This window comes from Enterobacter sp. 22466 (assembly GCF_052044775.1).
GTDB classification, from domain to species: domain Bacteria; phylum Pseudomonadota; class Gammaproteobacteria; order Enterobacterales; family Enterobacteriaceae; genus Enterobacter; species Enterobacter dissolvens.
The window spans coordinates 57,672-288,357 of the sequence record NZ_JBQENX010000001.1 but is presented as its reverse complement, the minus strand read 5'-3'; the positions used below and the strand labels follow the sequence as shown (position 1 = coordinate 288,357).

Here is a 230,686-nt window from a genome sequence, read left to right as displayed (position 1 = left end):
TGTCGGTACCGCGCAGCGCGGTGTACAGACGCTCCAGCGCCGAGCGCGCCTGTTTCAGGTTCTCTTCGCTGTAATTCAGCTGGCTGCGGTAGTGACCGGACATCAGGAAGTAACGTACGGTTTCCGCATCGTAATACTTCAGCACGTCACGTACGGTGAAGAAGTTGCCCAGCGATTTAGACATCTTCTCGCGATCAACCATCACCATCCCGGAGTGCATCCAGTAGTTCACATACTCGCCGCCGTGCGCACAGGTGGACTGCGCGATTTCGTTTTCGTGGTGCGGGAACATGAGGTCTGAACCGCCGCCGTGAATATCGAAGTGTTTGCCCAGCTGTTTGCAGTTCATCGCCGAGCACTCAATGTGCCAGCCTGGACGCCCTTCACCCCATGGAGATGGCCAGCTTGGTTCACCCTCTTTGGACATCTTCCACAGCACGAAGTCCATTGGGTTACGCTTCACGTCGACCACGTCAACGCGCGCGCCGGCCTGAAGCTGGTCAAGATCCTGACGGGACAACGAGCCGTAGGTGGGATCGGTTGGCACCGAGAACATCACGTCGCCATTGTCCGCAACGTACGCATGACCGCGTGCGATCAGCTTTTCAGTGATGTCGATAATTTCATGAATATGGTGGGTTGCACGCGGCTCGCTGTCCGGGCGCAAAATGTTTAACGCGTCGAAATCTTTGTGCATCTCAACGATCATACGATCCACCAGCGCGACAAAGCTTTCGCCATTTTCATTAGCGCGCTTGATGATTTTGTCGTCAATATCGGTGATGTTGCGCACGTACTTCAGGTTATACCCGAGGAAACGCAGGTAACGAGACACCACGTCGAACGCGACAAAGGTACGGCCATGGCCGATATGACAGAGATCGTAAACCGTAATACCACACACGTACATGCCGACTTCCCCGGCATGGATAGGTTTAAATTCCTCTTTCTGGCGCGTCATTGTATTAAAGATTTTTAACATCGAAGATTCCATGTAAACACGTGTGTGGACGAAAACCGGGTATTCTACCCGTAATTCAAACCCGAAGCAGCACACAATGCAAGGTGATCGCATCCTGTGGTTATGCTATAACAGGCCCCTATATATGACCCGAACGCGGGTCGACGTACCACAATAACGGAACAGGATGCAAAAATGGTTACTTTCCACACTAATCATGGCGATATCGTAATCAAAACCTTTGATGACAAAGCGCCTGAAACAGTTAAAAACTTCCTGGACTACTGCCGCGAAGGTTTCTACAACAACACCATCTTCCACCGTGTGATCAACGGTTTTATGATCCAGGGCGGCGGTTTTGAACCTGGCATGCGCCAGAAAGAAACCAAAGAAGCGATCAAAAACGAAGCCAACAACGGTCTGAAAAACACCCGTGGCACGCTGGCGATGGCGCGTACTCAGGCACCTCACTCAGCCACCGCGCAGTTCTTCATCAACGTGGCTGACAACGACTTCCTGAACTTCTCCGGCGAAAGCCTGCAGGGTTGGGGCTACTGCGTATTCGCAGAAGTGGTTGAAGGTATGGACGTGGTCGACAAGATCAAAGCCGTTTCCACCGGCCGCAGCGGCATGCATCAGGACGTTCCAAAAGAAGACGTTGTGATTACCAGCGTGACCGTCAGCGAGTAATTCGTGGCGACACTCTTTATTGCAGATTTGCACCTGCAAACAGAAGAACCGGCGATCACCGCCGGTTTTCTGCGTTTTTTAGCGGGTGAAGCCAGAAGCGCCGACGCGCTTTACATCCTTGGCGACCTGTTTGAAGCCTGGATCGGCGACGACGACCCGAACCCTCTGCATCGTGAAATGGCTGCCGCCATTCACGCGCTGGTCACCTCCGGCGTTCCCTGCTACTTCATTCACGGCAACCGCGATTTTCTGGTCGGTCCTCGCTACGCCCGCGAAAGCGGCATGACGCTGCTGCCAGAAGAACAGGTGCTTGATCTCTATGGTCGAAAAGTCCTGATCATGCACGGTGACACGCTCTGTACTGACGATACCGGCTATCAGGCGTTTCGTGCGAAGGTCCACACCCCATGGATCCAAAAGGTATTCCTTGCCCTGCCGCTGTTTATCCGTAACCGTATCGCCGCCAGAATGCGCGCGGGCAGTAAAGCCGCCAACAGCAGCAAGTCGATGACCATCATGGACGTCAACACGCAGGCGGTGGTGAACGTGATGGAGAAACACCACGTCCAGTGGTTGATCCACGGTCATACCCACCGTCCCGACGTGCATACGTTGGTCGCCAACGGCGAAGCGGCTCACCGTGTGGTACTGGGTGCCTGGCACAGCGAAGGATCGATGGTTAAAGTCACGCCTGAAGGCGTGGAACTGATCGCTTTTCCGTTTTAATCTCTCCCGCAAAATTCATTCTATTTTTTTGAACGATATCGGCAAATTGTTTCGATTTTAATCAGCCCGTGGTCGGCCTATCATTTATCACATCAGGGCAACACGCCCTATCCCAAACAAAACACTTAAGGAATACGACCATGAAATCTATCAAAACTTTCGTTGCAGTTGCCGCTCTGTCTCTGATCTCTTTCGGTTCTTTCGCACAAAGCGTCAGCGCGACAGCCTCTACCCTTGACCGTGCAGAAGCGAAAATTGCCGCTCAGGCTGCTGAACAGGGCGCGTCTTACAAAATCACCAGCGCACAGTTCAACAACCGCGTGCACATGACCGCAGAACTGACTAAATAAGACCACTGATTGCCGTGCCGCCAGTCCATCTGCGACAGCGACAAGACGATGAGGAAGGAAAGAGAATGAAAAAAATCAGCATCGTAAGTGCCCTGCTGCTGGCGGCCGGACTGTCCACTGGCGCGATGGCGGCGGAGAAAGGCTTCTCCACACCGGAAGCAGGCTCGAATATCGACACCAGCCTGGTGAATCATATTGATGTCAGCCACGCGTTCGACAAAGAGAACCTGACCGCAGGGGATCTTCAGTAACCTCTCAAAACAGACCGCCTGAACGCGGTCTGTTTTGTTATCCTCAGGGCGCCACAACGGCTCAGTTTTTAACCGCGCAACCGTTTTCCTTGCCCGTATTACATGCTATTCTCTGTGCCCTCGAAAGCAGTGTGTTTCGCACCACAGGAGTTTTAAGACGCATGTCTTCCCGCAATAATCCGGCGCGTGTCGCCATCGTGATGGGGTCCAAAAGCGACTGGGCTACCATGCAGTTCGCCGCCGAAATCTTTGAAATCCTGAATGTTCCTCACCACGTTGAAGTGGTTTCCGCACACCGCACGCCGGATAAACTGTTCAGCTTTGCCGAAAGCGCGCAAGAGAACGGTTACGAGGTGATCATTGCCGGTGCGGGCGGCGCAGCACATCTGCCAGGCATGATTGCCGCCAAAACGCTGGTGCCGGTACTGGGTGTTCCGGTGCAGAGCGCCGCACTGAGCGGTGTCGACAGCCTTTACTCCATCGTGCAGATGCCGCGTGGTATTCCTGTGGGTACGCTGGCCATCGGCAAAGCGGGCGCGGCAAACGCGGCTTTGCTGGCGGCGCAGATTCTGGCGACGCACGATAAAGCCTTACACCAGCGTCTGGCTGACTGGCGTAAAGCCCAGACCGACGAGGTGCTGGACAACCCGGACCCGCGGGGTGCGGCATGAAGCAGGTTTGCGTTCTCGGTAACGGTCAGTTAGGCCGCATGCTGCGCCAGGCCGGCGAACCGCTGGGCATTGCCGTCTGGCCGGTCGGTCTGGATGCCGAACCCGAAGCCGTGCCGTTCCACCAGAGCGTCATAACCGCCGAGATCGAACGCTGGCCGGAAACCGCGCTGACGCGTGAACTGGCGCGCCATAACGCTTTTGTGAACCGCGACGTGTTCCCCATCATTGCTGACCGTCTGACGCAAAAACAGCTGTTCGACAAGCTCGGCCTGGCCACCGCGCCGTGGCAGTTGCTGTCTGATAAAAACGAGTGGAACGATGTCTTCGCGATGCTGGGCGAACTGGCGATTGTGAAGCGTCGCGTCGGCGGGTATGACGGTCGCGGACAGTGGCGTTTACGCGCGCACGACACCGCCGAACTGCCGGATGATTGCTACGGAGAGTGCATTGTTGAGCAGGGCATCAACTTTAGCGGTGAAGTGTCGCTGGTTGGCGCTCGCGGCAACGACGGGCGTACCGTATTTTATCCTCTGACCCATAACCTGCATCAGGACGGGATCTTACGCACTAGCGTCGCCTTCCCGCAGGCCAATGCTGAACAGCAGGCCCAGGCGGAAGAGATGCTCTCAGCCATTATGCATGAACTGGGTTATGTGGGCGTGATGGCGATGGAGTGTTTTGTAACGCCGTCCGGTCTGCTGATCAACGAACTGGCACCGCGCGTTCACAACAGCGGCCACTGGACCCAAAACGGCGCATCAATCAGCCAGTTTGAGCTGCACCTGCGCGCCATAACTGACCTGCCGCTGCCGCAGCCGGTGGTCAACAGCCCGTCGGTGATGATCAACCTGATCGGTACCGATCTGAACTACGACTGGCTGAAGCTGCCGCTGGTGCATCTGCACTGGTACGACAAAGAGGTTCGTCCGGGTCGTAAAGTGGGTCACCTTAACCTGAACGACAGCGACGCAGGCCGCCTGAGCGCTACCCTGGAAGCAATGATCCCTCTCCTGCCGCCGGAATACGCAAGCGGGATTGTCTGGGCGCAGTCAAAGCTCAAATAAGCGATAAATGCCGGGGAGTTGATCTTCCCCTTCCCCGGCCTCTCCCCACGCGCGTAAAATCCCCGTCCATTGCTGTTTTGATTTCTGGAATAACCATGAACGATGGAACGGATTATCGCGCGATCCTCGCGTCCGATACCCCCTTAATCGACGTTCGCGCGCCGATAGAATTTGCGCAGGGTGCGATGCCTGCGGCAATCAATCTGCCTTTAATGAATGACGACGAACGCGCCGCCGTGGGGACCTGCTACAAACGCCAGGGGCCCGACGCTGCGCTGGCGCTCGGCCACAGCCTGGTGAGCGGCGACACGCGTGAGGCCCGAATCAACGCCTGGCGCGAAGCCTGTCTTGCCCGTCCTGAAGGCTATCTCTGCTGCGCGCGCGGTGGACAGCGCTCGCATATCTCACAGGCCTGGCTGAAAGAGGCGGGTGTGGATTACCCGCTGATACGCGGTGGCTATAAAGCCCTGCGTCAGGCGGCGATTCAGGTCACCCTCGAGCAGTCACAAAAACCGATGGTGCTTATCGGCGGCTGTACAGGAAACGGTAAAACGTTGCTGGTGAAGCAGCACGCGCAGGGGATCGATCTGGAAGGGCTGGCTCACCATCGCGGCTCGTCGTTTGGCCGCACGCTCACGCCACAGCTTTCCCAGGCAAGCTTTGAAAATCACCTTGCCGTCGAACTGCTGAAAAAGGATGCTGCACGTTGGGTGCTGGAGGATGAGGGCAGGATGATTGGCTCTAACCATCTGCCGGAATGCCTGCGCGACCGGATGACCGAAGCCCCTATCGTGGTGGTAGAGGATCCGTTTGACATTCGTCTTGAGCGCCTGCGCGAAGAGTATTTCGACCATATGTGGGCCGATTTTTCTGCCGCCTACGGCGAAGAGGCAGGCTGGAAGGAGTATAGCGAGTATCTGCACCACGGCCTGTTCGCCATTCGCCGCCGTCTGGGGCTGCAGCGTTATGCGGAATTCACCGCGCTGTTAGATTCCGCGCTGCTGGAACAACAACGCTCTGGCAGCACTGACGCACACTTTAGCTGGCTTGCGCCGCTGCTCAGAGATTATTACGACCCGATGTACGGCTATCAGCTGGAGAAGAAAGCGGAGAAGATTGTGTATCGCGGGACGTACGAAGAAATTGCTGAGTGGCTTGATCGCTAAAAGAAAGCCGGGTGGCGAGGTAAAAGCAAAACGGCAACCTGGTTGCCGTTTTTAATGTTTGTACCCTCTCCCTGTGGGAGAGGGCCAGGGTGAGGGCATCAGACCGCACCCTGTGTTTCGACCTTAGAAGTCGTAACGCAGACGCACCAGGTTCATATCGCCCAGGTTGTCGGTGCTGGAGGTGAACACGTGTTCGTAATCCACACGGAAACCGTAGTCCAGCTGGAAGCTGATACCCACACCGTTGTCGATGCGCTGGTAGTTACGGCCGTTCACGTACTCGATACGGTCACCCATGAAGTAAGGCTGGATGGATTTAACCGCATACTGATTGATTGGGAATTTGTACCCTGCGAAGTATTCGATACCCCATGCGTCACCGGCAAAGTAGTCGTTCACAGACACTTTTTTGGTGGTCAGGAAGTTCTGGTACCAGCCGCCGCCAGCAGAGAAGGTCCAGTTATCCGGCGTCCAGCTGAGCGCGGTACCGAGGATGTTCTGGTCATAGGTTTTGCTGTCGCCGTTGTCCGGGTTGCGCATGTCCGCACGGGTGTAGTTCCATGCCGCGCCCCAGGTCAGGTCGGTGGTCAGGTGGTAATCAATACCCAGGGAACCGCCGCCTTTACGCTTGTAGCGCAGACCGTTACCCGGCAGGTATTCGCTGTCTTCAAACAGGTAAGAGGCGTAGATATCAGCATCGCCAACGGTTTTCTTATATTTCAGCATATTGCGTGAACGATAAGAGCCATCGTAGTCGCCATTGATGCCGTTACCTGGTGCCTGGGCGATCATGTCGTAGTCCCAGATATCGGTTTTCACACCCACCACATCATAGTACACGCTGTTCTGTTGACCGAAGGTCAGCGTACCCCAGGTGTCGCTCTTCAGGCCGGTGTAGAGCATACGGCGCGTGGTGTCGTGGGCACCGTCAGCATAGTGATGATCCCAGTTGAACTGGGCAGGGATATTCACACCCAGCTCGTAGTAGCTGATCCAGCTGATGTCGTCGAACAGATAGTAATCTGCCGCAAAACGGAAACGGGTGCCGCCGTCGAAGCCGTTGCGTTTGTAGCTGTTTTTACCGTCGTCGCCCGTCATGTTCTGGAACTGAGGACGAATACTGCCGCCAACGGTAAAGTTCAGACGGCTCAGCGGGTTACCCGCCTGCGGATCTTGCTTAAGAACCGTGATTTCCGCCTGAGATGCGAAGGAGGTTAATGCCACTGCTGCGCCAATAGCTGTCGCCAGCGCGGTTGTTTTTATAGTCATTATTTTTCCTTAATAGACACGCTGCTAAATATTTAGCGTGTGAATATTAACTGGAAATAAACGGACTGTGTGGGCGGGTTTTTAATGTTTTGTGCTACTAAATGAGTGGGTATTATCGATTTGTGCTGTTAACAGGCTGCGTACCAGCATTTAAACCGGTACGCAACCATCACGTCCGTGAACTAACTGACAAACTGGCGGAACAGTGCTTTGCCTTTTAACAGCCGCGTTCCGAGCCAGCCGCCGCAAAGTGAAAGCAGAAGCGCACCGCACACCGGCAGCGTCAGCCACAGACGCCAGTCTGGCTCCCACGGGAAGTCGAAGACTTTCGCCTGCAGTACTGCCAGCGCCGCCTCTGCGCCAATGGCTGCCACCAGGCCTGCCACCAGCCCCAGCAGAGCGAACTCGCTCCAGAGCGTGGCGCGCAGCAGTCGCTTGCCTGCGCCCAGCGTGCGGTAGACCACCAGCTCCTGGTGACGCTGACGCATGCCTACCTGTACCTGCGCCAGTAGCAACAGCACGCCGCAGATCGTCACCAGCACCACCATCACCTCCAGCGCGCGGCTGACCTGCTCAAGCACCTGCCCGACCTGTCTGAGGATCGCACCGATGTCCAGCAGGCTCACCGTCGGAAACTCCCGGTTAAGCTGCGTCAGCATGCCGTTGCCGTTTTCCCAGCGGAAGCTGGTCAGCCAGCTCTGCGGCTGCCCGTCCAGGGCGCCCGGCGGGAAGATGAAGAAGAAGTTAGGCCGCAGGCTTTCCCAGTCAACCTTGCGCAGGCTGGTAACCCTGGCGCTGAAGTCCTGCGTGTCGCCGGTAAAGGTCACGCTGTCTCCCAGCTTCACCTTCAGACGCTCCGCCAGCCCCTCTTCCATCGACACTTCCCCGGCCTTCGGCGGCCAGCTTCCGGCGGTGATCGGGTTGTGATCCGGGCGCTTCTCCTGCCAGGTCAGGTTTAGCTCACGATTGAGCGACTCATCTTTATTCCCCTCCGTCGACTGACCGTTGATCTGCGTCAGGCGTGCACGCACGATCGGATAGAACGACTCAGGAATAATGTGATGCCCGGACAGAAAACCCTTCAGTGGCGTCACCTGTTCGGGGGCAATATTGATCAGAAAATAGTTCGGGCTTTCCGGCGGAAGCTGCTGTTGCCAGCGATCCAGCAGATCCCCGCGCAGCACCAGCAGAAGCGCCAGCAGCATAAACGACAGCGAAAACGCCGAAAGCTGGCTCAGCGTTGACCACGGCTGATGCAGCAGACGGTTCACCGCCAGCCGCACGGGAAGGGATTTTATCGTTACCCTTTTCAGAACAGTGAGCAACATCCAGCCCAGCACGCCACACAGCAGCGCCAGAACCACCGCCCCGACCAGCACGGCCCACAGCAGGGTACTCCCGCCCATCAGCCAGGCAAGGAGCCCGACCACCACGGCAATCATCACCGGCAGGTAGTATTTGAGCGGCCAGACGCTGGCCACCACATCGCGGCGCATCACGCGTAGCGGCTGGGTGGCGAGCAGGAGCCGGTACGGGCGCAACCCCACCAGCAATGAAATCACGGTCATCGCGCCAATCGCCCACAGCCACGGCCAGAAGCTTGCTGGCGGCAGCGCGGCAGGCAGTACCGGTTTCAGGAGCATCATCAGCAGCTTTTCAAACAACAGACCTGTCGCCCCACCGGTGACGGCCGACAGCGCCAGCACCATCAGCCACTGGCCGACAATCAGCCTCCGCAATTGCGCCCTGCCCGCGCCAAGGGTTTTGAGGATCGCCACCAGATCGTAGCGACTGCGGCAGTAGTGCCCCATCGCCACGGCTACCGCCGCCACGGCCAGCAGCAGGGTTAACAGCGCCGAGAGCAGCAGAAACTGCTGAGAGCGTTCAAGAGACTTGCCGAGCGCGCCTTCATCCTGCTCAAGCCCGTACCAGCGGTGCTCCGGTTTTAACTGCGGCAGAAGCCATTTTTCATACGCCTCCAGCTGCGCAGGCGTGCCGCCAAACTTATAGCGCCAGGTGACGCGGCTCCCCGGCTGCACGGCGTTGGTTTTCGCCACGTCTGCGGTGTTCATCAGCAAGCGTGGGGCGAGCTGGAACGGGTTAAAGCCGGAATCGGGTTCCTGAACCACCTCCCCGGCAATGGTCAGCGTCGCATCCCCCACGTCGATGCTGTCACCGGTTTTCAGGTTCAGTAGCGCCATCAGTCGCGGTGCCAGCAGCACCGTACCGGGTTTCGGCTTGACGCCTGGCGGGCTGGTCTGCAGTTCACCGTACATCGGGTAGATATCATCCACGGCTTTGACGCTGGCCAGCTGCGGCGTGTCACCGGCGAAGGTCATGGTCTGGAAGCTTATCTGCTCCCCGACCTTCAGCCCCCGCTTGCGCGCTTCGTCTATCCAGCCCGGCGGAACGGCGCGCGAGCTTTGCAGCGCCCTGTCGCCCGCCATAAATTCGCGGCTTTGCTGGCTAAGCCCTTTCTCCATGCGATCGCTGACGCTGCCCAGCGCCAGCACGCAGGCCACCGCCAGGCTCAACGCCAGCCAGACAATCAGCAGCGAAGGCGAGCGCCACTCGCGCCAGAACCAGCGGGCAATCATGCTTCCTCCTGCAATTCACCGTTGACCAGCCGCAGGCGACGATCGCAGCGGGCGGCCAACTGCGGATCGTGCGTGACCAGAATCAGCGTGGTGCCATGTTCCCGGTTGAGCGAGAACAGCAGATCGGCAATCTTATCTCCGGTTTTACGGTCCAGGTTCCCGGTGGGTTCATCGGCAAACAGCACCTCCGGGCGACCATTAAATGCGCGGGCCAGCGCCACGCGCTGCTGCTCTCCACCTGAAAGCTGCGCCGGAAGATGGTCAAGGCGTTTCCCCAGCCCCAGCTGTTCCAGCAATGCCTTCGCATGATCGCGGCTTTCACGGCTGCTTTCACCGCGCAGCAGCGCGGGCAACTCAACATTTTCCAGCGCGTTCAGGGTGGGGATCAGCATGAAGGATTGAAACACAAAGCCGATGTGACGGGCACGTAGCGCGGCACGCGCCTCTTCATCAAGCTGATGCAGCGGCTGTCCGACCAGGTTAACCTCGCCGCTGCTGCCGTCGTCCAGTCCGGCCAGAATAGCCAGCAGCGTGGACTTTCCGGAACCGGATTCGCCAATCAGCGCAATGGTTTCGGCAGGTTTGACAACGAGTTCAACTCCGGTGAGGATGGAAAGCTCGTGTTCCCCCTGACCGACGGACTTCTTAAGACGATGAACTTCAACAATGTTTTCCGCTGGCATTTGCCCTTCCTGTTTTTGATTCTGATGACTTTCCGCGCGGCGGCAGCGGACACGTTACTGGTTCTCGGCGACAGCCTCAGCGCAGGCTATCGTATGGCGGCCAGTGCGGCCTGGCCGGCTCTGCTCAACGAAAAATGGCAGAGCAAAACAGCTGTTATCAACGCCAGCATCAGCGGTGATACCTCGCAGCAAGGCCTGTCGCGTCTGCCAGCCTTGCTCAAACAGCATCAACCGCGATGGGTACTGGTGGAGCTGGGCGGTAACGACGGATTACGTGGCTTCCAGCCTCAGCAAACGGAACAAACCCTGCGCACCATCCTGAAGGACATTAAAGCGGCGAACGCCCAGCCGCTGTTGATGCAAATTCGCCTGCCCGCCAACTACGGTCGTCGGTATAATGAAGCCTTTAGTGCGATCTACCCTAAGCTTGCCAACGAGTTTGATATTCCGCTGCTGCCATTTTTCATGGAAGAGGTCTATCTCAAACCCAACTGGATGCAGGATGACGGGATCCACCCCAATCGCGATGCACAGCCGTTTATTGCCGACTGGATGGCAACGCGGCTGGCTCCTTTAGTTAACCATGACTCCTGATTAAGCGGAGATCCTGACAGGTAAAGTTATGCAAAAATCGGTCTTAATTACAGGATGTTCCAGCGGAATTGGTCTTGAAAGTGCGCTCGAATTAAAGCGTCAGGGATTTCAGGTGCTGGCAGCCTGCCGTAAACCTGACGATGTGGAACGCCTCAACGGGATGGGGTTCACCAGCGTGTTGCTGGATCTGGACTCACCAGAAAGCGTTGAACGCGCCGCCGATGAGGTGCTCGCCCTGACCGGCAACCGTCTGTACGGTCTGTTCAATAATGCCGGTTACGGTCTCTATGGCCCGCTGAATACGATCTCCCGCGAACAGCTTGAACAACAGTTTTCCAGCAACTTTTTCGGTGTGCATCAGCTCACCATGCGCCTGCTTCCGGCGATGCTGCCACACGGTGAAGGGCGTATCGTGATGACCTCCTCGGTGATGGGGCTGATTTCTACCCCCGGCCGCGGCGCGTATGCCGCCAGCAAATATGCGCTTGAAGCATGGTCGGACGCCCTGCGCATGGAGTTGCGTCACAGCGGGATTAAGGTGAGCCTGATTGAACCCGGTCCCATCCGCACCCGGTTTACGGATAACGTTAACCAGACGCAGGCGGACAAACCGGTCGAAAACCCCGGCATTGCCGCACGTTTTACCCTTGGGCCGGAAGCGGTTGTCGCGAAAGTGCGCCATGCTTTTGAGAGCGATAACCCCAAAATGCGCTACCCGGTAACGCTGGTCACCCATGCCGTAGGCTGGTTAAAACGCCTGCTGCCGGGCCGGATGATGGACAAAATTTTACACGGTTGAGTTGAAGCGACGACGCTCATCCCCATGTAAATAACACACCGATAAAAGAGAATGCCGCATGTCCGTACAGAATATCGTCAATATCACTGAAGCAAACCTGCAACAGGTCCTCGAACAGTCGATGGTTAAACCGGTACTGTTCTACTTCTGGTCTGAACGCAGCCAACACTGTCTGCAGCTGACGCCGATCCTCGAAAGCCTTGCCGCGCAATACAACGGCCAGTTCATTCTCGCCAGACTGGACTGTGACGCAGAACCCATGGTGGCCTCTCAGTTTGGCCTGCGCGCCATCCCAACGGTTTACCTTTTCCAGAACGGACAGCCTGTCGATGGCTTCCAGGGGCCGCAACCTGAAGAGGCGATCCGCGCCCTGCTGGATAAAGTGCTGCCGCGTGAGGAGGAGCTAAAAGCGCAGGAAGCCATGGCGCTGATGCAGGAAGGTCAATACGACGACGCGCTGCCGCTGTTGAAAGACGCCTGGCAGCTCTCTAAGCAGAACAGCCAGATTGGCCTGCTGCTGGCTGAAACGCAGATTGCCCTGCACCGCTCAGAAGACGCTGAAGCCGTGCTGAAGACGATCCCGTTGCAGGATCAGGACACCCGCTACCAGGGCCTCGTGGCGCAAATTGAGCTGCTAAAACAGGCGGCGGATACCCCGGAAATCCAGCAACTGCAGCAGCAGGTTGCCGATAACCCGGCCGACGCCGCGCTGGCAAGCCAGCTGGCACTCCAGCTGCACCAGGTGGGCCGAAACGAAGAGGCGCTGGAACTGCTGTTCAGCCATCTGCAAAACGATCTGGCGGCTGCAGACGGTCAGGCGCGGAAAATGTTCCAGGAGATCCTGGCCGCGCTGGGTACCGGCGATGCGCTGGCGTCGAAGTACCGTCGTCAGCTGTACGCGCTGCTGTATTGATAAAAAAGCCCGGTGGCGCTATCGCTTACCGGGCCTGCAAAACATCTTCAGACCTGCAGGCCCGGCATAATCATCGCACCTTTTTCAGCTGCGTCACCACCAGCTGATGCCGGGCGTTATAGAACTTCCGGTAGGTCAGGTAACAGGCAATGATGGTCGACAGGCTCGCCGTGGAGAGCAGCATAAAGGTCACCATGATCTGATATTTGATCGCTTTCACCGGATCAATCCCGGCGAAGATCAGCCCTGACATCATCCCCGGCAGGCTCACCAGCCCGACGGTTTTCGCCGAATCCACCGTGGGGATCAGCGAGGAGCGAATACTCTCGCGAATCAGCCGCGCCGACGCCACTTTCGGGGTTGCCCCAAGGCTTAACTTCTCCTGCAGCTTCTGTTGCTCACTGCTAAAACGCTGGCCAAGGTTGTTGTAGCACAGCCCTACCGCCACCATGGCGTTCCCGGCGATCATCCCGGAGATGGGGATCACTTGCATCGGCGTAAACTCAATAGAGCCAGATAGCACCAGCACCGCCAGCGTCAGTGCGGTCCCGGTCGTAATGGCAATAAACGACGAGACAAACGCCTTATCGATATATTTGCTGCGCTTCTGCGCATTCCACGCCGCGTTGAAGCAGATGAAGAGCACCATCAGCAGCGTCAGCACCGCATGATTAACATTGAAAATGTACTTCAGCACATAGCCAACGATGATGAGCTGGATCACCGCACGGCAGATGCTCCAGAGGATATCTTTCTCCAGCCCCAGCTTTTCCCGGTAGCTCACGACAATCGCCACCAGTACCAGTACCATCGAAAACGCCAGCGATTCGTTGGTGATATTATGCTCACCCATGGTTTGCCTCCTGCCATTTTCCACCCTGCGGCTGCAGCGTGATGACATCATCCGCATGGGCAATTTCGTTTGAGTCGTGTGTCACCCACAGCACGGCGATATTCTGTTCGCTGGCGTAGCGATGGATGATGTCGTTCACGTTGCGCTTATTGGCCTCATCCAGCGCGCTGGTGATTTCGTCGAGTAGCAGCACCTTCGGTAAAAACTGCAGGTTACGAATCAGCGAGACGCGCTGCTTTTCGCCCCCGGACAGCTCATTGATGGATTTGGTCAACGTCTCCTGCGCCAGGCCAAAGCGGGCCAGGTCAGCGATAAATTTTTCAGGATCCGGCGTTTGCTGGCGAATCTGCCACGGGAAGATCAGGTTGTCATAAACCGTTTCGCCGAACAGCGAAGGGGTCTGGACGCAGTACGAGACCTGCTGGCGATAGCGTTCCGGGGAGAGGGTCGCAATATCGTTACCCTCAAACAGAATGGTTCCTTCCGTGGGGCTTAACAGTGAAGCCACAATCTTCAGTAATGTGCTTTTGCCGCAACCTGACGGCCCGGTGATTAATTTAAACTCGCCCGGTGCAAGGCAAAACCCGACGTGCTGAAGGATCGTGTTATTCCCGACACGAAATCCAACATCCCTGAGGTGTAATACGTTTGTTTTATCGCTCATTCCGCTTCCATTAACCGCGTCTTGTAAGAATCGTCTGTAGCATAATCTTTTTCCAGCCTGTTTTCAGAGGCGAATTTCAACCCGATAGCCGATATACTAATGAACAATAAACATGCATTTTCACTCATCAACAGCATGCAAAACAGGAGGTTTTTATGCTTATCGTTGTTCCTGTCCTTATTTTCGTTGCCCTGGTTATCGTGGGGGCTGGGGTCAAAATTGTCCCGCAGGGATATCAGTGGACCGTTGAACGCTTCGGCCGCTACACCAATACACTCCAGCCAGGTTTAAGCCTGATTGTTCCCTTCATGGACAGAATTGGTCGTAAGATCAACATGATGGAACAGGTACTGGATATCCCCTCGCAGGAGGTTATTTCCAAGGATAACGCCAACGTCACCATCGATGCCGTCTGCTTTATTCAGGTTATCGATGCGCCAAAAGCCGCCTATGAGGTGAGCAACCTGGAGCTGGCGATTGTCAACCTGACGATGACCAACATCCGTACGGTACTCGGCTCTATGGAGCTGGACGAAATGCTCTCTCAGCGTGACAGCATCAACACCCGTCTGCTGCATATTGTTGATGAAGCGACAAACCCGTGGGGCATTAAAGTGACCCGTATTGAGATCCGGGACGTTCGTCCTCCTGCCGAGCTCATCGCCTCGATGAACGCCCAGATGAAGGCTGAGCGAACCAAGCGTGCCTATATTCTGGAAGCCGAAGGGGTGCGTCAGGCGGAGATCCTGAAAGCCGAAGGGGAAAAACAGTCGCAGATCCTGAAGGCGGAAGGGGATCGCCAGTCCGCCTTCTTGCAGGCGGAGGCGCGTGAGCGTTCTGCCGAAGCGGAAGCCCGCGCAACCCAGATGGTATCCGAGGCTATTGCCGCCGGTGACATCCAGGCCGTGAACTACTTTGTCGCGCAAAAATATACCGATGCGCTGAAAGAGATCGGCTCGGCAAATAACAGCAAAGTGGTCATGATGCCGCTGGATGCCAGCAGTCTGATGGGCTCTATCGCCGGGATTGCTGAACTGATTAAAGACAGTGGAAACGAGCGCAAAAAATGATTGAGCTGATCGTCGCACATCCTCATGCTTTCTGGCTAAGCCTGGGCGGCTTACTGCTGGCCGCAGAGATGCTTGGTGGCAACGGTTATCTGCTCTGGAGCGGTGTGGCCGCGGTCATTACCGGGCTGCTGGTCTGGCTGCTGCCCCTGGACTGGGCGTGGCAGGGCGCGCTGTTTGCCGTGCTGACGCTGGTGGCCGCCTGGCTGTGGTGGCGCTGGCTCAACCGTCAGGTTAAAGAGCAAAAGCCGGTCGATGCCCACCTCAATCAGCGTGGACAGCAGATTGTCGGCAGACGTTTTACGCTTGAGACCGCGCTGGTGAACGGCCGCGGACACATGCGCGTGGGTGATAGCTCATGGCCGGTGGTGGCCGACGATGACCTCAGCGCCGGGACGCGGGTTGAGGTCATTGCGGTGGAAGGAATTACGCTTCGGGTTAAAGCCTGCTAGGCATGCGCCTTACGATGACAGCAGCCGGCCAGATTATCGATAATCGGGCAGTCGGCGCTGTCATCCCCCGGACAGGACTCCGCCAGCGCCAGCAGCTGCTTGCGCATCGCTTCCAGCTCCGTAATGTGGCGTTCAATCTCCGCCACTTTTTCCAGCGTGCGCTTTTTCACGTCTGCGCTGTGGCGTTTTGGATCGTTGAACAGATTAACCAGCTCACCGCACTCTTCAAGGTTAAAACCCACCTGCCGTGCCTGACGCATTAACGTCAGCTCATCCAGATGCAGTTGCGTATAACTGCGGTAGCCGTTTTCGCTGCGCAGCGGCGGCGTCACCAGCCCCTTCTCTTCATAAAAACGGATCGCTTTGCTGGTCAATCCGGTTTTTTTCGCAACATCGCTGATATTCACATTTCCCCCTTGACCTTCCCCTTGATGGAAGGTTTAACCTTCATAACAGTTAGCGAAAAGCGTTACTCCGGTCAACAACTGACCAGTTCATTATACGGGAGTTTTGTTATGTCTCACACAATTGACCTGACACTGGACGGCCTCTCCTGCGGCCACTGTGTCAAACGCGTTAAAGAAAGTCTGGAACAGCGTCCTGATGTTGAAAGCGCTGACGTTACGATTGATCACGCCGCCGTCACCGGCAGCGCCAGTGCGCAAGCGCTGATTGATACCATCAAACAGGCAGGTTATGGGGCGGAGCTGAGCCACCCAAAGGCTAAACCGCTGGCAGAGTCATCATCCCCGTCGGAAGCACTGACAGCGGCCACTTCTGAGCTTCCGGCAGCTGATGATATCGATGACAGCCAACAGCTGCTGATCAACGGCATGAGCTGCGCCAGCTGCGTCTCCCGGGTGCAAAATGCCTTGCAGGCGGTACCCGGAGTTGCACAGGCACGGGTCAATCTTGCGGAGCGTACTGCGCTGGTGATGGGCAGTGCCTCCGCCGCAGAATTAGTGCAGGCCGTTGAAAAAGCGGGCTATGGCGCAGAGGCCATCGAAGATGATGCCAAACGTCGCGAACGCCAGCAGGAAACAGCTATCGCCACCATGAAACGCTTCCGCTGGCAGGCCATTGTTGCGCTGCTGGTCGGGATCCCGGTAATGGTGTGGGGCATGATCGGTGACAACATGATGGTCACCGACGACAACCGCACGCTGTGGCTGGTCATTGGTATCATTACGCTTGGTGTAATGGTATTTGCAGGCGGGCATTTCTACTCCAGCGCCTGGAAGAGCCTGAAAAACCGCACCGCAACCATGGATACGCTGGTAGCCCTTGGCACCGGTGCAGCATGGCTCTACTCCATGAGCGTGAACGTCTGGCCGCAGTGGTTCCCGATGGAAGCACGCCATCTCTACTATGAAGCGAGCGCGATGATCATCGGCCTGATCAACTTAGGCCATATGCTGGAAGCCCGCGCCCGTCAGCGCTCCTCAAAAGCGCTGGAGCGGCTGCTGGATTTAACCCCGCCGACCGCCCGCGTGGTTACTGACGACGGAGAAAAAAGCGTTCCGCTGGCCGAGGTTCAGCCCGGTATGACGCTGCGTCTGACCACCGGTGACCGCGTTCCCGTGGACGGAGACATCACGCAGGGCGAAGCCTGGTTTGACGAAGCGATGCTCACCGGGGAACCCATTCCGCAGCAGAAATCACAGGGTGATGGCGTGCATGCCGGTACGGTGGTGCAGGACGGCAGTGTGCTGTTCACCGCCAGTGCGGTGGGAAGCCACACCACGCTGTCCCGTATTATCCGCATGGTGCGCCAGGCACAGAGCAGTAAGCCTGAAATAGGTCAGCTGGCCGATAAAATCTCCGCCATTTTTGTGCCGGTAGTAGTGGGCATCGCGCTGCTGAGCGCGGCTATCTGGTATTTCTTCGGCCCGGCGCCGCAAATTGTCTATACCCTGGTGATCGCCACCACGGTACTGATTATCGCCTGTCCTTGCGCGCTCGGCCTTGCGACGCCGATGTCGATTATCTCCGGCGTGGGTCGTGCCGCCGAATTTGGCGTGCTGGTGCGTGATGCCGACGCCCTGCAACGCGCCAGCACTCTCGACACGCTGGTCTTTGATAAAACCGGTACCCTGACCGAAGGTAAACCGCAGGTTGTATCCGTGCATACCTCAGGCTTCGCGGAGGCTGACGCACTGCGTCTCGCCGCGGCCTTAGAACAAGGCTCCAGCCACCCGCTGGCGCGTGCCATCATTGAGAAAGCCGGTGAGGCCAGCCTGCCGCAGGTGAACAACTTCCGCACCCTGCGCGGATTAGGCGTCAGCGGTGAGGCCGAAGGACACACACTGCTGCTGGGTAACCAGGCCCTGATGAATGAAAACGGCATAGCAACTTCAGCGCTGGAAAGTGAACTGAATGCCCAGGCATCACAGGGCGCAACCCCTGTCCTGCTCGCGGTAGACGGTCACATTGCGGCCCTGCTGGCCGTGCGCGATCCGTTACGTCAGGACAGTGTGGATGCCTTACAACGACTGCACCGCACGGGCTACCGTCTGGTGATGTTAACCGGGGATAACCCAACCACGGCTAATGCCATCGCCAAAGAAGCGGGGATCGACGAAGTCATTGCCGGTGTCCTGCCGGACGGCAAAGCGGACGCCATTAAGGCGCTGCAACAGCAGGGGCGCAAGGTCGCGATGGTTGGCGACGGTATTAACGATGCTCCGGCGCTGGCACAGGCAGAGGTGGGGATTGCCATGGGAAGCGGGAGCGACGTGGCCATTGAGACGGCAGCCATCACACTGATGCGACACAGCCTGATGGGTGTTGCCGATGCGCTGGCAATTTCGAAAGCTACGTTGCGCAACATGAAGCAGAACCTGCTGGGGGCGTTTATCTATAACTCGCTCGGTATCCCGATTGCTGCCGGCATTCTGTGGCCCCTGACCGGTACGCTGCTTAACCCGGTGGTCGCAGGTGCAGCGATGGCGCTCTCCTCCATTACCGTGGTGAGCAACGCCAACCGGCTGCTGCGCTTTAAACCGAAAGCGTAATACGTTGCAGGCCGGGTAAGCGCAGCGCCACCCGGTTTTTTTGCCTGATGGCGCTGCGCTTATCAGGCCTACGAAACGTGCCGACGTTCACCTGTTGCACCGCCCTTCCCCACGCGTTAGCATGAACCTTTCCGTTTATGGAGCGCGTATGAGTCTGTTTCGCCGTATAAAAACATCGTTTCGCGCCCTCTTCCCCCGCCGTTATTCCTGGCCCGGAATGGATATCTCGCTCCCCGGCGGTCAGCATCTGCACCTGGTGGGCAGCATACATATGGGCACGCAGGATATGTCTCCGCTGCCCTCTGGTCTGTTATCCCTCCTGAAGCAGGCCGATGCGCTGGTGGTTGAGGCGGATATTTCAGGCCACGAGTCTCCCTTTGCCGGGCTGGAGAGCGATCTCACCCTGGCCGACCGTCTGGACGAGGCTCAGCTCGCCGAACTGACGCGCGTGGCGGATGAAACCGGCGTTTCGCTCTCGATGCTGGACACCCTGCCGCTCTGGCAGATTGCCATGATATTGCAGGCGACGCAGGCGCAGCGTCTGGGGCTGCGCGGTGATTACGGTATTGATTACCAGCTGCTGAATGCGGCCCGGGCACGCCGTCTGCCGATCATTGAGCTGGAAGGTACCGACAGTCAGATTGCCCTCCTTCGCCAGTTGCCTGATGATGGTCTCATCCTGCTTGATGATACGCTGACGCACTGGCATACCAACGCCCGTCTGCTGCAAACCATGATTGGCTGGTGGCTGGATGCCCCGCCTGCGGAGGGGAAATTAACGTTGCCGTCGACGTTCAGTGAATCGCTGTATGATGTGCTGATGAACGCACGCAATGCGGCATGGCGACAGACGCTGCATGCGTTACCTGCCGGGCATTACGTGGTTGCGGTGGGGGCATTACATTTGTACGGAGAAGGGAATTTGCCGTCGCTGCTGAAATAAAAAAATGGCCAATATTTCTATTGGCCCGTCAAAGAGGAATTTCATCGTTTTTATTATGCCGAAGGAGACCTTCGGTTGAGCCGATTGTCGCTCAAAGTGACCATCACTGCCAATACTATTGCGCAAGATGGTGCTATTTTTTAGACAAACGTCAGGCGTATGCTGTCAGCATGAATTGTCTGTCGTAAGAAGGATAGCTATGACTCCCGCCGTTAAATTACTCGAAAAAAACAAAATTTCTTTCCGGATCCACACTTACGATCACGATCCGAACGAAACCAATTTTGGTGATGAAGTGGTGCGCAAACTGGGGCTGAACGCCGACCAGGTCTATAAAACGCTGCTGGTGGCCGTGAATGGCGATATGAAGCACCTTGCCGTCGCAGTCACGCCTGTGGCGGGGCAACTGGATCTGAAGAAAGTGGCCAAAGCGCTGGGAGCGAAAAAGGTAGATATGGCAGACCCAATGGTTGCGCAACGCACCACGGGTTATCTGGTGGGCGGGATCAGCCCGCTCGGGCAGAAAAAACGCCTGCCAACGCTGATTGACGCCCCTTCGCAGGAATTTGAAACCATCTATATTTCCGGCGGCAAGCGCGGGCTGGATATCGAACTGGCCGCAGGCGATCTGGCCAAAATGCTGGAAGCGAAGTTTGCGGATATTGCGCGCCGGGATTAAAAGAAAAAGCCGGGTGGCGGCTGCGAGGTAAAAGCAAAACGGTAACAGGCGTTACCGTTTTTTGTGTTCGCGCCCTCTCCCGGTGGGAGAGGGCATCAGGCCGCACAACGCTACTGCCAGCTCACCTCGCCTTTCGGCTCATACGCATTCACGTCGATCGGTGAATTCTGCTCGATAAACTGCTTCAGAACCTCGGCATCAATAAAGCCGGTATTCACATAGCCCGGTTTGTTATCGATGTGCGGATAACCATCACCGCCGGTGGCATTAAAGCTTAAGGTTGCCAGACGGTAGGTTTTCGCGGGATCAACCGGCTCACCCTTGATTTTGAGATCGTTGAGCTTGCCGTCTTTGGCCACAAAGCTGACGTTAGCGAACTGCGGATAGGCGCCGGAGTCCGGCTTCATCTGCGCCACGGCGGTAAGGTACTCAATCACCTCTTTCCCGCTCATGTCGGCATAAACCACCTCGTTGCCAAACGGCTGCACCTTCAGCACATCTTTATAGGTGATATTCCCGCCTTCGATGGAATCACGGATCCCGCCGCCGCTCATCACACCAAAATCAGCGCCGGTGCGCGCGATTTGTGCCGCCAGCACCAGGTGACCCATATTGGTCTGTACGAAACGGACTCTGCTGCGGTCCCCTTCCAGACGCCCGTTCAGGGTACCGATTTTCACGTCCAGCTGCGCTTTGCCTTTATTCTGGAACGGGGTTAACAGGGAGAGCATCTGTGGGTTCTCAGGGATCTCCGGGGTGTAGAGTACGCGCTCACTTTTCCCGTCCGGGTAGGTCACTTTTTTCTTCAGGTTGACCGGGATGAGCTGATAATGCACCAGTTTCATCTCGCCGTTACGGAACTCAAAGTCGGCACGGCCAACGTATTTACCCCACTCGTGCGCCTGCACAATCCAGATCCCGTTCTGACGGTCTGGTGCACACGGCGTGCCCGGAACATAATCCACCTGTTTTTTATTCTCTGACGCCATGCACACCGGATCTTGTGAGTGACCACCCACAATCATCGCCAGTGAGCCAGCAGGCAGGCTGCGCGCCATTTCAACGTCGCCCGGCGCGTTAGAACCATGCTCACCGTTGTCGTAATGGCCCATATGGGTGGTGGCGATGATCACGTCCGGCTTTTCGTTTTGCTGCAACTCCTGAATCACCAGCTTCGCTTCGTCTGCCGGTTTACGGAATTCGATATCGGTAAAGAACTCCGGGTTGCCAATTTTTGCCGTGTCGTCCGTGGTGAGGCCAATCACCGCGATTTTCAGATCCTGACGCTTAAACAGCGCCAACGGTTTGAACAGGCGCTCGCCGGTGCTTTTCTGATAGATATTGGCGGAGAGGAACGGGAATTTTGACCACTTCTCCTGCTGACGCAGGACGCTCAGTGGGTTATCAAACTCATGGTTTCCGACGGCCATCGCATCGTAACCGATTAAATTCATGCCGCGAAAATCAGGCTCGGCATCCTGTAAATCGGACTCCGGCACACCGGTATTGATATCGCCGCCCGACAGCAGCAGCACGCTGCCCCCTTCGGCGGCAACTTCTTTACGAATGCCATCCACCAGCGTTTTTTGCGCCGACAGGCCATATTCGCCGTACTCACTGCGCCAGAAATGGCCATGATGGTCGTTGGTATGCAGGATAGTAATTTTATACGTTTTGTCTTTTTCATACGCCTGTGCGGGCAGGCTTACCAGACCCCATGCGGCGAGCAGCGCCAGCGCAACGCCATGCTTCATTAACTTCATCTTCTCTCTCCCTGACCAATAGACAAACGCAAAAATTACAGTGAGTAACAAGAATAGACAAATAAGTTTTCATAATTGCGACTTTCTTCAAATGTCGCTGGCAGGTATGTTAGTTGGATAATAATTACACCCTGCATTTTCCATCACTCACGACGTGGTATTTATGGCAATCAGTGAATCAACCCAGTCCGTTTCGGGCGCGCCGGCGTCGCCCCCCTCGCGCACCTCATTTAAAGTCTTAGGCGCTATTAGCCTCTCCCATCTGCTCAACGACATGATCCAGTCGCTGATCCTGGCGATTTACCCGCTGCTGCAGTCCGAGTTTTCGTTAACCTTTGTGCAGATTGGGATGATCACCCTGACCTTCCAGCTGGCCTCTTCGCTACTGCAACCCATTGTCGGGTACTGGACGGACAAATATCCGATGCCCTGGTCACTGCCGATTGGCATGTGCTTCACCCTGAGCGGGCTGGTGCTGCTGGCTATGGCAGGCAGTTTTGAAGCGGTGCTGCTTGCCGCGGCGCTGGTCGGCACCGGCTCGTCGGTCTTCCATCCGGAATCCTCCCGCGTGGCACGCATGGCCTCTGGCGGGCGTCACGGGCTGGCGCAGTCACTCTTCCAGGTGGGCGGTAATTTTGGCAGCTCCCTCGGCCCGCTGCTGGCGGCAGTGATCATTGCGCCATACGGCAAGGGTAACGTCGCCTGGTTTGTGCTGGCCGCCCTGCAGGCGATCGTTGTGCTCGCGCAGATCAGTCGCTGGTATGCCGCGCAGCACCGCGTAAACAAAGGCAAACCTAAAGCAAAAGTTATCAATCCCCTTCCCCGCAATAAGGTTATTCTCGCGGTGTCCGTGCTGCTGGTGCTGATTTTCTCGAAATATTTCTATATGGCGAGCATCAGCAGCTATTACACCTTTTACCTGATGCAAAAATTTGGATTATCGGTCCAAAACGCGCAGTTCCACCTGTTTGCCTTCCTGTTTGCCGTCGCGGCAGGGACGGTGATAGGCGGGCCAGTCGGGGATAAAATTGGCCGTAAATATGTTATTTGGGGCTCTATCCTTGGCGTTGCCCCCTTTACCCTTATTTTGCCTTACGCCAGCCTTGAATGGACGGGCATTTTAACGGTGATCATTGGTTTTATTCTCGCCTCGGCGTTCTCGGCTATTCTGGTGTATGCGCAGGAGTTGTTACCGGGGCGTATTGGTATGGTTTCCGGGCTCTTCTTTGGTTTCGCCTTTGGCATGGGCGGCCTTGGTGCAGCCGTGTTAGGCATGGTTGCCGACCACACCAGTATCTTCCTGGTTTATAAAATCTGCGCTTTCCTGCCACTTCTGGGGATGTTGACCATATTCCTGCCTGATAATCGTCACAAAGCGTAATTTCACGGCTGCCAAAGTTTAACATTGGCAGCCCACCTCCCCGATGGCATAAGGCTTTCTTCTCCTTCCCTCCTGTGAATTTGCCAAAACTTGCTTTTTTACACGCATATTGCTGTTTTATTCAAACTTCAACAATTATTCATAAACATAAGGGTAAAAATTGTCATAAACTATTACCTGGTTTTTGGTTTTCACCAAAATGGAACACCCACAACGAAAGGAGACGGAATGCACCACGCCACACCGCTTATCACCACCATTGTTGGTGGACTTGTGCTCGCTTTTATTCTCGGCATGATTGCCAATAAACTGCGTATTTCCCCTCTCGTGGGCTATTTATTAGCCGGTGTACTGGCAGGGCCGTTTACGCCAGGTTTCGTGGCGGATACCAAACTGGCGCCTGAACTGGCGGAATTAGGCGTGATTCTGCTGATGTTTGGTGTGGGTCTGCATTTCTCACTGAAGGATCTGATGGCGGTAAAGTCTATCGCCATACCGGGAGCGATCGCCCAGATAGGGGTAGCGACGCTGCTGGGGATGGCGCTTTCAGCTGTGCTGGGCTGGTCGTTAATGACCGGTATCGTGTTTGGGCTGTGTCTGTCAACCGCCAGTACCGTGGTCCTGCTGCGCGCGCTTGAAGAGAGACAGCTGATTGACAGCCAGCGTGGACAAATCGCGATAGGCTGGCTGATTGTTGAAGACCTGGTGATGGTGCTGACCCTGGTGCTGCTGCCTGCCGTCGCCGGGATGATGGAAAAGGACAACGTCGGCTTTGCCTCGCTGGCGCTGGATATGAGTATCACCATCGGTAAAGTCGTGGCGTTTATCGCCATCATGATGCTGGTGGGCCGCCGACTGGTGCCGTGGATCATGTCGCGCAGCGCGGCCACCGGCTCGCGCGAGCTGTTTACCCTCTCCGTCCTTGCGCTGGCACTGGGGATTGCCTTTGGTGCGGTGGAGCTGTTTGATGTCTCCTTTGCTCTGGGTGCGTTCTTCGCCGGGATGGTGCTGAATGAATCCGAGCTGAGCCACCGCGCCGCGCACGATACGCTGCCGCTGCGTGATGCGTTTGCGGTGCTGTTCTTTGTCTCCGTCGGGATGCTGTTTGATCCGATGATTCTGGTTCAGCAGCCGCTGGCCGTACTGGGGACGCTGGCGATTATCATCTTTGGTAAGTCAGTCGCTGCCTTCTTCCTGGTGCGAATGTTCGGCCACTCGCCGCGTACGGCACTGACCATCGCCGCCAGCCTGGCACAGATTGGTGAATTCGCCTTTATTCTGGCGGGTCTGGGCATGGCGCTGAACCTGCTGCCGCAGGCCGGACAGAATCTGGTGCTGGCGGGGGCGATCCTCTCCATTATGCTCAACCCGGTGCTGTTCGCGCTGCTGGAAAAATATCTCGATAAAACCGAAACCCTTGAAGAGCAGACGCTCGAAGAGGCCATCGAAGAAGAGAAGCAGATCCCGGTGGATATTTGCAATCATGCCCTGCTGGTCGGCTTTGGCCGCGTGGGTAGCCTGCTTGGCGAGAAGCTGATGGAGCAGGGTATTCCGCTGGTGGTGATTGAAACCTCACGCACCCGCGTTGATGAGCTGCGTGAGCGCGGTATTCGCGCAGTGCTGGGCAATGCAGCGAATGAAGAAATAATGAACCTGGCGCATCTGGACTGCGCCCGCTGGTTGCTGCTGACCATTCCAAACGGCTATGAAGCGGGTGAAATTGTGGCAACCGCACGCGAGAAATGCCCAACGATTGAGATCATAGCCCGCGCGCATTATGACGACGAGGTGGAGTACATCACCGAGCGCGGTGCGGATCGGGTGGTGATGGGTGAGCGTGAAATTGCGAACACGATGCTGACGCTGCTGGCGAAGCCGCCGGTTGAAGAGGCTGTGACGAGGTAAGTTTCGTGCGGCCTGATGCCCTCACCCTGGCCCTCTCCCACCGGGAGAGGGAATAAACACTAAAAACGGCAACATGCGTTGCCGTTTTGCTTTTACCTGTCCCAGTACGCCTCTTCGAGGCTGTCTTCCCTTTCCGGCAGACCACGCGTTAAGCGCGGAGAGTGCTGGTTCAGCACCTGATAACTTACGCGGTTCGCATACTTACATACCTGCGCCAGCGACGAATAGGTCAGCCAGCTGAACTTATGCTTGCTTGAATTCGGCACGTTGGTTTTGTGGTAAGCATTGGCGGTGATATCGTGCAGCAACGCCGCCAGCGCACCGTCGCCCGCGCCGTTGGTGTTCATGATCTTCTCCGGCCCGCCCATATACGGAGCGATGTGCGAGTAGATACGCAGCGGATTAACACAGTCTTTAAAACGCATACCGCGGCTGAACTCATACTGGTTGAACTCGGCGATGGCGCCAGGGAGCAGCGGATGCTGGGTTTTGCGTTTGCTCTCTTCTTCCGTGAAGCCAGCCATATACAGACCGACCGGTCCGGCGGTGCAGAGCACCAGATCCACCCAGTCCAGCGCTTTGTCGGACGCCAGCAGCGGATCGCTCTCGCCGGTGAGGGCCTCAGCCTCTTCTTCGTTCATCGCCAGAATGGAGACATGCTCTTTCAGGAAGGCCTGCCACCACTCCGGGTTGTCGGCAATCACAAATTTCGTTCCCAGCGTCAGGACCACCGGCACATCGTACTTCTTCGCGTACTCAATCGCCTTCATGGTGGCTTCCGGCATCGGCTCGCCCGGCTTGCAGCGCACCAGGTAGGAGGTGAGCACCAGCGCCGACGCGCCCGCAATCACCTCTTCCGGAATACTCTCTGCACGCAGTTTGTTCATGTGGCCAGGGCTGATGGCGAAGGTTCGCTCACCGGATTCCCCGATCAGCGTAAAGCAGCGGCCAATCGGGCCGTCGACGCCCTGGAGATAGTTCAGGTCGGTACGACTGGAGGTGTTGCACAGGTAACGATAGGCGTAGCCACCAATTTCGATGTTACTGCACATCACGCCGAGCAGCACCGAGCGGTCGTCTGCCAGAACGGAGTAGTTGTGCATGGTATTGCCAATGGTGCCGCCGGCAAACTGATGGGAGATCAGATTGTCACGCACCAGCTCCTGATACAGGGCTTCGGCAACGTCATCTTCGATCACCAGCGAGTGCCCGGCGCTCAGACCATAACGGGCGACAAACGCATCATCCACTTTCGCTTCAATGTCCACCAGCGTCTGATCGATACCGACGACCCATGCCGCACTGGTTTCATTTTCTGGCTGAATTTGCTGCAGGAGCGGATCGCGGGCATCAACGGGGAAGTAGTGTTTGGATTTGCGTTTACCGGGAAATTTCATGGTCTGAACTGTGCAAAGAATATGGGCCGGGAATGGTAGCACAAACCCGGCCCGAAGTGCGATCAGCGGCTGTTTTTCACCAGCGAGACCATCATGTCGATATGCTCAGGGGAGTCGTTAAGTGCCGGAATGTACTCGTACTTCTCACCGCCTGCCTCAAGGAAGAACTCCCGGTTTTGCACCGCGATCTCCTCCAGCGTTTCCAGGCAATCGGCCGAGAAGCCCGGGGACATTACCTGAATATGCTTCACGCCTTTCTCGCCGAGCATTTTGAGGGTTTCATCCGTATACGGCGTCAACCACGGCTCGCGACCAAAGCGCGACTGGAAAGTCATCATCACCTTCTCCGGCGGCAGGCCGAGCGCGGAGACCAGCTCACGGGTGGTATCGCGACAGCGCTGCGGATAATCATCCCCTTCGTTGGCGAAACGCTGCGGAATGCCGTGATAGGAGAGCAGCAGCAGATCCGGCTCGCCGTGTTTTTCAAACGACGCGCGCGCGCTGTTGGCAAGCGCTTTGATGTACAGTTCGTTATCGGCGTAGTCGCGAATAAACGTCACGCCCGGAATACGGCGGCGGGTCGCCAGAATGCGGGCCAGCTCGTCCCAGACGGCAGCGACCGTCGAGCAGGAGTACTGCGGGTAGAGTGCCAGCACGACGATGTGGTCCACGCCCTGCGCCAGCAGTGTTTCCACCGCGCTTTCGAGGGACGGTTTTCCGTAGCTCATACCGAGCGCGACGGGCATATCCGGCAGGCGGGCGGCCAGCGCCTTCTCCTGGCGACGGCTGTAGACCATCAGTGGAGAACCCTCTTCCATCCACACGGACTGATAGAGTTTGGCGACGCGCGGAGAACGGATCGGCAGAATGACGCCACGCAGCAGCGGCCACCACAGCAGTCGCGGAAAATCCACGACGCGCGTGTCGCTTAAAAATTGTCGCAGGTAGCGTTTTACCGCGTCTGATGTAGGTGCTTCTGGAGTGCCCAGATTGGCAAGCAGGATGCCGGTTTTCGCCTGACTCATTCACGCCTCTTAACCATTTGAATGGTTGTCAATTGTAGCGGAAATGCGTTTAAACGGAACCCATTGCTGTAATAGGTGAGATGAGAAATATTCTCACCCGGGAGTCCGGGTGAGAGGGGTGCAATTAGCCGAGGATTTTTTCCAGCTCTGCACGCACATCAGCCACGGCTTTGGTGCCGTCAACTTTCGCGTATTTGGTGTTACCCGCCTGCGCTTCTTTGGTGTAGTAGCCGATCAGCGGCGCAGTCATCTGATGGTATTCCACCAGGCGCTTACGCACAGTCTCTTCCTGATCGTCTTTACGGGTGGTCAGCTCTTCGCCGGTCACGTCGTCTTTACCTTCAACCTTAGGTGGGTTGAATTTGATGTGGTAAACGCGGCCAGAAGCAGCGTGTACGCGACGGCCCACGATACGATCAACGATCAGCTCGTCCGGTACATCGAACTCCAGTACGTAATCCACGTTGATGCCCGCTTCTTTCATGGCGTCAGCCTGAGGAATGGTACGTGGGAAGCCGTCCAGCAGGAAACCGTTACGGCAGTCTTCCTGAGCAATGCGCTCTTTGACCAGAGCGATAACCAGCTCGTCAGTCACCAGCTTGCCTGCGTCCATGATGTCTTTCGCTTGTTTACCCAGCTCAGAGCCAGATTTAACAGCAGCGCGCAGCATATCACCGGTGGAGATTTGCGGAATACCGTATTTCTCCATGATGAACTGAGCCTGAGTTCCTTTACCCGCGCCCGGAGCGCCAAGCAGAATAATACGCATTGCGAAAATCCCCTCAAAAGTCGATTCAATTTTTCAAAAGCGCTAAACAATACCACCAGAACGGATGTGGCTCAAGGAAGGCAGGAGGGCTGAAACGGTTAATGAGGGGAGATTATTTGGGGGAGTGCGGTCTGGTGCCCTCACCCCGGCCCTCTCCCACGGGGAGAGGGAGAAGACCAGGGGAGGCGTGGTCAATTACGCCAGCAGCAGCGCATTCACACGTTTAATGAAGAGGTTAGGATCTTCCAGCGTGCCGCGCTCGGCCAGCAGAGACTGATCCAGCAGCAGTTCAACCCACTCGGCAAAACGGGTTTCGTCCTGGGTATCCGCCGCGCGTTTCACCAGCGGGTGATCCGGGTTCAGCTCGAAGATATATTTCACTTCTGGCATCGCCTGACCCGCCGCGGCGAACAGTTTCGCCATCTGGGTACCCATTTCATCCGCATCGGTGGTCACAATCGCCGGGGTATCGGTCAGACGGTGGGTGAAGCGCACCTCTTTCACACGGTCGCCCAGCAGGGTTTTCACGCGCTCAACGAACGGCTCCAGCGCCTTCTCGGCTTCTTTCGCGCTTTCATCCACTTCATCCGCCAGCTTATCGATGGACTCGTCGGCTTTGGCAACAGACTGGAATGGCTTACCGTCGAACTCGGTCAGGTAGTTCATCATCCACTCGTCGATGCGGTCAGAAAGCAGCAGCACTTCGATGCCTTTCTTACGCAGCAGTTCCAGGTGTGGGCTGCTCTTCGCCGCGGCGTAGCTGTCGGCGGTGATGTAGTAGATCTTCTCCTGCCCTTCTTTCATGCGGGAGACGTACTCTTCCAGCGACACGGTCTGCGCGGAGGAGTCGGTGTGCGTAGAGGCAAAGCGCAGCAGTTTAGCGATCGCTTCCACGTTCGCGGTGTCTTCCGCCGGGCCTTCTTTCAGCACCAGGCCGAACTGTTTCCAGAAGGTCTGGTATTTTTCCGCGTCGTCTTTCGCCAGTTTTTCCAGCATCTGCAGCGTACGTTTGGTCAGCGCGTTACGCAGGTTGCGGGTCACGGTGCTGTCCTGCAGAATTTCACGGGAGACGTTCAGCGGCAGATCGTTGGAATCAATCAGACCACGGACAAAGCGCAGGTAGTTCGGCATGAACTGCTCGGCGTCGTCCATGATGAAGACGCGCTGAACGTAAAGCTTCAGGCCGTGCTTGTGATCGCGGTTCCACATATCCCACGGCGCCTGCGACGGGATATACAGCAGGCTGGTGTACTCCTGCTTACCTTCCACACGGTTATGGCTCCAGGTCAGCGGATCGGTAAAGTCGTGGGCGATGTGTTTGTAGAACTCGTTGTATTCGTCGTCCTTGATTTCAGCCTTATTGCGCGTCCACAGGGCCTGCGCCTTGTTGATTTTCTCCCAGGAGACCACAGTTTCACCGTCTTTCTCTTCCTGTTTTTCAATCTCAACCGGTAGGGCAATGTGGTCGGAATATTTGCTGATGATGGAGCGCACGCGCCAGTCGTTCAGGAAATCGTCTTCGCCTTCACGCAGGTGCAGGGTGATTTCGGTGCCGCGATCCGCTTTGGTGATGTCATCAACGGTGTATTCACCTTCACCTTTGGATTCCCAGAACACGCCGTTTTCCGCGCTGTCGCCCGCCGCACGTGTACGCACGGTGACTTTGTCCGCCACGATAAACGCCGAATAGAAGCCCACGCCGAACTGGCCGATCAGCTGGCTGTCTTTCGCCTGGTCAGAGCCCATAGATTCCAGGAACGCTTTAGTCCCGGATTTGGCGATAGTCCCGAGGTGGTCGATCACCTCGTCGCGGTTCATGCCTATGCCGTTATCGGCGATGGTCAGGGTACGGTTCTCTTTATTGAAAGAGACGCGCACGCGCAGCTCGCCGTCGCCTTCATACAGATCCGGGTTAGACAGCGCGCGGAAGCGCAGCTTGTCCGCCGCATCGGAGGCGTTGGAAATCAGCTCACGCAGGAAGATTTCTTTGTTGGAATACAGGGAATGGATCATCAGGTGCAGAAGCTGTTTTACTTCTGACTGGAAACCACGGGTTTCTTGTCCTTTCATCTAAGTCGACCTCAACAATGCCATTTAATGGGGTTGTAAAACGTTGAGTGAGAGATGGGGATAAGCGGGGAAATTTTCAAGCGGAGGCCGCGAACGCCGCCTCCGTTTGGTCAGAAAATAATCTTGTGACGACCGGCCAGAGAGTGCGACAGCGTGGTGCCATCAACCATCTCCAGCTCACCGCCAACCGGCACACCGTGAGCGATACGGCTGGCGTCAACGCCATACTGCGCGCACAGCTCGGCGATGTAGTTAGCGGTTGCCTCCCCTTCCACCGTCGGGTTGGTGGCGAGGATCACCTCTTTGATGGTCTCGGATTCCAGACGCTGTTCAAGGCGATCAAGACCGATATCATCCGGACCGATACCGTCCAGCGGGGAGAGATGCCCCATCAGCACGAAATAGCGGCCAGAGAACTGCCCGGTTTGTTCGATGGCGTAGATGTCCGCCGGACTCTCCACCACGCAAATCTGACCGTTCTCCTGACGACGCGGATTTGAGCAGATATTACAGACGTCCTGCTCGGTAAAGGTACGGCAATCCGCGCAGTGACCAATTTCTGACATGGCGCGGGTCAGAGCCTGCGCCAGGCGCATCCCGCCGCTGCGGTCGCGCTGCAATAGCGTAAACGCCATACGCTGCGCCGACTTCGGGCCAACGCCCGGCAGGCAGCGCAACGCTTCCATTAACTGCGTGAGCAGCGGACTGGTTTGCATCAGAACGGCATCTTGAAGCCCGGCGGCAGTTGCATACCGCTGGAAACAGAGGCCATTTTCTCTTTCTGGGTTTCGTCGATACGGCGCGCGGCATCGTTAAACGCGGCTGCAACCAGATCTTCCAGCATCTCTTTGTCGTCTTCGAGCAGGCTTGGATCGATTTCAACACGGCGGCAGTTATGCGCACCGTTGATGGTCACCTTGACCAGACCGGCACCGGATTCACCCGTGACTTCCAGCTGAGCGATCTCTTCCTGCATCTTCTGCATTTTTTCCTGCATCTGCTGAGCCTGCTTCATCAGGCCACCCAGACCGCCTTTTCCACCAAACATAGGCTTCTCTCTCTTTCACGTTTAACGATGACAACCGTAAGTCAGACTCACGATCAAATGGGGCGAATACTCTCTTCATCCAGATCGGCGTCGAAGAACCGGCGCAGGGTCTGGATATTGTTATCCGCAATAATCGACTCACGCGCCTGCGCGAGTTTCTCTTCATAAATGGCCTGTCGCCACTCCAGTGGCGTTCGCACCGCCGGATTATCATCTTCAATGATAGTCAATTCAACCGGTGCACCCTGTAATGTGGCGAGCGCCTCCGCCAGCGCCTTTTGCGCGCCAGGGGAATTCAGGTGCCGTTGACCCGGACGCAGATGCAAACGCACCTGATTACCGTCCTGCTCTTTCCAGGCATTCAGCGCGACCTGCTCGACCAGCTTCGGCAGCTGCAGTTTACTGACCTCTGCAGCCCAGGCGTCACGCGCGATAGACTCTTCCGCGAGCTTCGCGGAAAGCTCCGGTGTTTTTTCATGCTCCAGCGCTTTTTTCAGCGCTTTTGGCGTGGCGACCTCTTTCTTCACCTCTTCGACGATGGTCGTCGACTTCCAGCGGTAAGCCTCTTCTTTCACCGGGGCTTTTTGCTCGAGCGCGGACGGTGCCGGGCGCGACTGTACGCGCTCCGTTACCGAGGCCAGTCGTTCAAGCGCGGCGTTGTTAACCGGCCGCGCTCTTCCTGGCGCTGCCGGTTCACTCTTTTTTGGTTTGGTTGCTCCCTGCGCCCGCTGCAACTGGCTGCGGGCGGCAAGCACCGAACTGGTGGCATCCGACAGCGGCACATTTTGTGGCGGCGGCGCTGCCGGCTGTGCTGGTACCTGCTGCGGCGACATCACCGCCGTAGGGGCAGCCGGGGCGAAAGACTGCCGCGGCACTTCTGGCTCTGGCAGCGGCATACGCGGATGGAACGCCAGCGCACGCAGCAGCGTCATTTCAACGCCCATTCTAGGATCCGGCGCAAACGGCAGCTCTTTACGGCCAATCAGTAAGGTCTGGTAGTAAAGCTGCACATCAGCAGGCGGTACGGTGCGGGCAAGTTCACGCATCCGCTGTTCAATGGTCGCCATATCCGCGCCAATCGCCGACGGAGAGAGCTGTAGCATCGCCACGCGGTGCAGCAGGCTAAGCATCTCGACCAGCAGGGCTTCCCACTCGACGCCACGGGCCGCGGCCGCGTTCACCAGCGACATGACGCGCTCACCGTTAGCGGCAATCATGGCTTCAATGAGAGACAGCGCCTGGTCGTCATCCAGCGTGCCGAGCATGGTGCTGACCGCGTCCGTCGACAGTTTACCGTCACCGCTGGCAATCGCCTGATCGGTCAGGCTTAGCGCATCACGCAGGCTGCCGTCCGCCGCGCGGGCCAGCAGTTGCAGGGCGCGCGGTTCGTGGACAATGTGCTCTTCATCGAGAATGTGTTCCAGCTGCGCACGGATCTGCTCAACGTCCAGCGCCTTCAGATGGAACTGCAGGCAGCGCGACAGAATGGTGACCGGCAGCTTTTGCGGATCGGTCGTCGCCAGCAGGAATTTCACATGGGCCGGCGGCTCTTCCAGCGTTTTCAGCAGGGCGTTGAAGCTGTGACGCGACAGCATGTGGACTTCATCGATCAGATAGACCTTGAAGCGGCCACGCGCCGGGGCGTACTGCACGTTATCCAGCAGATCGCGGGTATCTTCAACTTTGGTGCGCGAGGCGGCGTCGATCTCGATCAGATCGACAAAGCGCCCCTGCTCGATCTCACGGCAGTTGTCACATACGCCACACGGCGTGGCGGTGATCCCGGTTTCGCAGTTCAGACCTTTTGCCAGTAAACGGGCAATAGAGGTTTTACCGACGCCGCGGGTACCGGAGAAGAGATAGGCGTGATGGATACGACCTAGCGACAAGCCGTTCGCCAGGGCCGTCAGCACATGTTCCTGACCGACAACGTCGGCAAAGGTTTGTGGTCGCCATTTACGGGCTAACACCTGATAACTCATGGGCAGGCTCTGCAACGCTGGAAGGTGAATTTATGGAGGGGAATGCTATCACAACCTCACCCATTGAGCGAGGTTGTGAAAACCGGGATCAGTGACCCGGGAATGGCACCAAGCTGTAGCTGGTAATACCCTGTTTTTCCAGGCGCTGTTCACCGCCCAGATCGAACAGGTTGATGATGAATGCCGCATCGGTCACTTCACCACCCAGACGACGGATCAGCTTCACGGTCGCTTCGATGGTGCCACCGGTTGCCAGCAGATCGTCAACCACCAGCACTTTGTCGCCAGGCTTGATGGCATCAACATGGATTTCCAGCTGATCGGTGCCGTATTCCAGCTCATAGCTCTCCGCGATGGTTTCACGTGGCAGTTTGCGCGGTTTACGCACCGGCACAAAACCCACGCCCATAGCCAGCGCCACTGGTGCGCCGAACAGGAAGCCACGGGCTTCGGTACCTACTACTTTGGTGATCCCGGCGTTTTTATAACGCTCTACCAGCAGTTCAATGCTGAGGGCGTACGCTTTCGGGTCTTCCAGCAAGCTGGTGACATCACGGAAAAGAATGCCAGGTTTTGGATAGTCCTGGATGCTTTTGATGCTGTTTTTCAGATATTCAAGCTGCTGTGCAGTTGCGGTCATCGGTTTGTGCCTAAATGAAACAGTGTTACTCACAGCGCGCAAAGAGTCGGTAAAGGTAACAATTGCTTAACCTTTAACCAGGCGCGCCTGTGCTCGAAAACGGTCGAATTTACTGGCTGCGCGCAATAATTGCAACAGCCATTATAAGGCTTCAGTGCTTTTGTTGCTTTTCATCAACCACGGGGATCCGCCACATGAAGATAAGCAGGCAGGTCAGGATAACCAGCAGCAGGATCCGCACCCACATCATTTTCACCAGCCATAATGAAATGGCGAAGGTGATGAGGATCACTGCAATCGCACGCGGCTTTGCGCCAGGCGGCATGGCCCGGTGTTTTTGCCAGTAGCGCAAGTACCCGCCAAACCACGAGCGATACAGCAGCCAGTGGTGAAAACGCGGAGATGAGCGGGCAAAACACCAGGCTGCCAGCAGAATAAACGGCGTCGTGGGCAAAAGCGGTAAAACCACGCCCAGCGTGCCCAACACTACCGCGAGCCAGCCAATGATGATTAAAATAGTACGCTGCATAATGCGAATCGTTATCAAACTGAACGGCTACTTTACCACTGGAGCGCGCCTTGAAAATAGCCCTGCTTTTAGAGACGCTGCAAAATCAGCTCATTGCCCTGCGCACGCAGGCGTCACCGCTGATGCAGCATGCGACGCTCAAACCGCGCTTTGACCGGCAGTTATTTCATACCCGAAGTACACTGATGAAAGACTATCTTGACGAAGCGCAGACCAACCTCGATGAACTGCGTCAGGCCGTGAATGACGGTAAACATGAGCAGGTGGCCTGGCTTGCGGAGCACCTCACCAGCCAGATCACCGCCCTGCACCGGGAGATCGCAGCCTGGCCCCTGCGCAGCTGGGACAGCGCGTCCCCGGGCCTCGGAAAATGGCAGCGCAAACGGCTGGAGCACCAGGAGTTTGAACGCCGTCTGTTTGAGATGAAGCGCGAGCGGGAAGCGCGTCTGAACAACAGTGAAACGCTGGAAGAACAGCAGATACTAATGCGCGAGATTGACGCGCTGGAAGGACGTCTTGTCCGTTGCCGTCAGGCGCTGGAAGAGATAGAACGCGTGATTGAACGCCTGACCCGTTAAAAGGAGCCACACATGTCGCTGGAAAATGCCCCGGATGAGGTCAAACTGGCCGTCGATTTGATTATGCTGCTGGAGAATCATGAGATCCCGGCGGAAACGGTGCTGAAGGCGCTGGAGATTGTACGGCGGGATTTTGAGGGAAAATTACCCTCACCCCAGCCCTCTCCCTAAGGGAGAGGGAGAAAATCGTTCCCTCAGCCCTGAGGGCTGAGGGAATAGAGATTAGGCTGGTGTCGGATCGTCACCCTTAATCTCACGCTTCACTTCCGTATGCTCGTCACCTTTCTCATTATGCAGGTGAACCTCAAGCTGGTTGAAAGCAATATTGATATTGTTTTCACGGCACAGACGGTCGATGGAGCGGTTCAGTTCATCCACGGTGTAGCTGCGATCGCGAAGCTCACGCACGTATAAACGCAGCTCGTGATCCAGCGTACTCGGCCCGAAGGTGGTGAAGAAGACGTCTGGCGCAGGCTCGTGCATAACCTTTGGATGCTCTTTTGCGGCCTTCAGCAATACCTCTTTCACCTTATCCAGATCCGAACCGTAGGCTACGCCGAGGCGGATCACCACACGCGTAGTCGTATCAGAGAGCGACCAGTTGATCAGACGCTCGGTCACGAACGCTTTGTTCGGGATGATCACCTCTTTGCGATCGAAGTCGGTAATGGTGGTCGCACGAATGCGGATCTTGCTGACGGTACCGGAGAAGGTCCCGATGGTCACCGTATCGCCGATTCGCACCGGACGTTCGAACAGGATGATCAGGCCGGAAACGAAGTTACCGAAAATCTCCTGCAGGCCAAAACCGAGACCCACAGAGAGGGCTGCCGCCAGCCACTGCAGTTTATCCCACGACACGCCGAGCGAGCCAAAGACCGTCATCGCCCCGACAATAATAATGACGTAGTTGAGGATGGTGGTAATGGCATAGGAGGCCCCCTGACGCAGGTTCAGGCGCGACAGCACCAGCACTTCCAGCAGGCCCGGCAGGTTTCGAATTAGCGCCCAGGCCACCATCGACGACACCACCGCAAACAGCAGGCTACCCATGGTGACGCTCTTCATCACCGCAGCACCGGCTTCGGTCCCGCTGTACTGCCAGAGGGTGATACTGTCGAGATAAGCGAAGACGGTAATCAAATCAGACCAGATAGCCCAGAACATCACCGCGAACAGGGCGATCATCACCAGCATGGTGATACGCAGCGTCTGCTGGTTAACCTGCTCCAGCGCGATGGTCGGCTCTTCCTGCGGCTCCGCCCCTTCAGCGCCCTCTTTCACCTGATGCTGACGACGCGCGATGGCGCGACGATAAGCGATACGGCGAGCCGCCACACTCAGGCCACGCAGCACGGTCTGATAGAGCAGATTCCAGACGATCACCAGATAGACCGTTTCGATCCAGCGTCCGGACAGGCGCAGCGTGGTATAGAAGTAGCCCGTCGCCGTGAGCACCATCAGCGCCAGCGGAATGATTGCCAGCACCGTGACGGTGGCCAGACGAAGATTATGGGACTCTTTATCACGCCAGCTATCGCGACACATCGGCCACATCAGAATGGCTATCAGCAGCAGGTTCAGCAGAATGACCAGCTGACCCAGGACGTCATCCATCAGATGCAGCGGAGAAAGCTCCGAGACCACCGACCAGAAGTGCAGCGGCAGGAGCGCCAGGCTGATGCGGACAATCTGACGACGCCAGTGGCTGGTCAGTTGTTCCGGCATGTTGAAGTGACGTACCGCCACGCCGTCTTTTTCCAGCACTTTCCAGCACACGCCAAACACCAGCCAGAACAGCGCCAGTTTTTTACTGAAGGCCCACAGCAAATCGCTGACGTTAAGCTGCATCGTGAGCAGGATCAGGCCAACCGCCAGAATGATCAGACACACCGGCAGCGCACGAATAAGATCGATCAGAATCGCTTTTGGCGTATGGAGTTGGCTATCGTTGCGCAGTTGCCCCACTTCTGACGCCAGCTTCGCCTGATAGTTCTTCAGCCAACCCAGACGCCAGCGGATCAGGCCGGCAATCAGTAACAGCGGTAATCCCGCCAGGAAGGCAATCATCACCGCGGGCCAGGCTTTCTCCCAGTTGACGGTGATTTTCATGCCCTTAATCTGCGTTTTCAGCGTCTCCGGGAAGGATTTAACCCAGTCCCAGTCCATCGGTTTGTTGCTGTTAACCCAGAAAATCTGCTGGGTCAAAATCTCCTGCAGACTTTTAGACACGCTTACCAATTGCTGCTGGTTGATCTGCAGGTTAATCGCCATCATCAGCTGGTTACCCAGCTGTTTATTGAGCTGGTCGAGGAGCTCGCGGCGCATATCGATTACCTGCAACAGCGCGTCGTGCACTTCCGGGTTCACTTCGCTGGAGTGGCCCTCTTCTATTTTGGCGACAAAGGTATCGCTCTGGAAAAGGGCGTCGCGCTGCTGGTTGACATCAAACTGTTCCAGACGCAAATCGGCAATGCGGTTGGTCATGTCCTCCAGCTCGTCGGCGGACGGCAGCGTCTGCTGTTGCTGGTAGAGAATGCGTGACAGCAGAAGACTGCCTTTCAGGACCGCAATCTGCTCTTTGATGTTGCGTTCAGACTGCAGCGCACGGTCCAGCCAGTTTTTGACTTTGATATTCTGTTGAACCAGCGAGTTGCCGCTTTCGGTCGCCTGAATCAGACGCTCACTCAACTGATGGTTCGCGTCGAGCTCCTGCTTCACCAGCGAATTGGCCTGAATACGGGCGGTTTCGTCCGGCGATACCGCCTCCTGGGCGGTTTTTTCCGTCAGCGTCAGACGCTTGCTGTTCACCGCCTCCTGCAGCAGCTGAAGCTGGTGTTCCAGGCGGTTAATGTTGGCAGTCACGTAGTCACGCTGTTTTTGCAGCGTGTCCTGCAGCACCGTATTCCCTTCCAGGCTTTTACGCTGCTGTTCGATTTGCGCATTGAGTAACGCCTGCTGAACCAGCAGCAGCGTTTGCTGCGTCGGGCGCAGCGTGCCTTCACCCACCGTGGTGCCGTTCAGCCGATTGCGGATTTGCTGCAGCTGCTGAGACGCGGCGTACATCGCGTTTTGCACGCGTTCGGGCTGAGTCTGCAGTGAGACAAGCTGGCTGTTGTAGGTCGCGAGATCCGACTGTGCAGTTTGCAGATCGTCGAGCAGTTGCGCGACACGCGACTCCAGCTGACGCAGCGACAGCGTTGCCAGCGTTTTGCGCGTTTCATCGTCATTATCCACATCGCTCAGGGCACTCAGCGAATCCGTTGCCTTGCGCATGTTTTCAGGCGCCTGCGCCACCTTCTGGCGAAGCTGGGTGGTTTCCGCCTTGACGCGCTCAATTTTATCCAGCGATTCCAGCGTTTCCGTCAGGTCCTGCTGGATGAGTTTTTCCTGAGGCGTGAGATCTTTTTGTTTATTCAGGGTGTCGAGTTGCGACTGAACATCAGCACGTGATGGGATGTCATTGCCGTTATCGGCGCGGGCCCAGGAAAGCGGGGCCGTAGCGAAGAAAAACAGCGTCGCAAAGAGCAATGCAAATACAGGATGTTGCGAGCGATTGGTGTGCAGCATAGTTGTGAGTGATGTCAGAAGATGACCGAAAATAGTCCGGCGTGCAGGATATCACGCTCGCCTGAAGCAGAATAGCGCGAACGTGAGCCTCTGAGATAAATCCTGGAAAGCGTCAGGCGGGCAGTGAAGATTCGCCGCTGCGCAGCGTCGGGCAGAGCTGCAACATTTCCAGTAAAATCGCCACGTAGCTGCGGGCTTCCGCTTTAAGGTCAAAGGATTGCGGGGCAAAAAGCCAGTTTTCCATCAGGCCCGAAATGTAGCTGCGCATCAGAATAGCCGCCCGGCGGGTCAGGAGATTGGCCGGTAACAGTTTAGCCTGCATGCACTGGTTCAGGTTCTGTTCAATACGGTCATAGCTTTCCAGACTAAGGCTGCGTTGCGCCTGCTGCACGACAGCCATCTCTCCCACGAACTCACATTTGTGGAAAATAATTTCCATCATTAACCGACGACGCTCTTCAACTACCGTCGCTTCAAGGATATATACTAATATTTCTCTTAATACTGAGAGTGGATCGTCAGGGAATTTTGCCCGATACTCACTCTCGAGATCGCTAATGCTGGACTCTGAAAGCTCCCAGATTTCACTGAACAGATCTGACTTGTCTTTAAAATGCCAGTAAATCGCTCCCCGCGTAACACCTGCGGCCTGAGCAATCTGAGCCAGCGAGGTTGACGAAACACCCTGCTGAGAAAACAAACGGATTGCCACATCCAGAATGTGTTGTCGGGTTTCAAGTGCTTGTTGTTTGGTTTTTCGTGCCATAAGTGGGTGAATTTACAGGCGTCAGATTTACATACATTTGTGAATGTATGTACCATAGCATGACGATAATATAAACGCAGCAATGGGTTTTTGGACTCAGGACCATTGATCAATTTGAAATCGGACACTCGAGGTTTACATATGAACAAAAACAGAGGGTTAACGCCTCTGGCGGTCGTTCTGATGCTCTCAGGCAGCTTAGCGCTTACAGGATGTGACGACAAACAGGCTCAACAAGGAGCGCAGCAGATGCCGGAAGTTGGCGTTGTGACGCTCAAATCCGAACCTCTCCAGATCACCACCGAATTACCTGGCCGTACAAATGCGTATCGTATTGCGGAAGTTCGTCCTCAGGTAAGCGGCATTATCCTGAAACGTAACTTCACCGAAGGCGGCGATGTGCAAGCCGGTGAGTCTCTGTATCAGATTGATCCTGCAACCTATCAGGCGTCTTATGAAAGTGCGAAAGGCGACCTGGCGAAAGCGGAAGCGGCGGCCAAAATCTCTCAGTTGACGTTGAATCGTTACAAAAAACTGCTCGGTACGCAGTACATCAGCCAACAGGATTACGACACTGCTCTGGCGGATGCACAGCAGGCTAACGCGGCCGTCGTGGCAGCGAAAGCGGCTGTCGAAACCGCGCGCATCAACCTGGCCTATACCAAAGTGACCTCCCCTATCAGCGGTCGTATTGGTAAATCCTCCGTCACGGAAGGGGCTCTGGTGCAGAACGGTCAGGCCACGGCACTGGCTACCGTGCAGCAGCTTGATCCGATCTACGTAGACGTGACGCAGTCCAGCAACGATTTCCTGCGCCTGAAACAGGAGCTGGCAAACGGCACCCTGAAGCAGGAAAACGGCAAAGCCAAAGTGGAGCTGGTGACCAACGACGGCATCAAATACCCGCAGGCAGGTACGCTGGAATTCTCTGATGTGACGGTCGACCAGACCACCGGTTCCATTACCTTACGTGCGATTTTCCCGAACCCTGACCACACCCTGTTGCCAGGTATGTTCGTTCGCGCCCGTCTGGAAGAAGGAACGAATCCAACCGCACTTCTGGTTCCACAGCAGGGTGTGACCCGTACGCCACGCGGCGATGCGAGCGCACTGGTTGTGGGTGCCGGTGACAAAGTCGAAACGCGCAATATCACTGCAACGCAGGCGATTGGCGATAAATGGCTGGTGACGGAAGGTCTGAAAGATGGCGATCGCGTGATTGTTACTGGTTTGCAAAAAGTTCGTCCTGGCGCTCAGGTAAAAGCACAGGAAGTGAAGTCTGACGATAAACAACAAGCTTCGGCCGCTGGCCAGTCAGAACAAACCAAGTCTTAACTTAAACAGGAGCCGTTAAGACATGCCTAATTTCTTTATCGATCGCCCCATATTCGCATGGGTGATCGCCATTATTATCATGCTGGCCGGGGGACTTGCGATCCTGAAGCTGCCTGTTGCGCAATATCCGACCATTGCGCCACCGGCGGTGACGATCTCCGCAACCTACCCGGGGGCTGATGCGAAAACGGTGCAGGATACCGTTACGCAGGTTATCGAACAGAACATGAACGGTATCGATAACCTGATGTACATGTCCTCAAACAGTGACTCCACCGGTACGGTCCAGATCACCCTGACCTTCGAGTCAGGTACCGATGCGGACATCGCGCAGGTGCAGGTGCAGAACAAACTGCAGCTGGCGATGCCACTGCTGCCGCAGGAAGTACAACAGCAGGGTGTGAGCGTCGAGAAATCGTCCAGTAGCTTCCTGATGGTTGTTGGCGTTATCAATACCAACGGCACCATGACGCAGGAGGATATTTCCGACTACGTGGGCGCCAACATGAAGGACGCCATCAGCCGTACTTCCGGTGTGGGTGACGTTCAGCTGTTCGGTTCCCAGTACGCGATGCGTATCTGGATGGATCCGAACAAACTGAACAACTTCCAGCTGACGCCGGTTGACGTCATCAACGCCATTAAAGCGCAGAACGCCCAGGTGGCAGCCGGTCAGTTAGGCGGTACACCGCCGGTGAAAGGCCAGCAGCTTAACGCGTCTATCATCGCGCAGACCCGTCTGACCTCCGCCGATGAGTTCAGCAAAATTCTGCTGAAAGTGAATCAGGACGGTTCGCAGGTTCGCCTGCGTGACGTGGCTAAAGTGGAACTGGGTGGCGAAAACTACGACATCATTGCGAAGTTTAACGGCAAACCGGCTTCCGGTCTGGGTATCAAACTGGCGACCGGTGCTAACGCCCTGGACACCGCAACGGCTATCCGTGCAGAGCTGAAGAAGATGGAACCGTTCTTCCCGTCAGGTCTGAAGATCGTTTATCCCTATGACACCACGCCGTTCGTTAAAATTTCGATTCACGAAGTGGTTAAAACCCTGGTAGAAGCGATCATCCTCGTCTTCCTGGTGATGTATCTGTTCCTGCAGAACTTCCGCGCGACGTTGATCCCAACCATCGCCGTACCGGTCGTCCTGCTCGGAACCTTCGCCATACTGGCGATATTTGGCTACTCGATAAATACCCTGACGATGTTCGGGATGGTGCTCGCCATCGGCTTGCTCGTGGATGACGCCATCGTGGTCGTAGAAAACGTCGAGCGTGTTATGGCGGAAGAAGGTCTGCCGCCGAAGGAAGCAACCCGTAAATCCATGGGTCAGATCCAGGGCGCGCTGGTCGGTATCGCGATGGTGCTGTCCGCGGTATTTATTCCGATGGCCTTCTTCGGGGGCTCTACCGGTGCGATTTACCGTCAGTTCTCCATCACCATTGTTTCTGCAATGGCGCTGTCGGTACTGGTGGCGTTGATCCTGACGCCAGCGCTGTGTGCCACCATGCTGAAACCGGTTCAGAAAGGCGGTCACGGCGAGCATAAAGGGTTCTTCGGCTGGTTTAACCGCATGTTTGATAAGAGCACGCACCACTACACCGACAGCGTAGGCAACATTCTGCGCAGCAACGGTCGTTATCTGCTGCTCTATATCATCATCGTGGTCGGCATGGCCTATCTGTTCGTGCGTCTGCCAAGTTCGTTCCTGCCTGATGAAGACCAGGGCGTGTTCCTGACAATGGCGCAGCTTCCGGCGGGTGCATCGCAAGAGCGTACCCAGAAAGTGCTGGATGAAGTGACGGACTACTACCTCACCAAAGAAAAAGCGAACGTTGAATCGGTGTTTGCGGTTAACGGCTTTGGCTTTGCGGGTCGCGGTCAGAACACCGGTATTGCCTTCGTCTCTCTGAAAGACTGGTCTGAACGTCCGGGCGAAGAGAATAAGGTGGAGGCTATCACCGGCCGTGCAATGGGCACCTTCTCGCAGATAAAAGATGCGATGGTCTTCGCCTTTAACCTGCCAGCGATTGTTGAACTGGGTACGGCGACCGGTTTCGACTTCCAGCTGATCGACCAGGGCGGTCTGGGCCACGAAAAACTGACTCAGGCGCGTAACCAGCTGTTTGGTGAAGTGGCTAAACACCCTGACCTGCTGGTCGGCGTGCGTCCTAACGGTCTGGAAGATACGCCGCAGTACAAGATCGACATCGATCAGGAGAAAGCGCAGGCGCTGGGTGTGTCCATCAGCGACATCAACACCACTCTGGGCGCAGCCTGGGGCGGTAGCTACGTTAACGACTTCATCGACCGCGGTCGTGTGAAGAAAGTGTACGTGATGTCAGAGGCGCAATACCGTATGTTGCCGAACGATATCAACAACTGGTACGTTCGCGGCAGCAATGGTCAGATGGTGCCATTCTCGGCCTTCTCTACCTCGCGCTGGGAATACGGTTCACCGCGTCTGGAACGTTATAACGGGCTTCCATCCATGGAAATTCTGGGTCAGGCCGCACCGGGTCGAAGCACCGGTGAAGCCATGAACCTGATGGAAGAATTAGCCAGCAAACTGCCTGCGGGTATTGGCTATGACTGGACCGGTATGTCCTATCAGGAACGTCTGTCCGGTAACCAGGCCCCTGCCCTGTACGCCATTTCACTGATTGTGGTGTTCCTGTGTCTGGCGGCACTGTATGAGAGCTGGTCAATTCCGTTCTCCGTTATGCTGGTGGTGCCATTGGGGGTGATCGGTGCGCTGCTGGCCGCAACGTTCCGTGGACTGACCAACGACGTGTACTTCCAGGTAGGCCTGCTGACAACCATTGGCTTGTCGGCGAAGAACGCGATACTTATCGTTGAATTCGCCAAAGATCTGATGGAGAAAGAAGGCAAAGGCCTGATCGAGGCCACGCTTGAAGCCGTTCGCATGCGTCTGCGCCCTATTCTGATGACGTCACTGGCATTTATCCTCGGGGTACTGCCGCTGGTTATCAGCTCTGGTGCGGGTTCCGGTGCACAGAACGCGGTAGGTACAGGTGTAATGGGCGGTATGATCACCGCGACCGTACTGGCTATCTTCTTCGTACCGGTATTCTTCGTGGTGGTTCGCCGCCGCTTCAGCCGGAAGAATGAAGATATTGAGCACAGTCATTCGGTAGAACCTCACTGATACCGGTTTCATAGGATAAAAAGGCCGCATTCGCGGCCTTTTTCATTTCAGAAAAAAATCATAAAATACGCTTATTGTCGTTCTATTTATTTTCTGCCATCTTAATAAGACATATCATAATTAGCTGATAACTTAATGGGTGAACTCAGGATTGTTTTAATTCCATTTCACCGCTTAAGTTATTAGGAATATTCCTAATAACAAGTCCATATCCAGAGAACTCTGAATCCGGACTTCATCCAGGTGTTTAAGCTAAATCAATGAAACGTAAGGAAGCGAAAAAAAGCCAGCGTTAATTTGGATAAATGTGTTCATTTGAGGATGCGCTATTGCGTGAACGCTCGCAGGATCTGGTTTTAATTGTAATTTTTCGTAATAGCGCGGTGAAATCCTGATCAGAGTGGCTTATAGTTAGAGTTAACAGGAGCACAGCACCCGTAGGGCTTAGTAAGTAGTATCCATCCCGACAATGATGTTCGGTGAGTAAGAAATCACTCAGAAGGGGATGCGCTATGGACGAGTACTCGCCAAAAAGGCATGATATCGCGCAGTTGAAATTTCTCTGCGAATCCTTGTACCATGACTGCCTTGCCAATCTTGATGAAAGTAATCATGGCTGGGTGAACGATCCAACGTCTGCCATCAATTTACAATTGAATGAGTTGATAGAGCATATCGCGACCTTCGCACTTAATTATAAAATTAAGTACAATGAAGATAATAAGCTGATTGAGCAAATTGACGAATACCTGGATGACACCTTTATGTTGTTCAGCAGCTACGGCATTAACGCACAGGATTTGCAGAAATGGCGTAAATCTGGAAACCGGCTATTCCGTTGTTTCGTCAACGTGAGCAGAGCTAACCCGGTTAGCCTTTCCTGTTAAAATTATTACAATGACTAAGGTGATTTTATGTCTGATAAACCACTCACAAAAACCGATTATTTGATGCGCTTACGACGCTGTCAATCAATTGACACGCTCGAACGTGTTATTGAAAAAAATAAATACGAGCTTTCTGATAATGAACTGACTGTATTTTATTCTGCGGCGGACCACCGCCTTGCTGAGCTGACCATGAATAAACTGTATGACAAAATCCCCCCTTCCGTGTGGAAATTTGTCCGTTAACCTTTGAAGTGTGTCTGTAGAGGTTCTACGCCACATTCTGAGTTGTCTACACCTTTCGAATTACGATCCCGGTATAAAAGCCAGGTCTCCGTGTAAAACGCGATCATTAGCAACTATGTTGTGACGTTAGTCACATGCGCCCTTCGGGAACGTTCCCTTCCTGGCTTATCCCGATTACCCTGCTGTAATCGATTACAGAGAGGTAACCTATGAGCGCAGAAAAACAGAAAATGATTGCGGGTGAACATTACCGTCCTGGCGATGAAACATTACGGGCCGATCGACTGCGTGCCCGCCATCTGGTTCACCGCTATAACCATACCGCCCCCGATGAGAAAACAGAACGCCAGAACATTCTGGCGGAACTGCTGGGTCAAAGCGCAGGCGCGTACATTGAGCCAAGCTTTCGCTGTGACTATGGTTATAACATTTACCTGGGCAAAGAATTTTACGCTAACTTTGACTGCGTGATGCTGGATGTCTGCCCTATCCATATTGGCGATAACTGTATGCTCGCGCCCGGCGTGCATATCTATACGGCCACCCATCCACTGGATGCGGACGAACGCAACAGCGGGATTGAGTATGGCAAACCCGTACGCATTGGCAATAATGTCTGGATCGGCGGACGGGCGGTCATTAACCCGGGCGTCATTGTGGGTGATAATGTGGTGATCGCCTCCGGTGCTGTGGTCACCAAAGATGTCCCGGCCAATGCCGTCGTCGGGGGTAACCCGGCGAAAATTATCAAAATGCTGTGAAGGTGTGGGGGGTCAACTGTTATGGTCTTTCAGCGCGTAACTGTTACTTTTTTCAGTCAAATGGCTCCCCTAAAATAGGCAGATACCCTGTATTCAATAATCATGAAGGCTAAAAATGACCGAAATACAGCGCCTGCTTACCGCCACCATCGACGATCTCAACATCCGCGAAAAGCGCGACAACCGCCCGCGCTTTAGCATTAGTTTTATCCGCAAACACCCAGGCCTGTTTTTGGCAATGTATGCGGCCTGGCTGGCAACGCTGATTGTCATGCTGAAGTCCGAAACGCTGGTGGACTCCGTCTGGCTGCTTGTGGTGCTGTTTGTAGTGTTTAACGCGTTTTTCTTTTTTGACGTGCATCCGCGTTATCGTTATGAAGATATCGACGTGCTCGATTTCCGGGTCTGCTACAACGGCGAATGGTACAACACCCGTTTTGTCCCCCCGGAGCTTATCGACAGCATTCTGCACTCTCCTGCGGTAGAAACCGAACAAAAAGAGAAACTGCAGAAAATGGTCTCAACCAAAGGCCAGCTCTCCTTCTATGATGTCTTTACCCTTTCCCGCCCTGCTGTTGCCTGATGAGTGTCTGTATGCGTCGGATAGCCGACGCATACAGTGAAGCCGACGTATTCCCGTAGCCTAATACCAGACCGCTCTGCCCCTGTTTCGTATCAAGGTAATACCCGCTCAATGCTGCGGGAGCCAGCTGAAACACCCTGGCCTGTTCCACCAGTTGCCTGTCGTCAATTCCGTCAATCGCCACCGTCAGGTGCATTCCCCCTTCCCCCGCCAGAACCCGGTGTGGCACATGAAGTTCCGCATTCAGGGCCTCACGCAGCTGCCGGTAGCGTTTACGATAGAGACGACGCATCGCCGCAAGGTGGCGGGCGTAGTGACCCTCTTCAATGAACAGGGCCAGGGTACGCTGCTCAGCACGATGTCCGCCGCGCAATAACGAACCGATGGCCGGGCGTGCCGCTTTCGCCAGCGCCGGGGGGAACACCATAAACCCCATTCTGAGCGACGGGAATAACGTTTTGCTGAATGTTCCCAGATAAACAACGGGCGCATGGTTTGTCATTCCCAGCATCGCCGGGATCGGCTCACCGCTATAGCGAAACTCGCTGTCATAATCATCCTCGATAATCCAGGCGTTATGTTGTCGCGCCACATCCAGTAAGGCCAGACGCCGCCGTGCACTGAGGACGCTTCCATACGGGAACTGATGCGAAGGAGACGTAAAAATAAGCGAAGGAGATGGCGCCTCTGCGCCTTCCCAGCACATGCCCTCTCCATCAACCGGTATTCCCGTCATGGCTAAACCCGCTTTCACAAAGGCGCTTTTTGCCCCGGCATAGCCGGGATCTTCCACCCAGGCTACATCGCCGGGCTCACTCAACAGCAGGGTGCAGAGATTCACGCCTTCCAGCGCCCCTTCGGTGATCACTATCTGGCTTGCGTCGCAGTCAATCCCGCGGGAAAGCGCAAGGTGACGGGCAATGGCCGCCCGCAAAGCAGGTTCCCCGGCGGGATCGCCGTAACCCAACAGGGCGCTTCCCTCCTCCCGTAACACGCGATCGTACAAGCGCCGCCAGAGCGGTAAGGGAAAATAGTTGATGGCCGGTGTCCCCGGCGTAAAGGCCAGAACCGGCGTGGTACGCGGAACAGGGGCAGGCAGTGTGCTAACCCGCCCGGCAAGCGCAACCGCGGGCGCCGGTAAATCCTGCGCGAGCTGACGGGCCGCCAGCGGAGCCACCCGCGTTCCCTGGCGGCTACGCAACAGATACCCTTCGAGCGTGAGCTGTTCCAGCGCCGCGTTAACGGTGTTTCGGGAAAGGGAGAGTTGCCGGGCCAGCGTCCGGGAACCCGACAGGCGACTACCGGACTGTAATCTGCCGAACAATATATACTCCCGCAGAGAAAGATAAAGCGCGCGCTGTAGCGTCTCTTGTCCGCGTTTTTTCAGCGCCGCATTCAGCAAGGTATACAATTCATCACCGGGAATATTCATCGCCCCTCCTCGTGGTACCACCAAAACATAGCCTGTTGGTTCTTTTTAAGGAACCACTTCTTCACTAGTCTGGAACTCTTTACAACGTCACGGAGATGAAGATGAATAATTTCAATCAGTTTGGGCAGCCTGTGGGCGAAGCGCTTGTTGACTGGCAACCCCGTCAGCATCCTTCCCGGGTGGTCCTTCAGGGCCGCTACTGTCGTCTTGAACCGCTGCGGGTGGAGCATGCTGATGCGTTGTTTGCCGCTTATTCCCAGGCCGAAGATACCCGAAGCTGGACATGGCTACTGCGTGAACCTGATGCCACGGCCGGTGAGTTTGCCGCATGGGTGGAAAGCGTGAGTGAATTATCTGATCCGATACACTTTACCGTCTTCGATAATCAGACCCAGTCACCGGTGGGCACTCTGGCCCTGATGCGTATCGACCCCAAAAATGGCGTTGTGGAGGTGGGACACGTTCATTTCTCGCCGCTGTTAAGCCGCACACCGATGTCAACGGAAGCGCAGTACCTGCTGATGCAATACGTGTTTGATACCCTGGGCTACCGGCGTTATGAATGGAAGTGCAACAGCCTGAATGAGCCTTCCCGCAAAGCTGCGCTGCGTCTGGGCTTTTTGTTTGAGGGGCGTTTTCGTCAGGCGCTGGTCACAAAAGGCCATAACCGGGATACGGACTGGTTTTCGATCATCGACAAAGAGTGGCCAGCGCTGGCGATCGCCTTTGAGAACTGGCTTGCCACCGACAATTTTACTGCCGATGGCAAACAGAAAAGATCCCTGGAAAGCTGGCGTGAAGCGGGCGTCTAGCGTCTTTTTTTACGTCCCTGAACCGCTTTAAAGCGCGGGTTTGATTTGCAAATCACATACAGGCGTCCCTTACGTTTGACTATCTGGCAATCCGGGTGACGCTGTTTCGCACTCCGCAACGAGTTAAGTACCTGCATGATCACCCCCGCTTCGCATTAAGAAAGCCGCCAAAACGTTTACGGAAGCGCGCGGCGCTGCCATCCGTCGAGAAGGTTTTCTGCTTACCGGTGTAAAACGGATGGGATTTTGAAGAGACCTCGATGGTGATGTAGGGATACGTTTCACCGTCGAGTTCAATTTCGCGGTCAGTCTTGATGGTTGAGCCAACTTTAAAATATTCATTAGCGCTGGTGTCGTGAAACACCACAGTGCGATAGGCTGGATGGATATCTGGTTTCATCGTGAATCACTCGTGTTTTGTTATAACATAACAAAATAATATCCAGGCTCTGCGGTAAAAACAAGCCCCGATCGTGCCCTGCCTTTTCCGATGATATTTTCTGATTTCGCCGCTGCGAAACGAAAACCATGACGCTCACGTGCTATAACTATATCATTTCGCGGTAAAAACTTTCTCTTCAGGCAAGCGTCTCAGTGCCCTGGAGCGGGCATTTGAGGAAGGACACGGCAGCATGAAAACCCGACATCTGGTCAGCCTGGTGACTGGCATTCTGATCTTTTCTGTGCTGATACCGATTTGCCTCAGTATCTGGCTGGCGCATCGCCAGGCGGAAGAAAAATTTGTCGATGCGCTGGACAGCTATGCGTCACGCGTGCTGTTGCGTACAGACAGGGTCGTTGAACAGGCAAAAGAAGCGCTCACGCAGCTACAGACGTTCAAAGGCCCCCCGTGTAGTCATCTGCATTTACGGGAAATGCGCCGGGTCGCATTCTCCTGGCGCTATGTCCAGGAAGTGATCTATGTCGATAACCTGAGACCGCTGTGCTCGTCGCTGGAACAAGTCAGTAAAGTGGCCTCATTCCCACCCCCTATGCGGATTACGGAAGATGGATATAGCGCGTGGCTTACAACGCAAAACGATCTTGGTTTTAACCGCTACATGGCGGTACTGGGGCAAGAGCATTACCTGGTATTGGTCGATCCCGCCTCGCTGGTAGATGTGATCCCGTTTGGCGATATCGCTATCGATGCCGCGCTGGTGGGGAGTACAACACATCTCGTTTTCGCCAGCAGCAATAAACTGGATCCGCATATCCGCGACATGATCAAAGATCGGGAGAAGGTCAGCATCCAGTACAACGGCTCCATGTATGTCATTAAACCCGTTCCGGAGCTGGGAATGAATGTTGTCGCCTGGGCCGCGCTTAAACCGCTGGCGGAAACCTGGCACAAACAGCTTCTTTTCTGGCTGCCGTTTGGCATGCTGATAAGCCTGCTTGCCGCGCTCTTTGTTCTGCGGATACTGCGTCGCATTCAGTCGCCACGTAACCGGCTGCTGGATGCGATTAACAACCGCGAGTTTGAGGTTCACTACCAGCCTATTGTTGCGCTCTGCAGCGGGAAAATGGTGGGCGCGGAGGCGCTAACGCGCTGGCCTCAGCCTGACGGGAGCAGCCTGTCGCCTGATATTTTCGTCCCGCTGGCGGAACAAACGGGGCTTATCTCGCGCCTCACGCATCTGGTGATCGAAAAAGTGTTCGAGGATATGGGCAACTGGCTGCACCTTCATGGCGATCAGCACATTTCCATCAACCTCGCGCCTGCGGATTTAACCTCGGGCAAGCTGCCGCCGCTGCTGAGCCAGCTGTTAAATAAATGGCAAGTTCGCCCCGAACAGATCGCGCTTGAATTAACCGAACGCGGCTTTGCCGATCCCAAAATCAGCGCACCGGCCATTGCCGCCTTCCGCCGCTCGGGCCATGCGATTTATATCGATGATTTTGGTACGGGCTATTCCAGCCTGAGCTATCTGCAGGATCTGGACGTCGACACGCTAAAAATTGACAAGTCGTTCGTGGATGCGCTGGAGTACAAAAACGTGACGCCACACATCATTGAAATGGCGAAATCACTGAAGCTGGCGATGGTTGCAGAGGGCGTAGAGACTGCAGGGCAGCTCGCCTGGCTGCACCGTCACGGCGTGCAATATGGGCAAGGCTGGTACTACAGTAAGGCGCTGCCAAAAGCGGAATTTATGGCATGGGCAGAAAATAATCTCAACGCCTCTCCTACTTCAGATAGGATTTGATCACCTGTAAAACCACGCCAAGATCGGCTTCGCGCTGATCTTCTTCAGGCTCTTTGACGACGTGATCGGTTAAATGGCCTTCGATCACCTGCAGCATCATGCCATTCACCGCACCACGGATCGCGGCCAGCTGCTGTAATACCTCGGCACACTCGTGCTCGTCGTTGCTGAGCATTTTTTCCAGTGCGGTGCTCTGTCCCTGAATTTTCTTCAGGCGAGTCAATAACATCTTCTTGTGACGAACGGTATGTGACATCTCTGCATCCTTCTTCTGGCGGGTAAAGCATAACACGCCCTACTCCCCCTGAGTATTTTTCTACTGGGGGGTAGTATTGATCTACTGGGGGGGAGTACTATCTCGGCACCTTTTCCAGTGCGGATTTTGTAATGAACGATTTTGCTTCTCTCCTGCAACAGGGCAACGCATGGCTATTCATTCCCAGCGCGATCCTGCTAGGTGCCCTGCATGGTCTTGAGCCGGGCCACTCTAAAACGATGATGGCGGCCTTTATTGTGGCGATCCGCGGCACGCTGAAACAAGCGGTATTGTTGGGGCTGGCGGCCACGCTTTCCCATACCGCGGTGGTCTGGATCATTGCCATGGCGGGATTATGGTTTGGTCGCGGCTGGGATGCGCAAACCTCTGAACCCTGGTTCCAGCTTATCTCTGGGGTATTGATCGTTTTGATCGCGCTGTGGATGGCGTGGCGTACCTGGAAGGAGAATCAGCCGCACGATCATCATCACCACCACCATGACCATGACCATGACCATGACCATGACCATGACCATGACCATGACCACCATCATGATCATCACCACCATGAACATCAACTGGTTGCAGAGGAGTGGCAAGACGCCCACCAGCGCGCCCATGCGCAGGATATCAATCGTCGTTTTAACGGACAAAACGTCACCACCGGGCAAATTGCGATGTTTGGCCTCACCGGCGGGTTGATCCCCTGCCCGGCGTCAATCACCGTCCTGCTGATCTGCCTGCAACTGAAGCACTTTGCCCTGGGCGCCACGCTGGTGTTTAGCTTCAGTATTGGTCTGGCGTTAACGCTGGTGGCGTCGGGCGCGATTGCCGCGTTAAGCCTTAAACATGCGACAAAACGCTGGCCGGGGTTCAGCGAGTTTTCCCGCAAAGCACCGTGGTTCTCTGCAGCACTGATTATCCTTGTGGGGGGGTACATGATCCTGCACGGGTTAGGCGGTATCCTGGCCTGAACCAGGCGGCCACAGCGCGTGGCCGCCACGCAGAGGTCAGTTGAGGTTCTGACGCCAGCTAAAGCGATAGCGAAGCTGGCGATGTTGCAGGATGAACTCCGGTGAAACGCTGGGGCTCCAGGAGTCATCTCCGCCCACGCCCATATGGAACGCATCAAGATTGAGCCAACACCCCGGCTCATCATGTAGCAGATGATGATGGGTTGTCTCGTGCAGTTGCTGCTGGCTGTAGCGGCTCACAGAAAAATGGAACTGGCCGTTGAACTGATGCTCACCCAGCACCAGCTCGCGGGTATCGCAGCGCAAACCGTTTTCCGTCGGGAAGATGTACGGCGTATGCATTGCCTGCAGCGGCAACGTCCAGCGCCCTTGCTGTGCCGCCAGCTTTCTGTCCGGGTAGTTTTCATGCGGCCCCAGCCCCAGCCAGTGCACAGCTTCCGGCGGCCGGGCAAGATGCATGCTCAGACCAATACGCGCAGGCTCGGGGATATCAGACGCAATCTCAACCTCAACGTCTCCGTGCAACACACCCTGATCGTCTACCCGCCAGACTTTACGGCTCAGGAACAGCGCTTTGCCACGATGTTCCCAGGCATGCAGCGTCGTGACTATCGCTTCACCGGTATGCTGCTCCCCGTCACAACGCAGCACCCGCGGGATCAACGCGTACATCCCTGCCGCCTTCCAGCGCTCAACCCAGGCATTCGGATCAATTCGGGTGGCTTCGCTCACGCCGATATCATTATCCAGCGGCGCGCGGGTAAAGTTATCCGTCAGCGGCGAGAGCAGCGTTTCAACGCCATTGTTCAACCATTGCGTCAGGTTTCCTGAGGCACGATCAAAAATCCATCTCTGCTGCTGATGTGTCAGCGTCAGCACGTCATCGGTCTGTGACAGTACCGGCGGTACACCCACCGGTGCGGGCGGGGCGATAAACAACGGCACCGGGAGTTGCCACTGATCCCACGCACAGCGATGGTTCGCCGGTGACCACGGTGTCGCCTTCAACTGGTAAACCTCAACATTCAGCCAGACCTCGCCGGGCTCTGCCGTCAGCGCCGGCAGGGTGATCTCCTGACGCTGAGTCTCCTGAGGCGCGATGGAGAGCGTAACCTCCCCGTTCGCCAGCACCGTGCCGTCACGGGTCACCGACCATTTGAGCAACTCGTTATCCGTACGACGGAACAGGTAGTCGCTTTGCACGTCCACCACCAGCGGAGACGTGCTTACCCGCGTAAAGGTGAAGAACTGCTGCGCACGCTGAGCCTCATACAGCGCCGGATGCGGCGTACGATCGGGGAACACCAGCCCGTTAAGGCAGAACTGCCGGTCATTGGGTTTATCCCCAAAATCGCCGCCATAGGCCCAGAACGGGGTGCCATGTTCATCTTTCTTCGTCAGCGCCTGGTCAACCCAGTCCCAGACAAATCCCCCCTGCAGACGCGGGTGGCTGCGAAATGCCTGCCAGTATCTGGCGAAACCACCTAAGCTGTTACCCATCGCGTGGGCGTATTCGCAGAGGATCAGCGGTCGGGTTTCATCTGGCATACCGATCCATTTTTTGATGGACCATTTCGGGACCGCCGGGAACGGCTGATCCTGATCGACGCGGGCATACATCGGGCAGACGATATCGGTCGCCGCCGTGTTCGCCCCACCGCCTTCATATTGAACCGGGCGCGTCGGATCGGCGGTTTTTAGCCAGCGATACAGCGCGTCGTGGTTTGCACCGTGACCAGATTCATTGCCCAGCGACCAGATAATAATTGAAGGATGATTACGATCGCGTTGCACCATGCGGGTCACGCGCTCGCTCATGGCGGGCAGCCAGCGGGGATCGTCAGCGAGACGACTCATCGGCACCATGCCGTGGGTTTCGATATTGGCCTCGTCAACCACATACAGGCCGTAGCGATCGCAAAGCCGGTACCACAGAGGATGGTTTGGATAGTGCGAGCAGCGCACGGCGTTGAAGTTATGCTGCTTCATGATTTCGATATCGCGACGCATCGTCGCTTCGTCCATCACCTGGCCATTTTCCGGGTGATGTTCATGCCGGTTGACCCCGCGGATCAGCAGTGGCTTGCCGTTGAGCTTCAGCAGGCCATTGCTGATTTCAACGCGGCGGAAGCCCACGTCACAGGCTTCAATCTCCAGCACGTCGCCCTGCGGGTCCACCAGCGCGATCGTCAGACGATAAAGCTCGGGTGTCTCAGCGCTCCATAACGCGGGGGACGTAACCGGGATCGCCACCGTTAACCGCTCGGCCCAGTTACCGCGTTCATCCACAATGGCAGACCCTGGCCGCCGGGTGGCGCTGGCAAAGCGTTCACCGTTGCGCCACAGCGTTATTGCCACATCGCACTCCGTATAGCGAGCCCCTGCCAGGGCGACATCCACCTTCAGCACGGCGCGATCCAGCTCCGCATTCAGATCGGTGACAACGTGATAATCCGCGATGTGCGTCTCCGGCTTATGCAGCAGCGACACATCGCGAAAAATACCGCTCATGCGCCACATGTCCTGATCTTCCAGATAGCTTCCATCGCACCAGCGCAGAACCATCACCGCCAGCCGGTTCTGCCCTGCACGCAACACGGACGAGAGATCAAATTCAGCAGGCAGTCGACTGTCCTGGGAATACCCCACCCACTGGCCGTTGCACCAGAGATGAAAGGCCGAGTTCACCCCATCAAAGATAATGCGGGTTTGGCCGCACTCAAGCCAGGCGTCCTCCATCTCAAATGTGAGCGAGTAACAACCAACCGGATTCTCTGCCGGGACAAAGGGCGGATTGACGGGAATGGGATAGGTGACGTTGGTATAGATGGGGGTATCAAATCCCTGCATCTGCCAGTTTGACGGCACCGGCATCGCAACCGCATCCGGGCAATCTTCACCTGTCCATGCCTGCGGAACCTGTTCAGGCGCAGAAAAGAAGCTAAATCGCCACTCCCCGTTCAGGGAACGTCGGCTGACGGATGCGGCATCCTCTCTGGCTGCGTCTTCTTTACGCCAGCTGTGAAATGGCGCATGCGCCGCCAGCCTGTTCCATTGCGTGACGCCGGGATTTTCCCAGTCCCGACGGGCCAGAAGTGCGCTGAGCGACAGCGATACGGTATTGGACATGTTTTCCTCTTTGCGAAGCGCTCACAATTTAAGTCAACATGCCCTGACAAACTGCTGCGGTAAAGCGTGGGATCGCCGCATAGCGAGGCAGATCACAAAAGCGTTATTCGCGGGCAAGCTTCTCGGCCAGCAGGGCCAGGGTTCGGAGCTGCTGCGCCAGATCCTCACGATCGGCCTGCTGCGGCGCGCGACGGGCACTGGATTGTCGGCTGATCAACGTAACGGGCAACTGAACCTGCCAGCATGCTTCACTACGGGTGGGCGCCAGCAGCCACTCCACACTTTGTTCGCCCGCCTCGCGAAACGCCTGACGGATGGTGGTGAGCGGAGGCGAAAACCAGGCGCTGTCGGCAGTATCGTCAAAGCCCACGATCGCTATCTGGCCCGGGATCGCCACCCCTTTTTCCGCGCAGGCCCGCATCACGCCCAGCGCCATTTGATCGTTAGCCACCAGAATGGCATCCGGTAACGCTGCAGCAGACAACAGGGCATGGCCCTTCTCATATCCGCTCGCCGCACTCCAGTCGCCGTATGCCACCGCCGCAGCCTCAAGCCCGGCCTGCGCCAGCGTCGCTTTCCATCCCGCCAGACGGGCGCGGGCGGAAACAGAACTTTCTGGCCCGCTTAACAACGCAATACGCTGGTGCCCCAGAGAGAGCACATGTTCAACCCCCAGTCGGGCGCCCTGTTCGGCATTGAACACCAGACTGTTGACCGCTGCCGACGAAGAGACATCCAGAAACAGCACCGGCACGGGAGATGCCAGTACCTTGAGTTGTTCAGCGTCAGGATCGTCAAGCGGCACGTTCACCAGCAGGGCTTCCACGCGCTGTGCCAGCAACTCCTGAAGCGCGCCCTGGCACTGTTGTGGATGTTCCACCATCGAGATCAGCACGCTCGCCCCCTTTTCTACCGCCCGGGATTTTACCGCAGAGACAATTTGCGAAGGGGCGTGCAGCGCCAGATCGGTAGTGATAAGCCCCAGCGTACGAGTGCGCTTACCCGCCAGCTGCTGCGCGCCACGGTTAGGGACGTAGTGCAGCTCCGCCATGGCCTGCTGCACCTTTTCCCGTGTGCGGGCAGAAACATGCTCCGCGTCGTTAATCACACGAGAAACGGTCTGATAAGACACCCCCGCAAGGAGGGCAACATCATAGAGGGTAATGGCTTTCATGCGTTCCGGCTTCGTGTTAACAGAGCCGTCTATTGTGGCACAGCGCGGCCATTAATACCTGTGAGCGCTTCGCAAAATTAAACAACCCGCTCTGGCTGAGGAACATTATCCGTACGCGGCTTCTGACGGAACCACGGCAAACAGAGCTGGATAAGCGGGCCGATGGTCAGGGCATACAGTACCGTCCCGACGCCAAACGTTCCGCCAAGAACGCAGCCAATCAGCAGGACGCTCACTTCAATTGAGGTCCGAACGCTGCGGATTGACCACCCCAGCCGGGCGTGAATGCCGGTCATCAGTCCATCGCGTGGGCCCGCCCCGAACCCGGCACCGATATACATACCGGTTGCTACCGCGTTCAACACAATGCCCCCAAGCAGCAGAGCAATCCGAATGGGGAGAAGATCCAGCTCGGGGATAAGGGCCATCGAGGCATCTGCCGCCAGGCCAATACAGACAACGTTACTGAGCGTTCCCAGCCCTGGCATCTGACGCAGCGGGATCCACAGCAGCAGCAGCGCAGCGCCGGTCAAAATAATCACCGTACCGATGGTCATCCCCAGCTGTAATCCCACCCCAAGGTGAAACACATCCCACGGGTCAACCCCCAGATCCGAACGAATAAACATCGCGGTTGAAAGCCCATACAGGCCTAAACCAACGTACAGTTGCAGCAGACGACGTACCATTTTTAGCTTCTCCAGTGAACCAGGCTTTCATCTTGTTCGAAAATGGCACTATGATTAATGTCCAGTTTTCAAATAGTGGACTGCATATGTCATCACGCCGTTTCGGAAGTCAGTCGCTGGTTCGCCTTTTGGGCCACTGGCAACAAACCCCGTACCGAACGCCACTCTGGCGACAGCTGGCTGACGCCTTGCGCCTGCTGATCCTCGACGGCAGGCTGGCGTTGAGTACGCGCCTGCCCGGTGAACGCGAACTGGCCACGGCGTTAGATGTAAGCCGGACGACAATCAGTAGCGCGCTGGCCCATCTGCGAGAGGAAGGGTATCTGGAGAGCCGACACGGCAGCGGTTCACGGGTGATCCTGCCCGATACCCGTGCCGTACCGACGCTTTCAGCGGCAAGTGCGGCGCTGGATCTCTCCACTGCCGCCCTGAATGCCGGGCCAGAGATCCACCAGGCTTACACCTGGGCGCTCACCGCAATCACCCAGCACCTTGCGCTGACCGGTTACGACCAGCTCGGTCTGGCGGCTCTGCGTGAAGCCATTGCCGCCCGCTATACCGCGCGCGGGCTGCCGACCCGGGCTGACGAAGTGATGGTGGTCAATGGCGCCGTCAGTGGTTTTGCGCTGGTATTGCGGATGATGACTGGTCCGGGCGATCGCGTGGTGGTCGATCACCCTACCTATCCGCTGGCGATTGCGGCTATTGAGGGGGCGCTGTGTCGGCCGGTGGGCGTGTCATTACCGGAAACCGGCTGGGACACGGATGGCTTTGCGGCCACGCTGGCTCAGACTGCACCGCACCTGGCGTACCTGATGCCGGATTTTCATAACCCGACAGGTCGGTGTATGGATATCGCCACCCGCCAGGCGATAACCGACATTGCGGCAAACACCCGCACCACGCTGGTGGTCGACGAAACGATGGTCGATCTCTGGTTTGAGGCACCGCCGCCACCGCCTCTGGCGTCGTTTAACCCGCAGGCAACGGTGATCACGCTGGGTTCGGCCGGAAAAAGCTTCTGGGGCGGGCTGCGTCTCGGCTGGATCCGCGCCTCTTCACGCACCATTGCTACGCTTGCCCAGACGCGTGACACGCTGGATTTAGGCTCGCCGCTGCTGGAACAACTGGCGACACTGTGGCTTATCAACAACAGCGAGACATTTCTGCCTGCGCGCCGGAAGATGCTGACAGAGCGACGCGACCGCTGCGGTGAGTTGCTGCGCGAACATTTCCCGCAGTGGCGGTTTCAGGAGGCCGAAGGTGGGCTTTCCTACTGGATCGAACTGCCGGGCATGCAGGCGACGCAGCTTGCCGCACGTGCAGAGATGTTGGGGATTAATCTGGGAACCGGCACGCGGTTTGGTTTATCGGGGGCGTTTGACCGCTATCTACGTATGCCCTTCTCGCTTGAGCCGGCAGAGCTTGAGCAGGCGCTACTGAGAATCAAGCCGTTGTGGCTTGCATTAAATAAAACAGCGCCATCGATAAAACGCAGCCTGGTTTGATATTAAAAAATTTGAAGTGGATCATAAAATAAAAACTGCTGACTGTCATACAGGCAGTCAGCAGTTTTCACCAGTCACGAATCAGTGCTGAGGAGGAATGGGGAAACCTTTCAATGAAATAACGAAGCTTTCACCGTCTTTCTTTATTTTCGCGCCGGTATCACACCAGTCAGACGCAATACGAAAGAACTCATCACTTCCTACATTCCAGCCAAGACGTACATGCTTCACGTAGCCCGAACGCAACAGATCGCAGGCCTCTTTGTAGTCACTGGCGGTTGACAGTTGTTGTTTCATTTTCTCTTCTTCAGAAGTTTACGTAGAGCTTTGATTTCTTTAGGAGTAAAAGGAGAAACACTCTCTTCTTCCGTATGCTGATTATCAATATCCTCTTCCGATACTCCCGCCTCTTCTGCTGCTTCAAACGCCAGCAGCAGCAATTTCTCTGTGGTCACGCTTAAGTTCTCGTTATTCACTTCCGCATAGTGGCGAAGTCTTTCTTTTAGCGCTTCATCAATCTTAACATTTAATACCGCAGTAGCCATGATTGTCACTTCCCTTCGGAATAAGTGCTTTATTTAATACACGATGTTAACAATGTAATCCAGATATATATTTTTGACTTATGACAGAAAAAAGACGCCCAGAAATAAAATGACAGTCTATTATTACAGGTTTATGACATTAATATTTCATCGAAATGAAATATATATTACATCACAAATTAAAACCCTTTTAATTCTGTGGGATAGTCATGCAGGGAGGCGTAAAAACGGGAGGCATGTTGCCGGAGGCACAAATGGGTGGGGGCCCTGCCAGCTACATCCCGGCACACACGTCGTCTGCCCTGGCTGCTTCCTTCCGGACCTGACCTGGTGAACAGAGTAGCGTTGCGGGAGAACCAACAGAGCCCCCATTGAGAGCGTTGTTACCCAACGCGCTGGCGCATTATCCCTGTGCTAACGGTCAATTGCAAGCCGCCAGCAACTGGATGGTGGTTTCTTGCGCAAACAGGCGCAGCAATCGGCGCGATCTTCGTTTAACATGGCATTTCACTCATCCCCACAGGTGTATTGATGGACGAACACGACGCCTTTCCACAACGAGTGTGGCAAATTGTGGCCTCCATTCCGGAAGGCTACGTGACAACCTATGGTGACGTCGCGCGTCTTGCCGGTTCCCCCCGTGCGGCGCGTCAGGTGGGTGGCGTGCTAAAACGCCTTCCTGAAGGAAGTACATTGCCCTGGCATAGGGTTGTGAATCGTCATGGCGCCATCTCGCTGACCGGGCCGGATTTGCAGCGCCAGCGTCAGGCATTACTTTCGGAAGGGATTCAGGTGTCCGGGTCAGGACAGATCGATTTGCAGAAATATCGCTGGGTGTACTGACCCCTCTCCCGAAGGAGAGGGGAAATCATTACAGCTGCGTCGGCGGTGTTGGGACAGACGGTTGGTTCGCCTGTGGTGCAACAGGTACTTCGGTTTGCTGCACCGGCACCAGGTTCAGGTCGATTTTCGTCCCACCGTTGTTGATGGCTTCCTGGACCGTATCGGTAATAAACACCAGCTTACCGTTGATGGTTACCGCGGCGCTCAGAAGGATACGGGCGTTAGGCTGTACGTCTGCCGGGTTATACGGCAGCACGAAGCTAAACGGTGCCTGCTTACCTTCGGTACGCACAGCACGCTGGGCCACCACTTTCGACGGCGCGTCTGCCAGAGAAGCATCAGACAGCGTGACCGTTAATACCGCATCCGGTGGTAAAGCGACTCGCTGTTTGATCCAGATAGTACCGGAAACGTTAGGTTGCTGAATGGATTGCTGTGAAAGTGTATTAATCCCGTTTGGATCTGCTGCTGGCACCGGCACCTGGGCGCTCTTACCTGCACAGGCGGACAACGCCACCGCAATAGCTACACCACTTAGCATGGGCACGAGTTTCATTGAAGTCTCCTTATCATCAATGCACCAGCGGGATCGATCCCATCCGATGTCGTTTCAAACACATATCGTATTCAAGTGTGGCACAGATCACTGATTAATGCCTGAATTCGCCCCGATATTCAGATAATTCTACCCATCGGACCACTTTCATTTCTGCGTTATACTCTGCCTATCTTTCGCCACGGCGTTTATTGAGGACAACTATGAGTCAGGCACTGAACAATCTGCTGACATTACTGAATCTGGAAAAAATTGAGGAAGGACTCTTTCGCGGACAGAGCGAAGATTTGGGCTTGCGTCAGGTCTTCGGCGGGCAGGTCGTCGGACAGGCACTGTACGCTGCCAAGGAGACCGTCCCGGCAGACCGTCTGGTGCACTCCTTTCACAGCTATTTTCTGCGTCCTGGCGATAGCGCAAAACCCATTGTGTACGATGTGGAAGTACTGCGTGACGGCAACAGTTTTAGCGCGCGCCGCGTGGCGGCCATTCAGAATGGCAAGCCCATCTTTTACATGACCGCCTCTTTCCAGGCACCGGAACCGGGTTATGAGCACCAGAAAGCGATGCCTGCGGCCCCGTCGCCGGACGAACTCAAATCGGAGACCGACATCGCCCGCGCGCTGGCCCACTTGCTGCCACCGCAGGTCAAAGAAAAGTTCCTCTGTGATAAACCGCTTGAGATCCGCCCGGTTGAATTCCATAACCCGATGAAAGGCCACACTGCCGAGCCAACACGTCAGGTCTGGATCCGTGCTAATGGCACCGTACCAGAAGATTTCCGTGTGCATCAGTATCTTCTGGGCTATGCGTCAGATTTTAACTTCCTGCCAGTTGCACTGCAGCCGCACGGCGTCGGATTCCTTGAAAAAGGGATGCAGGTTGCAACGATCGATCACTCGATGTGGTTCCATCGTCCATTCAATATGAACGACTGGCTGCTCTACAGCGTGGAGAGTACTTCGGCGTCAAGCGCACGCGGATTTGTACGCGGGGAGTTTTATACCCAGGATGGCGTGCTGGTCGCCTCTACGGTGCAGGAAGGGGTGATGCGTAATCGCGGGTGATGTTTGCGGCCTGATGCCCTCACCCCAGCCCTCTCCCACGGGGAGAGGGAATAAACACTAAAAACGGCAATCAGAGATTGCCGTTTTGCTGTTTATTATGCGTTATACGCATTCTCGCCGTGGCTGTTGACGTCGAGACCTTCGCGTTCCTGTTCTTCCGGTACACGCAGACCCACAGTCATATCCGCCAGTTTATAGCCAACGAAGGCCACCACAGCAGACCAGACGACGGTGATGGCGATACTTTCCAGCTGCACCAGCACCTGGTGAACCATGGTGACACCTTCTGCGTAACCCACGCCACCCAGCGATTTGGCGGCGAAGATACCGGTCATGATACAACCGACAATACCGCACACGCCGTGCACACCAAACACATCACACGGGTCATCCACACGCAGAAGACGTTTCAGCGCCGTCACACCCCACAGACCGGCCAGACCTGACACCAGGCCAACAAGCAGCGCACCACCGACACCGACGTAACCACATGCAGGCGTGATACCGACCAGACCTGCAATCGCACCAGAGCATGCGCCCAGCAGGGAAGGTTTACCGCGAACTGCCCACTCACCAAACACCCAGGAGAGGATCGCACCCGCCGTGGCCACAACCGTGTTCACGAAGGCCAGTGCGGCGATTTCGTTAGCGGCGCTTGCAGAACCGGCGTTGAAGCCGAACCAGCCAAAATAGAGGATCGCCGTACCGGTAAAGACCATCGGCAGGTTGTGTGGTTTGAACGCTTCTTTACCGAAGCCCACGCGTTTACCAATCAGGTATGCCCCTACCAGACCCGCAACCGCGGCGTTGATGTGGACAACAGTACCGCCCGCGAAATCCAGCGCGCCGTGCGACGCCAGCAGACCGCCACCCCAGACCATGTGAGCAATCGGCACATAGGAGAGCGTCAGCCAGACCACCACGAAGATCAGGACCGCGGAGAAGCGAATACGCTCAGCCAGCGCCCCGACAATCAGCCCCACGGTGATACAGGCGAACGACCCCTGGAACGCGACGTGGATGTACTGATAGAAACTGCCCATTACCGCGGTCAGTTCAATGTTTTTCAACATCGCCCAGTTGAAGTTGCCGAAGAAGGCGTTACCTTCACCGAAGGCCAGAGAGTAGCCGTAGACCACCCACAGCACGCAAACCAGCGCGAACGTCACGGCAACTTGCGTCAGCATGGAGAGAACGTTTTTGCCACGGATCAGACCGCCGTAAAACAGCGCAATGCCCGGAATAGACATGAACAGCACCAGCGCGGTGCTGATCATCATAAAGGCGTTGTCGGCTTTGTCTGCCACCGCAGGAGCAGCCATTGCCAGGCCCGGCAGCAGTGCCAGCGAACCCAGACCCGTTTTGATTGTTGCTATCTTCATTTTCTCGATCCCTATCACTGTGTGCCAGGAGTTACTTACAGTGCCGCTTCGTCAGATTCGCCGGTACGGATGCGAATGACGCGCTGCAGTTCGGCAACGAAAATTTTGCCGTCGCCAATTTTGCCGGTGTAGGCCGCTTTGCTGATCACATCGATGACTTCATCAAGCTGATCATCAGCAATCGCGACATCAATTTTTACTTTTGGCAGGAAGTTAACGCTGTATTCCGCCCCGCGATAAAGCTCGGCATGACCCTTCTGACGACCGAAGCCTTTCACTTCGGTGACAGTCAGTCCCTGAATACCCATTGAAGACAACGCTTCACGCACGTCTTCGAGTTTGAATGGTTTGATTACCACCGTAACCAGCTTCATAGATCCCCTCCAGTCAGAATTCGGTAATGGCCGCAGCTAACACGCAGGAGACATTGCAAGGGATGTGCCAGAAATGAAAACGGAAGAGAAAAGCGGCGCAATGCGCGTTAAAAGACCATGAATAATCGACAGGTGAAAAAAAACGCACCATGGCAGTGCATGGCGCGTTTCGGTTTTGCACCAACAGTGGTGACTGTTAGCACGTTGCCTGTTTTTGGTGCATCAGGCGCTAAGCGACTCTTCCTCACGGACGCTGGCCGCCAGCTCTTCCCCCGCCAACTGCAGCTGATACATCTGCCAGTAGCGCCCCTTCGCTTCCAGTAGCGCCCGGTGCGTACCGCGTTCAACGGCCTGCCCGCGGTGCAGCACCAGAATGGTATCTGCGTCGACAATCGTTGAAAGACGGTGCGCGATAACCACCAGCGTCGTGTGGTCACGCACGGCAGCCAGCGCCTGCTGGATCGCCTGTTCGGTACCGGAGTCGATGCTGGCCGTCGCTTCATCCAGAATCAGCACCTGTGGCGTTTCAATCAGCACACGCGCCAGCGCCAGGAGCTGTTTTTGTCCAACAGAGAGGTTATTCCCCTGCTCACCCAGCCGGGTGTTGATTCCGTCGCTAAAACCACGGGCCAGTTCCGCCAGCTGCACTTTTTCCAGCACCGCCCACACCTGCTCCTGGGTATAATCCCGTCCCAGCGTCACGTTGGCGTAAAACGTATCGGCCAGCACAACCGGATCTTGCTGCACCATCGCCACGCCTTTACGCAATACGCTGTGGCTGAGCGACGCCAGCGGACGTCCGTCCAGGCGAATCTCACCTTTCGTTAACGGGTAGTACCCCATCAACAGGCTTGCGAGCGTGCTCTTGCCGCTGCCGGTATGACCCACCAGCGCCACAAAACCACGCGACGGCACATCAAGAGTGATGTCCTGCAACACCAGCCTGTCTTCCCGGTAGGCAAACGAGACATGGTCAAACGTGATCGCCCCGCTTTGCAGAGGCGTTGTATCCTCGCCATAGGTCTGACGCGGTCTGTCCATTAGCTCAAAGACGCGTTCTCCGGCAACGACTGCCTGCTGCAACATGGATTGCTGGGTCGTGAGCTCAATCAACGGCTCGTTCAGGCGTCCCAGATAGCTAATGAAAGCATACAGAACCCCCACCTCAATCGTACCGCCTGCACTGAGGCCAAAGAGCATCAGCAGGCCGCAAAGCACCAGCGCCGAGAAAAGACTCAGCAGCGGACGCAGCAGGAAACCGTCAAGGCGCAACGTCTGCATACGCGCCATATAGTGCGAACGGCTGGCTTCGCCCATGCGTTCGCCAAAGCGAGCCTGCTGACGGAACTGCTGGATGACGCTCATGCCGTTGATCACTTCGTTGAAGCCATCGTTTATATCGGCCAGGTAGGTCCGCACCCGACGCACAATGGGCGTGCTGTAGCGCTGATAGATAACCATCACAATCAGCACCGCCGGGAAAATCGTGATCGCCACCAGCGCCATGCGCCAGTCGAGACTGAACATTGCCACCAGCATGGCGCCAATCAGCGCGGCACTGCGCAATACGGTCGCCACGACGGTCACGTACAGATCGCGGATCACCTCGGTATCGTTGGTCACCCGCGAAATCACCTGCCCGACCGGCTGGATATCAAATTCGCTCAGCGGCTGGCGCAGTGCGGCATCCATAACATCGGTACGCAACTTCTGCACCACGCCCACCGCCGCCCGGTTAAAGAGCAGCGACTGCGCATAGTGCAGCCCGGCCGCCGCCAGCTGTAGCCCCACATAAGCCACGCCTAACCCCGCAACCAGCCCCAGCGGCAAATAGCTTTTCGCGACCATATTGTCGATGAAATAACTGATCAGCAGCGGACCACTCACTTCCGCAATCGCCGCAATCCACAGCAACACGACGGCAAGGGCAAGGGGTTTTCGCCATGGCGAACCGTAGGCCAGCAGGCGTTTTAGCGTCGGCCACTGCGTTTTTGATTTACGCATGAGCGTCCTCCTCTTCCTGTTCCGGAGCATCGTCGAGTGCCGCTTCAAGCTGCTGATAGCGATACATATCGCGATACCAGCCCGGTTGCTCCGCAAGCTGGTCATGCTGCCCACGCTGGGCAATGTGCCCGTGCTGCAACACCAGAATTTCACTGGCTTCCGTCAGCGCCGACAAACGGTGAGCACTGATAATCACGGTCCGCCCCTCGCCCCACTGGCGCAGGTTATGCAGGATCTGGTGTTCGGTACGGCCATCCACGGCAGAAAGCGCATCATCCAGAATCAGGATTTCGGCATTCAGCAGTAGCGCACGGGCAATGGAAATTCGCTGTTTTTGCCCGCCGGACAGCATCACGCCACGTTCACCCACCTCGGTTTCATAACCCTGCGGCAGACGCAAAATATCGTCATGGACGCTGGCTAAGCGTGCCACGTGCTCAATCTCTTCCTGCGTGGCCGACGGACAGCCAAGGGCAATGTTATTCGCCACGGTGTCGGAAAAGAGGAACGGCGTCTGGCTGACCACCGCCAGACGGCGACGCCAGTCATCCAGTTGCAGGGTCGTCAGGGGAAGATCGTGGAAACGAATATCCCCCTGCGTAACATCAAAGTGACGCTGGAGCAGCGAAAGGACCGTGCTTTTACCGGATCCGGTCGGGCCACAGATCCCCAGCATTTGACCCGGTTGCAGCGTAAAGCTGACGTTTTCAAGCACCGGGTGTTCTGTCTGCGGATAAACAAACGTACGGATATCGACGTTCATCACACCCCGTCCTTCCGGTACCGGCTCGGTACCGTCGTTGACCACTGGCGCTTCAGACAGCATGGCGCGAATGCGGCTGTAGGCGGCACTGCCGCGCTCCACGATGTTAAACATCCAGGCCAGCGCCAGCATCGGCCAAATCATCAGCCCCAGGTACATCGCAAAACTGGTCAACTGCCCCAGGGTCAAGGTGCCCTGTACAACCATCCAGCTCCCGCCGCCAATCGCCAGCAGATTAGCCATGCCAATGGCGATATAGATCGTCGGGTCAAAGCGCGCATCGATACGCGCAACGCGCATGTTTTTTGCGCCAGTGTCTGCAGCATCGGCCGCAAACAGAGCTGATTGCCGATCCTCCAGACCAAAGGCTTTGATCATGCGGATACTGGTCATACTCTCCTGCGTGCGATCGTTCAGCGACGAAAACGCCGCCTGCGCCAGCTTGAAGCGCTCGTGCAGCTGTTCGCCATAGCGGTTGATCGCCAGCGCCATCAGCGGCATCGGCAGCAATGCCAGCAGGGTGAGCTGCCAGCTGATCTGAGTCGACATCACAATCAGAACCGCACAGCCCATCACCAGCGAATCCACCAGCGTTAATACCCCTTCCCCGGCGGCGAACACCACGCGATCGACGTCGTTGGTGGCGCGGGCGATAAGATCCCCGGTGCGATGGCGCAGGTAAAATTCTGGATGCTGGCGGCTCAGCTGACGGTAAAAATCCTCGCGTAATTCAACGGCCAGCTGATAGGACGCGCCAAACAGCAGCACGCGCCAGACATAGCGCAGCAGATAGACAATGATGGCCGTCAACACCAGCGTGCCGACCCACATCAACACCCGTGCGGTGGTGTAATGCTGTTCCGTGACGCCATCCACGACGTATCCCACCACTTTCGGCGGGATCAGCTGCAAGATGGCAATGATGATAAGCAGGAGAACTGCGCCGAGGTAGCGCTGCCACTCCCGACGAAAGTACCAGCTTAGTTGGGCAAATAATCGCACGCGGTTTGTTCCTGAAGGTATTTTACGAAGTTATTCAATGGGTAATGCTGTGGTGTATTTAATCTGTTCCATGGCAAAGCTTGAGGTGACGTCCGACAACCCCGGTACGCTGTTCACCAGCCGCTTGTAGAAATCATCATAGCGCTTCATGTCTGCCACCTGGACACGCATCAGATAATCGTACTCCCCGGCCATACGCCAGAAGCCGAGGACCTCCGGCATCTCTGACACCTGGGTCACGAAGCGGCAATACCATTCGCTGCTGTGGTGCTGCGTTTTTATCAGGACAAAAGCCGTCAGGCCCAGCCCCAGTTTTTCGGGATCTAATAACGCGACACGCCCCAGCAGAATACCGTCATCTTCCAGCTTCTTGAGGCGCTTCCAGCACGGTGTGGTGGTCAGATTAACGGCATCTGCCAGTGCCTGCAAAGAGAGGGTGCAGTCACTTTGCAGCAATGAAAGCAGCTTGCGGTCAATTTTATCTAGCATACCCACCTCACAGAGAAAATTTTTCTCCCTTCATTCTATTTTAAAGGCCAGATAGCAACAATTTTTTCTGTGCTTTTCGCTATGCTGGGCACAAAATGACAAACGGATAATTACGATGAATAGCAACTGGGTTAAACATGCCATCAGCGAAATCAATGCCGACTACCAGCGCTCGGCCGACACCCATTTAATCCGCCTCACCCTGCCAGGATTTGCGGGTATTCAGCTGTATCTGAAAGATGAAAGCACCCATCCTACAGGCAGCCTGAAGCATCGGCTGGCGCGTTCTCTGTTCCTGTACGGGTTATGCAACGGCTGGATTAAGGAAGGCACGACCATCATTGAATCCTCATCCGGTTCAACCGCCGTATCCGAAGCCTATTTCGCCCGCCTGCTCGGTCTGCCGTTTATCGCCGTCATGCCCTCCTGCACCGCGAAACGCAAAATCGAACAGATCGAATTTTATGGCGGACGCTGCCACTTTGTGGAAAGCGCCTGCGAAATTTACGCCGCCTCGGAAATGCTGGCCCGTGAGCTGAACGGCCACTATATGGACCAGTTCACCTTCGCCGAACGCGCGACCGACTGGCGTGGCAACAACAACATTGCCGACAGTATTTTCCGCCAGATGACTCATGAGCCTCATCCGGTTCCGTCATACATCGTCATGAGCGCCGGTACGGGCGGTACTTCGGCCACCATTGGCCGCTATATCCGCTGTCAGGGCTACGATACGCAACTGATGGTGGTTGATCCGCAAAACTCGGTTTTCCTCGACTACTGGCAACGCCGCGATGCCAATCTGCGCAGTCCGGTGGGCAGTAAAATTGAAGGAATTGGCCGCCCGCGCGTTGAGCCGTCGTTCATTCCTGATGTGGTGGATGAAATGCTTCGCGTGCCGGATGCCGCAAGCGTCGCAACGGCGCACTGGCTGGAGACGCAGTTGGGCCGCAAAGTGGGTGCCTCGACCGGGACCAATATGTGGGGCGCGCTGCAGCTGGCGGCACGCATGCGTGAAGAGGGCCGCACGGGCTCCATCGTCACGCTGCTGTGCGACAGCGGAGAGCGCTACCTGGAGACCTATTACAACGCGGAATGGGTGCAGGCAAACATCGGTGATATTGCGCCGTGGAAAGCGCAAATTGCACAGCTGGTGAAATAAAAAAAGCCAGACCGAAGTCTGGCTTGCTGGAAGGGTCTCACTATTCGGGGGAATATGGGAGGGTGTTGTTGTCCAGCCAATGTGTTAAAAAATGGGACACCGCTTCATTTCGGCAGTGCCCGATAACCGGCAGATGAGGAAGCGCTGAAATCAGCTGGGGCATTGCATTCCCCATGATCAAACCGCGCCCGACGCTGCCCAGCATCTCGCGGTCGTTCATGGCGTCACCAAACGCCATGCACTCCTGCAGCGTTAAGCCCAGGTGGTCGCTCAGGACCGCCAGGGCAGAACCTTTGTTACACCCCACCGGCAGCACTTCCAGACAATCCACCGCCGAAAAGGTCAGATGTGCCCGGTCGCCTAACGCCTCATTCAACTGAATACGCAGGCGACAGAGATCGTCATGATCGCCGCAGAAACAGATCTTGGTCACCGCATGGGCAGGGATACGGCGCAAATCGATCAGCTGATAGCGAAAACCGCTGTAGACATGCGCATGGAGAAGCTGAGGGATCTCGCGCCCGGTAAACCAGCCGTTATCGTTAAAGACATGAACGCTGGCTTGGGTATCCCAGGTACTATGCAACACAATATCCGCCACTTCCGGGTTGAGATCCTGACGGTGCAGAACCTCCCCTTCGACCGAATGAATACGTGTCCCGTTACCGGTGATCAGAAATGCATCCAGGGAGAATGCCCCCAGCAAATGACGCATCTCCAGCACATGGCGGCCAGTGGCAAACGTCAGGGTCACATCGCGCTCGCGCAGACGCTTCAGGGTGTTCAGGGTTTTCTCCCCTAAACGGTGATCCGGCATTAACAACGTACCGTCCATATCAAATGCTGCGAGCCGAGCCATGATTACTCCCGAAATGTGATGCGGTTAACTTGTGCATCAGTATTGCGTGAGATATACGGAAGTAATAGTGAATAGATGACAATTATTGTTCCGGGTTTTTTATGCGACAGCTCAACCGCCTCAAACAGTATCAACGCCTGTGGCAGCCCTCCGAAGGTGCACCGCAGCAGGTCACCATTGCGGAGCTTGCCAGCCGCTGTTTTTGCAGCGAGCGGCATGTGCGCACCCTGCTGCGTCAGGCGCAGGAGGCTGGCTGGTTACGCTGGCATGCGCAGTCCGGTCGCGGCAAGCGCGGCGAGCTCACGTTTCATGTCACCCCGGAATCGCTGCGTAATGCGATGATGGAAGAGGCGCTGAAGCAGGGGCAGCAGCATAACGCGCTGGAGCTTGCCCAGCTTGCGCCGGAAGAGTTGCGGGAGTTGCTACATCCCTTTTTGGGCGGACAGTGGCAAAACGATACGCCGACGCTGCGCATTCCCTATTATCGCTCGCTGGATGCGCTGCAGCCTGGCTTTTTACCCGGCCGGGCGGAGCAGCACCTGGCAGGCCAGGTTTTCTCCGGGCTGACGCGCTTTAACGGCAACAGCAGCGAACCAACGGGCGATCTTGCCCACCACTGGGAGGTGTCGGATGGCGGCCTGCGCTGGCATTTTTACATCCGCTCCACCCTGCACTGGCATAACGGCGACAAAATTGAGACGGCACAGCTGCAGCGGAGCCTGAAAGCCCTGCTGACGCTGCCTGCTCTGCGCAAACTGTTCCAGAGCGTGTCAGACATTGAGGTCACTCACCCACAGTGCCTGACGTTTACCCTGCATCAGCCGGACTACTGGCTGCCGCATCGTCTGGCGACCTACTGCAGCCGTCTGGCCCATCCTGACCTGCCTGTGACGGGCAGTGGCCCCTTCAGGCTGAGCGTGTTTGATCCCGATCTGGTGCGTCTGGAAAGCCATGAGCAGTACCATCTTAGCCACCCGCTGATCAAGGCGATTGAATACTGGATCACCCCGACGCTCTTTGATTACGGGCTGGGGACCAGCTGTCGTCATCCAGTGCAGATCGCCATTGGCGAGCCTGATGAACTGGAGAGCCTGAGGCTGGTGAGTAACAGCACCAGCCTGGGGTTCTGTTACCTCACGCTGAAACAGAGCGAGCGGATGAGTGAAATGCAGGCACGACGGCTGATCAATATCATCCATCTCTCAACGCTGCTGCATACGCTCCCGCTGAACGAGGGGTTGATTACACCGACAGAAGAGCTGCTTCCAGGCCTGCGTATTCCCCAGTGGCCAGATTTAACCCATGTTCCTTTACCGGAAACGTTGACCCTCGTTTACCATTTGCCCGTTGAGTTACACACCATGGCAAACCAGTTAAAACAGTACCTTGCGCAGCAAGGGTGTGAACTCACCGTTATCTTTTACGATGCCAAAACGTGGGATGGGTGTCAGCAGCTTGCCGATGCGGACATGATGATGGGAGACAGACTGATTGGCGAAGCGCCGGAGTACACGCTTGAACAGTGGCTTAGGTGCGATCCCCTCTGGCCGCATCTGCTGAGCGCGCCGCACTTTGCTCATCTGCAGGCCACGCTGGATGCCGTACAGACTCAGGCCGATGAACAGGCAAGACACGCTGGCCTGAGGGCCATCTTCACCCGGCTGATGGAAGAGGCGGTACTGACACCACTGTTTAACTACCAGTATCAAATCAGCGCGCCGCCGGGGGTAAACGGAATACGACTGAATACCCGTGGCTGGTTTGATTTCACTGAAGCCTGGCTTCCGGCACCCAGGTCGTGAAGAAGCTGGTCGCCGCCGAAGTCAGACGGTAACATAATGTTTTTACCGTAACTGTCGAGATGATTTATGAAACGTGCCGTCGTCGTGTTCAGCGGAGGACAAGATTCCACTACCTGCCTGGTTCAGGCCCTTCATCAGTACGATGAAGTTCATTGTGTGACTTTCGATTATGGTCAGCGTCATCGCGCAGAAATCGACGTAGCCCGCGAACTGGCGCTGAAACTGGGCGCGCGCGCGCATAAGGTGCTGGACGTCACGCTGTTAAACGAACTGGCCGTCAGTAGCCTCACCCGCGACAGCATTCCTGTTCCTGACTACAAACCTGACGCCAGCGGTATTCCCAATACCTTTGTGCCGGGCCGTAATATTCTTTTTCTGACCCTGACGGCCATCTACGCCTACCAGGTGCAAGCCGAAGCGGTGATCACCGGCGTTTGCGAAACCGATTTCTCCGGTTATCCGGACTGCCGCGACGAGTTTGTGAAAGCGCTCAATCACGCGGTAAATCTGGGGATGGCCAAGGAGACGCGCTTTGAAACGCCGCTAATGTGGCTTGATAAAGCGGAAACCTGGGCGCTGGCGGACTACTGGGGCAAACTGGATCTGGTTCGCAGCGAAACCCTGACCTGCTACAACGGCATTAAAGGCGACGGATGTGGCCAGTGCGCCGCCTGTAACCTGCGTGCCAATGGCTTGAATCACTACCTGGCAGATAAAGCCGGTGTGATGGCCGCGATGCAGAAAAAAACCGGGCTGAAATAAGGTTATTTGACCGTGCTGTCGAACAGTTTTACACCGGCAGCACGCGTGACTTTCATTAGCGTCGTCAGTGTTGGGTTGCCATTGTCAGACAAGGTTCGGTATAGCTGCTGACGGGAAAGACCTGCTTTGGCAGCAATTTCACCTATGCCGCCGCGGGATTCGATGACCTGGCGGAGTGCAATGAGATAGGCAGGGATCCCCTGATCCTCATAAATTTCTTCCAGTGCTATTTGCAGGTAAAGTTGAGCATAGGAAGGGTTCTCACGAAGCATTTTTACAACCGCATCGTGATGGCTGACAGAACTTGAATAGTGTCGTTTAGAAGTGCTCATCTGTTTTTCCTTGAGATAGATGATCTTTCAAGAAATCTACCGCCTGTTTAACATCTTGTCTTTGACTCTTCTTGTCACCACCGATGAGTAACAACAAGACCCTCTGATGCTCTACGGCAAAATAGATTCTGTAACCGGGACCACTATCAATTCGCATCTCCCAAACACCTTCTCTAAGGTATTTGTAATCACCAAAATTATGTTTTATTGCACGGTTAATACGCATAAGGATCCGTAAAACAGTCTCCGGATCCTTTCTACGCATCCTGGTTATCCACTCCTCAAACGGCACTTTGCCGTCACGGGTCCGATAACGCTCAACAACATAGTCCCTGTCCATTATTCTATCCCTGGAAAAACACTTTGTCTTTTATAAAAGACAAAAAATCACACGATCATCAACTCCAGCTTTTCCCGCAACTCCCCTTCCAGCGGCAATGCCTTCTGCGTTTTCAGATCGATACATACGAAGGTGATCAGCGCATCGGCCACCACCTGCCCTTCAGGATCCAGCGTCACGACCTGACTGAGTACACCACTCTTCCCGTTTAGCTGTTGAACCTGGCTGGTAACGGTAAGCACATCTCCCAGCACGGCCGGGCGACGGTAGTTGATATTAATATTGACGACCACGAACGCGATGTTGTGCGCAGTCAGCCATTGAAAACTTTCGCTGTTTTCCAGCCCATCCCAGCGCGCCTCTTCAAGAAATTCGAGATAGCGGGCGTTATTCACGTGCTGGTAAACATCAAGATGGAAACCGCGTACTTTGATTTTTGTCTGCATAGCGCAATAGCCTTTACTGTTGTTATAGGATAAGAGGTCAAGACTGGTATGACCTCTTTATCCTGGCAAACTTTTGCTGCTGTGCAAGTAAAACTGAGATTACAACGTCAGGTGTGAGAGGTTGCGCTCAACCAATGAACTGCCCATCCCCGGAACCTGCCTGAGGTCGTCAACCGTTTTAAACGGGCCGTACTCTTCACGGTAGCTGACGATAGCCTGCGCTTTTTTGAGCCCTACGCCGTTCATCACCCGGGCGAGATCTTCAGCCGAGGCCGTATTGATGCTGACGCGTGTACCGTCGTCCTCTGTGCTTTTGCCAGGTTCAGCGGCTTTAGTTTGGGCGGGAGCCTGTGCAGTGGGGTCAGTTTTGCTCTGTACAGACTGCGTTTTTGCTGCGGGGGCCGCCAGTGCGCCTGCGCTCATCCCGGCGGTGGCAATAGCCAGTGTAATTAACAGTGCTTTGATTCCACATTTCATGCTGTTATCTCCTTGTTTGTTGACAGCCACGTCACGATAGCCGTCAGCAAAAACAGTCTCAAACATGAGATTGCAGAAATGGAAAAGGCCGCGAAAGCGGCCTTCAGGTTTTGCAGAGCGTTACGAAAATCTGCGAGCAGATACGTAATTACTGCTGCTGAGTCATCACATCGCCCAGCTTGATTTTGGCTTCTTTACGCAGGTTGCTCATCATCGCTTCGAAAGCAATCTGGGCATTGTTCTGGGTGATACCCTGAACCATCGCTTTCTTCTGCTCTTCTGGCATGGTGCCGGCTTTCACTTCGTCCAGCGCCAGCAGAACGACGTTACCCTGCATGTCGGTTGTCGTGCCGAAGCTTGGCTTGTCCTTCGCAGGCAGGCTCAGACCAAACACAGCCTGGCTGATTGGGTCCTGACCGGTACGGCTCAGCGTTTTCGCGTCACCGAAACTCAGACCCGCCGCTTTCAGGGCGTCTTCTTTACCGGCTTTCAGATCAGCCAGGATCTTCTCAGCATCCAGTTTTGCCTGCTGTTCCGCTTTGTTATGTTTAACCTGCGCAACAACCTGATCTTTCACTTCCGCCAGCGGTTTTACCGCTTCAGGCTTGTGCTCGCTCACGCGCAGAACAAACGCGCGGTCACCGTCAACGGTAATGATATCTGAGTTGCTGCCCGGCGTACCGTTCTCACCCACCAGACCACCGTTGAAGATGGCATCCGAAACCGGTTTGAAGTTCAGCTCTTCCGGCAGGTTGTCACGGCCAAACCAGCCGGTCTCAACCGCTTTCACGCCTGCGGCCTGCTCTGCACCCGCCAGAGACTCATTGTCGTTGCTCGCTGCATCGCTCACTTTCTGCTGCAGAGCATAGTAAGCATCCAGCGCTTTTTCCTGTTTCACTTTGGCGGCGATATCATCACGCACTTCAGCCAGAGGCTTGGTTTTAGCGGGTTCGATATCATCCAGACGCGCAACCAGGAAACCAACGGATGATTTAATCACACCCGACAGCTGGCCTTTGTCTTTCAGACCAGCATTTTTCAGCTCATCCGGTGTAGTCGCCGCTTCCAGCCAGCCCATATCACCGCCATTTTTCGCAGAGATGATGTCGGTGGATTTTGCTTTCGCGACGGTCGCGAAATCTGCGCCTTTGTTCAGCTCATCCAGAACGGCTTTGGCATCGGCTTCTGTTTTGGTCTGAATCACGCTGTAGCGGTTACGCTGAGGCTGAGTGAACTGATCCTGATGCTGATCGTAGTAAGACTGGATTTCCGCATCAGTGGCGGTTTCCTGCAACGCAGCAGCATCCAGCTTGATGTAGCTCACGCGGAACTGTTCAGGTGCAACAAAGCTATTTTTGTTCTGCTCGTAGTACGCGTTAATCTCTGCATCACTCACCTGCTGCTTCGCCGCAAGCGCATTCACATCGATGGTCGCCTGGCGCACAACACGCTGCTGCGCCACCAGGGCTGCCAGTTCGTCAGTTTCACCTTTGAGCATAAAATCAGTGCCAACCACCGCATTGATCAGCTGTTGCGTCGTCAGCTGGTTACGCAGCGCCTGAGCGTATTGATCGGCCGTCATGCCCATCTGATTCACAATGCTGTTATAGCGGGCGTTGTCGAATTTGCCGTTAGACTGGAATGCCTGAGTTGAGAAAATAGCTTTTTTAACCTGCTCATCGCTGATACCCAGACCCAGTTTTTTGGCATATTGATCCAGGAGCGCTTCGTCAATAAGGCGGTTCAGTGTCTGTTGGCGCAGGGTTTTCATGTATCCTTCGTTCGCTGCCAGTTCAGAGAACTGGTCGCCCAGCTGTTGCTGCATACGGTTACGTTCACCGGCAAACGCATTCTCGAACTGCCCACGGCTGATTTCCTGGCCATTCACTTTTGCGGCATAGTTCGCGCCACCGCCGATAAGGTAACTGCTCACGCCGGTCAATATGAACGACACGATAATGATACCGAAAATAATCTTGAGCACGAGACTGTTAGCAGCCGTGCGTAAGCTGTCCATCATGGTGTAACAACACTCCGCTGTAGGTGACTGGTTACCTGACGCTAACGGAAAATCCTGACCGTCGCGCGTAAAGACGTATTGTGACAAGAAAACGGGGCGATTGTCAGCCCACAACTCGCATAAACTCGCACAAATCAGGTCTGGACAAACAAAAAAGGCACATCAAATGATGCGCCCTTGTACTTTTCGGCTTCCCTGAAACGGGAAAGCAATCAGTTTACTGCGTCTTTCAGCGCTTTACCTGCACGGAAACCCGGCACTTTAGCGGCAGCAATGGTGATCTCTTTACCGGTCTGAGGGTTGCGGCCAGTACGGGCAGCACGCTCTTTAACAGCAAAAGTACCGAAGCCTACCAGTGCAACGTCGTCCCCAGCCTGCAGAGATTCAGTAACAGAAGCAATTAATGCATCTAACGCACGTCCAGCTGCAGCTTTAGAAATATCAGCACCAGCAGCAATTTTGTCAATCAGTTGAGATTTATTCACTGTTCTCTTCCTCTCTTTATAATTTATATCGCGCCTGAATCCTTCACAACGCGACCGCGCAGCAGTTATATCAGGCCTGCCATGACCTTACAACACCCGTTGTTGATGGCTGACCTAATCAGCAATCTAAATTAGCTATACAAAAAAAGGCTGGCAAGTGCGAAATGACTTACCAGCCTTGTTTTTATTGACGCTCTTTGCGCGAGGTCACTATTTTGCGGTTACAACCTGCATTCCGGACGGTTCATTCTGCAATGCGAGAGTAAGAACTTCCTCAATTCGCTTAACAGGATGGATCTGCAGATCGGCAATCACGTTGTCCGGAATCTCTTCCAGATCGCGTTTGTTCTCGTAAGGAATCAATACGGTTTTGATCCCACCACGATGTGCCGCCAGCAGTTTTTCTTTTAAACCACCGATTGGCAGAACCTGACCGCGCAGGGTGATTTCACCGGTCATTGCCACATCAGCGCGGACCGGGTTGCCTGTCAGACAGGAGACCAGCGCGGTACACATCGCGATACCTGCGCTTGGGCCATCTTTCGGCGTTGCCCCTTCCGGGACGTGAACGTGGATGTCGCGTTTTTCGTAGAAATCCGGGTTAATGCCCAGTTTCTCCGCGCGCGCGCGTACCACGGTCAAGGCCGCCTGGATGGACTCCTGCATGACTTCGCCCAGAGAACCGGTATAAGTCAGTTTACCTTTACCTGGCACACAGGCGGTTTCGATGGTCAGCAGATCGCCACCCACTTCCGTCCATGCCAGACCGGTGACCTGACCCACGCGGTTTTCGTTGTCCGCACGACCATAGTCGAAACGCTGAACGCCCAGATAGGCATGCAGGTTATCGCCGTTAATGGTGATGTGTTTCAGGCTCTTATCCAGCAGCAGCTGTTTCACCGCTTTACGGCACAGTTTCGAGATTTCACGCTCAAGACTACGCACACCCGCTTCACGCGTGTAGTAGCGAATGATGCCGATGATCGCGCTGTCCTCTACGGTCAGCTCGTTGGTTTTCAGTGCGTTACGCTCAATCTGTTTCGGCAGCAAATGCTGTTTCGCAATGTTCAGCTTCTCGTCTTCGGTATAACCAGACAGACGGATCACCTCCATACGATCCAGCAGCGGAGCCGGAATGTTCATGGAGTTGGAGGTCGCCACGAACATCACATCGCTCAGATCGTAGTCCACTTCCAGATAGTGATCGCTGAACGCCACGTTCTGTTCTGGATCAAGCACTTCCAGCAAAGCCGAGGCCGGATCGCCACGCATGTCCGACGACATTTTGTCGATCTCATCGAGCAGGAACAATGGGTTTTTAACCCCCACTTTCGCCATCTTCTGGATCAATTTACCCGGCATAGAACCGATATAGGTACGACGGTGACCGCGGATTTCCGCTTCGTCGCGTACGCCACCCAGCGCCATACGGATATATTTACGTCCGGTCGCTTTCGCAATCGACTGACCCAGAGAGGTTTTACCTACCCCTGGCGGTCCAACCAGACAGAGGATTGGGCCTTTCAGTTTGTTTACACGGCTTTGTACCGCGAGGTACTCAAGGATGCGGTCTTTCACACGCTCCAGGCCGTAGTGGTCGGTATCCAGGATCTCCTGCGCCTGACGCAGGTCTTTTTTGACCTTGCTTCGGGCGTTCCACGGCACCTGAACCATCCACTCGATGTAGCCACGCACCACTGTCGCTTCAGCCGACATCGGAGACATCATTTTCAGCTTCTGCAGTTCAGCTTCCGCTTTCTCTTTGGCCTCTTTCGGCATTTTTGCCGCGTCGATCTTACGCTTCAGCGCTTCGTTTTCGTCCGGCGCGTCGTCCATCTCGCCGAGCTCTTTCTGAATGGCTTTCATTTGCTCATTCAGATAGTACTCACGCTGTGATTTTTCCATCTGCTTTTTCACGCGGTTGCGAATACGCTTCTCAACCTGCAGCAGATCGATTTCAGACTCCATCATCGCCATCAGGTATTCCAGACGTTCGTTAACGTCGGACATCTCCAGCACGGACTGTTTGTCAGCCAGCTTCAGCGGCATATGCGCTGCGATGGTGTCCGCCAGACGCGCAGGATCGTCGATGCTGTTCAGCGACGTCAGCACTTCTGGTGGGATTTTCTTGTTCAGCTTGATATAGCCTTCAAACTGGCTAATCGCGGTGCGCACCAGCACTTCCTGCTCGCGCTCATCAAGCTGAGGCGAGTCAAGGTACTCTGCCTTGGCAGAGAAATGTTCGCCATTGTCAGACAGGGTGGTAATACGCGCACGCTGCAGACCTTCTACCAGCACCTTAACGGTGCCGTCAGGCAGCTTCAGCATCTGCAAAATAGAGGCCACGGTCCCGACGGTGAAAAGATCGTTTACACCCGGCTCATCCGTTGAAGCTTCCTTCTGCGCAACCAACATGATTTTTTTATCATGATCCATGGCGGCTTCGAGGCAACGGATAGATTTTTCCCGCCCTACAAATAAGGGTATGACCATGTGCGGATAAACCACCACATCGCGCAACGGCAATACGGGGATTTCAATGCGTTCAGAACGCTCAGGATTCATAGAGCTCTCTCTTAGTTTAGTGTCCGCCAGGTAAACTGGTCATGTAACTGTGCTTCACACAACCATTAACATGTAATCCAGTATATGGGGATGTTTCCCACACATTCAACGCCATGAATACGGAAAAAGTAAAGGGGAGATAAAATCCCCCCTTTTTGATTAACTGCTTGTATGATTTGGTGAATTATTCGCCAGATGCCTGCTGTGCTTCCGGTTTACCGTAAATCAGCAGTGGCTTGGTCTGACCGCCGATAACAGATTCGTCGATAACCACTTTTTCGACATCTTCCATAGAAGGCAGGTCGTACATGGTATCAAGCAGCGCCGCTTCAACGATGGAACGCAGACCACGTGCACCGGTTTTACGGATCATCGCTTTCTTCGCAATCGCATCCAGCGCTTCATCGCGGAATTCCAGCTCTACGCCTTCCAGATTGAACAGTGCCTGATACTGCTTGGTCAGCGCGTTTTTCGGCTCTTTCAGGATCTGGATCAGCGCTTCTTCACTCAGCTCATTCAGCGTGGCGACAACCGGCAGACGACCAATGAATTCAGGGATCAGACCAAATTTAATCAGATCTTCTGGTTCAACCTGGGACAGCAGTTCGCCTTCGTTCGCTTTCTCTGATTTCGCTTTCACCGTTGCGCCAAAACCAATGCCGGAGCCGGTTTCAACACGGTGGGAAATAACTTTATCCAGACCGGCGAAAGCACCACCACAGATGAACAGGATCTTGGAGGTATCAACCTGCAGGAACTCCTGCTGCGGATGTTTACGGCCACCCTGCGGCGGCACTGCGGCAACGGTCCCTTCGATCAGCTTCAGTAATGCCTGCTGTACACCTTCACCTGATACGTCACGGGTGATAGACGGGTTGTCTGATTTACGGGAGATCTTGTCGATCTCATCGATATAGACGATCCCGCGCTGGGCTTTCTGTACGTCGTAATCGCACTTCTGCAGCAGTTTCTGGATGATGTTTTCCACATCTTCACCCACATAACCGGCTTCGGTCAGGGTGGTGGCATCCGCCATGGTGAACGGCACATCCAGCAGGCGTGCGAGCGTTTCAGCCAGCAGCGTTTTACCGGAACCGGTTGGGCCGATCAGCAGAATGTTACTTTTACCCAGTTCCACGCCATTGCTGGTATCACCGTTACGCAGGCGTTTGTAGTGGTTATACACCGCCACCGCCAGCACTTTCTTCGCCTGCTCCTGACCGATGACATAGTCGTCAAGGTGATGACGAATTTCATGCGGTGTCGGCAGCGCGCTACGCTCACGGTGAGGGGCTACTTCTTTAATCTCTTCGCGAATGATGTCATTACATAAATCAACACATTCGTCGCAGATATACACGGACGGCCCGGCAATCAGTTTACGCACTTCATGCTGGCTTTTGCCGCAAAAAGAGCAGTACAGCAGTTTGCCCGAACCATCTTTGCGTTTATCTGTCATGAGTCCAAACCTCTTTTTAAGTTCTTTGTGCCGCACATGACGACGCAAATGCCATTCTCAGACGCAAGCTGCTCTCAAGCAGAGTGCCGCTTTACCTTAGTATAGCGGCACACTCGCGTCGCGGGCATCAATTACGATGGGTCAAAACGGAGTCGACTAAGCCGTACTCTACTGCCTCTGGAGCTGAGAGGAAGCGATCGCGCTCGGTATCGCGCTCGATCTGCTCAAGAGATTGACCCGTATGCTGCGCCATAAGTTCATTCATGCGCGCTTTTACTTTCAGGATTTCGCGGGCGTGGATTTCGATATCCGTCGCCTGCCCCTGGTAACCACCCAGCGGCTGGTGAATCATCACGCGGGAATTCGGCAGGCAGAAACGTTTGCCTTTTGCCCCTGCGGTTAACAGGAAAGCGCCCATAGATGCTGCCTGACCCATACAGATAGTGCTCACATCAGGCTTGATGAATTGCATGGTGTCATAAATGGACATACCCGCCGTAATCACGCCGCCTGGGGAGTTAATGTACAGGTAAATGTCTTTTTCCGGGTTTTCCGCTTCCAGAAACAGCATCTGCGCCACGATCAGGTTCGCCATGTGGTCTTCCACCTGGCCGGTCAGAAAGATAACGCGTTCCTTGAGCAGACGGGAATAGATATCAAAAGAACGCTCACCACGTGAGGTCTGTTCAATAACCATTGGCACCAGAGCCATATGGGGTGCAAAGTTATCTCGTTCGCCACTGTATGACATTTCCGTCTCCTGGATCAAAATTGAAAACACCTGCTGTACTGATTGTAACCTTACGGACGGATTATCAGCCAGTCTCATTCATCTGATTACACACTTATGGGGTTTACATTGCCCTATTTCAAGCATAACAACCTTTTGTTGTTACGCTAACACCGAAAGGGCGTTTTAGCACCCTTCCTGGGCTATTGGTGCGATAAAAAAAACCCGTTGCCGGAAGGCAACGGGTTTTTGTTCAAACTTTAAACCTTCGGGGCGAAATTACGCCTGCTGGTTCATCAGTTCGTTGAAAGAGGTCGCTTTTTCGGTCACTTTCGCTTTCGCCAGTACCGCTTCAACCGCCTGCTCTTCCAGGGCAACGTTACGCATGTTGTCCATCAGCTCTTTGTTCTTACCGTAGAACTCGATAACTTCTGATGGATCTTCGTATGCGGAAGCCATCTCTTCGATCAAGCCTTTCACACGCTCTTCGTCAGCTTTCAGCTCGTGGGTACGAATCACTTCGCCCAGCAGCAGGCCAACTACAACGCGGCGTTTTGCTTGCTCTTCGAACAGCTCGCGTGGCAGTTCCATCGCTTGCTGCTGGTTGCCACCGAAACGCTGAGCAGCCTGACGGCGCAGTACGTCGATTTCGCTGTCGATCAGGGCTGCTGGAACGTCGATTTCGTTCGCTTTCACCAGACCTTCGATCGCCTGAGATTTCACACGGTTACGCACAGCACCGTTCAGCTCGCGTTCCATGTTTTTACGTACTTCAGTACGCAGACCGGCAACAGAACCATCTTCCACGCCGAAACGCTTGATGAACTCTTCAGTCAGTTCTGGCAGCTCGCGCTCTTCAACTTTCTTCAGGTTGATGACGAACTTCGCCGCTTTACCTTTCAGGTTTTCAGCGTGGTACTCTTCCGGGAAGGTCACGTCGATGGTGAACTCTTCGCCCGCTTTGTGGCCTTTAATACCGTCTTCGAAGCCTGGGATCATACGACCCTGGCCCATAGCCAGTACGAAGTCAGTCGCTTTGCCGCCTTCGAACTCTTCGCCGTCTACAGAACCGGTGAAGTCGATGGTGACACGGTCTTCAGCGTCAACAGCGCCTTCTTTTTCTTTCCAGTTAGCCTGCTGCTTACGCAGGGTATCCAGCATGCCGTCGACATCTTCGTCAGTTACGGAAACAATCGGTTTTTCAACTTCGATAGATTCCAGACCTTTCAGTTCAACTTCCGGATACACTTCGAACTCTACAGAGTAGGTGAAGTCTTCGCCCTGTTTGTATTCGCCTGGCACGTAGTTCGGCGCACCGGCCGGATTGATTTTTTCTTTGATGATCGCATCGATAAAGTTGCGGCTCATCAGTTCACCCAGCACATCCTGACGCACGGAAGCGCCATAACGCTGAGCAACAACATTCATTGGTACTTTGCCCTTACGGAAGCCGTCAATACGTACTTTTTTTGCTACGTTGACCAGCTCGCTTTTCACAGCAGTTTCGATGCTGTCAGCAGCGATAGTAATCGTTACACGGCGGCCAAGGCCTTGAGTGGTTTCAACTGAAACTTGCATCTTGTTACCTCAAAAAAATCACAGTGCTCGGTCAACTCTGAATCTGTCTGTTTTACCGGGATGCTCTCTTAGTGCAGATTCACATTCCCTGTCGCCAGAATCATCCCGAAGACATTCAATAAGACGCGGCATTATAGCGGCATCACTTAGGTGAGTCGAGAACGGTTGGGGCATGTTGCTGCGGCTTTTTTCACACTTTAAGGCTATTTTTAGCCTTAAAATCGCACCATCCGCTCAAAACTCAGACAAAACAAAACGGCCCGGAGGCCGTTTTGAGGAAATCTGTAAGCAACATACTGGAAAAACTCCAGCGGTTGCAAATCCGATTTATCAGGCGATGGTGCCTGCACCGCGACAAGGCGGGGATGCAAATACCGTATCCTGCAAGCCTTCCCACTCCTTAATGGTGTAGGTATGCAACGCCAGGGCATGTACGGTTGTGGAGAGTTCATCCGTCAAGGTGCTGTAGATCATGCGATGTCGGTTCAGGAAACGTTCTCCCGTGAAGCGATCGCTAACCAGAACCACTTTGAAGTGGCTTTCAGAACCTGCCGGCACGTTATGACGATAGCTTTCGTCGACGACTTCGAGGAACACAGGGTTGAACGCTGCCCTTAATTTATCTTCTATCTGCTCACGTATCATCATGAAATTACTCCTCCGACAACGCCAGGATGTCACCCATCCCTTTAAATGTTAGCCGCTTTTACCGGTTCCATTACAACAAGACAACAAATATTTAGCTTTCGTCTTATTTTCTCATTCAAACGAATAAAGTTCACTGTGAGACTCATACGTTTTGTCATTCCAAGGTTGAGAAAACGGGTGAGCTGGTCAGTTTTCAGACAAGGCGATGAATTTACATGCGTTGACCACTTCCCCTGGCCGTTAGCGATGTTATGATGGCGGCAATTTTTCTCTCTATATGCTTACGATTCGTTGAGAACCCGAAAATGTTAAAAAAACTCTTCTTTCCGTTGGTAGCCCTTTTTATGCTGGCCGGCTGCGCTACCCCACCAACCACCATTGATGTCTCACCAAAAATCACACTGCCTCAGCAGGATCCAAGCCTGATGGGCGTGACCGTGAGCATTAACGGTGCCGATCAGCGTCAGGATCAGGCCCTGGCGAAAGTGACCCGCGAAAACCAACTGGTGACGTTGACCGCTTCCCGTGACCTGCGCTTCCTGCTGCAGGAAGTGCTCGAGAAACAGATGACCTCCCGTGGTTACATGATTGGCCCAAGCGGCGCGGTTGATCTGCAGATTATCGTTAACAACCTGTACGCTGACGTTTCCCAGGGTAACGTTCGCTACAACATCGCTACCAAAGCGGACATTGCCATCATAGCAACCGCGAAGAACGGCAATAAGATGACCAAAAACTATCGCGCCAGCTACTCCGTAGAAGGGGCATTCCAGGCATCTAACCAGAACATCGCTAACGCCGTAAACAGCGTGCTGACCGATACCATCGCCGATATGGCGCAGGACACGAGCATTCACGACTTTATCAAGCAAAACGCGCGTTAATCCTGCTGACTGACCCGGTTGTGTGCCGGGTCAGTTTTTAAGAACATGTCCAGACATTACTTACGCATTTTCCAGCAACCCAAATCAGCCATTTTGCTGATCCTTGGCTTTGCCTCCGGTTTACCCCTCGCGCTCACGTCCGGCACACTGCAGGCCTGGATGACGGTTGAGAATATCGATCTCAAAACCATTGGCTTCTTCTCGCTCGTCGGCCAGGCGTATGTCTTTAAGTTCCTCTGGTCGCCGGTGATGGATCGCTATACCCCACCGTTCCTGGGCCGTCGTCGCGGCTGGCTGGTGATGACGCAGGTCCTGCTGCTGCTGGCCATTGCCGGCATGGGCTTTCTGGAGCCGTCAACACAGCTTCGCTGGATGGCCGCCCTTGCGGTGGTGATTGCCTTCTGTTCCGCTTCACAGGATATCGTGTTTGATGCCTGGAAAACGGACGTGTTGCCCGCGGAAGAACGTGGAGCCGGTGCGGCCATCAGCGTGCTGGGCTATCGTCTGGGCATGCTGGTATCCGGCGGTCTGGCGTTATGGCTGGCGGACCGCTATCTGGGCTGGCAGGGCATGTACTGGCTGATGGCCGCCCTGCTGATCCCGTGCATTATTGCCACCCTGCTCGCCCCCGAGCCGAGCGACGTAATCCCGGTTCCCCGTTCGCTGGAGCAGGCCGTTGCCGAACCGTTGCGTGATTTCTTTGGCCGTAACAATGCCTGGCTGATCCTGCTGCTTATCGTCCTTTATAAGCTGGGTGATGCCTTCGCGATGAGTCTGACCACCACGTTTCTGATCCGCGGTGTCGGGTTTGATGCCGGTGAAGTGGGAGTAGTGAATAAAACCCTCGGACTGTTTGCCACCATCGTCGGCGCACTGTACGGCGGCGTGTTGATGCAGCGCCTGACGCTGTTCCGCGCATTGCTAATCTTCGGCATTCTTCAGGGCGCGTCTAACGCAGGTTACTGGCTGTTGTCGATTACCGATAAACACATGGTCAGCATGGCGGCGGCGGTGTTCTTTGAAAACCTCTGTGGCGGAATGGGTACTGCGGCGTTTGTCGCCCTGCTGATGACGCTCTGCAACAAATCGTTTTCGGCAACGCAGTTCGCTCTGCTGTCGGCGCTTTCTGCCGTGGGTCGGGTGTATGTTGGGCCGATTGCGGGCTGGTTTGTTGAGGCGCACGGTTGGCCGACGTTTTATCTCTTCTCCGTGGTGGCGGCCGTACCCGGCATTTTATTGTTGCTGGTCTGCCGCCAGACGCTGGAATATACCCAGAGGACAGAACACTTTATGCCGCGAACGGAATATCAGCGCGCCTACCGCTTTGCGCTACGCCTGTTAATGGTGGGATGTCTGGCGCTGGGGTTATGGCTCGTAGTGCTCATTATCAATGCCAGTACCGCCCTGACTCTTCCTCTCGAAGCCCTTCTCCTGGATGTCGGCGCCCTGCTGGCGGTCGCCGGGATCCTCCTCGGCGGGCTGCTCGATTTTCTGGCGTTGCGTAAAACGCAGATGTCCTGAAGATAAAAACGAAAGGTTATTTCCCGTTGTAATCACTAACCGAAATTATAACGGTGAAATAACCGACAGACGCTAAAAAAAATATTTGTTGTTTTGTGCGGGATAGGATTTGGAAATTATTGGAGCCGTTTCCATCTGGCTATTTTTCATTAAACGATTCAGCATGAGAAAGATTGAATTTTCGTTTTTTAGTTGTCTTTTTATTGATAATTAATTGTTAATTTTTTGTTTATTTTTAACAATGGTTATACCAATTGCCCCTTTTAGGGTATGCTTGGGGGTCCTTTCGTTATAAAGCCCATACCATGCGGCTTCGGTCATAAAAACCGACATAATTTGCAACACTTGTGACACGTGCGGCAGAACCCGGTAACACCTTCCTGACACAGGCCTAATGATGTTTACAGTAATGTAACCTTCCCGTAAAATGCCCCCACACTTTAAACGCCACCAGACTCCCGTGGAATTGAGGTCGTTAAATGAGACTCAGGAAATACAATAAAAGTTTGGGATGGTTGTCATTATTTGCAGGCACTGTATTACTCAGTGGCTGTGATTCTGCACTACTAGACCCCAAAGGACAGATTGGACTGGAACAACGTTCACTGATACTGACGGCATTTGGCCTGATGTTGATTGTGGTTATTCCAGCCATTTTGATGGCTGTTGGTTTCGCCTGGAAGTATCGTGCGAGCAATAAAGATGCGAAGTATAGCCCTAACTGGTCACACTCCAATAAAGTGGAAGCTGTGGTCTGGACGGTTCCTATTCTGATCATCCTGTTCCTCGCTGTACTGACCTGGAAAACCACTCACGCACTTGAGCCAAGCAAACCGCTGGTTCACGATGAAAAACCTATTACCATCGAAGTGGTCTCCATGGACTGGAAATGGTTCTTCATCTATCCAGAGCAGGGCATTGCTACCGTGAATGAAATCGCCTTCCCGGCGAACACTCCGGTTCAGTTCAAAGTGACCTCCAACTCCGTAATGAACTCCTTCTTCATCCCACGTCTGGGTAGCCAGATTTACGCGATGGCCGGTATGCAGACCAACCTGCACCTGATCGCGAATGAAGCAGGCACCTATGATGGTATCTCCGCCAGCTATAGCGGCCCGGGCTTCTCAGGTATGAAGTTCAAAGCTATTGCGACGCCGGACCGTGCCGCTTTCGACCAGTGGGTTGCAAAAGCGAAGCAGTCTCCAAACACCATGTCTGACATGGCGGCGTTCGAAAAAGTGGCTGCACCTAGCGAATACAACAAGGTGGAGTACTTCTCTAACGTGAAACCTGATTTGTTCAAAGACGTTATTGGCAAATTTATGGATCACGGCAAGAGCATGGACATGACCCAGCCTGAAGGCGAGCACAGCGCGCACGAAGGTATGGAAGGCATGGACATGAGCCACGCGGAAACCGCTCACTAAGGGGCCGAGGAAGAAAATGTTCGGAAAATTGACACTGGATGCAGTGCCCTACCATGAACCGATTATCATGGTTACGGTGGCTGCCATTATCATCGGTGGCGCGGCCTTACTGGCCTTGATCACTTACTTCGGTAAGTGGAGCTACCTGTGGAACGAGTGGCTGACTTCGGTTGACCACAAAAAACTCGGTATCATGTACTGCATCGTCGGTATCGTCATGTTAATTCGTGGCTTTGCGGATGCGATCATGATGCGTAGCCAGCAGGCACTCGCGTCTGCGGGTGAAGCCGGCTTCCTGCCGCCGCATCACTACGACCAGATCTTTACCGCCCACGGCGTTATCATGATCTTCTTCGTGGCGATGCCGCTGGTTATCGGTCTGATGAACGTGGTCGTTCCGCTGCAAATCGGCGCGCGCGACGTTGCGTTCCCGTTCCTGAACAACCTGAGCTTCTGGTTCACGGTTGTCGGCGTTATCCTGGTTAACCTGTCACTGGGTGTGGGCGAATTCGCACAGACCGGCTGGCTGGCTTACCCGCCGTTGTCAGGAATTGAATACAGTCCGGGCGTAGGTGTCGACTACTGGATTTGGGCGCTTCAGCTCTCCGGTGTTGGTACAACCCTGACCGGTATTAACTTCTTCGTGACCATTATCAAGATGCGTGCCCCTGGCATGACCATGTTCAAGATGCCGGTATTTACCTGGGCATCTCTGTGCGCCAACATCCTGATTATTGCGTCCTTCCCAATTCTGACTGTCACCATCGCGCTGCTGACCCTGGACCGCTACCTGGGCACCCATTTCTTTACCAACGATATGGGTGGCAACATGATGATGTACATCAACCTGATTTGGGCGTGGGGTCACCCGGAAGTGTACATCCTGGTTCTGCCGGTGTTCGGTGTATTCTCCGAAATCGCAGCAACCTTCTCGCGTAAACGTCTGTTTGGTTACACCTCTCTGGTGTGGGCAACCGTGTGTATTACCGTTCTGTCGTTCATCGTTTGGCTGCACCACTTCTTCACCATGGGTGCGGGCGCGAACGTAAACGCCTTCTTCGGTATTACCACCATGATTATCGCCATCCCTACCGGGGTTAAGATCTTCAACTGGCTGTTCACCATGTACCAGGGCCGTATCGTGTTCCACTCAGCAATGCTGTGGACCATCGGCTTCATCGTGACCTTCTCCGTAGGTGGGATGACCGGCGTACTGCTGGCGGTACCGGGTGCTGACTTCGTTCTGCACAACAGTCTGTTCCTGATTGCGCACTTCCATAACGTTATCATCGGTGGCGTGGTCTTCGGCTGCTTCGCCGGCGTAACCTACTGGTGGCCAAAAGCGTTCGGCTTCACGCTGAACGAAAAATGGGGTAAACGCGCGTTCTGGTTCTGGATCATCGGCTTCTTCGTGGCGTTTATGCCGCTGTACGTGCTGGGCTTCATGGGTATGACCCGTCGTCTGAGCCAGCAGATTGATCCACAGTTCCACCCAATGCTGATGGTTGCAGCGGGCGGTGCGGTGCTGATTGCTTGTGGTATCGCGTCTCAGCTGATTCAGTTCTACGTGTCTATTCGCGACCGCGACCAGAACCGTGATCTGACCGGTGACCCATGGGGTGGCCGTACGCTGGAGTGGGCGACCTCTTCTCCACCTCCGTTCTATAACTTTGCCGTTGTGCCGCAGGTCCATGAACGCGACGCATTCTGGGAAATGAAAGAAAAAGGTGAAGCGTACAAGCAACCTGCTCATTACGAAGAGATCCACATGCCGAAAAACAGCGGCGCGGGCATTGTGATTGCCGCTTTCGCAACGGTATTTGGTTTCGCAATGATCTGGCACATCTGGTGGATGGCGATTGTTGGCTTTGCTGGCATCGTAATCAGCTGGATTGTGAAGAGCTTTGACGAGGACGTGGACTACTACGTACCAGTCCGTGAAGTTGAAAAGCTGGAAAATCAGCATTTCGACGAGATTTCTAAAGCGGGGCTGAAAAATGGCAACTGATACTCTGGCGCACTCGACTGCCCACGCGCATGAACATGCGCACCACGATACAGGACCGACCAAAGTCTTCGGTTTCTGGATCTACCTGATGAGCGACTGCATTCTGTTCTGCTGTCTGTTCGCGACCTATGCCGTTCTGGTGAACGGCACAGCGGGCGGCCCGACCGGCAAGGACATTTTTGAACTGCCGTTCGTTCTGGTTGAAACCGCACTGCTGTTATTCAGCTCCATTACCTACGGCATGGCGGCTATCGCCATGTACAAAAACAACAAGAGCCAGGTTGTCTCCTGGCTGGCGTTGACCTGGTTGTTTGGTGCTGGATTTATCGGGATGGAAATCTATGAATTCCATCACCTGATTATGGAAGGCTTCGGGCCAGATCGCAGTGGCTTCCTGTCCGCGTTCTTCGCGCTGGTCGGTACCCACGGTCTGCACGTGACCTCGGGTCTGATCTGGATGGCGGTACTGATGTTCCAGATTTCCCGTCGCGGCCTGACCAGTACTAACCGTACCCGTATCCTGTGCCTGAGCCTGTTCTGGCACTTCCTGGACGTGGTATGGATCTGTGTGTTCTCTGTAGTGTATCTGATGGGGGCGATGTAATGAGTCATTCAAACGATCATGGCGCTTCCCACGGTAGCGTAAAAACCTACATGACAGGTTTTATCCTGTCGATCATCCTGACAGTGATCCCGTTCTGGATGGTGATGAGCGGTTCTGCGTCTAAGCCGGTTATTCTGGGTGCAATCCTGGTGACCGCGGTGATTCAGATTCTGGTGCATCTGGTTTGCTTCCTGCACATGAACACCAAGTCCGATGAAGGCTGGAACATGACGGCATTCATCTTTACCGTGATTATCATCGCTATCCTGGTAGTCGGTTCCATCTGGATTATGTGGAACCTTAACTACAACATGATGGTTCACTAAGAGCGGCGAGTATGTTTAAGCAATACCTGCAAGTAACGAAACCAGGCATCATCTTTGGCAACCTGATCTCCGTGATCGGAGGGTTCCTGCTGGCCTCTAAAGGCAGCATTGATTACACCCTCTTTATCTACACGCTGGTCGGTGTGTCGCTGGTTGTTGCGTCCGGTTGTGTATTTAACAACTACATCGACATGGATATCGACAAGAAGATGGAAAGGACCAAAAATCGGGTGCTGGTGAAAGGCCTGATCGCCCCTTCCGTCTCGCTGGTGTACGCCACCTTGCTGGGTATTGCTGGCTTTATGCTGCTGTGGTTTGGTGCTAACCCACTGGCCTGCTGGCTGGGGGTGATGGGGTTCGTGGTCTATGTGGGCGTTTACAGCCTGTATATGAAACGTCACTCCGTCTACGGCACGCTGATTGGTTCTCTCTCCGGCGCTGCGCCGCCGGTGATTGGCTACTGCGCGGTCACGAACGAGTTCGACAGCGGTGCGCTGATCCTGCTGGCTATCTTTAGCCTGTGGCAGATGCCGCACTCCTATGCCATCGCGATTTTCCGCTTTAAGGATTATCAGGCAGCGAACATTCCGGTTCTGCCGGTCGTGAAGGGCATTTCCGTTGCCAAGAACCACATCACGCTGTACATCATCGCCTTTGCCGTGGCAACGCTGATGCTCTCGCTGGGGGGGTACGCCGGGTATAAATATCTGGTCGTGGCCGCCGCGGTGAGCGTCTGGTGGCTTGGTATGGCCCTGCGCGGTTACAAAGTGGAAGATGACAAAGTCTGGGCGCGCAAACTGTTTGTGTTCTCGATTGTCGCCATCACCTCGTTGTCGGTGATGATGTCCGTGGACTTTATGGTGCCGGATTCACACAACCTGCTGACTTACGTCTGGTAAGTGTGCAGAATTGAAAAAGCCAGGTTAATCACCTGGCTTTTTTTTTGCCCGACGCTGTTTTGCACGATGGTAATATCTCTTAAACAAACACCTGTTTACCGCAATTAACACCCCGCCTAAACTAATGCCTGCTTTTGAATTGAGGTGGCAATGAACGATTATAAAATGACACCGGGCGAGCTACGCGCGACCTGGGGTTTAGGGACTGTTTTCTCGCTACGGATGCTCGGCATGTTTATGGTCCTGCCTGTTCTGACCACGTACGGCATGGCATTACAGGGCGCCAGCGAAGCATTGATTGGCCTGGCGATTGGTATTTATGGTCTGGCTCAGGCGGTATTCCAGATCCCGTTTGGTCTGCTCTCTGACCGTGTAGGCCGCAAACCCCTGATTGTTGGTGGTCTGTTGGTTTTCGTGCTGGGTAGCGTCATCGCTGCCCTCTCCCACTCCATCTGGGGCATTATTCTTGGCCGCGCCCTGCAGGGTTCCGGCGCAATTGCCGCCGCCGTGATGGCGCTACTGTCGGATTTAACCCGCGAACAAAACCGTACCAAAGCGATGGCATTTATCGGCGTGAGCTTTGGCGTCACGTTTGCGATTGCGATGGTGCTCGGCCCGATTATTACCCATACGCTTGGCCTGCACGCCCTGTTCTGGATGATTGCCGTGCTGGCGACCCTCGGTATTGCCTTAACGCTGTGGGTGGTACCGGACAGCAAAAACCACGTCCTGAACCGTGAATCCGGGATGGTAAAAGGCTGCTTTAGCAAAGTGCTGGTTGAGCCGCGCCTGCTGAAGCTGAACTTCGGCATTATGTGTCTGCACATTCTGCTGATGTCGACCTTTGTCGCCCTGCCCGGCCAACTGGCTGCCGCAGGTTTCCCGGCGGCAGAGCACTGGAAAATCTATCTGGTGACGATGGTGATTTCGTTCGTCTCGGTGGTACCGTTTATTATCTATGCCGAAGTGAAGCGCAAGATGAAGCGCGTCTTTATCGGCTGCGTGGCGGTATTGCTGATTGCCGAGATCGTACTCTGGGGCGCCGGTCCGCACTTCTGGGAGCTGGTTGCCGGTGTGCAGATCTTCTTCCTGGCGTTTAACCTGATGGAAGCCCTGCTGCCGTCGCTGATCAGTAAGGAATCCCCTGCCGGTTATAAAGGCACGGCGATGGGTATCTACTCCACCAGCCAGTTTATCGGCGTGGCGATTGGCGGCGCACTCGGTGGCTGGGTAGACGGCCTGTTTGATTCACAAACCGTCTTCCTCGCGGGCGCACTGCTGGCGACGGTCTGGCTGCTGGTCGCCGGTACCATGAAAGAGCCGCGCTACGTCAGTAGTCTGCGGGTAGAAATTCCGGACGACGTTGAGATCGATGATGCGCTGAAACAGCGTCTTGCATCGACAGAGGGCGTGAGTGAAGTGCTGATCGCGGCAGAAGAGCGCAGCGCGTATGTCAAAATAGACAGTAAAGTAACAAACCGCTTTGAAGTCGAACAGGCCCTGAAAGCCTGAAAAAAAGCCCGGTCTGGCCGGGCTTTTTCGTTTTAATCGCGGAAGTTTTTGAACTGGAACGGTTGCCCCAGATCGCCGCCGCGCACCAGCGCCATGACGGACTGCAGGTCATCACGGGATTTACCGGTTACACGAATTTCTTCGCCCTGGATCTGCGCCTGAACCTTCAGCTTGCTGTCTTTGATGAGCTTAACGATTTTCTTCTGAACCGCGCTCTCAATGCCCTGCTTCAGTTTGGCTTCAACAAACCAGGTTTTACCGCTGTGCACGAACTCTTCCGGTACGTCCAGCGAGGTCCCTTCAATGCCGCGTTTTAACAGCTTGGCGCGCAGAATATCGAGCAGCTGATTAACCTGGAAATCAGATTCGCTCAGCACCTTGATGGTCTTATTGGCATCGTTCAGCTCAAACGAGGCTTCAACGCCACGAAAATCGAAACGTGACTCAACTTCGCGGGTTGCGTTTTCTACGCCGTTGCGAACTTCCTGGATATCAACTTCGGAAACAATATCGAAAGATGGCATCTTTTCTTCTCCCTTCATTTTTGTTGCGTTGCATAATACCCGCTACGAGGCATAACTCAACAGAAGCTTAGCTGACGGCGCTATACTTAGGCCGTAACACCTGGTGCAGTTGCAGGTGAGGAGGAACAATGAAAATCACAGTGCTCGGATGCGGAGCCCTTGGTCAGCTATGGCTGGCCGCGCTATGCAAGCACGGACACGAGGTTCAGGGCTGGCTGCGCGTACCTCAGCCCTATTGCAGTGTAAACCTGATTGGTGAAGACGGTAGTATCTTTAACGAATCCCTCACCGCGAACGATCCTGATTTCCTGGCGCAAAGCGACCTGCTGTTGGTCACGCTCAAAGCGTGGCAAGTTTCAGATGCGGTAAAAGCGCTGGCAGCCCAACTCCCCCCAACATCGCCCATTTTACTGCTGCATAACGGTATGGGGACGATTGATGAGTTGAAAAGCATTGCCCAGCCGCTGCTGATGGCCACCACCACGCACGCTGCGCGCCGCGATGGCAATATCATTGTGCATGTCGCCAACGGCGTCACGCATATTGGGCCTGCCCGCGACCAGGATGGCGACTACAGTTATCTGGCAGACACGCTGCAGAACGTACTGCCAGATGTGGCCTGGCATGACAACATCCGCCCACAGCTGTGGCGCAAGCTGGCCGTTAACTGTGTGATCAATCCGCTGACCGCACTGTGGAACTGCCCGAACGGGGAACTGAAGAACCATCCCCAGGACGTTGCCACCCTCTGTGCCGAAGTCGCCTCGGTAATCGAGCGTGAAGGCTTACACACATCGGCGGATGATTTACGCTATTATGTCGAGCAGGTTATTGATAGTACGGCAGAAAATATCTCATCCATGCTGCAGGATGTTCGGGCGCTTCGCCACACCGAAATCGACTACATCACTGGCTATCTGCTAAAACGCGCCCGGGCACACGGCATTGCTGTGCCGGAAAACGCCCGCCTGTATGACCTGGTAAAACGTAAGGAGAGTGAATATGAGCGCGTCGGCACTGGTTTGCCTCGCCCCTGGTAGCGAAGAGACTGAAGCGGTCACCACCATCGATATCATGGTGCGTGGCGGCATTAAGGTCACCACCGCCAGCGTCGCCAGCGATGGCAACCTGGCTATTACCTGTTCCCGTGGAGTGAAACTCCTTGCAGATGCCCCACTGGTACAGGTGGCCGACGGGGATTACGACATCATCGTGCTGCCCGGAGGCCTGAAAGGTGCGGAGTGTTTTCGCGACAGCCCTTTGTTAGTCGAAACCGTCAGACAGTTTCATCTGTCGGGACGTATCGTTGCCGCCATTTGTGCCGCCGCCGGGACGGTACTGGTTCCACATAATATCTTCCCCATTGGTAACATGACCGGTTTCCCGGGGCTGAAAGAGACTATACCGGAAGAGCAGTGGGTGGATAAACGCGTCGTCTGGGATCCGCGCGTCAACCTGCTCACCAGCCAGGGGCCAGGAACCGCGATAGACTTTGGCTTAAAGATTGTTGACCTGCTGGTCGGGCGTGAGAAAGCCTACGACGTCGCCTCAACGCTGGTGATGGCGGCGGGGATTTATAACTACTACGAGTAAAAGCAAAACGGCAACCTGAGGTTGCCGTTTTTAATGTTTGCACCCTCTACCCGTGGGAGAGGGTCGGGGTGAGGGCATCAGGCCGCACTCCCTGAAAATGAACTACGGACGATACACCTTCACATTCGCAAAGCCCTGCTCACGCAGGTACAGCGCCTGCAGGCGACTCATCACTCCACGTTCACACCACAGCAGGTATGTTTTGCTCTGGTCGAGGTCGCCAAATTTGGTGCTCAGCTTATAGAACGGCAGAGAAACCACTTCCACCCCTTCCACCTGCAGCGGCTTGTCGTCCTGCTCATCAACGGAGCGGATATCCAGAATCGCGTCGTTGGCACCGAAACCGCTCACGGTTTCAACTTCAACCACTTCCTGCTCGGTCTGCTGGGCAATCTCACGGATGTCGATGTTGGACGCTTCTTCCACCACTTTATCCAGAATGCTGAAATCGAAGTGCTCTTCTTCCGCTTCGATCTTCGCCTTCACCGCTTTGACCGTCGGGCTCTTCGAGATCACGCCGCAGTACTCTGGCATGGTACGGGCAAAATCTTCAGTGCCAATTTCGCGCGCCAGATCGATGATGTGCTCTTTATCATGGGAGATCAGCGGACGCAGGATCAAGGTATCAGAAACATTGTCGATGAGACGCAGGTTGGTCAGCGTCTGGCTGGAAACCTGCCCCAGCGCTTCACCGGTGACCAGCGCCTGCACGCCGTAGCGTTCCGCTACTTTAGAGGCCGCACGCACCATCATACGCTTGAGGACCACGCCCATCTGACCGTCGTCCACTTTCTCCAGGATTTCGCCAACCACTGGCTCGAAGTTGATCGCCACAAAGCGCACGCGGTGCGAGCTGCCAAAGCGATTCCACAGATAGTGTGCCACCTGACGCACGCCGATTTCATGCGCCGCGCCGCCCAGATTAAAGAAGCAGTAATGCACACGGCAGCCGCGACGCATCAGCATGTAGCTGGAGACGCCAGAGTCGAAACCACCGGAAATCAGGGACAGCACATCTTCCTGGGTACCGATTGGGAAACCGCCGATACATTCGTAACGCCCTTTCACCAGCAGCAGGCGATCGTTTTCGATCTCCAGGTTCACGGTGACATCCGGGTTGGTCAGACGCACGCGCGCCGTTTCAACATGCTGGTTCAGACCGCCACCAACGTAACGTTCCACCTCGATAGAGCTGAATTCGTGCTTGCCGCGACGCTTCACGCGCACGCAGAAGGTTTTGCCTTCGATCTGGTCGCGATACTGTACCAGCGCTTTTTCGAAGATGTCATGCAGGGAAGTGAACGGAACATCTTCCACTTCCAGAATATGGTGAATACCCGGAATACGGGTCAGCGCGTCGCGAATGTCCTGACGTTTGTTTTCATCTTTCGCGCGAACTTCAACGTGATCCCAGTGGCGCACCACGGCGAGCGTTTCGTCGTAGTGCTTTAAAACGTTACGAATGTTCCCGGTGAGAATTTTAATAAAGCGCAAACGCACAGATTGGCTTTTGATGGTGATTTCAGGGAACAATTTAATGATAAACTTCATGGCGGCAATGTTTCTTAGGCAAGCGTATTAAGGCTTGTAATGGAAAATAATATTACAGCCCACACCCGTGGCTGCATCCAGGCGCGCAAGTATACCACCATCGCGCCGTTCCTGTGCACATTGCGCGTTATTTGATAATTACCCCGAGTCCGTTACCATGTCGGGGCTGAGAATATAAGAGTCAATTCACTATGCCGAAGAAGAACGACGCACCGGCCAGTTTTGAAACTGCGCTGAGTGAACTGGAGCAGATCGTCACCCGCCTTGAGAGCGGTGATTTACCGCTGGAAGAGGCGCTCAACGAATTCGAGCGTGGCGTGCAGCTGGCGCGCCAGGGGCAGGTTAAACTGCAGCAGGCCGAGCAGCGTGTGCAGATCCTGCTTTCCGATAGCGAAGACGCTAAGACAACGCCTTTCACACCGGACGCCGAGTAAATGGATTTTGCTAACGAGCTTCAGGCGCGAGTCATCCGCGCCAACGACGCCCTGCGCCGTTTTATTGCGCCACAACCTTTTCAGAACACTCCACTGGTTGAGGCCATGCACTATGGCGCACTCTTGGGTGGAAAGCGCCTGCGCCCGTTCCTCGTCTACGCCACAGGCAATATGTTTGGTATCAGCGATACCACGCTGGACGCCCCGGCTGCCGCCGTTGAGTGCATCCATGCCTACTCGCTGATCCACGATGATTTACCGGCGATGGATGATGACGATCTGCGTCGCGGTCAGCCAACCTGCCATATTAAGTTTGGCGAAGCGAATGCCATCCTGGCGGGGGATGCCCTGCAGACGCTGGCATTCTCCATTCTGAGCGATGCGCCGATGGCCGAAGTGACCGATCGCGACCGTCTGGCCATGGTTTCCGAACTGGCGATGGCTAGCGGCGTTGCCGGAATGTGCGGCGGGCAAGCGCTGGATCTGGAGGCAGAAGGACGTCAGGTTAATCTGGAACAGCTGGAGCGTATTCACCGGCATAAAACGGGCGCACTCATTCGTGCCGCCGTTCGCCTGGGCGCACTGAGCGCGGGTGAACAGGGGCGCAAAGCCCTGCCGATTCTGGACAGATACGCAGAAAGTATCGGTCTGGCGTTCCAGGTTCAGGATGACATTCTGGATGTGGTGGGCGATACTGCAACATTGGGTAAACGTCAGGGTGCGGATCAGCAGCTTGGCAAAAGTACCTACCCCGCCCTGCTGGGTCTCGAGCAAGCCCAGCGTAAAGCCCGGGATCTGATAGAGGAAGCCCGCCAGTCGCTGAATGAACTGGCCGCGCAGTCTCTCGATACCTCGGCACTGGAAGCGCTAGCGGACTATATAATCCAGCGTGATAAATAAACACACTATCTCGATGAGCCTTTGATGAGTTTTGATATTGCCAAATACCCGACACTGGCGTTAGTTGACTCCACCCAGGAGTTGCGTCTGTTGCCGAAAGAGAACCTGCCGAAGCTGTGCGACGAACTGCGTCGCTATCTGCTCGACAGCGTAAGCCGTTCCAGCGGACATTTCGCCTCCGGGCTTGGCACGGTCGAGCTGACCGTTGCGCTGCACTACGTCTACAACACCCCGTTCGATCAGCTCATCTGGGACGTGGGCCACCAGGCCTATCCACACAAAATTCTGACGGGTCGTCGCGATCAAATTGGCACCATCCGCCAGAAAGGCGGCCTGCATCCGTTCCCGTGGCGCGGTGAGAGCGAGTATGACGTCTTAAGCGTCGGCCACTCCTCCACCTCCATCTCTGCGGGTATCGGTATTGCCGTGGCCGCCGAAAAAGAGAACAAGCAGCGCCGCACCGTCTGCGTGATTGGCGACGGCGCTATCACCGCCGGGATGGCCTTTGAGGCCATGAACCACGCGGGCGATATCAAGCCGGATATGCTGGTTATCCTGAACGATAACGAAATGTCGATTTCCGAGAACGTCGGCGCGCTGAATAACCATCTGGCACAACTGCTCTCCGGCAAGCTCTACTCCTCGCTGCGCGAAGGCGGCAAGAAAGTGTTCTCCGGCGTACCGCCAATCAAAGAGCTGCTCAAGCGCACCGAAGAACACATCAAGGGTATGGTCGTGCCAGGCACGCTGTTTGAAGAGCTGGGCTTTAACTACATTGGCCCGGTTGATGGTCACGACGTGCTGGGGCTGGTCACCACGCTCAAGAACATGCGCGACCTGAAAGGCCCGCAGTTCCTGCACATCATGACGAAAAAAGGCCGTGGTTACGAACCGGCGGAAAAAGATCCAATCACTTTCCACGCGGTACCTAAATTCGATCCGACCAGCGGTTGTCTGCCAAAAAGCAGCGGCGGCATGCCGAGCTATTCCAAAATCTTCGGCGACTGGTTATGTGAAACCGCGGCGAAAGACAACAAGCTGATGGCGATCACCCCGGCCATGCGTGAAGGTTCCGGCATGGTCGAGTTCTCCAAAAAATACCCTGACCAGTATTTTGACGTGGCGATTGCCGAGCAGCACGCAGTCACCTTCGCGGCGGGTCTGGCGATTGGTGGATACAAACCGGTGGTGGCGATCTACTCCACCTTCCTGCAACGCGCCTACGATCAGGTGATCCATGACGTTGCCATCCAGAAGCTGCCGGTGCTGTTTGCTATCGACCGCGCAGGCATCGTGGGTGCTGACGGCCAGACGCACCAGGGCGCATTCGATCTTTCGTTCCTGCGCTGCATCCCGGATATGGTCATCATGACGCCAAGCGACGAAAACGAGTGTCGTCAGATGCTGTTTACCGGTTACCACTATCAGGATGGCCCAAGCGCGGTTCGCTATCCACGCGGAAATGCGGTGGGCGTTGAGCTGCAACCGCTGGAGAAGCTGGCGATAGGTAAAGGTCTGGTGAAGCGTCGCGGTGAGAAAGTGGCAATTCTGAACTTCGGTACCCTGATGCCAGAAGCCGCTAAGGTCGCTGAGTCGCTGAATGCCACTCTGGTGGATATGCGCTTTGTGAAACCGCTCGATGAATCCCTGATCCTGAACATGGCAGAAACCCATGACGTGCTGGTGACGCTGGAAGAAAACGCCATCATGGGCGGCGCGGGCAGCGGCGTGAACGAGGTGCTGATGGCGAACCGTAAAGCCGTTCCGGTACTGAACCTCGGTCTGCCGGATCACTTCATTCCGCAAGGTACTCAGGACGAAGCCCGCGCGGCAATTGGCCTGGACGCCGCTGGTATTGAAGCCAAAATTCGTAGCTGGCTTGCCTGATCCCTCCCCTTTTCCGCTCCTGCTATGCTTAAACGTATTGTTTAAAAAGCAGGAGTGGAACCATGCAATACACGACATTAGGAAAAACGGATCTTAACGTTTCCCGACTTTGCCTGGGATGTATGACCTTTGGCGAGCCTGACCGGGGTAATCACGCCTGGACGCTGCCGGAAGAGAGCAGCCGCCCCATCATCAAACGCGCCATCGAAGGTGGCATTAACTTCTTTGACACCGCCAACAGCTACTCCGACGGCAGCAGTGAAGAGATCGTTGGCCGTGCCCTGCGCGATTTTGCGCGACGTGATGAAATCGTCGTCGCCACCAAGGTCTATTACCCGGTGGGCGATCTGGCTGAGGGCCTTTCTCGCGCCCAGATCCTGCGTTCCATTGATGACAGCCTTCGACGCCTGAACATGGACTATGTCGACCTGCTGCAAATTCACCGCTGGGATTACAACACTCCCATTGAAGAGACGCTTGAAGCGCTCAACGATGTGGTGAAAGCCGGTAAGGCGCGCTACATCGGCGCATCGTCTATGCACGCGTCGCAGTTCGCCGAAGCGCTGGCCCTGCAGGCGCAACATGGCTGGGCGCGCTTCGTCACCATGCAGGATCACTACAACCTGATCTATCGCGAAGAAGAACGCGAGATGCTACCGCTGTGCGATCAGGAAGGCGTGGCGGTGATCCCATGGAGCCCACTGGCACGCGGTCGCCTGACCCGTCCGTGGGGGGAAACCACGGCCCGCCTGGTATCGGATGAAGTGGGAAAAAACCTTTATTCCAGTACAGAAGCCAGCGATGCGTTAATTGCCGAGCGTTTAGCCGGGATCGCCGACGATACCGGAGCAACCCGCGCCCAGGTCGCGCTGGCATGGCTGCTGGGTAAACGCGGCGTCGCGGCACCGATTATTGGCACTTCGCGGGAAGAACAGCTTGATGAACTGCTGAATGCGGTGGATATCACGCTGACGCCGGAGCAGGTTGCCGAACTGGAGACACCGTATCAGCAGCATCCGGTGGTGGGGTTTAAGTAATCCCTCTCCCTAACCCTCTAATACAGGCCGGGTAAGGCGAAGCCGCCACCCGGCAGTACAGATCGCACAACATCACCCGAAGTGATCGTACCCTTTCCAGTCCAGCGTCACAGGCGCACCGTCTTTCACAAACTTCAGCCCTTCGCTCTCCGGCATGATCTGCCCGATGCAGGTAAACTTCGCGCCAAGATGGGCTAACGCCACGTCCAGCGTCCCACGGTTGAGCTCAGGCACGGTAAAGCACAGCTCATAATCTTCGCCACCGGAGAGCCCCCAGCGCAGAGCCTGCTCAGGCTCGACATGTCGAAGCAGCTGTTCTGATAGCGGGAACAGATCCAGATCAACGCGCGCGCCGACACCGCTGGCCTTCAGTATATGACCGAGGTCTGAGATTAACCCGTCCGAGAGATCGATAGCCGAGCTTGCCCGTTCGCGTAGCGCCTGGCCGTGAAGAATACGCGGCGTGGGCCGCAGATGGCGCTTGACCAGGTACGCCGCGTCATCCGTATCGCTCACGGTTAAGCGATCCTGGAGGATCGCCAGCCCCGCCGCGCTGTCACCCGGCGTGCCGGTGACGTAGATCCAGTCGCCAGGTTTCGCCCCCGAGCGTTTCAGCGCGCGTCCAGCCGGCACATAGCCGTGGATCGCGAGCGTCATCGATAGCGGCCCCGCCGTGGTATCGCCGCCAATCAACTGCATGTCGTAGTAGTTAAGCTGCTCAAACAGGGCGTCACTAAAGGCTTCAAGCCAGGGTTCATCAACCTCTGGCAGCGTCAGGGCCAGCGTTAACCACGCCGGATCGGCGCCCATCGCGGCCAAATCGCTCACGTTGACCGCCAGCGCTTTATATGCCAGATCGGCAGGATCGATATCCGGTAAAAAATGGCGCCCGCACACTAAGGTGTCGGTGCTGATTGCCAGCGTCTGTTTTTCGGGAATATTGAGAAGTGCACAGTCATCGCCAATGCCGGTTTCAACATCAAGACGAGAGGTTCTGACACGGTCGAAATAACGGGCAATCAGGGAGAATTCGCCGCATGCCATACGTTATGCCTCAGCAAATAAAAGAAAAAACCGGAGCCGCACTGCCCGTCAGGCAATGCAGAACTCCGGTTTGCGGATCACTTTTTGTGGGGACGGATCGCAGGTGCTGCTTTATCAAGAACGCCGTTTACAAACTTGTGGCTGTCTTCAGCGCCGAAGGTTTTCGCCAGTTCGATCGCTTCGTTGATGGCCACTTTATACGGCACATCATCACGTTTAGACAGCTCAAACAGCGCAATGCGCAACACTGCTTTTTCAACCTGACCCAGCTCTTCGAGCAGACGGGACAGGTAGGGTTTCATCAGACCATCGAGATACGCGCTATTAGTCGCCACTCCCGACAGCAGTTCACGGAAGTACAGAACGTCAACGTCTTTCACGTCCTGTTCTGACAGGAACTGGTATTCAACATCAGCGATGTCGTTCTGGGACAACTGCCAGGAGTAAAGTGCCTGAACGGCACATTCACGGGCGCGGCGACGAGCAGCAGGTTTCACGGAATTCCCCTTACAAAAAAATCAGGCCTTGATGGCTTTCAATACATTGATCATTTCAAGCGCGGTCAGTGCAGCTTCTGCACCTTTGTTACCGGCTTTGGTACCAGCGCGTTCGATGGCTTGTTCAATACTTTCAGTGGTCAGTACGCCAAACGCGACAGGAATTTCAGCATCCTGTGCAACGTGCGCCAGACCATTGCTTGCACCGCCCGCAACGTATTCGAAGTGCGCAGTGCCGCCACGAATAACGGTACCCAGCGCAATCACCGCGTCGTATTTACCGGTTTTCGCCAACGCGCCCGCTGCCAGTGGCAGTTCGTAAGCACCTGGAACCCACACAACGGTAATGTTGTCATCTTTAACCTGGCCGATACGTTTCAGGGCGTCAATAGCACCTTCCAGCAGGCTGTCGTTGATGAAGTTGTTGAAACGCGCAATGGTGATGGCGACGCGAGCGTCCGGGGTAGCTACAGCAGCTTCAATAATGTTCATACTCTTCCTTTACGGGTTCATTTGGCCCCGCAGGGGGGCGGATTTTATCATAATACTTTGCGCACTGCTTCCCTATTTCAGGAGCAATTACGCTGTCGTTAAATGGAGGCAAACATCCGGACCCACCGGACGAATCTCGCTGAATTTGAGTTGTGGTGCATCGGCCAATTTTTCAAGGCCGGGCAGCACAAACAGGCCACGCGCGTCGCTACCCAACAGTTTAGGCGCAACGTAGACAATCAGTTCATCGACCAGACCCGCCTGGAGCAGTGCGCCTGCCAGCGTCGGTCCCGCTTCCACCCAGATGCTGTTCACCTGCTGCTTACCCAGCAGCATCATCAGCACCACTAAATCCAGATGTCCATTGTGCTCAGGCACCATAATGCTGCGCACACCTTCCGGCCAGTCACGTGAATCGTCTTTAGTACGGGCAATCCAGGTTTCACCGGGCTGCTGCACAATGCGGTGTTCAGGCGTCACGCGGTTATGGCTATCAACGATAATACGCAGCGGCTGGCGCAGGTTTTCCTGCGGATACAGCGCCTGGGTATCGGCATTCAGTTCATTCCAGCGCACGGTCATCGCCGGATCGTCCGCGAGAACCGTTTCACTGCTGGTGAGGATAGCATGGCTTTGGGCACGCAGACGTTGCACATCGCGCCTTGCCTGTGGCGAAGTGATCCACTGACTTTCGCCGTTCGCCATCGCCGTACGGCCATCCAGTGAGGCCCCCAGCTTAAGCTGAATATAGGGGAACCCGGTACGCATACGTTTTAGAAAGCCTTTATTGATGGCTTCCGCATCCTGCATCATCAGGCCGTGGCTGACATCGATCCCTTCCTGCTGCAGACGGTACAGGCCACGTCCGGCCACCTGCGGATTGGGATCCTGCATCGCAGCGACAACACGCGACACTCCCGCCGCAATCAGCGCTTCACAGCATGGCGGCGTACGTCCATGATGGCTGCACGGCTCAAGCGTCACGTAGGCCGTAGCCCCGCGTGCCTTTTCGCCCGCCATACGCAGGGCATGCACCTCGGCATGAGGCTCGCCCGCGCGGTAGTGGAAACCTTCGCCCACGATCTCGCCATCTTTCACAATGACGCACCCGACATTGGGGTTGGGATGGGTGGTAAATCGGCCGCGCTGCGCCAGCTTCATGGCGCGCGCCATGTACATCTCATCCTGCATGGACTCAATCCTGTAAGCGGGCGATCTCTTCGCCAAACTCTTTGATATCTTCGAAACTGCGGTAAACAGAGGCGAAGCGGATATAGGCGACCTTATCGAGCTTTTTCAACTGCTCCATCACCAGATTGCCGATCATCTTGCTGGGCACTTCACGTTCGCCCAGACCACGAAGGTAAGATTTAATGTGGTTTAACGCCATTTCAACGTCATCCGCGCTGACGGGGCGTTTTTCCAGCGCCTTGAGCATTCCGCTGCGCAGTTTCTCTTCGTTAAACGGCTCGCGCACGTCGTTACTTTTTACCACGCGCGGCATGACCAGCTCTGCCACCTCAAAGGTCGTAAAACGCTCGTTGCATACCAGACACTGCCGACGGCGGCGTACGGAAGACCCTTCGCCCACAAGACGAGAATCGATGACTTTGGTATCCACAGCGGAGCAGAATGGGCAATGCATACGGTATCCCTGTTATCTGGTTAACTGACTTTCATTTTACCCTGATCTGGCCTGACAACAAAGGAAGAGCTTTTTGAGACAAAGGATCTATGTCTGTCGGGATGATGCTGGCTACCATTACGGTGATCCGTTATTTCAAGGAATTAAACGCAATGACAAGACGTTACCTGAAAATTCTGCTGGTGGGGAGCCTCTTCACCCTTAGCGCCTGTGCACAGCAAACCGAAGTCCGCCAGATGAAACAGAGCGTGAATACGCTGAATACGGCGATGGACAAACTGAACAAAGAGACCGTGAAGATCACCCAGCAAAACGCGCTGAATGCAAAATCCACCAGCGGGGTATATTTGCTGCCGGGGGCCAACACCCCTGCCCGTCTCAACAGCCAGGTTGGCACGTTAAAAATGTCGCTGGTGAATGTGGCGGCAAATGCGGATGGTACTCGCGCAACATTACGCATTCAGGGTGAGTCCAACGATCCGCTGCCAGCCTTTAGCGGCACCGTCGAGTGGGGCCAGATCCAGGGCACCACCGAGAATTACCAGGAGGTGAACGTGAAGAATCAGCTCTTCACCGCCCCGGCCAGTGTTTTAGCACCCAGTGATGTGGATATACCGCTTCAGTTAAACGGCCTTACGCCCGATCAGTTAGGCTTTATCCGCATTCACGACATTCAACCCGCCGCGCAGTAATCCCCTCCTTTTGAGCGGAGTGAAATGTCACTCCGCTAACATTTACATTTCGTATGGATTGGCAACATAAATGATTGCCGCTACAATCCCGGCCGTTTAAAGTACGCAAACGTGAACGCAATCGATTACGCGTGTGAGAGATATGTGAAACAACACATATTTTTGTGAGCAAGGATTCCTATAATAGGCTCCGCAGAAACACGAAATATTTAGAAACGCAATTCGCGCATTTTTCACTCCCGGAAGGGAATTTCAATCAGTGGCATGATTATGAAAAAAACATTACTCGCAGCCGGCGCCGTGCTGGCACTTTCCTCCTCTTTCACTGTTAACGCAGCGGAAAACGATAAACCACAATACCTCTCCGACTGGTGGCACCAGAGCGTTAACGTGGTCGGCAGCTACCACACCCGTTTCGGACCACAGATCCGCAACGATACCTACCTGGAGTACGAAGCGTTCGCCAAGAAAGACTGGTTTGATTTCTACGGTTATATGGATGCACCGGTCTTCTTCGGCGGTAACACCCAGGCGAAAGGTATCTGGAACCACGGTTCCCCACTGTTCATGGAGATCGAACCGCGCTTCTCTATTGATAAACTGACTGGTACCAGCCTGGCGTTTGGTCCGTTCAAAGAGTGGTATTTCGCGAACAACTATATCTACGACATGGGCCGCAACAAGTCCGGTCGCCAGAGCACCTGGTATATGGGTCTGGGTACCGACATCGACACGGGCCTGCCAATGAGCCTGTCTCTGAACGTGTACGCTAAGTATCAATGGCAGAACTACGGCGCTGAAAACGAGAACGAATGGGATGGCTACCGTTTCAAAGTGAAATACTTTGTGCCAATCACCCAGCTGTGGGGCGGTAACCTGAGCTATATCGGCTTCACCAACTTTGACTGGGGTTCAGATCTGGGCGATAAGAGCGGTTACGCTGAGAACGGTATTAAGCAGCGTACCAACGACTCCATTGCATCCAGCCACATTCTGGCGCTGAACTACGATCACTGGCATTACTCTGTTGTTGCGCGTTACTGGCACAACGGCGGCCAGTGGAACGACGACGCTAAACTGGTATGGATGAACGAACACGTCCGTTCTACCGGTTGGGGTGGTTACCTGGTTGTGGGTTACAACTTCTAATCGTGTGGTTGTTGCCGGGTGGCGCTGACGCTTACCCGGCCTACAAAACCTGTGCGGGCTGATGCCCTCACCCTATCCCTCTCCCACGGGGAGAGGGAACAAACACAAAAAACGGCAACAGACGTTGCCGTTTTGCTTTTACCTCGCCACCTGGCTTTTTACTGCTTCACCTTGCGCAAAAAATCCGCCAGCGATCGGTCCGCACTCTCACTAAAGCGCCGTTCCGTGAGCACAATTTTGAGACATCTGTCGAGACGGAAGCAGCGATAGTCATCGCGCAGTTCACACCACGCCGCCAGTAGCCAGCGCTCTCCCCAGAAAAACAGCCCCAGCGGCTGAACCTCACGCGTTGAAAATTGCCCCGCTTCGTCACGATAATGCAGCACCAGCACGCGCTGGGCCGATATCGCCTGGTGAATGACATCAAAATCACTGCGGGAGTGGCTTTTCATGCCAAAATCCGGGGCGTAGATCCGCGTCTGCTCTGCCTTTCGGCGACTCTCTTCGGGCAGGATCGCGAGCACTTTCTCCTGTGCCGACTCCAGTTCGCGCGACAGGGATTCCCCGCCCCAGGTGGTAAGCAGGCGAATCGCCACGATCAGCGCCTCAGACTCCTTGTTTGTCAGCATCAGCGGTGGCAGGTCAAATCCCGACATCAGCCGGTACCCACTTCCCGCCTCGCCCTCTACCGGCACGCCGGAAAGCGACAGGTCGCGGATATCGCGGTATACCGTACGCTCAGAAACGCCCAGCCGGTCCGCCAGATGCGCTGCCGTTGTCAGACGTCTGCCCCGCAGGATCTGTACTATCTGAAACAAACGGTCAGCGCGTCGGGTCATTTTTACTTATGCTCTCAGGCGGGTTGATGAAGGCCGACGCGATTACCTTCGCTGTCGGTAAACAAAGCAATAGTACCAATACCGCGTGGTAACTCCAGCGGGCCAAACACGCACTCACCGCCCGCAGAAGCAATGCGATCGAGCGTGGCGGTCAGATTGTCAGTATGCAGGTAGATGATGGCCCCCTGCACTGAGGGAATAATCCCCTCAAATTTTGCCAGCGCGCCGCCGGTGGCTGGATCTTCATGCGGGAATACCGCCAGCTCGGCGCAGTCCATTTTCTCGCGCTTCAGTGAAACCTGCATCACCGGCTCATAAAATTTGATGGCGCGATCCATATCCGCGACCGGAATTTCAAACCAGTTAATCACACTTTTCATACATCCTCCTGACTCTTGTTTGGGTTCAACAGGAGTCTACGACAGGGCTCCTGACAGCATACTGTCAGGAGTGTTTTGTCAGGAGCAGATAAAAAAAATCCCGGTCAACAGACCGGGATTTCGATAACGCGCAAAACGTCTTACGGCAGAATGGACGGCTGATCCGCCCCTTCTTTCTCGACTTTCTGCTGGAGCAAGTGCTCGCGCTTCATGCCGAGTTTCAGTGCCAGAGCGGACGCAACGTAGATTGACGACGCGGTACCGATAGAGACACCGATCAGCATGGTCAGCGAGAAGCCTTCCAGCACCGGACCACCAAAGAGATACAGCATCAGGATCACCATCAAGGTGGTACCGGATGTGATCAAGGTACGGTGCAGCGTCTGGGTCAACGACACGTTAAAGATTTCGTACGGCGTACCGCGACGGATCTTACGGAAGTTTTCACGAATACGGTCAGATACCACGATACTGTCGTTCAGTGAGTAACCGATAACGGACATCAGGGATGCCACAATCGTCAGGTCAATCTCAATGTGGAACAGAGACAGTACGCCCATGGTGATCACCACGTCGTGGGCCAGTGCGATAACCACACCCGCCGCCAGTCGCCACTCAAAGCGGAAACCGACGTACACCAGGATGGAGATCAGCGCCACCAGCAGCGCCATCGCACCGGTTTGCGCCAGGTCCGCACCCACGCTCGGGCCGACGAACTCAATACGCTTAACCGTGGCGTTCTGGCTGGTTGTTTCGTTAATCACGCTAACAACCTTGCTGCCCAGCTCCTGGCTGCCGTTGGCATCGTGTACCGGCGGCATACGCACCATGATGTCGCGGCTGCTGCCGAAGTTCTGCAGCAGCGGCTCTTCAAAGCCCGCTTTCTGCAGTGATTGACGCATCTGGTCCATATCGACCGGTTTTTCCAGGGTGATTTCAATCACCGTACCACCGGTGAAATCCAGACCCCAGTTAAAGCCTTTTACGCCCATAACGACGATGGACAGAATCAGCAGTAAACCTGAAATGCCGAAGGCCCAGTAGTCCCAGCGCATAAAGTCCCAGACTTTACGGCCGTGGTTCAATTGTTCAACAGTATATTCCTGTGCCACAACGCACTCCTCAGATAGACAGCTTTTTGACGCGCTTGCCGCCGTACAGCAGGTTCACGATGGCACGGGTGCCGACAATAGCAGTAAACATTGACGTTGCAACACCGATACCGGTGGTAATCGCAAAGCCTTTGATTGCGCCAGTCCCCACTGCATACAGGATAAGAACCTTGATCAGTGTTGTTACGTTCGCATCGAAGATGGAGCTGAACGCGCCTTTATAGCCTTCGTCAATCGCCTGCTGAACAGAGCGACCGTTGCTCAACTCTTCTTTGATACGCTCGTTTATCAGTACGTTGGCGTCGACCGCCACCGCAAGGGTCAGAACGATACCGGCAATCCCCGGCATGGTCAGCGTCGCCCCCGGCAGCAGGGACATGATGCCGATAATTAGCACCAGGTTCGCAATCAACGCACTGGTCGCAATCAGACCAAACTTCTTATAGAAGAAGATCATGAAGATGATAGAGACCACCAGACCGGCCAGACACGCTTCCAGACCCTGTTTGATGTTCTGCATACCCAGAGTTGGACCAATGGTACGTTCTTCAACAATCTGAATTGGCGCAATCAGCGCACCGGCACGCAGCAGCAGAGAGAGCTGACGCGCTTCGTTCGGGTTGTTGATACCGGTAATACGGAAGCTGTTACCCAGACGAGACTGGATATTGGCGATGTTAATCACCTCTTCCTCTTTCACCAGCACCGCACGGCCGTTAGCGTCTTTCTTACCGCTGTCTTTGTACTCCACGAACAGGGTCGCCATCGGTTTGCCGATGTTGTCCTTAGTGAAGTTAGACATGATGTTACCACCCGCGCTGTCCAGCGAGATGTTAACCTGCGGCTGGTTGTACTCGTCCTGGCTGGAGGTGGAGTCGGTGATATGGTCACCGGTCAGGATCACGCGTTTGTACAGCACAACAGGCTGACCTTCGCGGGTCTCTTTCACTTCCGAGTCACCCGGAATACGGCCAGACGCGGCAGCAGACTGGTCAACGTTGGTATTCACCAGACGGAATTCCAGCGTTGCAGTGGCACCCAGAATCTCTTTCGCACGTGCGGTGTCCTGAATACCCGGCAGTTCCACAACGATACGGTCAGCACCCTGACGCTGCACCAGCGGCTCAGCCACGCCCAGTTGGTTTACACGGTTGCGCAGAATGTTGATGTTCTGCTGAACGGCATATTCACGCGCTTCTTTGAGACGGGCATCGGTCATCACCGCACGCAGCTGGTTGCTGCCCTGAGCGGTGATCACCAGGTCACGGTGACGTTGGGTCAGGTAATCTACAGCCTGATCGCGCGCCGCACTGTCACGGAACGTGATGCTCATACCGTAGTTATCTTCTTTACGAACAGTGGTATACGCGATGCCTTTTTCACGCAAATCGCTGCGCAGGCTATCGATATTCTGTTCCTGCAGTTTGCCCAGCGCGGTATCCATATCCACTTCCATCAGGAAGTGAACGCCGCCACGGAGGTCAAGACCGAGTTTCATTGGCTCTGCGTTCAGCGCAGCCAGCCAACGCGGGGTTGCAGGAGCAAGGTTAAGCGCCACGACGTATTTATCACCCAGCACGCCCATCAGCGCTTCGCGAGCGCGGAGCTGCGTGTCGGTGGTGTCGAAGCGAGCAAGAATTGCGCCCTCTTCCAGAGCCACAGACTTAGCGGTAATTTTTTCTTCTTGTAACGTTTTCTGGACCTGGATCAGCGTTTGCTCACTGGCGGCGACACCGCGCGCGCCAGTGATTTGAACAGCCGGATCCTCACCATACAGGTTGGGAAGCGCGTACAGCAGGCCGACGAGAATCACGACGACCAGCATGATGTACTTCCACAAAGGATAACGGTTTAACACGGCAGTTCCCTTTGGGAAAAGTTGGGATTACAGCGCCTTCATGGTGCCTTTCGGCAGAACGGCAGCTACGAAGTCACGTTTGATAACCACTTCAGTGGTGTCGTTCAGGGCGATAGCAATGTAGCCACTTTCAGCCACTTTGGTTACGCGACCGACCAGACCACCGTTAGTCAGGACTTCATCACCTTTCGCGATGGAGTCCATCAGCTTTTTGTGCTCTTTGGTACGCTTCTGCTGTGGGCGCAGGATCATGAAGTAGAAGATCAGACCGAACACAACCAGCATCAGAATCAGAGACATTGGGCTGCCCTGCGCTGGAGCACCTGTTGCCGCTACCGCATCAGAAATAAAAAAGCTCATTCAAATTCCCTCATTATTAATATTAATCAACGTTCAAAGGTGGAACGGTTCGACCCTGACGTTGGTAAAAATCGGTCACGAAGCTCTCTAATTTACCCTCTTCGATAGCCTTGCGTAAACCAGCCATTAAGCGCTGATAATAGCGAAGGTTATGAATGGTATTGAGACGCGCGCCCAAAATCTCATTGCAACGATCGAGATGATGCAGATACGCACGAGAATAATTGCGACAGGTGTAGCAATCGCACTCGGCATCGAGCGGACTGGTGTCACTCTTATGCTTCGCGTTACGGATTTTCACCACGCCATCGGTAACAAACAGATGACCGTTACGTGCGTTACGGGTTGGCATGACGCAGTCGAACATATCGATACCGCGGCGCACACCTTCAACCAGATCTTCTGGCTTACCCACACCCATCAGGTAACGGGGTTTATCTGCCGGGATTTGCGGACAAACATGTTCCAGAATACGGTGCATGTCTTCCTTCGGTTCACCCACAGCTAAACCGCCGACAGCGTAGCCATCAAAACCTATCTCTACCAGACCTTTAACAGAGATATCGCGTAAATCTTCGTAAACACTGCCCTGGATAATGCCGAACAGCGCATTTTTGTTCTGAAGGGAGTCAAAACGGTCGCGGCTACGCTTCGCCCAGCGCAGCGACATCTCCATGGAACGTTTAGCGTAATCCCAGTCCGCCGGGTATGGCGTACATTCGTCGAAGATCATCACGATGTCGGAGCCGAGATCGTACTGAATCTCCATCGACTTTTCAGGATCGAGGAAAATCGGATCGCCGTTGATCGGGTTACGGAAGTGGACGCCCTCTTCGGTGATCTTGCGAATGTCGCCCAGGCTGAAGACCTGGAAACCGCCAGAATCGGTCAGGATCGGGCCTTTCCACTGCATGAAGTCATGCAGATCGCCGTGAAGCTTCATGATCTCCTGACCAGGACGCAGCCACAGGTGGAAGGTATTACCAAGGATAATTTGCGCGCCAGTGGCTTCCACTTCTTCCGGCGTCATCCCTTTGACGGTACCGTAAGTCCCCACAGGCATAAACGCGGGGGTTTCCACCACGCCGCGATCAAACACCAGGCGACCGCGACGTGCGCGGCCATCGGTGGTATCGAGTTCAAATTTCATTTTCATTCCTCTGTGCCAGAAAAACAGTCCAACACATTATTCCGGTGCCGCGGACTTATTCCCCGACACGCTCATTCAAAGCCAGCGGATTGTACGTGATAAACATCGCGTCCCCGTAGCTAAAAAAGCGATATTTTTGTTCTACCGCAGACTTGTAGGCCGCCATGGTGTGCTGATACCCCGCAAAGGCGGAGACCAGCATAATCAGCGTTGATTCAGGCAGATGGAAATTGGTCACCAGTGCATCGATGACTTTGTACTGATAGCCCGGGTAGATAAAGATCTGCGTATCGCCAAAAAACGGTTCGATCAGATCTTGTTGAGCCGCCTGAGCAGCGCTCTCCAGTGAACGTACGGAGGTGGTGCCCACCGCAACCACGCGGCTGCCGCGCGCTTTTGCCGCCAGAACCGCATCAACAACCTCCTGGGGCACTTCAGCATACTCAGAGTGCATGATGTGATCTTCGATGCTGTCTACCCGCACCGGCTGGAAGGTGCCCGCGCCGACGTGCAGGGTCACAAATGCCATCTCCACGCCTTTTGCGCGCAATTTTTCCAGCAGCGGTTCGTCAAAGTGCAGACCCGCCGTTGGCGCCGCGACCGCGCCAGGCTTCTGACTGTAGACGGTCTGGTACAGCTCGCGGTCGGCCTCTTCGTCCGGACGCTCAATGTATGGCGGCAGCGGCATATGGCCGATAGCGTTGAGAATGTCGAGCACCGTGCGCTCATCATTAAATTCCACTTCAAACAGCGCATCGTGGCGCGCCGTCATGGTCGCTTTGATGCTCTCGTCGTCACCCAGCAGCAGCTCAGCGCCCGGCTTCGGCGCCTTAGAAGCGCGAATATGTGCCAGAATACGTTTATCATCGAGCATACGTTCGACCAGCACTTCAATCTTGCCGCCGCTGGCTTTACGGCCAAACAAGCGCGCCGGGATCACGCGGGTATTGTTAAAGACCAGCAGATCGCCAGGGTTGAGCTTGTCGAGCAGATCGGTGAAAGTACCGTGCGTCAGCTCGCCCGTTGGCCCGTCCAGTGACAGTAAGCGACAGCTACTGCGCTCAGGCATGGGATAGTGAGCAATCAAGGATTCAGGTAGTTCAAAGGAGAAATCGGCGACGCGCATGACGTATACTCGTGACTTAAAAACAGGCGGCATAGTCTAGTGCTCACACCCTTTTGCTGCAACAACTAGCCGCCCCCGGACAAATAAAACGCATGAATTTTCTCGCTCACCTGCATCTCGCTCACCTCGCTGACAGCTCCCTTTCCGGCAATTTGCTGGCCGATTTCGTCCGCGGCAACCCCGCCGAGACCTGGTCCCCTGAAGTTGTCGACGGGATCTTTATGCATCGTCGTATCGATGTCATGACGGATAACCTGCCGGAAGTGACCGAGGCCAAAGCGTGGTTTCGCCCCGAAACGCGCCGCGTCGCGCCGATCTCGCTTGATGTGATGTGGGACCATTTCCTGTCGCGCCACTGGGCACAACTCTCTCCGGAGATGCCCCTGCCCGAATTTGTGCGCTATGCCCATCAGCAGGTGTCGATCATTCTGCCCGACTCGCCGCCGCGCTTTGTCAATCTGAATAACTACCTGTGGTCAGAGCGCTGGCTTGAGCGGTATCGCGAGATGGACTTCATCCAGAATGTGTTGAATGGGATGGCGAGTCGTCGCCCGCGGCTGGATGCCCTGCGCGACTCCTGGTACGACCTGGATGAACATTACGCTGCGCTGGAAACGCGATTCTGGCAGTTTTACCCGCGCATGATGGCGCAGGCGAAAAATAAACAACTTTAATAGAACAATGATTGATAGGTAAAAGCTGGCGGAACGATTGTCACCACCTCTTTGTCTTATCCATGAACACTCTCTATACTGGCTCGCGTTGCGTTCCAAATAACCTTAGTATCTACAGGAGAATCATATGGTTCTGGTAACTCGTCCGGCTCCGGATTTTACAGCTGCAGCAGTTCTGGGCAACGGTGAAATCGTTGAAAACTTCAACTTCAAACAGCACACCAACGGTAAAGCAACCGTTCTGTTCTTCTGGCCAATGGACTTCACTTTCGTTTGCCCGTCTGAGCTGATCGCGTTCGACAAACGTTATGAAGAATTCCAGAAGCGTGGCGTAGAAGTGGTTGGCGTCTCCTTCGACTCTGAATTTGTACACAACGCATGGCGTAACACCCCTGTCGATAAAGGCGGCATCGGTGCGGTGAAATACGCAATGGTTGCGGACATCAAACGCGAAATCCAGCAGGCTTACGGTATCGAACATCCGGACGCTGGCGTTGCACTGCGTGGTTCCTTCCTGATCGACGCGAACGGTATCGTGCGTCACCAGGTTGTGAACGATCTGCCACTGGGTCGTAACATCGACGAAATGCTGCGCATGGTTGACGCGCTGCAGTTCCACGAAGAGCACGGTGAAGTGTGCCCGGCTCAGTGGGAAAAAGGCAAAGAAGGTATGGCAGCGTCCCCAGACGGCGTTGCGAAATACCTGTCCGAGAACGTATCCAGCCTGTAATCGGCACGGTTTACGAAAAAGGCCCGCTTATGCGGGCCTTTTTGTTTTAAAACGCCAGGATCTTACCTTTGGATAAGATCGGTATCACAACTTTCATCTGCCCCTTTCGCCACATCAGGCTTTTTTCAGCCATCCGGCAAACAGACGGGTCACGATGGGCATCCACAGCCAGACGACCAGCGCGACCACACAGGCATCGTTAATCAAATGCAGCAGCAATGAGCCTTTAAGGCCAGGCAGCAGCGCACCGGTCACCTGCGGCACCAGATTGGTGCTGGGGAAGATCACCAGCAGGGTAATAAGAAACTGTTTCCACTGTTTTGGCTTACGCACATGCGGTTCCGGCGGGGTAAACCAGAAAGCGGCCTCAGTACGCACTTCGGTTTTATCGCCTTCTGCCAGCAAAGGTTCAATCTCTTTCACCAGCACATTGCGGGTATCAGACTGGGTCCAGGCATAGAGATGTTCAAGGGTGTCGAAGCGGATAATGACCGTCCACAGGTTTTGTCCTTCGGACGGGCGGATCACGTTCGCGCCCAGATGGCCGGGAAATTCCGCCGCGATGGGCATGATCTTGCCAAGCCATTGTTCATAACGCTCAGCCTGTCCCGGTAGCAAGGTATGGGTGATCACCAGCGTCACATGTGTTTTTTGCGCCATAAAAGTTCCCTGATCGGTAATGGACGAGAGATCCCGCCAGTGATTCTGGCCAGAGATATCCACTAATATATTTAAAGCCGACGTTTTGGAGTGCTACAGAAGAAAGGGCCCTGACGAATAAAGCAATTTGAGTATAGCGAGATTTAATCTGGGGAATAGCAAAGATATCTGTCCCCTCTGTTGAAATAATCAGAACAACTGAGGGATAAAGTCTGCAACCGGCATAAGAACCGGTTGCAGTGAGGGATTAATGACCGAACCAGATGGATGCAGAAATAGCAGGTAGCGAGAGTATCCCTTCCTGGATAGCCCCTTTCCCCTCTTTCACGTGCCACGCCTTTACGTGCAGCAGCGGCGAGTCATCCAGCACCACTTCACAGGCCTCCCCCCGGTTGATGGCGATCAGCACGCGCTGCTGATTATAGACGCGGACAAACACCACCACGTTGTCGTGGGCATAAACCACCTGACAACCGCCATAGCGCAGCGCCTGGCTCTGTTTACGCAGCTTCGCCAGACGCTGGTACAGGCTGAACAGCGCCTTGTCCTGCTTCGCCGAATCCCATGGGAAGGTTTTGCGACAGAACGGATCGTTGTTCCCGTCCAGCCCCACCTCATCGCCATAGTAGATGCACGGCACGCCCGGCCAGGTAAAGAGCCAGGTCACCGCCAGCGGCAGACGCGCGACATCCTTACCGAGCAAGGATTTAAAACGCGCAGTATCGTGGCTGTCCAGTTGGTTAAACATCCGTAACTGCTGCTGATGCGACAGGCTGGCGCGGTAGTTATCCATCCACGCCATGCAGGTTTCCGCATCAATATGCTGCGGATCGTAGGAAATATCGGTGTTAGCAAGGAATCCCCACAGCGGGAAGGTAAAGCCGCGATAGTTCATCGCCGCATCTTCCGCGTCCGTCTGCAACCACTGGCGCGCGTCACCAAAATGTTCGCCAAACACGAACGCCTCCGGCTGCGCGGCTTTTGCTGCACGGGTGATCCCGGCGACGTGCTGAAGGTTATTACGCGCCCCGCCCGCTTCACCGAGCATATGCACCACGTCAAGACGCCAGCCATCCATATTCCATGGCTCACTCAACCAGTGGCGCACGATGCTGTTTTCACCGCCATAAATCTCATCCACCAGCGTTGGCGACTGGAAATCCAGCTTCGGCAGGCTCGGATAGCCCAGCCAGTCCAGCGCGCGGCCCTCCTCGTTGAAGCTGTACCAGTCGCGCTGGGGTGAATCCGGGTTATGGCACGCCCCGCCCATCGACTGATTATGTCGATCAAACCACGCGTGCGAGTCACCGCTGTGGTTAAACACGCCATCCAGAATCAGACGCATGCCCTCTTTTTGCGTGTTTTTACGCAGGCGCAACAGCGCCTCATCGCCGCCAAACTGAACGTCAACGTGGCGATAGTCTGCGGTATCGTACTTATGCACGCTTGGCGCTTTAAACACCGGATTAAGGTACAGCGCCGTCACGCCCAGTTTCTTCAGATACGGCAGCTTTTCGCTGATGCCGTCCAGATCGCCGCCGTAGAACGTGGACCCCCCCGCCTGCGCGGTCAGCGGTTCATCCCATTCTTTCAGAATAATGTCGTGTCCTGCGGCGTGGTGGTAATAGACCTTATCCTGCTCTGCGGTGCGCGTTTCGCTACGCGCAAAGCGGTCCGGGAAAATCTGGTAAAAGACCTGATCGTTAACCCACTGCGGGCCAGCGTCCGGGCAATCGACGGCAAACTGCTCCAGCCGCGCCGGAGGAAAACGGCTAAATCCCTGCGGGGTAAACCACAGCTGGCGGTTGTTCCACAGCAGCTTAAAGCTATAGCGGCGACGCGGCTGGCCGCTGCGCAAGTCGATATTCGCCCGCCACGCCGTCACACCCGGCTGCGGCTGACTACGCTGCTTGTGCATTTTTAACGTGGTCTCTTCATTATCGACTTCAGCGCGTAGCGTTACGCGTTCGGGCTGATTTTCCCCCGCCAGCCAGAGCGTAATCACAAGGTTGTCTTTGTTTTGCTTAACAAATGGAGCAACCGGAAGGTGCCAGGCGTTTAACATCACGAATCCCCTTTGATGAAATTGACGTCACCTTGCCACAGGGTAGTTAAGGTTAGCTCACCATGACGTGATTTATTGGGGGAGGAGGACGGGGGAGGAGGCATCAGTACAACCTGATGCCCTCACCCTCTCCCGTTGGGAGAGGGCATAAAATATTACTGCGCTTGCGCCAGCTGACGGTCGCGGCGGCATTTAAACACCCAACCCACCAGCAGCAGCACGATCCACGCACAGCCCACGTAGAGAGAAATACGGGTATCGGGATGGTAGCCAATCAGGCCAATGATAAACACCAGGAAGATCAGCCCGACGACGGTCGTTGCAACACCGCCTGGAACTTTAAACTTCAGCGCTTTTGCCTCCTCCGGCGACAGACGACGGCGGAACGCAATCTGCGACAGCAGGATCATGATCCACACCCACACGGTGGCGAAGGTCGCCAGGGACGCAATCACCAGGAAGACGTTTTCCGGCATGATGTAGTTCAGGTAGACCGACAGCAGCAGTGCGACGGTCATGACCATAACCGTCACCCACGGCGTGCCGCGGCGGGAGGTTTTGGCAAAGACCTTTGGCGCACTGCCCTGCTCGGCCATGCCGTGCAACATGCGGCCCACGCCAAAGACGTCACTGTTGATCGCCGAAAGCGACGCAGTCAGGACCACGAAGTTCAGGATGCTGGCCGCAAAGGCGATGCCCATATGCTGGAAAGTCAGCACAAACGGACTGCCGTTCGTCCCCACCTGGTTCCAGGGATAGATAGACATAATGACGAACAGCGTACCCACATAGAACACCAGAATACGCATCGGCACCGAGTTGATGGCGCGCGGAATGGACTTCTCCGGGTCTTTGGCTTCCCCGGCGGTAATCCCGATAATCTCAATCCCGCCGTAGGCGAACATCACCATCTGGAGCGACATCACCATGCCGAGCCAGCCGTTGCTGAAGAAGCCACCGTTGCTCCAGAGGTTATGAATACCGGTTGGCTGGCCGCCGTTACCGATCCCCCAGATGATGATGCCGAAACCGGCAATAATCATGATGATGATGGTGGCAACCTTGAAGAAGGAGAACCAGAACTCCAGTTCACCAAAGACCTTCACGCTCATCAGGTTGACGGCGCAGATAATCAGCACCACGCTCAACACCCAAATCCAGTGCGGAACCGCCGGGAACCAGACGCCCATGTAGATGCCAAAGGCGGTGACGTCGGCAATGGCCACAATCAGAATTTCGAAGCAGTAGGTCCAGCCGGTGATAAACCCGGCCAGCGGGCCTAAATTCTCCTGCGCATAGCGCGAGAATGAACTGGCTGACGGGTTATGAACCGACATCTCTCCCAGCGCACGCATGATGATATACGCCGCCACGCCACCGATGATGTAGGCCAGCAGAACGCTTGGACCGGCCATTTTGATGGCATCTGCCGAGCCATAAAAAAGACCGGTACCGATAGCGGAGCCGAGCGCCATAAAGCGAATGTGGCGCGTGCTCAGCCCACGTTTGAGTTTGTTAGTGCTTTCCATTTAAATCTTGCCATTCAACACGAAAAAAACAAAAAACCACGGGGCCTTAAGCCCCGTGGTTAAACAGTTTGTTGCCGTTGATTAATGGGCGTTCGATGCGACCTGACGCCCTGCAGCACGATCCCAGATAATGGCCAGAACCAGTGCAACAACGGTAGGCATCAGCCAGGCCAGACCTTGCTCAGACAGCGGCAGACGCTGTGTCCAGGCTGGCAGTATTTGAGCAAACGCTGATGCTTTAATCCCGTCAAGGATACCAAAAATCAGGCTGATAAACATGGCTGGCGCAATAATTCGCGAGGAGTTATTCCACCACGGGCGCGTAAAGCTCAACACCACCAGCACGATACACGGCGGATAGATGGCCGTCAGCACCGGAATGGAAACCTGAATCAGGTGGCTCAGACCAAGGTTAGACACCGCCATGGAAAAGAGGCCAAGGATAAACACCAGCGTGCGGTAAGAGAGCGGCAGGTACTGGGCAAAGAACTCCGCACAGGCGCAGGTCAGGCCAACCGCCGTCACCAGGCAGGCCAGGAAGATCAGGGCAGCCAGCAGCATACTGCCTGCGCCACCAAAGGTGTGCTGGACGTAAGCATGGAGGATTGCCGCACCATTCGCGTTCTGATCCACCAGCGTCGCGCTATCGGAACCCAGGCGGAACAGCGCCAGATAGAGCAGCGTCAGGCCCACACCGGCCATCAGACCAGCCCAGATGGTGTAGCGGGTCAGCAGACGTGCTTCGGCCACACCGCGGGAACGCGCGGCGTTCACGATAACGATACCAAACACCATCGCGCCCAGCGTATCCATTGTCAGATAGCCGTTCACAAATCCGTTAGAGAAGGCCGCGTTTTGGTACGCGTCCATTGCACTGCTGATCGGACCCGCAGGCCAGATAATGGCCGCCACCGCCAGCACGATCAGCGCGATAATTTTGAGAGGGGCCAGGAAGTTACCCACGGTATCCAGCAGTTTGCCTGGATAGAGGGAGACCAGAATGACAATCGCGAAATAGACCAGGCTGTAGATGAACAGCGGCATCGCGCCGTCACCGGTCAGCGGCGCAATCCCCACTTCGAAGGAGACGGTAGCGGTACGCGGAGTCGCAAACAGCGGGCCAACGGCCAGATAGCACACCGTAGCCAGCAGAACGCCAGCCACTTTACCAATCGGGGTGCTGAGGCTATCCACGCCACCGCCAACTTTCGCCAGCGCAACCACGGTCAATACCGGCAGGCCCACGGCAGTAATCAGGAAACCAAACGCTGCTGTCCAGACGTGTTCACCCGCCTGTAAGCCAACCATTGGAGGAAAAATGATGTTACCTGCGCCAACGAACAGCGCAAATGTCATAAAGCCCAGCGCGATGATGTCACGCGATTTTAAGTGATGGGTCATAAAACCTTACTGCCTGTGGATGTGGTGTTGAATATATTGAGATTTTCGCCATCCGTGACGGGACGATACAGCGGAAATTTTGCTCAATTTCAGCGGGATATGCTCCCGTCCTGGCGTGGAGAAGAATAGTTTTTCGATTTACCACGCAAATACAGTCGGTCTGACAGTATCTGGGGGGCAATTTAAACGCTTATAACGTTTAAAGGCAAGGTGGGATCGCAAAACCAGAACAATATACCAGCATGAAAATACCAACCAGAATAATTCGCTAATATCATGAAAAACCCATGGCTAATCATGCGAACAAAAAAGCATCAGCCGTATAAAATTCATTCACGTTTCGCTTTACTGCAAAGCAAACGGGCCAGCAAAGGCTGACCCGTGGAAAGGTAAAATGACACACCTGCTGTCAGGCGATTTTTTTGGCAATTAATCGTTCCGGAATGACGAAACTAAAACGGGTTCCTTTGCCCAGCGTGCTTTGAATATCGAGACGGCTTTCATGGTGATTTACCGCGTGCTTCACAATCGCCAGCCCCAGCCCGCTTCCCCCGGTTTGCCGGGAGCGTGCTTTATCCACCCGGTAAAACCGCTCGGTCAGGCGTGGAAGATGCTCAGGCGCAATGCCCGGCCCGTTGTCCTCGACGCTAAACTCAGCACCCACTGGCGTCTGCTGCCAGCGCACCACAATATCCGTTCCTTCAGGAGTATGATTAACCGCGTTATAGACCAGGTTAGAGATAGCGCTCCGCAGTTCATCCTCGCTTCCGAGCACCTTCAGACTGTTATCGACGTCAAAGGTCAGATGATGCTTTTTATGGCTTAAGGTTTGCGCTTCGCGTTCCACCACCCGCAGCATCATCGGTACGTCGATGGTGTCATTTAAGGCAAGCGTCGGGGCCGCCTCAATCTTCGACAGCGTAAGCAGCTGCTTCACCAGCCCTTCCATACGGTGCGTCTGCTCGCGCATGGTATGCAGCGCTTTCTCACGCGGCGCACCTTCAAGCGTCTGCTCCTGCATCATTTCCAGATAGCCCTGCAGTACCGTCAGCGGCGTGCGCAGCTCGTGGCTCACGTTCGCAAAGAAGTTGCGTCTTGCCCCTTCCAGCTGGTGCATCTGGGTGACGTCACGCGCCACCATCAGCCACTGCTGATCGCTGTAGGGCATCACCCGAATTTCAAGATGGCGACCATTGTTGAGCTTCAGATTGTGCGGACGAGAGAAATCACGTTTTTTCAGATACTGCGTGAACTCCGGGTAACGCAGAAGGTTGAGGATGTTCTGGCCATTATCGTCCGGCCAGCGCAGGCCCAGCAGCTGTTGGGCGAGACCGTTACACCAGAAGATCGTCCCCTCTTCCGTGGTCAGAATGACCGCATCCGGCAGCGATTCCGCACCGCTGCGAAAGCGTTTGATCAGGCTTCCCAGCTCGCGACGGCGCTTTTTATTACGCATCTGCATCTGATGCAGACCGTAAAGCAGCGGCTCCCAGCTCCCGCTTCCCGGGGGAGGCGTCATACTTCTGTCAACCCATAGCCACCAGGAGAGGCGCAGCAGGTTCCAGAAATGCCATATCAGCAGCCCGGTCACGGACGCCAGCAGAAACCACGGCAGGTATCCAAGAAAGGCCCCCAAAATGAAGGCCGGAATACAACATAAGATCAGTTCAAAGACGAGCCTTTTCCATGACAGACGTTCCAGCACGCGTCACACTCCTGTCATTGTTCAGAAACGGGTAGAAAAACGATAACCCGTGCCGCGGACCGTCTGTACCATGCGATCGTGGCCGCTCAGTTCCAGCGCTTTACGCAGGCGGCGGATATGTACGTCAACCGTCCGGTCTTCGACATACACGTTAGTTCCCCAGACGTTATTCAGCAACTGCTCGCGGCTGTAAACACGCTCCGGGTGAGTCATAAAGAAATGCAGGAGTTTGAATTCGGTAGGCCCCATGTCGAGGGGATTTTCGCCCGTCATAACGCGGTGCGAGGTCGGATCAAGGCTCAGGCCCTGCATCTCAATGACCTCTTCCACCGCCATCGGTGAAATACGGCGCATCACAGCTTTAATGCGGGCAACCAGCTCTTTCGGTGAGAAGGGTTTGGTAATGTAATCATCTGCGCCAGTCTCCAGGCCGCGCACGCGATCTTCCTCTTCACCGCGCGCGGTAAGCATGACAACGGGGATATCGCGGGTCATCGCTTCACGCTTGATGTGTTTGATAAACTGCAGTCCGGAGCCGCCAGGCAACATCCAGTCAAGCAGGATCAGATCGGGCCAGGGTTCATTCAGCTGGTTCACCGCGCTGTCATAATCTTCCGCTTCAACTGGCTGGAAGCCATTTTGTTCGAGCACGAAGCACACCATTTCACGAATTGGAGCTTCATCTTCTACGACCAGAATACGTCTCGCCATACTTTGCCCTGTCTTATCTTATTTAAGTTACAAGTTTGTAATGCGGCGTCATTATGCGTCAGATTTATGACAGATTTATGAAAAACAGTACCACGTAAAATGGCAAACTGTTGTTTTATTACAGCGGTTATTTTCCAGCTTCTGAAAGTTTATAATCCCCATTCCCTTTTTTTGCCACGGATTCGCTATGCGCATATTACACACCTCGGACTGGCATCTGGGTCAAAACTTTTACAGCAAGAGCCGGGCAGCGGAGCATGAAGCGTTCCTGAACTGGCTGCTGGACACGGCCCGATCGCACGAGGTGGATGCGATTATTGTTGCGGGTGACATTTTCGACACCGGTTCGCCGCCAAGCTATGCGCGTGAGCTCTACAACCGCTTCGTGGTAAATCTGCAACAAACCGGCTGTCATCTGGTGATTGTCGCCGGTAACCATGACTCCGTCGCAACGCTGAATGAATCCCGCGACATCCTGGCCTTCCTTAACACTACCGTGGTGGCCAGTGCCGGACATGCGCCGCAGATCCTGAAAAAACGTGACGGTACACCGGGGGCGGTGCTGTGCCCGGTTCCCTTCCTGCGGCCACGCGATATCGTGCAGAGTCAGGCGGGGATGTCAGGCGGGGAAAAACAGCAGCATCTGCTGCAGAGCATCACTGACTATTATCACCAACAATATACCGATGCCTGCGCCCTGCGCGGTGAGCAGGCCATTCCGGTGATTGCCACCGGGCACCTCACCACCGTCGGTGCAAGTAAAAGTGACGCGGTACGTGACATCTATATTGGCACGCTGGACGCCTTCCCGGCACAACATTTCCCGCCAGCGGATTATATCGCGCTCGGACATATTCACCGGGCACAGGTCATTGGCGGTTGCGAGCACATTCGCTACTGCGGCTCACCCATTGCGCTCAGTTTTGATGAGACCGGCAAAGCCAAATGTGTTCATCTGGTGAGCTTTAACGAGGGCAAACTCAGCGCCGTGGAGTCGCTGGAGGTGCCCGTCACCCAACCGCTGGCGGTGCTGAAGGGCGATCTGGCGGCCATTACCGCCCAGCTGGAGCAATGGCGCGGTGTCGAGCTAAATCCCCCCATCTGGCTGGATATCGAAATCACAACCGACGACTATCTGCATGATATGCAGCGTAAAATCCAGGCACTGACGGAAGATCTGCCCGTCGAGGTCTTACTGGTACGCCGCAGCCGCGAACAGCGCGAGAAAATTCTGCTGGGTGCGCAACGTGAAACGCTCAGCGAACTGAAGGTGGAAGAGGTATTTGAACGCCGACTGTCGCAGGAAGAGATTGACGACACAACGCGCGCAAGGCTTAACGAGCTGTTCCGCCATACTCTGCACGCGCTTACTGATGAGGAAGAGAACGCATGAAAATTCTGAGCCTGCGTCTGAAAAACCTCAACTCCCTGAAGGGCGAGTGGAAAATTGATTTTACCGCTGAGCCGTTTGCCAGCAACGGACTGTTCGCCATTACCGGCGCGACCGGTGCCGGAAAAACCACCCTGCTCGACGCCATCTGTCTGGCCCTTTACCACGAAACGCCCCGTCTGCAAAAAGTCTCCCAGGCACAAAACGACCTGATGACCCGCGATACCGCCGAGTGCCTGGCCGAGGTGGAGTTTGAGGTAAAAGGCATCGCATACCGCGCGTTCTGGAGCCAGAACCGCGCGCGAAATCAGCCAGACGGGAACCTGCAGGCACCGCGCGTCGAACTGGCGCGCTGTGAAGACGGTAAAATTCTGGCCGACAAAGTGACGGACAAACTGGAGCAAACCGCCGCGCTCACCGGGCTGGATTATGGCCGTTTTACCCGCTCAATGTTGCTCTCTCAGGGGCAATTTGCCGCCTTCCTCAATGCGAAACCGGGCGATCGCGCCGAACTGCTGGAGGAGCTGACCGGTACGGAGATCTACGGCCAGATTTCAGCAATGGTGTTCGAGAAACATAAAGCCGCCCGTACCGCGCTTGAGAAGTGCGAAGCGCAGGCCGCAGGCGTGGTGCTACTGAGCGAAGCGCAACAACAGCAGTTACAGCAGAGTTTGCAGGCACTTACTGACGAAGAGAAAACCCTGCTGACTCAGCAGCAGAACCAACAGCGAGATTTTCAGTGGCTGACGCGCAACGACGAGCTTATTCGCGAGCAACAGCGCGTCATGCTCATGCAACAGCAGGCGCAGCAGGCCCTGACGGAGGCCGCGCCTGAGCTGGCAAAGCTCCAGCTTGCGCAGCCCGCCGCCCAGCTTCGCCCCCTGTGGGATAGCCAGCAAGAGCAGACCACGCGCCTCGGGCAGACAAAACAGCGCATTGTCGAAGTAAATACTCGCTTACAGGCCAAAACTGCGCAGCGCTCGCGCATCCGACTTACGGCACTGCGTACCCATCAACAACTGCAGATCGATCTGACAACCCAGGCAACATGGCTTGCGGCGCATGAGCGTTACCGCGTGTGGGGCCAGGAGATTGCCGGCTGGCGCGCCCATTTCGCGCAGTTGAACCGCGATAAACATCAGATTGCCACACTTGCAGCACGTGTTGCGGAATTACGTCAGAAGCTCGCCGACATGCCGGAAAACGCCCTGACGCTGACGGCGGATGACGTCGCGGCGGCAATGGAGCAACAGTCCCGGTCACGCCCTTTCCGTCAGCGTCTGACGTCACTTCATGCCCGCTATCAGCCACTGCAAAAACGGCTGCAGCAGAACGCGGATACCCGGCAAAAGGCGCAGGCCGAGCAGGTAAAACTCAATGAAACGCTGACGCTGCGCCGCCAGCAGTACAAAGAAAAAAACCAGCACTATGTCGATCTGAAAGCATTGTGCGAAAGCGAAGCGACGATCAAAAAGCTGGAAAACTACCGTTCGCAGCTTGAGGCGGGTAAACCCTGCCCACTGTGCGGTTCCAGTGAACATCCTGCCGTTGAGACGTATCAGGCGCTTGAACTCACCGATAACCAGCGACGCCGGGATGCGCTGGAAAAAGAGGTCGCCGCGCTGAAAGACGAAGGCCTGTTGGTGCTGGGACAGGTCAATGCCCTGACGCAGCAGATCCAGCGAGAAACAGACGAAGCACAGACGCTCTCTCAGGAAGAGCAAGCGCTCACTAAAGAGTGGCAGGAGGTCTGCGCCACCCTGAATATCTCATTGAATATTCAGGAAGATATTGCCCCGTGGATGAACGAGCAGGAACAGTACGAACGTCAGCTCTATCAGCTCAGCCAGCGCCTGACCCTGCAACATCAGCTTAACGAACAGCAAGTGCAGGAGCGCCAGTATCAGCAGCAGCTGTCGGCTACGCGGCAGGCGCTGGAAAACGCCCTGCTCGCACTGTCACTGAACGTTCCTGAAGAGGGATCAGAAGCCGCCTGGCTGCAGGCCCGGGAAGCGGAATTCAACCTGTGGCAGGAAAAACAGACGCAGCATGCGGCGATTCAGGAACGCATTAATATCCTGAAACCGCTACTCGACACGCTTCCGGCAGGCGATGACACCGAGGCGGAACCGGCCATTCCTGAGAACTGGCGCGAGATCCACGACGAATGCCTGTCCCTGCAAAGCCAGCTTGCCACCCTGCAGCAGCAGGAGGGTCTGGAAAGCGAGCGGCTACAGCACGCCACAACGCAGTTTGCCACCGCCCTGGCAGCCAGCTGCTTCGCCGATCGTGAGGCCTTTCTCGCCGCGCTGCTGGATGAAGAGACCATCCGCCGTCTTGAGCAACGCAAGCAGACGCTGGAGAGCCAGCTTCAGCAGGCAATCGCGCTCTGCGGGCAGGCTGAACAGCAGTTGCAGGCCCACCAGAGCCAGCGACCGGAAGGGCTGGACGCGAACGCGCAAATCCTGCAGGCACAGCTACAGCAGTTGGCGCAGCTGCTTCGTGACAACACCACCCATCAGGGGGAGATCCGCCAGCAGCTTAAGCAGGACAGCGATAACCGTCAGCATCAGCTGGCGCTGATGCAGCAAATTAACGAGGCCTCACGTCAGGCCGAAGACTGGGGTTATCTGAATGCGCTGATAGGCTCCAGCACCGGGGATAAGTTCCGCAAATTCGCCCAGGGTCTGACGCTGGATAATCTGGTCTGGCTCGCCAACCAACAGCTTAATCGCCTGCACGGGCGCTATCTGCTGCAGCGTAAAGTCAGCGACGCACTGGAGCTGGAGGTGGTTGATACCTGGCAGGCCGATGCCGTACGCGATACCCGCACGCTCTCTGGCGGCGAAAGCTTCCTCGTCAGTCTTGCGCTGGCGCTGGCGCTTTCTGACCTGGTGAGTCACAAAACGCGAATCGATTCGCTGTTCCTGGATGAAGGTTTTGGCACGCTCGACAGCGAAACGCTGGACACCGCGCTGGATGCGCTCGACGCGCTAAACGCCACCGGGAAAACCATCGGCGTGATAAGCCACGTCGAGGCCATGAAGGAGCGTATTCCGGTGCAGATCAAAGTGAAGAAGATTAATGGACTGGGGTATAGCAGGCTGGATAAGGAGTATGCGGTGCAGTGAAAGGCGGATCGGTGCGGTCTGGTGCCCTCACCCTGGCCCTCTCCCACAGGGAGAGGGTACAAACATTAAAAACCGCAACGTGCGTTGCTGTTTTGCTTTTATTCCGGCCATAACCACGCTGCGCCGCGCACGCCGCTGGAGTCACCGTGGACGGCTTTGCGGATCGGGGTTTCGCATTCGCCACCGAAGACCCACTGTTTGACGAGAGCAGGCACCGTTGCGTACAGCCGGTCGACATTGCTCATCCCACCGCCCAGCACAATCACATCAGGATCGAGAATGTTCACCACATGCGCCAGCGATTTCGCCAGCCGCATTTCGTAGCGGCTCAACGCCAGTTCCGCCACGGGATCCTGCTCCTCAACCAGGCGCATAATCTCGTTCCCCTTAAGCGGCTGACCGCTCAGGCGGTGGTAATCCGTGGCAAAACCGGTGCCGGAAATAAACGTCTCTATGCAGCCCTGTTTTCCACAGTAGCACGGCACTTCGACACGGTATTTGAGCTCATCTTCATCCATCCACGGCAAAGGGTTATGTCCCCACTCCCCCGCCGTACCGTTACCGCCGATATGCGCACGCCCGCCGAACGCCACACCGGCCCCGCAGCCGGTACCGATGATGACAGCAAATACGGTCTGAGCCCCTGCCGCCGCACCGTCGATGGCCTCTGATACCGCCAGACAATTCGCGTCATTCGCCAGACGCACCTCGCGCTGCAGACGCGCGCTCAAATCTTTATCAAAGGGCTGGCCGTTGAGCCAGGTAGAGTTGGCGTTTTTCACCACCCCGGTATAAGGCGAAATGGACCCGGGAATGCCCATCCCGACGCTGCCGGCCTGTCCTGTCGCCTGCTCTGCCATCTCAACCAGCCGGGCAATCGTCTCGATAGTCTGGTGATAATCGTCGCGCGGCGTGGGCAGACGGTGACGGAAAAGTTGTTCCCCCTGCTCGCTCAGTGCGATGACTTCTGTTTTGGTGCCGCCCAAATCAATCCCAATACGCACAAGACTCTCCTCATTATTTTGATTATCAACAGAGTAGAAGCACGCTTCCCGATTAGCAATGCAAGCGATGCGACAATTCGTTATCATGCCCGCTGATTTAACGACAAGGCCGTGGAAATTATCATGCTGTGGTTCAAAAATTTGATGGTTTACCGTCTCAGCCGCGACGTTTCGCTGCGTGCAGAAGAGATGGAAAAACAGTTAGCCGCTTATACCTTTTCCCCTTGCGGAAGCCAGGATATGGCAAAAACCGGTTGGGTTCCGCCAATGGGTTCACAAAGCGATGCCCTGACCCACGCCAGCAGCACGGGTCAAATCATTGTTTGCGCCCGTAAAGAAGAGAAAATCCTGCCCACGCCGGTGGTGAAGCAGGCGCTTGAAGCGAAAATTTTCAAGCTTGAAGCCGAACAGGGCCGTAAGCTGAAAAAGACTGAAAAAGATTCTCTGAAAGACGAAGTGTTGCACTCCCTGCTGCCGCGCGCGTTTAGCCGCTTCAGCCAGACCATGATGTGGATCGATACCGTCAACGGGCTGATCATGGTGGACTGCGCCAGCGCCAAAAAAGCGGAAGATACGCTGGCCCTGCTGCGTAAGAGCATCGGCTCTTTACCGGTGGTGCCCCTGGCGCTGGAAACGCCAATTGAGTTAACCCTGACCGAATGGGTGCGCAGCGGCACGGCGGCACAAGGCTTCCAGATCCTTGATGAGGCCGAGCTGAAGGCCCTGCTTGAAGATGGCGGCGTCATCCGCGCGAAAAAGCAGGATCTGGTGAGCGACGAGATCGCCGTGCACATTGAAGCAGGCAAAGTGGTCACCAAACTGGCTCTCGACTGGCAGCAGCGTATTCAGTTCGTGATGTGTGATGATGGCTCTGTTAAGCGTCTGAAGTTCTGCGATGAACTGCGCGATCAGAACGAAGATATCGATCGTGAAGATTACGCCCAGCGCTTTGATGCGGACTTTATCCTGATGACCGGCGAGCTGGCCGCGTTAATTCAGAATCTGGTGGAAGGCCTCGGCGGAGAAGCGCAGAGATAATTTTCCCTCCCCCTGACCCTCTCCCCAAAGGGGAGAGGGAAGAGGATTATTTCAGATAGCGGCACAGATAAGAGGTCGGTTCAGCAACCTGCAGATGGAATTCACTGTGGCCAGGGACGTTGAAAACTTCGCCAGCAGAGTAAACTTTCCATTCCGTTTCACCCGGCAGTAAGACGTTAAGCGCACCGCTCACCACCGTCATCTCTTCAGCTTCGGCTGTACCAAAGGTGTATTCCCCTTCAGCCATCACGCCGACACTGGCGCGGCCAGTGCTGCTACTGGTAAAACCAATGGATTTCACTTTACCGGAAAAGTATTCGTTACTTTGAAGCATGAACTGGCCCTTATATTTTTTAGAGAAAAATCCACTATAGGGGCCATGCTCATGACCTGTCACGCAAAATCATCAGGCCAGCAATTCTGAGGCCAGACGCGCCATCAGAACATTCGACAACAGTACCGGTACATCAAGCGCTTTTTGCAGTAAATCGCGATGATGCTGATGAAACCCCAGGCAGTCGAGAATTAACACATCTGCCCCGCGTTCCAGTAGCTCCTTCCCGGCCGCAATGAGTTTGGCCTCACTGTCCCAGAACGGATTTGCCAGGGCATACAGAGGCGTTTTTTCAAGCACCTGCCATTTTGCCTCCTGGTTATCCATCAGTTCTTCAATGGGCACAATCACCCCGACCTGGTGCCCGTCAACAATCGAGGCCACCAGCGGCGGAATGATCCGCATCGGCTCCAGCAAAATCGCATTACGTGCGACGAGTCCTTTGATGGGTGCGGTACTCATGAGCAAAATAACGTCATAGCCTTGATTATCGAGCACTTCTATCACTCCCTGAAGCGCGCGCTCGACTTTCTGACGGGATACATGTGCCAGTTTACCGTCACTTAATAACGTCGCCAGGGGATCCTCCCCCGCCTCGACAGCGTAGTCTTCCATGACCTCTTCCCGGCTTATCTTACCCAGCAGGCTAAGATGCGTGATCTGTTGTTCAGATACATGCTCGGTTAAGAGCGGTAATACTTCGCTTACAGGCACCACACCAATGGTGAGGATCGCCAACGTCGCCTTCATCTTCATCGCCTTCCGTTACTACCAAAACTTTCACACAGGCACAGGCTCACTACGCTGTGCCGTTCATTTTTTCAACAAAACAGCACCAAGCGTAGCAGGTGATCCGCACACCGAAATGTAAAGATCGCCAGCCCATTTCGAAGCTACCTGTAATAACTAAATATTAACTCTTGCTTAACATTAACGATGAGTAAAAAGTGTGATGTGCGCACGGTATTAGGCCATTCAGGAATTGACTCACGACTTATCGGGATCTTCGTAGCGCCGTTTGGCGTCCAGCGCTTCCTGCTCGGTTTCGTGTTCGCTGATCAGCGAGTCGGGTTTGGGGTGATCGGCACGCAGTTGATACCAGGTCACGGTGCGGTCGCCCTGGCCTTTTTCTACGGTAACGATACGTGCTTCACGCGGATAGGGAGGTCTGGTTGGCATAGCTCATCCTTTTATTATGTCAGAGCTATAAGTATAGACGGCGGTTAGCTGGCACAAGCCAAACGCAGGGCGGTAATAATCTGAATAACAACCTCTTCGGGTGGCGCTGACGCATCCACCACGTGATGTGCCGCTTCGCGGTATAATGCATCGCGCTCCGCCAGCACTTCGCTCACTTCTTCGCTGAGCGGTCTGGAGGTCAGCGCAGGGCGTTGCCCCTCTTCCGGAAACGCTTCCAGACGCCCCACCAGGGCAGCCACCGGCGCACAGAGGTAAATCACAATCCCTTTGTCGCGCATAAAGTGGCGGTTATATTCCGCCAGAATAATGCCACCGCCCGTGGCAATCACGGCATCGGGTGCCGTCACCGCTTCCAGCGCGGCCTTTTCACGGCTGCGAAAGCTTTCCCAGCCCTCTTTTTCAACGATTTCCGCAATGGTTTGTCCGGCCTGTTTCTGCAGCCAGTGGTCAGTATCAATAAAATGGCGTTGACAGGCGCGCGCCAGTTCCAGGCCAACGGTGGTTTTCCCACAGCCGCGGGGGCCAACTAAAAAGATGGGTTGGGTCATAACCAGGTGTTTCCCCTTGATGCCGGATGGCCGAAGAGTGTAAAGAAATAATTGCAGAAGATGTTGCGTTTACTTTACTGCAAAGCGGTACGGGATGACAACCCTGTCACCGCCATACTGTACCATATTTGACAATGATTATCATTACGCTGTGCGGCGCTTCACTTCCAGCAACCACTTATCCAGCTCTGCGGCAAACTGCTGGCGGTCACGCTGAGATAGACTGTCTGGCCCACCGGTCTGCACGCCGCTGGCGCGAAGCGTATCCATAAAATCGCGCATGGTCAGTTTTTCCCGAATGGTTGCTGGCGAGTAGCGCTCACCGCGCGGGTTCAGAGCTGCGGCCCCCTTCTCCAGTACCTCTGCGGCCAAAGGAATGTCCGCCGTGATCACCAGATCCTCAGCGCTGCACAGCCGTACAATCTCGTTATCCGCCACGTCAAACCCGGCAGGCACCCGCAACGCACGAATGAATCGGGAAGGGGGTACGCGGATATTCTGGTTCGCCACCAGCGTAAGCGGCATCTGAACGCGCTCGGCAGCACGGAACAAAATCTCTTTAATCACATTCGGACACGCGTCCGCATCAACCCAAATCGCCATAATGTCTCCCCATATTGATACTGGCGACTATTGTCGCCTGCATTTCGTTGTTAAGCTATCAATCAGAGAAAACAACGCATAACGACGGAGAAACGTGATGGAGAAGAAAATCGGGTTTATTGGCTGCGGTAACATGGGCAAAGCCATCCTGGGTGGCCTGATCGCCAGCGGGCAGGTCCTGCCGGGTCAGATTTGGGTCTATACACCATCACCGGATAAAGTTGCGGCGTTGCGTGATGAGTATGGTATCAACGCAGCCGAAAGCGCGCAGGAAGTGGCTCAGGTCGCCGATATCGTCTTTGGGGCGGTTAAACCGAACATCATGATCAAAGTGCTGAGCGAGATCACCTCCAGCCTGAATAAAGACACGCTGGTGGTATCGATTGCCGCAGGCGTGACGCTCGATCAGCTGGCTCGTGCCCTGGGCCATGACCGCAAAATTGTACGCGCAATGCCCAATACCCCTTCACTGGTCAATGCCGGGATGACCTCCATCACCCCTAACGCGCTGGTGACGCCGGAAGATGTGGCCGATGTGCTGAACATTTTCCGCTGCTTCGGTGAAGCGGAAGTGATTGCCGAGTCGATGATCCATCCGGTGGTGGGCGTGAGTGGTTCTGCTCCCGCGTATGTCTTTATGTTCCTGGAAGCGATGGCGGATGCTGCGGTGCTTGGCGGTATGCCACGCGCGCAGGCCTACAAATTTGCCGCACAGGCGGTGATGGGGTCAGCAAAAATGGTGCTGGAAACCGGCAAGCATCCAGGGGAACTGAAAGATATGGTCTGCTCGCCTGGCGGCACCACCATCGAAGCGGTGCGGGTGCTGGAAGAGCGCGGATTCCGTGCGGCGGTCATTGAAGCGATGGCAAAATGCATGGAAAAGTCAGAGAAGCTGAGTAAGTCCTGACCGTCTGAGCCGGATGTCAGGCGGCTACCTCGGTCCGTCCGCGTCCGGCATTTTTGGCTTTATACAGCGCGATATCTGCCGCTTTTAGCCACTCCCGATAGTGACCAAACTGAGTCCCCCACGGGGCGATGCCAACGCTGATGCGAAGTCGTTCGTTCGGAGCACAGGGCAACGACAGTTTTTGCAGCCGCTCGTGTACGCGCGACATCGCCGCGATGGCACTTTCTGCCGGGGTGCCGGACATAATTATCGCGAACTCATCGCCTCCGAAACGGCCAATATAATCCCCTGTCCGCAGCGTCATCTGTAGCTGCCGGGTAATGGCAATAATCGCTTCATCACCCACGTCATGCCCCCAGGTATCGTTAATGCTCTTGAAGTGATCGATATCGATAAGCAGGATAGTTGTCTGGCAGTGACCCCGGCGGCACTTCTCATATTCATTTCGCAGCAGCGTTTCCCAGTAGCGCCGGTTGTAGACGCCAGTCATACCATCCCGGGTGCTCATCACTTCCAGTCTTCGTTTATTTTCCGCCAGACGGATTGCCGTCTGGTGGCTCACCCAGGCAAAGAGCATGGGGTAGAGCATAAAGACCGGCAACGTCAGCCACCACTCCAGCGGTCCGGGAGAGAGCACCACAACGTTTCCGGTGAGCTGGAGGGTCATGACGGCGGATAAGGCGATCATGGCCATGCCCGCGAGAAATAAACGACAACCGCCGGATCCCATCATGTTCATGCCGATCATCATGACCAGCGCTGCCGATGGCAGGGCATTGACGCCCATCAGGCCAATCCATATTCCGGCAATAAGGGCATCGATCTTCAGGTTGATGATTTCACGGTGAAAAGGCTCGGATGAGCGGCAGGCGAACTGCCAGGCAAGATGTGGCCAGATAAAAGCCCAGCTAACCAGTAATAACCACCAACCGCCGGGCAAAAAATGGGTCACCAGCACACCGGCAATGGCAAAAAACATCGCCGCCAGGCCAACGATTCGCGCCAGACGGACTCGCCGGGCAAAGCGTATGCCGGTACGGTGTGAGTCATCCTGAGAAAGGTTTTGAAGCCAGTCTTCCCCAATACGCTCTTTATTGTAAAAGTTTTCGTCGTTCATCATATTTTGGGAATATTCTGAAACATTTTCCCAAATTATAGAGAGGGGGGATGCGGGGAAAGTATGAAATTTCGGGTGAGCCGGCGTCAGGACTCACCCGATAGGACTATGCCTGTTTCTTGAGGCAAGCGCTCATGAACTTGCTGCGATCGTCGCCTTTAAGCATCTGTTCGGTCGCTTTCGCATTACATTCGCGCATTTTTTGCTGCTGCGGTGTCAGGCTTTTCTCATCCGGTTTGGATGCACCATTTTTGAGGCAATCGCTTATGTAGGTCTTACGGGCATCCCCTTTCAGCGCTTTCGCTGTCGCCTGCTGATTACAGGTCGTCATACGCTGTTGTTGCGGTGTTAAGGTCTTTTCTGCCGCGTTCGCTGAAGCCATCATGAACACGCCTGAGAGCAGACCCACCAGTATTGTTGTTTTCATTGCACCATCCTTTTGTGAAGTTCCACTGTAAGTCTGGTACCTGGCGGCGGAAATGGCCGCCAGGCATTCACTTATTTCAGACCCAGTGCCGCACGCATAGTGTAGAACAGATCCGTTTGATCGGTCAGTCCCACCACGTTTGCGGCATGCGGGCCGTATGCCGCAATGCGCAACTGCGTACCGGTATGTTCCATCGACTCCTCTTCCGAGTTGCCATAGCTCATCACCATCACCGCACCATCTTTGGTATTCAACGCCTGAGTCAGACCGGGCGCTTTGGAATCTGCCGGGATGATCTGGCTGGCGTGCGCATGGTCAGCAGTCACCACGACCAGGGTGTTACCATCTTGCTTCGCGAACGCCAGCGCCTTCTGTACCGCTTCATCCAGATCAACCGTTTCGCCTATCTGGCCGCACGGGTTAGCCGCATGATCCTGCTTATCGATTGACGCCCCTTCAACCTGCAGGAAGAACCCTTTATCGCTCTTGCTGAGCAGTGAAATGGCTTTCTCCGTCATCGCCGCCAGTGTCGGTACGCTGTCAGTACGTTTCGGATTCGCTGTACAGGTCACCGCCGGTTTATCGATGTTGCCGTGGTAAGACGCTTTCGGTCCCTCCCAGCGCACGGGCATGTTGCCGTCAGCAAACAATCCCAGCAGCGGTTTGTCCTGATTCGCTTCGGTAATCCCGGCAAGAGAAGCGGCATCACTCACCAGTTGATAACCGCGAGCCTGTGCCTGTTCGCGCAGCGTTTTCCCCTGCCACTCACCCGCCGTGGCGGTTTCTGCGAAGGTTTTCGCCCCGCCGCCCAGCGTTACGTCAGAACGCGCGTTCAGCAGCTGTTCGGTGATCGATCCTTTCCCGCCTTTTTCCAGCGCGTTGCCGGGACATTTTTCACTGGTCACAGACGGGCCGTAACATTTACGCGAGGTCACATGCGCGACCAGCGCCGCAGGCGTCGCATCCTGGATCTCAGCGGTGGAGACGTTGCCGGTTGCCAGCCCCGCCGCTTTCGCCATCTCCAGAATGGTTTGATGATCTTTTTCGTGAATATCCACGCCCAGCGCACCATTATAGGTTTTTACCCCTGTTGTCCAGGCGGTGGCAGAGGCGGCGGAATCCGTTACGTAGTCTGGTTTACCGGTTTTTTTATCCAGCGAGTAATGCGTATATTGTCCGGTCAGGGGCAATGCGTCGATACCTTTAAAAAATCCGCCAGCGCCCTCGGCATAATTTCGCGCCGCCGTTATTTCGGAATCCCCCATTCCATCGCCAATCAGCAGAATAATGTTTTTAGCCGGTTTATCATTCAGCGAAGCGCGAATGGCTGCGGTTTGATCGTCTGACAGTCGACGTGCGCCGCCTGGCTGGGTGATATCTCCGGTTGCCGCACGATTATCCAGCACGTGAGTATTGGTCGTTTCGGCATAAATGGCAGGGGTAATAAACAAAGGAAGTAATGCAATGAAAAGTGCGCTCTGCTTCAATTTATTTTCTCCATGTAAAAATACATAAAAAATAAAACAGAGCGACTATAGGCATCCAGCATGACAATTCTATGACGGGCCGTCAGGAACTGTGACGGTTTAGCTGCGCGGATGCCTTAACAGCTTCTTTACGTACTGGTGGAGCATTTCAGCATCCTGAACCGGTACCTGGGAATCAGGCCTGGCGCTGTCCAGCGCACCTTCAACGCTTTCAATCAGTGCCTGTTGATCAGTTTTGGCCATCTGCCGGAGCAGTGCCGTAACCACTATTTCCAGTGCTTCGACCTGGGCGACCAGTTCTTTTGACTCTTCTTCCTTTTGTGCAAGCTTGACCAACAACTCAGCAATGAGATTTTTCATCGTGCTATTTCCTTATGAGTTTTTCCAGAACTTAGCATTCTGAATGAATAATGCAAAGAGGAGAAAAGTATTATCTTATGCAAAAGTGACGTCGCTGCCAGAATAGAGATTGCTGGCCGTCAGCGAAACGTTTTTCTCAAAAGAAAAAGCCGCATTTGGTTATAAAAAAATGCGGCGGTCATAAGAATATATAATGCATTACCGAAGACAATTATCGCGCCGATTTCGTCTCCGCTATTTGCCGACGGCGTCGCAGGGCAATCGCCAGCTGGATAATATTGATCAACACCACCATCGCCGTGGCTGCAAATACCCAACGAAAACCCGCGATCGCCGAAACCGATGCACCAATAAGCGGACCGGCAACATTGCCCAAATACATAAATGACTGGTTATAGCCAAAAATACGGCCTGTCACCTGGTCGCTTGAATATTTCACCAGCAAGGTCTGCACCGCAGGTAACATGGCACCATCGGCAAAGCCAAGCAGAAATCGCAGCACGCCGAGCTGAAGCGGAGAGGTGACGAACGACATCGCAAAGAAGAGCACCACGGCAAAAATCAGCGTAGCCATCAGGATGCGTGCCGTGCCGATCCTGTCACCCAGTTTTCCCAGCCGCGGTGCAGAAATTAACGCAGACACACCCGGTACGGCAGCGATCATCCCGCTGAGAAACGCAATATTATTACTGTCTGGCTCCATCGATTTAATAAACAGCGCCAGAATGGGGCCCACTGAACCGTTACAGAGCTGGATCACCATGGTGGTCACGAACAGGCTTATCATCAGCCCGGGATAAGGCAGTGAGGCAAAGACCGCTTTGCCGCTCAGCCGTTCAGATTTGCTGACGACCGGACGTCCGCCCTCTTTGATCAGAAACAGCGTTACCAGAAAACTGACCACCAGCAGGATGGCGGTAATGAAAAACACGGCGCGCAGACCCACATGGTCGGCCAGAAAGCCCCCCAGCAGCGGGCCGCCGATCACGCCACTTATCTGTGCGGTGGAGAGCGTACTCAGCGCCCAGCCGCTACGCTCACGCGGCACCTGTGAGGCGACCAGCGCCATGGCGTTAGGAATATAGCCGGATGTCAGCCCCATGATCGCCCGCAGGATAAACAGCTGCCAGACGTTGGTGGCAAAGGCCTGCAGCAGAATGGCTATCGCCATCCCTAACGAAGCGCGCAGCAGCATCAGTTTGCGCCCTTTTCGATCCGCCAGGCTACCCCACATCGGTGACACAATGGCCGAAACCAGAAACGTCACGCTGAACGTCAGACCCGACCACATGGAGAGGGCTTCATGAGAGGTCACGCCCAACTGCGAGACGTACAGCGGCAGAAAGGGCAAAATCTGGCTAATGGCCAGTCCGGTGAAGAAACACCCGAACCAGACCGAGATGAGATTAACTTTCCAGGATTCCATAAAAGAAATAGTCTTCATTTTTAGGCGAATTCGCTGACAGATTAGCAAGTTACCTGCTTCCGCGCCGTGCCAGAGATGCGGCCTTGCTGACTTTGGTGTTTTATCTTCCCAGTCATCATATTTGTGAAAGATGTCACAAATTATCCAATTTCTGGCGGAAGATTATGCTTCAACGGCAGAGTCCAAACCCACGCATCCCCAGGTGAAAATGGTTGGCATGCGCCGCGTTATAGTCCGGCCCCAGGCCGTTACCGTAATAGCCACAGCTCGCCGTCAGCAATGCCTGTAGCCACGGCTGCGTTTTTGTCGATCTCCAGCCGCGCAGGATGGTGACCCGTTCACCGTTCGCCAGCTGAAACGCGCTGATATCCAGCGCCTCTGCCGAGGCATGTTCACTGCGTCTTGCGTCAGGGCGGTGGTAAATATTGCGACAGGCATAGCTGCCCAGATGCTCAATACGCGTCAGCTCGCTTCCGGTCCAGGTTTTGGTGAGTGGCCGGGCCTGCTGGCTGACAAACAGTGCTGAACTCAGTGCGAGCGGACAGCTGGCCAGAAAACTGCTGTTCAGACTGACCGGCCCGAAGTCACGCACACGTACCACGTTGTGAAGGGGGCATGCTCCGCCGCTGTCAGCTACCGGCTGTGTGCGGATAAGCGCTTTCTGATTGGCTTGCGATAACAGGCTGGCGCAGGCCTCGGGGGTTAAACGCCGGAGTTTATACTGGGTGATTTTACCTGGCGGGTCATCAAGCGTGAGCGGCGTAAAAGGGTTGTAGTAAGACGGCAACCAGCGGTAACCCACCGTTGCGACAGCCACCAGGATGATCACGATCAGCAGCGTTTTACCTTTCACACTCCCCCCTTTTTACTCCCCAAAACATTATGGCAGAAGGCCGCGAAACCCGCCGGGCATCGTGGTATGTTATTGGCTTTTCGTCAGACTGGAAGAGAGTGAGATGGCAAAGCAGCGCGTAGGTATTGTCTTTGGGGGAAAATCAGCGGAGCACGAGGTTTCGTTGCAGTCGGCAAAAAATATTGTCGATGCGATTGATAAAAACCGTTTCGACGTAGTGCTGCTGGGCATTGATAAACAGGGCCAGTGGCATGTGAACGATGCGAGCCAGTATCTGTTAAACGCCAACGATCCGGCACATATCGCCCTTAATCCTTCTGAAATCAGCGTCGCCACCGTCCCTGGCGTAGTGAAGGGGCAACTTATCGACGCCGGTAATGCGCAGGCGCTTGCTCAGATTGACGTCGTGTTCCCAATCGTCCACGGCACGCTGGGCGAAGATGGTTCGCTGCAGGGTATGCTGCGCATGGCTAACCTGCCGTTTGTCGGTTCCGATGTACTGGGCTCTGCTGCCTGCATGGATAAAGATGTCACCAAACGCCTGCTGCGTGATGCCGGGCTCAACATTGCCCCGTTCGTGACGCTCACCCGTGCTAACCGCGACAAGTACAGCTTCAGCCAGATTTCCGCCCAGCTGGGTCTGCCGCTGTTCGTGAAGCCTGCGAACCAGGGCTCCTCCGTTGGCGTCAGCAAAGTGACAAGCGAAGCGCAGTTCACCGAAGCCGTTCGTCTGGCTTTTGAGTTTGACCACAAAGTCGTGGTTGAGCAGGGTATCAAAGGGCGTGAAATTGAGTGCGCGGTGCTGGGCAATGATTTCCCACAGGCAAGCACCTGCGGTGAAGTGGTGTTAAACAGCGATTTCTACTCTTACGACACCAAATATATTGATGATAAAGGCGCTCAGGTCGTCGTGCCGGCGAATATCGATCCGGCCGTCAACGATAAGATCCGGGCGATCGCCATCAACGCCTATCAGGCCCTTGGCTGCTGCGGCATGGCGCGTGTGGATGTGTTCCTGACGCCAGAAAATGAGGTGGTGATTAATGAAATCAACACCCTGCCGGGCTTTACCAACATCAGTATGTATCCGAAACTGTGGCAGGCCAGCGGGTTGAGTTACCCGGAGCTGATCACCCGTCTGATCGAACTGGCGCTGGAGCGTCATGCTGCTGACAGCGCCCTGAAAAGTTCCGTAAACGGTTAATCGGTTCTCTTCACCGTCTCCGTCTCATCCGCTGTCGTCTCTTCAGGACGGCGGCGGATAATCAACCCGGCCAGCCAGAAACTGATCACCCAGGTCACCAGCCCAACGGCATAGGTTTGCCACCCTTTGGCTTCAAACCCCAGCAGCCCCACGACACCGTTAAGAACAAAGATCAGCCCGATAGCAAAGGCGTAGTAATGCCAGTCACGGCGTAGTTTGGACGTGAGTTTCATAACAACTCCGGCAGAAAAAAAGACATCCTCTCACAGTTTTACCATCAGGTCTGTGGCAGATGCGGAAATTCTGAAACGCGACGCAATTTCACTTAAGTGATGAAATTGTGATGTGCTGCAGAAATCGACAATCCAGGAGAATTCCGCAGGGAAAATTACCACGATTCTGATATTGACAAATGCTATGACCTGTCAAACTCACCCTGTACGAAGCGTATTAACAGAGTGATATATCCGGAGGTCTTTATGGCTGACTTTACCTTGTCGAAACCGATTTTTGGCGGCACCCCACCAAAAACCTCCACAGCGGGTAATATCGCTTATGCCCTGTTTGTCCTGTTCTGCTTCTGGGCTGGCTCACAGCTTCTCAACATGCTGGTTCATGCGCCTGGCGTATATGAACATTTAATGCAGGTGCAGGATAATGGACGCCCGCGGGTTGAGATCGGTTTTGGCGTGAGCACCCTGTTCGGCCTCGTCCCCTTCCTCGCGGGTTGTCTGATTTTGGGTGTGGTCGCGCTAGTCCTGCGCTTGCGTCGTCGTCACTAAAGCCCCATACAGCGAGCCCGGCGATCGTCCACGCGTTTTGCGAACCATGCCGTAGTCAGGTTACGGGTGATTTTCGGGCTTTCCAGTTGAATACCCGGCAGGATTGCCCGCGGTAACGCTTTTCCACTCTTCTTCTCTGCCAGCGCGAAGACCTGCCTGTAGAGATCCGTTTTCTCAAACGCCAGGCTATCGCCCTTCTCCAGCTGACGGCGAATGTCGCTATCACTCATGCCAAGCGTTGACGATAATTTCCGTACCGCCAGTTCCGTGGTGCCCGCCTTGCTGCTGCCGTAAGCGATGAGATCGCCGTCCAGCGCCAGTTTTACCCCGCTTGCACGGCTGACCGCACTCTGGAACGCTGCGTTTCGGCTGGCATACCAGCCCGCGTTAAAGTCGGCAAAGCGGTACAACGGCTCGTTATAGCTCGCCGGATAGTTCAGCAGATGATACGTACCAAACCACAGTCCGCCACGCAGGGAGAAGACCTCCTGACGCACCGTCCCGTCGATTTTCCACGGATAACCGTCCGTATGTTGCTCAGCAAAGGCAATGCTGACCTGCATCGGGCCACCGGTATGCACCGGATTGAGCGAGCCAAACAGCTTCTGCCCCATCGGCACCATATTAATGAAATCATCAAAAATGGCGCTCAGCTGTTTCTCGGTTTTCACCGTATCCAGCCGATCGCTGTAGCTTTTGCCGTTTGGCGAGGTGATTTTAAGGGCGGTATGCACCAGGAAAACCGGGATATGCATCGATTCCGCGCGACGGTCGATCTCTTTCCAGGCAATTTTGTTCAGCCCAGGCACCACCGGGTCTGACTGGTACATCGACTCCTGCTGCGCCACGGCCAGCACCGAGCAGATATTCTCCTCGGTGGGGGCAATTTTCTGGCTTTCAAAGGTCTTTGCTAAGGCCTCAGCCCACGCATTGCGGTCTTTGACCGTTGAGGGCATTTTTTGCCGCACAACGCTCGCCACATCCACAGGTTTCTCACCTTTTTTAAGCGGGGCGGCCCCTTTTTCGGCACAACCCGCCAGTACAAGTGCGGCGAGTAAGGACAGCGATAACGTGCGCGGTACGGCAAAGGACATAGCAACTCCCTGTTTTAGCTAAATGTATTGGTGACTTCCTGCAGGTCCCGATCGTCCAGTTCGCGTTCAAAGCTGCGAAGACGTTTGTAGATGGACATCAGTTCCACCAGCGTGGTCCAGGAACTGATCAGATACTGGAACGACCCGCGAACCTGACCAAACACGTTGGTGATCTGTGTCATCAGACCCAATGTTATCGTACCCGCAACAATGGACGGGAACAGCAGGAACAAACCGAAAACGTTATCCACCTGCAGATACAAAATGCGCGCAATGTTGAAGTACATATAGTGGAAGTAAAGACGGAAATAGTTGCGACGCACGGCGCCAAACAGTTCACGTACGGTTGGCGGCGAGGCGCGGTTGGCATCATCTTCGCCATAAACCAGCTCTTTACGATACGCTGCCTCGACGCGCTGATTTTTAAACTCCAGCCCAGGCAGTTTGATCCCCACGACCGCCAGCAGGCCCGTTCCCATCAATGACCAGACAATCGCGGCAATCACCAGACCATACGGCAGATGGCCAACGATCGGCAGATCCGGCACGTGCGCCGAGAGGGTCACCAGCACCGGCAGGAAGGCAATCAGCGTCATAATGGCATTGATAAAGCTTACGCCCATGTCTTCAAGGGTGGAGGCAAAACGCATGGTGTCTTCCTGCACACGCTGCGCGGCGCCTTCGATATGTCGCAGGTGTTGCCAGTGCGCCATATAATGTTCGTTCATCGCGGTACGCCAGCGGAAAACGTAGTGGCTGACAAAGAAATTGTTCATGACGCCAATCACTACCGCAATCAGGGCGATGCCAAGGAAGATGCCCACTTCGTGGTAGAACTGATTGATGGTCACCTTATGCGGTGAACTCAGCGCGCTCTGGATCAAATCATAGAACGGGGCATACCAGGCGTTAACCGCCACCCCCACTTCCACCAGAAACCAGGTGACAAAGATAATTAGCGACGTACCAAGAATGGACCAGTATTGCCAGCGATGTGGCGCATAGACAAACCAGAACAGCGCAAACAGCCCAACACAAACCATGTAGTACGCATAAAACAGCAGATAGCTCAACGACCAGAAACGCGCCGCGCTAATGGGAACTTCGCCCGTCGCGCCCGTGATGCGCGTTAACCACGCTCCGCCGCCCGCCTGCCAGAAAATGACAGCGATCAGTGCCCAAATAAATGCCGACAGAAAAAATGGCCCCGGCTTTGGGAAAAAAGACTTAAACATGATGCTTCCTTCTTGTTGTTATGGCTGTTGCTGTGTTCAACACATCACCACACGAAAATCTTGCCTGTGCCAGCCTCCTGGCGCAGGCAAAAAGGTCAGACCCGAGGGTTTATTATTAGTTCGCTTTCCAGTGTTCAAGAATTGTTTCGGTGCGTTTCACTGCTGGCGGGTTTGCGGGGGCGATGAAGTCGCGCCAGACGTCGTTGTAGTGGTTAATCAGAATGCGTGCTTCGGCCGCCGGGCGATTCGCGGTGGTATGCGCATCCTCCGCCACGGTGATGTGATAGCCGCGACTGACACCGTTTTTGAACGTGGCATCAACACAATAATCGGTGGCACAGCCGCAGATGACAAACTCGTGAATCCCCTGCTCGCGGAGCAGCGCCTCAAGCGAGGTGTTATAGAACGCATCGCAGGCCGTCTTGGTCACGTAGAGGGCATCAGCAGGCTGATGCAGTTCAGGCAGCAAGGCAAACCCGTCACTGCCCTCTTCCAGACCGCCAGGCTCGGTATGCTGAATAAAAATCACCCGATCGGCTGCCTGGGTAAGCTGATTGATCAGTGAGACACATTTTTCACGCTGATGACGAGGCGTTTCGAACACCCCTTGCTGCATATCGACAACCATAACCACACGCTTTCCGGACATACCCTTCTCCGCAAGATTGAGTAACACAGCCATCTATCATAAGGCCGATGTCACAAAATGGGAGACTGACGGCAAGTAAATTCTTCTGATTTACTCGCAGTTACGTTTTTCTGGTTATCGTTATGTAATTCGGGGCATTGCACCGTACGGTTTAGTAGTATAAATACCCATTACTTTCCTCATTCACTTCTATGGATGCTTTTCGTTGAAACGTTGTCTGCTCTCTTTCGCCGCGCTGTGTGCGGTGAGCTTCTCCACCGCCCAGGCAGCCCAACCGCTGACGGCCCCCGTTTTGGCATCAGATATTGCCGATCGCTACGCAAACCTCATTTACTACGGCAGTGGCGCGACGGGCATGGCGATGGTCGTCATCGACGGCAACCAGCGCGTGTTTCGCAGTTTTGGCGAAACGCGTCCAGGTAATAACGTTCATCCACAGCTGGATTCCGTCATCCGCATCGCATCCCTGACCAAGCTGATGACCAGCGAAATGCTGGTGAAATTGCTGGACCAGGGTGTGGTGAAACTCGACGATCCGCTCAGCAAGTATGCCCCACCGGGCGCACGCGTTCCGACATATCAGGGAACCCCCATCACGCTGGTCAATCTGGCGACGCATACCAGCGCCCTGCCACGCGAGCAGCCAGGCGGTGCGGCACACCGTGACGTTTTTGTCTGGCCGACCCGGGAACAACGCTGGAACTACCTGAGCACCGCCACGCTGAAGACCGCGCCAGGTTCGCAGGCCTCTTACTCCAACCTGGCCTTTGATCTGCTCGCCGATGCGCTCTCGACGGCAGCGGGCAAACCGTATACGCAGCTGTTCGAAGAGCAGATCACGCGCCCATTGGGCATGAAGGACACCACATTCACCCCTTCGCCGGATCAGTGCCGCCGCCTGATGGTCGCTGAGAAAGGCGCCAGCCCGTGTAATAACACGCTGGCAGCCATCGGCAGCGGCGGTGTTTACTCCACGCCTGGCGACATGATGCGCTGGATGCAGCAGTTCCTCTCATCAGACTTCTACTCACGCAGCCACCAGGCTGACCGTATGCAGACCCTGATTTACCAGCGCAGTCAGTTGCACCGCGTGATCGGCATGGACGTACCAGGCAAAGCTGACGCCCTCGGTCTGGGCTGGGTATATATGGCACCGAAAAATGGCCGTCCGGGCATTATCCAGAAAACGGGTGGCGGTGGTGGATTCATTACCTATATGGCAATGATCCCCCAGTCCAACGTGGGCGCTTTTGTGGTGGTCACCCGCTCGCCAAATACGCGTTTCGTTAATATGAGCGATGGCATCAATAACTTAGTCGCCGAGCTGAGTGCCAATAAAGCCCAGGTGCTGACCGCCTCCGTCCAGCCTTAATATTCCGTGGGCAAACGGTTGATGCTAACCAGTTTGCCCCGGCTCATATTGATGTAGTTACCCTGTCGAAGCGCAGCGAGGACCTCTGCGACGACGGAACGCGAAATGCGCGTGCTTTGTTGAATATGATTCATCACGCCAATTTTTGAGCGCAGGGTTTCATCCCATTCGGCCATATTCAGCAGCATGGCGCGGATTTGGTGATAGGAGTTATTTCCTACCAGTTGCCTGTCCCGCTTTTCAAGAATGGATTTAATCCAGGATAGCCAGCAGAAAGCTTCTTTCCAGAGAGAACTTTGCTGAATAAGTTGCAGAGAGGTCGAAGCAGGTAAATAAAAGCCTGTGCATGGATTTTTGGCCACGACCCGGTATTCCTGCATGCCAGCGGCCAGGCCCAGAATAAAGGGCGCAGTGGCAATGCCAATCAGCAGTTCGTCAGCACGACGATAGATTTCAATAATGCCAGTCTGTAATACAAGGGTGCTAGGTTCATCGTTATCATCATTTAAAATAATCTGCTGAGGAGCAGATCTAAAAGGGGTACTGGCTACTTTCAAACACTGTTCGAGCCGGCTTAATTCAGAAAGTGGTTTCGCATTAACTTTCATGCAGACCTCAGGACATCCGTATTTGTCGGTTCAATATTATTTTTTTAGATGAAAAAGCGGGGGATATATTCCCCCGCTTTTATACATTACCAGGTATATTTCACACCCACATTAGCGCCCCAGTTCTGGTCAACGTCGCCGCCGCCCAGGTAAGTGGCATCGGTGTATGCACTGAAGTTTTTGGTGAAACTGAACTGTGTGCCCAGCCCTACACGGACAGCAGAGCCTTCAACACCGTTGTCGATGCTGTCGCCATTTACGTCCGCATTGTTGTCAGCATCGTCATACACATACGCCAGCTTGAAGTATGGTGTCAGGGCTTGCTCTCCTCCGTAGTTGAAGGTGTAGCCCGCATCCAGACCAAGTTCATAGCGCAGGCTGTCGTAAGACTGGCCATCAATACGCATGTCGTTGCTTAACCGGTAGTCATCACCCGACTGGAACAGTCCAGACACGGCCGCATACGGCGTGACATAGCCGGACAGGTTTGGTTTCCAGTCATAACCCAGTTTCATACCGAAGCCTACCGCATCTGTCGTGGTATTTCCGTCCACGTACTGACCGTTGCTCATGGTCGCGGAGAGATCGTTATTGAAACGGGTATAGCTCAGGGAGCTGTCGAGGAAGAGATCATTGGCAAACTTCGCAGAGGCATAGAGCATTGCCGTCTGGCTATCCTGATCAACCTGACCGGTACGATCGCTGATATCCCCTTTCGCGAAACCTGCCGCACCGCCGACGATCCACTTCGCATTGTTACCGTCAATCTGGGTATCCAGACCAACCATAATCCCGCTGACGTCCTGATCGTAGCTGACAACGCCATTATCGGCGTCGAAGTTGCCGCCGAAGTAGCTTACCCACGCCCCGCCGTTATCGGCCAGACCGTGACGGCTGTTGGTGAGACGCGTTCCGACGGTGTCCTGTTGCAGATCCCAGATATTGGTATTCGCTGACGGAATGCTCAGCGCCATATTGGCGTAGTCGGTCAGCGCTTTCTGCTGCAGAACAACCGTGTCACCCTTCTGCTGCGCCTGGTAGGTATAGGCGCCTAAATCAGCTTTGTTTGCGGCAGTAAAGCTCGCTGCAGTATCCGCATTGTTGTCATAAACGCGGATGATCTCTTTGTTTTTATAATCAGCAACAGAACCGGCTCCGGCCGCATCGTCGATACGCACGGTGTAGTTACCTGCCACATCACCATTCACCGCCAGATGACCGTCTGAGTTAAGCGCTACGACGCCATAGTCGTAATCGGCTTTGCTCTTGTCATTGGTGATAAAGCGGGCGTTGGTCAGATCGCTGTTCAGCACGTAATCACGGCTGGCAACGTTCAGCACCCCGCCATCGGTCAGTACCATATTGTGCGTGTCCACCTGACCCAGCCCTAACGCCAGTTCCGCACCGTTGTCGACGGTGATGGTGTTGGCATACAGTTCAGCTGTTTCTTCCGTCAGAGCGGCACGGCTGTAGCTGTCCAGATACAGGCTGTCTGTCGCCACTGCGCCACTGTCTCCAATGTTCAGGGTAGAGGCGTTGGTCAGGGTGATGGAATCCGCCAGCAGGCCAGAGTTTTCAACATTCACCTGCGACTGGTTATTCACAGCCAGCGTATCGATGTTAGACAGTTTGCGGGTGTCCCACTCAGAACCGTTGTCCAGGGTGATGTTGAACAGACCGCTCTGATACACCTCTTCACCTGCAACGTGACCGTTGGTGTCGTAAGTGGAATCAGGCCAGATGCTGTTTGGAGACAGGGTTCTCCAGTCAACGCTGCTGTAACCCTCACCATACATTTGCGCGGTGCCGATCGCTTCAACGCTGGATTGCGCAGCGCCAACCCATTTGCTGCCGTTAGTCAGCGTGACATCCAGCTTATCGGTACCATCCCAGCCGTTGGTGGTTGGGTTATACACCCCGTCTTCGGTGGTATCGGTTGCCGGGTCGCCATTTTCGTAGAAGTTTTTGTCGAAGGTGCTGGAGAACAGAATATCGCCGGTAACGGTTGAGTGATCAAACGTGGCGGTGGTTTGCATCGCGTTATCGGACGCGCCCGCAGCAACTATCAGCGCCGCGTCATCTGCCCCGGTCGCGTTGGTTTCACCGTAGTCGCTCGGCTTCGCGGTTTGACCATAGAACCCGCTGGTACCCAGATCGCTGTAGGCACCAGACATCAGAACAGAGTCTTTGACCACCAGGGTGTTGGTAAAGACATTACTGCTATCCGCAACGCCTTCAACACCGTCATACGGGGTATTGTCCAGTTCATGGTAACCCTGTGTCAGCGTGATGCCAGCAACGTGGGAGTTGTTCTGGATAACAATATCCGATTCCACATCCAGCGTGATCGCGTTACCCAGTCCATAGGTATCCAGATAGTGGGTTTCGGTGTTGTCACCATTCAGAACATCATACGCATAATGCTCATAGGTATCGTTAATGGTGGAGTGATCGACGGTCAGACTAAAACGATCGTACGGCGTATGGGTCGAGCCGTCCGTATCAACCCCGTCAGTACATGTGGTGGTCATGCACTTTGAGGTGATCATGCCATTAATGGTGCTATTAGAAATGCTCAGCGCATTCGCTCTTCCATTGACGCCATCGTCAAGGTAGTACGTGGAAATAACGCCGTTCACCGTTGACTTATTAATCACCGGATAAATATCACCGTCATGGGAGGCATCCGAGTAATCCCAGTCAGTGTAGCCATAATACCAGGGGGTTGATGCTGTATTATCATATCCGAAGGTATTATATGTGGTACCAGAAATATCTTTCGCATTGGCCTGAGAAGCGATAGCCAGCGTGCAGGCTAATGCAAGTTGTGATACAACCAGTTTCTTTTTCCATGTTTGCATTGGGTCATCCCTCCTCAGGGACGTAAGCAAGTTTGTCCATCAAATCATTTGGCAACATTGTATTGCGGAGGGAATTATGCATTTTCATTTCGAAAAGGTTCAATGAATGATTCCATTAAGTCCGTATACAGACTAATAACATGAAAAAAATGCAGCGGCATTAAAAACCAGAAATAAACACTATAAAAACAGCGAATTAAAATCACCAGATATAAACATGGATAATATAATAAAGAATAATAGATCATTATTAATGATACATTTACTTCAATATAGAAATGACACCAATATCTTACGCATTTAAAAAACATGCTGGTGCTGGTTATCTATATTGACCATATGAAACATTGCAAACCGCATTTCGCATTAACAAAAAGCCTACTTTCGTAAAACCCTCTCCCCCACTTTCATGTACACTAGCCTTCTTTGTCACACAAACGTCAGGCATATCATGACCGATTTAATTGCTCGTCCCCGTCGTCTGCGCAAGTCACCGGCACTGCGCGCTATGTTTGAAGAGACAACACTGACCCTAAACGATCTGGTGTTGCCGATTTTTGTTGAAGAAGAGATCGATGACTACAAAGCCATCGAGGCCATGCCAGGCGTGATGCGCATTCCGGAAAAATATCTGGCACGTGAGATCGAACGTATCGCCAACGCGGGGATCCGCTCGGTGATGACCTTTGGCATCTCCCACCACACTGACGCTACCGGCAGCGATGCCTGGAAAGAGGACGGTCTGGTCGCCCGGATGTCGCGGATCTGCAAAGAGACCGTGCCGGAAATGATCGTCATGTCAGACACCTGTTTCTGTGAATACACCTCTCATGGCCATTGCGGTGTGCTGTGCGATCACGGTGTCGATAACGACGCCACTTTGCTGAATCTCGGCAAGCAGGCAGTGGTAGCAGCAGCAGCCGGTGCGGATTTCATCGCACCTTCCGCTGCCATGGACGGGCAGGTTCAGGCGATCCGCCAGGCGCTTGATGCGGCCGGATTCACCGATACCGCCATCATGTCCTACTCCACCAAGTTTGCCTCCTCGTTCTACGGTCCGTTCCGTGAAGCGGCCGGTACAGCGCTGAAGGGCGATCGCAAAACCTATCAGATGAACCCGCTGAACCGCCGTGAAGCCATCCGTGAATCGCTGCTGGATGAAGCCCAGGGCGCAGATTGCCTGATGGTGAAACCGGCTGGCGCGTATCTGGATATCCTGCGTGACATTCGCGAGCGCACCGAACTGCCGCTGGGTGCATACCAGGTGAGCGGCGAGTACGCGATGATCAAATACGCCGCGCAGGCGGGTGCGATCGACGAAGAGAAAGTGATCCTGGAAAGCCTGGGCGCGATCAAACGTGCCGGCGCGGATCTGATCTTCAGCTACTTTGCGCTGGATCTGGCCGAGAAGAAAATTCTGCGTTAATCCGCTTTAGCGCCGGGTGGTGGCTTCGCCTTATCCGGCCTCCTCTCTGCGCTAATCTTCACCAAACTGCAATACAACCGACATCTCTCCCTTCTACTGTCTGAGCAAGACGGCAGGAGGAGTAACCATGTTTAGTCTCGATAGCGTTCTCGACGACCTTTGGCCTCAGGCGAGGCCTGCACCCTGGCAAAAAAGTCTGTTAAAAAGACTGTTCTACGAAGAAGAATTCCAGCAATTTGCCGCGACACACCGCCATCTGAAAGGCCTGGATATGGTGGAGCAAGTTCTGGAGCACCTTGATATTCTTTGCACCGTTTCCGCCCGCGATCTCGAACAAATCCCTGAACATGGCCCGCTGGTCATTATTGCCAACCACCCGACAGGCACGCTGGACGGGCTGGCACTGCTGTATGCCGTTTCCCGTGTACGGCGCGATGTGAAAGTCGTCACTAACCGGATGCTGACCCACCTTGAACCGCTTAGCTCGCTGTTTATTCCGGTGGACAACATGGGTGGCAGAACGGCAAAAACCTCCCTGACGCAGATGGAACAGCATCTGCAAAACGCAGGGGTGCTGATCTTCTTTCCGGCGGGAGAAGTGTCCCGTCCTACGCGCAAAGGGATCCGCGATAAAAAATGGCACCCCGGCTTTATTAAACTCGCCAGTAAGCTGCGCGTACCGCTGCTGCCGGTGCATATTCAGGCCCATAATAGCCTGCTCTTTTATGCCAGCACGCTGGTGTCCCCCACCGTATCGATGCTCCTGCTGATGCAGCAGATGTTCCGCCGCCGCCACAGCCAGCTACCCGTAAAGATCGGCCAGCAGATAGCCTGGCACCACTGGTATAGCGCAAACCTTTCATCGCGTGAGATGGCCGAGCAGTGCCGTCAGCACGTGATACGTCTTGGCAAGGGAGTGCCTGGCGTCTTTAAAACTCAATGTGCCATTGCCCGCCCGGAAGACCGGGCCACGCTGAAGCGCGAGCTGGCTCAGGCCGAATGTCTGGGCAAAACCAGCGATGGCAAAACCATTTATCTGTGGCAACGCAACGGGCAGGAAGAGGCTCCCCTGTTGCGCGAACTGGGACGCCTGCGCGAGATTGCGTTTCGCGCCGTGGAGGAAGGGAGCGGTAAACGTCGGGACACCGACAGTTACGACGATGACTATCTGCACCTGATCCTGTGGGATGAAGAGGATCTGGAGATCGTCGGCGCCTATCGTTTTATGCCGACAGCCAGACAGGTCGAACAACGCGGTCTGGAAGGGCTTTATAGCTACAGTCTGTTCCACTACGACGACAAAATGCAGGACGTGCTGGAACACGGCATTGAACTGGGGCGCAGCTTTATACAACCGCGCTACTGGGGCCGTCGCGGCCTGGATTATTTGTGGTCCGGCATTGGTGCCTATCTGGCGCGTTATCCGCACTACCGCTATCTGTTTGGCCCGGTCTCGATTTCCGGTGGCTTACCGCCTGCCGCACGGGATCTGCTGGTGGCGTTTTACCGTCTCTGGTTCCCGGCGACACATCCCTTAGCCGCGTCACGTCAGCCTTATCCTGCCTCTCTGCCGGACGTGCTGGCGCAGTTTGGCGGGGTGGATTACGTGGATGACCTGACGAAGCTGAAATCCCTGCTCGGTAATCTGGGTTGCGGTATTCCGCCGCTCTACAAACAGTATTCCGAGCTGTGTGAACCCGGCGGCGTGCAGTTTATCGATTTTGGCAGCGACCCGGCGTTCAACAACTGCATCGACGGGCTGGTGCTGGTGGACTTGTGCTACCTCAAGGCGAACCGCTATCAGCGGTATATTGAGGCGCACCTTTAAATGGGCGGTTTTTTGTAGGCCGGGCAAGGCGTAGCCGCCACCCGACCTACGGGTCGACGGGGTCAAGGACGGTAGAACGGCTTATCTCCCAAAATCGTCGCCCGCTGCATAATCCGGCGCTGTGGCAGATAATCCGCATTTGCATAGTGCTGTGTCACGCGGTTATCCCAGATCGCCAGATCGTTCTCCTGCCAGCGCCAGCGCACCTGAAACTCCGGTTTGGTGATATGCGCAAACAGGAAACGTAACAGCGCCTCGCTCTCTTTTTCCGTCACGTCCACAATCCGCGTCGTGAATCCCTCATTCACAAACAGCGCCTGCTTGCCCGTCACCGGATGGGTGCGCACCACCGGATGCAGCAGCGGCGGATGTTTCGCTACGGCCTCCTGCCAGCGCTGATGCTCCGCTTCTGTTTTGCGGTACTTGTACTCCTGGAACGATTTTTTGAAGTCATGCTCCGCCCGCAAGCCGCTTAGCAACGTCCGGAACGGTGCGGACAGCGCCTCAAAGGCCGCAATGCCGCTGGCCCACAGCGTATCGCCGCCCGTCTCCGGCAGCAGCTTCGCCGAAAGGATCGCCCCTGCAGGTGGCGTCTCGATAAACGTCACATCCGTGTGCCAGTTGTCGTTGTCCGGCGGATTATCGTTATGCGTGTCGAGCACAATAATTTCCTCCACCCCTTCCGCATGCGGATAAACCGGATGGATATGCAGATCGCCAAAGCGCAGTGCCAGGGCGCGCTGCTGCTGCGGGGTGATTGCCTGTTCGCGCAGGAATACCACCTGATGGCGCAGCACCGCATGATAAAGCTGCTCAAACTGGTTATCGCTCAGCGGACGGGTCACATCCAGACCCGACACCTGCGCACCGATATATGGCCCCAGCGGGGTAATGGTCAGACGTTCACTCATTGTATTTCTCCATGCCAGGGCGTCAGACGACGCTGCAGCGCGCGCAGCCCCAGTTCTAATCCAAAGGCGATCACGGCGATAACCGCAATCCCGGCCAGTACCACGTCAGTCGCCAGAAACTCCCCCGCCGACTGCACCATAAACCCTAACCCTCGGGTGGCGGCGATCAGCTCTGCCGCCACCAGGGTTGACCAGCCCACGCCAAGGCCGATGCGTAATCCGGTTAAAATCTCCGGCAGTGCGCCCGGTAAAATCACGAACAGCAGCACCTGTGTCCGGCTGGCTCCCAGCGACTGCGCCGCGCGGATCCGCACCTGCTGAGCGCTTTTGACACCCGCCAGGGCCGACATAGCAACCGGGGCGAAAATCGCCAGATAAATCAGCAGGATTTTTGACGTTTCACCGATGCCAAACCAGATCACCATCAGCGGCAGATAGGCCAGCGGCGGCACCGGACGGTAAAGCTCAATCAGCGGGTCGAGGATCCCGCGTACCGTCGGGCTTAAGCCCATCGCGATGCCGACCGGAATGCCGATAATGACCGCCGCCAGCAGCGCCACCAGAATGCGCGCCAGGCTTGCACCTAAGTGCTGCCAGAGCGTAGCGTCCATAAAGCCCTGCGGCCCGGCAATGGTGATGAGTTTTGCCAGCACCTGCCCCGGCGGCGGCAGAAACAGCGGACTGACCCATGCCTGCGCGGCAACCAGCCACCAGACCGCCAGCAGCACCAGCAGCGTGCCGACACTGAGTGTGATCTGGCGCGAGAAAGGCCAGCGAAAGGCCGGGCGCGCGCGTCGCGTTTTCTCGCTGAAGACGATGCTCATGAGAAGGCCTCCCGTTGTTCAAACACACGGCTTAAGACGTATTCACGCTGTTCGATAAACCGTGGATCGGATTTGATGCTGCGCACCGGCTCCCCCGCGACATAGCGACGGGCAAACTCAAGCGGCAGCCGCTCCAGCACGCGCCCCGGGCCAGGGGACAGCAGCACCAGCTCGGTCGCCATAAACACCGCCTCTTCGATATCGTGGGTGATCAGCAGCACCTGTTTACCCGTTTCATGCCACAGGCGTAAAAGCAGGGTTTGCATCTGCTCGCGGGTAAAGGCATCCAGCGCCCCGAACGGCTCATCCAGCAATAGCAGCTGCGGGTTGGCCGCCAGCGCGCGGGCAATGCCGACCCGCTGGCGCTGACCGCCGGAAAGCTGCCAGATAAACCGTTTTTCAGCCCCTTCAAGACCGACCTTTTTGAGCATGTCCCGTGCTGTTGCCAGCCGTTGCTCGCGGCTTACGCCCGCCAGTTGCAAACCGAAGGCCACGTTTTCCTGCACGTTGCGCCAGGGAAGCAGACCTTCATTCTGGAAGACCACGCCGCGCTCAGCGCCCGGGCCTGCCACTTTTTTCCCTTCCAGTTGAATGGAGCCATGCTGATACGGTACAAACCCGGCAATCAGATTCAGCAGCGTGGTTTTCCCACACCCGGACGGGCCAAGCACAACCAGCAGTTCACCGCTCTCCAGCGTCAGGTTGATGTTCTCCAGGGCCGGTTTGCCACCGTAATCAGCAGACAGATTTGTAATAGTCAGCATCGCAGCCCCCTTATTTCACAAAGCGATCGGTCACGTACTGGCTATAGTCCGCCGCCACCGCAGGCACTTTGCCCTGCTCTTTCAGGAACGTGGCGGTATCGACAATCGCTTTGTTTACCGGCCCGGTCAGCTGTTGTACCTGCTGGGCAGGCGTGAGATAGGTATTACCTTTCACCAGCCCCGGCACGTCCGCTTGCGGCACGCCGCTCAGACGGGACAGTTTTTCGAGATTGGCAGGATGCTTCAGCCATGCATCCGGGTTGCTGATATAGGGCTGCTGAGCGTCGATGGCGCTTTTGGCAAAGGCCTTCACGACCTCAGGATGTTTCTCGGCAAAATCTTTGCGCACCACCCACACGTCGAGCGTTGGCGCGCCCCACTGGCCCACTTTTTCGGAGTCGGTCAGCACGGTGCCGTCTTTTTCCAGCTCATTGACAGCCGGTGCCCAGACGTATGCGCCATCAATATCACCGCGCTGCCAGGCCGCAATAATCGCCGGCGGCTGCAGATTAATGATTTGCACCTGGCCTGGCTTAATGCCCCAGTGTTTCAGCGCCGCCAGCAGGCTGTAGTGAGTGGTCGAAATGAACGGCACGGCGATGCGCTTGCCGATCAGGTCTTCTGGTTTGGTGATGTTTTTCTTCACCACCAGCGCTTCGGAGTTACCCAGCTGTGAAGCGAGCAGGAAGACTTCAATCGGCACCTGCTGGCTGGCCGCTACCGCCAGCGGGCTGGAGCCGATGTTACCAATCTGTACGTCGCCGGACGCAAGCGCACGCACCACGGCCGCCCCGCTGTCGAACTTACGCCAGTCGACGTTTGCGCCGCTCTCTTTGGCAAAGGTGTTATCCGCCTGCGCGACTTTCGCAGGCTCTGCGGAGGTTTGATACGCGACGGTGACGTCCACCGCCTGCGCCTGAAATGCCCACAGCGCCAGCGCGCCGAGTAAAGTGATTCGCGATGAAATGGCCATAATGTCTGCTCCCCTTGTTGTTATGAGGGCAGTATTTCCGGCGCGGGAATTTTGATAAAGGAATTAAAAAGAATCGTTAATTACGATTCGTTTTTAGAAAAAAAGCGGGAAAGGATAGTGAATTTTGTGCAGTGTTTTTCCCTCTCCCGTGGGCTGAGGGCTCCCCGCAGAAAAAGCACGCACGGACGGCCCCCTCTCCTCCTGGGGGAGAGGGCTGGGGTGAGGGGGAACATACAGCTCTGGTGGTTATTCCGTTCACTTTATGTGCCTTGCTACTCTGTAACCACATGACCGGTGAACGTGCCAGGGTGGCTCAGTCGCCACCACCCTGGCGACCCGGGCTCCCGGCGGTAAATCGCCGCTTCGCGGTGCCTTCGGCTTATTCCTTCCGGCTTATCGGGGACGGGCGGATGTAACGTCCCTGTAAAGCCGCCCTCTCGGCGCATTCATGCGCCTCGCCCCGGCCTGCAGGAAACGCCTCAGCGATTTACAGCCGGACCAGGGCATCGCTGAATGCTCTCAGTCATTCTGAGAGCAGCGTTATCGCTTATGGTTAAAAAAATACTGGAGAACCCTCTCCTCCATGGGAGAGGGTTAGGGTGAAGGTATTAGCGCTGAGACGTCAGCTCAGCAATATCCTTCGGCGTGGTGCGACAGCAGCCACCGATTAATCTGGCACCGGCTTCCAGCCACTGGGGCAAATACCCCGCCAGCGTCTCGCACGCTTCACCGTGATGGTGCCAGGTTTTGGTCACCGCATCATAATGCTCGCCCGAATTCGGGTAGACCACCAGCGGCAGTGCCGTCAGGCTGTGCAGGTGTTTCAGGGCCGCGGTGGTGTTTTCAAGCGCGATACAGTTGATGCCGAGCGCCACGACCTGTGTATTATCTTTCAGGGCCGCAACAACCTCCCGCAGCGGCGTCCCGTCGCTCAGGTGCTCGCTGTCGCGCAGGGTAAACGAGAACCACGCCCGGGCGCGGGGATACTCAGCCACAAGTGCTGCCAGCGCCTTGATCTCCTCAAAGGAGGGGAGCGTTTCGCATGCGAGCAGATCCGCCCCCGCATCCAGCAACGCCTCAATGCGCGGACGATGAAATGCGGTGAACTCTTCAGCACGACGCACATAATCACCGCGATACTCAGAGCCATCCGCCAGATAGGCGCCATACGGCCCAACGGACCCCGCCACCAGCAGCGTGCCCGCCTGCGGATTTTCCGCCAGATATGCTTCACGTGCCTTACGCGCCAGCTCCACGCTTTTACCGATTAACGTACGGGACTGCGCCTCGTCCAGACCGCGTGCCGCAAAGCCCGCAGGCGTGGCCTGATAGCTGGCGGTGATCGCCACCTGCGCACCTGCGCGGTAGTAGTCGAGGTGGACTTCACGGATAAGCTCCGGGTTTTCCATCAATACTTTGGCAGACCAGAGGTTGTCTGCAAGGTTGCACCCGCGCGCTTCCAGTTCAGTTGCCATTGCGCCATCCAGCACCACAAACGGCTGCTTTTCAAGGAGGGCGGTAAGCGGATTATTCTGCGACATGTTCAGGCTCCTGCGATGTCAGGTTTCGGGTCAGGTAGTAGGCACCATAACACAGGGCGACGAACGGCAGGCCACAATAAAGGGCAATGCGCTGGCTCGGATCAAACCACAGGCCGATACATGCCACCACACAGAGGATAAACCCGAGCACCGGCACCAGCGGATACCACGGCGCGCGATAGTGCAGAGCAGACAGCGGCTGTCCGGACTGCAGGTGACGACGACGGAAGACAAAGTGCGACGCGCAGATGCTGATCCACACCGCCACCACCGCAAAACCGGAAATGGCCGACAGCGCCACAAACACCGTGTCCGGCGCAACCACGCTTGAGAAGAGCGCCAGCACGCCACCGAGCATAGAAACAGAGAGCGCCGTCAGCGGCACACCGTTTTTATTGACGCGGGCAAAGCAGCGCGGCAGCGTTTTCTCGTTAGAAAGCGACCACAGCATGCGCCCTGAGGCGTACAGTCCGGAGTTTGCCGCCGAGAGGATCGCGGTCAAAATCACAAAGTTAAAGATATCTGCCGCATACGGGATCCCGACTTTTTCAAACACCAGCACAAACGGGCTCTTTTCCACCCCGGCCTGCTGCATCGGGATCAGCGCCGCCAGCACAAACACGGTGCCGATAAAGAAGATGATCAGTCGGGCAATGGTCGCGCGGATCGCCACCGGAATAACCTTATGCGGGTTTTCCGTTTCGCCCGCCGCAATGCCGATAAGCTCGGTGCCGGAGAAGGCAAAGTTTACCGCCACCATGGTCATCAGGATCGGCAGGCCGCCATGCGGAAACCAGCCTTCAGCGGTAATGTTGCTCAGGCCCGGCGCAGGCGAACCGTCCTGCATCGGGATAAAGCCAAAGATCGCCGCACCGCCAAGAATAATAAAGGCGATGATGGTGATAACTTTCACCAGCGAGAACCAGAATTCGCCCTCGGCAAAGAAACGCGTGGAGATAACGTTAAGGCCAAAAATCACCACGCAGAAGACCACGCACCATACCCAGACGGGCACCTGTGGGAACCAGTACTGCATACAGAACCCGGCGGCGGTAAAGCTCGATCCAAGCGCCACCGTCCAGGTGAGCCAGTACAGCCACGCCACGGTATAGCCCGTCGCCGGGCCGAGGTAACGAGCGGCATAGACGTGAAACGCACCGGTTTCCGGCATTGCCACCGACAGTTCGCCCAGACACTGCATCACCAGCCAGACCACCAGTGCGCCAATGAGATAGGCCAGCAGCGTGCCTGCTGCCCCGGTTGTCGAAATGATATAACCGGTATTAAAGAATAACCCTGTGCCAATCACGCCACCCAGCGAGAGCATAATCAGGTGGCGTGTTTTCATGGTGCGCTTTAGCTGCCCATTTTCTTGTTGTGTTTGCATATTACCTTCTATACGTATGGACATCTAAACATCCAAAGAAGGTGTGTTATACCGCGAATAACATAAAAAAGCTAGACGACCAGACGCAACCGGGCGCGTCGCGCACTGAGTCGGGGATGGGTCGTGAGGATCACATACAGAATCGGACGCCAGGCCATAAGCACCTCCGCAAGCAGATACTTACAGCATGGCGCGGACGGCTGTGATTCTGGCTCAGACAAAAGTTGTATCTTTCCCCTACCAGCTAAACCCTCTGCATGCTTCGCGCAGGCGAATCAAAAACTGACGGGCGTTGGTGGTCATCGCCGACTTTTGCGACCACACCGCGCAATACTGCGCCGACGGCAGTTGGGTGATGGGCAACGCCACCAGCTTGTCATCAAGCTGCAGCGGCTGACACATCGCCCGCGCGACCACCGTCAGATAGTCCGCGTTAAGCACCATATTCAGCCCCGTGATGACGGAATCGGTGCGCAGCGGGGTGATATCCACCTGTCGATAAAAATGGCTGAGCTCATTTTGTAGCTGCTGGTAGTAGCCCATGGATGACTCCGGCAGTAGCCATTTGGCCTGACGCAGCGCCATCAGATCGCGGGCTTCTGCCAGTGGGTGCCCCTTGCGCGCGATGATGCAAAACGGCGAGGTAAACAGCGGTTCGATCATCACCCCTTCCGGCGGCGCCATCGGATCCACCGAGCCGATAGCCATATCTATTTCACCGTTTCGTACACCAGGCAGAAGCGAGGAGAGCTGCCCCTCCTTCACCGTCAGCAAGACCTGGGGCAGCGTTTTCTTGAACGCCCCGGCCACATCAGGAAAGACGGTCAGCGCAATAAGCGAAGAGAACCCCACCGTCAGACGCCCGTGAGTAAAATGGTTAATCTGCTCCACTTCATCCGCCGCACGCCGCAGCTCTTCAAGCACCCACTCCGCCCGTTGGGAAAACGCCATTCCCGCCTCGGTAAGCGCAATCCCCTCTTTGCTGCGCAATAAAAGTTGGGTGCCTAAAGTTTGCTCAAGCTCACGCAATGTCCGGCTCAATCCGGGCTGCGAAACGCCCAGTTCCCGGGCGGCCGAACGGATACTGCCGCTGCGCGCCACCTGACGAAAGGCCTGAAGATGGCCGAGTTTTGGCAGATATTTCATCGCTCGCCCTATAACAAAAAAGCATCACCTATAGAAAAATTATATCTTCCCGCCTGTCGGGTAAACCCCTAGATTCAGGGTGCACACAACATTTCTCATCGCACACTGACGTCAGGCGGAAAACAGAATGAAAAGCCAGTCACAGATGATTTTTTTGCTTTTTATCGGCTATGTCGTGGTCTACATCGATAAAACCGTAATGGGTTTTGCCCTGCTGCCAATCGAAAAGGAGTTCGGGCTCACCACCGCGCAGCTGGGCTATATCACCGGGATCTTCTTTCTCGCCTACTCCCTCTTTCAGGTGCCTGCGGGCTGGCTAAACGACAGAGTCGGCTACAAAACCATGCTGATCCTTTCTCTGTGTGCGCTGGGGATCTTCGCCCTCTGCTTTGGTGCACTGGGGATGAGTTTTGGCCTGTTGCTGGTGTTTCGCTTTCTCTCCGGCGTGGGGCATTCCGGCTATCCCTGCTCCTGCGCGAAAGCGGTGGTCAGCAATTTTACGCTGGAAAAACGCACCTTCGCCCAGTCGGTTCTGCTCTCCTCCGCCGGGCTGGCGATGACCGTCGGGCCGATTGTAGCCGTCTCGGCGCTGGCACACCTGGGCTGGCACGCCTCGTTTGTGGCACTGGGGATCGTGGCCTGCGCCATTGCCCTGCTGATCGCCTTGCGCGTGCCGTATCAGAAACCCGCGCCACGCCAGGCCGCGCACGGGCAACGCGAGGCGCTGTGGCGTAACCGCACGGTGCTGCTGCTGTTTTTCTCGGTGTTTTGCATCAATATCCCAAGCTATGGCCTGTTGGCCTGGCTGCCTAAATTCTTTGTCCAGAGCATGGGCATGCCGATTGAGGTGTCCGGTTATATCGTGGCGGCTGGCGGCGCGGGGATCTGGCTTTCATCGTTGTGCACCGGCTGGCTGGTCGGAAAATACTTCCACCACCGCGAGCCACAGGTGATTTTGATCTGCGCACTGGTGAGCGCGGCCGCCATTCTCGGCATCTTCCACACCGCCACGGCGGTGAGTGCCAGCATCCTGCTGTTTGTGGGGGAGATCTTCCTGATGGCCACCTTTGTGACCGCGTTTACCCTGCCAATGAAACGCCTGCCGGAGAACATCATGGGCTCGGCCATCGGTCTGATAAACACCGGAGGGACGCTGGGGGGCTTCGTTTCACCGGTTGTGATTGGCTATCTCGTTGGAAAAAGCCACAGTTATGAAAGCGCATTTATTTTCCTGTCACTGGCAATGGTGTGCGCGGGTGTGGCGATAGTGCCACTGATAAAAAAACCTGCACCCTCACTGCCGGTGACTGACTGAAGGAGACTGTCATGAAAAGTAGCACTGAAAACCTTATCCGCGACGTTCACGACGAGGTGATCCGCTGGCGCAGGCATATTCATGCCAACCCGGATCTCTCATTTCAGGAAAAGCCGACCGCAGATTTTATCGCCCGTGAACTGGCGAATCTGCCGGAGCTGACGATTAGCCGCCCGCTGGAGAACAGCGTGGTGGCGGTATTACAGGGTGAAAAACCCGGCCCGATGTGGGCACTGCGTGCAGATATCGACGCCCTGCCGCTGCAGGAAGAGAGCGGTGAAGCATTCAGCTCAACCAAACCCGGCGTGATGCATGCCTGCGGTCACGATGCCCACACCGCCATGCTGATGGGGGCAGCGAAAGTGCTCTGTCATCTGCGCAGCCAGCTCTGCGGCAGCATCAAGTTTATCTTCCAGCCTGCCGAAGAAGTGCCACCGGGCGGCGCGCGCGAACTGGTGGAGAAAGGCGTGGTTGACGACGTCGAGAAGATCTTCGGTCTGCACGTTTTTCCGACCAGTCCTACCGGTAAAATTACCCTGAAAGAGGGCGTCTATGTCGCCTCCAGCGATAACTTTGATATCACGCTCTTCGGCCAGGGCGGACACGGCTCAATGCCGCAGTTCTGCATCGACCCGGTGGTGATCGGTGCTGAAGTCGTCACCGCGCTGCAAAACGTGGTGGCGCGTAATCTCGACCCGATTAACGCCCCGGTACTGACCATCGCGACCTTCCAGGCTGGTGACAGCTATAACGTGATTCCGGACAGCGCCCGACTGGCCGGAACGGTGCGTACGCACAATCAGCAGGTGCGCGAGCAGGTTCCGCAGCTGATGCAGCGTATTGTCGAGGGCGTCGTCAGTGCCCACGGCGCGCGCTGTGAGATCCGCTGGCAGCAGGGTTACGCCGTTGGCAACAACCATGCCGAGACCAATGCCATCGCCAAAGCGGCGATGGCAGCGCACTTTGGAGAAGGAACGCTGCAGCTTGCCGATCGGGCCCTGTTCGGCAGCGAGGATTTCTCCTCTTATCAGGAGAAGGTTCCGGGGACATTCCTGTTCATCGGCTGCGGCAACGAGGAAAAAGGCGCCGTCTGGAACGTCCACAATCCACACTTTCGCATCGACGAGGCCGCGCTGGCGGTGGGCGTGAAAACGCACGTTGCGCTGGTCAGTTCGTTATTTGAGGAGATTTGATCCCTCCCCACCTGACATTGCCCGGCGGTGCGTGGCTTGCGCAGGCCGGTGCAATGGTTGGTAAATTCGTCAATCAGTTCTATAGTCGACACTGTTTCTTAGTAACCAGGACTGACTGATGCGCTTTAACGGACTGACCAAAGGTTTCTTTATCTTTATTCTCGCCCTCGTGACGTGGGCGTTTTTCGACGTGCTGTCGCCCTACTTCTCCGCCATTCTGTGGGCCGCCATTCTTACCGTCATCTTTAACCCGGTTAAAAACAAGCTGCGCGCCGCGCTGGGGGATCGTAACGGGCTGGCTTCGCTGCTGACTATCGGCATTATCTGCCTGATCGTCTTTATCCCGTTGATGGTGATCCTCTCCTCGCTCGCCATAGAGCTGAACGTGGTGTACACCAAACTGCAGGAGAACAACACGCAATTCCCGGAGGTGGTGGCGAGCATCTTTAACCATCTGCCAGACTGGGCCAGCGGTTTCCTCGCGGATCACAACCTGACCAACGCCGCGCAGATCCAGAAAAAACTCTCCGATGTCGCCCTGCAGGGCGGGCAGTATCTGGCGGGCAGCGCGTTTCTGATCGGCAAAGGGACGTTCGGCTTTGCCATTAGCTTCGGCATCATGCTGTATCTGCTGTTCTTCCTGCTGAAAGACGGGCCGTTCCTGGTGCGCCAGATCCTCGACTCCTTGCCGCTGTCCGATTTCGCCAAGCAGCACCTGTTCGCCAAGTTTGTCGGCGTCTCGCGGGCGACGGTAAAAGGCACGGCGGTTGTCGCGGTGGTTCAGGGTACGCTCGGCGGGATTGCGTTTGCCATCGCAGGTATCGACGGCAGCATCCTCTGGGGTGCGCTGATGGCCTTCCTCTCCCTGGTGCCTGCGGTGGGGTCGGCGATTGTCTGGGTTCCGGCCGCCATTTTCCTCTTCGCGACGCACCAGATCTGGCAGGGGCTGTTCATTGTCGGCTTCTTCGTGATTATCGTCGGGCTGGTGGACAATATCCTGCGCCCGCTGCTGGTGGGGAAAGACACCAAAATGCCGGACTACCTGATCCTGATCTCCACGCTTGGCGGCATGGAGCTATACGGCATTAACGGCTTTGTCATTGGCCCGCTGATTGCCGCGCTGTTTATCGCCTGCTGGAACCTCTTCTCCGGTCGCGATCATGCGGGTAACGCCGAAGAGCTGGATGCCGCGTTTATTGAAGAGGGAAGAAACCCTCCAGATTTATAAATCACTGACGATAACCTTCCAGACAGGCGGCGCTGTGCCGCCTTTTTTTTCGCCTTAAATCAAACGTTTTCTATAATTTGAAAGAACGCCATCCTTCTTTGGTCGTAAAAGGATCACCAGGTGCGAATCGCGACGATAACAAACTGGGCCTACGGTGCCACGGTCTGCCTGACCCTCGCTTCCGGCATCATCATGCTGATGGCGTCCAATGCCGATACCCTTGAGCGTAAGGCCGTTGAACAGCGGCAAATATTTGATCAGCTTACGGAAGAAATCGAAATCGAGGTCTGGGCACAGTCCGATTTAGCCCGCCTGTACGTGATTAAAAAAGATCCGCAGATTCTCAGGGAATACAATCAGTCAGAGAAAACCCTGAAGAACACCGAACTCCGGCTGGATAAACTGCAGGATGTTGGCGCGTCAGATGATGAACTCTCCTTACTGCATGAAGGTATAAAAATCGTCGATGCGTTACAGGACGAGCAGCAGGCCGCACTCACCAGCATGGCGCGAGGCGAAGACGCGCAGGCCATTGCCCTACTCTACGGTATGCCCTATGAACAGGAGCTGGAACGCGCCCAGAATCAGATTGAGCACTTCCGCCAGATACTCGACAAGCGGGTGATCGCTTCCGTTCAGGAGGCGACGAAAAAATCGAAAGCGCTGCGTACGGCTTCTGAGATGATGGTCGGTCTTACTGCCCTTCTTTTCCTGTTTGTGCTTGGTTTTATCTTAAAACGCCGCGTGCTGCGCCCGGTGGTACGCCTGAGCGATGTGGTGCACCGTCTCGCGTCGCAGGATTACGCGGTTGAAACACCCAATTTCAACCAGATTGATGAGATTGGCGATATGGCGCAGGCCATCCGGATCTTTCGTGAAAATGGCCTCGCACGACAGCGACTGGAAAAAGAGCGCGACGCCGACTGGGCCATTCGCGAGCTGCTGGCCCGCATGACCCAGCGGCTGCAGGGGTGTGAGAATTTTGCGGACGTGATTAACGTAGCGAAGCTGTTCGCCCCCAATATCGCGCCGGGGATTGCCGGGCGGCTCTATATTCTCGACCGCGATCCGTGGCAGATGCGCTGCGTCGCACAGTGGCTTTCGCCACCGGGTGACGATACACCTTTCCATCCCGATGAATGCTGGGCGGTCAGACGCGGGCAGAGCCATCCGCCCGTGAACGGCGAGCCGGATATCGCCTGCTACCATCTACCGGTGTCGCACACGCATACGTCGCTGTGCGTCCCTATGATTGCTCAGGGCGAAGCCATTGGCTTGCTCTCCTTCCAGAATATCACCGCGGAAAATGCCCCTTCCCGCGCCTATCTGGAGCTGATGGCTGAAGCGCTCGGCCTGGCGCTGGCCAACCAACGTCTGCGCGATGCCCTGCTGGAAAAAGCCCTCTTCGATCCGCTCACCGGCTTGCGTAACCGCCATCATCTGGAGGACACCCTGCGCACCCAAATGGCGCAGGCGGTGCGCAATGAAGAGCCGGTAAGCTGCCTGATGATCGACATCGACCACTTCAAAAGCATCAATGACCGCTTTGGTCATGAAGCGGGCGATCAGGTCATCAAAAGCGTGGCCTCCATTGTGCAACGCGCCGTACACGACGGCGGGCTGGCGTTCCGCTATGGTGGCGAAGAGTTTCTGGTGCTGCTTTCCGGCGTCGATGAAGAGGCGGCGCAGGCGTGCGCGAAAGAGATTTATAACGGCGTGCATGAACTGTCGCTGCGCTATGGGCTTTCAGAGATTGGCCCGGTGGATGTGTCGATTGGCGTCGCCAGCTATCCGCAGCACGCTCAGAGCGATAACCTGCTGCGCGCTGCCGACGTGGCCTTATACCGGGCGAAAGAGCTGGGCCGTTCGCGTATTGTGAGCTTTGGGATGCTGGAGGCGGGCTGACGCTGATTCACGCGCCCTGACCTTCCCCGGCTCAGGTGCGCGTGATCGCCCAAAGCACCACAATTCCCAGCGCATTGCTCCGCTTTTCCACGTACAGAGTGGAGTTGGAATAAACATTACCCTTCGGGTTACAGATGCGGATCTCTTTTTTTAATTCCGGCTCATAGACTTCCGCCCCCGAGCAGCTGTGACGGGTACTGGATTCATACCGGTAAGGTTTGCTCCATGAGGAATAGTCCCCCTCCAGTAGCCAGGCCGTTGTAAAAATCACGAACATGGCAACCGGCAGGCTGCAAATGAAGAAGCCGAGGTAGATTTTTACCGCGCCAGCAAGGCGCTTACCTTTCAGTCGTCCCTTTCTGATAAAAACAACCATCGGCACCAGTGCCAGCAGCAACGCCCCACAGGCCAGATACTGCTCCCCGCGGATCGTAAGGTATGTCACGCGATAAACGTTAACTGACCAGAGCACAAAACCAGATAGCAGGGCTATACCGCCCGCGATGAGTGAGAGCCAAAAGGTATAAGTCTCTTTTTTCATGGTGGGCATGTCCCTGTCATTTTTGGGTGGTCAGAAGATCAATCATCGCCCGGGTGGCCGCCGACTGGCGTCGGTGTGGCGCAAAGAGCACGGAGAACGGCCGCGACCGTCCACGCAGGTGTGGCAGCACCTCGACTAACTGACCGCGCTGTATCCTGTCGCGGACGATAAATTCATAGCTCTGGCAGATCCCCATCCCCTGCTCCGCCAGCGAAACCACGCCGAGTACATCATCGGAGATTTCGATAGTTGAACCCGGCAGCCAGTCAATATCACGTTCCTCATCACGAAACACCCAGGGGGCGATGCGTCCGGTACGCGGCATGATAAAGGGCAGACAGGTGTGGCGATGCAACTCCTCCAGCGTCTGCGGGCTCCCCATGCGGTGCAGGTAATCAGGCGATGCGACCAGCAGCAGCGCCGCGTCCTCCAGCTTGCGCGCGACTAACCCACTGTCGGGCAACTGACCGAGGCGAATCGCCAGATCGAATCCCTCCGCAATCAGATCAACGTTGCGATTGGTGATGTTCAGCTCCACCTTTACGCGTGGATAATGTTGGGCAAAGCGCGCCAGCAGCGGCGGCAGACGGTAGTGCCCATAGGTGGTTGGAACGCTCATTCGCACGCGACCGGTCAGCTCGCCTTCCTGGCCCCGCCCCTCGCGTTCGGCGTCATCAAGCAGTGCAAACGCAGACCGCGCCTGCTCCAGATAAACGCGCCCGGCCTCCGTCAGCCCCACGCGGCGGGTCGTTCGCTGTAATAACTGCCGTCCAAGACGCGCTTCCAGGCGGGAAACCGCGCGACTCAGGACAGAGGGTGTGGTGGAAAGGACAACCGCTGCGGCAGTAAAAGAGCCGTGTTCAACAACAGTAATGAAGACTTCAACGTCTCCGAGATAATCGAATTTGCGGCTCATTTTGCTCTTTCAGGAACAAATGTTTTTCAATCTGGCTAATTTATCCCCTCCGGAGTGATGAGTAAAGTGACCGGCATTCATCACCAGAACCTGTCACTGGAGACTGTCATGTCCAACCGTACCCGCAGTTTTTCCGCCATTGCGATGGCGGCGTTGTTCGCTTTCCCCGTCCTCGCCAGCGCGGCGAATTCCCTGCCCCTTGAGCGCTGGCGCAGCTATGCTGGCGTAAGCTGGGATACCCCGCAGAATGGGCAAACACCGACGCGGTTTTCCGGCTCGGTTAACGCGCCCATTGCCGGTATCCATTTTGATGCAAAGGGCCGGGCCTTTGTCAGTACGCCCCGGCTGGTTTCTGCCGCCGCACCCGCCACGCTGAGCATTCTGGATACGACGGTCCCGTCCGGCCCTGCCCGCCTGACGGCGTTTCCGTCACGCGAGGGGAACGCGGTAAACACCGATCCCGCGCAGAGCCTGCGCAACGTGCTTGGCTTTTATATTGATCGTCAAAACGGCTGGCTATGGGCGCTGGACATGGGGTTTGTCGCGGGCGAAGCGGAGTCGCCCGCGGGCTCGCAGAAACTGGTCGTGCTGGATCTCAACACGGGCCGCACCCTTAAACGTATCGCCCTGGATGGCGTGGCGGACCGCAAAGCCAGCTTCCTGAACGATGTGGTTGTCGATGAGAAACGCCGTGTCGCCTATATCTCCGACAGCGGATCGCGGAGCGCACCGGAAAACCGCGTGGGCCTTATCGTCGTTGATTTCGCCACCGGCACGGCACGACGGATGCTCGACCGTCACCCTGCGCTACAGATTGAGCCGGGCGTGAAGGTGGTTTCACACGGTGCGGAGGTCTGGCCGGGCAAACCCTTACTGATTGGCATCAACGGCATCGCACTCTCTCCGGATGCGGGCACGCTGTACTGGACAGTTACAACCGGAACCCATGCCTGGGCAGTGCCTACGACATTGCTGAGGCAGCCGGAGTCAACCGATGCGCAGATTGCCGCCGGTATCCAGGATCTTGGCGTGGTGGGCGGTAACACCGACGGTCTCGTGACCGATGCACAGGGCAACCTCTACATCACCGATGTCACCCGCAACGGCATTGTCCGCTTTGATCCGAAGAACCGTTCCATGTCACTCATCGCCGCCAGCGAGGACGTCCATTGGCCGGATACCCCGGCAATCCGCCCGGACGGGGATCTGATCTTTACCTCGAGTCGCCTTAACGACCATTTCGTGGGAGCCGTTAAATCAGGAGAGGAACGCTATGATTTATGGCGTTTGCCTCTCGGTGCTTCGCTGAATAAAAACGAACAATAAAATGCCCGTGCAGGGCAAATACTGAGTGACTGCGACGCCACCCATCGGGTGGCGTTCGTTTTGCGTTTACGGTCAGCCCGGCAAAAAAGATAAACTTTTCGTGATATTCTTTTGTTAACGCACACGCCTTATATAATCAAATTAACCTGGTCTGACGCACGCGTTAAATCTATTACCCTCCATGACGGGTATTAATACTGGGTTAGTCCTGCCGCGATGAGATAAAAATAATCGTCTCATCTTTCATCCTTAATTTAATTACTGTTGCGCACACTCGTAATATGCGCGTGGCGTGCATTACTGTTTTGCAATGGAAAAACGTCTATGTCGAAACTGGATTTGAGATCCAAAAAAACCTGGGGAGCGCTGGCGTCTATCGCCGTTGTCGCGGGCACACTGGCAGGCGCGTTTGCGTGGACAGCAGGATGGTTTGGATCACGTACTGTCAGTCAGGCACTGGTCGGTGAAACACCAACGCCATTTCCGCCAGGCTTTCGCCGCGCACATGGCAAAGGGATCTGTTTTGCCGGAACGTTCGTTCCGAATGGTTCCGCAGTTTCGCTGTCATCCTCTCGCCTTTTCTCGCAGCAGGAAGTTCCCGTTGTGGGACGATTCTCCATTGGTACTGGCGATCCCCATGCTCCGGATAGCACGACGAAAACGCTGAGCATGGCACTGCTGCTGAAGACGGACGACAAACAGCAATGGCGGATGGCGATGAACAACGAGCCTTACTTCGCCACCCACAATCCGGAAGGATTCCTGGCCTTGCGCAAAGCAACCGCTGTTGACGCGGCCACCGGCAAGCCGGATCCGCAACGTATCGCAGACTTTTTGCAAGCGTACCCGGAAGCGGAAAAATACCTTAAATGGGCGGCACAAAAACCCGCTCCCGGCAGCTTCGCCGGTGCGACGTTTTACAGCATTAACGCCTTCTACCTGGTGAACGCGCAGGGGGATCGACAACCGGTTCGCTGGATGATGCGCCCGCACGATCCTTTCATGTCGCTGAGCGATGAACAACGGCAGAAAGCCGATGACAACTTCCTCTTTGAAAACCTGCAACAGAGGCTGGATCAGAAGCCCCTTTACTGGGATTACGTTCTACAGCTCGCACAACCGGGCGATCCGGTGGATGACCCTTCGCAGCCCTGGCCGAACGATCGCAAGCAGCTCGTGGCCGGCACGCTGGAAGTGACTCGCGTCGAAGCGCAATCCCAGGGCGCGTGCCGCGACGTTAACTTTGACCCCTCGATCGTTCCTGCGGGTGTGGCGGTATCGAACGATCCCATCTTAAACGCGCGTTCCGCCGCCTATTCGCACTCGTTCAGTCGCCGTGAGCGGGAAATCGGCTACGGCAAAGCAACCGAAGCCGTGCAAAAGCAGGAGGTTAAATGAACACGAATAAAGGTATGCGAGAGCACGCGCCACAGCATTTCAACACCCTGGCACGAAGCCTGCACTGGCTGATGGCGGCGATGATCCTGGCCATGCTGTTCATCGGCGCCGCCATGATGACGTCATTACATCATCGGATTTGGTTAATTGACCTGCACCGGCCCCTGGGTATCGCCATTTTACTGCTGGCGGTGATTCGTCTGGCCAACCGTGTGTTTAGCCGGACGCCCCCTCTCCCGGCCGATTTGCCGGTCTGGCAGGTCTTTGCAGCCAAAGCGTCGCACTGGGTGCTGTACGCGTTAATGCTGACCATGCCGCTACTGGGCTGGGCACAGCTGTCGGCAGCGGGAGTACCCATCGTGATGTTTGATGGATTCAACCTGCCGCCTGTCGTTCCAGCCAGTCCGGCCGTTTATGCGTGGTGCCATGACGCCCATCGTCTTCTGGCCAGGGTACTTTTTGCGGTGGTGCTGGTCCATCTTTCTGCTGCACTCGTTCATGCATGGATCTACCGGGACGCGGTTTTTGCCAGCATGGCGAAAGGCGGTAAGCCGTCTCAGGAACCCTGAAGAGGACAACATTATTGATGCGGGTCAAAGGAAGATGGCTGGCTGACTAAAGAACAGGGCTATGTGGTCGATATTTATCAGGATACTTGTCAGCCTGTTTCGCAGGCTGACAACAACTCCGGGCGATATTAACGGCCCTTTTCTGCTCAGAGTCATCCACGCGGCCACCTGAGTAAAATTATCTCATGGAGAGAAAATGAAAGTTCGTCTTATGGCAATTGTATCTGCATCCTTAATTCTTGCGGGCTGTGCTGGCTCGGTGAAACCCGACACCGTGAAAGCGGCTAATGGCAGCGCAATTGATATTTACAGCGTTTCTGCACTACCGGAACTGAATGACAACCGTATTGCCGATAACACACTACGTGAAGTGACCCCGACGCATGCCGCAACAGGTATGGGGCTTGCCGTTCTCGGCGCGTTAACCGGTAACATTAACTCCGGTGACTTTGATAAAGAGAACTATAAAGGGACAGCGATCGAAACCCTGCAAAACCCGACGAACAGCTGGTTTGTTCCTAAAGCGAAACAAAATATCAGCAAGTGGCTGAACGAAAAAGGCAATGGCCACGTTTACAAGCAGCCACTCTATATTGGTAAAGCAACCTGGGCGTTGATCTACAAAGATGCCACCGCGACCACACCTCTCTATCAGCTGAAATATAAAGTCCTGTTCTATAAGCGCCCGGAAAGTGGAAATATGTTCTCTGCATTTACGGTAGCGGAATGCGCTCCTACGCCAGTTGAAGCGCCACTGAGCGAGTGGAGTGCAAATAATTACCAAAAAGTGACCAGTCAAACCGAAAGCTACATGAAGAGCTGCCTGCTGGAACTGGATAACCAGCTGCCGCGTTTGCTGAAGCAGTGATGTGATGTGCTGTACGGCCCGCTTCGTGCGGGCTTGTGTGGGAGTACGATCATCCTGAAATACCATGGGGTTTCAGTATGAAAAAGCTAGATAGCCGGACCACAGGCCATTGAACAGACATACCTTTTCACTACCAGCCTGCCGGAAATACAACATGCAGGCGCCTCGCCTCCCCTTCGTGATCACATTTTTCACCCCTGGCTATTCACTTACTAAAAAGCGGTGTTATCATTCACCTCGTAAATACCTTTCAACTCTACCGAGGCTTTGATGCTGGAGAATGTAATCATCTGATAATCAGCTCCCCGACCTTTCAGGCCGGACTGATTATCAATGCGCCGAAATCGAATGCGGACACCGCTGTGTGTTTGCACGTTTTGCACATGATGATTAAACAGGTTTTCCAGTATGAATTTATCCCGTCAGGAACAACGTACCTTACACGTTCTCGCTAAAGGTGGACGTATTGCGCACGTCCGCGATGCATCTGGCCGCGTCACTTCTGTTGAATGCTACAGCCGGGAAGGGCTTCTGCTCACCGACTGCACACTCGCCGTCTTTAAAAAACTCAAAACCAAAAAGCTGATCAAATCCGTCAACGGTCAGCCCTACCGCATCAATACCACCGGGCTGAACAACGTTCGCGCCCAGCCTGATAATCGATAAGGAGAGGATTATGGATATCCCACGTATTTTTACTATCAGCGAAAGTGAACACCGCATTCACAACCCCTTCACGCCAGAAAAGTACGCCACGCTGGGCCGCGTGTTACGCATGAAGCCAGGCGCACGCATTCTCGATCTCGGCAGCGGCTCAGGAGAGATGCTGTGTACCTGGGCACGTGACTACGGCATTACCGGGACCGGCATCGACATGAGCACGCTCTTCACCGCTCAGGCAAAGCTGCGCGCGGAAGAGCTTGGCGTCAGTGAACGCGTTCAGTTTATTCATAACGACGCGGCGGGCTACGTGGCGGATGAAAAATGCGACGTGGCGGCCTGCGTAGGTGCAACCTGGATTGCGGGCGGCGTCGCCGGGACGATCGAACTGCTGGCAAAGAGCCTTAAACCAGGCGGAGTGGTGCTTATCGGCGAACCGTACTGGCGTCAGGTGCCTGCAACGGAAGAGATTGTCCAGGCCTGTGGCGTCTCGTCGGTGGCCGATTTCCTCACCCTGCCCGACCTTGTCGCCTCTTTCGATGAACAGGGCTATGACCTGGTCGAAATGGTACTGGCAGACCAGGAAGGCTGGGACCGGTATGAAGCGGCTAAATGGCTGACCCTGCGCCGCTGGCTGGAGGAGAACCCTGACGATAACTTTGCGCATGAGGTTCGGGCAGAGCTGACAAATGCGCCTAAACGCCATGTGACGTATACGCGGGAATACTTTGGCTGGGGCGTGTTTGCCTTAATCGCGCGATAAAAAGGAGCAGGCGATATAACCCAGAGGTTATATCGCCTTTTTGCAGGGTGCGCATAATATTACGCCTGTCGCACTTAATTATTGTTAATCGTTCCCTTTATTCGCCATCGTAATTACAGGTGGTTATTCTTTTACTGGCGCGAGATGAATACCAGGGGATCATCTATTGAGAAAAACCGATGAGGCGAATATATTGCCCGTAAAACAGCCAGGCACATTAATAAAGGAAGCATGATGGATATTGCGCTGCTTAACAGGGGATGGAACAGAACCTGGTCAGATATGATGGTGAATCTTGAAGCCCGAAAGGTCATCGAAACTGCAAATCGACTGTCAGCTTACTATTTACAAGATGGTCTAACTCGTATCAAGTTTGTTGAGGAAATAAAACAGGTCGTAGAAAAAGAGTTCGCGACAGCACGTCGGGCGAAAACCGATGAAGAATGCATTGAATGCCTCAAAAATCTGCGTGCCGAAAAAGAGAATCTTCTTGAGCAAGAGCGCTTGTTAAGGACGAGGTCTGCTCAGCTTTATGCGAAGGTCGAGTTTGTCAGGGAAAACAATAAAATTGTTGGGTATGTGATTTCGGCAGTTCACATCGTGATATCTGGAGCAGCATTGTTTGGTGGGATGGTGATGATGTCCACTATGACCCCCGTAGGAGTGCTTGCTGGAGCAGTTTTATTTGTTGATGGTATTAACGGTATAACAAAAGAAGCACACCATCTTCGCTATGGTGAACAATCTCAATCAGAAGGTATTTTTGCTGATGGTGCAATGCAAACCGCACAATTCCTGGGATTTAGCCCAAAGAATGGGTTGGCTTTTTATAATACAGTCACTCTCGGAGCGGGTGTCTACAGTATCTTCGGGCTAGCAAGAAAGCCGGGGGCCTGGCGATTATTTCGTTGGTTGCCGCGCGATTACTACCGAAAAGTTGACACAATGAGCAAGCCTAAGCTAACGATGAAAATCGCTGGGTATGGTATCAAAGCGAAAGTGATTTTTGATCTTCTGACGACGGAGAATGGTACTGATTAATTTTTATTCGCCCTACAGAATCGCCAGGATTTATAGGCAAGCAAAGGCGGTTGGATAAAAATTGCAACCGCGATACCACAAGAAAGGCCAATACCACCAGAGAAGACACTTTCCTCGGATGCGAATACCATCAAAAAAATAAATACAGCAAAACAGCCAGATACAACCCACACAGTGAGAACAAAACGCCTGGCCAGATCCCTGATGGCATTCCCCAACGTTCCACCATAGCTTTCAACGTTGTTCTTTATCTTCTGCAGGTCCGAAGGCGTAAACCCAGAATTCAACAAAACCTCATCAGTCACTTTCATATCGTATCGTCCCTTATTTTCCAGAAAGTTGTTTCTTACTCACTGATTGTGCAAGCAATCATACTGATGAACTTTACAGCAATCCAGTCGAAAATTTTGGCAAACTCAATCTCCTTATTGCTATCCGGGTTGAGTCATGCTGTTACGAAGCTGCAGGATCACATTCAGAATGGGCTATCTAAAGAGCAAAAATACAGTAATGCAAAATCAGAAGTAATAGCTGCCGAACAATCAATAGAGATAGCTAAATTCATGTGATTTATGGTTGAGACTGGACTCGCAGTCTGTATAGCTTTTTCTTTAAGCGCAAGCATTTAAACCATTTTTGGCTTGTCGAGGAAAGCTGAAGTCTGGAGGCTTTATCTTTATATATCACGCGACTACTATCGGATATTGGCAACCATGAATACTCCAAAGTCTATAAAAAAATAGTGGGGTATGGTTTGAAGGCCAAGGTCATCTTTGATCTGATGAGTATTGATTAACTTTTTTCAGACCTGACATACCGCCATGATTTGTAGGAAATGATTGGTGGCTGAGCAAAACCACAGATCAAGAAAACAATCAGTATTGAAATCCCTCCTGAGAAAACATACCAATAATCATCCTGTTTTGAAAAAACGAGATAGATGAAAAAAAGTATGCCGCAAGAGAAAATCCACAGTAGAGTTTTAAATCTTCTTGCTAAATCGTGGATTACCTCATCAAGATCCCCGCCATAATTCGCGATATTATTATTCAACTTTTGTATTTCTTTGCGAGTAAATCCAGAATGCAACAAAGAGTCTTCTGTGATCTTCATCCTTCTCTCCTCTGTTCATACAATGTCCATTTCGAGGAATGAGTATACTGATGTACTTTATCGCAATCCAGCCGAAAATTAGCGGCGGAGCCTATACCTTGTAGTTATTCTCTGGCAGGCTCAAGGCGTTGCGACTATTCAATGTTTATCGAGCATATGTGGTTTGTCTAAGTAACTGATTTCGGATAATAACAACCATAAAGCTTTATTAATTGTACAAGAACCAGTTAATTCTTTATAGTTTTTCGGTAACGCCAGGATTTATAGGAAATTACCGGCGGCTGTGCGAAGGACATAATGGCAACCCCAAAGATCATCGCCAGCCCCCATGCAATTACTCTATCAGGTGAGCTGAAGACGATAAGTAGTAACAGGATAAAGGTACAAACAGCCACCACTCCCGCCAAGGTAACAAATCGTCTGGCGAGGTCATTTATGGCCTATCCAAGCGTTCCTCCATATTTTTCAATATTGCTTTTTATCTTCTGCAGTTCGGGCTGCGTAAACCCTGAACGTAACAAAGCCTCATCAGTCACTTTCATATCGTCTCGTCCCTTAGCTCCCAGAAGTGTTTTCTCAACCGCTGATTGTGAAAATAATCATACTGATGAACTTTACAGCAATCCACATGATGTTTGTGCAATGTATCAGATTTCAGACAATAAAAGCCATAAAGCCCTGTTAGCGGTACAAGCAACAAGCGGAGCGTAGCGACTGCATAAGTGTGACCTGCTCCCCGTTGATTAATACACCCCGATGTTAGTAATGTCTTCATAAGCCACATGAGGACATCCCCATGAAGAAGCGTTTTTCCGACGAAAAGCTCATCAGTATTCTTCGCGAAGCGGAAGCCGGAGTTTCTGCCCGTAAGCTCTGCCGTAAGCACGCCATTTCCGACGCCACTTTCTACAATTGGCGCAAGACGTTTGGTGGCATGGAAGTTCCTGAGGTGAAGCGGCTCAAATCTCTTGAAGAGGAGAACGCCCGCCTCAAGAAGCTACTTGCCGAAGCCATGCTGGATAAGGAGGCACTTCAGGTGGCTCTGGGGCGAAAGTACTGACGACAGGCCAGAAGCGGGAAGCCGTTGAGTTTATGTGTGATGCGACCAGTCTGTCGCAACGTCGTGCCTGCAAGCTTACAGGTTTGTCCCTGTCGACCTGCCGCTATGAGGCTCAGCGTCCGGCAGCTGATGCGCATTTATCAGGACGCATCACTGAGCTGGCACTGGAGCGCAGGCGTTTTGGCTACCGCCGCATCTTGCAGCTGTTGCGTCGGGAGGGCCTTCACGTCAATCACAAGCGGGTATACCGTATTTACCACCTTAATGGACTGAGCGTAAAACGCAGACGACGCCGTAAAGGGCTGGCAACCGAACAGTTTCCGCTTCTGCGCCCGGATGCGCCGAACCTGACATGGTCGATGGATTTCGTTATGGACGCACTGGCCAACGGTCAGAGGATCAAGTGCCTGACCTGTGTGGATGATTTCACGAAGGAGTGTCTGACGATCACCGCTGCTTTCGGTATTTCAGGCGTTCAGGTCACGCGTATTCTGGACAGCATCGCGCTGTTTAGGGGCTATCCGGCGACAATAAGAACCGATCAGGGCCCGGAATTTACCTGCCGCGCGCTCGATCAATGGGTCTTTGAGCATGGTGTGGAACTACGGCTTATCCAGCCAGGTAAGCCAACGCAGAACGGATTTATTGAGAGTTTTAACGGACGCTTTCGCGATGAGTGTCTGAATGAACACTGGTTCAGCGATATTCTTAATGCCCGGAAAACGGTTAATGACTGGCGGCAGGATTATAACGAGTGCCGTCCCCATTCATCGCTGGATTACCAGACACCAGCTGAATTCGCAACGGACTGGCGAAACAGGAAATATGAAGAAAAACCAACCGACATTACTAACTGAAGGTTGTATCTAATCCTGGGGGCAGGTCAGTGCGTCTTGCCTTCCATCTCAAGCCGGATTCGAATCCCGCAAATATGAGATATCTGAAGTGGTCTTTTTTGACCGACGATACGATCTTTGTTCCACGGTGACGTGTTCATACTCAAATCTCCTGCAACATGGGAGTTTTGAGTATGGTTATCCCTTATGAGCGAGGAGTGGACAATAGTATGCTTATAAAACAATTTTGAATAAGTTAGTTGCCAATAAGAATTTTTTTTGAATAATAGCGTAAACATTCAAAAAAATGCTGCAACTTAATATAACCAAGGTAGACAATGATTTTAGATATAGATTATGAATCTCAAACAATACCGTTACGCTTAACTGTCAATAGTGCTGAAAATATATTTGATGTAGATTCACTAACGTTGATTATTGGCAAAAATGGCTCAGGGAAAACTGAATTATTACGTAGTATTGTGAGAGAACTAACTAACTCTGATTTCAATGAGTTTGGTAATGAATGTAAGTTAAGATTTGCATCTGGCAATGAGCAAGAAAAACTTGATTGGGGATGTGTATATTATACCCCAGTTCCTTTCCAACAAAAATTTAGTTACAGAGATAGATTTGAAAATGCTTCCTTAATAGATAGCAGTAAAAATAAACTTGATAATCTGCATAAACATAATAATATTTTTAAAGAACTTGGCATTGATTATAACCTCACTGCAATATCACGAGTTAGCACAAAACCAATTATAAATAACATAATTACAACTGTAATTGAATACATCTCATCAAAGAAGAACATAAATCTCAGTTTTTTCTATAAATTTAAATCCTTCGAGAAATTATTAAATCTTCGGAAAAACAGAGCGGAGCTATTAAATGATGTTGGAAGGTATATAGATTCACTCAATAAATGTAAATCAGATCTTCAGGATGAGATAATAAATTGGTTAAATTCCAATGCTACCACATGTAAAATACTTTCATTTTTCATATCCATTAATAGCATGGAAAAAAGCACCAACCAAACCAATAATAGACGAGCGCTGTGCTTATTCATTCTAGCTTTTGGCGTAGGTGAAGAGACAAAAAAAATAAGAAAACCATCCAATTACAAAAAATTTATCGTAGACTACAACAACATTCTTAAATTTCTAAAAAAAAATGATGGCGATTTTTCATATGATTGGGGAAACAATTTTGTCATTTATCTAAAAAATCACTCAATAATTAAGCAAATAGAAAGGCATGAAATAAAACGCCACTTTAAAATAAATTATGCCAGCATGAGTTCTGGTGAACTCGCAGTAATGAACCAGTTCACCTCAATAACAACTAAATTGAACGCTTTATCAAAAAAGGATATAAAGAAAATTCTCGTCCTCATTGATGAGGGAGATGCATTCTTGCATTTAGAATGGCAAAGAATGTATATATTTCATATAAATAAACTTTTAAGCGAAATTAAAAAAGAGAATAACATTGAAATAATCCAAGTCATTATGACTAGCCATTCCCCATTACTAGCAACAGATGTCCCAAGGCAATTTGTATTTTCTCTGGATAAAGAGACATCTCCGAGTTTTACATTTGCGTCCCCTATGCATATGCTTTTCAGTGAATCTTTTGGCACTTCAACCATCGGTGAATTCGCAACAACAAAAATAAATGAAATATATAATAATTTCGCAAGCAGAAATGTTTCGCAAAAGGACATTAAAATCTTGGAATATATAGATAGTGATATACTAAGAAGAGAATTTAAAAGACGATTTAACATTGGAGGTGAAAAATGATCATTTCTGTACCAAGGAACTGGGAAAGCAGTGAAGCAGAACACAGAGAATACCTCAGAACTATACTTAGAGAGTATTATAATCAGGTTGATGACATGGTCGGCCCACCAAGTTATACATATTATTTTTTAAAGCGCGTTCATAGACTCATTCTTTCACGTTCATTAACTCATTACCAAAAAAGCATCTCTCTTCTAGAAAATGCAATAAAACAAAAAATAATAAAGAGTTCAAAGATTGTATTTTTAGAGAAATAAAAAAAGTGGTCGATTATGAGTCATTTTGCGATAAATCCAAAAAATACAATGCATACACATTGTGTTCAAAATCAAAATTACGAACATGCCCGTACTGCAATCACTCATATTCTATAACAACATATGAGACAGGCCGTGGATTTCGACCATCACTAGATCATTTTTACGATAAAGCCCGTTATCCACATTTAGGTTTATCTCTTTATAATTTAGTTCCTTCTTGTTTAAGTTGTAATTCAAGTTTAAAAAATACTAAAGATTTCTTCAAAGATGATCATCTCCACCCTTTTTTCGATGATGAAGAAATTCAGTTTAGAATTAAATCTGGGAACATAATAAACCCAATGGATATTATCAGAACTCCCATTACATCTCTAAAGATAGAAACTTTATACAAAAGTATAAAGGCAAAAAATTCCGACTCTGTATTTTTAATAAATGAACGCTATCAATACTTCATTTATGAGGCATATAATTTCGCCTTGGCAAAATTGGATTTTGATGAACAAATAAAAAACAAGAATCTATTCATCACAAGAGAAATGAAAGAGAAAACATCTTTACGTTTCGACATTGATAATTATAAACATGAGATGCTAGGAAAGTTGTATAAGGATATTTATATACAGTTTACGCTTAAGCTTTGAAAACGAAGATCATTGAACTGCCTAATATTGAGCCCCATGATTGCCTCAACATCATCCGATTTGAGGCTTGACCATAATTAATGACTTACATTTAAATAAACAATAAAACTCCAAGCTTGGTAATTATATTTTTAGCTTTTAGACCAAAGTGTGTTATTCTTATCATTAAATTAATTACATGGCAGTGTTAGTTACACATGAAACGTGACTTGCTGTGCACTTGAACGCCCTCAATCCGAAACTCTTCCGCTCACTGCTTTTCGCGGAGCCCGAATCTGAATTTGACTAGAAGGTACTGCACGGCTGGTTATTTCTACAAAATATTGAATAGCATTTCAGCAAAATCGCAGAGAAATAAAATACATTTCCCTCTATCGCCATCAACTCAATGTCAAACACTGGTATTTACACCCGTTTTCAAGTAGTACCCAGCTAAGAAATACTCAGAGCAAGGCACCACGCCGCATATAGCCACCACATTTTAAACTTGAGAAAGAGTTAACTCAAATTACGCACGATACGCGCAACACACTTAATCAAGTTGTTTTCGAGCCTTCTTCACAAACCATATATTGAAGTAACCACCTGAAAATACCTATTATTTTCTACTTAGCATCCTAAAGATATCGAGTGCTTTTGAACAGGTGTAATATAAATAGGGCTCCAGAATGCAAAGCCTTTCAAGCATCCGTTCCATTCTCTCAATAGAGTCTTCGCTGATTGGCAGATACGCCAATTCGGTGCACCATTGTCCTATATATTCTGCCCAGCCATTTTTATCCTCAAAGGCTGCCCCCGCCACGAAACCTATTGCCAGATAGTTTTCAGGCTCAGAATCCACATCAATATAGTCCCGATAGAGTCGGCTTAAGATGGTTACCGATGCAGCAAGCTTTTTACTTCTGGTCATACATGCAACCTGAGCCAGTCCGTTTAACACCTGGTAGACAGAATCCTTGTCGTTAACCGCAGCCAACTTGTGCTGTGCACTTTCGAGTAGTGAAACTGCTCTTTCCAAATATTCATCACCAATTTTCCAGAAGGGTGCTGAATTCATCAAAACCTTATAGGATTCAAATGAAGCCTCACCGCTAATATGTTTAGCAAGCAAATTCGAGATTGCATCCGGCACAACTGCTGGTGCAGAGTTACCTTCCAGCGGCCCAGGTAAGAACGAATGCAAATTCAATCGTGAACCAAGCATAAGCTCCTTTTTTAAGTACTCAACAACTTGACTCGTATTGGCCTCTTGACATATGTTATTTGCCCGCCCGTACAGTTCATTAATGAATTGCTCAGCGGTTAAGTACATTGGTAACCATCTTGGCTCTTCTATCAGATCGACAAAGCTCTGGCAGAAAAAGTAAAGCCCCCTTTGCTGAAAAGCCCACTGTTCCACTTTGTCAAAAGCAACGCCCTCTTCAAGCCCTACTTTAACGATTAAGGCTGACTGGGCGAATGAAGCAAGACGTCTGTAGAATGGTGGTACTCCTTGGAATATCTGTAATCGCGCCAGTTCACCATCTACAAAAACTGCCATTGAGCAAAATAGACGCAGGTTATCTAACGTTTTTGCCGAAGATATGCCTTCAAACAGCTTTTTAATAATCGCGGCTGATGAATCCTTGAATTTCATTATGCCTACTTCAAGGCATGATATTAAAAGTATTGGATGGCAAGTTTCGATTGCCCGGTTTGCTGTTGACTGATACGAAACCTCGTCAACAAGACTATTAGAAACAACTGCTGATATAGACTTGTGAATACATATCAAAAAATCATTATCAATTACTCCACTTTTTATTCTGCTGTCAAAATATTCTTTTAGCTCGACCTTACAATATTCATCAATATTTTTACTCCCGCAATATTTCCCCACTAGCCTTTCGTAATAGCGAATATTATCGGGAACTAGGGTAGAAATTTTATTCAGCGCCCCTTGAAACTCCTGCCTCAATAATGCCTCAATGTGTCTTGGTGACTGTTCCAAATCAAGTAACAAATCCGATACGTCATCATCACTGATTGTTAGTACCGAAAGCACTGCCCCCCAACGCTCCAACTCGTCTTTCGAAAGCAATCTATCTTTCGCTTCTTTCTCAAATAGGCTAAATCTTTTGTCCACATCATTGCAAAGCGGCCAAAAACTGTTATTAAGTAATCGCTCGTCTCCCTTGCTTAAAGAAAATGTAGGACGTTCCCCCGGATGATGACGTAAAGACCAAGAGTTGCCATTAACATCCTCCAAATAAAATTCTTCCTCGGTATTTTTAAAAACACTGCGGATAGCTTTAAAGAGAGCGCTTCTGGAAAAGGCTATATCTTTGTCACCAAAAATAACGGTGGGATCAGTCGCAAGACCGATCTCTTCCGATAACGTAGAATCAGATAATAGTTCCCCCCTGACCAAGCTGGGGAATAAATTGATAATATGGGTGGCCATATATGCTCGCATCGAATCATAGTTAACCATTCAGCTCTTCCTCCAATATTGATTGCTTAGAAATGTTTTTAACCTGTTGCTTCATAGAGTGAATCACTTTTTTAAAACTCCAAAGATCGATATCCCTCAGCGGCCCCAGAACAAACTCATCTAACCATGCTTTGTAGCCTTCCTTTTGCTCATTAGATAAAGACTCCGGTGCGATCAACATGGAATTCACCCTTAAAATCTCACCCATATAGGCCATCCCTCCTTCGCCCCTAATTTGGTGGGCCTGAGCCCACTCCCGATAGCCCATCAGCTCATAAAGCCAGCAGGATCTAGCACGGCTCAGTTCAAGTGGGATATCAGCCGACCACTGAGCCATTATGGTTTCTGCAATCAGTTTCATCGTTTCGTGTAGCCACTGCGCATCTCGCGGGAGCTGAACCAGACCACTAATCCTGATCAAAAGCAGATTTTCTCTTATCAGCCTTAGCTGTTTAGTTGGTTTTAACTCACCATTTGAAACGACCGAGTGATTTAGATGATATTCAAGTTCTTCAGCAGAAATGCCTACAAACTCAAACCCAAATTCCCGAAGTGATGTTCTGGCATCAAGCTTCTGTTCTTGAGAAATAAGCCCTTTATGGTGTAGCGTCTCAATAAAATCTAATGATGTATAAATAGGTGCGGTTCTTCCATCAAATGTAATATTTTGATGCCTGTTCATAAATCGATCATCGATCAAAGCTGTATCACATATTTTAAGCGCCTCAAAAAGTTCCTCTGTTGGCCTAGCATAATTATTCTTAGACGCAGTTAATTGCTCTCGATTTAGCGGCATTTCAGCAAGGAGTACTTTCCCGGATGTGAGCCCATTAGATAATAATTTCCTTATGTTTTCTATTTTCGAATCTGCCTGTTCGATGATTGAATCGTAGTTTACCAGCGATCTATACCTATCACGCTCCCCCTTAAATACATACAAGTCGAATCCGGCATCACTGAGCTTGTCGAGCATTTCAAGTGTCATCAAATAGGTAATTGACAGTGAATCTAGATACAATCTTGCACCATTTGCTACTTCAATATCTGTAGGCCACTCTTTCTCGTGTTGGCGCAGGTAGTTTAAGGCTTTAACACACTGAGCTTCCGTTATTACAGCCAGACTTTCGAGTTTTTTAATTAATTGCGTACATGAAATCAGACTGTGGTGAAATGAAGAAAGATCTGCTTCCACCTCCCTGAAAGAGCCACCTACCTTATACACAGGGTTGGAGCACACCACCAGTGCCTGCAACTCATTTTTAGGGCTAGCGTGTGCCTCCTCAAGCATATAAGCAAGTTCATCACCAACATCCAGGGCCAACCCCGGATTATTGATCGTTTTAGGATGAAAAACGGAAATTCTGCCGTTAGATACCATTCGCTCAAAATACTTTGCCTTTTCGATCTGGCTCGGTTGGTGAAAAGCAACTTTTTGCTTTTCTTCAAACAACCAGCGCATGAACGAGTGAGGGATAACAACGCTCTCGAAGCAATCTAATAAATAATGTAGCACCCCTATATTTTCCATAACCAAGGCACTGGAGGCATCGATGGCAATCGTCTTACCAACAATAACCTGCACAGGCCTTACCCCATAAAATATTGGGACCAAATTTTTCCGACGTATATCTTTCGCGCTTTTGTTTTCCTGAGGTTGGACTAGATAAAAGTCAGACATAGTCCTGTTTAATATCTCCGCCACTGTAAAAATGGGCGAATCACCATCATAATAGGCCTTATAAACTCTTTCATTTTGCTCCCGGGCCTCGGACATCATCTCTTTTAAGTCGTCAAATGAAGCCCTATGCAATGGGCCATTATCATTGGAAAGAGCCATCGCCTTATTGAGCCATGCGGATGTTTCTTGATTGTCCTCCCAGCCCATCATGGTCGCCGTAATGTATGATGCCGCTAACACCTTAGGGTCTTCAGTGTGTTTGCCAGTACAGTACTCTACTATTTGCCTTGCCCGACCGGGTAAAACCGCCTTCGCCAGCTGGGCAGCGTGCAAAAGATCATCAACCTTCAATTCCTCACGGCTATTCCAACTATCCTCTACAAAAACGCTAAGAGATTCCCAGTTACCACCGAATATGGCCAAATTGATTTCAAGTGCTTTAAGATCAGACAGTTGTGATTTAGATTGCCTCAACAGCACAATCTGTTGTTGAGCGCCGCTTAGGTCGCCTTTTCTAAATAAAGACCAAGCCCAGTGAGCCTGCAATCCCTCGCTTATCTTGACGAGATCCATCCTATCTGACAGAAATCGATGAAGCTCAGAAAATTTCCCAAGCGAAGAGGCGGCATTACAGACTCTGATAGCATCAGATTCCTGGCAAGTGCGATCAAAAAGCTCCCGGCAATATAAGTAGTATCGGTCTCCTCGATTGTTCCTTTCTAACAAATTAACCAAATGAGCAAGATCACTTGTAGCTTCACTTTGTTGATATTGGCTTATTGCTAATGCTACAGGATCTGCCCCCTTGGCTGAATCGATAATATTTTGCAAATTCCTAACTTCGGCATCAGACGCCCCCGAATCTCGGGCCTTGTCTAAAAGTTGTTGTGCATCATCAACTAACCCTGACTTCGCTAATGCTTCTATTTCTAACATACTGATAGCAATGGAATTAACACTCCTTTCCATTTGATTTCTATGGCGGCTGATATAATCCACTGCTGCCGAAATTGGTTTTTGCGTCTGAGCCAATATAAAACGAGCCAAACCGAGAATTGCGTTATTCGCTGGACTTAGTGCTGTCTGTCTATTTACTTCCTGCTCAATAGACTCAAAATCAATATCAATTCCAAAAGCAAATGCCAATGGCAAATACTCAAGTGTTTTTTGATTGTACCTTACGAAGTAGCTCTGAAGTTCAGCCATTGCCTGTTCGTGAGTTTCACTATTTCTAAGTTGTATCCACAGTACATACTGATCCGATACATCCGCAACATCTTCAGCGCCAAGATATCGTGCACGAACCGAACAAACTTTAAATAGCGCTGCAGCTCGATTTCTAAGTACTATAGATTCAGAATCATCTGCCAGCGGAAAGCGATCTGCTGCTAAGGGGATATAAGCCAATACGCTCTCACGGAGCTCAACTGCTTTAATTGCATTTACCAAAAACGTAAACGCAGCAAGCTGCGCTAACGCTGGTGAAATAGATAAGGATTCATCATCTATCTTTTGCACTACATCGAAAGCCTTTTCCCATTGATGCTCTGTTAACAAAACAGAAAGCAAAACGACTTTTCCATCATTATCAACATCGTGAATGTCTAATCCTGTACTTTCGAGCCAGCTTAAAGCTGCTTTGTTACCGTCCACTGTTTTTTTAATCATAAAAAAAGCAGTATAATTTGAAGGATTACCAACTTTAAGCAAACCAGACGCCGTATCTGTTTTGTTAGATTCTGTAGCATCAATAAAGGCCTGTGCAATGACCGCCTCCTCTGTTTGACACAATTTTTTAGAGTGTGATAACCATTTTTTCGCTAGATCGGCTTTTTCTCCGTAGCACAAATATCTTGCAACTATCGCTAACGCCTTAGCCTTTACTTGGGGGGTACCACCGGACAACTCTCCATCAATAATGCTTTCTGCTAAAACAGTCGCTTTTTCTTCCTTAGGAAATGAATCAAAAAATCGCAGAAAGGTAATTTCGCTGGTAAGCTCTTCTATCCTTTCATCTTGAAGATGCTGGGCTCCAAAACCGGCCCCCTCATTTTATCAACTATCATATCTGCTGTTTGTTTTGGATGATCTTTAACGATATCCAGTAGCTTCTTTTCACTTTCTTGGCGCTTTGATTTAATTTGAAGCCATACTTCTATCAAATAAATCGATAGGCTTAACCCAATTAAAACCCACCCGGTTAAAAACATTGGAGTTGATATTGGCCCACTATATTCTGGAAAAATTTTCTGATGGCTCAAAAACCAATTTAAAATATCCAGCCATAAAGGAGTATTTAGTATACCGACACCAGCCAACAACAATGGTAGACTTAGTGCTTTCGCTAATGAAGGTCTAAACAGCACAACTAAAAACTTTATGTTTTTCAGTACAACATCCCAATCAATTTTCATGATGTTCTAAACTCTCCCTGAAGGTGGAATTTCTTTGTCAAACGGCCAGAGAATTTTCGCAGTTTCAGTATTAGAAGGCAGACAAGCCTCTTCTGGCGGGGCTTTATCCACGCTCTCCATCTGAATACCCTTCTGCCGCACGTGAAAAGCAATTTGCTGCCAGCGGCGCTGGCCATAGCTTTCTTTTCGCTTATAGGCCTCTAATTCTGCCTTAAGGCGATCCATCTCTATCTGAAGCAATTCAGCCTCTTTGGTCGCCTGCTCCTTGGTTTTCAACAAACCGCCCGACAGTGCTCGTTTGGCATTGCCATAGGCAGCTTTGATCTCAGATTTGGCCTGGAGCGACTGGCGACTAAAGCCAAAGCGTTCTTCAAGCACTGCCCATTTGAGTTTTGATCCAAACTCGCCCAGCGCCCATCGATTCAAATCAGCAACGATTGTTTTGATGTCACTGTCAGACATGCGTCTGAAGCGCTTAACCATATACTACCTCGTTTAAATATTGTTCGTGATCAAAGTGCTCCACCCCGTTGTTGGCCAGTTGAGTGGACAATGTTTTGAGTTTTTTATCGTTGTGAGCAAGCCAGTCAGCACTCTTTTTCGGCTTGCTACCGCTCATCTGCTTTTCATCATTTTTTCGTGCCAGCGCGGTAAGAGCATACTGGCGCTTCTGCTCGTCCAGTCGGCCCTTATCGTCTTTTGCCCAAATGTTGTCTTTGCAGTCCGCCGAACATTGCAAATGACGCTCACAGGGTATTTGAGAGAAGTGGTGGATACAGATACCCGTACCGACATCATGCACAGCCTGAATTCGCGATTTCATAATGGCATCCTGGATTTCTACAGGAACAACTTTGATTTGTTCAGCTACCAAGCCTCCAATCAAGCCTTTTTTGATATCTTCCCGGAACATCAGTGCACGTTTTTCACGGGATGTATGCTGATAGGCTGAATCGCCACGGGTAATCTAGACACTTCCGAGCCGTTTATAATAGTGGTTTTCATAGTCTGTCAGTGACATCTGATCGCTAGAACCATGTCGACGCTTACTGTTATAAAACATTTCGATGTAATCAAAAATATCGCTGCGAGCTTCTTCCCGCGTTCCGTAGATCTTTTTCTTTATCCGTTCACGCTTCAGCAATTGGTAAAAGATTTCTGCAACCGCATTATCGTGGCAGTTACCGCGACAGCTCATGCTGCCCTCCAGGCTGGGTGATTTCAGGAACGACTGCCACTCATGGCTTGTGTACTAGCTTCCCTGATCCGAGTGAACCAGCACTTTTTTTGAGGATTACGCCGCCATACAGCCATCAGAAGTGCGTTCAGGACAATGTCCTTAGTCATCCGGAATTGCATTGACCAGCCGATAGTTTTGCGTGAGAACAGCTCAACAACCACGGCAAGATAAAGCCAACCTTCGTGGGTCCTGATGTAAGTTATGTCCGTTACCCAACGCTCATCCGGAGCATCCGGATTGAACTGTCGCTGGAGCCTGTTGGGCGAGACGATACTAGCCTCGCCTTTACGTGCCCGCTGTCCCGCAGATCCAGTTGGATCTTGCGATAACCATAGACACATCCCGATTCCAGCCAGAACTGTTTAATCTGTCCTGTCAGTCTCAGGTCTGCCTGATGGCGTTGTGAATGCTGCTGAAGCCAGGAGTAAAAGCCACTGGGATGAACATCCAGTACCCGACAGCAGACGAACAGGCAAGCAACAGGTGTTGTCACGGATAAAGGCGTACCTCAGTCGGACAGCTTTGCGAAGTACGCCGCGGCTTTTTTTAATATGTCCCCTTCGTCGGTAACCCGCTTCAGCTCTTTCTGGAGACGGCGGATCTCGGCCTGAGCATCTGACTGTTCTTTATTATTGGAAGAATCCGGACCGTACTTCTTTATCCAGCCATAAAGGCTGTGGGTGATGATATCAAGACATGTTGCAACATTGGAAACAGAATAACCACGATCAACAACCTGTTTGACTGCTTCAATTTTAAACTCTTCGGGATAACACTTACCGCTCATGAACATCTCTCTTTAAGTCATTTTAAATGACTCGGAGGTTTCTGTTAAACCCGTGGCGATTCAACTGGTCACTTTCGCCAGGAGCGACATTTACGATGATGATCCCAGCACCACCCGAGAAATATGCATCTGTAGCCTATGCATAACACTTCATTCTCCTAATCCCACCACTCGCGCCTGCCTTTCTAACGCTGGCGTTTTTTGTTTGCACATAAACACAGCTATAGCTATTCCCGCTACTAATAGCGGGAATAGCTATAGCATGATTTTTTTTCGTAAAAATCAGGGAGAAAATAGCCCAGCGTTTGGCTAGCTGCCTGAGGAAAACTCGATAGCTAAGAAGGATTTTACCTTGATCAATGTAGATTTAATTCACTTACACCAGCCTTTACATAGATTAAGGTTGGCTTGTAAAAAAGAAGCTATTTATCTAACTGTTTGATTTTGATGGTGCGATAATAGGAATCACACCCACACAACAACCATATGAATTTAAAGTGTTTATTGGTGTTTTGTTTTTAAGATACCCCCAAAAGTACCCCCAAACATGCTTCTAAGATTAAATTCCAATAGCAACTTTCAAAGTTGAAGAATCGAAAAAGATGAGCAACGGCCGTTAGGCCACTTGCGAGCTAGTACCCCAGTAGATGGTCAAAGTAATAACTTAGTGAAAATCAGTCATCGTCTTCAGGCCAGGTTTCTCGGTGGCCATCGCAGAAACTACAGCCAGTCATTCCGCTAAACTCATCAACACTAGTACTGTGATAAGAACAATATTCGCACTGTTCAACAGTTTCGAAAATTCCAAAACAGTAAGTGCATAGGTATTTTTCTCCGAACTCACAGACAGTATCGTTCTGCTCACACTCTGAACATCCTGCGGGGACAGACAAAGTGCCATATTCATCTGGTGAAAAACTACTCGTATCAAAAAGCTCATAACGAGAAGCGGTATGTCGGCACTTACTACATTCAAAGTCCGATTCATCCCAAGCCTTCAGTATTTGATTTTCATTGCATTCTGGGCATGAAAATTCAACCAATCTGTCCTGTGTAGTACTGCATACAAGACATGAAGATGACTTAAACGAATACTCTTCAAATTCAAACGTGGTTTTAAGAGGTGCAGCAACTTTCTTGCATAAATAACACTCAATAACTCGACCTCCCTTTCTGTCATGTTCCTCTAATATTTTCTTAACCTGCTGAAATTTAATATCTGCATAATAACTGTTATTTATGAGCAATTGAGTTTCTTGACTTGCAAGATAATGACCCAATGCTCCTTCAAAGAGAGATTTCCAATCTTCACGCATCAACCGATTCAGGGCGAACCAAGCATCAGCCTGCTCAATCAGCAGCTTCTCCTTGGCTTGGTCATTTAATGCATCGTGATAAAAATGAACAACTCGATTTCTATGCTGCCTAATTATATCAAATGATGACACAGTGGAAGCATGCAGAGGTTTCTCGAGAACATCCCTCAACCGGTCACATGTCTCTGAAAAAGTTATTGACTGGAAATCACCAGTAAGATATTTCGAACGTATGATTTTTTTTCCGCTACACACAAGCGACCAATGTTCATGTGCAAGCGGAACTTTGAGTAACAATTCTACAGCCGTCCAAAAACTAACAATAGAATGTGTTGGAGACGTTGCAAATTCGATCTGAGCCTTTTTTAAAAAATCCATTCCATTATCAAGCAGACCTCTAACTTCCGGTGAAAGCTCAAGCACTTCTCCTTTAAATGATCGAATAGTCATTAATTTGGCCTTGTAAAAATTTAATTCCTAATAAAAGACGACGACACATAGTTACCGCCCAACCTAATATCACTTAATATAAAAAACAAAAATACTAACTAACGTCAGTTACGCTATTCATCCTTGTTATAACGATTAAAATATTCCTTTTCTTTGTCACTGAATTTATCATCAGCATTCAGCAACTTGAGTAAAGCTTCTTTCTCTGCATTTTTCTTTCGCCTTATGATTATTGCAGCTTTCAACTCAGAAAGTGATATATCAAAATCACGTAAGGAAATAAATGATAATACTGCTATGAATAACAATGCCACCGTCAGTGATGCTAAGTATCTTGCATATTCAACATCATCCTTAAACACCTGAAGTAGAAAAATAACCCCAGCACTAAAAACGTAAAATAGCATCCAATATCCAATCTTTCTTATAAAGACTGAAATACTTCTACTTAACCTGTCAGTCTGAACCGAATTCAACCCTTCACTTTCAAGAAGCTTTTCAAATTTTGACTTTAGACTCCAGGCGTAGGTAACCAAAGGTGTCAAAACTCCCCCGCCTATAATCAATTGTAACCAACCACTTAAGTTATTTATCCTTTCAGGCTCAGAAAAATAATAAAATGAGCCTGAAAAGATTATTATGGTCAGTATAAACCTGAAAACATTATTCAGCTTCAGCATCTAATTCGCCTAACCGGATTTGTTCAACTAACCATTCTCTAATCTTCATATACATCTCTTCTGGATCTGCTATTCCATTAATAAACTTTAGTTTAATTTTCTTAGAAATAACCAAACTATCGCCTTTGATTCTCCCCACCTTATCAAGTGTTAATTCAACATCATCTGGATGGCTATGCCTTAATGCTTGGCTGATATTATTAATTATTACTTGGGAGGTTTTTTTGGCTTTGTAGTTATAGCTTATCTCCACCGAAACGTTAATATTACCTTTATCAATAGCATCACCTGAGAAGACATCATCTGTAAGCCCATAGTTTTCACGCTCTCTATCAGTAAAAAGAACTTTAATGATATCAAGCCCCAACCCCTTCGGAGTTACTTTAACATGATTCGTTTTTATTGCTTCCGATGTTATCGTTTCTCTGGCGTTGTCAACAGGAATATTACTAAGCGTATCTACCAAAGGCGTACCGATTCTAACCTTCTTGGTATTATTATTCATTATTTTGTCTCTTTGCTGCTTTGGTAACTCAGCATTGAGCCTTACAGAACCTTGGGTAATTACCCCTGCTTTTTTTAATAACCACGTAATGTATTTTTCCAATTCTCGAGTTCTTAGAACTGGCGACTGAATTACCACCACATGGTTTCTAAGAAATGCCATGTGCATTATTGAATCAAGAAATTCACGTCTTTTACCATCTACAGAAACCGGAGGCGCTATTTGGTCTATTGATAAGAAAGAAGCGCTTTCATCAATAGTTATAATACTTTTATTTGCGCCATCACTATAGCGAACTAATTCATTGAATAATATACTCCATCTCTCTATTTTATTATTCAAAAATTGCCTTGCCTGTTGAACATCACCATCTTCGCCATCATGGCTGTCAACACTTACAGTTTGGTAACGGTCTTTAACCGCAGAAAGACGATTCAGCGCAACCGCAATCATCTCTTGTAAGGTTTGATCCACATTATCGCCGATGACTTTTGCAATACGATAATGAAGAGTTTTGTCCTTGTACTCAACCACCGGCTCTTTGATTGCTGTAATTTTTTGAGACATTGAGAAAATCCTTGTTTTTTTTCTAAAGAAGGTACTACAAACATGGAAAATCACAACCTTCCTAGTGCTATTAATCCTTATAAACGTTACAACGATAACAACTTAAGGAAGCAACTGTAACTTAGAGCGCGTTCTGCCAAAATCCCCGCGGGCTGTGCCGGTGGGTGACAACTTTTGACAACTCAATCTGAACGCCAGCGTCCGGGCAAACCAGAACAGCGATCTGAAAGAGGCTCGAGGATGGTTGCAAAGGGGGAGTGCTTGACACCTCCCCTTCACGAGTTCGTGTACCTGAAGTTTTCTGAAGCGGTAGCGGTTGACACTTTCCCCCTAGTTTTCCCTAGAAGGCATAACAAACCATAACAGGCTTACACCTGCCCTGCTTCGCATCAGGATTAACAAAAGCTAACAGCCAAGGCTCAACAAATCTCAACGCCAGCCCTTTACACTTCTGCTGTAGCGGCTGTTCGCAGGCGTCAGGATCCGTTAGGTTGGGTTGACACTTTTCCCAGTTTCTCGCGAAAAAGTGTCAAGTTTGAGGGGCTGGGGGGTTTACAGTTTTTCGCCGTCCAGCAGGCAGAGTGACATTAAAGCAGTTTTGTTCCAGTCATCCAGCGTATCGGGGTGCATTGTGGCAACGTAAGCCAGCTCAGAACGAAGAAACCGTAAAGCGCCTGCTGCACGGTCTTTGCCATAGAAGCTGTGGGTTTCTTCATCCGGCCGGAAGAGAATCAGTAGTTGTTCTGCGGGCTCGTGCTGAACATCAAAACCCAGCTCAGCGGCGGCTGCCTCTATCCGCTGGCCAGCATCAATATCAGCCGGCAGCGCTTTCCCGCCGTCATGCTTCCATACCCATGCGGCGGCCTGCGCCCACGTCATTTCAGTCTGGTGTTCGCCAGCACCAGCAGAATTTTGTTTAGCCTGCGATGCTTCGACATCCACCTTATCGCCTGAAATTACAATTTCACCGCGGGCTATCCAGCCGTAAACAGTTTGCCGGCTGACGCCCATATGCCTGGCGTAGGCTGATTTACTTAACAGCATCCTGTGTTTCCCTCCGGGCAGAAAAAAGCCGCCCTCAGGCGGCCTGCTTCTCTTCTGAATGTGTCTGCCGCTGGCTGCCTTTGAGCATCGCGCTGACATGTTCGCTTAACTGATCAAGGCCGGTCATGCGGGGCAGAACTTCTGATGGATCGTCGTTCTTCCCGTAAACGAGATTGTTATACCAGGTTCGGACAGCTGTAATTTGTGCGACGTCCTTCCTTACCGCGTCGACCAGATCGGCAACCGCGTTAATCACCTGCCCGTTCTCTGATGCAATACGGGAGAAGCCGAGACGTTTTAGCTGTTCCGTATCGAGTCCCGAACATACCGCGTGCGCCCTCAGTAAGGCGTCCGCCAGCTCCTGATGCTTTCCACTGTGCATCGACAGCAGCATTTTTTCCTGGCTACGGCGATCCAGTCGGGCGAATGCCTGGCGCATTTCACTGTCACGCATGAATCCCTGAACATCATCAGATGCCAGTGGATTAACCGGCGCGAGCCTGTTCTTCAGGTAATCGAGAATGTTTGCGGCCTGCTCGCTTACGGCTGCCACCCCGCGGGTAAAGTCTTTGAGCGTGTCCGGGTTCCGGGCTTCACCTGCCCTGCGATTTTTTGCCTGTTCGTTCAGATCCGGATCGTTGCGGATAACGTCCAGCAAATCCGCCTCAGCTTCGGCCTGCTGCGCCGTTGTCCTCAGGCTGGTGAGTTCGCCCGCCATACCACGGAATAAAGCGGCCATCTGAGTATTTGGCGCAACAACCTTACCGGCATAACCTGCCAGCTCGATACTGTGTTTCCCTATCTTGATTGAGTAGCTCACTGGCCAGCCTCCATTTTTGATAGCCCTGCATCAAATACCTTGCGCGCAACAGCATGGATTGAAGGCGCGATCCCCATGCCCGACTTCTGGCGTTCCCTCTCCTGAATGGTTTTCAGAGCCTGAATCTGCTCCCCGTTCAGCAGAACGGGCTTAACGTTAACCTTGCTCATGATGCCCCCTGTTAAAGCGATCGTTAAAGTTTCATTAATCGCAACAATCAAATAATCAATTGCGATTTATGAAACGATGTTAATGAAATTGCAGGGGTTCACAACGTGAAAAGAGTGGATGCGTTTTAAAGAATTTGCCCTCAAGGTATACATGGTGTTCATAAAGGCAACAAATTACTTATAAAACAATACATTAACCCATGAACTCCAGCCTACATTTTGGGATTTCAGGTCTACACGGTATACATCATTCTGTTCAATAAACCATCAGATGATTAATGAGAGAATGAACACCATGTACACCCTGTGTATACCTGAAAACAAGGTATACATGGTTTATTTCACTGATTTATATATAAATTATCCTCTCGATGTACACCATGTATACCTTTCTCCATATTTATCTGAACTTCATGCTTTATGACCGGCTACAGGATGCGTCTGAGGTAACCAGTCTTCCGCACTTTCCGAAAGTTCAACGTTAGTCACCATGCCACGGGCTCTACGTTCCTTACGGTACTCGTGATTAAACTCCCTCATCGCACTTTCCATCCCCTCTGCGAATTTATTCAGCGTCAGCGGCTTGTCGAAACCGTTGGCTTCCAGGAATGCCAGATAAGCGTGATAGAGATAAATTCGCGGATAGTGAGGCGGATTGCGGTTTCCTACCATCATTCCCGCACAATCAGCCAGCCGCTCAAGGTGAGCGCAGAAGGCATACAGCGGATCCGTTTTCTGCTTCACCTCCAGTGCTTCTTCGCTGTTCCGTTGCTCCAGCAGCAGCGCCCGCGCTTTTTCCGGGTTCGCAAAGTTCGCCAGCAGCCGACGAACCACCACCGGAATTTCAGCGGATATCTTTTCTGCCAGGTCGGGATCCTTATCCTCTTCGCTGACGCGCCGGTTAAACTGGAAAATTACGCGGCGCCGGGAAACGCCGCCGGCACGTTCGGTGAAAATCATCGGCGTGTTGTTCGTGGCCACAACCACCGCCCGCAGAACGGCGGTGTACTGGTGCTCGTGTTTTGGGTCGATCTCCACCGCATCCCCGCCGGTGATTGCCTTTATGCCGGTGCCCTCACCTGAATATTTGGGCTGATCAGGAAGCGTTATCATGCTCTTGCCGACGAACTGCGCCCGCCCGCGCGCGCTGTCGAGCGCCGCCATGTTCCCGCTGGCAGTGTTATGCGCGCCGGCCAGCATCGTGGCGATGTGGGTAAAGACGCTTTTCCCGCTGCCGCCCTCCCCGGTTATCTCGAGGAACAGCTGCCAGTCATACCGGTTCGCCAGCACCATAAAGAGCGCTGCAGCGATGCGCTGCATCTTAATTGCGTCTCTATCTGATGCGTAACTTAGCCACTTATGGAAGTTCGGCGCGTGGTCGCGGAGGTTTTCGCCCGGCACCGCCGGCGTGTAGGTCACGCCGTTGTGGTTGGTCAGCCAGTTATCCTGGCTGTGTTCGGAGAAAACGCCGGTTTCCATATCGTAGACACCGTTTGCAAAGGGGATCAGGCTGCGCCGCGGCTCCCCCATCACCGGGATAACGATTTTCAGGGCGTCGATAACGTTGTTGATCGCGCGCTTGCTGAAGTTGGTTTTGTTCTCGTTGTAGATAGCCACCATTTCGCGGCTCAGCTCGAGCAGAGACGTTTTCTCCCAGATGCCGGCGCGGTAGACGTACACGCCCTCGCTGTTTTCGTTGATTGCAATGCCGGTGTAACGCGCGGCCAGTATGAGCGCCTTTTCGTTATCAGCCAGGTCGCGGAGGTTTACATCCGTCAGCGGTTTGCCGATCACCATGCTTTTGCCGGCTTCCGCATCGGCTTTGAGGCGCGGCAGCTGCGGCGTCCAGTCCTCCAGAAGCTGATAACCTTCAGAGTAGAATTGCGCGCGCTCCACGCCGGCCACCGCCAGCTTTGTGGCGAGAATGGTTATCTGCCGTTCGCTCAGATGCCCGCCACGGCAAACCCGGGCATAGAGCCGGCCATCATCCACAATCCGGATATTCTCCAGCTCCGCCAGCTGCTTTTTATCCAGCACAACCGGCGGCACGGTGTCACCAATCGGGTTCATTTCCTGCCATGCTTTGGCGAACGTCCAGGCATCGGCGCCGGCTAAGATAATTGACTCCTCCATGAGATCCGCCGGCTGCTTTTTAAGGTTTGGTGCATTCTTCATTTTCTGTTCCCTCGCTCCCTGATGATTTCCCGCATAACCCGAATTCGTTCGATGCCCTGCACCCGCATAATCCGATCGATATCTCTTCCACCGGTGCCCGGCGCGGAAGAAACAAATTCAAACTCCCGCACCAGTCTTTCTGGCGTGCAAAAACACGGTGAGCTGTACCCTTCGCGGCAATATGTCACTCTGTCGAATCGGTAACTTTCGATAATTACGATATTGCCCCGACCGTCCTTCCATTTATCGCCCGGCCTGATTTCAGGGTGAGCGCGGCCACCAGCAGCTAAGCCGGAATTTTTAATCGTCATATTTTTTACCTCACGCCGCTGGCGGGATTACCTGATAACCAATTTTCCTCAGAAAGCGCGTGGCACTCTCCACCGTAAAAATGATCTCGTCGTCCATAAGGGGGCGCATCGACTGAAGACCATTTGACGTATCCACCAGATAGCGGCCGCCGGCCGGAAAACTGAAAACGTTTTTGCCGTCGGCCCGGCGAACCAGATCGTAAACAGGAGTCATAATTTCCCCTCCCCGTCCCTTAATGACTGGCTGGTAAAACAATATCGCGCACTATTTAATTGCTCAGATACGTGATCGGCAAAAGCGCCGAGACGGCAAAATTGGATAACCATTTTCATACAGATACCTCCATGGCCAGACGGGATTGAATGGCGGAGGCCTTACTGCCTAACTGGAGGTAAGTTCGGGTGATTGCCGGGTTACTGTGCCCGAGCATTTCAGAGGCGACCAGCAAGCCCTGTTCGCCGCCGGCGGACATGAGATTAAAGGCGGCAATTTTGCGGCTGGAGTAGGCACTCAGGCGCAGACGCGTGTTTACTACGCGGGTAAACCACACCATTACGTTGTGCAGTTTCTTCCAGATTGTCTGGCGGCTCACGCTACCTTCCAGAGACTGGCAACGATTACTTTCAATCTGGCTGCGGGAAAATACCAGGTCGTCACCGATAAGATTGCGCTCCATGCGTTCGCGCAGTCGTTTGATGATGCCCGGCGGCAGCTGTTTGGTGTCGTGCTTCACTTCAGCCTTTGCCACCAGCTCAAACACGATCGCCTGTTCTTCTTCCGTCATGCCGGCGGCCAGTTCGTCGCAGCTCACGCTATCCCAGTGCATGTACCCAATGTGATCGCCAGCAAGCCGGGCAGCGTCCTTGCGCTGCTGGCGAACAATCTCGATCCCCTTACGGGTCGCTCTGGCTTCCGCTGCTTTGGTCTGCTTCGCTACGATGATTGTGGCAATGCCGGTTTCCCAGTTGATGCAGGAGTAACGGAAGTTGCACACGTCGCTGGTACGCCAGCCGGTAACGGTCGCAATATCCCACCAGAGTAAAACCCAGTCCGGCTGAGTCTGCTGGATGCGTTCACGTAGTTTGCGCTGCTCTTCCCGTTCGTAAACAGGGGTCATGGTGCGGGTGCCCTTCGTGGTAGTGGCTTTTACCACGTTACCGCGCAGCTCGCGTGCTTTTGCTGTCAGGGTCTGGAGGTTAAACATGCTGTACCTCCTTAAGACGAAAACGACACGCCAGAATACAGACACATCCTGCAGGCGTTTTTTCGCGTGCTTCGTGTTCGGTGGAAGCAGTAACGTTGACGATCTGATTTGTGAATTCACCCAGGGTGAGAAAACGCCATGTAAATTCAGGGTGTGTTTGGGTAGACTTAGTGCAAGCCATAATGTTAGTACCTCTAACGTTGTGGTCAGACGCCCTGAAAGTGTTCCCGCACTTCGGGGCGTTGTTTTTTTTAACTTCTGTGTGTAATGTGTCATCACACATAAACACATTACATCGGGTGTAATTAACGTGTCAACACACAAAAACGAAAGACGTGGTAATCCTCCATTCCAATTTCGGCTGGATCCAGAACTGCGAGAAATGATGGAACGGGCGCAACAGCAAGATGGTGATGAGTCACTAGCTGCGTGGCTGAAGAGGATCGTTCGCAAAGAACTCCAACAGCGTGGAATTGCACCTAAAGAGTAAATAATGAAAAAAATCCTGCTTGGTCTTATCGTCTTATTAATAGCAGTATTCGCACTCAAATCATGCCTCAGCAGTGAGAGCGCTTGCGGAAGTAACGAAAAAGACGTACTGAAGCAAAGTTGCGAAAAATTACTTAACAAAAATTGATTATCGCAGGGGGCGACGGAGAGAGCCTCGCCCTTGCTACGGGGAATAATTAATTGGCTGCTTTCGGTGCGAGCGAAGCCCTGCCCCAGATGGGCATAAATGTTCTTCATGGCATTAACCTTTTTGAATTGTTTAGTGAGCTGTCGCGACAAACTTATTCTGCGAGATCCGAAGTGCAAACTCTCGCAAATTATCTCTGCTCACGGAATCTCAGTTCGTTTGGCTGCGTGACGATTCAATGCGCTCACTAATCCATTCATCAATTTCGCTTTCAATGAAAGCGATTGCTCGAGAACCAATCTTTATGGATGAGGGGAAACGTTGCTCAGCCATGAGTCGATAGATCCAAGCCTTGCTATAGCCGGTTCTGCGCTGAACTTCAGGTAAGCGGATAAGGGATTGGGACATATATACCTCTCGAAGTCTAATGTGGTCTACGAGGTATATTTCAGCAAAAACATGCGGGTAGTTGTGGAAGTCACGGTAAATCAGTTGGAAGCAGCGCCTCCACTGAAATAGAAGTACGGCCAGAAGTTTTAGAACCTGAGGATCGTCTTTTTGGAAATCCTTACGAGCTATTTGGAAGCGTATGTGTTCAGAGCTTCATTAATTAGCATAGTCAATGCCTTATCTGTCACATCGATGCCATCGCCATGCTCCAATATGCTTCTTGAAGCACTTCTAGCAACTTCGGATTTGTTCAAATTTTTACCGCGAACATATTTGCCACCTGATTTTTCAAGCGCAATAGCCATTCCAGCGATCAGTTTTAACGCTGTATCTTTACCAGCAAACTCGCCCCACACGCTTCGTAAAGGCTGGTACTTTTCGCTAGAGCTATCTGGATCACATCCAAACCAACTATCTGTAGCTGATATTTCTTTTACAGCCCAAGGCCAAATATCATTGGAATAAAAATCAGCTCCAGTGATATCTCCGCCAGGTGAGTTAGACCATGTTCTCTTGGGATGTAGTTCTTCTGCGTTTACAGCACTCAAAATTATCCTCAAGTAACTGGAAGCAATGTTGTAGATCTCAGGAGGGAATTTAGCTTTCAACTCATCTAAGCGTGAACAACTGTACACGCCAGCCATAGCCATTGCAGCCTGATCAGCAGTGACCACACGTTGTCGGCGAAGATGATGGGGCATGTTGAGGATGTTTTCTCGCATAAAAGCTTCCTGCTAACGATAGTCTACAGAAGTCTACTACTGTCAATTAGCACTGTCTATACATACAGTTAAGCGCTTTTCCCAAACGTTCCGTGCACTACATTTTCGCCGTTTTCCAACGCCTCCATATAGTCGGCATACCACTGGAGCATTTCGCGGCGGCCATCCAGATACTGGGCGTGGTTGTACGTTCCTCGTATAGAGTTTTTGTCGACGTGTGCCAGCTGCGTTTCAATCCACGCGGTGTTGTAGCCCTGTTCGTGCAGGATGGTACTCATGGTGTGCCGGAAACCGTGCCCGGTGACTTTTCCGTTATAGCCAATCCGCTTAAAGACTTGGTTTATGCTGGCTTCACTCATTGTTTTTCGCGGATCGTTACGGCCTGGGAACACAAGCGGGTAATTGCCTGTTAGCTCTTGGATCTGACCAATAAGCGTAAGAGCTTGCCTGGACAATGGCACCACATGAGGGCGACGCATTTTCATGCGTGAGGCGGGTATTTCCCAGACCGCCTTACTGATATTGATTTCATCCCAAAATGCCCCACGGAGTTCGCCGGGACGCAATCCGGTGATAATCAGCAAACGAGCAGCCAAAACTACTAACTCGCTTCCTGAATATCCTGACAACGCATTGAAGAAATCAGGCAATTCTTTAGGTGTGAGGAAAGGAAAATGATTGGACTCGTGCCCTTGCATCGCGCTGGTGAGATCCGGGGCGGGGTTATACTCAGCTCGACCGGTGACTATTGCGTAACGGAAAACTTCCCCACAGCGCTGCCTAACTTTTCTTGCCTTTTCGGTAGCGCCGCGCCCCTCAATGCGTCGTAGCACATTCAACAGTTCAAGCGGTTTGATTTCGGCTATTGGTTTTTTGCCAATGTATGGGAACACATCTTTATTGAAGGCTTCGAGGATGTCTGAAGCATAACCAGCAGACCATTTTTTTAGTTTGCTGCTGTGCCATTCAAGGGCAATATCTTTGAAGGTGTTGTTTAACTGAATTTCACGGGCAATCTTCTCCTCCCGTTTCGCTTCCATAGGATCGATACCCCCAGCGATACCCCTTTTCGCTTCTTCACGTTTTGCCCGAGCATCGGCCAATGTGACTTCAGGATACACACCAAGCGCTAACAGCTTCTCTTTGCCGGCTACACGATACTTGAGCCGCCAGTATTTGCCGCCATTAGGTTTAATCAGGAGATACAAACCACCACCATCAGCCAGCTTGTAAGGCTTATCTTTAGGTTTGGCGGCATCCACCTGCCGGGCGTTTAGTTTCACTTGGGGGTACCTCCTCTAGACCGAACAGCATATACCCCCATAAGTACCCCCAAACGACCGTAGATTTCAGGGAACTTTAGTAGACGTAGAAATACTAAAAGGGGCTGTAAAGCGCAGAGTATAAGGGGTTTCAGTGAACTTTAGTAGACTTGGGGAGACGTTAGAATGGTGCCGATAATAGGAGTCGAACCTACGACCTTCGCATTACGAATGCGCTGCTCTACCAACTGAGCTATATCGGCCCTGAGAGGCCGGTTACGAGCGTAACCACGGGGCAAAAGGTTAGATCTATCCGGGTGATGCGTCAATGCCCTTTTGAATCAAACGGCTATTTTTGCATCACCCGTGATAATTTACGCACGAATCGTATCGTCGCCGATGCCGATCCACTTGTAGGTGGTCAACGCTTCCAGACCCATCGGACCACGCGCGTGCAGTTTCTGCGTGCTGACGGCCACTTCCGCGCCCAGACCAAACTGTCCACCGTCGGTGAAACGGGTTGATGCGTTCACGTACACGGCAGAAGAATCTACCTCGTTCACAAAGCGGTCGGCATTGCGCAGCGTGCGCGTCAGGATGGCGTCAGAGTGCTGAGTACCATGCTCACGGATGTGTGCGATAGCGTCGTCAAGATCGGCCACGATCTTCACGTTCAGATCCAAAGACAGGAACTCGTCGTCGTACTGCTCCGCGTTTACCGGCACCACCGTCGCCGGGCCGTCTTGCAGCAGCGCATGCGCCTTCTCGTCCGCGTGCAGCGTGACGCCACTCTCGGCCATCTGCTTGCTCAGGGCTGGCAGGAAGGTGTTTGCGATACCCTGATGCACCAGCAGCGTTTCAACCGTATTACAGGTGCTTGGACGCTGGGTTTTGGCATTCACAATGATCTTCAGCGCCGGTGCAATCTCGGCGCTCTCGTCCACCACGATATGGCACACGCCGATACCGCCAGTGATCACCGGGATCGTCGACTGCTCACGGCACAGCTTGTGCAGGCCCGCGCCACCGCGTGGGATTAGCATGTCGATGTATTTGTCCATGCGCAGCATCTCGTTCACCAACGCACGGTCCGGACTTTCGATGGCCTGCACGGCACCTGCCGGTAAGCCGCACTCCTGCAGCGCCTGCTGGATGACTTTCACCGTCGCGGCGTTGGTGCGCCAGGTCTCTTTCCCGCCGCGCAGAATGGCGGCGTTACCGGTCTTCAGGCACAGGGAAGCGACATCCACCGTCACATTCGGGCGGGCTTCATAAATCACGCCGATAACGCCGAGCGGCACGCGGCGGCGCTCCAGACGTAAACCGCTGTCGAGCAGTCCCCCGTCAATCACCTGCCCGACCGGGTCGGCCAGGTTACAAACCTGACGGACATCGTCGGCGATGCCTTTCAGGCGTGCCGGGGTCAGCGCCAGACGGTCGAGCATGGCTTCGCTCAGACCATTGCGGCGCGCTTCCAGCAGATCCTGTTCGTTGGCGAGGAGGATTTCCTGCGACTGCGATTCCAGATAATTAGCGATTTTTTCCAGCACGCGGTTTTTCTCGCGGCTGGAAAGGAGCGCCAGTTTGTAAGAGGCGGCCTTGGCGGCAGCACCCATTTGTTCCAGCATGTTCTGGCTCCTTAACGAATAATCATGTCATCACGATGCACGGCAACCGGGCCATACTCGTAACCCAGAATGGCATCGATCTGCTGCGAGTGGTGACCCGCAATGCGGCGCAGGGCATCGCTGTTGTAGCGGCTGACGCCGTGGGCGATGTCGCGACCTTCAAGGTTACGGATACGGATCACTTCACCACGGGAGAAGTTACCTGTCACGTTTTTAATTCCTTTAGGAAGCAATGAACTCCCTCTTTCCAGAATCGCCGCGGTCGCCCCTTCATCCACGGTCAGTTCACCTGCCGGCGGCGCGCCAAAAATCCAGCGTTTGCGGTTTTCCAGCGGGGATGCCTGGGCGTGGAAGCGCGTGCCGACGGAAATGCCTTCCATTACGTCGCCAATGACGCCAGGACGGCTGCCCGCCGCAATGATGGTGTCGATACCGGCACGGCAGGCCACATCCGCCGCCTGCAGTTTAGTGCCCATGCCGCCCGTTCCCAGGCCAGAGACGCTGTCGCCGGCGATGGCGCGCAGCGCATCGTCAATGCCGTGGACATCGGTAATCAGTTCAGCTTCCGGGTTGGAGCGCGGGTCTGCGGTAAACAGCCCCTGCTGGTCCGTCAGGAGCAAGAGCTTGTCGGCACCGGCCAGGATCGCCGCCAGTGCAGAGAGGTTATCGTTATCACCCACTTTAATTTCAGCGGTAGCCACGGCGTCGTTTTCGTTAATCACCGGGACGATATTGTTGTCCAGCAGCGCGCGCAGCGTATCGCGGGCGTTCAGGAAGCGTTCTCTGTCTTCCATATCCGCACGCGTCAGCAGCATCTGCCCGACGTGAACGCCATAGATTGAGAACAACTGTTCCCAGAGTTGAATGAGTCGGCTTTGTCCCACGGCGGCCAGCAGCTGTTTAGAGGCGATAGTCGCGGGGAGTTCGGGGTAACCCAGATGTTCACGCCCGGCGGCAATCGCCCCGGAGGTCACGATAACAATACGATGCCCTGCGGCATGCAGCTGAGCGCACTGACGTACAAGCTCAACAATGTGGGCGCGATTTAGGCGGCGCGATCCGCCTGTTAAAACACTGGTGCCGAGTTTTACCACCAGCGTCTGGCTGTCACTCATGATTCTCTGCCGTTCAACGATAAGGGAAAGTGATGTCGAACGAACGTTTTAACAGGTGTCAGGCTCGTTGCCAACTGCCACAGCACATCGCGAAACACTTTGTTGCGCGGGATCAGGAAGCGTAGCGGCGGATTTTGACAATTTTATTACCGAAATAATAAATCACAGTTTTTTAAAATTAATCTTAATTTGTCATAAAAGTTTCATTCCGTAACGTTAAAACCCTTTCTGTTTTTTCACGGGACTTAAGCATGAGCTTATCGTCCAGCGAATTTTTAAGCGCGTTTATAAGACAGGATCGAAAATGAAAAAGAGCACTCTGGCATTAATGGTTATGGGCGTTGTGGCTTCCGCATCTGTTCACGCTGCCGAAGTTTATAATAAAAACGGCAACAAACTGGACATGTACGGCAAAGTTAAAGCAATGCACTACATCAGTGATGACGATTCAAAAGATGGTGACCAGACATACGTGCGTTTCGGTTTTAAAGGTGAAACCCAGATCAACGATCAGCTGACGGGCTATGGCCGTTGGGAAGCGGAATTTGCAGGCAACAAAGCAGAGAGCGATTCCACTCAGAAAACGCGTCTGGCATTCGCCGGTCTGAAGCTGAAAGACTTTGGTTCTCTGGATTACGGTCGTAATCTGGGCGCGCTGTATGACGTGGAAGCCTGGACCGATATGTTCCCTGAGTTTGGCGGCGACTCTTCCGCTCAGACCGATAACTTCATGACCAAGCGAGCAAGCGGCCTTGCCACTTACCGCAACACCGACTTCTTCGGCGCGGTTGACGGCCTGGATATGACTCTGCAATACCAGGGTAAAAACGAAAACCGCGACGTCAAAAAACAGAACGGTGACGGTTTTGGTACGTCTCTGACGTATGACTTCGGTGGCAGCGATTTCGCGGTAAGCGGCGCGTACACTAACTCTGACCGTACCAACGCGCAGAACCTGCTGACCCGCGGCGAAGGCAAAAAAGCCGAAGCCTGGGCAACCGGTCTGAAATATGATGCGAACGATATCTACCTGGCGGCGATGTACTCCGAAACCCGCAACATGACCCCAATTTCTGGCGGCTTTGCCAATAAAGCGCAGAACTTTGAAGTGGTCGCACAATATCAGTTCGATTTCGGTCTGCGTCCATCCCTGGGTTATGTCCAGTCTAAAGGCAAGGATATCGAAGGTATTGGCGATGAAGATCTGGTGAAATATATCGACGTCGGCGCGACCTATTATTTCAACAAAAATATGTCTGCGTTTGTTGATTATAAAATCAACCAGATTGATGACGATAACAAACTGGGCGTGAGCAGCGATGATATCGTTGCCCTGGGTATGACCTACCAGTTCTGAGTCGGCAGTAATAAAAAAACCGGCATTACGCCGGTTTTTTTGTGCCCGGTGGCGCTGCGCTTACCGGGCCTACGGGATCATCACCCGGCATTATTTCATCTTTACGCCGTCAATTTCGCCGCTTCGCTGGAAAAATCATCCGCAGGCTCAAGCTTCAGATCCAGCGTGGCCAGTAAATCACGCGCCTTGTCGTGGAACTCTTTGAGGGTATATTCCAGGCGATCAATCACTTCCTGATCTTTAATGCTGGTAGCCTGCCAGTTGCCGTCTTTATTAAACAGGCCAAACTGGTAGCTATAGGTAAAACGTTTCTCTTCTGCTTCCATTTCCATCCACCAGCCCCAGAATTCACGTTTTTCGGGTGCAGGCTTCACGTTGACGCATACAGCCAGGCAGTCGAAAAAAAAGCGATTCTCTTCACACTGCTCTTCTCGAATATACGGGCCAAGAGCCATGAACTTCTTAATCAATCTACTTTTCGGGTGTCCACTCGGTAACGTCATTACGATCTCCTTTTGTGAAGCCACTGTTTTACCAAACCATCAAAATTTAGCAATCTCTTAACACAATCTCTGGGCGATCCAACGCGTAATCTCTTTTAACGCTTTGTCAAAATTCTGATACACCGGGCTGAAGGGGACTTCGAGCAATTTGCCATCCGCAGATGACGATGTGATTAAGCGTGACTCTTCTTCCGGGCTGAACGGATCGTTTTTCCAGAAACCGGACAGCATCGGCGTTGGACAACGGCGTCCCAGCAGGCCCTGCGTTTTTAACGAGTAACGATTGAGTTCCACGCGTAGCGCTTCGTCTGATGCATCATGCATGCCAAGGCGGCTGGCCAGCACGTCGAGGTACATTTCTGGCACATTTCCCTGGCGGGACGGATCGCTGAGCAGGGCGTGAACCACCGGCCCAAGACAGGCCACGGCCTTCAGGCGCGACGCCTCAAGATAGGCCAGACGCACGGCCACGTTCGCCCCAAAGCGGAAGCCAAACGCCGCGACGCGGGTGTGGTCGACCCACGGAATGTTTTCCAGGGCTTTTAGCGCATGCTGGTGCAGAAGACTGGAATCCTGCGTCAGTTTCCATTTGGATGAAAACCCAATAGACGGCATATCAAGCGTCAGCATCGCGATACCTTTTGGGGCGAAGTAACGCTCATACAGACTGTAATAGTCGATTTGCAGCGAATCCAGCCCACCGCACATCAGCACGGTGGGGAACGGGCCGTCGCCTTCTGGCATATGCAGGAATCCGGTCACGGGCGCGCCGCCGGGAATGGTGAACTCCAGCTCACGCATCCTGCCCGGCAAGCGTTGGGCAGCCTCTTCATAGGCACGGTTTGCCAGCGCCTGCGCCTGCTCTGCCAGTTCATCCCCTTTTAAGTGCGGGTATGCGGCAATGGCGTAAAGGTTAGCCGCATGCAGCCAGTGCTTGCCGCTGAGGGTGGCGTCCTCTTCCTGGCTGGCTTTTTGCTGCCAGAGCATCGCCTGCTTCGACCATTCGTAGATCCAGTTGCCGCCGCGGTAACCCACCACCGTATCGTAAAGTTCGCTGTCGGTACGCTCGGCTTCACTCATGACGATACGCGCCTGCACGTCGAGGATTTCCCGCGGATCGATACCGCGCCAGATCCACATCAGGCGGTTAATCATGCGATACCAGTGAGGCACGTTTTTACCGTCTAACGCAGACTGGACGGCAGGCTGGTTCCCCGGATTGAAGCGACGCACCAGCGTCGAAGTTTCAGGGTGCTTGAAACGGGGTTTGAAGAGTGTCTCGGTGAGATTCGCCTGCGTCATTGCGTTGCCTCCATGGATACGTCATATAGTGTCCATTGTAACGCGTGGCAGGATAAAAAGAACAACGCCCGGCATAGCCGGGCGTGTAAAGTTACGTGCGGGAATTAACGGCCAGAAATAGGCGGTACGAAGACCACGCCCATGTCCCATGGCTGTTCAATCCAGGTATCCTGTGGGATATCAATCACGTAATCGTCAACCAGTGGGCGGCCCGCCGGTTTCGCGAAGATGGTGACAAAATGCGCTTTAGGGTACATTTCGCGGATAGCCACCGCGGTACCGCCGGTATCCACCAGGTCATCGATAACGATGAAACCTTCACCGTCGCCTTCAGCGCGTTTCAGCACTTTCAGCTCACGCTGGTTGTCGTGGTCATAGCTGGAGATGCAGACGGTATCGACATGACGAATACCCAGCTCACGCGCCAGCAGCGCCCCCGGTACCAGACCGCCACGGCTAACGGCAATAATGCCTTTCCACTGTTCAGAAGGCATCAGACGCGCGGCCAGTTTGCGTGCGTGGATCTGCAACATGTCCCAGGTGACGACGTATTTTTCGCTCATGTGAAGTGTCCCAGCCTGTTTTTATACGGCTTAAAAAGTGTTCGAGGGGGAAATAGGTTGCGCGAGATTATAGAGATCTGACGCACTAAAAACCAGTGTTTAGCGCCCTCTGCCTGAGTTTTTACATGCTTTATGCTACCAGCCATCGGAGAAAGTGGTATTCTCAGTTGCATCTCGCAAGCCTGACTTGTGGTAACTATTAACCTGCTAACCCTGTGACCTGCAACTCGCTTTGCAGGGCATCGACAAGGAGACTTATCGTGTCTGAACTGTCTCAATTATCTCCGCAACCGCTGTGGGATATTTTTGCCAAAATCTGCTCCATTCCACACCCGTCTTACCATGAAGAACAGCTTGCCGAACATATTATGGGTTGGGCGAAGGAAAAAGGTCTGCACGCTGAACGTGACCAGGTTGGCAACATTCTGATCCGCAAACCGGCGACCGCTGGCATGGAAAACCGTAAACCGGTGGTCCTGCAGGCGCACCTGGACATGGTGCCACAGAAAAACAACGACACCGTTCACGACTTCACGAAAGACCCGATCCAGCCGTACATCGACGGCGACTGGGTGAAAGCGCGCGGCACCACGCTGGGTGCAGATAACGGTATCGGTATGGCCTCTGCGCTGGCGGTACTGGCGGACGACAGCGTTCAGCACGGTCCACTGGAAGTGCTGCTGACCATGACCGAAGAAGCGGGCATGGACGGTGCGTTCGGTCTGCAGGCGAACTGGCTGCAGGCGGATATTCTGATCAACACCGACTCCGAAGAAGAAGGCGAGATCTACATGGGCTGCGCGGGCGGGATTGATTTCATCTCTACCCTGCCGCTCTCACGTGAAGCGGTGCCTGCTGGCTTCCAGACCTTCAAGCTGACGCTGAAAGGGCTGAAAGGCGGCCACTCCGGCGGCGATATTCACTTAGGCCTGGGCAACGCCAACAAACTGCTGGCACGCTTCCTGGCGGGCCACGCGGCTGAGCTGGACCTGCGTCTGGTCGATTTCAACGGCGGTACGCTGCGCAACGCAATCCCACGTGAAGCGTTCGCGACAGTAGCCGTTCCAGCCGCCAAAGCGGACGAGCTGAAAAAACTCTCCAGCGTCTATCTGGATATCCTGAAAAACGAACTGTCCGCGAAAGAGAAGAACCTGACCGTGGTGCTGGAATCCGTGTCAACGGATAAAGCCGCACTGACCACCCCGTCTCGTGACACCTTTATTCAGCTGTTAAACGCGACGCCAAACGGCGTGATCCGCAACTCAGACGTCGCGAAAGGCGTGGTTGAAACCTCGCTGAACGTGGGCGTGGTCACCATGGGCGACGACAGCGCAGAGATCATCTGCCTGATCCGATCGCTTATCGACACCGGTAAAGAGTACGTGGTGAGCATGCTGGAATCTCTGGGCACGCTGGCCGGTGCGAAAACCTCTGCCAAAGGCAGCTACCCAGGCTGGCAGCCGGACGCAAGCTCTCCGGTGATGGCACTGGTGCGTGAAACATACCAGCGTCTGTTCAACAGCACCCCGAACATTCAGGTGATCCACGCGGGTCTGGAATGTGGTCTGTTCAAGAAGCCGTACCCGAACATGGACATGGTCTCCATTGGGCCAACCATTACCGGACCACACTCGCCGGATGAGCAGGTTCACATTGAAAGCGTGGGCCATTACTGGACCCTGCTGACTGAACTGCTGAAAGCGATTCCTGCTAAGTAATACCCTCACCCCAGCCCTCTCCCAAAGGGAGAGGGTCAACAACGTCGCGCCACCGGCCTTTTTACAATCCCAATACCAGCTGACGTTCCAGCTGCGGATCCAGCAAGGTAACGTGTAATCCCACCAGCCTGACCCCTCGCCCGCCCCGACGTTCATCCCAGGCCTTTTTCGCCGTCGCGATGAGATCCTCTTTATTCAGACGCGGCCAGACGTGCTCCTGGGTCGTCTGCTGGAAATCGTTGAACTTCAGTTTCACGCCCTGACGGGCAATCAGCAGGTCCGGTTTTACCTTTATCAGGCGTCGCTCCAGCTCAGGATAGAGCTGCTCCGTGATGATGGTTTCACATTCAGACCAGTCATGAATATCTTCAATCAGTGTGCGTTCAACCCCGACCGACTTTCGCAGCCGCTCGCTACTGACACTGCGCTCATCTATCCCCTGACTGCGCTCCCACAGCACGCGGCCAAATTTTCCAAAGCGTTTAAGCAGCATGGCTAAATCGCTGCGCTGCACATCTTCGCAGGTTCGCAGCCCCATGCTTTCCAGCTTTGCCGCAGAGACTTTGCCGACGCCCGGGATTTTGCCGAGCGGCAACGTCTTTAAAAACGCCGGGACCTCTTCCGGGGTGATCACGTACTGGCCGTCCGGCTTGTTGAGATCGGACGCTATTTTGGCGAGGAACTTCACCGGTGCGACACCCGCCGACGCGGTCAGATTCAGTTCATTGAAGATAGTCCGGCGGATCTCCTGCGCCATTAACGTCGCGGAGCCGTGACAGTGCACGCTGTCGGTGACATCAAGATACGCTTCGTCCAGCGACAGAGGTTCAATCAGGGAGGTGTAGCGGGAGAAAATTTCGCGGATATGCAGGGAGGCTTCTTTATACGCCTCAAACCGGCCAGGCAGGAGCGTGAGATGAGGGCAAAGCTTTAAGGCCATCGCCGTCGGCATGGCGCTACGCACGCCAAACTTACGCGCAGGATAGTTGGCGGTGCTGATCACCCCGCGCTGCACGCGGCTACCGCCAATCGCAATGGGGATATCCCGCAGCGCCGGGTTGTCACGCATCTCCACTGCGGCAAAAAAGCAGTCCATATCGACATGGATTATTTTGCGCATAGTAAGCCCTCACTCATCACTGGATAAGTATACAGTAAACAAATGAGGGTTGAGAAGTGTGCGTGAGAATTGTCGGGTGGCGGCTTCGCCTCACCCGACCTACCAGATTAAATGATGCGCTGCTGTTCGCGGGCCATCCGTTTTTTGCGGGCGTCGCACGGTTCCGGGCAGTCGCAGACCTTTTCCATGCCAATGGACGAGATCCCACCGCAACTGCCTTGAATGCTTTTACGCTTAATGATCCAGCCTAACGACATGCCGAGTATCACCAGCACAAAGACCACGAAGGTGGCCAGAAACGTCAGCATCATCAGCCTCCAAAATCGTCCAACAGGATGTTCTCATCTTCCACGCCCAGATCTTTAAGCATCTTGATCACTGCAGCGTTCATCACTGGCGGACCACACATATAAAACTCGCAGTCTTCCGGCGCAGGATGCTGTTTGAGGTAGTTTTCATACAGCACGTTGTGGATGAAGCCCGTGTGGCCGGTCCAGTTATCTTCCGGCTGCGGATCGGAAAGCGCCACATGGAAGGTGAAGTTAGGATTTTCACGCGCCAGCTGTTCGAACTCATCGTCATAGAACATCTCACGCAGCGAACGCGCCCCGTACCAGAAACTGATTTTACGCTGACTGCCAAGCCGCTTGAGCTGGTCGAAAATGTGCGAACGCATCGGCGCCATACCTGCACCACCGCCGATAAATACCATTTCGGCGTCCGTCTCTTTCGCAAAGAACTCGCCAAATGGCCCGGAGATGGTCACCTTGTCGCCCGGCTTTAAGGACCAGATATACGATGACATGACGCCCGGCGGCGCATGCGGTACCGCTGGCGGCGGCGTGGCGATACGCACGTTAAGCATGATAATACCCTTCTCTTCCGGGTAGTTCGCCATGGAGTAAGCACGAAGCGCGGGCTCTTTAACCTCAGAGACAAAGCGGAAGAGATTGAATTTATCCCAGTCGGCACGGTATTCGTCAGGCACATCGAAGTCAGCGTAGGCTACGGTGTGCTCCGGACATTCAATCTGGATATAGCCCCCCGCCCGGAACGGAACGCTCTCTCCTTCAGGCACCCGCAGTTTAAGCTCTTTGATAAAGGTGGCTTTGTTATTGTTGGAGATAACTTCGCATTCCCATTTTTTGACGCCGAAAATCTCCTCCGGCAGTTCAATTTTCATGTTCTGGCGCACCGCGACCTGACAGGCCAGACGGCAGCCCTCTTTCGCCTCACGCTTGGTAATGTGCGCCAGCTCAGTGGGCAGAATATCGCCACCGCCCTCTTTTACCTTTACGCGGCACTGCCCGCAGGAGCCACCGCCACCGCAGGCCGAAGAGACGAAGATGCCGTTGCCGGAGAGCGTATTCAGCAGTTTATCGCCGGCTGGCGTGCGGATCTGGTTCTGCGGTTCATCGTTGATATCAATAATGACATCGCCGGAGTTCACCAGCTTCGCGCGCGCTACCAGAATCAACCCCGACAGCACCAGTACAATCAGCGTGAACATCGCCACGCCAAGCATAATTTCCATCAGTTAGCCCTTATAGCTGCACACCGGAGAAGGACATAAAGCCCAGCGCCATCAGCCCGGTGGTGATAAAGGTGATCCCTAAGCCACGCAGGCCTGCAGGCACGTTGGCATATTTCATTTTTTCGCGGATCCCCGCCATGGTGACGATAGCCAGCATCCAGCCGATCCCGGAACCGAAACCATACACCACGGATTCGCTGAAGTTGTAATCACGCTGAACCATAAACGAGACGCCACCGAAGATGGCGCAGTTCACCGCGATCAACGGCAGGAAGATCCCCAGCGCGTTGTAGAGTGACGGGAAATACTTATCGAGGATCATCTCAAGGATTTGCACCAGCGCCGCAATCACACCGATAAAGGTGATGAAGTTCAGGAAGCTGAGATCCACCCCCTCAACCAGCGCGCTGTCACGCAGGACAAAGTTGTACACCAGGTTATTGATCGGCACCGACAGGCCAAGCACCACGGTAACCGCTATGCCCAGGCCAAACGCCGTCGACACCTTTTTGGACACGGCAAGGAACGTACACATGCCGAGGAAGAACGCGAGCGCCATGTTTTCAACAAACACCGCGCGCACAAATAAACTCAGGTAATGAGCCATTGTCGGTTACTCCTTTTCCTGCTGTTCTGGCTTCAGGGTACGAATCAGCCAGATCAGCAAACCGATAATGAAAAATGCGCTTGGAGCCAGCAGGAACAGGCCGTTTGGCAGATACCAGCCGCCGTTCTGTACCGTGTCCAGCACCGTGATGCCAAACAGCTTACCGCTGCCAATCAACTCACGCAGGAACCCTACGGACAGCAGGATCACACCGTAGCCGAGGCCGTTGCCGATGCCGTCCATAAAGCTCGCCAGCGGAGGCATTTTCATGGCGTAGGCTTCTGCACGCCCCATCACGATACAGTTAGTGATGATCAGCCCCACAAACACCGAGAGCTGTTTTGAGGTTTCATAGGCAAAGGCACGCAGCAGCTGATCGACCACGATCACCAGCGAGGCGATGATCGCCATCTGGACGATGATCCTCACGCTATTCGGAATGTGGTGTCGGATCATGGAGATAAACATGCTGGAAAACGCAGTAACCAGCGTTACTGCCAGCGTCATCACCACCGCCGTTTCCAGCTTGGTGGTCACCGCCAGGGCTGAACACACACCCAGCACCTGCAGCGTTATCGGGTTATTGGCTAAAAGTGGGCCAATCAGCACCTTTTTAACTTCTTTCAGTTCACCCGTATCAGCCATGGTTCAGCGCTCCTTCACGTACATTTTTCAGGAAAGGACCAAAACCGAGCTCGCCCATCCAGAAATCAAAACTGTGCTGCACCCCTTTGGAGGTGAGCGTGGCCCCGGATAGCCCGTCAACAGCATAGACATCGTCAGGACGCGCAGACCCTTTCATCACCTTCAGCGCAGGCGCTCCGCTGTCGTCGAGCACTTTCTTCCCGACAAACTGCGCGCGCCAGTTAGGGTTCTCCACTTCACCGCCGAGCCCCGGCGTTTCGCCCTGGTCATAGTAGGTAATGCCTTTCACGGTGCGGCCATCCGTATCAAGCGCCACAAAGGCATACATCATTGACCACAGGCCGTTGCCGTAAATAGGCAGCACCACTTCCTGCACCCGTTTTTGTTCATCGCGCACGAGATAGACTTCAGCCAGATTGCTGCGACGCTTGATACCCGCCGGATCCTGGGATGCGTCCAGCGTCAGGCTCATCTGCGGGTCTTTTAACGCCAGTGCCTGGTTGTATTTCGCCGGATCTTTATCCAGCAGTTGGCCGGTTTTTAAATCCACCAGACGCGCGGTGATGCGCTCAGCAAAGACTGCAGAGACGTCGTCTGCACTCATCCCTTCCTGCATCAACCCGGCAACGGCCAGAATGTTGCGCTGTTTATCCAGCGCACGCTGCTCCTGCTGTCGCGGCTTTAACCCCACGGCAGAGCCGGCCACCACGATGGAACAGACCAGACACAGGACCAGCACCACCAGCAGCGTTTTGCCGATGCTGTCGTTATTTTTGATTTCAGCCACGTGCCTTCCTCCGCTTAATGTTGGCGCGCACGACCAGATAATCGAACAGTGGTGCAAACAGGTTGGCAAACAGAATGGCCAACATCATCCCTTCCGGATAGGCCGGGTTGACCACACGAATCAGGACACACATCACCCCGATGAGCACGCCATAGCTCCATTTCCCTCTGTCAGTAAAGGAAGCCGAGACCGGATCGGTGGCCATGAACATCATGCCGAAGGCGAAACCACCCAGCACCAGATGCCAGTACCAGGGCATGGAGAACATCGGGTTGGTGGCGGAACCGATAAGGTTGAACAGTGTGGCAGTCAGCACCATGCCGATCATGACACCGGCGACAATTCGCCAGGAGGCCACGCGACCAAACAGGATGATCGCCCCGCCAATCAAAATCATCAGCGTGGAGACTTCCCCGATGGAGCCAGGAATGTTGCCAATAAACGCATCAAACCAGGTCACGGGCTGGCCTGTCGCGTTATTCACCAGCGTTTCACCGCCGTGCGCCGCCCATTGTGAAAGGGGCGTCGCGCCGGAGAAACCGTCCGCAGCAGTCCAGACCAGATCGCCGGAGATTTGTGCCGGATAGGCAAAGAACAGGAACGCACGCCCCGCCAGCGCCGGGTTGAGGAAGTTACGCCCGGTTCCCCCGAAGATCTCTTTCGCGATGACCACACCAAAGCTGATCCCCAGCGCGGCCTGCCAGAGCGGTAACGTTGGCGGGACAATCAGGGCAAACAGAATGGAAGTAACAAAGAAGCCTTCGTTGATCTCATGTTTGCGAATAATGGCAAACAGCACTTCCCAGAAGCCGCCCACGATAAATACCGTGATGTAGATCGGCAGGAAGAACACCGCCCCCAGCGTCATCATGCTGACCCAGCCCGCGTCTGGGGCAAAACTCACGCCCAGCGACTGCGCAAGACGGTAGTGCCAGTCAGACTGGATCACCTGCGCCAGTTGCTGAGCATCGTACAGATGATGCAGCGCCGGAATGGTCTGCAGCCCCACGTTGTACATGCCCCAGAACATTGCAGGGAAGACGGCAAACCAGACCAGAATCATCATTCGCTTCAGGTCGATGGCGTCACGAACGTGCGCCGCCCCTTTCGTCACCAGCCCCGGCGTGTAGAAAATGGTGGTCGTCGCTTCATACAGCGGGTAATACTTTTTCAGTTTACCCTCGGTAAAGTGCGGCTCAATTTTTTCAAAGAGGTGTTTTAAGCCCATCGGTTATCCTTCCTGCTCAATGCGGGTTAACACCTCGCGCAATACCGGTCCATATTCGTATTTGCCCGGACAGACATAGGTGCAGAGCGCCAGATCTTCTTCGTCCAGTTCAAGACAACCGAGCGCCTGGGCGCTGTCGGTGTCTCCGGCAAGCAGATCGCGCAGCAGCATGGTCGGCAGAATATCGAGCGGCATAACACGCTCGTAGTTGCCAATCGGCACCATGGCGCGCTCGCCGCCGTTTGTGCTGGTGGAGAAGTTGAACAGCTTATGACGCAGGAAGTGGCCGAGCGTGGTACGGGTGACGGAATACTTTTCTGCACCTGGCAGCACCCAGCCAAAGAGCTCTTTCTCGCGCCCTTCCAGAACCACGCTTACCTGCAGATGGAAGCGTCCCAGATAGGCCTGCGGCCCAACGGCATGACGGCCGCTGAGTACCGAACCGGAAATCAGACGGTTTTCACCCGCTTTGGTTTCGTCGTCCAGCAGTTCATTGATATCCGCCCCCAACAGCGTCGTCACCAGACGCGGGTGTGCCGCCTGCGGCCCGCCAATCGCGATCACACGCTCTGTGCAGAGCTTACCGGTGGTAAAGAGTTTGCCGATGGCAATCACGTCCTGATAGTTAAGGTGCCAGACCTGTTTTGTCAGGCTGACCGGCTCAAGAAAGTGAATATGCGTCCCCACCAGCCCCGCCGGATGCGGGCCTGCAAATTCGTTAAACGTGACCTGTCCCTGCGGATGACCGCCGAGTTTACCACCACTGGCCTGACAGACATGCACTTTCCCGGACGTCAACCGCGTGAGAACGGTCAGCCCGGCATCAAAGGCCTGGCGTTGTGCCAGAATAACCGGCTGCGGGTCTGCACTGAGCGGGTTGGTGTCGATTGCCGTCACGAAAATAGCGGCCGGAACCGTATCGGGCACAGGTGTTTTGCTGAAGGGGCGAGTGCGAAATGCGGTCCACAAACCGGCGTCCAGCAGTTGCGCCTGAACGGTTTCACGGCTCAACGCCGCGAGGTCTGCGGCCTCATAATGGGCAAACTCACGCTGTTCATCCCCTTCAATGCGGATAACCACCGACTGCAACACGCGGCGCTCCCCACGATTAATCGCTACAACGGTGCCGCTGGCAGGGGCGGTGAACATCACGCCGGGATTTTTTTTATCTTCGAACAGCGCCTGCCCTTTAATGACGCGATCGTCCTGCTGGACCAGCATTGAGGGGCGCATCCCCACATAATCGTCACCCAGAATGGCAACATGGCGAACGCTTGCGCCTGCCGAAACGTGCTGTTCGGGCACGCCTGCGATGGGCAGGTCAAGTCCTTTTCTTATTTTAAACATGTGGTTAGCAAGTTTCCGTGAACAACTCTTCAGAGGGCGTGAAGTTTACCATTTCCGGTGTTTTCCGGGCAGAGAAAACGCCGCCACAGGTTCCAAATTGCGAACTGATACGCAAAGTTCCTGGAGTCAACGCGATTGTGATGGGTTATAAAGTAAAACTAATTTGTAAACTAACTGCTCCGCTCTTGCGAAAATCTATAGCGGTGCTAATGTGAGCGCTCCTAACAGATTAATCTGATTTCGGGTCTCTTTTGCCGTTCTGGCAAGTTGGTCTTAGTTTTATCAAGGAACTTGTAGTATGCGTAAAATCGCATTGTTCATTGCGATGCTCCTGATTCCGTGCGTGTCGTTTGCCGGGCTGCTCAGCAGCAACAGTTCAACCACGCCTGTGAGCAAAGAATATAAACAGCAGCTAATGGGATCCCCCGTTTATATTCAAATCTTCAAGGAAGAACGCACACTCGACCTGTTTGTGAAAATGGGTGAGACATATCAGCTGCTCGACAGCTACAAGATTTGTAACTACTCCGGTGGTCTGGGGCCAAAACAGCGTCAGGGCGATTTCAAGAGCCCGGAAGGGTTTTACAACGTTCAGCGTAACCAGCTCAAACCAGACAGCCGCTTCTATAAAGCGATCAATATCGGCTTCCCGAATGCCTTTGACCGTGCACACGGTTACGAAGGGAAATATCTGATGATCCACGGTGCCTGTGTGTCCATCGGCTGTTACGCGATGACCGATTCCGGCATTGATGAGATTTTTCAGTTTGTCACGGGCGCACTGGTCTTTGGTCAGCCAAACGTTCAGGTCAGCATCTACCCGTTCCGCATGACCGATGCCAACATGGCGCGTCACAAGTACTCTTACTACTCGGATTTCTGGAAACAGCTAAAACCGGGGTATGACTATTTCGAGCAAACGCACAAGCCGCCTGTCGTCTCGGTTGTGGATGGCCGTTATGTGGTCAGCAAACCGCTGAGCCACGAAGTTGTCCACCCACAGCTGGCATCAAATTACACGGTCCCCGAGACAAAATAGTACCCACTCGCCTGGCATAATCTTTTGCCAGGTCTCGTTGCCCGTCAGCGGCTGCGTAGCGATCACCGTGACCACATCATTTGGTGTGGTCTCTTTCTGAAAATCAATTTCCACATCCTGATCGAGCAGCTTTGCCACGCCAAACGGCGCACGGCGGGTGATCCAGAACAGGTTCGTCGAGCAGAACGCCATTACATAGCGCCCGTCAGACAGCAGCATGTTAAACACGCCCTTTTCGCGCAGTTCAGACGCCAGCGACGCAATATATTTAAAAACCGCCGCCATGTTGCCCGGGGTGCGCGGATAACGCTCTGTCAGCTTATGCAGCAGCCAGCAAAAGGCTTTTTCGCTGTCGGTTTCGCCAACCGGGCGGAAATTCCCGGTCTCCAGCGACTTATAGCCCGTAAGTTGCCCGTTATGCGCGTAGGTCCAGTTACGGCCCCACAGCTCACGGGTGAACGGATGGGTGTTTTCGAGCGCCACTTCGCCGCGGTTTGCCTGGCGAATATGGGCGATCACCGAGCGGGACTTAATGGGGTAGTCCTGCACCAGTTTAGCAATCGGTGAATTGAAGCTGGGTTGCGGATCTTTGAACGTGCGACACCCTTTGCCTTCGTAGAAGGTGATACCCCAGCCGTCTTTATGCGGCCCGGTTCCCCCACCGCGCTGTACCAGCCCGGTGAAGCTAAAGCAGATATCGGTTGGCACATTGGCGCTCATCCCGAGCAGTTCGCACATAGATCACCTCCACTCCACAACTGCGGGGGGCATTGCTGCCCCCCAGCGAAGTCTTACTTAACCATCTCTTTTTCGATCAGCTGGATCAGGATATGGATCACTTTGATGTGAATTTCCTGAATGCGGTCAGCATAACCGAAGTGCGGAACACGGATTTCAACGTCCGCGGTACCGTCCATCTTACCGCCATCTTTGCCCGTCAGGGTGATGACTTTCATCCCTTTTTCACGCGCCGCAGCAATCGCTTTGATCACGTTGCCGGAGTTGCCAGAGGTGGAGATACCCAGCAGCACGTCACCTTCACGACCCACCGCTTCAACGTAGCGGGAGAAAATGTAGTCGTAACCGAAATCATTGCCCACGCAGGAGATGTGGCTCACGTCGGAAATCGCAATCGCCGGGTAGCCCGGGCGGTTTTCCCGATAACGTCCGGTCAGCTCTTCTGCGAAGTGCATCGCGTCACAGTGGGAGCCGCCGTTACCGCAGGAGAGTACTTTGCCACCGGCTTTGAAGCTGTCGGCCAGCAGGACCGCCGCGCGCTGAATAGCGTGAATATTGGCATCATCTTTCAGAAAGTTAGCCAGCGTTTCCGCCGCTTCGTTCAGTTCGTTACGAATAAGATCCTGGTACATGAGGATAATCCTTCAGTATTGATGAAATAACACAGTGGAGTGTACCGGATAGCGGGAAAAGCGAGAAGCTAAAGCCATGAGAAACGTCCGGCGTTTTGCTTTTTCGTGCCGGGTAAACCGCGAACAATGTGAACCAGGTTGTAATTATTTTGTAAACACATTGCTAAAGGAAATGACATCAACTATAACCATATCATCACAAGTGGTCAGACCTCCTACAAGCAAGGGAGTTTTTCTTTATGATGATTTTGAGCATTCTCGCAACCGTTGTCCTGCTCGGTGTGTTGTTCTATCACCGTGTAAGTTTATTCCTGAGCAGCCTGATTCTTCTGGCCTGGACGGCTGCGCTTGGCGTCGCAGGTCTCTGGAATATCTGGCTTTTAGTGCCGCTGGCCATCATTCTTCTGCCGTTTAACCTGGCGCCGATGCGTAAGTCGATGATCTCCGCGCCGGTGTTCAAGGGGTTCCGCAAAGTGATGCCGCCGATGTCGCGCACCGAGAAAGAAGCGATTGACGCCGGTACCACCTGGTGGGAAGGCGACCTGTTCCAGGGCAACCCGGACTGGAAAAAACTGCATAACTATCCGCAACCGCGTCTGACGGCGGAAGAACAAGCCTTTATCGATGGTCCGGTGGAAGAAGCCTGCCGCATGGCCAATGACTTTGCCATCACTCATGAAATGGCCGACCTGCCGCCGGAGCTGTGGGCATACCTGAAAGAGCATCGCTTCTTCGCGATGATCATCAAAAAAGAGTACGGCGGTCTGGAATTCTCCGCTTATGCTCAGGCTCGCGTGCTGCAAAAACTGGCCGGCGTCTCCGGGATCCTGGCGATCACCGTAGGCGTACCTAACTCATTAGGCCCGGGCGAACTGCTGCAGCATTACGGTACCAAAGAGCAGAAAGATCACTATCTGCCGCGTCTGGCACGTGGTCAGGAGATTCCATGCTTCGCGCTGACCAGCCCGGAAGCAGGTTCCGATGCAGGTGCCATCCCGGATACAGGCGTGGTCTGCATGGGCGAATGGCAGGGCGAGCAGGTGCTGGGTATGCGCCTGACCTGGAACAAACGTTATATCACCCTCGCCCCCGTCGCCACCGTACTGGGGCTGGCGTTTAAACTCTCCGACCCGGAAAAACTGCTGGGCGGCGAAGAAGATCTGGGCATCACCTGTGCGCTGATCCCCACCTCTACCCCGGGCGTTGAAATCGGTCGTCGTCACTTCCCGCTGAACGTACCGTTCCAGAACGGTCCGACCCGCGGTCAGGATATCTTTGTGCCGATTGATTACATCATCGGTGGGCCGAAAATGGCCGGTCAGGGCTGGCGTATGCTGGTGGAATGTCTGTCCGTTGGTCGCGGCATTACCCTGCCGTCGAACTCAACCGGCGGGCTGAAATCGGTGGCGATGGGGATTGGTGCCTACGCGCACATCCGTCGTCAGTTCAAAATCTCCATCGGCAAGATGGAAGGCATTGAAGAGCCGCTGGCACGTATCGCAGGCAACGCCTACGTGATGGATGCTGCCGCGTCGTTAATAACCTACGGCATTATGCTGGGTGAAAAACCGGCCGTACTGTCCGCGATTGTGAAGTACCACTGCACCCACCGCGCACAGCAGTCAATCATTGATGCAATGGATATCGCGGGCGGGAAAGGCATTATGCTCGGCGAAGGCAACTTCCTGGCGCGTGGCTATCAGGGCGCACCGATCGCCATCACCGTTGAAGGGGCCAACATCCTCACCCGCAGCATGATGATCTTCGGCCAGGGGGCGATTCGTTGCCATCCGTACGTGCTGGAAGAGATGGCTGCCGCGCAGAATAACGACGTGGATGCCTTCGATAAACTGCTGTTCAAACATATCGGTCATGTGGGAAGCAACAAAGTGCGTAGCTTCTGGCTGGGCCTGACCCGCGGGCTGACCAGCGCCACGCCAACCCATGATGCGACAAAACGTTATTACCAGCATCTGAACCGGCTGAGCGCCAACCTGGCGCTGCTGTCCGACGTCTCCATGGCGGTACTGGGCGGTAGCCTGAAGCGTCGTGAACGTATCTCTGCCCGTCTGGGGGATGTGTTGAGCCAGATTTTCCTGGCCTCTGCGGTACTGAAACGCTACGACGATGAAGGCCGTCAGGAAGCGGATCTGCCGCTGGTGCACTGGGGCGTGCAGGATGCGATGTATCAGGCAGAACAGGCGATTGACGACCTGCTGGCGAACTTCCCGAACCGCTTTGTCGCAGGCGCCCTGCGCGTGGTGATCTTCCCGACCGGACGTCATCACCTGGCACCGTCCGACAGGCTGGATCATAAAGTGGCGAAGATCCTGCAGGTACCGAGCGCAACCCGCTCCCGTATCGGCCGCGGTCAGTATCTGACCCCAACGCCGCATAACCCGGTGGGTCTGCTGGAAGAGGCGCTGCTGGATGTGATGGCTGCCGACCCGATTCACCAGAAGATCTGCAAACAGCTGGGCAAAAACCTGCCGTTTACCCGCCTGGATGAACTGGCGAAACAGGCTCTGGCGGGGGGGATTATCGACAACAATGAAGCCGCTATTCTGGTGAAAGCCGAAGAGAGCCGTCTGCGCAGCATTAACGTGGATGACTTCGAGCCGGACGAGCTGGCGACACAGCCGGTAAAGCTGCCGGAGAAACACCGTAAACCGGAAGCCGCATAACGCGTTTCGTCCTGACAAACCCCGCCCCGCGCGGGGTTTTTTATTGCCACATTTTCTCGTTATGTCGTGCTACAGTGTCAAAAAGTGGTCGTTTGAGGAGTCTGAATTGTGCCTGGTCTGAAGATTTCGATTTTGCAGCAACCTTTAGTGTGGATGGATGGTCCTGCCAACCTGCGCCACTTTGATCGTCAACTGGAAGGCATTACCGGGCGCGATGTGATTGTCCTGCCGGAGATGTTCACCACGGGCTTTGCGATGGAAGCCGCGCAACAGTCGATGCCGCAGGATGAGGTGGTCGCCTGGATGCACGCCAAAGCGCAGCAGACCAACGCGCTGATTGCCGGGAGCGCCGCCCTGCAAACGGAACGCGGCCCGGTGAACCGCTTCCTGCTGGTTGAGCCGGAAGGGAAAGTGCATTTTTACGATAAACGCCACCTGTTCCGCATGGCCGATGAACATCATCATTATGAAGCCGGCAACGAACGCGTGGTGTTCGAGTGGCGCGGCTGGCGTATTCTGCCGCTGGTCTGCTACGACCTGCGCTTCCCGGTCTGGTCACGCAACCGCAACGATTACGACCTGGCGCTGTATGTCGCCAACTGGCCTGCGCCGCGCTCCCTGCACTGGCAGTCGCTGCTGGTGGCGCGCGCGATTGAAAACCAGGCGTACGTGGTGGGCTGTAACCGCGTGGGAACCGACGGCAACGGGCATCACTATCGCGGCGACAGCCGGGTAGTGAATCCGCAGGGTGAGATCATCGCTACCGCCGAGCCGCATCAGGCGACGCGGATTGATGCCGAGCTGTCGTTGACGGCGTTGAAGGAGTATCGCGAGAAGTTTCCGGCGTGGCAGGATGCGGATCCGTTTAGTATTGGGTGACATTTTCCCCTCACCCGAACCCTCTCCCTCAAGGGAGAGGGAGGATAAAAGATTAACTCACCAGCGCCTGCCCGTCTTTGCGGCTCTCCGTCGCGGCCACGTAGTGCCCTTCCGGCATCCGGTAAATCACCTGCGCACCGCCAAAGTTATACTCCTGGAGCGGATCTTCCACGACGATGTGGTGGCCACGTTCACGCAGGGCGGCAATGGTATTGCGATCGAACGTTGATTCGACGATCACCTCCCTGCCCTGCACCACGCGCCAGCGCGGGGCATCGATGGCTGCCTGCGGGTTTTGCCCGTGCAGCATGATGCGCAGCGCCATCTGCATATGCCCTTGCGCCTGCATTGGGCCGCCCATCACGCCAAACGACATCAGCGGCTTGCCGTTGCCGTCCATCGCAAAGCCCGGAATGATGGTGTGGAACGGACGCTTGCTGCCCGCCAGCGCGTTCGGGTGCTTCGGATCCAGCACAAATCCGCAGCCGCGGTTTTGCAGGCTGATCCCGGTATCCGGCACCACAATCCCTGAACCAAAGCCCATAAAGTTGGACTGGATAAACGAAACCATCATCCCGCTGGCATCCGCGGTGCTGATGTAGACCGTGCCGCTCTGCGTCGGCGAACCGTACTCAAAATCCGAGGCTTTATCAGGGTCGATAAGCGCCGCGCGCGATTTCAGATAATGGTCGCTCAGCAACTCTTTGGCCGCAAACTCCATGTGCGCTTCATCCGCCACGTAGCGGTCGAGATCCGCCAGCGCCAGCTTCATCGCCTCAATGGACAAATGCAGGGACTGCACGGAATCCGGGTGATGGTGCTCAATGCCGCACTGCTCCAGAATGCCGAGCGCAATCAGCGTGGCGATCCCCTGCCCGTTCGGCGGCAGCTCCTGCACCGAACCGCCGGCAAAGTCGCGCGACAGCAGATCCACCCAGTCCACGCGATGATTTGCCAGATCTTCAGCCGTGAGATGGGCGCCGTGCGCTTTGGCGAAGGCGGCAATTTTCTGCGCCAGCTCGCCCCGGTAAAACGCCTCGCCGTTGGTTTTTGCAATCAGCTCCAGCGAGTTCGCCTGCGCCGGGTTACGGAAGATCTCCCCCACGCGCGGGGCACGGCCTTCCGGCGCGAAGCAGGCGCTAAAGCCCGGCTGGTCTTTGAGCTTGTTATAACCGCGCTGCCAGAGATGACCAATCAGCGGTGAGACGGGAAAACCGTTACGCGCATACTCAATGGCAGGCTGCGCCAGCGTGGTCAGCGGCAGCGTGCCAAAACGCTCCGCCAGTGCCACCCAGCCCGATACCGCGCCGGGCACGGTTACCGCATCCCAGCCGATTTCCGGCATCGCCGTTTTGCCAGCGAACAGATCCGCGTGCCAGCTCGCAGGCGAACGGCCGGAGGCGTTCAGGCCATGGAGCTTTTCGCCATCCCAGACGATGGCGAAGGCATCGCTGCCAATCCCGTTGCCGGTGGGTTCAACCACCGTCAGCGCCATCGCGGTGGCGACAGCCGCATCAACGGCGTTGCCGCCCAGCTGCAGCATCTTCATCCCCGCCTGCGCCGCCAGCGGCTGCGAGGTGGCAACCGCGTTATGGCCCATCATCGGCGGGCGTCGTGAAGCGTAACCGGACGTAAAATCAAGCGCTTTGGTCATCATGACTCCTTAGTCGTGGCGCGGATCGAGCGCATCGCGTAGCCCGTCGCCGAGTAAATTAAAGCCCTGCACGGCAAGGAAAATCGCCACGCCGGGGAAAATGGACATCCAGGGTGCCTGCTCAAGGAAGCCTTTGGCGGTGTTAAGCATTGAGCCCCAGGAGGGGTTCGGCGGCTGCTGCCCCAGACCCAGAAACGAGAGGCTGGCTTCGGCGATAATCGCCGAGGCAATGGCCAGCGTGGCCTGCACCAGAATGGGTGACATCACGTTCGGCAGAACGTACCTGATGATGATCCAGCGATCCGGCAGGCCTATCGCCCGCGCGCCGTCGATGTACTCTTCGTTGCGAATGGCGATCACCTGGCCGCGCGTGAGGCGGGCGAAGATCGGCATCGCGGAAAGGCCAATGGCGATCATGGCGTTGGTCAGGCTTGGCCCTAAAAACGCCCCGAGGGCGATCGCCATGATCAGGAACGGACAGGCCAGCAGCGCCTCGATAACGCGTGAGATCACCCCGTCCCACATTTTCTGAAAGTAGCCTGCCACCAGCCCCAGCGGCACGCCGATGACCACGGCGATGACTACCGACATACACCCCGCCATCAGCGAGGTTCTGGCTCCCCAGATAATGCGGGATAAGATATCGCGCCCCAGCTCGTCGGTGCCGAACCAGTACATCGCCGAGGGCGCTTTACGCACCGCGAGGAAATTCGCCTTCACCGGATCGAACGGCGCGATCCACGGTGCCAGCAGCGCCACCAGTACAAAGAAGCCCACCACCGCCGCGCCAATCACCGCGCTTTTATTGGCGAGAAATTTCTTTAGCACCCGGTTCTGCGCACGGGGCAGAACCGGGGCAACGGTTTGAGTTGTCAGTTCCGCCATGATTAACCTCGCATTTTCGGGTTGATAAGGACGTACAGCACGTCGGCCAAAAGATTCAGCAGCAGGAAGCCAATCGCCACGATCAACACCACGCCCTGCACCACCGCATAGTCACGGTTAAACACCGAGTCGACGATCATTTTGCCAAACCCCGGAATGGTGAAGACTTGCTCGGTCAGCACCGCGCCGCCCAGCAGCTCGCCGAACAGCAGCGTGGTGAGGGTGATCACCGGTACCAGCGCGTTGCGAAACGCATGCTTGATGATGACAGCTTTTGGCAGCAACCCCTTGGCCCGCGCGGTGCGGATGTAGTCAGCTTTGAGCACGGCGATCATGGAGGCGCGGGTATGGCGCATCAGCGTGGCCGCCAGCCCGGTGCCGAGCACGGCGGCAGGCAGCAGCAACGTCCGCAGGTTCTGCACCGGATCTTCACTAAACGGCACGTAGCCGGACGCGGGCAGCCATTGCAGATTGACCGAGAAGACCAGAATCAGCAGGATCCCGAGCCAGAAGTGCGGTATCGAGATCCCGGAGATCGCCACAAAGTTCGCCCCGTGATCGACCCAGCTGTTTTTGTTCACGGCCGCGAGGATCCCCATGCTGATGCCGAATACCAGGGCGATGATCATCGCCAGCAGCGACAGCTCCAGCGTGACCGGCAGTTTACTGGCGATCAGCTCGGTCACCGGTTCGTGCGTGCGTAAGGAGACCCCAAGATCGCCCTGCAGCGCACGCGTCAGCCAGTGGAAATACTGCACCGGGATAGGCGCATCCAGATTGAGCTCAGCGCGCAGCTGGGCGATCACCGCCGGATCGCGTTCCTCACCCGCCATGGCGATCAGCGGGTCGCCGGGCAGCAGCTTCTGCAGCCCGAACACCATCATGCTCACCAGCAGCAGGGTCGGAATGGCCAGCAGCAGCCGTTTGCAAATCAGTTCCAGCATGGGTTCTCCTCAGGACGGTTATTTCGCCAGCGTCACACCGGCCAGACGCACGATGCCGTCCGGATAAGGTTTAAAGCCCTGCACGTTTTTGTTCAGCCCGAAAATGCGCGGCTCGAAGTAGAGGTAGGCAATCGGCATGTCGGTTTGCAGCTGCTTCACCACCTTGTCGTACAGCGGCTGGCGAACGGCTTTGTCAGTACTGAGGCGCGCCTGCGTCAGCCACTCATCAACCTGCGCATTGCTGTAACGTCCGTCGTTAAGCGTCCCTTTGCTGTGGATAAAACCGTAGATGCTGCCGTCCGGGTCCGGGCGGCCTGACCATCCGGAGAAACTCAGCTGATAGTCGCCGCTCTGCTGGCGATCGAGCAACGTGGCGAACTCGGTCATCTGTAGATTCAGGGTAAAGCCCGCCTCGGCCACCATCGCCTGCAGTACCTGACCCACCTGCTGCGAGGTTGGGTTGTTCGGCACCAGCAGATTCACGCTCAGCGGCGTAGTGACGCCTGCGGCTTTCAACAGCGCTTTGGCCTTCTCGACGTCGCGCGGTGGCACCGGCAGGTTGACGTGATACGGACTTACCGTCGAAAACGCCTGGTTAGCAGGGGTATACAGCCCTTCAAAGACCACCTGATTGAGCGCATCGCGGTCAATGGCCTGAGAAAACGCTTCACGTACGCGGGCATCCTTAAATGGATCGTTAGCCGGCACCTTGCCGTTATTGATGTTAAAGGTGATGCCCTGATACCCGAGCCCGGTCACCTTCGCCAGCGCCAGCTTGCTGTCGGCTTCGACGGTTTTAACGTCGCTGGCAGCGATGCCTTCGGTCAGATCGAGATCGCCTGCGCGCAGGTTCGCCAGACGCACGGAGGCATCCGGGATCGGCAGATAGATAATTTTGTCGAAGTGGTAGGCGTCTTTATTCCAGTAGTTGTCGAAGCGGGTCAGAACAATGCGGTCCTGCGACACGCGGCTGTCGAATTTGTACGGGCCGGAACAGACCGGATGGGCGGCAAAGTCAGGCTTCTTCGCGGCTTCGGGTGCCATCATCGCGCCGGCGCGGTCGGTGAGCTGCATCAGCAGCGCAGCGTCAGGCGTTTTCAGGTGCAGCGCAATCTGCATCGGGCCGGTGACCTCAACGGACTCCACGGACGATATTTCACTTTTACGCAGAGAGCCTTTTAAGGTCAGCGCCCGGTCGAGGTTGTATTTTGCCGCTGCCGCATCGAATTTTTCGCCGTCATGGAAGGTGACGCCTTCACGCAAATTGAAGGTCAGGGTTTTGCCATCCTCGCTCCAGGTCCACTCTTTCGCCAGACCCGGCACCACTTTCAGGTTTTCGTCCACATCCACCAGCCTGTCGCACAGGGAGGCAAAAACGAAGCGGCCATAATAGGTGCGCGCCAGATGCGGATCGAGCATGTCCGGGTCTGCACCCAGCCCTACTCGCAGCACGCTTTCAGCCTGGGCGGGCAGCGCCGCGCCGAGCAACATAACACTTCCCAGTACGGTCAAAAGAGAATTACGCATTGTCATTATCATGAGTTCCTTGAAGGAAGGGAGGAGTGAGAGGCCGCGTGTTCAAACAGCGCGCGGCGGCGCAGAAAGGCGGCAGACGGCGGTGCTATCTGGATAACACTGCGATCGCGGTTAATCTCCTGCCAGCGGTGGCAGGCAATCTGGCGTCCGCCTTCCAGCACCTGATTAATGGGCTCGGCAAGGCGACATTCATCCGTGGCATACGGGCAACGGGTATGGAATCGGCACCCGGACGGGGGATCGGCCGGATTCGGTAAATCCCCTTGCAGCAACGGGACAGCGCGTCGGGCGCCCGGCTGCATCTGCGGCGCAGAGGCGATGAGCGCCTGGGTGTAAGGATGGAGAGGCGCGTCAAAGATCTCGTCGACGCTGGCAAGCTCAACGATCTGCCCGAGATACATCACTGCCACGCGGTCGCTCATATGGCGGATGACCGCCAGGCCGTGGGCCACAATCACCATTGTTAGCCCCAGCTGATGCTTCAGGCTTTCCAGCAGATTGATCACCTGCGCCTGCACGGAAACATCCAGCGCCGAGACAGGCTCGTCACCCAGCAGCAGTTTTGGCCCGGAAGCCAGCGCACGCGCAATACCAATACGCTGGCGTTGCCCACCTGAAAACTCGTGCGGAAAACGCGCCGCCCAGGCGGCAGGCAGGCCCACGGTTTTAAGCAGTTCCGCGACGCGATAGTGACGATCGGCTTTTTTCATCTCCTGATGCAGCCACAGCGGCTCACCCACAATCTGCTCAACCGTCATACGCGGGTTTAGCGACGCAAAAGGATCCTGAAAAATAATCTGTAATTCACGGCGCAGCTGGTTGAGACGGGCTCCCGAGGCGAGTGTGATCTCCTCCCCCTGATAAAACACACGTCCTTCGCTGGCGGCCAGCAAACGCAGCAGCAGACGGCCGAGCGTGGATTTGCCGGACCCGGATTCCCCGACAATCGCCAGCGTTTCACCGGGCATCACGGAGAGGGAAACGCGATCCACCGCCGTCACAAAGCGGGCTGGAGTGAACAGTTTCTTCGGGCCAGGGAAGCGCTTGCTCAGGTCACGGGCTTCAAGAATGGGCGTGGTCATGCGATCTCTCCCAGCGCAATGTGTTGTTCCAGCGGCACGCGGAAGCAGGCGACCCGATGGTCAGCCCCCTGCGCCGCGAGAGACGGTTTTTCGTTATGGCAACGCGTTTGCGCGAAGGGGCAGCGGGTCGCAAAGCGGCAGCCTTTCGGCATGGATTCCGCCAGGGGAACCGCGCCGGGAATGGTGGCGAGCGGTCCTTTACGGGCACCCGCGGACGGAATAGAGCCCATCAGACCAATGGTGTACGGGTGCTGCGGATCGGCAAAGATGGCCTCGACGCTCCCCTGCTCCACCACCTGCCCGGCATACATCACCGCCACCTGCTGCGCCACTTCCGCCACCACGCCTAAATCATGGGTGATCATCAGCACCGCCGTGCCGGTCTCCTCTTTTAAGGTGTTAAGCAGCGCGAGGATTTGCGCCTGAATGGTCACGTCCAGCGCGGTGGTCGGCTCGTCGGCAATCAGCAAACGCGGATGGTTAATCAGTGCCATCGCAATCATCACGCGCTGGCGCATGCCGCCGGAAAGCTGGTGCGGATACGCTTTCAGGCGCATCTCTGCGGCCGGGATCTGTACCTTCTCGAGGATCTGCAGCGCGATCTTCATCGCCTGTGCGCGCGGAACATTCTGGTGTCGCATAACCGCTTCGCTGAGCTGATCCCCCAGGGTAAAGGCGGGGTTGAGTGAGGTCATTGGCTCCTGGAAAATCATCGCCAGCTCGTTACCGCGAAGATCGGCATATTCCCGCGGGGAGAGTTTTCGCAGATCGTGGCGACGAAACTGCATGTCACCGCTGACAATCTGCGCGCTGGCGGGCAGTAGACCCATCAGTGCTAAGGAGGTGATACTTTTCCCGCAGCCGGACTCCCCCACCAGCGCCAGCGTTTCGCCCGCTTTCACCGTCAGCGAGATACCGTCAAGCACGCTCACCGGCGAGCCGGCGAATTTAACGTTGAGGTTTTGCAGGCGCAGTACAGGAGTGGCTTCCTTAAACGGAATCGTCGTCATAGCGTGAAGTCGTCCTCAAGGTGAATCGCCTGTATCAGGGCGTTTTGCAGGCTAAGCAGATGTTCGCGCATGGCGGCCGCTGCTTCGTTGGGCTGGCGATGGATAATCGCAGACATGATTTTATGATGGTGGTCGTTGTAGACATCGACGCGTTCGGGGGTTCGGGCAAGCTCACGCAAATGCTGCCAGCCCGGCTCACGCCGCACGGCATCAATGGCATCAAAAAGACCGAGCATCAGGCGATTGCCTGCGGCCTCCGCAATGGCGCGGTGAAAGGCGCTGTCCCACAGTTCATTCAGATCGCGGTCATCCGGGCTGACCTTATCGATGCGTTCCAGCATGCGCTGCATGAGCGCGAGGTTTTCCCTGGTGGCACGCAGTGCCGCAAGCCGGGCTAAGCCGGGTTCGAGCTGTAGACGAGCTTCCATCACTTCCAGAAGGTTGGTTTGCTGAACCAATCCCTGAAGGGCAAGCGGTTCCACAGGCGCAGCAGGACCGATAAAGGTACCTTTGCCCTGCTTACGCCAGATCCGTCCCTCTTCTTCCAGCACATCCAGCGCACGACGCACTTCACGTCGTCCTACGCCGAGAGTTTCCGACAGCTCACGTTCTGTGGGCAGCGGAAGGCCTGGTGTTGACTCGTGCTGGTGAATAAGACCGCGCAATTGTTCAAGCGCGGTGCTGGAATTTGCCAGAAACCGTGACGGTTTTTCCATATAGGTTCGCTCGCTTTCATCATTGCTTTATTGTTATTAACGATAAGTTATTGATATGAGGCGCTACTTATCGCGCTAATGATTAAGCAATAAACGAACCAATTTTATATTGGTTCAAAATTTCGCCGTGTAAAGGATGGTAACCTGTTAATTTATAAGCTAAACACCCAAAACGCATTGGCACGTCAAACGTTGCGCCAGCACATTAGCCACTGCGCCAATTGCACAAAAATAGTGCAACAAACGCACCAAAAACGATCAAATGTTAAATAAATGCACCTATTATGTATAATCTTTGTTAACCAAAGATTATGTAAACGATAAAACAGGCAAAGATGCCGCCGACTGGTAACGCCGGGCAGAGATATTACGGACGACGAGTGACAAGAAACAGGTAAATAATACGCTTTATAAACAGGACAACTATTTTTCCCGGCTAGATTTAAATGCGTATTTTATTGCTCCACGCCGCTTACTTTAGTTAATAAAGCCCCTGCTTTTTCGGCTTATTAAACCGTGTCCCTCACCCGGTATTTCAGAAAGTAAACGACTCTGCCAAAAATTAACCAAAAAACAACAATTACAGCATTTTAGATAAAAATAAATGAATCTCACTCTCATTTAAGATCTTTTATAAAGCCTTGTTTTATATAAAGTTAATTCTTAAATCGCATTCATAATAGTCAGTTCAGACTATTTAATTAAGATTATTGCCTGGTCCAGAATATGATTATTCCTAAAGAACGACGGCGTTTGTCAGACTCCGGCTTAATATCATTAACGTAAGAAAACATCGCGTGTGAGGTATAATATGTACTGTGCAACAAACAATCCTGGCTATTTATCTCATACGGGTGGACAACCCGTTTGTCATACCCCTGACATGCGCTGTTATGGTTGCGAAAAGCAATGCCGCTTTAATACGTCTGAAGATGGCCAAAACCGTGATTGCCACGCTCTTGAATATTATATCTGGCCTGACAATAACACCTTTTTGGTTGAAGGCATTCGTCATCACTTTGGTGAGGTAAATGATAAATATATTTCGCAGCCGGTTGTCATCATCGACTTCAGTCATAAAAACATCAATTATTTTTTATCTGAAAACTGGTTAGATCAGTTCAAAAACATGAGACTGATTCTAGTCACTGATAAAAAGATGACGGCAATTGCACACTACTGGTTCTACAACGACACGTTAGAAACCACTATCAGTTCAATTATCTTTTATGACGATAGCGCAGAAGAAGTCTCGACGAAACTGAAAAAAACGTTCCTGGCAAAAACGATTAAACCGACAGGTAACAGACCCAAATTGAGTCAGAATGAATACAGCCTGTTTTCATTCCTCTTTAACGGCTGGTCGCCAAAGAAAATCGCCTACCGGAACGGTACCAGTGTTAAAAACACTTACGCCATGAAGAACCGAATTGAACGCAAGCTGGGCGTGTCCATCACACGGCTTGCAAGTTAGTGTAAAACGGACAATACGCTCTGTCGAAAATTCCTGGACGAACAGAGCGTACTCTGACTGTCACTCGTGTTTTTCCGTAATGCATAATTAATCTGATTGTTGATATATTACATAATATTTTACATATATTATATGGACGCGTAGCGTTTGATCACATGAACATTATTACTATTAAACAAAATGAGAATGACAACTACACTATGCGTTGTTACGGATGTGTGCATAAATGCGCCTATGCTCCCATTCGCAGCACAAAGTGCGATGAATGTTCAGGAACCGAGTTTTATATTTGGCCAGAAAATAACTCATTTCTGATAGAAGGCATTTTACAATACTTTGCTGGTATAAATTCAAAAATAATTTCACAACCCATTGTCGTGATAGACTTTAATTACAAAAATGTAAATTACTTCTTATCAAACAATTGGTTATCTCAGTTCAGAAACTCACGTCTGATTCTGATCACCGATAAAAAAATGGCGGCCATTGCCCACTACTGGTTTTACAACGACACGGCAGACACGATTATCAGCACGGTCATCTTTCATGATGACCTGGCTGAGGATATC

Annotated in this window: 217 protein-coding genes, 1 tRNA gene, 1 other RNA gene, 5 pseudogenes and 1 other annotated feature (2 of these 225 only partly in view); of the genes and pseudogenes, 83 read left to right on the top strand and 141 right to left on the bottom strand. The window is 54.1% G+C overall.

The window, feature by feature from the left end; genetic code table 11:
* Positions 1-982, bottom strand: partial view of a cysteine--tRNA ligase gene (cysS, locus tag ACTJJI_RS01320; protein ID WP_014830933.1) — the 5' portion only. 404 nt of this gene lie to the left of the window's left edge; 982 of the gene's 1,386 nt are visible here — the first part of the coding sequence; the start codon lies at positions 980-982; the stop codon falls past the left edge of the window.
* Between the two features lie 174 nt (positions 983-1,156).
* On the opposite strand from cysS, the gene ppiB reads away from it, so the two are divergent.
* The 7 genes from ppiB to mnmH all read left to right on the top strand — a co-directional run bounded on the left by ppiB (position 1,157) and on the right by mnmH (position 5,879).
* Entirely contained in the window at positions 1,157-1,651 is a 495-nt protein-coding gene (gene ppiB, locus ACTJJI_RS01315) for a peptidylprolyl isomerase B (protein WP_000256009.1), read from the top strand.
* A 3-nt stretch (positions 1,652-1,654) separates the two neighbouring features.
* The gene (gene lpxH / locus ACTJJI_RS01310; protein ID WP_440652758.1) at positions 1,655-2,377 is read left to right on the top strand and encodes a UDP-2,3-diacylglucosamine diphosphatase; all 723 of its coding nucleotides are present in this window, start codon (positions 1,655-1,657) and stop codon (positions 2,375-2,377) included.
* Positions 2,378-2,517: 140 nt separating this feature from the next.
* Positions 2,518-2,727: a YdgH/BhsA/McbA-like domain containing protein gene (locus ACTJJI_RS01305; protein WP_013095921.1), complete on the top strand. Its 210-nt coding sequence runs from the start codon at positions 2,518-2,520 to the stop codon at positions 2,725-2,727.
* Between the two features lie 65 nt (positions 2,728-2,792).
* A complete protein-coding gene (locus tag ACTJJI_RS01300; RefSeq protein ID WP_046888529.1) occupies positions 2,793-2,978 on the top strand; it encodes a hypothetical protein in 186 nt (61 codons plus the stop codon).
* Positions 2,979-3,139: 161 nt separating this feature from the next.
* Positions 3,140-3,649 (top strand): 5-(carboxyamino)imidazole ribonucleotide mutase, encoded by a 510-nt coding sequence (gene purE, locus ACTJJI_RS01295; RefSeq protein ID WP_013095919.1) that lies wholly within the window; start codon positions 3,140-3,142, stop codon positions 3,647-3,649.
* Complete coding sequence (purK, locus tag ACTJJI_RS01290) at positions 3,646-4,713, top strand: 5-(carboxyamino)imidazole ribonucleotide synthase (RefSeq protein ID WP_232943661.1); 1,068 nt, start codon at positions 3,646-3,648, stop codon at positions 4,711-4,713. Before purE ends, purK begins: the two co-directional genes overlap by 4 nt.
* Before the next feature lie 95 nt (positions 4,714-4,808).
* The gene (mnmH, locus tag ACTJJI_RS01285) at positions 4,809-5,879 is read left to right on the top strand and encodes a tRNA 2-selenouridine(34) synthase MnmH (RefSeq protein ID WP_046888527.1); all 1,071 of its coding nucleotides are present in this window, start codon (positions 4,809-4,811) and stop codon (positions 5,877-5,879) included.
* Positions 5,880-6,002: 123 nt separating this feature from the next.
* Here mnmH and ACTJJI_RS01280 read toward each other — a convergent pair whose 3' ends face one another.
* From ACTJJI_RS01280 to ybbA, 3 genes are all read right to left on the bottom strand, one after another.
* Positions 6,003-7,148 (bottom strand): porin, encoded by a 1,146-nt coding sequence (locus tag ACTJJI_RS01280; protein ID WP_014830928.1) that lies wholly within the window; start codon positions 7,146-7,148, stop codon positions 6,003-6,005.
* 182 nt (positions 7,149-7,330) lie between these two features.
* Positions 7,331-9,745 (bottom strand): putative ABC transporter permease subunit YbbP, encoded by a 2,415-nt coding sequence (gene ybbP, locus ACTJJI_RS01275; protein WP_440652754.1) that lies wholly within the window; start codon positions 9,743-9,745, stop codon positions 7,331-7,333.
* Positions 9,742-10,428, bottom strand: coding sequence for a putative ABC transporter ATP-binding protein YbbA (gene ybbA, locus ACTJJI_RS01270; protein WP_013095914.1), 687 nt, complete (start codon positions 10,426-10,428; stop codon positions 9,742-9,744). Before ybbA ends, ybbP begins: the two co-directional genes overlap by 4 nt.
* Between ybbA and tesA the strand changes: the two genes are divergently transcribed.
* Genes tesA through ACTJJI_RS01255 form a run of 3 tightly spaced genes read left to right on the top strand, consistent with a single transcriptional unit; the run spans position 10,399 to position 12,734 of the window.
* Positions 10,399-11,022: a multifunctional acyl-CoA thioesterase I/protease I/lysophospholipase L1 gene (gene tesA / locus ACTJJI_RS01265; RefSeq protein WP_014830926.1), complete on the top strand. Its 624-nt coding sequence runs from the start codon at positions 10,399-10,401 to the stop codon at positions 11,020-11,022. The two genes, ybbA and tesA, sit on opposite strands and share 30 nt — an antisense overlap.
* Before the next feature lie 28 nt (positions 11,023-11,050).
* Positions 11,051-11,821 (top strand): SDR family oxidoreductase, encoded by a 771-nt coding sequence (locus tag ACTJJI_RS01260; protein WP_063412447.1) that lies wholly within the window; start codon positions 11,051-11,053, stop codon positions 11,819-11,821.
* Positions 11,822-11,879: 58 nt separating this feature from the next.
* Complete coding sequence (locus ACTJJI_RS01255) at positions 11,880-12,734, top strand: co-chaperone YbbN (RefSeq protein WP_083021298.1); 855 nt, start codon at positions 11,880-11,882, stop codon at positions 12,732-12,734.
* Positions 12,735-12,804: 70 nt separating this feature from the next.
* Here the strand turns inward: ACTJJI_RS01255 and fetB are convergent, their stop codons facing one another.
* Both fetB and fetA read right to left on the bottom strand, forming a co-directional pair.
* Positions 12,805-13,587, bottom strand: coding sequence for an iron efflux ABC transporter permease subunit FetB (gene fetB, locus ACTJJI_RS01250; RefSeq protein WP_014830924.1), 783 nt, complete (start codon positions 13,585-13,587; stop codon positions 12,805-12,807).
* Entirely contained in the window at positions 13,580-14,251 is a 672-nt protein-coding gene (gene fetA, locus ACTJJI_RS01245) for an iron efflux ABC transporter ATP-binding subunit FetA (RefSeq protein ID WP_046888524.1), read from the bottom strand. Before fetA ends, fetB begins: the two co-directional genes overlap by 8 nt.
* Positions 14,252-14,406: 155 nt before the next feature.
* On the opposite strand from fetA, the gene ACTJJI_RS01240 reads away from it, so the two are divergent.
* Positions 14,407-15,321 carry an SPFH domain-containing protein gene (locus tag ACTJJI_RS01240; RefSeq protein ID WP_008499312.1) on the top strand — a complete coding sequence of 305 codons (915 nt, stop codon included), beginning with the start codon at positions 14,407-14,409 and terminating at the stop codon, positions 15,319-15,321.
* A complete protein-coding gene (locus ACTJJI_RS01235; RefSeq protein WP_014830921.1) occupies positions 15,318-15,770 on the top strand; it encodes an NfeD family protein in 453 nt (150 codons plus the stop codon). The genes ACTJJI_RS01240 and ACTJJI_RS01235 overlap by 4 nt, the downstream gene beginning before the upstream one ends.
* Here the strand turns inward: ACTJJI_RS01235 and cueR are convergent.
* Positions 15,767-16,177, bottom strand: a complete 411-nt coding sequence (gene cueR, locus ACTJJI_RS01230) for a Cu(I)-responsive transcriptional regulator (protein ID WP_440652749.1) — start codon at positions 16,175-16,177, stop codon at positions 15,767-15,769. The two genes, ACTJJI_RS01235 and cueR, sit on opposite strands and share 4 nt — an antisense overlap.
* 108 nt (positions 16,178-16,285) lie before the next feature.
* Between cueR and copA the strand changes: the two genes are divergently transcribed.
* From copA to ybaK, 3 genes are all read left to right on the top strand, one after another.
* Entirely contained in the window at positions 16,286-18,784 is a 2,499-nt protein-coding gene (copA, locus tag ACTJJI_RS01225; RefSeq protein WP_440652747.1) for a copper-exporting P-type ATPase CopA, read from the top strand.
* A 148-nt stretch (positions 18,785-18,932) separates the two neighbouring features.
* Positions 18,933-19,727, top strand: a complete 795-nt coding sequence (locus ACTJJI_RS01220; protein WP_046888909.1) for a TraB/GumN family protein — start codon at positions 18,933-18,935, stop codon at positions 19,725-19,727.
* 199 nt (positions 19,728-19,926) lie between these two features.
* Complete coding sequence (gene ybaK, locus ACTJJI_RS01215) at positions 19,927-20,406, top strand: Cys-tRNA(Pro)/Cys-tRNA(Cys) deacylase YbaK (RefSeq protein WP_440652744.1); 480 nt, start codon at positions 19,927-19,929, stop codon at positions 20,404-20,406.
* Between the two features lie 110 nt (positions 20,407-20,516).
* Here the strand turns inward: ybaK and ushA are convergent, their stop codons facing one another.
* Positions 20,517-22,169, bottom strand: coding sequence for a bifunctional UDP-sugar hydrolase/5'-nucleotidase UshA (ushA, locus tag ACTJJI_RS01210; protein WP_440652742.1), 1,653 nt, complete (start codon positions 22,167-22,169; stop codon positions 20,517-20,519).
* Between the two features lie 163 nt (positions 22,170-22,332).
* Here ushA and ACTJJI_RS01205 point away from each other — a divergent pair, with 163 nt between their 5' ends.
* Together ACTJJI_RS01205 and ybaL are read left to right on the top strand one after the other, a co-directional pair.
* Positions 22,333-23,550 (top strand): MFS transporter, encoded by a 1,218-nt coding sequence (locus ACTJJI_RS01205; protein WP_440652740.1) that lies wholly within the window; start codon positions 22,333-22,335, stop codon positions 23,548-23,550.
* A 228-nt stretch (positions 23,551-23,778) separates the two neighbouring features.
* Positions 23,779-25,455, top strand: a complete 1,677-nt coding sequence (ybaL, locus tag ACTJJI_RS01200) for a YbaL family putative K(+) efflux transporter (protein WP_047360820.1) — start codon at positions 23,779-23,781, stop codon at positions 25,453-25,455.
* Positions 25,456-25,547: 92 nt separating this feature from the next.
* Here the strand turns inward: ybaL and ACTJJI_RS01195 are convergent, their stop codons facing one another.
* The 9 genes from ACTJJI_RS01195 to ACTJJI_RS01155 form a co-directional block, all read right to left on the bottom strand.
* Positions 25,548-26,852, bottom strand: a complete 1,305-nt coding sequence (locus ACTJJI_RS01195) for an inosine/guanosine kinase (RefSeq protein ID WP_440652738.1) — start codon at positions 26,850-26,852, stop codon at positions 25,548-25,550.
* 62 nt (positions 26,853-26,914) lie between these two features.
* Positions 26,915-27,877, bottom strand: a complete 963-nt coding sequence (hemH, locus tag ACTJJI_RS01190; protein ID WP_014830912.1) for a ferrochelatase — start codon at positions 27,875-27,877, stop codon at positions 26,915-26,917.
* Between the two features lie 124 nt (positions 27,878-28,001).
* Entirely contained in the window at positions 28,002-28,646 is a 645-nt protein-coding gene (gene adk / locus ACTJJI_RS01185; RefSeq protein WP_006809841.1) for an adenylate kinase, read from the bottom strand.
* Between the two features lie 195 nt (positions 28,647-28,841).
* Entirely contained in the window at positions 28,842-30,716 is a 1,875-nt protein-coding gene (htpG, locus tag ACTJJI_RS01180) for a molecular chaperone HtpG (RefSeq protein ID WP_023620089.1), read from the bottom strand.
* A gap of 110 nt (positions 30,717-30,826) precedes the next feature.
* Positions 30,827-31,432 carry a recombination mediator RecR gene (recR, locus tag ACTJJI_RS01175; RefSeq protein ID WP_013095898.1) on the bottom strand — a complete coding sequence of 202 codons (606 nt, stop codon included), beginning with the start codon at positions 31,430-31,432 and terminating at the stop codon, positions 30,827-30,829.
* Positions 31,432-31,764, bottom strand: coding sequence for a YbaB/EbfC family nucleoid-associated protein (locus tag ACTJJI_RS01170; protein WP_003858972.1), 333 nt, complete (start codon positions 31,762-31,764; stop codon positions 31,432-31,434). The genes recR and ACTJJI_RS01170 overlap by 1 nt, the downstream gene beginning before the upstream one ends.
* 53 nt (positions 31,765-31,817) lie before the next feature.
* Positions 31,818-33,746: a DNA polymerase III subunit gamma/tau gene (dnaX, locus tag ACTJJI_RS01165; RefSeq protein ID WP_046888906.1), complete on the bottom strand. Its 1,929-nt coding sequence runs from the start codon at positions 33,744-33,746 to the stop codon at positions 31,818-31,820.
* Positions 32,424-32,488 (bottom strand) — a sequence feature (DnaX frameshifting element). It overlaps the preceding gene by 65 nt.
* An 88-nt stretch (positions 33,747-33,834) precedes the next feature.
* The gene (gene apt / locus ACTJJI_RS01160) at positions 33,835-34,386 is read right to left on the bottom strand and encodes an adenine phosphoribosyltransferase (protein ID WP_000127359.1); all 552 of its coding nucleotides are present in this window, start codon (positions 34,384-34,386) and stop codon (positions 33,835-33,837) included.
* A 151-nt stretch (positions 34,387-34,537) separates the two neighbouring features.
* Entirely contained in the window at positions 34,538-34,915 is a 378-nt protein-coding gene (locus tag ACTJJI_RS01155; protein ID WP_046888905.1) for a DUF454 family protein, read from the bottom strand.
* A 50-nt stretch (positions 34,916-34,965) separates the two neighbouring features.
* On the opposite strand from ACTJJI_RS01155, the gene priC reads away from it, so the two are divergent.
* Together priC and rsmS are read left to right on the top strand one after the other, a co-directional pair.
* Entirely contained in the window at positions 34,966-35,493 is a 528-nt protein-coding gene (gene priC, locus ACTJJI_RS01150) for a primosomal replication protein N'' (protein WP_050860794.1), read from the top strand.
* 12 nt (positions 35,494-35,505) lie between these two features.
* Positions 35,506-35,704, top strand: a pseudogene (rsmS, locus tag ACTJJI_RS01145) (pleiotropic regulatory protein RsmS).
* Positions 35,705-35,715: 11 nt separating this feature from the next.
* On the opposite strand, the gene mscK reads toward rsmS, so the two are convergent.
* Together mscK and acrR are read right to left on the bottom strand one after the other, a co-directional pair.
* Positions 35,716-39,063 carry a mechanosensitive channel MscK gene (gene mscK, locus ACTJJI_RS01140; RefSeq protein WP_440652734.1) on the bottom strand — a complete coding sequence of 1,116 codons (3,348 nt, stop codon included), beginning with the start codon at positions 39,061-39,063 and terminating at the stop codon, positions 35,716-35,718.
* Positions 39,064-39,175: 112 nt separating this feature from the next.
* Positions 39,176-39,829, bottom strand: a complete 654-nt coding sequence (acrR, locus tag ACTJJI_RS01135; protein ID WP_014830904.1) for a multidrug efflux transporter transcriptional repressor AcrR — start codon at positions 39,827-39,829, stop codon at positions 39,176-39,178.
* A gap of 141 nt (positions 39,830-39,970) precedes the next feature.
* Between acrR and acrA the strand changes: the two genes are divergently transcribed.
* The 6 genes from acrA to ACTJJI_RS01105 all read left to right on the top strand — a co-directional run bounded on the left by acrA (position 39,971) and on the right by ACTJJI_RS01105 (position 46,810).
* Positions 39,971-41,164: a multidrug efflux RND transporter periplasmic adaptor subunit AcrA gene (acrA, locus tag ACTJJI_RS01130; protein WP_014830903.1), complete on the top strand. Its 1,194-nt coding sequence runs from the start codon at positions 39,971-39,973 to the stop codon at positions 41,162-41,164.
* 22 nt (positions 41,165-41,186) lie between these two features.
* Positions 41,187-44,333 carry a multidrug efflux RND transporter permease subunit AcrB gene (gene acrB / locus ACTJJI_RS01125; RefSeq protein ID WP_440652731.1) on the top strand — a complete coding sequence of 1,049 codons (3,147 nt, stop codon included), beginning with the start codon at positions 41,187-41,189 and terminating at the stop codon, positions 44,331-44,333.
* Between the two features lie 512 nt (positions 44,334-44,845).
* The gene (tomB, locus tag ACTJJI_RS01120; RefSeq protein WP_008499288.1) at positions 44,846-45,220 is read left to right on the top strand and encodes an Hha toxicity modulator TomB; all 375 of its coding nucleotides are present in this window, start codon (positions 44,846-44,848) and stop codon (positions 45,218-45,220) included.
* A 27-nt stretch (positions 45,221-45,247) separates the two neighbouring features.
* Positions 45,248-45,466 carry an HHA domain-containing protein gene (locus ACTJJI_RS01115; protein WP_013095889.1) on the top strand — a complete coding sequence of 73 codons (219 nt, stop codon included), beginning with the start codon at positions 45,248-45,250 and terminating at the stop codon, positions 45,464-45,466.
* A gap of 209 nt (positions 45,467-45,675) precedes the next feature.
* The gene (gene maa, locus ACTJJI_RS01110; RefSeq protein ID WP_440652728.1) at positions 45,676-46,227 is read left to right on the top strand and encodes a maltose O-acetyltransferase; all 552 of its coding nucleotides are present in this window, start codon (positions 45,676-45,678) and stop codon (positions 46,225-46,227) included.
* 115 nt (positions 46,228-46,342) lie between these two features.
* On the top strand, positions 46,343-46,810 hold the full coding sequence (locus tag ACTJJI_RS01105) for a YlaC family protein (protein WP_014830900.1): 468 nt from the start codon (positions 46,343-46,345) through the stop codon (positions 46,808-46,810).
* On the opposite strand, the gene pdxR is transcribed toward ACTJJI_RS01105, so the two are convergent.
* Positions 46,782-48,242 (bottom strand): MocR-like pyridoxine biosynthesis transcription factor PdxR, encoded by a 1,461-nt coding sequence (gene pdxR / locus ACTJJI_RS01100; RefSeq protein WP_440652726.1) that lies wholly within the window; start codon positions 48,240-48,242, stop codon positions 46,782-46,784. The genes ACTJJI_RS01105 and pdxR overlap by 29 nt on opposite strands.
* Before the next feature lie 101 nt (positions 48,243-48,343).
* Between pdxR and ACTJJI_RS01095 the strand changes: the two genes are divergently transcribed.
* Entirely contained in the window at positions 48,344-49,054 is a 711-nt protein-coding gene (locus tag ACTJJI_RS01095; RefSeq protein WP_440652724.1) for a GNAT family N-acetyltransferase, read from the top strand.
* Here ACTJJI_RS01095 and ykgO read toward each other — a convergent pair.
* Complete coding sequence (ykgO, locus tag ACTJJI_RS01090) at positions 49,051-49,191, bottom strand: type B 50S ribosomal protein L36 (RefSeq protein ID WP_003859006.1); 141 nt, start codon at positions 49,189-49,191, stop codon at positions 49,051-49,053. The genes ACTJJI_RS01095 and ykgO overlap by 4 nt on opposite strands.
* A gap of 2 nt (positions 49,192-49,193) precedes the next feature.
* Positions 49,194-49,454, bottom strand: coding sequence for a type B 50S ribosomal protein L31 (locus ACTJJI_RS01085; RefSeq protein ID WP_010428154.1), 261 nt, complete (start codon positions 49,452-49,454; stop codon positions 49,194-49,196).
* Between the two features lie 232 nt (positions 49,455-49,686).
* Here ACTJJI_RS01085 and ACTJJI_RS01080 point away from each other — a divergent pair, with 232 nt between their 5' ends.
* Positions 49,687-51,264 carry an EAL domain-containing protein gene (locus tag ACTJJI_RS01080; protein WP_203461950.1) on the top strand — a complete coding sequence of 526 codons (1,578 nt, stop codon included), beginning with the start codon at positions 49,687-49,689 and terminating at the stop codon, positions 51,262-51,264.
* On the opposite strand, the gene ACTJJI_RS01075 is transcribed toward ACTJJI_RS01080, so the two are convergent.
* Positions 51,245-51,520 carry a metal/formaldehyde-sensitive transcriptional repressor gene (locus ACTJJI_RS01075; RefSeq protein WP_014830896.1) on the bottom strand — a complete coding sequence of 92 codons (276 nt, stop codon included), beginning with the start codon at positions 51,518-51,520 and terminating at the stop codon, positions 51,245-51,247. The genes ACTJJI_RS01080 and ACTJJI_RS01075 overlap by 20 nt on opposite strands.
* 131 nt (positions 51,521-51,651) lie before the next feature.
* Here ACTJJI_RS01075 and ACTJJI_RS01070 point away from each other — a divergent pair, with 131 nt between their 5' ends.
* Complete coding sequence (locus ACTJJI_RS01070) at positions 51,652-52,494, top strand: nickel/cobalt efflux protein RcnA (protein ID WP_440652721.1); 843 nt, start codon at positions 51,652-51,654, stop codon at positions 52,492-52,494.
* A gap of 36 nt (positions 52,495-52,530) precedes the next feature.
* Here ACTJJI_RS01070 and ACTJJI_RS01065 read toward each other — a convergent pair whose 3' ends face one another.
* The 3 genes from ACTJJI_RS01065 to yczE all read right to left on the bottom strand — a co-directional run bounded on the left by ACTJJI_RS01065 (position 52,531) and on the right by yczE (position 57,486).
* Positions 52,531-55,623, bottom strand: coding sequence for a beta-galactosidase (locus tag ACTJJI_RS01065; protein WP_440652719.1), 3,093 nt, complete (start codon positions 55,621-55,623; stop codon positions 52,531-52,533).
* A 103-nt stretch (positions 55,624-55,726) separates the two neighbouring features.
* Entirely contained in the window at positions 55,727-56,797 is a 1,071-nt protein-coding gene (locus ACTJJI_RS01060) for a LacI family DNA-binding transcriptional regulator (protein WP_050860805.1), read from the bottom strand.
* A 77-nt stretch (positions 56,798-56,874) separates the two neighbouring features.
* Positions 56,875-57,486 (bottom strand): membrane protein YczE, encoded by a 612-nt coding sequence (yczE, locus tag ACTJJI_RS01055; RefSeq protein ID WP_440652717.1) that lies wholly within the window; start codon positions 57,484-57,486, stop codon positions 56,875-56,877.
* Between the two features lie 86 nt (positions 57,487-57,572).
* Between yczE and yczR the strand changes: the two genes are divergently transcribed.
* Complete coding sequence (gene yczR / locus ACTJJI_RS01050; RefSeq protein WP_440652715.1) at positions 57,573-58,994, top strand: MocR-like transcription factor YczR; 1,422 nt, start codon at positions 57,573-57,575, stop codon at positions 58,992-58,994.
* Positions 58,995-59,075: 81 nt separating this feature from the next.
* Here yczR and ACTJJI_RS01045 read toward each other — a convergent pair whose 3' ends face one another.
* The 3 genes from ACTJJI_RS01045 to ffs form a co-directional block, all read right to left on the bottom strand.
* Complete coding sequence (locus ACTJJI_RS01045) at positions 59,076-59,291, bottom strand: hypothetical protein (protein ID WP_013095877.1); 216 nt, start codon at positions 59,289-59,291, stop codon at positions 59,076-59,078.
* On the bottom strand, positions 59,288-59,539 hold the full coding sequence (locus ACTJJI_RS01040) for a hypothetical protein (RefSeq protein WP_014830890.1): 252 nt from the start codon (positions 59,537-59,539) through the stop codon (positions 59,288-59,290). Before ACTJJI_RS01040 ends, ACTJJI_RS01045 begins: the two co-directional genes overlap by 4 nt.
* Positions 59,540-59,804: 265 nt before the next feature.
* Positions 59,805-59,901, bottom strand: an RNA gene (ffs, locus tag ACTJJI_RS01035) — signal recognition particle sRNA small type.
* 166 nt (positions 59,902-60,067) lie between these two features.
* Here ffs and ACTJJI_RS01030 point away from each other — a divergent pair.
* A pseudogene (locus ACTJJI_RS01030) lies at positions 60,068-60,382 on the top strand (MGMT family protein); the annotation flags it as partial.
* 28 nt (positions 60,383-60,410) lie between these two features.
* On the opposite strand, the gene ACTJJI_RS01025 reads toward ACTJJI_RS01030, so the two are convergent.
* Positions 60,411-60,938, bottom strand: a complete 528-nt coding sequence (locus ACTJJI_RS01025; RefSeq protein ID WP_440652712.1) for a YbaY family lipoprotein — start codon at positions 60,936-60,938, stop codon at positions 60,411-60,413.
* A 203-nt stretch (positions 60,939-61,141) separates the two neighbouring features.
* On the opposite strand from ACTJJI_RS01025, the gene tesB reads away from it, so the two are divergent.
* Positions 61,142-62,002, top strand: a complete 861-nt coding sequence (gene tesB, locus ACTJJI_RS01020) for an acyl-CoA thioesterase II (RefSeq protein WP_440652710.1) — start codon at positions 61,142-61,144, stop codon at positions 62,000-62,002.
* 95 nt (positions 62,003-62,097) lie between these two features.
* Here the strand turns inward: tesB and amtB are convergent, their stop codons facing one another.
* The 5 genes from amtB to ACTJJI_RS00995 all read right to left on the bottom strand — a co-directional run bounded on the left by amtB (position 62,098) and on the right by ACTJJI_RS00995 (position 68,016).
* Positions 62,098-63,384 carry an ammonium transporter AmtB gene (gene amtB, locus ACTJJI_RS01015; protein WP_014830886.1) on the bottom strand — a complete coding sequence of 429 codons (1,287 nt, stop codon included), beginning with the start codon at positions 63,382-63,384 and terminating at the stop codon, positions 62,098-62,100.
* A gap of 35 nt (positions 63,385-63,419) precedes the next feature.
* The gene (gene glnK, locus ACTJJI_RS01010; protein WP_008503304.1) at positions 63,420-63,758 is read right to left on the bottom strand and encodes a P-II family nitrogen regulator; all 339 of its coding nucleotides are present in this window, start codon (positions 63,756-63,758) and stop codon (positions 63,420-63,422) included.
* A gap of 222 nt (positions 63,759-63,980) precedes the next feature.
* The gene (locus tag ACTJJI_RS01005) at positions 63,981-65,762 is read right to left on the bottom strand and encodes a SmdB family multidrug efflux ABC transporter permease/ATP-binding protein (protein ID WP_014830885.1); all 1,782 of its coding nucleotides are present in this window, start codon (positions 65,760-65,762) and stop codon (positions 63,981-63,983) included.
* On the bottom strand, positions 65,755-67,527 hold the full coding sequence (locus ACTJJI_RS01000; protein WP_096928149.1) for a SmdA family multidrug ABC transporter permease/ATP-binding protein: 1,773 nt from the start codon (positions 67,525-67,527) through the stop codon (positions 65,755-65,757). Before ACTJJI_RS01000 ends, ACTJJI_RS01005 begins: the two co-directional genes overlap by 8 nt.
* A gap of 30 nt (positions 67,528-67,557) precedes the next feature.
* On the bottom strand, positions 67,558-68,016 hold the full coding sequence (locus tag ACTJJI_RS00995; RefSeq protein WP_008503307.1) for an Lrp/AsnC family transcriptional regulator: 459 nt from the start codon (positions 68,014-68,016) through the stop codon (positions 67,558-67,560).
* A 115-nt stretch (positions 68,017-68,131) separates the two neighbouring features.
* On the opposite strand from ACTJJI_RS00995, the gene ACTJJI_RS00990 reads away from it, so the two are divergent.
* Positions 68,132-69,178 (top strand): PLP-dependent cysteine synthase family protein, encoded by a 1,047-nt coding sequence (locus tag ACTJJI_RS00990; RefSeq protein ID WP_014830883.1) that lies wholly within the window; start codon positions 68,132-68,134, stop codon positions 69,176-69,178.
* Between the two features lie 40 nt (positions 69,179-69,218).
* Here the strand turns inward: ACTJJI_RS00990 and cof are convergent, their stop codons facing one another.
* The gene (gene cof, locus ACTJJI_RS00985; protein ID WP_047360807.1) at positions 69,219-70,037 is read right to left on the bottom strand and encodes an HMP-PP phosphatase; all 819 of its coding nucleotides are present in this window, start codon (positions 70,035-70,037) and stop codon (positions 69,219-69,221) included.
* A 101-nt stretch (positions 70,038-70,138) separates the two neighbouring features.
* Here cof and ACTJJI_RS00980 point away from each other — a divergent pair, with 101 nt between their 5' ends.
* Together ACTJJI_RS00980 and queC are read left to right on the top strand one after the other, a co-directional pair.
* Positions 70,139-71,839, top strand: coding sequence for an SgrR family transcriptional regulator (locus tag ACTJJI_RS00980; RefSeq protein ID WP_046888891.1), 1,701 nt, complete (start codon positions 70,139-70,141; stop codon positions 71,837-71,839).
* A gap of 66 nt (positions 71,840-71,905) precedes the next feature.
* Positions 71,906-72,601 carry a 7-cyano-7-deazaguanine synthase QueC gene (gene queC / locus ACTJJI_RS00975; protein WP_013095864.1) on the top strand — a complete coding sequence of 232 codons (696 nt, stop codon included), beginning with the start codon at positions 71,906-71,908 and terminating at the stop codon, positions 72,599-72,601.
* A 2-nt stretch (positions 72,602-72,603) separates the two neighbouring features.
* Here queC and ACTJJI_RS00970 read toward each other — a convergent pair whose 3' ends face one another.
* The 11 genes from ACTJJI_RS00970 to bolA all read right to left on the bottom strand — a co-directional run bounded on the left by ACTJJI_RS00970 (position 72,604) and on the right by bolA (position 83,681).
* Positions 72,604-72,933 (bottom strand): addiction module antidote protein, encoded by a 330-nt coding sequence (locus ACTJJI_RS00970; RefSeq protein WP_046888890.1) that lies wholly within the window; start codon positions 72,931-72,933, stop codon positions 72,604-72,606.
* Complete coding sequence (locus ACTJJI_RS00965; protein ID WP_046888889.1) at positions 72,920-73,273, bottom strand: type II toxin-antitoxin system RelE/ParE family toxin; 354 nt, start codon at positions 73,271-73,273, stop codon at positions 72,920-72,922. The genes ACTJJI_RS00970 and ACTJJI_RS00965 overlap by 14 nt, the downstream gene beginning before the upstream one ends.
* Before the next feature lie 47 nt (positions 73,274-73,320).
* Positions 73,321-73,719 (bottom strand): YbgC/FadM family acyl-CoA thioesterase, encoded by a 399-nt coding sequence (locus tag ACTJJI_RS00960; protein WP_014830880.1) that lies wholly within the window; start codon positions 73,717-73,719, stop codon positions 73,321-73,323.
* Positions 73,720-73,818: 99 nt separating this feature from the next.
* Complete coding sequence (locus ACTJJI_RS00955; RefSeq protein ID WP_014830879.1) at positions 73,819-74,196, bottom strand: helix-hairpin-helix domain-containing protein; 378 nt, start codon at positions 74,194-74,196, stop codon at positions 73,819-73,821.
* A 148-nt stretch (positions 74,197-74,344) separates the two neighbouring features.
* A complete protein-coding gene (gene ppiD, locus ACTJJI_RS00950; RefSeq protein ID WP_050860809.1) occupies positions 74,345-76,216 on the bottom strand; it encodes a peptidylprolyl isomerase in 1,872 nt (623 codons plus the stop codon).
* A 212-nt stretch (positions 76,217-76,428) separates the two neighbouring features.
* Entirely contained in the window at positions 76,429-76,701 is a 273-nt protein-coding gene (gene hupB / locus ACTJJI_RS00945) for a nucleoid-associated protein HU-beta (protein WP_002444653.1), read from the bottom strand.
* Positions 76,702-76,911: 210 nt separating this feature from the next.
* Complete coding sequence (gene lon / locus ACTJJI_RS00940) at positions 76,912-79,266, bottom strand: endopeptidase La (protein WP_440652703.1); 2,355 nt, start codon at positions 79,264-79,266, stop codon at positions 76,912-76,914.
* Between the two features lie 184 nt (positions 79,267-79,450).
* Positions 79,451-80,725 (bottom strand): ATP-dependent protease ATP-binding subunit ClpX, encoded by a 1,275-nt coding sequence (clpX, locus tag ACTJJI_RS00935; RefSeq protein ID WP_014830877.1) that lies wholly within the window; start codon positions 80,723-80,725, stop codon positions 79,451-79,453.
* A 127-nt stretch (positions 80,726-80,852) separates the two neighbouring features.
* Positions 80,853-81,476, bottom strand: a complete 624-nt coding sequence (gene clpP / locus ACTJJI_RS00930; protein ID WP_014069126.1) for an ATP-dependent Clp endopeptidase proteolytic subunit ClpP — start codon at positions 81,474-81,476, stop codon at positions 80,853-80,855.
* Positions 81,477-81,734: 258 nt separating this feature from the next.
* Entirely contained in the window at positions 81,735-83,033 is a 1,299-nt protein-coding gene (gene tig, locus ACTJJI_RS00925) for a trigger factor (RefSeq protein WP_440652700.1), read from the bottom strand.
* A gap of 330 nt (positions 83,034-83,363) precedes the next feature.
* Positions 83,364-83,681: a transcriptional regulator BolA gene (gene bolA, locus ACTJJI_RS00920; RefSeq protein ID WP_014830876.1), complete on the bottom strand. Its 318-nt coding sequence runs from the start codon at positions 83,679-83,681 to the stop codon at positions 83,364-83,366.
* Between the two features lie 305 nt (positions 83,682-83,986).
* Between bolA and ACTJJI_RS00915 the strand changes: the two genes are divergently transcribed.
* From ACTJJI_RS00915 to ACTJJI_RS00880, 8 genes are all read left to right on the top strand, one after another.
* Positions 83,987-84,565 (top strand): lipoprotein, encoded by a 579-nt coding sequence (locus ACTJJI_RS00915; protein ID WP_440652698.1) that lies wholly within the window; start codon positions 83,987-83,989, stop codon positions 84,563-84,565.
* A gap of 45 nt (positions 84,566-84,610) precedes the next feature.
* Positions 84,611-86,086: a muropeptide MFS transporter AmpG gene (gene ampG, locus ACTJJI_RS00910; RefSeq protein WP_047360804.1), complete on the top strand. Its 1,476-nt coding sequence runs from the start codon at positions 84,611-84,613 to the stop codon at positions 86,084-86,086.
* 479 nt (positions 86,087-86,565) lie between these two features.
* Positions 86,566-87,513: a cytochrome o ubiquinol oxidase subunit II gene (gene cyoA / locus ACTJJI_RS00905; protein WP_013095851.1), complete on the top strand. Its 948-nt coding sequence runs from the start codon at positions 86,566-86,568 to the stop codon at positions 87,511-87,513.
* Positions 87,514-87,529: 16 nt separating this feature from the next.
* A complete protein-coding gene (cyoB, locus tag ACTJJI_RS00900; protein ID WP_025756181.1) occupies positions 87,530-89,521 on the top strand; it encodes a cytochrome o ubiquinol oxidase subunit I in 1,992 nt (663 codons plus the stop codon).
* Positions 89,511-90,125, top strand: a complete 615-nt coding sequence (locus ACTJJI_RS00895; protein ID WP_008503324.1) for a cytochrome o ubiquinol oxidase subunit III — start codon at positions 89,511-89,513, stop codon at positions 90,123-90,125. Before cyoB ends, ACTJJI_RS00895 begins: the two co-directional genes overlap by 11 nt.
* Entirely contained in the window at positions 90,125-90,451 is a 327-nt protein-coding gene (locus ACTJJI_RS00890; RefSeq protein ID WP_006176899.1) for a cytochrome o ubiquinol oxidase subunit IV, read from the top strand. The genes ACTJJI_RS00895 and ACTJJI_RS00890 overlap by 1 nt, the downstream gene beginning before the upstream one ends.
* Positions 90,452-90,462: 11 nt before the next feature.
* A complete protein-coding gene (cyoE, locus tag ACTJJI_RS00885) occupies positions 90,463-91,350 on the top strand; it encodes a heme o synthase (protein ID WP_010428092.1) in 888 nt (295 codons plus the stop codon).
* Positions 91,351-91,500: 150 nt separating this feature from the next.
* Entirely contained in the window at positions 91,501-92,862 is a 1,362-nt protein-coding gene (locus ACTJJI_RS00880) for an MFS transporter (protein ID WP_047360803.1), read from the top strand.
* Positions 92,863-92,894: 32 nt separating this feature from the next.
* On the opposite strand, the gene ACTJJI_RS00875 is transcribed toward ACTJJI_RS00880, so the two are convergent.
* Entirely contained in the window at positions 92,895-93,386 is a 492-nt protein-coding gene (locus ACTJJI_RS00875; protein WP_008503327.1) for a YajQ family cyclic di-GMP-binding protein, read from the bottom strand.
* A gap of 128 nt (positions 93,387-93,514) precedes the next feature.
* On the opposite strand from ACTJJI_RS00875, the gene panE reads away from it, so the two are divergent.
* Positions 93,515-94,426: a 2-dehydropantoate 2-reductase gene (gene panE / locus ACTJJI_RS00870; RefSeq protein WP_440652693.1), complete on the top strand. Its 912-nt coding sequence runs from the start codon at positions 93,515-93,517 to the stop codon at positions 94,424-94,426.
* Complete coding sequence (gene yajL / locus ACTJJI_RS00865; RefSeq protein WP_014830870.1) at positions 94,389-94,979, top strand: protein deglycase YajL; 591 nt, start codon at positions 94,389-94,391, stop codon at positions 94,977-94,979. Before panE ends, yajL begins: the two co-directional genes overlap by 38 nt.
* A gap of 102 nt (positions 94,980-95,081) precedes the next feature.
* Here yajL and thiI read toward each other — a convergent pair whose 3' ends face one another.
* Complete coding sequence (gene thiI, locus ACTJJI_RS00860) at positions 95,082-96,530, bottom strand: tRNA uracil 4-sulfurtransferase ThiI (protein WP_440652690.1); 1,449 nt, start codon at positions 96,528-96,530, stop codon at positions 95,082-95,084.
* Positions 96,531-96,721: 191 nt separating this feature from the next.
* On the opposite strand from thiI, the gene xseB reads away from it, so the two are divergent.
* The 4 genes from xseB to ACTJJI_RS00840 all read left to right on the top strand — a co-directional run bounded on the left by xseB (position 96,722) and on the right by ACTJJI_RS00840 (position 100,788).
* Positions 96,722-96,964, top strand: coding sequence for an exodeoxyribonuclease VII small subunit (xseB, locus tag ACTJJI_RS00855; protein WP_008503331.1), 243 nt, complete (start codon positions 96,722-96,724; stop codon positions 96,962-96,964).
* Positions 96,965-97,864 carry a (2E,6E)-farnesyl diphosphate synthase gene (gene ispA, locus ACTJJI_RS00850; protein ID WP_096928146.1) on the top strand — a complete coding sequence of 300 codons (900 nt, stop codon included), beginning with the start codon at positions 96,965-96,967 and terminating at the stop codon, positions 97,862-97,864.
* A 24-nt stretch (positions 97,865-97,888) separates the two neighbouring features.
* On the top strand, positions 97,889-99,751 hold the full coding sequence (gene dxs / locus ACTJJI_RS00845; RefSeq protein WP_014830868.1) for a 1-deoxy-D-xylulose-5-phosphate synthase: 1,863 nt from the start codon (positions 97,889-97,891) through the stop codon (positions 99,749-99,751).
* 62 nt (positions 99,752-99,813) lie between these two features.
* Positions 99,814-100,788 carry an aldo/keto reductase gene (locus tag ACTJJI_RS00840; protein WP_063424749.1) on the top strand — a complete coding sequence of 325 codons (975 nt, stop codon included), beginning with the start codon at positions 99,814-99,816 and terminating at the stop codon, positions 100,786-100,788.
* Between the two features lie 72 nt (positions 100,789-100,860).
* Here the strand turns inward: ACTJJI_RS00840 and thiL are convergent, their stop codons facing one another.
* The 5 genes from thiL to nrdR form a co-directional block, all read right to left on the bottom strand.
* The gene (thiL, locus tag ACTJJI_RS00835) at positions 100,861-101,832 is read right to left on the bottom strand and encodes a thiamine-phosphate kinase (protein ID WP_118283265.1); all 972 of its coding nucleotides are present in this window, start codon (positions 101,830-101,832) and stop codon (positions 100,861-100,863) included.
* Positions 101,833-101,909: 77 nt separating this feature from the next.
* Positions 101,910-102,329: a transcription antitermination factor NusB gene (gene nusB, locus ACTJJI_RS00830; protein WP_006809908.1), complete on the bottom strand. Its 420-nt coding sequence runs from the start codon at positions 102,327-102,329 to the stop codon at positions 101,910-101,912.
* A 21-nt stretch (positions 102,330-102,350) separates the two neighbouring features.
* Entirely contained in the window at positions 102,351-102,821 is a 471-nt protein-coding gene (gene ribH / locus ACTJJI_RS00825) for a 6,7-dimethyl-8-ribityllumazine synthase (protein ID WP_006176874.1), read from the bottom strand.
* An 87-nt stretch (positions 102,822-102,908) separates the two neighbouring features.
* Entirely contained in the window at positions 102,909-104,012 is a 1,104-nt protein-coding gene (ribD, locus tag ACTJJI_RS00820; RefSeq protein ID WP_014830865.1) for a bifunctional diaminohydroxyphosphoribosylaminopyrimidine deaminase/5-amino-6-(5-phosphoribosylamino)uracil reductase RibD, read from the bottom strand.
* A gap of 4 nt (positions 104,013-104,016) precedes the next feature.
* Positions 104,017-104,466 carry a transcriptional regulator NrdR gene (gene nrdR / locus ACTJJI_RS00815; protein WP_008503337.1) on the bottom strand — a complete coding sequence of 150 codons (450 nt, stop codon included), beginning with the start codon at positions 104,464-104,466 and terminating at the stop codon, positions 104,017-104,019.
* A 152-nt stretch (positions 104,467-104,618) separates the two neighbouring features.
* On the opposite strand from nrdR, the gene ACTJJI_RS00810 reads away from it, so the two are divergent.
* Together ACTJJI_RS00810 and ACTJJI_RS00805 are read left to right on the top strand one after the other, a co-directional pair.
* Positions 104,619-105,158, top strand: a complete 540-nt coding sequence (locus tag ACTJJI_RS00810) for a DUF3251 domain-containing protein (protein ID WP_440652686.1) — start codon at positions 104,619-104,621, stop codon at positions 105,156-105,158.
* Between the two features lie 270 nt (positions 105,159-105,428).
* Positions 105,429-106,307: a nucleoside-specific channel-forming protein Tsx gene (locus tag ACTJJI_RS00805; protein ID WP_014830863.1), complete on the top strand. Its 879-nt coding sequence runs from the start codon at positions 105,429-105,431 to the stop codon at positions 106,305-106,307.
* A gap of 158 nt (positions 106,308-106,465) precedes the next feature.
* On the opposite strand, the gene ACTJJI_RS00800 is transcribed toward ACTJJI_RS00805, so the two are convergent.
* The 7 genes from ACTJJI_RS00800 to queA all read right to left on the bottom strand — a co-directional run bounded on the left by ACTJJI_RS00800 (position 106,466) and on the right by queA (position 113,132).
* Positions 106,466-107,146 carry a helix-turn-helix transcriptional regulator gene (locus tag ACTJJI_RS00800; protein ID WP_014830862.1) on the bottom strand — a complete coding sequence of 227 codons (681 nt, stop codon included), beginning with the start codon at positions 107,144-107,146 and terminating at the stop codon, positions 106,466-106,468.
* 14 nt (positions 107,147-107,160) lie between these two features.
* The gene (locus tag ACTJJI_RS00795) at positions 107,161-107,526 is read right to left on the bottom strand and encodes a VOC family protein (protein WP_014830861.1); all 366 of its coding nucleotides are present in this window, start codon (positions 107,524-107,526) and stop codon (positions 107,161-107,163) included.
* 140 nt (positions 107,527-107,666) lie between these two features.
* On the bottom strand, positions 107,667-108,638 hold the full coding sequence (gene secF / locus ACTJJI_RS00790; protein ID WP_013095834.1) for a protein translocase subunit SecF: 972 nt from the start codon (positions 108,636-108,638) through the stop codon (positions 107,667-107,669).
* A 10-nt stretch (positions 108,639-108,648) separates the two neighbouring features.
* Positions 108,649-110,496: a protein translocase subunit SecD gene (secD, locus tag ACTJJI_RS00785; RefSeq protein WP_014830860.1), complete on the bottom strand. Its 1,848-nt coding sequence runs from the start codon at positions 110,494-110,496 to the stop codon at positions 108,649-108,651.
* Between the two features lie 27 nt (positions 110,497-110,523).
* Complete coding sequence (yajC, locus tag ACTJJI_RS00780; RefSeq protein WP_000007630.1) at positions 110,524-110,856, bottom strand: preprotein translocase subunit YajC; 333 nt, start codon at positions 110,854-110,856, stop codon at positions 110,524-110,526.
* Positions 110,857-110,878: 22 nt separating this feature from the next.
* Positions 110,879-112,006, bottom strand: coding sequence for a tRNA guanosine(34) transglycosylase Tgt (gene tgt, locus ACTJJI_RS00775; RefSeq protein WP_013095832.1), 1,128 nt, complete (start codon positions 112,004-112,006; stop codon positions 110,879-110,881).
* A 55-nt stretch (positions 112,007-112,061) separates the two neighbouring features.
* Positions 112,062-113,132, bottom strand: a complete 1,071-nt coding sequence (gene queA, locus ACTJJI_RS00770) for a tRNA preQ1(34) S-adenosylmethionine ribosyltransferase-isomerase QueA (RefSeq protein WP_014830859.1) — start codon at positions 113,130-113,132, stop codon at positions 112,062-112,064.
* 92 nt (positions 113,133-113,224) lie between these two features.
* Between queA and acpH the strand changes: the two genes are divergently transcribed.
* Positions 113,225-113,806, top strand: coding sequence for an ACP phosphodiesterase (gene acpH, locus ACTJJI_RS00765; protein ID WP_319851753.1), 582 nt, complete (start codon positions 113,225-113,227; stop codon positions 113,804-113,806).
* 127 nt (positions 113,807-113,933) lie between these two features.
* Positions 113,934-114,536, top strand: a complete 603-nt coding sequence (locus tag ACTJJI_RS00760) for a peroxiredoxin (protein ID WP_008503347.1) — start codon at positions 113,934-113,936, stop codon at positions 114,534-114,536.
* Positions 114,537-114,650: 114 nt separating this feature from the next.
* Here the strand turns inward: ACTJJI_RS00760 and ACTJJI_RS00755 are convergent, their stop codons facing one another.
* The 6 genes from ACTJJI_RS00755 to phoB form a co-directional block, all read right to left on the bottom strand.
* Entirely contained in the window at positions 114,651-115,196 is a 546-nt protein-coding gene (locus ACTJJI_RS00755) for an antibiotic biosynthesis monooxygenase (RefSeq protein ID WP_014830857.1), read from the bottom strand.
* 247 nt (positions 115,197-115,443) lie between these two features.
* Positions 115,444-117,261 (bottom strand): maltodextrin glucosidase, encoded by a 1,818-nt coding sequence (gene malZ, locus ACTJJI_RS00750; RefSeq protein WP_440652680.1) that lies wholly within the window; start codon positions 117,259-117,261, stop codon positions 115,444-115,446.
* Between the two features lie 155 nt (positions 117,262-117,416).
* Complete coding sequence (gene proY / locus ACTJJI_RS00745; protein ID WP_063412471.1) at positions 117,417-118,790, bottom strand: proline-specific permease ProY; 1,374 nt, start codon at positions 118,788-118,790, stop codon at positions 117,417-117,419.
* Positions 118,791-118,871: 81 nt separating this feature from the next.
* Entirely contained in the window at positions 118,872-120,191 is a 1,320-nt protein-coding gene (gene brnQ / locus ACTJJI_RS00740; RefSeq protein WP_440652677.1) for a branched-chain amino acid transporter carrier protein BrnQ, read from the bottom strand.
* Between the two features lie 409 nt (positions 120,192-120,600).
* Positions 120,601-121,896 (bottom strand): phosphate regulon sensor histidine kinase PhoR, encoded by a 1,296-nt coding sequence (phoR, locus tag ACTJJI_RS00735; protein WP_046888874.1) that lies wholly within the window; start codon positions 121,894-121,896, stop codon positions 120,601-120,603.
* A gap of 21 nt (positions 121,897-121,917) precedes the next feature.
* On the bottom strand, positions 121,918-122,607 hold the full coding sequence (phoB, locus tag ACTJJI_RS00730) for a phosphate response regulator transcription factor PhoB (RefSeq protein ID WP_003859122.1): 690 nt from the start codon (positions 122,605-122,607) through the stop codon (positions 121,918-121,920).
* Between the two features lie 187 nt (positions 122,608-122,794).
* Here phoB and sbcD point away from each other — a divergent pair, with 187 nt between their 5' ends.
* Together sbcD and sbcC are read left to right on the top strand one after the other, a co-directional pair.
* On the top strand, positions 122,795-124,000 hold the full coding sequence (gene sbcD, locus ACTJJI_RS00725; RefSeq protein ID WP_440652675.1) for an exonuclease subunit SbcD: 1,206 nt from the start codon (positions 122,795-122,797) through the stop codon (positions 123,998-124,000).
* Positions 123,997-127,128, top strand: coding sequence for an exonuclease subunit SbcC (gene sbcC, locus ACTJJI_RS00720; RefSeq protein ID WP_440652673.1), 3,132 nt, complete (start codon positions 123,997-123,999; stop codon positions 127,126-127,128). The genes sbcD and sbcC overlap by 4 nt, the downstream gene beginning before the upstream one ends.
* A 98-nt stretch (positions 127,129-127,226) precedes the next feature.
* Here sbcC and mak read toward each other — a convergent pair whose 3' ends face one another.
* On the bottom strand, positions 127,227-128,132 hold the full coding sequence (gene mak / locus ACTJJI_RS00715) for a fructokinase (protein WP_014830852.1): 906 nt from the start codon (positions 128,130-128,132) through the stop codon (positions 127,227-127,229).
* A gap of 123 nt (positions 128,133-128,255) precedes the next feature.
* Between mak and rdgC the strand changes: the two genes are divergently transcribed.
* Positions 128,256-129,170 carry a recombination-associated protein RdgC gene (rdgC, locus tag ACTJJI_RS00710; protein ID WP_013095820.1) on the top strand — a complete coding sequence of 305 codons (915 nt, stop codon included), beginning with the start codon at positions 128,256-128,258 and terminating at the stop codon, positions 129,168-129,170.
* A gap of 46 nt (positions 129,171-129,216) precedes the next feature.
* On the opposite strand, the gene ppnP is transcribed toward rdgC, so the two are convergent.
* From ppnP to ACTJJI_RS00685, 5 genes are all read right to left on the bottom strand, one after another.
* The gene (gene ppnP / locus ACTJJI_RS00705; RefSeq protein ID WP_013095819.1) at positions 129,217-129,504 is read right to left on the bottom strand and encodes a pyrimidine/purine nucleoside phosphorylase; all 288 of its coding nucleotides are present in this window, start codon (positions 129,502-129,504) and stop codon (positions 129,217-129,219) included.
* Between the two features lie 72 nt (positions 129,505-129,576).
* Complete coding sequence (locus ACTJJI_RS00700) at positions 129,577-130,254, bottom strand: AroM family protein (protein ID WP_014830850.1); 678 nt, start codon at positions 130,252-130,254, stop codon at positions 129,577-129,579.
* A 237-nt stretch (positions 130,255-130,491) separates the two neighbouring features.
* The gene (gene yaiA, locus ACTJJI_RS00695) at positions 130,492-130,683 is read right to left on the bottom strand and encodes a protein YaiA (RefSeq protein WP_014830849.1); all 192 of its coding nucleotides are present in this window, start codon (positions 130,681-130,683) and stop codon (positions 130,492-130,494) included.
* 44 nt (positions 130,684-130,727) lie between these two features.
* Entirely contained in the window at positions 130,728-131,252 is a 525-nt protein-coding gene (aroL, locus tag ACTJJI_RS00690) for a shikimate kinase AroL (RefSeq protein WP_440652669.1), read from the bottom strand.
* Positions 131,253-131,396: 144 nt separating this feature from the next.
* Positions 131,397-131,855 carry a YaiI/YqxD family protein gene (locus ACTJJI_RS00685; RefSeq protein ID WP_014830847.1) on the bottom strand — a complete coding sequence of 153 codons (459 nt, stop codon included), beginning with the start codon at positions 131,853-131,855 and terminating at the stop codon, positions 131,397-131,399.
* A gap of 97 nt (positions 131,856-131,952) precedes the next feature.
* On the opposite strand from ACTJJI_RS00685, the gene proC reads away from it, so the two are divergent.
* Complete coding sequence (gene proC, locus ACTJJI_RS00680; protein WP_014830846.1) at positions 131,953-132,762, top strand: pyrroline-5-carboxylate reductase; 810 nt, start codon at positions 131,953-131,955, stop codon at positions 132,760-132,762.
* 16 nt (positions 132,763-132,778) lie between these two features.
* Here the strand turns inward: proC and adrA are convergent, their stop codons facing one another.
* The 6 genes from adrA to ACTJJI_RS00650 form a co-directional block, all read right to left on the bottom strand.
* Positions 132,779-133,882 carry a diguanylate cyclase AdrA gene (gene adrA / locus ACTJJI_RS00675; RefSeq protein WP_440652667.1) on the bottom strand — a complete coding sequence of 368 codons (1,104 nt, stop codon included), beginning with the start codon at positions 133,880-133,882 and terminating at the stop codon, positions 132,779-132,781.
* Between the two features lie 103 nt (positions 133,883-133,985).
* The gene (gene psiF, locus ACTJJI_RS00670; RefSeq protein WP_440652665.1) at positions 133,986-134,306 is read right to left on the bottom strand and encodes a phosphate starvation-inducible protein PsiF; all 321 of its coding nucleotides are present in this window, start codon (positions 134,304-134,306) and stop codon (positions 133,986-133,988) included.
* Positions 134,307-134,377: 71 nt separating this feature from the next.
* The gene (gene phoA, locus ACTJJI_RS00665) at positions 134,378-135,793 is read right to left on the bottom strand and encodes an alkaline phosphatase (protein ID WP_348580107.1); all 1,416 of its coding nucleotides are present in this window, start codon (positions 135,791-135,793) and stop codon (positions 134,378-134,380) included.
* A gap of 99 nt (positions 135,794-135,892) precedes the next feature.
* Positions 135,893-136,153, bottom strand: coding sequence for an anti-adapter protein IraP (gene iraP, locus ACTJJI_RS00660; RefSeq protein ID WP_014830841.1), 261 nt, complete (start codon positions 136,151-136,153; stop codon positions 135,893-135,895).
* Between the two features lie 211 nt (positions 136,154-136,364).
* Entirely contained in the window at positions 136,365-137,579 is a 1,215-nt protein-coding gene (locus tag ACTJJI_RS00655; RefSeq protein ID WP_323283164.1) for a multidrug efflux MFS transporter, read from the bottom strand.
* Positions 137,580-137,748: 169 nt separating this feature from the next.
* The gene (locus tag ACTJJI_RS00650) at positions 137,749-138,432 is read right to left on the bottom strand and encodes an extensin-like domain-containing protein (RefSeq protein WP_050860828.1); all 684 of its coding nucleotides are present in this window, start codon (positions 138,430-138,432) and stop codon (positions 137,749-137,751) included.
* A 103-nt stretch (positions 138,433-138,535) separates the two neighbouring features.
* On the opposite strand from ACTJJI_RS00650, the gene ddlA reads away from it, so the two are divergent.
* A complete protein-coding gene (ddlA, locus tag ACTJJI_RS00645; RefSeq protein ID WP_014830838.1) occupies positions 138,536-139,636 on the top strand; it encodes a D-alanine--D-alanine ligase in 1,101 nt (366 codons plus the stop codon).
* Here the strand turns inward: ddlA and ACTJJI_RS00640 are convergent.
* Complete coding sequence (locus ACTJJI_RS00640) at positions 139,633-139,869, bottom strand: DUF2754 family protein (RefSeq protein ID WP_440652661.1); 237 nt, start codon at positions 139,867-139,869, stop codon at positions 139,633-139,635. The two genes, ddlA and ACTJJI_RS00640, sit on opposite strands and share 4 nt — an antisense overlap.
* A 246-nt stretch (positions 139,870-140,115) precedes the next feature.
* Between ACTJJI_RS00640 and ACTJJI_RS00635 the strand changes: the two genes are divergently transcribed.
* On the top strand, positions 140,116-140,418 hold the full coding sequence (locus tag ACTJJI_RS00635) for a DUF2755 family protein (RefSeq protein ID WP_014830837.1): 303 nt from the start codon (positions 140,116-140,118) through the stop codon (positions 140,416-140,418).
* On the opposite strand, the gene ACTJJI_RS00630 is transcribed toward ACTJJI_RS00635, so the two are convergent.
* From ACTJJI_RS00630 to ACTJJI_RS00620, 3 genes are all read right to left on the bottom strand, one after another.
* On the bottom strand, positions 140,415-141,512 hold the full coding sequence (locus ACTJJI_RS00630) for a DUF1615 domain-containing protein (protein ID WP_046888867.1): 1,098 nt from the start codon (positions 141,510-141,512) through the stop codon (positions 140,415-140,417). The two genes, ACTJJI_RS00635 and ACTJJI_RS00630, sit on opposite strands and share 4 nt — an antisense overlap.
* A 14-nt stretch (positions 141,513-141,526) precedes the next feature.
* On the bottom strand, positions 141,527-142,747 hold the full coding sequence (gene sbmA, locus ACTJJI_RS00625; RefSeq protein WP_014830835.1) for a peptide antibiotic transporter SbmA: 1,221 nt from the start codon (positions 142,745-142,747) through the stop codon (positions 141,527-141,529).
* Positions 142,748-142,862: 115 nt separating this feature from the next.
* A complete protein-coding gene (locus ACTJJI_RS00620) occupies positions 142,863-143,396 on the bottom strand; it encodes an isochorismatase family protein (protein ID WP_014830834.1) in 534 nt (177 codons plus the stop codon).
* Positions 143,397-143,601: 205 nt separating this feature from the next.
* Between ACTJJI_RS00620 and ampH the strand changes: the two genes are divergently transcribed.
* Entirely contained in the window at positions 143,602-144,768 is a 1,167-nt protein-coding gene (gene ampH / locus ACTJJI_RS00615; protein WP_046888864.1) for a D-alanyl-D-alanine-carboxypeptidase/endopeptidase AmpH, read from the top strand.
* Here ampH and ACTJJI_RS00610 read toward each other — a convergent pair.
* Together ACTJJI_RS00610 and ACTJJI_RS00605 are read right to left on the bottom strand one after the other, a co-directional pair.
* Positions 144,765-145,376, bottom strand: a complete 612-nt coding sequence (locus ACTJJI_RS00610; RefSeq protein ID WP_014830832.1) for a helix-turn-helix domain-containing protein — start codon at positions 145,374-145,376, stop codon at positions 144,765-144,767. The genes ampH and ACTJJI_RS00610 overlap by 4 nt on opposite strands.
* Before the next feature lie 86 nt (positions 145,377-145,462).
* Complete coding sequence (locus ACTJJI_RS00605) at positions 145,463-148,237, bottom strand: autotransporter outer membrane beta-barrel domain-containing protein (RefSeq protein WP_440652657.1); 2,775 nt, start codon at positions 148,235-148,237, stop codon at positions 145,463-145,465.
* 451 nt (positions 148,238-148,688) lie between these two features.
* On the opposite strand from ACTJJI_RS00605, the gene hemB reads away from it, so the two are divergent.
* Positions 148,689-149,663 carry a porphobilinogen synthase gene (gene hemB / locus ACTJJI_RS00600; RefSeq protein WP_440652655.1) on the top strand — a complete coding sequence of 325 codons (975 nt, stop codon included), beginning with the start codon at positions 148,689-148,691 and terminating at the stop codon, positions 149,661-149,663.
* A 127-nt stretch (positions 149,664-149,790) separates the two neighbouring features.
* Complete coding sequence (locus ACTJJI_RS00595; RefSeq protein WP_118283276.1) at positions 149,791-151,491, top strand: lysophospholipid acyltransferase family protein; 1,701 nt, start codon at positions 149,791-149,793, stop codon at positions 151,489-151,491.
* A gap of 62 nt (positions 151,492-151,553) precedes the next feature.
* On the opposite strand, the gene tauD is transcribed toward ACTJJI_RS00595, so the two are convergent.
* The 7 genes from tauD to ACTJJI_RS00560 form a co-directional block, all read right to left on the bottom strand.
* Complete coding sequence (gene tauD, locus ACTJJI_RS00590) at positions 151,554-152,402, bottom strand: taurine dioxygenase (RefSeq protein WP_013095796.1); 849 nt, start codon at positions 152,400-152,402, stop codon at positions 151,554-151,556.
* Positions 152,399-153,226 carry a taurine ABC transporter permease TauC gene (tauC, locus tag ACTJJI_RS00585; protein ID WP_046888861.1) on the bottom strand — a complete coding sequence of 276 codons (828 nt, stop codon included), beginning with the start codon at positions 153,224-153,226 and terminating at the stop codon, positions 152,399-152,401. Before tauC ends, tauD begins: the two co-directional genes overlap by 4 nt.
* Positions 153,223-153,990 (bottom strand): taurine ABC transporter ATP-binding subunit, encoded by a 768-nt coding sequence (gene tauB, locus ACTJJI_RS00580; RefSeq protein WP_014830826.1) that lies wholly within the window; start codon positions 153,988-153,990, stop codon positions 153,223-153,225. Before tauB ends, tauC begins: the two co-directional genes overlap by 4 nt.
* Positions 153,991-154,000: 10 nt before the next feature.
* Positions 154,001-154,963, bottom strand: a complete 963-nt coding sequence (gene tauA / locus ACTJJI_RS00575) for a taurine ABC transporter substrate-binding protein (protein ID WP_440652651.1) — start codon at positions 154,961-154,963, stop codon at positions 154,001-154,003.
* A gap of 608 nt (positions 154,964-155,571) precedes the next feature.
* Positions 155,572-156,504 carry a homocysteine S-methyltransferase gene (mmuM, locus tag ACTJJI_RS00570; protein ID WP_440652649.1) on the bottom strand — a complete coding sequence of 311 codons (933 nt, stop codon included), beginning with the start codon at positions 156,502-156,504 and terminating at the stop codon, positions 155,572-155,574.
* Complete coding sequence (mmuP, locus tag ACTJJI_RS00565) at positions 156,491-157,891, bottom strand: S-methylmethionine permease (RefSeq protein WP_013095772.1); 1,401 nt, start codon at positions 157,889-157,891, stop codon at positions 156,491-156,493. The genes mmuM and mmuP overlap by 14 nt, the downstream gene beginning before the upstream one ends.
* Positions 157,892-158,128: 237 nt before the next feature.
* Positions 158,129-159,037 (bottom strand): LysR substrate-binding domain-containing protein, encoded by a 909-nt coding sequence (locus ACTJJI_RS00560; RefSeq protein WP_046888750.1) that lies wholly within the window; start codon positions 159,035-159,037, stop codon positions 158,129-158,131.
* 127 nt (positions 159,038-159,164) lie between these two features.
* Here ACTJJI_RS00560 and ACTJJI_RS00555 point away from each other — a divergent pair, with 127 nt between their 5' ends.
* The 4 genes from ACTJJI_RS00555 (at position 159,165) to ACTJJI_RS00540 (ending at position 164,678) form a co-directional block, all read left to right on the top strand.
* A complete protein-coding gene (locus ACTJJI_RS00555) occupies positions 159,165-160,352 on the top strand; it encodes an MFS transporter (RefSeq protein ID WP_440652647.1) in 1,188 nt (395 codons plus the stop codon).
* Between the two features lie 11 nt (positions 160,353-160,363).
* Positions 160,364-161,545 carry an amidohydrolase gene (locus tag ACTJJI_RS00550; RefSeq protein WP_047360782.1) on the top strand — a complete coding sequence of 394 codons (1,182 nt, stop codon included), beginning with the start codon at positions 160,364-160,366 and terminating at the stop codon, positions 161,543-161,545.
* Positions 161,546-161,663: 118 nt separating this feature from the next.
* Entirely contained in the window at positions 161,664-162,773 is a 1,110-nt protein-coding gene (locus ACTJJI_RS00545; protein WP_014830820.1) for an AI-2E family transporter, read from the top strand.
* 120 nt (positions 162,774-162,893) lie between these two features.
* A complete protein-coding gene (locus ACTJJI_RS00540; RefSeq protein WP_440652644.1) occupies positions 162,894-164,678 on the top strand; it encodes a diguanylate cyclase in 1,785 nt (594 codons plus the stop codon).
* Positions 164,679-164,709: 31 nt separating this feature from the next.
* Here the strand turns inward: ACTJJI_RS00540 and ACTJJI_RS00535 are convergent, their stop codons facing one another.
* Together ACTJJI_RS00535 and ACTJJI_RS00530 are read right to left on the bottom strand one after the other, a co-directional pair.
* Positions 164,710-165,219, bottom strand: a complete 510-nt coding sequence (locus ACTJJI_RS00535; protein ID WP_440652642.1) for a hypothetical protein — start codon at positions 165,217-165,219, stop codon at positions 164,710-164,712.
* 16 nt (positions 165,220-165,235) lie between these two features.
* A complete protein-coding gene (locus ACTJJI_RS00530) occupies positions 165,236-166,135 on the bottom strand; it encodes a LysR family transcriptional regulator (RefSeq protein WP_046888754.1) in 900 nt (299 codons plus the stop codon).
* A gap of 108 nt (positions 166,136-166,243) precedes the next feature.
* On the opposite strand from ACTJJI_RS00530, the gene ACTJJI_RS00525 reads away from it, so the two are divergent.
* The 7 genes from ACTJJI_RS00525 to ACTJJI_RS00495 all read left to right on the top strand — a co-directional run bounded on the left by ACTJJI_RS00525 (position 166,244) and on the right by ACTJJI_RS00495 (position 172,760).
* Positions 166,244-167,461 carry an L-dopachrome tautomerase-related protein gene (locus tag ACTJJI_RS00525; protein ID WP_440653538.1) on the top strand — a complete coding sequence of 406 codons (1,218 nt, stop codon included), beginning with the start codon at positions 166,244-166,246 and terminating at the stop codon, positions 167,459-167,461.
* Positions 167,462-167,785: 324 nt separating this feature from the next.
* Positions 167,786-168,859 (top strand): catalase family peroxidase, encoded by a 1,074-nt coding sequence (locus tag ACTJJI_RS00520; protein ID WP_046888755.1) that lies wholly within the window; start codon positions 167,786-167,788, stop codon positions 168,857-168,859.
* The gene (locus ACTJJI_RS00515) at positions 168,856-169,428 is read left to right on the top strand and encodes a cytochrome b (RefSeq protein WP_050860438.1); all 573 of its coding nucleotides are present in this window, start codon (positions 168,856-168,858) and stop codon (positions 169,426-169,428) included. The genes ACTJJI_RS00520 and ACTJJI_RS00515 overlap by 4 nt, the downstream gene beginning before the upstream one ends.
* A gap of 196 nt (positions 169,429-169,624) precedes the next feature.
* Entirely contained in the window at positions 169,625-170,296 is a 672-nt protein-coding gene (locus ACTJJI_RS00510) for a hypothetical protein (protein ID WP_063412131.1), read from the top strand.
* A 408-nt stretch (positions 170,297-170,704) separates the two neighbouring features.
* Positions 170,705-170,962 carry a YjhX family toxin gene (locus ACTJJI_RS00505; RefSeq protein ID WP_014830811.1) on the top strand — a complete coding sequence of 86 codons (258 nt, stop codon included), beginning with the start codon at positions 170,705-170,707 and terminating at the stop codon, positions 170,960-170,962.
* A gap of 10 nt (positions 170,963-170,972) precedes the next feature.
* A complete protein-coding gene (locus ACTJJI_RS00500) occupies positions 170,973-171,719 on the top strand; it encodes an SAM-dependent methyltransferase (protein WP_440652638.1) in 747 nt (248 codons plus the stop codon).
* Between the two features lie 234 nt (positions 171,720-171,953).
* Positions 171,954-172,760, top strand: a complete 807-nt coding sequence (locus tag ACTJJI_RS00495) for a DUF4225 domain-containing protein (protein WP_440653537.1) — start codon at positions 171,954-171,956, stop codon at positions 172,758-172,760.
* Here the strand turns inward: ACTJJI_RS00495 and ACTJJI_RS00490 are convergent.
* The 3 genes and pseudogenes from ACTJJI_RS00490 to ACTJJI_RS00480 form a co-directional block, all read right to left on the bottom strand.
* Entirely contained in the window at positions 172,757-173,071 is a 315-nt protein-coding gene (locus tag ACTJJI_RS00490) for a hypothetical protein (RefSeq protein WP_047360773.1), read from the bottom strand. The two genes, ACTJJI_RS00495 and ACTJJI_RS00490, sit on opposite strands and share 4 nt — an antisense overlap.
* Before the next feature lie 481 nt (positions 173,072-173,552).
* Entirely contained in the window at positions 173,553-173,873 is a 321-nt protein-coding gene (locus ACTJJI_RS00485; RefSeq protein ID WP_440652636.1) for a hypothetical protein, read from the bottom strand.
* 227 nt (positions 173,874-174,100) lie between these two features.
* Positions 174,101-174,415 (bottom strand): annotated as a pseudogene (locus ACTJJI_RS00480) (hypothetical protein).
* 254 nt (positions 174,416-174,669) lie between these two features.
* Here ACTJJI_RS00480 and ACTJJI_RS00475 point away from each other — a divergent pair.
* A protein-coding gene (locus tag ACTJJI_RS00475; RefSeq protein ID WP_262782417.1) for an IS3 family transposase occupies positions 174,670-175,790 on the top strand; the annotation gives its coding sequence in 2 pieces (ribosomal slippage) (positions 174,670-174,928 and positions 174,928-175,790; 1,122 coding nt in all).
* Positions 175,791-175,822: 32 nt separating this feature from the next.
* Here the strand turns inward: ACTJJI_RS00475 and ACTJJI_RS00470 are convergent.
* Positions 175,823-175,936 (bottom strand): annotated as a pseudogene (locus ACTJJI_RS00470) (integrase); the annotation flags it as partial.
* A gap of 171 nt (positions 175,937-176,107) precedes the next feature.
* Here ACTJJI_RS00470 and ACTJJI_RS00465 point away from each other — a divergent pair.
* Together ACTJJI_RS00465 and ACTJJI_RS00460 are read left to right on the top strand one after the other, a co-directional pair.
* The gene (locus ACTJJI_RS00465) at positions 176,108-177,580 is read left to right on the top strand and encodes an AAA family ATPase (protein ID WP_440652634.1); all 1,473 of its coding nucleotides are present in this window, start codon (positions 176,108-176,110) and stop codon (positions 177,578-177,580) included.
* A 262-nt stretch (positions 177,581-177,842) separates the two neighbouring features.
* Entirely contained in the window at positions 177,843-178,484 is a 642-nt protein-coding gene (locus ACTJJI_RS00460) for a hypothetical protein (RefSeq protein WP_440652632.1), read from the top strand.
* Positions 178,485-179,082: 598 nt separating this feature from the next.
* On the opposite strand, the gene ACTJJI_RS00455 is transcribed toward ACTJJI_RS00460, so the two are convergent.
* The 17 genes and pseudogenes from ACTJJI_RS00455 to ACTJJI_RS00375 form a co-directional block, all read right to left on the bottom strand.
* Entirely contained in the window at positions 179,083-180,957 is a 1,875-nt protein-coding gene (locus ACTJJI_RS00455) for a hypothetical protein (RefSeq protein WP_440652630.1), read from the bottom strand.
* Positions 180,950-184,540 (bottom strand): HTH domain-containing protein, encoded by a 3,591-nt coding sequence (locus tag ACTJJI_RS00450; RefSeq protein WP_440652628.1) that lies wholly within the window; start codon positions 184,538-184,540, stop codon positions 180,950-180,952. The genes ACTJJI_RS00455 and ACTJJI_RS00450 overlap by 8 nt, the downstream gene beginning before the upstream one ends.
* A 98-nt stretch (positions 184,541-184,638) precedes the next feature.
* Complete coding sequence (locus tag ACTJJI_RS00445) at positions 184,639-185,049, bottom strand: hypothetical protein (protein WP_440652626.1); 411 nt, start codon at positions 185,047-185,049, stop codon at positions 184,639-184,641.
* 6 nt (positions 185,050-185,055) lie between these two features.
* Positions 185,056-185,532, bottom strand: a complete 477-nt coding sequence (locus tag ACTJJI_RS00440) for a protein kinase (protein ID WP_431631581.1) — start codon at positions 185,530-185,532, stop codon at positions 185,056-185,058.
* Complete coding sequence (locus ACTJJI_RS00435) at positions 185,525-185,962, bottom strand: hypothetical protein (RefSeq protein WP_440652623.1); 438 nt, start codon at positions 185,960-185,962, stop codon at positions 185,525-185,527. The genes ACTJJI_RS00440 and ACTJJI_RS00435 overlap by 8 nt, the downstream gene beginning before the upstream one ends.
* 54 nt (positions 185,963-186,016) lie before the next feature.
* Positions 186,017-187,076, bottom strand: a pseudogene (locus tag ACTJJI_RS00430) (IS3 family transposase).
* A 674-nt stretch (positions 187,077-187,750) separates the two neighbouring features.
* Complete coding sequence (locus tag ACTJJI_RS00425) at positions 187,751-188,842, bottom strand: hsdR (RefSeq protein WP_440652621.1); 1,092 nt, start codon at positions 188,840-188,842, stop codon at positions 187,751-187,753.
* Between the two features lie 113 nt (positions 188,843-188,955).
* Positions 188,956-189,522 (bottom strand): hypothetical protein, encoded by a 567-nt coding sequence (locus ACTJJI_RS00420; RefSeq protein ID WP_248208448.1) that lies wholly within the window; start codon positions 189,520-189,522, stop codon positions 188,956-188,958.
* Complete coding sequence (locus ACTJJI_RS00415; RefSeq protein WP_440652619.1) at positions 189,506-190,594, bottom strand: hypothetical protein; 1,089 nt, start codon at positions 190,592-190,594, stop codon at positions 189,506-189,508. Before ACTJJI_RS00415 ends, ACTJJI_RS00420 begins: the two co-directional genes overlap by 17 nt.
* Before the next feature lie 552 nt (positions 190,595-191,146).
* Complete coding sequence (locus tag ACTJJI_RS00410) at positions 191,147-191,638, bottom strand: DNA-binding protein (protein ID WP_440652617.1); 492 nt, start codon at positions 191,636-191,638, stop codon at positions 191,147-191,149.
* Positions 191,639-191,672: 34 nt separating this feature from the next.
* Positions 191,673-192,458 carry a hypothetical protein gene (locus tag ACTJJI_RS00405; protein WP_126289720.1) on the bottom strand — a complete coding sequence of 262 codons (786 nt, stop codon included), beginning with the start codon at positions 192,456-192,458 and terminating at the stop codon, positions 191,673-191,675.
* Positions 192,455-192,628 carry a hypothetical protein gene (locus ACTJJI_RS00400; RefSeq protein ID WP_014830800.1) on the bottom strand — a complete coding sequence of 58 codons (174 nt, stop codon included), beginning with the start codon at positions 192,626-192,628 and terminating at the stop codon, positions 192,455-192,457. Before ACTJJI_RS00400 ends, ACTJJI_RS00405 begins: the two co-directional genes overlap by 4 nt.
* 411 nt (positions 192,629-193,039) lie before the next feature.
* Positions 193,040-194,803, bottom strand: a complete 1,764-nt coding sequence (locus ACTJJI_RS00395; protein ID WP_440652614.1) for a DNA primase family protein — start codon at positions 194,801-194,803, stop codon at positions 193,040-193,042.
* On the bottom strand, positions 194,800-195,114 hold the full coding sequence (locus tag ACTJJI_RS00390; protein ID WP_045356324.1) for a DUF4222 domain-containing protein: 315 nt from the start codon (positions 195,112-195,114) through the stop codon (positions 194,800-194,802). The genes ACTJJI_RS00395 and ACTJJI_RS00390 overlap by 4 nt, the downstream gene beginning before the upstream one ends.
* A gap of 10 nt (positions 195,115-195,124) precedes the next feature.
* Positions 195,125-195,328, bottom strand: a complete 204-nt coding sequence (locus ACTJJI_RS00385) for a hypothetical protein (RefSeq protein ID WP_440652612.1) — start codon at positions 195,326-195,328, stop codon at positions 195,125-195,127.
* 115 nt (positions 195,329-195,443) lie between these two features.
* Positions 195,444-196,319 carry a tyrosine-type recombinase/integrase gene (locus ACTJJI_RS00380; protein WP_023299399.1) on the bottom strand — a complete coding sequence of 292 codons (876 nt, stop codon included), beginning with the start codon at positions 196,317-196,319 and terminating at the stop codon, positions 195,444-195,446.
* Positions 196,312-196,500 carry a host cell division inhibitor Icd-like protein gene (locus ACTJJI_RS00375; RefSeq protein ID WP_128339795.1) on the bottom strand — a complete coding sequence of 63 codons (189 nt, stop codon included), beginning with the start codon at positions 196,498-196,500 and terminating at the stop codon, positions 196,312-196,314. The genes ACTJJI_RS00380 and ACTJJI_RS00375 overlap by 8 nt, the downstream gene beginning before the upstream one ends.
* 129 nt (positions 196,501-196,629) lie before the next feature.
* Between ACTJJI_RS00375 and ACTJJI_RS00370 the strand changes: the two genes are divergently transcribed.
* Positions 196,630-196,809: a hypothetical protein gene (locus ACTJJI_RS00370; protein ID WP_095455415.1), complete on the top strand. Its 180-nt coding sequence runs from the start codon at positions 196,630-196,632 to the stop codon at positions 196,807-196,809.
* Between the two features lie 357 nt (positions 196,810-197,166).
* On the opposite strand, the gene ACTJJI_RS00365 is transcribed toward ACTJJI_RS00370, so the two are convergent.
* From ACTJJI_RS00365 to proB, 6 genes are all read right to left on the bottom strand, one after another.
* The gene (locus tag ACTJJI_RS00365) at positions 197,167-197,364 is read right to left on the bottom strand and encodes a helix-turn-helix transcriptional regulator (protein ID WP_045339018.1); all 198 of its coding nucleotides are present in this window, start codon (positions 197,362-197,364) and stop codon (positions 197,167-197,169) included.
* A 167-nt stretch (positions 197,365-197,531) separates the two neighbouring features.
* Positions 197,532-198,128 carry a hypothetical protein gene (locus ACTJJI_RS00360; protein ID WP_440652608.1) on the bottom strand — a complete coding sequence of 199 codons (597 nt, stop codon included), beginning with the start codon at positions 198,126-198,128 and terminating at the stop codon, positions 197,532-197,534.
* Between the two features lie 68 nt (positions 198,129-198,196).
* Positions 198,197-199,411 (bottom strand): tyrosine-type recombinase/integrase, encoded by a 1,215-nt coding sequence (locus ACTJJI_RS00355; protein WP_020686322.1) that lies wholly within the window; start codon positions 199,409-199,411, stop codon positions 198,197-198,199.
* A 166-nt stretch (positions 199,412-199,577) separates the two neighbouring features.
* Positions 199,578-199,653 (bottom strand) — tRNA-Thr (locus ACTJJI_RS00350).
* 111 nt (positions 199,654-199,764) lie between these two features.
* On the bottom strand, positions 199,765-201,018 hold the full coding sequence (proA, locus tag ACTJJI_RS00345) for a glutamate-5-semialdehyde dehydrogenase (protein WP_440652606.1): 1,254 nt from the start codon (positions 201,016-201,018) through the stop codon (positions 199,765-199,767).
* An 11-nt stretch (positions 201,019-201,029) separates the two neighbouring features.
* Complete coding sequence (gene proB / locus ACTJJI_RS00340) at positions 201,030-202,133, bottom strand: glutamate 5-kinase (RefSeq protein WP_440652604.1); 1,104 nt, start codon at positions 202,131-202,133, stop codon at positions 201,030-201,032.
* A 304-nt stretch (positions 202,134-202,437) separates the two neighbouring features.
* Here proB and phoE point away from each other — a divergent pair, with 304 nt between their 5' ends.
* Complete coding sequence (gene phoE / locus ACTJJI_RS00335; RefSeq protein ID WP_440652602.1) at positions 202,438-203,490, top strand: phosphoporin PhoE; 1,053 nt, start codon at positions 202,438-202,440, stop codon at positions 203,488-203,490.
* Positions 203,491-203,591: 101 nt separating this feature from the next.
* Here phoE and crl read toward each other — a convergent pair whose 3' ends face one another.
* From crl to gpt, 3 genes are all read right to left on the bottom strand, one after another.
* The gene (crl, locus tag ACTJJI_RS00330; RefSeq protein ID WP_043951572.1) at positions 203,592-203,993 is read right to left on the bottom strand and encodes a sigma factor-binding protein Crl; all 402 of its coding nucleotides are present in this window, start codon (positions 203,991-203,993) and stop codon (positions 203,592-203,594) included.
* Between the two features lie 57 nt (positions 203,994-204,050).
* Positions 204,051-205,295, bottom strand: a complete 1,245-nt coding sequence (gene frsA, locus ACTJJI_RS00325; RefSeq protein WP_046888767.1) for an esterase FrsA — start codon at positions 205,293-205,295, stop codon at positions 204,051-204,053.
* 104 nt (positions 205,296-205,399) lie between these two features.
* The gene (gpt, locus tag ACTJJI_RS00320) at positions 205,400-205,858 is read right to left on the bottom strand and encodes a xanthine phosphoribosyltransferase (RefSeq protein WP_003863205.1); all 459 of its coding nucleotides are present in this window, start codon (positions 205,856-205,858) and stop codon (positions 205,400-205,402) included.
* Positions 205,859-206,118: 260 nt separating this feature from the next.
* Here gpt and pepD point away from each other — a divergent pair, with 260 nt between their 5' ends.
* Complete coding sequence (gene pepD / locus ACTJJI_RS00315) at positions 206,119-207,576, top strand: cytosol nonspecific dipeptidase (RefSeq protein WP_083021252.1); 1,458 nt, start codon at positions 206,119-206,121, stop codon at positions 207,574-207,576.
* 61 nt (positions 207,577-207,637) lie between these two features.
* Here pepD and dinB read toward each other — a convergent pair whose 3' ends face one another.
* From dinB to ACTJJI_RS00275, 8 genes are all read right to left on the bottom strand, one after another.
* Entirely contained in the window at positions 207,638-208,696 is a 1,059-nt protein-coding gene (dinB, locus tag ACTJJI_RS00310) for a DNA polymerase IV (RefSeq protein WP_046888769.1), read from the bottom strand.
* A 107-nt stretch (positions 208,697-208,803) separates the two neighbouring features.
* Positions 208,804-209,004 (bottom strand): (Na+)-NQR maturation NqrM, encoded by a 201-nt coding sequence (nqrM, locus tag ACTJJI_RS00305; RefSeq protein WP_072095035.1) that lies wholly within the window; start codon positions 209,002-209,004, stop codon positions 208,804-208,806.
* A gap of 2 nt (positions 209,005-209,006) precedes the next feature.
* The gene (nqrF, locus tag ACTJJI_RS00300) at positions 209,007-210,230 is read right to left on the bottom strand and encodes an NADH:ubiquinone reductase (Na(+)-transporting) subunit F (protein WP_440652598.1); all 1,224 of its coding nucleotides are present in this window, start codon (positions 210,228-210,230) and stop codon (positions 209,007-209,009) included.
* 10 nt (positions 210,231-210,240) lie between these two features.
* Complete coding sequence (gene nqrE / locus ACTJJI_RS00295; RefSeq protein WP_014830783.1) at positions 210,241-210,837, bottom strand: NADH:ubiquinone reductase (Na(+)-transporting) subunit E; 597 nt, start codon at positions 210,835-210,837, stop codon at positions 210,241-210,243.
* A 6-nt stretch (positions 210,838-210,843) separates the two neighbouring features.
* Positions 210,844-211,482, bottom strand: a complete 639-nt coding sequence (locus ACTJJI_RS00290) for an NADH:ubiquinone reductase (Na(+)-transporting) subunit D (RefSeq protein ID WP_083021251.1) — start codon at positions 211,480-211,482, stop codon at positions 210,844-210,846.
* Positions 211,475-212,269 (bottom strand): Na(+)-translocating NADH-quinone reductase subunit C, encoded by a 795-nt coding sequence (locus tag ACTJJI_RS00285; protein ID WP_063412143.1) that lies wholly within the window; start codon positions 212,267-212,269, stop codon positions 211,475-211,477. Before ACTJJI_RS00285 ends, ACTJJI_RS00290 begins: the two co-directional genes overlap by 8 nt.
* A complete protein-coding gene (locus ACTJJI_RS00280; RefSeq protein WP_232943693.1) occupies positions 212,262-213,497 on the bottom strand; it encodes an NADH:ubiquinone reductase (Na(+)-transporting) subunit B in 1,236 nt (411 codons plus the stop codon). The genes ACTJJI_RS00285 and ACTJJI_RS00280 overlap by 8 nt, the downstream gene beginning before the upstream one ends.
* A 3-nt stretch (positions 213,498-213,500) precedes the next feature.
* Entirely contained in the window at positions 213,501-214,844 is a 1,344-nt protein-coding gene (locus ACTJJI_RS00275; protein ID WP_014830780.1) for a Na(+)-translocating NADH-quinone reductase subunit A, read from the bottom strand.
* A gap of 298 nt (positions 214,845-215,142) precedes the next feature.
* Between ACTJJI_RS00275 and dpaA the strand changes: the two genes are divergently transcribed.
* Positions 215,143-215,883 (top strand): peptidoglycan meso-diaminopimelic acid protein amidase, encoded by a 741-nt coding sequence (gene dpaA, locus ACTJJI_RS00270; RefSeq protein WP_440652593.1) that lies wholly within the window; start codon positions 215,143-215,145, stop codon positions 215,881-215,883.
* On the opposite strand, the gene ACTJJI_RS00265 is transcribed toward dpaA, so the two are convergent.
* Positions 215,854-216,621: a class II glutamine amidotransferase gene (locus ACTJJI_RS00265; RefSeq protein WP_014830779.1), complete on the bottom strand. Its 768-nt coding sequence runs from the start codon at positions 216,619-216,621 to the stop codon at positions 215,854-215,856. The genes dpaA and ACTJJI_RS00265 overlap by 30 nt on opposite strands.
* Positions 216,622-216,674: 53 nt before the next feature.
* Positions 216,675-217,253 (bottom strand): D-sedoheptulose 7-phosphate isomerase, encoded by a 579-nt coding sequence (gene lpcA / locus ACTJJI_RS00260; protein WP_013095727.1) that lies wholly within the window; start codon positions 217,251-217,253, stop codon positions 216,675-216,677.
* A 239-nt stretch (positions 217,254-217,492) separates the two neighbouring features.
* Here lpcA and fadE point away from each other — a divergent pair, with 239 nt between their 5' ends.
* Both fadE and ACTJJI_RS00250 read left to right on the top strand, forming a co-directional pair.
* Complete coding sequence (gene fadE / locus ACTJJI_RS00255; RefSeq protein ID WP_046888774.1) at positions 217,493-219,937, top strand: acyl-CoA dehydrogenase FadE; 2,445 nt, start codon at positions 217,493-217,495, stop codon at positions 219,935-219,937.
* A gap of 108 nt (positions 219,938-220,045) precedes the next feature.
* Positions 220,046-220,816 carry an amidohydrolase gene (locus tag ACTJJI_RS00250; protein ID WP_058651600.1) on the top strand — a complete coding sequence of 257 codons (771 nt, stop codon included), beginning with the start codon at positions 220,046-220,048 and terminating at the stop codon, positions 220,814-220,816.
* A 52-nt stretch (positions 220,817-220,868) separates the two neighbouring features.
* On the opposite strand, the gene ACTJJI_RS00245 is transcribed toward ACTJJI_RS00250, so the two are convergent.
* Genes ACTJJI_RS00245 through ACTJJI_RS00215 form a run of 7 tightly spaced genes read right to left on the bottom strand, consistent with a single transcriptional unit; the run spans position 220,869 to position 228,643 of the window.
* Positions 220,869-222,470, bottom strand: coding sequence for a gamma-glutamyltransferase family protein (locus ACTJJI_RS00245; RefSeq protein ID WP_257256944.1), 1,602 nt, complete (start codon positions 222,468-222,470; stop codon positions 220,869-220,871).
* Between the two features lie 9 nt (positions 222,471-222,479).
* Positions 222,480-223,355 (bottom strand): ABC transporter permease, encoded by an 876-nt coding sequence (locus tag ACTJJI_RS00240; protein ID WP_063427268.1) that lies wholly within the window; start codon positions 223,353-223,355, stop codon positions 222,480-222,482.
* A 2-nt stretch (positions 223,356-223,357) separates the two neighbouring features.
* A complete protein-coding gene (locus tag ACTJJI_RS00235; RefSeq protein ID WP_020686308.1) occupies positions 223,358-224,299 on the bottom strand; it encodes an ABC transporter permease in 942 nt (313 codons plus the stop codon).
* An 18-nt stretch (positions 224,300-224,317) separates the two neighbouring features.
* Positions 224,318-225,832: an ABC transporter substrate-binding protein gene (locus tag ACTJJI_RS00230; RefSeq protein WP_440652589.1), complete on the bottom strand. Its 1,515-nt coding sequence runs from the start codon at positions 225,830-225,832 to the stop codon at positions 224,318-224,320.
* A 2-nt stretch (positions 225,833-225,834) separates the two neighbouring features.
* Complete coding sequence (locus ACTJJI_RS00225) at positions 225,835-226,917, bottom strand: ABC transporter ATP-binding protein (RefSeq protein WP_270783037.1); 1,083 nt, start codon at positions 226,915-226,917, stop codon at positions 225,835-225,837.
* Positions 226,914-227,927: an ABC transporter ATP-binding protein gene (locus tag ACTJJI_RS00220; protein ID WP_046888779.1), complete on the bottom strand. Its 1,014-nt coding sequence runs from the start codon at positions 227,925-227,927 to the stop codon at positions 226,914-226,916. The genes ACTJJI_RS00225 and ACTJJI_RS00220 overlap by 4 nt, the downstream gene beginning before the upstream one ends.
* Complete coding sequence (locus ACTJJI_RS00215) at positions 227,924-228,643, bottom strand: FadR/GntR family transcriptional regulator (RefSeq protein ID WP_046888780.1); 720 nt, start codon at positions 228,641-228,643, stop codon at positions 227,924-227,926. The genes ACTJJI_RS00220 and ACTJJI_RS00215 overlap by 4 nt, the downstream gene beginning before the upstream one ends.
* Before the next feature lie 811 nt (positions 228,644-229,454).
* On the opposite strand from ACTJJI_RS00215, the gene ACTJJI_RS00210 reads away from it, so the two are divergent.
* Positions 229,455-230,117 (top strand): helix-turn-helix transcriptional regulator, encoded by a 663-nt coding sequence (locus ACTJJI_RS00210; protein WP_038418730.1) that lies wholly within the window; start codon positions 229,455-229,457, stop codon positions 230,115-230,117.
* 155 nt (positions 230,118-230,272) lie between these two features.
* Positions 230,273-230,686: the 5' portion of a hypothetical protein gene (locus ACTJJI_RS00205; protein ID WP_014830768.1), read on the top strand. 222 nt of this gene lie beyond the right edge of the window; only the first 414 of its 636 coding nucleotides appear in the window; it begins with the start codon at positions 230,273-230,275; its stop codon lies off the right edge, out of view.

Bases quoted from the DNA above. Each gene is read 5' to 3' on its own strand.
- ppiB (WP_000256009.1), top strand. From the start codon at position 1,157: ATGGTTACTTTCCACACTAATCATGGCGATATCGTAATCAAAACCTTT.
- ACTJJI_RS01305 (WP_013095921.1), top strand. From the start codon at position 2,518: ATGAAATCTATCAAAACTTTCGTTGCAGTTGCCGCTCTGTCTCTGATC.
- ACTJJI_RS01300 (WP_046888529.1), top strand. From the start codon at position 2,793: ATGAAAAAAATCAGCATCGTAAGTGCCCTGCTGCTGGCGGCCGGACTG.
- purE (WP_013095919.1), top strand. From the start codon at position 3,140: ATGTCTTCCCGCAATAATCCGGCGCGTGTCGCCATCGTGATGGGGTCC.
- purK (WP_232943661.1), top strand. From the start codon at position 3,646: ATGAAGCAGGTTTGCGTTCTCGGTAACGGTCAGTTAGGCCGCATGCTG.
- mnmH (WP_046888527.1), top strand. From the start codon at position 4,809: ATGAACGATGGAACGGATTATCGCGCGATCCTCGCGTCCGATACCCCC.
- ACTJJI_RS01280 (WP_014830928.1), bottom strand. From the start codon at position 7,148: ATGACTATAAAAACAACCGCGCTGGCGACAGCTATTGGCGCAGCAGTG.
- ybbP (WP_440652754.1), bottom strand. From the start codon at position 9,745: ATGATTGCCCGCTGGTTCTGGCGCGAGTGGCGCTCGCCTTCGCTGCTG.
- tesA (WP_014830926.1), top strand. From the start codon at position 10,399: ATGAACTTCAACAATGTTTTCCGCTGGCATTTGCCCTTCCTGTTTTTG.
- ybbA (WP_013095914.1), bottom strand. From the start codon at position 10,428: ATGCCAGCGGAAAACATTGTTGAAGTTCATCGTCTTAAGAAGTCCGTC.
- ACTJJI_RS01260 (WP_063412447.1), top strand. From the start codon at position 11,051: ATGCAAAAATCGGTCTTAATTACAGGATGTTCCAGCGGAATTGGTCTT.
- ACTJJI_RS01255 (WP_083021298.1), top strand. From the start codon at position 11,880: ATGTCCGTACAGAATATCGTCAATATCACTGAAGCAAACCTGCAACAG.
- fetB (WP_014830924.1), bottom strand. From the start codon at position 13,587: ATGGGTGAGCATAATATCACCAACGAATCGCTGGCGTTTTCGATGGTA.
- fetA (WP_046888524.1), bottom strand. From the start codon at position 14,251: ATGAGCGATAAAACAAACGTATTACACCTCAGGGATGTTGGATTTCGT.
- ACTJJI_RS01240 (WP_008499312.1), top strand. From the start codon at position 14,407: ATGCTTATCGTTGTTCCTGTCCTTATTTTCGTTGCCCTGGTTATCGTG.
- ACTJJI_RS01235 (WP_014830921.1), top strand. From the start codon at position 15,318: ATGATTGAGCTGATCGTCGCACATCCTCATGCTTTCTGGCTAAGCCTG.
- copA (WP_440652747.1), top strand. From the start codon at position 16,286: ATGTCTCACACAATTGACCTGACACTGGACGGCCTCTCCTGCGGCCAC.
- ACTJJI_RS01220 (WP_046888909.1), top strand. From the start codon at position 18,933: ATGAGTCTGTTTCGCCGTATAAAAACATCGTTTCGCGCCCTCTTCCCC.
- ybaK (WP_440652744.1), top strand. From the start codon at position 19,927: ATGACTCCCGCCGTTAAATTACTCGAAAAAAACAAAATTTCTTTCCGG.
- ushA (WP_440652742.1), bottom strand. From the start codon at position 22,169: ATGAAGTTAATGAAGCATGGCGTTGCGCTGGCGCTGCTCGCCGCATGG.
- ACTJJI_RS01205 (WP_440652740.1), top strand. From the start codon at position 22,333: ATGGCAATCAGTGAATCAACCCAGTCCGTTTCGGGCGCGCCGGCGTCG.
- ybaL (WP_047360820.1), top strand. From the start codon at position 23,779: ATGCACCACGCCACACCGCTTATCACCACCATTGTTGGTGGACTTGTG.
- ACTJJI_RS01195 (WP_440652738.1), bottom strand. From the start codon at position 26,852: ATGAAATTTCCCGGTAAACGCAAATCCAAACACTACTTCCCCGTTGAT.
- hemH (WP_014830912.1), bottom strand. From the start codon at position 27,877: ATGAGTCAGGCGAAAACCGGCATCCTGCTTGCCAATCTGGGCACTCCA.
- adk (WP_006809841.1), bottom strand. From the start codon at position 28,646: ATGCGTATTATTCTGCTTGGCGCTCCGGGCGCGGGTAAAGGAACTCAG.
- htpG (WP_023620089.1), bottom strand. From the start codon at position 30,716: ATGAAAGGACAAGAAACCCGTGGTTTCCAGTCAGAAGTAAAACAGCTT.
- recR (WP_013095898.1), bottom strand. From the start codon at position 31,432: ATGCAAACCAGTCCGCTGCTCACGCAGTTAATGGAAGCGTTGCGCTGC.
- ACTJJI_RS01170 (WP_003858972.1), bottom strand. From the start codon at position 31,764: ATGTTTGGTGGAAAAGGCGGTCTGGGTGGCCTGATGAAGCAGGCTCAG.
- dnaX (WP_046888906.1), bottom strand. From the start codon at position 33,746: ATGAGTTATCAGGTGTTAGCCCGTAAATGGCGACCACAAACCTTTGCC.
- apt (WP_000127359.1), bottom strand. From the start codon at position 34,386: ATGACCGCAACTGCACAGCAGCTTGAATATCTGAAAAACAGCATCAAA.
- ACTJJI_RS01155 (WP_046888905.1), bottom strand. From the start codon at position 34,915: ATGCAGCGTACTATTTTAATCATCATTGGCTGGCTCGCGGTAGTGTTG.
- mscK (WP_440652734.1), bottom strand. From the start codon at position 39,063: ATGCTGCACACCAATCGCTCGCAACATCCTGTATTTGCATTGCTCTTT.
- acrR (WP_014830904.1), bottom strand. From the start codon at position 39,829: ATGGCACGAAAAACCAAACAACAAGCACTTGAAACCCGACAACACATT.
- acrA (WP_014830903.1), top strand. From the start codon at position 39,971: ATGAACAAAAACAGAGGGTTAACGCCTCTGGCGGTCGTTCTGATGCTC.
- acrB (WP_440652731.1), top strand. From the start codon at position 41,187: ATGCCTAATTTCTTTATCGATCGCCCCATATTCGCATGGGTGATCGCC.
- tomB (WP_008499288.1), top strand. From the start codon at position 44,846: ATGGACGAGTACTCGCCAAAAAGGCATGATATCGCGCAGTTGAAATTT.
- ACTJJI_RS01115 (WP_013095889.1), top strand. From the start codon at position 45,248: ATGTCTGATAAACCACTCACAAAAACCGATTATTTGATGCGCTTACGA.
- maa (WP_440652728.1), top strand. From the start codon at position 45,676: ATGAGCGCAGAAAAACAGAAAATGATTGCGGGTGAACATTACCGTCCT.
- ACTJJI_RS01105 (WP_014830900.1), top strand. From the start codon at position 46,343: ATGACCGAAATACAGCGCCTGCTTACCGCCACCATCGACGATCTCAAC.
- pdxR (WP_440652726.1), bottom strand. From the start codon at position 48,242: ATGAATATTCCCGGTGATGAATTGTATACCTTGCTGAATGCGGCGCTG.
- ACTJJI_RS01095 (WP_440652724.1), top strand. From the start codon at position 48,344: ATGAATAATTTCAATCAGTTTGGGCAGCCTGTGGGCGAAGCGCTTGTT.
- ykgO (WP_003859006.1), bottom strand. From the start codon at position 49,191: ATGCAGGTACTTAACTCGTTGCGGAGTGCGAAACAGCGTCACCCGGAT.
- ACTJJI_RS01085 (WP_010428154.1), bottom strand. From the start codon at position 49,454: ATGAAACCAGATATCCATCCAGCCTATCGCACTGTGGTGTTTCACGAC.
- ACTJJI_RS01080 (WP_203461950.1), top strand. From the start codon at position 49,687: ATGAAAACCCGACATCTGGTCAGCCTGGTGACTGGCATTCTGATCTTT.
- ACTJJI_RS01075 (WP_014830896.1), bottom strand. From the start codon at position 51,520: ATGTCACATACCGTTCGTCACAAGAAGATGTTATTGACTCGCCTGAAG.
- ACTJJI_RS01070 (WP_440652721.1), top strand. From the start codon at position 51,652: ATGAACGATTTTGCTTCTCTCCTGCAACAGGGCAACGCATGGCTATTC.
- ACTJJI_RS01065 (WP_440652719.1), bottom strand. From the start codon at position 55,623: ATGTCCAATACCGTATCGCTGTCGCTCAGCGCACTTCTGGCCCGTCGG.
- ACTJJI_RS01060 (WP_050860805.1), bottom strand. From the start codon at position 56,797: ATGAAAGCCATTACCCTCTATGATGTTGCCCTCCTTGCGGGGGTGTCT.
- yczE (WP_440652717.1), bottom strand. From the start codon at position 57,486: ATGGTACGTCGTCTGCTGCAACTGTACGTTGGTTTAGGCCTGTATGGG.
- yczR (WP_440652715.1), top strand. From the start codon at position 57,573: ATGTCATCACGCCGTTTCGGAAGTCAGTCGCTGGTTCGCCTTTTGGGC.
- ACTJJI_RS01045 (WP_013095877.1), bottom strand. From the start codon at position 59,291: ATGAAACAACAACTGTCAACCGCCAGTGACTACAAAGAGGCCTGCGAT.
- ACTJJI_RS01040 (WP_014830890.1), bottom strand. From the start codon at position 59,539: ATGGCTACTGCGGTATTAAATGTTAAGATTGATGAAGCGCTAAAAGAA.
- ACTJJI_RS01025 (WP_440652712.1), bottom strand. From the start codon at position 60,938: ATGAAACTCGTGCCCATGCTAAGTGGTGTAGCTATTGCGGTGGCGTTG.
- tesB (WP_440652710.1), top strand. From the start codon at position 61,142: ATGAGTCAGGCACTGAACAATCTGCTGACATTACTGAATCTGGAAAAA.
- amtB (WP_014830886.1), bottom strand. From the start codon at position 63,384: ATGAAGATAGCAACAATCAAAACGGGTCTGGGTTCGCTGGCACTGCTG.
- glnK (WP_008503304.1), bottom strand. From the start codon at position 63,758: ATGAAGCTGGTTACGGTGGTAATCAAACCATTCAAACTCGAAGACGTG.
- ACTJJI_RS01005 (WP_014830885.1), bottom strand. From the start codon at position 65,762: ATGCGTAAATCAAAAACGCAGTGGCCGACGCTAAAACGCCTGCTGGCC.
- ACTJJI_RS00995 (WP_008503307.1), bottom strand. From the start codon at position 68,016: ATGCTAGATAAAATTGACCGCAAGCTGCTTTCATTGCTGCAAAGTGAC.
- ACTJJI_RS00990 (WP_014830883.1), top strand. From the start codon at position 68,132: ATGAATAGCAACTGGGTTAAACATGCCATCAGCGAAATCAATGCCGAC.
- cof (WP_047360807.1), bottom strand. From the start codon at position 70,037: ATGGCTCGGCTCGCAGCATTTGATATGGACGGTACGTTGTTAATGCCG.
- ACTJJI_RS00980 (WP_046888891.1), top strand. From the start codon at position 70,139: ATGCGACAGCTCAACCGCCTCAAACAGTATCAACGCCTGTGGCAGCCC.
- queC (WP_013095864.1), top strand. From the start codon at position 71,906: ATGAAACGTGCCGTCGTCGTGTTCAGCGGAGGACAAGATTCCACTACC.
- ACTJJI_RS00970 (WP_046888890.1), bottom strand. From the start codon at position 72,933: ATGAGCACTTCTAAACGACACTATTCAAGTTCTGTCAGCCATCACGAT.
- ACTJJI_RS00965 (WP_046888889.1), bottom strand. From the start codon at position 73,273: ATGGACAGGGACTATGTTGTTGAGCGTTATCGGACCCGTGACGGCAAA.
- ACTJJI_RS00960 (WP_014830880.1), bottom strand. From the start codon at position 73,719: ATGCAGACAAAAATCAAAGTACGCGGTTTCCATCTTGATGTTTACCAG.
- ACTJJI_RS00955 (WP_014830879.1), bottom strand. From the start codon at position 74,196: ATGAAATGTGGAATCAAAGCACTGTTAATTACACTGGCTATTGCCACC.
- ppiD (WP_050860809.1), bottom strand. From the start codon at position 76,216: ATGATGGACAGCTTACGCACGGCTGCTAACAGTCTCGTGCTCAAGATT.
- lon (WP_440652703.1), bottom strand. From the start codon at position 79,266: ATGAATCCTGAGCGTTCTGAACGCATTGAAATCCCCGTATTGCCGTTG.
- clpX (WP_014830877.1), bottom strand. From the start codon at position 80,725: ATGACAGATAAACGCAAAGATGGTTCGGGCAAACTGCTGTACTGCTCT.
- clpP (WP_014069126.1), bottom strand. From the start codon at position 81,476: ATGTCATACAGTGGCGAACGAGATAACTTTGCACCCCATATGGCTCTG.
- tig (WP_440652700.1), bottom strand. From the start codon at position 83,033: ATGCAAGTTTCAGTTGAAACCACTCAAGGCCTTGGCCGCCGTGTAACG.
- bolA (WP_014830876.1), bottom strand. From the start codon at position 83,681: ATGATGATACGTGAGCAGATAGAAGATAAATTAAGGGCAGCGTTCAAC.
- ACTJJI_RS00915 (WP_440652698.1), top strand. From the start codon at position 83,987: ATGTTAAAAAAACTCTTCTTTCCGTTGGTAGCCCTTTTTATGCTGGCC.
- ampG (WP_047360804.1), top strand. From the start codon at position 84,611: ATGTCCAGACATTACTTACGCATTTTCCAGCAACCCAAATCAGCCATT.
- cyoA (WP_013095851.1), top strand. From the start codon at position 86,566: ATGAGACTCAGGAAATACAATAAAAGTTTGGGATGGTTGTCATTATTT.
- cyoB (WP_025756181.1), top strand. From the start codon at position 87,530: ATGTTCGGAAAATTGACACTGGATGCAGTGCCCTACCATGAACCGATT.
- ACTJJI_RS00895 (WP_008503324.1), top strand. From the start codon at position 89,511: ATGGCAACTGATACTCTGGCGCACTCGACTGCCCACGCGCATGAACAT.
- ACTJJI_RS00890 (WP_006176899.1), top strand. From the start codon at position 90,125: ATGAGTCATTCAAACGATCATGGCGCTTCCCACGGTAGCGTAAAAACC.
- cyoE (WP_010428092.1), top strand. From the start codon at position 90,463: ATGTTTAAGCAATACCTGCAAGTAACGAAACCAGGCATCATCTTTGGC.
- ACTJJI_RS00880 (WP_047360803.1), top strand. From the start codon at position 91,501: ATGAACGATTATAAAATGACACCGGGCGAGCTACGCGCGACCTGGGGT.
- ACTJJI_RS00875 (WP_008503327.1), bottom strand. From the start codon at position 93,386: ATGCCATCTTTCGATATTGTTTCCGAAGTTGATATCCAGGAAGTTCGC.
- panE (WP_440652693.1), top strand. From the start codon at position 93,515: ATGAAAATCACAGTGCTCGGATGCGGAGCCCTTGGTCAGCTATGGCTG.
- yajL (WP_014830870.1), top strand. From the start codon at position 94,389: ATGAGCGCGTCGGCACTGGTTTGCCTCGCCCCTGGTAGCGAAGAGACT.
- thiI (WP_440652690.1), bottom strand. From the start codon at position 96,530: ATGAAGTTTATCATTAAATTGTTCCCTGAAATCACCATCAAAAGCCAA.
- xseB (WP_008503331.1), top strand. From the start codon at position 96,722: ATGCCGAAGAAGAACGACGCACCGGCCAGTTTTGAAACTGCGCTGAGT.
- ispA (WP_096928146.1), top strand. From the start codon at position 96,965: ATGGATTTTGCTAACGAGCTTCAGGCGCGAGTCATCCGCGCCAACGAC.
- dxs (WP_014830868.1), top strand. From the start codon at position 97,889: ATGAGTTTTGATATTGCCAAATACCCGACACTGGCGTTAGTTGACTCC.
- ACTJJI_RS00840 (WP_063424749.1), top strand. From the start codon at position 99,814: ATGCAATACACGACATTAGGAAAAACGGATCTTAACGTTTCCCGACTT.
- thiL (WP_118283265.1), bottom strand. From the start codon at position 101,832: ATGGCATGCGGCGAATTCTCCCTGATTGCCCGTTATTTCGACCGTGTC.
- ribH (WP_006176874.1), bottom strand. From the start codon at position 102,821: ATGAACATTATTGAAGCTGCTGTAGCTACCCCGGACGCTCGCGTCGCC.
- ribD (WP_014830865.1), bottom strand. From the start codon at position 104,012: ATGCAGGATGAGATGTACATGGCGCGCGCCATGAAGCTGGCGCAGCGC.
- nrdR (WP_008503337.1), bottom strand. From the start codon at position 104,466: ATGCATTGCCCATTCTGCTCCGCTGTGGATACCAAAGTCATCGATTCT.
- ACTJJI_RS00810 (WP_440652686.1), top strand. From the start codon at position 104,619: ATGACAAGACGTTACCTGAAAATTCTGCTGGTGGGGAGCCTCTTCACC.
- ACTJJI_RS00805 (WP_014830863.1), top strand. From the start codon at position 105,429: ATGAAAAAAACATTACTCGCAGCCGGCGCCGTGCTGGCACTTTCCTCC.
- ACTJJI_RS00800 (WP_014830862.1), bottom strand. From the start codon at position 107,146: ATGACCCGACGCGCTGACCGTTTGTTTCAGATAGTACAGATCCTGCGG.
- ACTJJI_RS00795 (WP_014830861.1), bottom strand. From the start codon at position 107,526: ATGAAAAGTGTGATTAACTGGTTTGAAATTCCGGTCGCGGATATGGAT.
- yajC (WP_000007630.1), bottom strand. From the start codon at position 110,856: ATGAGCTTTTTTATTTCTGATGCGGTAGCGGCAACAGGTGCTCCAGCG.
- tgt (WP_013095832.1), bottom strand. From the start codon at position 112,006: ATGAAATTTGAACTCGATACCACCGATGGCCGCGCACGTCGCGGTCGC.
- queA (WP_014830859.1), bottom strand. From the start codon at position 113,132: ATGCGCGTCGCCGATTTCTCCTTTGAACTACCTGAATCCTTGATTGCT.
- acpH (WP_319851753.1), top strand. From the start codon at position 113,225: ATGAATTTTCTCGCTCACCTGCATCTCGCTCACCTCGCTGACAGCTCC.
- ACTJJI_RS00760 (WP_008503347.1), top strand. From the start codon at position 113,934: ATGGTTCTGGTAACTCGTCCGGCTCCGGATTTTACAGCTGCAGCAGTT.
- ACTJJI_RS00755 (WP_014830857.1), bottom strand. From the start codon at position 115,196: ATGGCGCAAAAAACACATGTGACGCTGGTGATCACCCATACCTTGCTA.
- malZ (WP_440652680.1), bottom strand. From the start codon at position 117,261: ATGTTAAACGCCTGGCACCTTCCGGTTGCTCCATTTGTTAAGCAAAAC.
- proY (WP_063412471.1), bottom strand. From the start codon at position 118,790: ATGGAAAGCACTAACAAACTCAAACGTGGGCTGAGCACGCGCCACATT.
- brnQ (WP_440652677.1), bottom strand. From the start codon at position 120,191: ATGACCCATCACTTAAAATCGCGTGACATCATCGCGCTGGGCTTTATG.
- phoB (WP_003859122.1), bottom strand. From the start codon at position 122,607: ATGGCGAGACGTATTCTGGTCGTAGAAGATGAAGCTCCAATTCGTGAA.
- sbcD (WP_440652675.1), top strand. From the start codon at position 122,795: ATGCGCATATTACACACCTCGGACTGGCATCTGGGTCAAAACTTTTAC.
- sbcC (WP_440652673.1), top strand. From the start codon at position 123,997: ATGAAAATTCTGAGCCTGCGTCTGAAAAACCTCAACTCCCTGAAGGGC.
- rdgC (WP_013095820.1), top strand. From the start codon at position 128,256: ATGCTGTGGTTCAAAAATTTGATGGTTTACCGTCTCAGCCGCGACGTT.
- ppnP (WP_013095819.1), bottom strand. From the start codon at position 129,504: ATGCTTCAAAGTAACGAATACTTTTCCGGTAAAGTGAAATCCATTGGT.
- ACTJJI_RS00700 (WP_014830850.1), bottom strand. From the start codon at position 130,254: ATGAAGGCGACGTTGGCGATCCTCACCATTGGTGTGGTGCCTGTAAGC.
- yaiA (WP_014830849.1), bottom strand. From the start codon at position 130,683: ATGCCAACCAGACCTCCCTATCCGCGTGAAGCACGTATCGTTACCGTA.
- aroL (WP_440652669.1), bottom strand. From the start codon at position 131,252: ATGACCCAACCCATCTTTTTAGTTGGCCCCCGCGGCTGTGGGAAAACC.
- ACTJJI_RS00685 (WP_014830847.1), bottom strand. From the start codon at position 131,855: ATGGCGATTTGGGTTGATGCGGACGCGTGTCCGAATGTGATTAAAGAG.
- proC (WP_014830846.1), top strand. From the start codon at position 131,953: ATGGAGAAGAAAATCGGGTTTATTGGCTGCGGTAACATGGGCAAAGCC.
- adrA (WP_440652667.1), bottom strand. From the start codon at position 133,882: ATGATGAACGACGAAAACTTTTACAATAAAGAGCGTATTGGGGAAGAC.
- psiF (WP_440652665.1), bottom strand. From the start codon at position 134,306: ATGAAAACAACAATACTGGTGGGTCTGCTCTCAGGCGTGTTCATGATG.
- iraP (WP_014830841.1), bottom strand. From the start codon at position 136,153: ATGAAAAATCTCATTGCTGAGTTGTTGGTCAAGCTTGCACAAAAGGAA.
- ACTJJI_RS00655 (WP_323283164.1), bottom strand. From the start codon at position 137,579: ATGGAATCCTGGAAAGTTAATCTCATCTCGGTCTGGTTCGGGTGTTTC.
- ddlA (WP_014830838.1), top strand. From the start codon at position 138,536: ATGGCAAAGCAGCGCGTAGGTATTGTCTTTGGGGGAAAATCAGCGGAG.
- ACTJJI_RS00640 (WP_440652661.1), bottom strand. From the start codon at position 139,869: ATGAAACTCACGTCCAAACTACGCCGTGACTGGCATTACTACGCCTTT.
- ACTJJI_RS00635 (WP_014830837.1), top strand. From the start codon at position 140,116: ATGGCTGACTTTACCTTGTCGAAACCGATTTTTGGCGGCACCCCACCA.
- ACTJJI_RS00630 (WP_046888867.1), bottom strand. From the start codon at position 141,512: ATGTCCTTTGCCGTACCGCGCACGTTATCGCTGTCCTTACTCGCCGCA.
- sbmA (WP_014830835.1), bottom strand. From the start codon at position 142,747: ATGTTTAAGTCTTTTTTCCCAAAGCCGGGGCCATTTTTTCTGTCGGCA.
- ACTJJI_RS00620 (WP_014830834.1), bottom strand. From the start codon at position 143,396: ATGTCCGGAAAGCGTGTGGTTATGGTTGTCGATATGCAGCAAGGGGTG.
- ACTJJI_RS00610 (WP_014830832.1), bottom strand. From the start codon at position 145,376: ATGAAAGTTAATGCGAAACCACTTTCTGAATTAAGCCGGCTCGAACAG.
- ACTJJI_RS00605 (WP_440652657.1), bottom strand. From the start codon at position 148,237: ATGCAAACATGGAAAAAGAAACTGGTTGTATCACAACTTGCATTAGCC.
- hemB (WP_440652655.1), top strand. From the start codon at position 148,689: ATGACCGATTTAATTGCTCGTCCCCGTCGTCTGCGCAAGTCACCGGCA.
- ACTJJI_RS00595 (WP_118283276.1), top strand. From the start codon at position 149,791: ATGTTTAGTCTCGATAGCGTTCTCGACGACCTTTGGCCTCAGGCGAGG.
- tauD (WP_013095796.1), bottom strand. From the start codon at position 152,402: ATGAGTGAACGTCTGACCATTACCCCGCTGGGGCCATATATCGGTGCG.
- tauC (WP_046888861.1), bottom strand. From the start codon at position 153,226: ATGAGCATCGTCTTCAGCGAGAAAACGCGACGCGCGCGCCCGGCCTTT.
- tauB (WP_014830826.1), bottom strand. From the start codon at position 153,990: ATGCTGACTATTACAAATCTGTCTGCTGATTACGGTGGCAAACCGGCC.
- tauA (WP_440652651.1), bottom strand. From the start codon at position 154,963: ATGGCCATTTCATCGCGAATCACTTTACTCGGCGCGCTGGCGCTGTGG.
- mmuM (WP_440652649.1), bottom strand. From the start codon at position 156,504: ATGTCGCAGAATAATCCGCTTACCGCCCTCCTTGAAAAGCAGCCGTTT.
- mmuP (WP_013095772.1), bottom strand. From the start codon at position 157,891: ATGCAAACACAACAAGAAAATGGGCAGCTAAAGCGCACCATGAAAACA.
- ACTJJI_RS00560 (WP_046888750.1), bottom strand. From the start codon at position 159,037: ATGAAATATCTGCCAAAACTCGGCCATCTTCAGGCCTTTCGTCAGGTG.
- ACTJJI_RS00555 (WP_440652647.1), top strand. From the start codon at position 159,165: ATGAAAAGCCAGTCACAGATGATTTTTTTGCTTTTTATCGGCTATGTC.
- ACTJJI_RS00550 (WP_047360782.1), top strand. From the start codon at position 160,364: ATGAAAAGTAGCACTGAAAACCTTATCCGCGACGTTCACGACGAGGTG.
- ACTJJI_RS00545 (WP_014830820.1), top strand. From the start codon at position 161,664: ATGCGCTTTAACGGACTGACCAAAGGTTTCTTTATCTTTATTCTCGCC.
- ACTJJI_RS00535 (WP_440652642.1), bottom strand. From the start codon at position 165,219: ATGAAAAAAGAGACTTATACCTTTTGGCTCTCACTCATCGCGGGCGGT.
- ACTJJI_RS00530 (WP_046888754.1), bottom strand. From the start codon at position 166,135: ATGAGCCGCAAATTCGATTATCTCGGAGACGTTGAAGTCTTCATTACT.
- ACTJJI_RS00525 (WP_440653538.1), top strand. From the start codon at position 166,244: ATGTCCAACCGTACCCGCAGTTTTTCCGCCATTGCGATGGCGGCGTTG.
- ACTJJI_RS00520 (WP_046888755.1), top strand. From the start codon at position 167,786: ATGTCGAAACTGGATTTGAGATCCAAAAAAACCTGGGGAGCGCTGGCG.
- ACTJJI_RS00515 (WP_050860438.1), top strand. From the start codon at position 168,856: ATGAACACGAATAAAGGTATGCGAGAGCACGCGCCACAGCATTTCAAC.
- ACTJJI_RS00510 (WP_063412131.1), top strand. From the start codon at position 169,625: ATGAAAGTTCGTCTTATGGCAATTGTATCTGCATCCTTAATTCTTGCG.
- ACTJJI_RS00505 (WP_014830811.1), top strand. From the start codon at position 170,705: ATGAATTTATCCCGTCAGGAACAACGTACCTTACACGTTCTCGCTAAA.
- ACTJJI_RS00500 (WP_440652638.1), top strand. From the start codon at position 170,973: ATGGATATCCCACGTATTTTTACTATCAGCGAAAGTGAACACCGCATT.
- ACTJJI_RS00495 (WP_440653537.1), top strand. From the start codon at position 171,954: ATGGATATTGCGCTGCTTAACAGGGGATGGAACAGAACCTGGTCAGAT.
- ACTJJI_RS00490 (WP_047360773.1), bottom strand. From the start codon at position 173,071: ATGAAAGTGACTGATGAGGTTTTGTTGAATTCTGGGTTTACGCCTTCG.
- ACTJJI_RS00485 (WP_440652636.1), bottom strand. From the start codon at position 173,873: ATGAAGATCACAGAAGACTCTTTGTTGCATTCTGGATTTACTCGCAAA.
- ACTJJI_RS00465 (WP_440652634.1), top strand. From the start codon at position 176,108: ATGATTTTAGATATAGATTATGAATCTCAAACAATACCGTTACGCTTA.
- ACTJJI_RS00455 (WP_440652630.1), bottom strand. From the start codon at position 180,957: ATGGTTAACTATGATTCGATGCGAGCATATATGGCCACCCATATTATC.
- ACTJJI_RS00445 (WP_440652626.1), bottom strand. From the start codon at position 185,049: ATGAAAATTGATTGGGATGTTGTACTGAAAAACATAAAGTTTTTAGTT.
- ACTJJI_RS00440 (WP_431631581.1), bottom strand. From the start codon at position 185,532: ATGGTTAAGCGCTTCAGACGCATGTCTGACAGTGACATCAAAACAATC.
- ACTJJI_RS00435 (WP_440652623.1), bottom strand. From the start codon at position 185,962: ATGTTCCGGGAAGATATCAAAAAAGGCTTGATTGGAGGCTTGGTAGCT.
- ACTJJI_RS00425 (WP_440652621.1), bottom strand. From the start codon at position 188,842: ATGACTATTCGATCATTTAAAGGAGAAGTGCTTGAGCTTTCACCGGAA.
- ACTJJI_RS00420 (WP_248208448.1), bottom strand. From the start codon at position 189,522: ATGCTGAAGCTGAATAATGTTTTCAGGTTTATACTGACCATAATAATC.
- ACTJJI_RS00415 (WP_440652619.1), bottom strand. From the start codon at position 190,594: ATGTCTCAAAAAATTACAGCAATCAAAGAGCCGGTGGTTGAGTACAAG.
- ACTJJI_RS00410 (WP_440652617.1), bottom strand. From the start codon at position 191,638: ATGCTGTTAAGTAAATCAGCCTACGCCAGGCATATGGGCGTCAGCCGG.
- ACTJJI_RS00400 (WP_014830800.1), bottom strand. From the start codon at position 192,628: ATGAGCAAGGTTAACGTTAAGCCCGTTCTGCTGAACGGGGAGCAGATT.
- ACTJJI_RS00395 (WP_440652614.1), bottom strand. From the start codon at position 194,803: ATGAAGAATGCACCAAACCTTAAAAAGCAGCCGGCGGATCTCATGGAG.
- ACTJJI_RS00390 (WP_045356324.1), bottom strand. From the start codon at position 195,114: ATGACGATTAAAAATTCCGGCTTAGCTGCTGGTGGCCGCGCTCACCCT.
- ACTJJI_RS00385 (WP_440652612.1), bottom strand. From the start codon at position 195,328: ATGACTCCTGTTTACGATCTGGTTCGCCGGGCCGACGGCAAAAACGTT.
- ACTJJI_RS00380 (WP_023299399.1), bottom strand. From the start codon at position 196,319: ATGTTTAACCTCCAGACCCTGACAGCAAAAGCACGCGAGCTGCGCGGT.
- ACTJJI_RS00375 (WP_128339795.1), bottom strand. From the start codon at position 196,500: ATGGCTTGCACTAAGTCTACCCAAACACACCCTGAATTTACATGGCGT.
- ACTJJI_RS00365 (WP_045339018.1), bottom strand. From the start codon at position 197,364: ATGTCCCAATCCCTTATCCGCTTACCTGAAGTTCAGCGCAGAACCGGC.
- ACTJJI_RS00360 (WP_440652608.1), bottom strand. From the start codon at position 198,128: ATGCGAGAAAACATCCTCAACATGCCCCATCATCTTCGCCGACAACGT.
- proA (WP_440652606.1), bottom strand. From the start codon at position 201,018: ATGCTGGAACAAATGGGTGCTGCCGCCAAGGCCGCCTCTTACAAACTG.
- proB (WP_440652604.1), bottom strand. From the start codon at position 202,133: ATGAGTGACAGCCAGACGCTGGTGGTAAAACTCGGCACCAGTGTTTTA.
- phoE (WP_440652602.1), top strand. From the start codon at position 202,438: ATGAAAAAGAGCACTCTGGCATTAATGGTTATGGGCGTTGTGGCTTCC.
- crl (WP_043951572.1), bottom strand. From the start codon at position 203,993: ATGACGTTACCGAGTGGACACCCGAAAAGTAGATTGATTAAGAAGTTC.
- frsA (WP_046888767.1), bottom strand. From the start codon at position 205,295: ATGACGCAGGCGAATCTCACCGAGACACTCTTCAAACCCCGTTTCAAG.
- gpt (WP_003863205.1), bottom strand. From the start codon at position 205,858: ATGAGCGAAAAATACGTCGTCACCTGGGACATGTTGCAGATCCACGCA.
- dinB (WP_046888769.1), bottom strand. From the start codon at position 208,696: ATGCGCAAAATAATCCATGTCGATATGGACTGCTTTTTTGCCGCAGTG.
- nqrM (WP_072095035.1), bottom strand. From the start codon at position 209,004: ATGCTGACGTTTCTGGCCACCTTCGTGGTCTTTGTGCTGGTGATACTC.
- nqrF (WP_440652598.1), bottom strand. From the start codon at position 210,230: ATGGAAATTATGCTTGGCGTGGCGATGTTCACGCTGATTGTACTGGTG.
- nqrE (WP_014830783.1), bottom strand. From the start codon at position 210,837: ATGGCTCATTACCTGAGTTTATTTGTGCGCGCGGTGTTTGTTGAAAAC.
- ACTJJI_RS00290 (WP_083021251.1), bottom strand. From the start codon at position 211,482: ATGGCTGATACGGGTGAACTGAAAGAAGTTAAAAAGGTGCTGATTGGC.
- ACTJJI_RS00280 (WP_232943693.1), bottom strand. From the start codon at position 213,497: ATGGGCTTAAAACACCTCTTTGAAAAAATTGAGCCGCACTTTACCGAG.
- ACTJJI_RS00275 (WP_014830780.1), bottom strand. From the start codon at position 214,844: ATGTTTAAAATAAGAAAAGGACTTGACCTGCCCATCGCAGGCGTGCCC.
- dpaA (WP_440652593.1), top strand. From the start codon at position 215,143: ATGCGTAAAATCGCATTGTTCATTGCGATGCTCCTGATTCCGTGCGTG.
- ACTJJI_RS00265 (WP_014830779.1), bottom strand. From the start codon at position 216,621: ATGTGCGAACTGCTCGGGATGAGCGCCAATGTGCCAACCGATATCTGC.
- lpcA (WP_013095727.1), bottom strand. From the start codon at position 217,253: ATGTACCAGGATCTTATTCGTAACGAACTGAACGAAGCGGCGGAAACG.
- fadE (WP_046888774.1), top strand. From the start codon at position 217,493: ATGATGATTTTGAGCATTCTCGCAACCGTTGTCCTGCTCGGTGTGTTG.
- ACTJJI_RS00245 (WP_257256944.1), bottom strand. From the start codon at position 222,470: ATGACCAAAGCGCTTGATTTTACGTCCGGTTACGCTTCACGACGCCCG.
- ACTJJI_RS00240 (WP_063427268.1), bottom strand. From the start codon at position 223,355: ATGGCGGAACTGACAACTCAAACCGTTGCCCCGGTTCTGCCCCGTGCG.
- ACTJJI_RS00235 (WP_020686308.1), bottom strand. From the start codon at position 224,299: ATGCTGGAACTGATTTGCAAACGGCTGCTGCTGGCCATTCCGACCCTG.
- ACTJJI_RS00230 (WP_440652589.1), bottom strand. From the start codon at position 225,832: ATGACAATGCGTAATTCTCTTTTGACCGTACTGGGAAGTGTTATGTTG.
- ACTJJI_RS00225 (WP_270783037.1), bottom strand. From the start codon at position 226,917: ATGACCACGCCCATTCTTGAAGCCCGTGACCTGAGCAAGCGCTTCCCT.
- ACTJJI_RS00220 (WP_046888779.1), bottom strand. From the start codon at position 227,927: ATGACGACGATTCCGTTTAAGGAAGCCACTCCTGTACTGCGCCTGCAA.
- ACTJJI_RS00215 (WP_046888780.1), bottom strand. From the start codon at position 228,643: ATGGAAAAACCGTCACGGTTTCTGGCAAATTCCAGCACCGCGCTTGAA.
- ACTJJI_RS00210 (WP_038418730.1), top strand. From the start codon at position 229,455: ATGTACTGTGCAACAAACAATCCTGGCTATTTATCTCATACGGGTGGA.